This is a genomic window from Methanocaldococcus infernus ME, from assembly GCF_000092305.1.
In the GTDB taxonomy this organism is placed as follows: domain Archaea; phylum AGJL01; class Methanococci; order Methanococcales; family Methanocaldococcaceae; genus Methanocaldococcus; species Methanocaldococcus infernus.
Genome location: NC_014122.1, coordinates 340621 through 568194 on the forward strand (window position 1 = coordinate 340621; position 227574 = coordinate 568194).

260 protein-coding genes, 2 tRNA genes, 1 other RNA gene, 2 pseudogenes and 1 CRISPR repeat array (2 of these 266 cut by a window edge) are annotated in these 227574 nt (G+C 34.0%); of the genes and pseudogenes, 117 read left to right on the forward strand and 148 right to left on the reverse strand.

Annotated features, from left to right (window positions below; genetic code table 11):
* Together METIN_RS01890 and argJ are read right to left on the reverse strand one after the other, a co-directional pair.
* A protein-coding gene (locus METIN_RS01890; protein ID WP_013099792.1) for a RimK family alpha-L-glutamate ligase crosses the window boundary here: on the reverse strand, positions 1 to 734 show its 5' portion. It extends 112 nt beyond the left edge of the window; 734 of the gene's 846 nt are visible here — the first part of the coding sequence; its start codon is at positions 732 to 734; the stop codon falls past the left edge of the window.
* A gap of 10 nt (positions 735 to 744) precedes the next feature.
* Positions 745 to 1905 (reverse strand): bifunctional ornithine acetyltransferase/N-acetylglutamate synthase, encoded by a 1161-nt coding sequence (gene argJ / locus METIN_RS01895; protein ID WP_013099793.1) that lies wholly within the window; start codon positions 1903 to 1905, stop codon positions 745 to 747.
* A gap of 111 nt (positions 1906 to 2016) precedes the next feature.
* On the opposite strand from argJ, the gene METIN_RS01900 reads away from it, so the two are divergent.
* Positions 2017 to 2502, forward strand: coding sequence for a hypothetical protein (locus METIN_RS01900; RefSeq protein WP_013099794.1), 486 nt, complete (start codon positions 2017 to 2019; stop codon positions 2500 to 2502).
* Positions 2503 to 2519: 17 nt separating this feature from the next.
* Positions 2520 to 3086, forward strand: coding sequence for a zinc ribbon domain-containing protein (locus METIN_RS01905; RefSeq protein ID WP_013099795.1), 567 nt, complete (start codon positions 2520 to 2522; stop codon positions 3084 to 3086).
* Here METIN_RS01905 and sucC read toward each other — a convergent pair.
* A complete protein-coding gene (gene sucC / locus METIN_RS01910) occupies positions 3069 to 4157 on the reverse strand; it encodes an ADP-forming succinate--CoA ligase subunit beta (RefSeq protein WP_013099796.1) in 1089 nt (362 codons plus the stop codon). The two genes, METIN_RS01905 and sucC, sit on opposite strands and share 18 nt — an antisense overlap.
* Before the next feature lie 112 nt (positions 4158 to 4269).
* Here sucC and METIN_RS01915 point away from each other — a divergent pair, with 112 nt between their 5' ends.
* The 7 genes from METIN_RS01915 to METIN_RS01940 all read left to right on the forward strand — a co-directional run bounded on the left by METIN_RS01915 (position 4270) and on the right by METIN_RS01940 (position 11742).
* Positions 4270 to 6246, forward strand: coding sequence for a CoB--CoM heterodisulfide reductase iron-sulfur subunit A family protein (locus METIN_RS01915; protein WP_013099797.1), 1977 nt, complete (start codon positions 4270 to 4272; stop codon positions 6244 to 6246).
* A gap of 63 nt (positions 6247 to 6309) precedes the next feature.
* Entirely contained in the window at positions 6310 to 6717 is a 408-nt protein-coding gene (gene vhuD / locus METIN_RS01920; RefSeq protein WP_013099798.1) for a F420-non-reducing hydrogenase iron-sulfur subunit VhuD, read from the forward strand.
* A gap of 123 nt (positions 6718 to 6840) precedes the next feature.
* On the forward strand, positions 6841 to 7698 hold the full coding sequence (gene vhuG, locus METIN_RS01925) for a F420-non-reducing hydrogenase subunit VhuG (protein WP_013099799.1): 858 nt from the start codon (positions 6841 to 6843) through the stop codon (positions 7696 to 7698).
* Between the two features lie 27 nt (positions 7699 to 7725).
* A complete protein-coding gene (locus METIN_RS01930) occupies positions 7726 to 8970 on the forward strand; it encodes a Ni/Fe hydrogenase subunit alpha (protein ID WP_013099800.1) in 1245 nt (414 codons plus the stop codon).
* A 12-nt stretch (positions 8971 to 8982) separates the two neighbouring features.
* Positions 8983 to 9111 carry a F420-non-reducing hydrogenase selenoprotein subunit VhuU gene (gene vhuU / locus METIN_RS07750; protein ID WP_013099801.1) on the forward strand — a complete coding sequence of 43 codons (129 nt, stop codon included), beginning with the start codon at positions 8983 to 8985 and terminating at the stop codon, positions 9109 to 9111.
* A gap of 127 nt (positions 9112 to 9238) precedes the next feature.
* The gene (vhuB, locus tag METIN_RS01935) at positions 9239 to 10417 is read left to right on the forward strand and encodes a F420-non-reducing hydrogenase associated-polyferredoxin VhuB (protein ID WP_013099802.1); all 1179 of its coding nucleotides are present in this window, start codon (positions 9239 to 9241) and stop codon (positions 10415 to 10417) included.
* Positions 10418 to 10434: 17 nt separating this feature from the next.
* A complete protein-coding gene (locus tag METIN_RS01940) occupies positions 10435 to 11742 on the forward strand; it encodes a formylmethanofuran dehydrogenase subunit B (RefSeq protein WP_013099803.1) in 1308 nt (435 codons plus the stop codon).
* Between the two features lies 1 nt (position 11743).
* Here the strand turns inward: METIN_RS01940 and METIN_RS01945 are convergent, their stop codons facing one another.
* Positions 11744 to 12505 carry an HD domain-containing protein gene (locus tag METIN_RS01945; protein ID WP_013099804.1) on the reverse strand — a complete coding sequence of 254 codons (762 nt, stop codon included), beginning with the start codon at positions 12503 to 12505 and terminating at the stop codon, positions 11744 to 11746.
* A 27-nt stretch (positions 12506 to 12532) separates the two neighbouring features.
* On the opposite strand from METIN_RS01945, the gene METIN_RS01950 reads away from it, so the two are divergent.
* Genes METIN_RS01950 through rsmA form a run of 5 tightly spaced genes read left to right on the forward strand, consistent with a single transcriptional unit; the run spans position 12533 to position 15537 of the window.
* Positions 12533 to 13090 (forward strand): Era-like GTP-binding protein, encoded by a 558-nt coding sequence (locus METIN_RS01950; protein WP_013099805.1) that lies wholly within the window; start codon positions 12533 to 12535, stop codon positions 13088 to 13090.
* The gene (gene sepF / locus METIN_RS01955) at positions 13084 to 13482 is read left to right on the forward strand and encodes a cell division protein SepF (RefSeq protein WP_013099806.1); all 399 of its coding nucleotides are present in this window, start codon (positions 13084 to 13086) and stop codon (positions 13480 to 13482) included. The genes METIN_RS01950 and sepF overlap by 7 nt, the downstream gene beginning before the upstream one ends.
* 16 nt (positions 13483 to 13498) lie before the next feature.
* Positions 13499 to 14290: an indole-3-glycerol phosphate synthase TrpC gene (locus METIN_RS01960; protein ID WP_013099807.1), complete on the forward strand. Its 792-nt coding sequence runs from the start codon at positions 13499 to 13501 to the stop codon at positions 14288 to 14290.
* The gene (gene artE, locus METIN_RS01965; protein ID WP_052294358.1) at positions 14253 to 14735 is read left to right on the forward strand and encodes an archaeosortase family protein ArtE; all 483 of its coding nucleotides are present in this window, start codon (positions 14253 to 14255) and stop codon (positions 14733 to 14735) included. The genes METIN_RS01960 and artE overlap by 38 nt, the downstream gene beginning before the upstream one ends.
* Positions 14728 to 15537 carry a 16S rRNA (adenine(1518)-N(6)/adenine(1519)-N(6))-dimethyltransferase RsmA gene (rsmA, locus tag METIN_RS01970; protein WP_013099809.1) on the forward strand — a complete coding sequence of 270 codons (810 nt, stop codon included), beginning with the start codon at positions 14728 to 14730 and terminating at the stop codon, positions 15535 to 15537. Before artE ends, rsmA begins: the two co-directional genes overlap by 8 nt.
* Positions 15538 to 15689: 152 nt before the next feature.
* On the opposite strand, the gene METIN_RS01975 is transcribed toward rsmA, so the two are convergent.
* Genes METIN_RS01975 through METIN_RS01990 form a run of 4 tightly spaced genes read right to left on the reverse strand, consistent with a single transcriptional unit; the run spans position 15690 to position 20471 of the window.
* Positions 15690 to 16982 carry a pyridoxal phosphate-dependent aminotransferase gene (locus METIN_RS01975; protein ID WP_013099810.1) on the reverse strand — a complete coding sequence of 431 codons (1293 nt, stop codon included), beginning with the start codon at positions 16980 to 16982 and terminating at the stop codon, positions 15690 to 15692.
* A gap of 7 nt (positions 16983 to 16989) precedes the next feature.
* Complete coding sequence (locus METIN_RS01980) at positions 16990 to 17925, reverse strand: flippase-like domain-containing protein (RefSeq protein ID WP_013099811.1); 936 nt, start codon at positions 17923 to 17925, stop codon at positions 16990 to 16992.
* A gap of 9 nt (positions 17926 to 17934) precedes the next feature.
* The gene (locus METIN_RS01985; protein ID WP_013099812.1) at positions 17935 to 18642 is read right to left on the reverse strand and encodes a glycosyltransferase family 2 protein; all 708 of its coding nucleotides are present in this window, start codon (positions 18640 to 18642) and stop codon (positions 17935 to 17937) included.
* A 23-nt stretch (positions 18643 to 18665) separates the two neighbouring features.
* Complete coding sequence (locus tag METIN_RS01990) at positions 18666 to 20471, reverse strand: hypothetical protein (protein ID WP_013099813.1); 1806 nt, start codon at positions 20469 to 20471, stop codon at positions 18666 to 18668.
* A gap of 128 nt (positions 20472 to 20599) precedes the next feature.
* On the opposite strand from METIN_RS01990, the gene oadA reads away from it, so the two are divergent.
* The 3 genes from oadA (at position 20600) to lysS (ending at position 24616) form a co-directional block, all read left to right on the forward strand.
* A complete protein-coding gene (oadA, locus tag METIN_RS01995) occupies positions 20600 to 22303 on the forward strand; it encodes a sodium-extruding oxaloacetate decarboxylase subunit alpha (protein WP_013099814.1) in 1704 nt (567 codons plus the stop codon).
* A gap of 112 nt (positions 22304 to 22415) precedes the next feature.
* Complete coding sequence (locus METIN_RS02000) at positions 22416 to 23000, forward strand: 50S ribosomal protein L15e (protein ID WP_013099815.1); 585 nt, start codon at positions 22416 to 22418, stop codon at positions 22998 to 23000.
* Positions 23001 to 23050: 50 nt separating this feature from the next.
* Positions 23051 to 24616 (forward strand): lysine--tRNA ligase, encoded by a 1566-nt coding sequence (lysS, locus tag METIN_RS02005; protein WP_013099816.1) that lies wholly within the window; start codon positions 23051 to 23053, stop codon positions 24614 to 24616.
* On the opposite strand, the gene purM is transcribed toward lysS, so the two are convergent.
* Together purM and METIN_RS02015 are read right to left on the reverse strand one after the other, a co-directional pair.
* Positions 24606 to 25637, reverse strand: coding sequence for a phosphoribosylformylglycinamidine cyclo-ligase (gene purM / locus METIN_RS02010; RefSeq protein ID WP_013099817.1), 1032 nt, complete (start codon positions 25635 to 25637; stop codon positions 24606 to 24608). The genes lysS and purM overlap by 11 nt on opposite strands.
* Complete coding sequence (locus METIN_RS02015; RefSeq protein ID WP_013099818.1) at positions 25634 to 27238, reverse strand: bifunctional N(6)-L-threonylcarbamoyladenine synthase/serine/threonine protein kinase; 1605 nt, start codon at positions 27236 to 27238, stop codon at positions 25634 to 25636. Before METIN_RS02015 ends, purM begins: the two co-directional genes overlap by 4 nt.
* Before the next feature lie 91 nt (positions 27239 to 27329).
* Between METIN_RS02015 and METIN_RS02020 the strand changes: the two genes are divergently transcribed.
* The 8 genes from METIN_RS02020 (at position 27330) to METIN_RS02050 (ending at position 32038) form a co-directional block, all read left to right on the forward strand.
* The gene (locus tag METIN_RS02020; protein WP_013099819.1) at positions 27330 to 28544 is read left to right on the forward strand and encodes a CBS domain-containing protein; all 1215 of its coding nucleotides are present in this window, start codon (positions 27330 to 27332) and stop codon (positions 28542 to 28544) included.
* 4 nt (positions 28545 to 28548) lie between these two features.
* The gene (locus METIN_RS02025; RefSeq protein WP_013099820.1) at positions 28549 to 28941 is read left to right on the forward strand and encodes a DUF61 family protein; all 393 of its coding nucleotides are present in this window, start codon (positions 28549 to 28551) and stop codon (positions 28939 to 28941) included.
* On the forward strand, positions 28938 to 29099 hold the full coding sequence (locus tag METIN_RS07700) for a hypothetical protein (protein WP_013099821.1): 162 nt from the start codon (positions 28938 to 28940) through the stop codon (positions 29097 to 29099). The genes METIN_RS02025 and METIN_RS07700 overlap by 4 nt, the downstream gene beginning before the upstream one ends.
* Positions 29096 to 29362: a hypothetical protein gene (locus tag METIN_RS02030; protein ID WP_013099822.1), complete on the forward strand. Its 267-nt coding sequence runs from the start codon at positions 29096 to 29098 to the stop codon at positions 29360 to 29362. The genes METIN_RS07700 and METIN_RS02030 overlap by 4 nt, the downstream gene beginning before the upstream one ends.
* Positions 29349 to 30038, forward strand: a complete 690-nt coding sequence (locus METIN_RS02035; protein ID WP_013099823.1) for a glycosyltransferase family 2 protein — start codon at positions 29349 to 29351, stop codon at positions 30036 to 30038. Before METIN_RS02030 ends, METIN_RS02035 begins: the two co-directional genes overlap by 14 nt.
* Positions 30039 to 30049: 11 nt before the next feature.
* Positions 30050 to 31036: a deoxyhypusine synthase gene (locus METIN_RS02040; protein ID WP_013099824.1), complete on the forward strand. Its 987-nt coding sequence runs from the start codon at positions 30050 to 30052 to the stop codon at positions 31034 to 31036.
* A gap of 67 nt (positions 31037 to 31103) precedes the next feature.
* Positions 31104 to 31352 (forward strand): 50S ribosomal protein L31e, encoded by a 249-nt coding sequence (locus tag METIN_RS02045; protein ID WP_013099825.1) that lies wholly within the window; start codon positions 31104 to 31106, stop codon positions 31350 to 31352.
* 5 nt (positions 31353 to 31357) lie between these two features.
* Positions 31358 to 32038, forward strand: coding sequence for a translation initiation factor IF-6 (locus METIN_RS02050; protein ID WP_013099826.1), 681 nt, complete (start codon positions 31358 to 31360; stop codon positions 32036 to 32038).
* On the opposite strand, the gene thiC is transcribed toward METIN_RS02050, so the two are convergent.
* The 9 genes from thiC to METIN_RS02095 form a co-directional block, all read right to left on the reverse strand.
* Positions 32030 to 33304, reverse strand: coding sequence for a phosphomethylpyrimidine synthase (thiC, locus tag METIN_RS02055; protein ID WP_013099827.1), 1275 nt, complete (start codon positions 33302 to 33304; stop codon positions 32030 to 32032). The two genes, METIN_RS02050 and thiC, sit on opposite strands and share 9 nt — an antisense overlap.
* Position 33305: 1 nt before the next feature.
* Positions 33306 to 34964, reverse strand: coding sequence for an arginine--tRNA ligase (gene argS, locus METIN_RS02060; RefSeq protein ID WP_013099828.1), 1659 nt, complete (start codon positions 34962 to 34964; stop codon positions 33306 to 33308).
* A gap of 20 nt (positions 34965 to 34984) precedes the next feature.
* Positions 34985 to 35932: a tetratricopeptide repeat protein gene (locus tag METIN_RS02065; protein ID WP_048203307.1), complete on the reverse strand. Its 948-nt coding sequence runs from the start codon at positions 35930 to 35932 to the stop codon at positions 34985 to 34987.
* 66 nt (positions 35933 to 35998) lie between these two features.
* Entirely contained in the window at positions 35999 to 37072 is a 1074-nt protein-coding gene (locus METIN_RS02070; RefSeq protein ID WP_013099830.1) for an ATP-binding protein, read from the reverse strand.
* 76 nt (positions 37073 to 37148) lie between these two features.
* Complete coding sequence (locus METIN_RS02075) at positions 37149 to 37598, reverse strand: beta-class carbonic anhydrase (RefSeq protein WP_013099831.1); 450 nt, start codon at positions 37596 to 37598, stop codon at positions 37149 to 37151.
* Positions 37599 to 37663: 65 nt separating this feature from the next.
* A complete protein-coding gene (gatB, locus tag METIN_RS02080) occupies positions 37664 to 39049 on the reverse strand; it encodes an Asp-tRNA(Asn)/Glu-tRNA(Gln) amidotransferase subunit GatB (RefSeq protein WP_048203508.1) in 1386 nt (461 codons plus the stop codon).
* Positions 39050 to 39069: 20 nt separating this feature from the next.
* Entirely contained in the window at positions 39070 to 39963 is an 894-nt protein-coding gene (trxR, locus tag METIN_RS02085; protein ID WP_013099833.1) for a F420-dependent thioredoxin reductase, read from the reverse strand.
* 2 nt (positions 39964 to 39965) lie between these two features.
* A complete protein-coding gene (locus METIN_RS02090) occupies positions 39966 to 40328 on the reverse strand; it encodes a metal-dependent transcriptional regulator (protein ID WP_013099834.1) in 363 nt (120 codons plus the stop codon).
* Positions 40329 to 40345: 17 nt separating this feature from the next.
* Positions 40346 to 41575 (reverse strand): phosphoglycerate kinase, encoded by a 1230-nt coding sequence (locus tag METIN_RS02095; RefSeq protein ID WP_013099835.1) that lies wholly within the window; start codon positions 41573 to 41575, stop codon positions 40346 to 40348.
* Between the two features lie 86 nt (positions 41576 to 41661).
* Here METIN_RS02095 and METIN_RS02100 point away from each other — a divergent pair, with 86 nt between their 5' ends.
* Positions 41662 to 41940, forward strand: a complete 279-nt coding sequence (locus tag METIN_RS02100; protein ID WP_013099836.1) for a hypothetical protein — start codon at positions 41662 to 41664, stop codon at positions 41938 to 41940.
* Positions 41937 to 42473: an L-fuculose phosphate aldolase gene (fucA, locus tag METIN_RS02105; RefSeq protein WP_013099837.1), complete on the forward strand. Its 537-nt coding sequence runs from the start codon at positions 41937 to 41939 to the stop codon at positions 42471 to 42473. The genes METIN_RS02100 and fucA overlap by 4 nt, the downstream gene beginning before the upstream one ends.
* Here fucA and METIN_RS02110 read toward each other — a convergent pair.
* Positions 42456 to 42740 (reverse strand): UPF0147 family protein, encoded by a 285-nt coding sequence (locus tag METIN_RS02110; protein ID WP_013099838.1) that lies wholly within the window; start codon positions 42738 to 42740, stop codon positions 42456 to 42458. The two genes, fucA and METIN_RS02110, sit on opposite strands and share 18 nt — an antisense overlap.
* Before the next feature lie 119 nt (positions 42741 to 42859).
* Between METIN_RS02110 and METIN_RS02115 the strand changes: the two genes are divergently transcribed.
* Entirely contained in the window at positions 42860 to 43777 is a 918-nt protein-coding gene (locus tag METIN_RS02115; RefSeq protein WP_013099839.1) for a TRM11 family SAM-dependent methyltransferase, read from the forward strand.
* Positions 43768 to 44340, forward strand: coding sequence for a hypothetical protein (locus METIN_RS02120; RefSeq protein WP_013099840.1), 573 nt, complete (start codon positions 43768 to 43770; stop codon positions 44338 to 44340). Before METIN_RS02115 ends, METIN_RS02120 begins: the two co-directional genes overlap by 10 nt.
* Here the strand turns inward: METIN_RS02120 and cobJ are convergent.
* The 6 genes from cobJ to METIN_RS07705 are packed head-to-tail and all read right to left on the reverse strand — an operon-like array spanning position 44333 to position 48830.
* Positions 44333 to 45058 (reverse strand): precorrin-3B C(17)-methyltransferase, encoded by a 726-nt coding sequence (gene cobJ, locus METIN_RS02125; protein ID WP_048203512.1) that lies wholly within the window; start codon positions 45056 to 45058, stop codon positions 44333 to 44335. The genes METIN_RS02120 and cobJ overlap by 8 nt on opposite strands.
* A 21-nt stretch (positions 45059 to 45079) precedes the next feature.
* Complete coding sequence (gene lysA / locus METIN_RS02130; RefSeq protein WP_013099842.1) at positions 45080 to 46375, reverse strand: diaminopimelate decarboxylase; 1296 nt, start codon at positions 46373 to 46375, stop codon at positions 45080 to 45082.
* A 9-nt stretch (positions 46376 to 46384) separates the two neighbouring features.
* The gene (locus tag METIN_RS02135) at positions 46385 to 47905 is read right to left on the reverse strand and encodes an acetyl-CoA carboxylase biotin carboxylase subunit (RefSeq protein ID WP_013099843.1); all 1521 of its coding nucleotides are present in this window, start codon (positions 47903 to 47905) and stop codon (positions 46385 to 46387) included.
* 12 nt (positions 47906 to 47917) lie between these two features.
* Positions 47918 to 48157, reverse strand: a complete 240-nt coding sequence (locus tag METIN_RS02140; RefSeq protein WP_013099844.1) for a DUF2097 family protein — start codon at positions 48155 to 48157, stop codon at positions 47918 to 47920.
* Positions 48154 to 48663 (reverse strand): nicotinamide-nucleotide adenylyltransferase, encoded by a 510-nt coding sequence (locus METIN_RS02145; protein WP_013099845.1) that lies wholly within the window; start codon positions 48661 to 48663, stop codon positions 48154 to 48156. Before METIN_RS02145 ends, METIN_RS02140 begins: the two co-directional genes overlap by 4 nt.
* A complete protein-coding gene (locus METIN_RS07705) occupies positions 48660 to 48830 on the reverse strand; it encodes a hypothetical protein (protein WP_013099846.1) in 171 nt (56 codons plus the stop codon). The genes METIN_RS02145 and METIN_RS07705 overlap by 4 nt, the downstream gene beginning before the upstream one ends.
* 83 nt (positions 48831 to 48913) lie before the next feature.
* On the opposite strand from METIN_RS07705, the gene uppP reads away from it, so the two are divergent.
* From uppP to METIN_RS02165, 5 genes are read left to right on the forward strand one after another with little or no spacing between them, the layout of a single operon-like run.
* Positions 48914 to 49666 (forward strand): undecaprenyl-diphosphatase UppP, encoded by a 753-nt coding sequence (uppP, locus tag METIN_RS02150; RefSeq protein WP_013099847.1) that lies wholly within the window; start codon positions 48914 to 48916, stop codon positions 49664 to 49666.
* Entirely contained in the window at positions 49645 to 50400 is a 756-nt protein-coding gene (locus METIN_RS02155; RefSeq protein ID WP_013099848.1) for a pantoate kinase, read from the forward strand. Before uppP ends, METIN_RS02155 begins: the two co-directional genes overlap by 22 nt.
* Entirely contained in the window at positions 50397 to 51221 is an 825-nt protein-coding gene (locus METIN_RS02160; RefSeq protein ID WP_013099849.1) for a TatD family hydrolase, read from the forward strand. The genes METIN_RS02155 and METIN_RS02160 overlap by 4 nt, the downstream gene beginning before the upstream one ends.
* A gap of 3 nt (positions 51222 to 51224) precedes the next feature.
* Positions 51225 to 51398: a CooT family nickel-binding protein gene (locus tag METIN_RS07530; RefSeq protein WP_013099850.1), complete on the forward strand. Its 174-nt coding sequence runs from the start codon at positions 51225 to 51227 to the stop codon at positions 51396 to 51398.
* 2 nt (positions 51399 to 51400) lie between these two features.
* Entirely contained in the window at positions 51401 to 51793 is a 393-nt protein-coding gene (locus METIN_RS02165; RefSeq protein ID WP_013099851.1) for a Zn-ribbon domain-containing OB-fold protein, read from the forward strand.
* On the opposite strand, the gene METIN_RS02170 is transcribed toward METIN_RS02165, so the two are convergent.
* Entirely contained in the window at positions 51777 to 53144 is a 1368-nt protein-coding gene (locus METIN_RS02170; protein WP_013099852.1) for a phosphoadenosine phosphosulfate reductase domain-containing protein, read from the reverse strand. The genes METIN_RS02165 and METIN_RS02170 overlap by 17 nt on opposite strands.
* Before the next feature lie 91 nt (positions 53145 to 53235).
* Between METIN_RS02170 and glnA the strand changes: the two genes are divergently transcribed.
* Positions 53236 to 54576 (forward strand): type I glutamate--ammonia ligase, encoded by a 1341-nt coding sequence (glnA, locus tag METIN_RS02175; protein WP_013099853.1) that lies wholly within the window; start codon positions 53236 to 53238, stop codon positions 54574 to 54576.
* A gap of 50 nt (positions 54577 to 54626) precedes the next feature.
* Here the strand turns inward: glnA and METIN_RS02180 are convergent, their stop codons facing one another.
* The 4 genes from METIN_RS02180 to METIN_RS02195 are packed head-to-tail and all read right to left on the reverse strand — an operon-like array spanning position 54627 to position 58066.
* A complete protein-coding gene (locus METIN_RS02180; protein WP_013099854.1) occupies positions 54627 to 55652 on the reverse strand; it encodes a branched-chain amino acid ABC transporter permease in 1026 nt (341 codons plus the stop codon).
* 15 nt (positions 55653 to 55667) lie between these two features.
* Positions 55668 to 56582 carry a branched-chain amino acid ABC transporter permease gene (locus METIN_RS02185; RefSeq protein ID WP_013099855.1) on the reverse strand — a complete coding sequence of 305 codons (915 nt, stop codon included), beginning with the start codon at positions 56580 to 56582 and terminating at the stop codon, positions 55668 to 55670.
* 10 nt (positions 56583 to 56592) lie between these two features.
* On the reverse strand, positions 56593 to 57306 hold the full coding sequence (locus tag METIN_RS02190) for a branched-chain amino acid ABC transporter ATP-binding protein (RefSeq protein ID WP_013099856.1): 714 nt from the start codon (positions 57304 to 57306) through the stop codon (positions 56593 to 56595).
* The gene (locus tag METIN_RS02195; RefSeq protein WP_013099857.1) at positions 57299 to 58066 is read right to left on the reverse strand and encodes an ABC transporter ATP-binding protein; all 768 of its coding nucleotides are present in this window, start codon (positions 58064 to 58066) and stop codon (positions 57299 to 57301) included. The genes METIN_RS02190 and METIN_RS02195 overlap by 8 nt, the downstream gene beginning before the upstream one ends.
* 110 nt (positions 58067 to 58176) lie before the next feature.
* Here METIN_RS02195 and METIN_RS02200 point away from each other — a divergent pair, with 110 nt between their 5' ends.
* Positions 58177 to 59337 carry a chloride channel protein gene (locus METIN_RS02200; RefSeq protein ID WP_013099858.1) on the forward strand — a complete coding sequence of 387 codons (1161 nt, stop codon included), beginning with the start codon at positions 58177 to 58179 and terminating at the stop codon, positions 59335 to 59337.
* Positions 59338 to 59385: 48 nt separating this feature from the next.
* Here the strand turns inward: METIN_RS02200 and METIN_RS02205 are convergent.
* Positions 59386 to 59470, reverse strand: a tRNA-Leu gene (locus METIN_RS02205).
* A 132-nt stretch (positions 59471 to 59602) separates the two neighbouring features.
* Here METIN_RS02205 and METIN_RS02210 point away from each other — a divergent pair.
* Genes METIN_RS02210 through METIN_RS02250 form a run of 9 tightly spaced genes read left to right on the forward strand, consistent with a single transcriptional unit; the run spans position 59603 to position 68424 of the window.
* Positions 59603 to 60130 carry a DUF531 domain-containing protein gene (locus METIN_RS02210; RefSeq protein WP_013099859.1) on the forward strand — a complete coding sequence of 176 codons (528 nt, stop codon included), beginning with the start codon at positions 59603 to 59605 and terminating at the stop codon, positions 60128 to 60130.
* A complete protein-coding gene (locus tag METIN_RS02215; protein ID WP_013099860.1) occupies positions 60102 to 60407 on the forward strand; it encodes a hypothetical protein in 306 nt (101 codons plus the stop codon). Before METIN_RS02210 ends, METIN_RS02215 begins: the two co-directional genes overlap by 29 nt.
* A gap of 15 nt (positions 60408 to 60422) precedes the next feature.
* On the forward strand, positions 60423 to 62453 hold the full coding sequence (locus METIN_RS02220; protein ID WP_332247472.1) for a V-type ATP synthase subunit I: 2031 nt from the start codon (positions 60423 to 60425) through the stop codon (positions 62451 to 62453).
* Between the two features lie 18 nt (positions 62454 to 62471).
* Positions 62472 to 63125, forward strand: a complete 654-nt coding sequence (locus tag METIN_RS02225; RefSeq protein WP_013099862.1) for an ATP synthase subunit K — start codon at positions 62472 to 62474, stop codon at positions 63123 to 63125.
* 26 nt (positions 63126 to 63151) lie between these two features.
* The gene (locus METIN_RS02230; RefSeq protein ID WP_048203311.1) at positions 63152 to 63763 is read left to right on the forward strand and encodes a V-type proton ATPase subunit E; all 612 of its coding nucleotides are present in this window, start codon (positions 63152 to 63154) and stop codon (positions 63761 to 63763) included.
* 11 nt (positions 63764 to 63774) lie between these two features.
* Positions 63775 to 64920 (forward strand): V-type ATP synthase subunit C, encoded by a 1146-nt coding sequence (locus METIN_RS02235; protein WP_013099864.1) that lies wholly within the window; start codon positions 63775 to 63777, stop codon positions 64918 to 64920.
* Between the two features lies 1 nt (position 64921).
* Positions 64922 to 65215, forward strand: a complete 294-nt coding sequence (locus METIN_RS02240) for a V-type ATP synthase subunit F (protein WP_013099865.1) — start codon at positions 64922 to 64924, stop codon at positions 65213 to 65215.
* Between the two features lie 21 nt (positions 65216 to 65236).
* Complete coding sequence (locus METIN_RS02245; RefSeq protein ID WP_013099866.1) at positions 65237 to 67006, forward strand: ATP synthase subunit A; 1770 nt, start codon at positions 65237 to 65239, stop codon at positions 67004 to 67006.
* 23 nt (positions 67007 to 67029) lie between these two features.
* Entirely contained in the window at positions 67030 to 68424 is a 1395-nt protein-coding gene (locus METIN_RS02250) for an ATP synthase subunit B (RefSeq protein WP_013099867.1), read from the forward strand.
* Here METIN_RS02250 and METIN_RS02255 read toward each other — a convergent pair.
* Both METIN_RS02255 and METIN_RS02260 read right to left on the reverse strand, forming a co-directional pair.
* Entirely contained in the window at positions 68421 to 70025 is a 1605-nt protein-coding gene (locus METIN_RS02255; RefSeq protein WP_013099868.1) for a tRNA uridine(34) 5-carboxymethylaminomethyl modification radical SAM/GNAT enzyme Elp3, read from the reverse strand. The genes METIN_RS02250 and METIN_RS02255 overlap by 4 nt on opposite strands.
* A gap of 100 nt (positions 70026 to 70125) precedes the next feature.
* Entirely contained in the window at positions 70126 to 70953 is an 828-nt protein-coding gene (locus tag METIN_RS02260; protein WP_048203313.1) for a sugar phosphate isomerase/epimerase family protein, read from the reverse strand.
* A gap of 97 nt (positions 70954 to 71050) precedes the next feature.
* Between METIN_RS02260 and METIN_RS02265 the strand changes: the two genes are divergently transcribed.
* The 4 genes from METIN_RS02265 (at position 71051) to METIN_RS02280 (ending at position 74717) form a co-directional block, all read left to right on the forward strand.
* Positions 71051 to 72319 carry a bifunctional L-myo-inositol-1-phosphate cytidylyltransferase/CDP-L-myo-inositol myo-inositolphosphotransferase gene (locus tag METIN_RS02265; protein ID WP_013099870.1) on the forward strand — a complete coding sequence of 423 codons (1269 nt, stop codon included), beginning with the start codon at positions 71051 to 71053 and terminating at the stop codon, positions 72317 to 72319.
* Entirely contained in the window at positions 72316 to 73851 is a 1536-nt protein-coding gene (locus METIN_RS02270) for a 2-isopropylmalate synthase (RefSeq protein ID WP_013099871.1), read from the forward strand. Before METIN_RS02265 ends, METIN_RS02270 begins: the two co-directional genes overlap by 4 nt.
* A 104-nt stretch (positions 73852 to 73955) precedes the next feature.
* Positions 73956 to 74525 (forward strand): hypothetical protein, encoded by a 570-nt coding sequence (locus METIN_RS02275; RefSeq protein WP_013099872.1) that lies wholly within the window; start codon positions 73956 to 73958, stop codon positions 74523 to 74525.
* Positions 74526 to 74717 (forward strand): hypothetical protein, encoded by a 192-nt coding sequence (locus METIN_RS02280; RefSeq protein WP_013099873.1) that lies wholly within the window; start codon positions 74526 to 74528, stop codon positions 74715 to 74717. It begins immediately after the preceding gene.
* Here the strand turns inward: METIN_RS02280 and METIN_RS02285 are convergent.
* Entirely contained in the window at positions 74682 to 75761 is a 1080-nt protein-coding gene (locus tag METIN_RS02285; protein ID WP_013099874.1) for an amidohydrolase family protein, read from the reverse strand. The genes METIN_RS02280 and METIN_RS02285 overlap by 36 nt on opposite strands.
* A 29-nt stretch (positions 75762 to 75790) precedes the next feature.
* Between METIN_RS02285 and METIN_RS02290 the strand changes: the two genes are divergently transcribed.
* From METIN_RS02290 to METIN_RS02300, 3 genes are read left to right on the forward strand one after another with little or no spacing between them, the layout of a single operon-like run.
* Complete coding sequence (locus METIN_RS02290; RefSeq protein WP_013099875.1) at positions 75791 to 76744, forward strand: mechanosensitive ion channel domain-containing protein; 954 nt, start codon at positions 75791 to 75793, stop codon at positions 76742 to 76744.
* Positions 76726 to 77736, forward strand: coding sequence for a hypothetical protein (locus METIN_RS02295; protein ID WP_013099876.1), 1011 nt, complete (start codon positions 76726 to 76728; stop codon positions 77734 to 77736). Before METIN_RS02290 ends, METIN_RS02295 begins: the two co-directional genes overlap by 19 nt.
* The gene (locus tag METIN_RS02300) at positions 77733 to 79415 is read left to right on the forward strand and encodes a DNA-directed DNA polymerase II small subunit (RefSeq protein ID WP_013099877.1); all 1683 of its coding nucleotides are present in this window, start codon (positions 77733 to 77735) and stop codon (positions 79413 to 79415) included. The genes METIN_RS02295 and METIN_RS02300 overlap by 4 nt, the downstream gene beginning before the upstream one ends.
* Here METIN_RS02300 and cgi121 read toward each other — a convergent pair.
* The 3 genes from cgi121 to queC are packed head-to-tail and all read right to left on the reverse strand — an operon-like array spanning position 79405 to position 81355.
* On the reverse strand, positions 79405 to 79839 hold the full coding sequence (gene cgi121 / locus METIN_RS02305; protein ID WP_013099878.1) for a KEOPS complex subunit Cgi121: 435 nt from the start codon (positions 79837 to 79839) through the stop codon (positions 79405 to 79407). The two genes, METIN_RS02300 and cgi121, sit on opposite strands and share 11 nt — an antisense overlap.
* On the reverse strand, positions 79820 to 80602 hold the full coding sequence (locus tag METIN_RS02310) for a CBS domain-containing ParB/RepB/Spo0J family partition protein (protein WP_013099879.1): 783 nt from the start codon (positions 80600 to 80602) through the stop codon (positions 79820 to 79822). Before METIN_RS02310 ends, cgi121 begins: the two co-directional genes overlap by 20 nt.
* A 6-nt stretch (positions 80603 to 80608) precedes the next feature.
* The gene (queC, locus tag METIN_RS02315; protein WP_269479002.1) at positions 80609 to 81355 is read right to left on the reverse strand and encodes a 7-cyano-7-deazaguanine synthase QueC; all 747 of its coding nucleotides are present in this window, start codon (positions 81353 to 81355) and stop codon (positions 80609 to 80611) included.
* Positions 81356 to 81493: 138 nt separating this feature from the next.
* On the opposite strand from queC, the gene METIN_RS02320 reads away from it, so the two are divergent.
* The 4 genes from METIN_RS02320 (at position 81494) to cbiQ (METIN_RS02335) (ending at position 84907) form a co-directional block, all read left to right on the forward strand.
* Positions 81494 to 82963 carry a methyl-accepting chemotaxis protein gene (locus tag METIN_RS02320; RefSeq protein ID WP_013099881.1) on the forward strand — a complete coding sequence of 490 codons (1470 nt, stop codon included), beginning with the start codon at positions 81494 to 81496 and terminating at the stop codon, positions 82961 to 82963.
* Positions 82964 to 83143: 180 nt separating this feature from the next.
* Positions 83144 to 83776, forward strand: coding sequence for a cobalt transporter CbiM (cbiM, locus tag METIN_RS02325; RefSeq protein ID WP_013099882.1), 633 nt, complete (start codon positions 83144 to 83146; stop codon positions 83774 to 83776).
* Positions 83776 to 84096, forward strand: coding sequence for a PDGLE domain-containing protein (locus METIN_RS02330; protein ID WP_013099883.1), 321 nt, complete (start codon positions 83776 to 83778; stop codon positions 84094 to 84096). Before cbiM ends, METIN_RS02330 begins: the two co-directional genes overlap by 1 nt.
* Before the next feature lie 22 nt (positions 84097 to 84118).
* Positions 84119 to 84907, forward strand: a complete 789-nt coding sequence (gene cbiQ / locus METIN_RS02335) for a cobalt ECF transporter T component CbiQ (protein ID WP_013099884.1) — start codon at positions 84119 to 84121, stop codon at positions 84905 to 84907.
* On the opposite strand, the gene pssA is transcribed toward cbiQ (METIN_RS02335), so the two are convergent.
* The 22 genes from pssA to METIN_RS02440 form a co-directional block, all read right to left on the reverse strand.
* A complete protein-coding gene (gene pssA, locus METIN_RS02340) occupies positions 84858 to 85436 on the reverse strand; it encodes a CDP-diacylglycerol--serine O-phosphatidyltransferase (RefSeq protein ID WP_013099885.1) in 579 nt (192 codons plus the stop codon). The genes cbiQ (METIN_RS02335) and pssA overlap by 50 nt on opposite strands.
* A gap of 1 nt (position 85437) precedes the next feature.
* Entirely contained in the window at positions 85438 to 85905 is a 468-nt protein-coding gene (gene ribC, locus METIN_RS02345; RefSeq protein ID WP_013099886.1) for a riboflavin synthase, read from the reverse strand.
* Entirely contained in the window at positions 85902 to 86576 is a 675-nt protein-coding gene (gene purQ / locus METIN_RS02350; RefSeq protein ID WP_013099887.1) for a phosphoribosylformylglycinamidine synthase I, read from the reverse strand. The genes ribC and purQ overlap by 4 nt, the downstream gene beginning before the upstream one ends.
* 14 nt (positions 86577 to 86590) lie before the next feature.
* Entirely contained in the window at positions 86591 to 86737 is a 147-nt protein-coding gene (locus METIN_RS07535; protein ID WP_013099888.1) for a Trm112 family protein, read from the reverse strand.
* Positions 86727 to 87425: a hypothetical protein gene (locus METIN_RS02355; protein ID WP_013099889.1), complete on the reverse strand. Its 699-nt coding sequence runs from the start codon at positions 87423 to 87425 to the stop codon at positions 86727 to 86729. Before METIN_RS02355 ends, METIN_RS07535 begins: the two co-directional genes overlap by 11 nt.
* A 9-nt stretch (positions 87426 to 87434) precedes the next feature.
* Positions 87435 to 87713: a DUF167 domain-containing protein gene (locus METIN_RS02360; RefSeq protein ID WP_013099890.1), complete on the reverse strand. Its 279-nt coding sequence runs from the start codon at positions 87711 to 87713 to the stop codon at positions 87435 to 87437.
* Positions 87697 to 89181 carry a tetraether lipid synthase Tes gene (gene tes / locus METIN_RS02365; protein ID WP_013099891.1) on the reverse strand — a complete coding sequence of 495 codons (1485 nt, stop codon included), beginning with the start codon at positions 89179 to 89181 and terminating at the stop codon, positions 87697 to 87699. Before tes ends, METIN_RS02360 begins: the two co-directional genes overlap by 17 nt.
* The gene (locus METIN_RS07710; RefSeq protein ID WP_013099892.1) at positions 89182 to 89922 is read right to left on the reverse strand and encodes a 7-cyano-7-deazaguanine synthase; all 741 of its coding nucleotides are present in this window, start codon (positions 89920 to 89922) and stop codon (positions 89182 to 89184) included.
* Positions 89897 to 90559: an endonuclease III domain-containing protein gene (locus tag METIN_RS02375; protein WP_013099893.1), complete on the reverse strand. Its 663-nt coding sequence runs from the start codon at positions 90557 to 90559 to the stop codon at positions 89897 to 89899. The genes METIN_RS07710 and METIN_RS02375 overlap by 26 nt, the downstream gene beginning before the upstream one ends.
* On the reverse strand, positions 90546 to 91118 hold the full coding sequence (locus tag METIN_RS02380) for a DUF447 domain-containing protein (RefSeq protein WP_013099894.1): 573 nt from the start codon (positions 91116 to 91118) through the stop codon (positions 90546 to 90548). The genes METIN_RS02375 and METIN_RS02380 overlap by 14 nt, the downstream gene beginning before the upstream one ends.
* Positions 91118 to 92338, reverse strand: coding sequence for a histidine--tRNA ligase (gene hisS / locus METIN_RS02385; protein WP_013099895.1), 1221 nt, complete (start codon positions 92336 to 92338; stop codon positions 91118 to 91120). The genes METIN_RS02380 and hisS overlap by 1 nt, the downstream gene beginning before the upstream one ends.
* Entirely contained in the window at positions 92335 to 93384 is a 1050-nt protein-coding gene (locus METIN_RS02390; protein WP_013099896.1) for a potassium channel family protein, read from the reverse strand. The genes hisS and METIN_RS02390 overlap by 4 nt, the downstream gene beginning before the upstream one ends.
* 5 nt (positions 93385 to 93389) lie before the next feature.
* Positions 93390 to 93629, reverse strand: a complete 240-nt coding sequence (locus METIN_RS02395) for a DUF4040 domain-containing protein (protein WP_013099897.1) — start codon at positions 93627 to 93629, stop codon at positions 93390 to 93392.
* Positions 93630 to 93635: 6 nt separating this feature from the next.
* Entirely contained in the window at positions 93636 to 94322 is a 687-nt protein-coding gene (locus METIN_RS02400; protein WP_013099898.1) for an anaerobic ribonucleoside-triphosphate reductase activating protein, read from the reverse strand.
* A 10-nt stretch (positions 94323 to 94332) separates the two neighbouring features.
* Positions 94333 to 96534: a protein kinase domain-containing protein gene (locus METIN_RS02405; protein ID WP_232156308.1), complete on the reverse strand. Its 2202-nt coding sequence runs from the start codon at positions 96532 to 96534 to the stop codon at positions 94333 to 94335.
* 4 nt (positions 96535 to 96538) lie between these two features.
* Entirely contained in the window at positions 96539 to 97732 is a 1194-nt protein-coding gene (locus METIN_RS02410) for an ATP-binding protein (RefSeq protein WP_013099900.1), read from the reverse strand.
* 38 nt (positions 97733 to 97770) lie between these two features.
* Positions 97771 to 98373, reverse strand: a complete 603-nt coding sequence (locus METIN_RS02415; protein WP_013099901.1) for a hypothetical protein — start codon at positions 98371 to 98373, stop codon at positions 97771 to 97773.
* Positions 98374 to 98378: 5 nt separating this feature from the next.
* Positions 98379 to 99392 carry an ATP-binding protein gene (locus tag METIN_RS02420; protein WP_013099902.1) on the reverse strand — a complete coding sequence of 338 codons (1014 nt, stop codon included), beginning with the start codon at positions 99390 to 99392 and terminating at the stop codon, positions 98379 to 98381.
* A 53-nt stretch (positions 99393 to 99445) separates the two neighbouring features.
* On the reverse strand, positions 99446 to 100066 hold the full coding sequence (locus METIN_RS02425; RefSeq protein WP_013099903.1) for a hypothetical protein: 621 nt from the start codon (positions 100064 to 100066) through the stop codon (positions 99446 to 99448).
* A gap of 20 nt (positions 100067 to 100086) precedes the next feature.
* Positions 100087 to 101799: a coiled-coil domain-containing protein gene (locus tag METIN_RS02430; protein WP_013099904.1), complete on the reverse strand. Its 1713-nt coding sequence runs from the start codon at positions 101797 to 101799 to the stop codon at positions 100087 to 100089.
* The gene (locus METIN_RS02435) at positions 101783 to 102298 is read right to left on the reverse strand and encodes a hypothetical protein (protein ID WP_013099905.1); all 516 of its coding nucleotides are present in this window, start codon (positions 102296 to 102298) and stop codon (positions 101783 to 101785) included. Before METIN_RS02435 ends, METIN_RS02430 begins: the two co-directional genes overlap by 17 nt.
* A 242-nt stretch (positions 102299 to 102540) precedes the next feature.
* Complete coding sequence (locus METIN_RS02440; protein ID WP_013099906.1) at positions 102541 to 103884, reverse strand: lactaldehyde dehydrogenase; 1344 nt, start codon at positions 103882 to 103884, stop codon at positions 102541 to 102543.
* A 106-nt stretch (positions 103885 to 103990) separates the two neighbouring features.
* Here METIN_RS02440 and METIN_RS02445 point away from each other — a divergent pair, with 106 nt between their 5' ends.
* From METIN_RS02445 to METIN_RS02455, 3 genes are read left to right on the forward strand one after another with little or no spacing between them, the layout of a single operon-like run.
* A complete protein-coding gene (locus tag METIN_RS02445; protein WP_048203320.1) occupies positions 103991 to 106522 on the forward strand; it encodes a hypothetical protein in 2532 nt (843 codons plus the stop codon).
* A gap of 3 nt (positions 106523 to 106525) precedes the next feature.
* Complete coding sequence (locus tag METIN_RS02450; protein ID WP_013099908.1) at positions 106526 to 106861, forward strand: helix-turn-helix domain-containing protein; 336 nt, start codon at positions 106526 to 106528, stop codon at positions 106859 to 106861.
* Positions 106862 to 106863: 2 nt separating this feature from the next.
* On the forward strand, positions 106864 to 107961 hold the full coding sequence (locus METIN_RS02455; RefSeq protein WP_013099909.1) for a class I SAM-dependent methyltransferase: 1098 nt from the start codon (positions 106864 to 106866) through the stop codon (positions 107959 to 107961).
* Here the strand turns inward: METIN_RS02455 and purL are convergent.
* From purL to hdrC, 4 genes are read right to left on the reverse strand one after another with little or no spacing between them, the layout of a single operon-like run.
* Positions 107958 to 110126, reverse strand: a complete 2169-nt coding sequence (gene purL / locus METIN_RS02460; RefSeq protein ID WP_013099910.1) for a phosphoribosylformylglycinamidine synthase subunit PurL — start codon at positions 110124 to 110126, stop codon at positions 107958 to 107960. The genes METIN_RS02455 and purL overlap by 4 nt on opposite strands.
* Complete coding sequence (locus METIN_RS02465) at positions 110108 to 110773, reverse strand: metal-dependent hydrolase (protein WP_013099911.1); 666 nt, start codon at positions 110771 to 110773, stop codon at positions 110108 to 110110. Before METIN_RS02465 ends, purL begins: the two co-directional genes overlap by 19 nt.
* Positions 110770 to 111660 carry a CoB--CoM heterodisulfide reductase subunit B gene (gene hdrB, locus METIN_RS02470; protein ID WP_013099912.1) on the reverse strand — a complete coding sequence of 297 codons (891 nt, stop codon included), beginning with the start codon at positions 111658 to 111660 and terminating at the stop codon, positions 110770 to 110772. The genes METIN_RS02465 and hdrB overlap by 4 nt, the downstream gene beginning before the upstream one ends.
* Positions 111661 to 111670: 10 nt before the next feature.
* Positions 111671 to 112261, reverse strand: a complete 591-nt coding sequence (gene hdrC / locus METIN_RS02475) for a CoB--CoM heterodisulfide reductase subunit C (RefSeq protein WP_013099913.1) — start codon at positions 112259 to 112261, stop codon at positions 111671 to 111673.
* 196 nt (positions 112262 to 112457) lie between these two features.
* Here hdrC and METIN_RS02480 point away from each other — a divergent pair, with 196 nt between their 5' ends.
* A complete protein-coding gene (locus METIN_RS02480) occupies positions 112458 to 113528 on the forward strand; it encodes an NAD(P)-binding protein (protein ID WP_013099914.1) in 1071 nt (356 codons plus the stop codon).
* Here the strand turns inward: METIN_RS02480 and rpl18a are convergent.
* The 11 genes from rpl18a to METIN_RS07715 all read right to left on the reverse strand — a co-directional run bounded on the left by rpl18a (position 113520) and on the right by METIN_RS07715 (position 121545).
* Positions 113520 to 113744: a 50S ribosomal protein L18Ae gene (rpl18a, locus tag METIN_RS02485; RefSeq protein WP_013099915.1), complete on the reverse strand. Its 225-nt coding sequence runs from the start codon at positions 113742 to 113744 to the stop codon at positions 113520 to 113522. The two genes, METIN_RS02480 and rpl18a, sit on opposite strands and share 9 nt — an antisense overlap.
* Before the next feature lie 5 nt (positions 113745 to 113749).
* Positions 113750 to 113995, reverse strand: a complete 246-nt coding sequence (locus METIN_RS02490; protein ID WP_013099916.1) for a KEOPS complex subunit Pcc1 — start codon at positions 113993 to 113995, stop codon at positions 113750 to 113752.
* A gap of 19 nt (positions 113996 to 114014) precedes the next feature.
* Positions 114015 to 114524, reverse strand: a complete 510-nt coding sequence (locus METIN_RS02495; RefSeq protein ID WP_013099917.1) for an rRNA maturation protein — start codon at positions 114522 to 114524, stop codon at positions 114015 to 114017.
* Positions 114525 to 114526: 2 nt separating this feature from the next.
* Positions 114527 to 114667 carry a DNA-directed RNA polymerase subunit P gene (locus METIN_RS02500; protein ID WP_013099918.1) on the reverse strand — a complete coding sequence of 47 codons (141 nt, stop codon included), beginning with the start codon at positions 114665 to 114667 and terminating at the stop codon, positions 114527 to 114529.
* A gap of 1 nt (position 114668) precedes the next feature.
* Positions 114669 to 114947, reverse strand: coding sequence for a 50S ribosomal protein L37Ae (rpl37A, locus tag METIN_RS02505; RefSeq protein ID WP_013099919.1), 279 nt, complete (start codon positions 114945 to 114947; stop codon positions 114669 to 114671).
* 10 nt (positions 114948 to 114957) lie between these two features.
* On the reverse strand, positions 114958 to 115665 hold the full coding sequence (locus tag METIN_RS02510) for a ribosome assembly factor SBDS (protein ID WP_013099920.1): 708 nt from the start codon (positions 115663 to 115665) through the stop codon (positions 114958 to 114960).
* A gap of 69 nt (positions 115666 to 115734) precedes the next feature.
* On the reverse strand, positions 115735 to 117207 hold the full coding sequence (locus METIN_RS02515; protein ID WP_013099921.1) for a (R)-citramalate synthase: 1473 nt from the start codon (positions 117205 to 117207) through the stop codon (positions 115735 to 115737).
* Positions 117204 to 118274: a cobalt-precorrin-5B (C(1))-methyltransferase CbiD gene (gene cbiD, locus METIN_RS02520; protein ID WP_013099922.1), complete on the reverse strand. Its 1071-nt coding sequence runs from the start codon at positions 118272 to 118274 to the stop codon at positions 117204 to 117206. The genes METIN_RS02515 and cbiD overlap by 4 nt, the downstream gene beginning before the upstream one ends.
* A 10-nt stretch (positions 118275 to 118284) precedes the next feature.
* A complete protein-coding gene (locus tag METIN_RS02525) occupies positions 118285 to 119244 on the reverse strand; it encodes a sn-glycerol-1-phosphate dehydrogenase (RefSeq protein WP_013099923.1) in 960 nt (319 codons plus the stop codon).
* Positions 119244 to 121421 carry a carbamoyltransferase HypF gene (gene hypF / locus METIN_RS02530; RefSeq protein ID WP_013099924.1) on the reverse strand — a complete coding sequence of 726 codons (2178 nt, stop codon included), beginning with the start codon at positions 121419 to 121421 and terminating at the stop codon, positions 119244 to 119246. The genes METIN_RS02525 and hypF overlap by 1 nt, the downstream gene beginning before the upstream one ends.
* Positions 121402 to 121545 carry a hypothetical protein gene (locus tag METIN_RS07715; RefSeq protein WP_013099925.1) on the reverse strand — a complete coding sequence of 48 codons (144 nt, stop codon included), beginning with the start codon at positions 121543 to 121545 and terminating at the stop codon, positions 121402 to 121404. The genes hypF and METIN_RS07715 overlap by 20 nt, the downstream gene beginning before the upstream one ends.
* A gap of 27 nt (positions 121546 to 121572) precedes the next feature.
* Between METIN_RS07715 and METIN_RS02535 the strand changes: the two genes are divergently transcribed.
* The gene (locus METIN_RS02535; protein WP_013099926.1) at positions 121573 to 121917 is read left to right on the forward strand and encodes a thioredoxin family protein; all 345 of its coding nucleotides are present in this window, start codon (positions 121573 to 121575) and stop codon (positions 121915 to 121917) included.
* Positions 121853 to 122560: a cytochrome c biogenesis CcdA family protein gene (locus METIN_RS02540; protein WP_198002843.1), complete on the forward strand. Its 708-nt coding sequence runs from the start codon at positions 121853 to 121855 to the stop codon at positions 122558 to 122560. Before METIN_RS02535 ends, METIN_RS02540 begins: the two co-directional genes overlap by 65 nt.
* Here METIN_RS02540 and frhB read toward each other — a convergent pair.
* The 4 genes and pseudogenes from frhB to frhA all read right to left on the reverse strand — a co-directional run.
* The gene (gene frhB / locus METIN_RS02545) at positions 122550 to 123398 is read right to left on the reverse strand and encodes a coenzyme F420 hydrogenase subunit beta (protein ID WP_013099928.1); all 849 of its coding nucleotides are present in this window, start codon (positions 123396 to 123398) and stop codon (positions 122550 to 122552) included. The two genes, METIN_RS02540 and frhB, sit on opposite strands and share 11 nt — an antisense overlap.
* A gap of 10 nt (positions 123399 to 123408) precedes the next feature.
* Positions 123409 to 124089 carry a coenzyme F420 hydrogenase subunit gamma gene (gene frhG, locus METIN_RS02550; RefSeq protein ID WP_013099929.1) on the reverse strand — a complete coding sequence of 227 codons (681 nt, stop codon included), beginning with the start codon at positions 124087 to 124089 and terminating at the stop codon, positions 123409 to 123411.
* On the reverse strand, positions 124083 to 124571 hold the full coding sequence (gene frhD / locus METIN_RS02555) for a coenzyme F420-reducing hydrogenase, FrhD protein (RefSeq protein WP_013099930.1): 489 nt from the start codon (positions 124569 to 124571) through the stop codon (positions 124083 to 124085). Before frhD ends, frhG begins: the two co-directional genes overlap by 7 nt.
* A gap of 103 nt (positions 124572 to 124674) precedes the next feature.
* Positions 124675 to 125817: pseudogene (gene frhA / locus METIN_RS02560) on the reverse strand (coenzyme F420 hydrogenase subunit alpha); the annotation flags it as partial.
* 189 nt (positions 125818 to 126006) lie between these two features.
* Here frhA and hacA point away from each other — a divergent pair.
* Both hacA and serA read left to right on the forward strand, forming a co-directional pair.
* Entirely contained in the window at positions 126007 to 127257 is a 1251-nt protein-coding gene (hacA, locus tag METIN_RS02565; RefSeq protein WP_013099932.1) for a homoaconitase large subunit, read from the forward strand.
* Positions 127258 to 127262: 5 nt separating this feature from the next.
* Entirely contained in the window at positions 127263 to 128834 is a 1572-nt protein-coding gene (gene serA, locus METIN_RS02570) for a phosphoglycerate dehydrogenase (protein WP_013099933.1), read from the forward strand.
* Here the strand turns inward: serA and METIN_RS02575 are convergent.
* Both METIN_RS02575 and METIN_RS02580 read right to left on the reverse strand, forming a co-directional pair.
* Positions 128829 to 129671, reverse strand: a complete 843-nt coding sequence (locus METIN_RS02575) for a V4R domain-containing protein (RefSeq protein WP_013099934.1) — start codon at positions 129669 to 129671, stop codon at positions 128829 to 128831. The genes serA and METIN_RS02575 overlap by 6 nt on opposite strands.
* A gap of 80 nt (positions 129672 to 129751) precedes the next feature.
* On the reverse strand, positions 129752 to 130630 hold the full coding sequence (locus METIN_RS02580; RefSeq protein WP_013099935.1) for a triphosphoribosyl-dephospho-CoA synthase: 879 nt from the start codon (positions 130628 to 130630) through the stop codon (positions 129752 to 129754).
* A 30-nt stretch (positions 130631 to 130660) separates the two neighbouring features.
* On the opposite strand from METIN_RS02580, the gene METIN_RS02585 reads away from it, so the two are divergent.
* Positions 130661 to 131038, forward strand: coding sequence for a CBS domain-containing protein (locus METIN_RS02585; RefSeq protein WP_013099936.1), 378 nt, complete (start codon positions 130661 to 130663; stop codon positions 131036 to 131038).
* On the opposite strand, the gene hisC is transcribed toward METIN_RS02585, so the two are convergent.
* Positions 131009 to 132100 carry a histidinol-phosphate transaminase gene (gene hisC, locus METIN_RS02590; protein ID WP_013099937.1) on the reverse strand — a complete coding sequence of 364 codons (1092 nt, stop codon included), beginning with the start codon at positions 132098 to 132100 and terminating at the stop codon, positions 131009 to 131011. The two genes, METIN_RS02585 and hisC, sit on opposite strands and share 30 nt — an antisense overlap.
* A gap of 156 nt (positions 132101 to 132256) precedes the next feature.
* Between hisC and METIN_RS02595 the strand changes: the two genes are divergently transcribed.
* Positions 132257 to 133741 carry an alkaline phosphatase gene (locus METIN_RS02595; RefSeq protein WP_013099938.1) on the forward strand — a complete coding sequence of 495 codons (1485 nt, stop codon included), beginning with the start codon at positions 132257 to 132259 and terminating at the stop codon, positions 133739 to 133741.
* Here METIN_RS02595 and METIN_RS02600 read toward each other — a convergent pair.
* Both METIN_RS02600 and METIN_RS02605 read right to left on the reverse strand, forming a co-directional pair.
* Positions 133727 to 134386, reverse strand: a complete 660-nt coding sequence (locus tag METIN_RS02600; protein WP_013099939.1) for a histidinol phosphate phosphatase domain-containing protein — start codon at positions 134384 to 134386, stop codon at positions 133727 to 133729. The genes METIN_RS02595 and METIN_RS02600 overlap by 15 nt on opposite strands.
* On the reverse strand, positions 134383 to 135558 hold the full coding sequence (locus tag METIN_RS02605) for an oligosaccharide flippase family protein (protein WP_013099940.1): 1176 nt from the start codon (positions 135556 to 135558) through the stop codon (positions 134383 to 134385). The genes METIN_RS02600 and METIN_RS02605 overlap by 4 nt, the downstream gene beginning before the upstream one ends.
* Positions 135559 to 135592: 34 nt before the next feature.
* Here METIN_RS02605 and METIN_RS02610 point away from each other — a divergent pair, with 34 nt between their 5' ends.
* From METIN_RS02610 to METIN_RS02635, 6 genes are all read left to right on the forward strand, one after another.
* A complete protein-coding gene (locus METIN_RS02610) occupies positions 135593 to 136330 on the forward strand; it encodes an RlmE family RNA methyltransferase (RefSeq protein WP_013099941.1) in 738 nt (245 codons plus the stop codon).
* The gene (locus tag METIN_RS02615; protein ID WP_013099942.1) at positions 136312 to 137412 is read left to right on the forward strand and encodes a hypothetical protein; all 1101 of its coding nucleotides are present in this window, start codon (positions 136312 to 136314) and stop codon (positions 137410 to 137412) included. The genes METIN_RS02610 and METIN_RS02615 overlap by 19 nt, the downstream gene beginning before the upstream one ends.
* Positions 137409 to 138299 (forward strand): TIGR00269 family protein, encoded by an 891-nt coding sequence (locus METIN_RS02620; RefSeq protein ID WP_013099943.1) that lies wholly within the window; start codon positions 137409 to 137411, stop codon positions 138297 to 138299. Before METIN_RS02615 ends, METIN_RS02620 begins: the two co-directional genes overlap by 4 nt.
* Positions 138289 to 140025, forward strand: coding sequence for an OB-fold nucleic acid binding domain-containing protein (locus tag METIN_RS02625; protein WP_013099944.1), 1737 nt, complete (start codon positions 138289 to 138291; stop codon positions 140023 to 140025). The genes METIN_RS02620 and METIN_RS02625 overlap by 11 nt, the downstream gene beginning before the upstream one ends.
* Positions 140022 to 141584: an alpha-glucan family phosphorylase gene (gene glgP / locus METIN_RS02630; RefSeq protein WP_013099945.1), complete on the forward strand. Its 1563-nt coding sequence runs from the start codon at positions 140022 to 140024 to the stop codon at positions 141582 to 141584. Before METIN_RS02625 ends, glgP begins: the two co-directional genes overlap by 4 nt.
* Positions 141585 to 141645: 61 nt before the next feature.
* Complete coding sequence (locus METIN_RS02635) at positions 141646 to 142257, forward strand: chemotaxis protein CheC (protein ID WP_013099946.1); 612 nt, start codon at positions 141646 to 141648, stop codon at positions 142255 to 142257.
* Here METIN_RS02635 and METIN_RS02640 read toward each other — a convergent pair.
* The 5 genes from METIN_RS02640 to cobA are packed head-to-tail and all read right to left on the reverse strand — an operon-like array spanning position 142250 to position 146543.
* Positions 142250 to 143104, reverse strand: coding sequence for a CheR family methyltransferase (locus METIN_RS02640; protein WP_013099947.1), 855 nt, complete (start codon positions 143102 to 143104; stop codon positions 142250 to 142252). The genes METIN_RS02635 and METIN_RS02640 overlap by 8 nt on opposite strands.
* Before the next feature lie 2 nt (positions 143105 to 143106).
* Positions 143107 to 143688 (reverse strand): ZPR1 zinc finger domain-containing protein, encoded by a 582-nt coding sequence (locus METIN_RS02645; RefSeq protein ID WP_013099948.1) that lies wholly within the window; start codon positions 143686 to 143688, stop codon positions 143107 to 143109.
* Positions 143689 to 143691: 3 nt separating this feature from the next.
* The gene (gene tfrA / locus METIN_RS02650; RefSeq protein WP_013099949.1) at positions 143692 to 145266 is read right to left on the reverse strand and encodes a fumarate reductase (CoM/CoB) subunit TfrA; all 1575 of its coding nucleotides are present in this window, start codon (positions 145264 to 145266) and stop codon (positions 143692 to 143694) included.
* Complete coding sequence (locus METIN_RS02655) at positions 145256 to 145837, reverse strand: hypothetical protein (RefSeq protein ID WP_013099950.1); 582 nt, start codon at positions 145835 to 145837, stop codon at positions 145256 to 145258. The genes tfrA and METIN_RS02655 overlap by 11 nt, the downstream gene beginning before the upstream one ends.
* A 1-nt stretch (position 145838) precedes the next feature.
* A complete protein-coding gene (gene cobA / locus METIN_RS02660; RefSeq protein WP_013099951.1) occupies positions 145839 to 146543 on the reverse strand; it encodes a uroporphyrinogen-III C-methyltransferase in 705 nt (234 codons plus the stop codon).
* 93 nt (positions 146544 to 146636) lie between these two features.
* Between cobA and METIN_RS02665 the strand changes: the two genes are divergently transcribed.
* Together METIN_RS02665 and METIN_RS02670 are read left to right on the forward strand one after the other, a co-directional pair.
* A tRNA-Sec gene (locus tag METIN_RS02665) sits at positions 146637 to 146725 on the forward strand.
* A 25-nt stretch (positions 146726 to 146750) separates the two neighbouring features.
* The gene (locus METIN_RS02670) at positions 146751 to 147503 is read left to right on the forward strand and encodes an ATP-binding protein (RefSeq protein WP_013099952.1); all 753 of its coding nucleotides are present in this window, start codon (positions 146751 to 146753) and stop codon (positions 147501 to 147503) included.
* On the opposite strand, the gene METIN_RS02675 is transcribed toward METIN_RS02670, so the two are convergent.
* Positions 147500 to 149143 (reverse strand): ATP-binding cassette domain-containing protein, encoded by a 1644-nt coding sequence (locus tag METIN_RS02675; RefSeq protein ID WP_013099953.1) that lies wholly within the window; start codon positions 149141 to 149143, stop codon positions 147500 to 147502. The genes METIN_RS02670 and METIN_RS02675 overlap by 4 nt on opposite strands.
* Positions 149144 to 149224: 81 nt before the next feature.
* Here METIN_RS02675 and METIN_RS02680 point away from each other — a divergent pair, with 81 nt between their 5' ends.
* Genes METIN_RS02680 through METIN_RS02700 form a run of 5 tightly spaced genes read left to right on the forward strand, consistent with a single transcriptional unit; the run spans position 149225 to position 154922 of the window.
* Positions 149225 to 152248 carry a PIP-CTERM sorting domain-containing protein gene (locus METIN_RS02680; RefSeq protein WP_013099954.1) on the forward strand — a complete coding sequence of 1008 codons (3024 nt, stop codon included), beginning with the start codon at positions 149225 to 149227 and terminating at the stop codon, positions 152246 to 152248.
* The gene (locus tag METIN_RS02685; RefSeq protein WP_013099955.1) at positions 152245 to 152448 is read left to right on the forward strand and encodes a class III signal peptide domain-containing protein, archaeosortase D/PIP-CTERM system-associated; all 204 of its coding nucleotides are present in this window, start codon (positions 152245 to 152247) and stop codon (positions 152446 to 152448) included. Before METIN_RS02680 ends, METIN_RS02685 begins: the two co-directional genes overlap by 4 nt.
* Positions 152423 to 152896, forward strand: coding sequence for an archaeosortase D (gene artD, locus METIN_RS02690; protein WP_013099956.1), 474 nt, complete (start codon positions 152423 to 152425; stop codon positions 152894 to 152896). The genes METIN_RS02685 and artD overlap by 26 nt, the downstream gene beginning before the upstream one ends.
* Complete coding sequence (locus METIN_RS02695; protein WP_013099957.1) at positions 152893 to 153414, forward strand: hypothetical protein; 522 nt, start codon at positions 152893 to 152895, stop codon at positions 153412 to 153414. The genes artD and METIN_RS02695 overlap by 4 nt, the downstream gene beginning before the upstream one ends.
* On the forward strand, positions 153411 to 154922 hold the full coding sequence (locus METIN_RS02700) for a DUF2341 domain-containing protein (protein ID WP_013099958.1): 1512 nt from the start codon (positions 153411 to 153413) through the stop codon (positions 154920 to 154922). Before METIN_RS02695 ends, METIN_RS02700 begins: the two co-directional genes overlap by 4 nt.
* On the opposite strand, the gene METIN_RS02705 is transcribed toward METIN_RS02700, so the two are convergent.
* From METIN_RS02705 to METIN_RS02720, 4 genes are read right to left on the reverse strand one after another with little or no spacing between them, the layout of a single operon-like run.
* Entirely contained in the window at positions 154909 to 155823 is a 915-nt protein-coding gene (locus METIN_RS02705) for a methionine synthase (RefSeq protein ID WP_013099959.1), read from the reverse strand. The genes METIN_RS02700 and METIN_RS02705 overlap by 14 nt on opposite strands.
* The gene (locus tag METIN_RS02710) at positions 155820 to 156101 is read right to left on the reverse strand and encodes a transcriptional regulator (RefSeq protein ID WP_013099960.1); all 282 of its coding nucleotides are present in this window, start codon (positions 156099 to 156101) and stop codon (positions 155820 to 155822) included. Before METIN_RS02710 ends, METIN_RS02705 begins: the two co-directional genes overlap by 4 nt.
* The gene (locus tag METIN_RS02715) at positions 156098 to 156604 is read right to left on the reverse strand and encodes a hypothetical protein (RefSeq protein ID WP_013099961.1); all 507 of its coding nucleotides are present in this window, start codon (positions 156602 to 156604) and stop codon (positions 156098 to 156100) included. Before METIN_RS02715 ends, METIN_RS02710 begins: the two co-directional genes overlap by 4 nt.
* 2 nt (positions 156605 to 156606) lie before the next feature.
* Complete coding sequence (locus METIN_RS02720) at positions 156607 to 157632, reverse strand: TIGR01177 family methyltransferase (RefSeq protein ID WP_013099962.1); 1026 nt, start codon at positions 157630 to 157632, stop codon at positions 156607 to 156609.
* A gap of 27 nt (positions 157633 to 157659) precedes the next feature.
* Here METIN_RS02720 and METIN_RS02725 point away from each other — a divergent pair, with 27 nt between their 5' ends.
* On the forward strand, positions 157660 to 158088 hold the full coding sequence (locus METIN_RS02725) for an RNA-binding domain-containing protein (protein ID WP_013099963.1): 429 nt from the start codon (positions 157660 to 157662) through the stop codon (positions 158086 to 158088).
* Here the strand turns inward: METIN_RS02725 and cbiQ (METIN_RS02730) are convergent.
* Genes cbiQ (METIN_RS02730) through METIN_RS02740 form a run of 3 tightly spaced genes read right to left on the reverse strand, consistent with a single transcriptional unit; the run spans position 158024 to position 159768 of the window.
* Positions 158024 to 158782 carry a cobalt ECF transporter T component CbiQ gene (gene cbiQ / locus METIN_RS02730; RefSeq protein WP_013099964.1) on the reverse strand — a complete coding sequence of 253 codons (759 nt, stop codon included), beginning with the start codon at positions 158780 to 158782 and terminating at the stop codon, positions 158024 to 158026. The genes METIN_RS02725 and cbiQ (METIN_RS02730) overlap by 65 nt on opposite strands.
* Complete coding sequence (locus METIN_RS02735) at positions 158779 to 159057, reverse strand: energy-coupling factor ABC transporter substrate-binding protein (RefSeq protein ID WP_013099965.1); 279 nt, start codon at positions 159055 to 159057, stop codon at positions 158779 to 158781. The genes cbiQ (METIN_RS02730) and METIN_RS02735 overlap by 4 nt, the downstream gene beginning before the upstream one ends.
* Positions 159058 to 159078: 21 nt before the next feature.
* The gene (locus tag METIN_RS02740) at positions 159079 to 159768 is read right to left on the reverse strand and encodes an energy-coupling factor ABC transporter permease (protein WP_013099966.1); all 690 of its coding nucleotides are present in this window, start codon (positions 159766 to 159768) and stop codon (positions 159079 to 159081) included.
* 157 nt (positions 159769 to 159925) lie between these two features.
* On the opposite strand from METIN_RS02740, the gene METIN_RS02745 reads away from it, so the two are divergent.
* Entirely contained in the window at positions 159926 to 160798 is an 873-nt protein-coding gene (locus METIN_RS02745) for a hypothetical protein (RefSeq protein ID WP_013099967.1), read from the forward strand.
* Position 160799: 1 nt separating this feature from the next.
* Here METIN_RS02745 and hycI read toward each other — a convergent pair whose 3' ends face one another.
* A complete protein-coding gene (hycI, locus tag METIN_RS02750; protein ID WP_013099968.1) occupies positions 160800 to 161282 on the reverse strand; it encodes a hydrogenase maturation peptidase HycI in 483 nt (160 codons plus the stop codon).
* A gap of 85 nt (positions 161283 to 161367) precedes the next feature.
* Here hycI and METIN_RS02755 point away from each other — a divergent pair, with 85 nt between their 5' ends.
* From METIN_RS02755 to METIN_RS02795, 10 genes are all read left to right on the forward strand, one after another.
* A complete protein-coding gene (locus METIN_RS02755; RefSeq protein WP_013099969.1) occupies positions 161368 to 161559 on the forward strand; it encodes a hypothetical protein in 192 nt (63 codons plus the stop codon).
* A 131-nt stretch (positions 161560 to 161690) separates the two neighbouring features.
* Positions 161691 to 162599 (forward strand): FeMo cofactor biosynthesis protein NifB, encoded by a 909-nt coding sequence (gene nifB, locus METIN_RS02760; protein ID WP_013099970.1) that lies wholly within the window; start codon positions 161691 to 161693, stop codon positions 162597 to 162599.
* Positions 162600 to 162605: 6 nt separating this feature from the next.
* Positions 162606 to 163895 carry a radical SAM protein gene (locus METIN_RS02765; protein WP_013099971.1) on the forward strand — a complete coding sequence of 430 codons (1290 nt, stop codon included), beginning with the start codon at positions 162606 to 162608 and terminating at the stop codon, positions 163893 to 163895.
* A gap of 9 nt (positions 163896 to 163904) precedes the next feature.
* The gene (locus METIN_RS02770; protein ID WP_013099972.1) at positions 163905 to 164924 is read left to right on the forward strand and encodes an NOG1 family protein; all 1020 of its coding nucleotides are present in this window, start codon (positions 163905 to 163907) and stop codon (positions 164922 to 164924) included.
* A gap of 5 nt (positions 164925 to 164929) precedes the next feature.
* Complete coding sequence (locus METIN_RS02775) at positions 164930 to 165337, forward strand: CopG family ribbon-helix-helix protein (protein ID WP_013099973.1); 408 nt, start codon at positions 164930 to 164932, stop codon at positions 165335 to 165337.
* A gap of 255 nt (positions 165338 to 165592) precedes the next feature.
* Positions 165593 to 167008 carry an MFS transporter gene (locus METIN_RS02780; RefSeq protein WP_013099974.1) on the forward strand — a complete coding sequence of 472 codons (1416 nt, stop codon included), beginning with the start codon at positions 165593 to 165595 and terminating at the stop codon, positions 167006 to 167008.
* Between the two features lie 57 nt (positions 167009 to 167065).
* A complete protein-coding gene (locus METIN_RS02785) occupies positions 167066 to 169078 on the forward strand; it encodes a molybdopterin oxidoreductase family protein (RefSeq protein ID WP_013099975.1) in 2013 nt (670 codons plus the stop codon).
* A 63-nt stretch (positions 169079 to 169141) separates the two neighbouring features.
* Positions 169142 to 169546 carry a nucleoside-diphosphate kinase gene (locus tag METIN_RS02790; protein ID WP_013099976.1) on the forward strand — a complete coding sequence of 135 codons (405 nt, stop codon included), beginning with the start codon at positions 169142 to 169144 and terminating at the stop codon, positions 169544 to 169546.
* Positions 169546 to 169719, forward strand: a complete 174-nt coding sequence (locus METIN_RS07540) for a class III signal peptide-containing protein (RefSeq protein ID WP_013099977.1) — start codon at positions 169546 to 169548, stop codon at positions 169717 to 169719. The genes METIN_RS02790 and METIN_RS07540 overlap by 1 nt, the downstream gene beginning before the upstream one ends.
* Entirely contained in the window at positions 169720 to 170304 is a 585-nt protein-coding gene (locus tag METIN_RS02795; RefSeq protein WP_013099978.1) for an AAA family ATPase, read from the forward strand.
* Here the strand turns inward: METIN_RS02795 and METIN_RS07630 are convergent.
* From METIN_RS07630 to METIN_RS02815, 5 genes are all read right to left on the reverse strand, one after another.
* Positions 170301 to 170471 (reverse strand): hypothetical protein, encoded by a 171-nt coding sequence (locus tag METIN_RS07630; protein WP_157198811.1) that lies wholly within the window; start codon positions 170469 to 170471, stop codon positions 170301 to 170303. The genes METIN_RS02795 and METIN_RS07630 overlap by 4 nt on opposite strands.
* A 220-nt stretch (positions 170472 to 170691) precedes the next feature.
* Entirely contained in the window at positions 170692 to 171081 is a 390-nt protein-coding gene (locus tag METIN_RS02800) for a 30S ribosomal protein S8e (protein ID WP_013099980.1), read from the reverse strand.
* A gap of 90 nt (positions 171082 to 171171) precedes the next feature.
* Complete coding sequence (locus tag METIN_RS02805; RefSeq protein ID WP_013099981.1) at positions 171172 to 172242, reverse strand: tryptophan--tRNA ligase; 1071 nt, start codon at positions 172240 to 172242, stop codon at positions 171172 to 171174.
* Positions 172236 to 172988 (reverse strand): dihydroorotate dehydrogenase electron transfer subunit, encoded by a 753-nt coding sequence (locus METIN_RS02810; protein WP_013099982.1) that lies wholly within the window; start codon positions 172986 to 172988, stop codon positions 172236 to 172238. The genes METIN_RS02805 and METIN_RS02810 overlap by 7 nt, the downstream gene beginning before the upstream one ends.
* A complete protein-coding gene (locus METIN_RS02815) occupies positions 172972 to 173811 on the reverse strand; it encodes a tRNA (adenine-N1)-methyltransferase (RefSeq protein WP_013099983.1) in 840 nt (279 codons plus the stop codon). The genes METIN_RS02810 and METIN_RS02815 overlap by 17 nt, the downstream gene beginning before the upstream one ends.
* Positions 173812 to 173876: 65 nt before the next feature.
* Between METIN_RS02815 and fbp the strand changes: the two genes are divergently transcribed.
* Both fbp and METIN_RS02825 read left to right on the forward strand, forming a co-directional pair.
* Complete coding sequence (fbp, locus tag METIN_RS02820; protein WP_013099984.1) at positions 173877 to 175037, forward strand: fructose-1,6-bisphosphate aldolase/phosphatase; 1161 nt, start codon at positions 173877 to 173879, stop codon at positions 175035 to 175037.
* A 34-nt stretch (positions 175038 to 175071) separates the two neighbouring features.
* A complete protein-coding gene (locus METIN_RS02825; protein WP_013099985.1) occupies positions 175072 to 175365 on the forward strand; it encodes a DUF211 domain-containing protein in 294 nt (97 codons plus the stop codon).
* 223 nt (positions 175366 to 175588) lie between these two features.
* Here the strand turns inward: METIN_RS02825 and cfbD are convergent, their stop codons facing one another.
* Positions 175589 to 176614, reverse strand: a complete 1026-nt coding sequence (gene cfbD, locus METIN_RS02830) for a Ni-sirohydrochlorin a,c-diamide reductive cyclase catalytic subunit (RefSeq protein WP_013099986.1) — start codon at positions 176612 to 176614, stop codon at positions 175589 to 175591.
* 37 nt (positions 176615 to 176651) lie between these two features.
* Between cfbD and METIN_RS02835 the strand changes: the two genes are divergently transcribed.
* From METIN_RS02835 to cofD, 5 genes are all read left to right on the forward strand, one after another.
* Positions 176652 to 177788, forward strand: coding sequence for a geranylgeranyl reductase family protein (locus METIN_RS02835; RefSeq protein ID WP_013099987.1), 1137 nt, complete (start codon positions 176652 to 176654; stop codon positions 177786 to 177788).
* A gap of 1 nt (position 177789) precedes the next feature.
* Positions 177790 to 179682, forward strand: a complete 1893-nt coding sequence (locus METIN_RS02840) for an ATP-dependent DNA helicase (RefSeq protein ID WP_013099988.1) — start codon at positions 177790 to 177792, stop codon at positions 179680 to 179682.
* Between the two features lie 18 nt (positions 179683 to 179700).
* Complete coding sequence (locus METIN_RS02845) at positions 179701 to 180102, forward strand: acylphosphatase (protein ID WP_013099989.1); 402 nt, start codon at positions 179701 to 179703, stop codon at positions 180100 to 180102.
* 74 nt (positions 180103 to 180176) lie between these two features.
* Positions 180177 to 181298, forward strand: coding sequence for an MJ1255/VC2487 family glycosyltransferase (locus METIN_RS02850; protein ID WP_013099990.1), 1122 nt, complete (start codon positions 180177 to 180179; stop codon positions 181296 to 181298).
* Complete coding sequence (gene cofD / locus METIN_RS02855; protein ID WP_013099991.1) at positions 181292 to 182194, forward strand: 2-phospho-L-lactate transferase; 903 nt, start codon at positions 181292 to 181294, stop codon at positions 182192 to 182194. The genes METIN_RS02850 and cofD overlap by 7 nt, the downstream gene beginning before the upstream one ends.
* Here cofD and leuS read toward each other — a convergent pair.
* Positions 182186 to 184957: a leucine--tRNA ligase gene (gene leuS, locus METIN_RS02860; RefSeq protein WP_013099992.1), complete on the reverse strand. Its 2772-nt coding sequence runs from the start codon at positions 184955 to 184957 to the stop codon at positions 182186 to 182188. The two genes, cofD and leuS, sit on opposite strands and share 9 nt — an antisense overlap.
* Before the next feature lie 14 nt (positions 184958 to 184971).
* Positions 184972 to 185313 carry a DUF555 domain-containing protein gene (locus METIN_RS02865; RefSeq protein ID WP_013099993.1) on the reverse strand — a complete coding sequence of 114 codons (342 nt, stop codon included), beginning with the start codon at positions 185311 to 185313 and terminating at the stop codon, positions 184972 to 184974.
* Between the two features lie 208 nt (positions 185314 to 185521).
* Between METIN_RS02865 and METIN_RS02870 the strand changes: the two genes are divergently transcribed.
* The 5 genes from METIN_RS02870 (at position 185522) to rpsS (ending at position 188845) form a co-directional block, all read left to right on the forward strand.
* Positions 185522 to 186523: a 50S ribosomal protein L3 gene (locus METIN_RS02870; RefSeq protein WP_013099994.1), complete on the forward strand. Its 1002-nt coding sequence runs from the start codon at positions 185522 to 185524 to the stop codon at positions 186521 to 186523.
* 12 nt (positions 186524 to 186535) lie between these two features.
* A complete protein-coding gene (gene rpl4p, locus METIN_RS02875) occupies positions 186536 to 187285 on the forward strand; it encodes a 50S ribosomal protein L4 (RefSeq protein ID WP_013099995.1) in 750 nt (249 codons plus the stop codon).
* Between the two features lie 10 nt (positions 187286 to 187295).
* Positions 187296 to 187556 carry a 50S ribosomal protein L23 gene (locus METIN_RS02880; protein ID WP_013099996.1) on the forward strand — a complete coding sequence of 87 codons (261 nt, stop codon included), beginning with the start codon at positions 187296 to 187298 and terminating at the stop codon, positions 187554 to 187556.
* Positions 187557 to 187580: 24 nt separating this feature from the next.
* The gene (locus METIN_RS02885; protein WP_013099997.1) at positions 187581 to 188309 is read left to right on the forward strand and encodes a 50S ribosomal protein L2; all 729 of its coding nucleotides are present in this window, start codon (positions 187581 to 187583) and stop codon (positions 188307 to 188309) included.
* An 80-nt stretch (positions 188310 to 188389) separates the two neighbouring features.
* On the forward strand, positions 188390 to 188845 hold the full coding sequence (gene rpsS, locus METIN_RS02890) for a 30S ribosomal protein S19 (RefSeq protein ID WP_013099998.1): 456 nt from the start codon (positions 188390 to 188392) through the stop codon (positions 188843 to 188845).
* Positions 188846 to 188895: 50 nt separating this feature from the next.
* On the opposite strand, the pseudogene METIN_RS02895 reads toward rpsS, so the two are convergent.
* The 3 genes and pseudogenes from METIN_RS02895 to METIN_RS02905 form a co-directional block, all read right to left on the reverse strand.
* Positions 188896 to 189240, reverse strand: a pseudogene (locus METIN_RS02895) (HepT-like ribonuclease domain-containing protein).
* Positions 189233 to 189541: a nucleotidyltransferase family protein gene (locus tag METIN_RS02900; RefSeq protein ID WP_013100000.1), complete on the reverse strand. Its 309-nt coding sequence runs from the start codon at positions 189539 to 189541 to the stop codon at positions 189233 to 189235. The pseudogene METIN_RS02895 and the gene METIN_RS02900 overlap by 8 nt, the downstream one beginning before the upstream one ends.
* 14 nt (positions 189542 to 189555) lie before the next feature.
* Positions 189556 to 190653, reverse strand: a complete 1098-nt coding sequence (locus METIN_RS02905; protein ID WP_048203333.1) for a GTPase — start codon at positions 190651 to 190653, stop codon at positions 189556 to 189558.
* A gap of 109 nt (positions 190654 to 190762) precedes the next feature.
* Positions 190763 to 191538: a CRISPR direct-repeat array (repeat unit 37 nt; unit sequence GTTTCCATCCTTGTTTTAATGGACTGGCGATTCAAAC).
* Positions 191539 to 192117: 579 nt separating this feature from the next.
* Between METIN_RS02905 and ffs the strand changes: the two genes are divergently transcribed.
* From ffs to METIN_RS02925, 4 genes are all read left to right on the forward strand, one after another.
* An RNA gene (gene ffs / locus METIN_RS07545) (signal recognition particle sRNA) lies at positions 192118 to 192435 on the forward strand.
* Positions 192436 to 192858: 423 nt separating this feature from the next.
* Positions 192859 to 193332, forward strand: coding sequence for a YfcE family phosphodiesterase (locus METIN_RS02915; RefSeq protein WP_013100002.1), 474 nt, complete (start codon positions 192859 to 192861; stop codon positions 193330 to 193332).
* Positions 193332 to 193493 (forward strand): DUF362 domain-containing protein, encoded by a 162-nt coding sequence (locus tag METIN_RS02920; RefSeq protein ID WP_013100003.1) that lies wholly within the window; start codon positions 193332 to 193334, stop codon positions 193491 to 193493. The genes METIN_RS02915 and METIN_RS02920 overlap by 1 nt, the downstream gene beginning before the upstream one ends.
* A gap of 2 nt (positions 193494 to 193495) precedes the next feature.
* Positions 193496 to 194095, forward strand: coding sequence for an IMP cyclohydrolase (locus METIN_RS02925; protein ID WP_013100004.1), 600 nt, complete (start codon positions 193496 to 193498; stop codon positions 194093 to 194095).
* Between the two features lie 142 nt (positions 194096 to 194237).
* On the opposite strand, the gene bioA is transcribed toward METIN_RS02925, so the two are convergent.
* Genes bioA through pth2 form a run of 4 tightly spaced genes read right to left on the reverse strand, consistent with a single transcriptional unit; the run spans position 194238 to position 198228 of the window.
* Positions 194238 to 195566, reverse strand: a complete 1329-nt coding sequence (gene bioA / locus METIN_RS02930) for an adenosylmethionine--8-amino-7-oxononanoate transaminase (protein WP_013100005.1) — start codon at positions 195564 to 195566, stop codon at positions 194238 to 194240.
* The gene (locus METIN_RS02935) at positions 195535 to 196782 is read right to left on the reverse strand and encodes a nucleotide sugar dehydrogenase (RefSeq protein WP_013100006.1); all 1248 of its coding nucleotides are present in this window, start codon (positions 196780 to 196782) and stop codon (positions 195535 to 195537) included. Before METIN_RS02935 ends, bioA begins: the two co-directional genes overlap by 32 nt.
* Positions 196779 to 197876 (reverse strand): pyridoxal phosphate-dependent aminotransferase, encoded by a 1098-nt coding sequence (locus METIN_RS02940; RefSeq protein WP_013100007.1) that lies wholly within the window; start codon positions 197874 to 197876, stop codon positions 196779 to 196781. Before METIN_RS02940 ends, METIN_RS02935 begins: the two co-directional genes overlap by 4 nt.
* A gap of 4 nt (positions 197877 to 197880) precedes the next feature.
* Complete coding sequence (pth2, locus tag METIN_RS02945) at positions 197881 to 198228, reverse strand: aminoacyl-tRNA hydrolase (RefSeq protein WP_048203338.1); 348 nt, start codon at positions 198226 to 198228, stop codon at positions 197881 to 197883.
* A 94-nt stretch (positions 198229 to 198322) separates the two neighbouring features.
* Here pth2 and METIN_RS02950 point away from each other — a divergent pair, with 94 nt between their 5' ends.
* Entirely contained in the window at positions 198323 to 198820 is a 498-nt protein-coding gene (locus tag METIN_RS02950) for an NUDIX domain-containing protein (RefSeq protein WP_013100009.1), read from the forward strand.
* Positions 198820 to 199134 (forward strand): transcription factor S, encoded by a 315-nt coding sequence (locus METIN_RS02955; RefSeq protein WP_013100010.1) that lies wholly within the window; start codon positions 198820 to 198822, stop codon positions 199132 to 199134. The genes METIN_RS02950 and METIN_RS02955 overlap by 1 nt, the downstream gene beginning before the upstream one ends.
* Here METIN_RS02955 and dph2 read toward each other — a convergent pair.
* Positions 199131 to 200063 (reverse strand): diphthamide biosynthesis enzyme Dph2, encoded by a 933-nt coding sequence (gene dph2, locus METIN_RS02960; protein WP_013100011.1) that lies wholly within the window; start codon positions 200061 to 200063, stop codon positions 199131 to 199133. The two genes, METIN_RS02955 and dph2, sit on opposite strands and share 4 nt — an antisense overlap.
* 94 nt (positions 200064 to 200157) lie before the next feature.
* On the opposite strand from dph2, the gene METIN_RS02965 reads away from it, so the two are divergent.
* The gene (locus tag METIN_RS02965) at positions 200158 to 201168 is read left to right on the forward strand and encodes an ATP-binding protein (protein WP_013100012.1); all 1011 of its coding nucleotides are present in this window, start codon (positions 200158 to 200160) and stop codon (positions 201166 to 201168) included.
* Between the two features lie 14 nt (positions 201169 to 201182).
* On the opposite strand, the gene hisE is transcribed toward METIN_RS02965, so the two are convergent.
* Together hisE and ribH are read right to left on the reverse strand one after the other, a co-directional pair.
* The gene (hisE, locus tag METIN_RS02970) at positions 201183 to 201470 is read right to left on the reverse strand and encodes a phosphoribosyl-ATP diphosphatase (RefSeq protein WP_013100013.1); all 288 of its coding nucleotides are present in this window, start codon (positions 201468 to 201470) and stop codon (positions 201183 to 201185) included.
* Positions 201471 to 201881, reverse strand: coding sequence for a 6,7-dimethyl-8-ribityllumazine synthase (gene ribH / locus METIN_RS02975; RefSeq protein WP_013100014.1), 411 nt, complete (start codon positions 201879 to 201881; stop codon positions 201471 to 201473).
* A 99-nt stretch (positions 201882 to 201980) separates the two neighbouring features.
* Between ribH and selD the strand changes: the two genes are divergently transcribed.
* The gene (gene selD / locus METIN_RS02980) at positions 201981 to 202997 is read left to right on the forward strand and encodes a selenide, water dikinase SelD (protein ID WP_157198813.1); all 1017 of its coding nucleotides are present in this window, start codon (positions 201981 to 201983) and stop codon (positions 202995 to 202997) included.
* A 54-nt stretch (positions 202998 to 203051) separates the two neighbouring features.
* On the opposite strand, the gene METIN_RS02985 is transcribed toward selD, so the two are convergent.
* Genes METIN_RS02985 through eno form a run of 4 tightly spaced genes read right to left on the reverse strand, consistent with a single transcriptional unit; the run spans position 203052 to position 208119 of the window.
* Positions 203052 to 204056, reverse strand: coding sequence for a nucleotidyltransferase family protein (locus tag METIN_RS02985; RefSeq protein ID WP_013100016.1), 1005 nt, complete (start codon positions 204054 to 204056; stop codon positions 203052 to 203054).
* 12 nt (positions 204057 to 204068) lie between these two features.
* Positions 204069 to 205550 carry a 5,10-methenyltetrahydromethanopterin hydrogenase cofactor biosynthesis protein HmdC gene (gene hmdC, locus METIN_RS02990; RefSeq protein ID WP_013100017.1) on the reverse strand — a complete coding sequence of 494 codons (1482 nt, stop codon included), beginning with the start codon at positions 205548 to 205550 and terminating at the stop codon, positions 204069 to 204071.
* Between the two features lie 5 nt (positions 205551 to 205555).
* A complete protein-coding gene (locus tag METIN_RS02995) occupies positions 205556 to 206818 on the reverse strand; it encodes a tRNA(Ile)(2)-agmatinylcytidine synthase (protein WP_013100018.1) in 1263 nt (420 codons plus the stop codon).
* A 26-nt stretch (positions 206819 to 206844) separates the two neighbouring features.
* Positions 206845 to 208119, reverse strand: a complete 1275-nt coding sequence (gene eno, locus METIN_RS03000) for a phosphopyruvate hydratase (protein ID WP_198002854.1) — start codon at positions 208117 to 208119, stop codon at positions 206845 to 206847.
* 97 nt (positions 208120 to 208216) lie between these two features.
* Here eno and METIN_RS03005 point away from each other — a divergent pair, with 97 nt between their 5' ends.
* From METIN_RS03005 to METIN_RS03030, 6 genes are read left to right on the forward strand one after another with little or no spacing between them, the layout of a single operon-like run.
* Positions 208217 to 208702, forward strand: coding sequence for a PIN domain-containing protein (locus METIN_RS03005; protein WP_013100020.1), 486 nt, complete (start codon positions 208217 to 208219; stop codon positions 208700 to 208702).
* On the forward strand, positions 208702 to 209307 hold the full coding sequence (locus METIN_RS03010) for a DUF4352 domain-containing protein (protein ID WP_013100021.1): 606 nt from the start codon (positions 208702 to 208704) through the stop codon (positions 209305 to 209307). Before METIN_RS03005 ends, METIN_RS03010 begins: the two co-directional genes overlap by 1 nt.
* 4 nt (positions 209308 to 209311) lie before the next feature.
* Complete coding sequence (gene mmp10, locus METIN_RS03015; RefSeq protein WP_013100022.1) at positions 209312 to 210517, forward strand: methyl coenzyme M reductase-arginine methyltransferase Mmp10; 1206 nt, start codon at positions 209312 to 209314, stop codon at positions 210515 to 210517.
* Positions 210514 to 211017, forward strand: coding sequence for an NTPase (locus METIN_RS03020; RefSeq protein ID WP_013100023.1), 504 nt, complete (start codon positions 210514 to 210516; stop codon positions 211015 to 211017). Before mmp10 ends, METIN_RS03020 begins: the two co-directional genes overlap by 4 nt.
* Entirely contained in the window at positions 210998 to 212083 is a 1086-nt protein-coding gene (locus METIN_RS03025) for a 60S ribosomal export protein NMD3 (protein WP_013100024.1), read from the forward strand. Before METIN_RS03020 ends, METIN_RS03025 begins: the two co-directional genes overlap by 20 nt.
* Positions 212067 to 213212 (forward strand): class I SAM-dependent rRNA methyltransferase, encoded by a 1146-nt coding sequence (locus METIN_RS03030; protein WP_013100025.1) that lies wholly within the window; start codon positions 212067 to 212069, stop codon positions 213210 to 213212. The genes METIN_RS03025 and METIN_RS03030 overlap by 17 nt, the downstream gene beginning before the upstream one ends.
* 6 nt (positions 213213 to 213218) lie before the next feature.
* Here the strand turns inward: METIN_RS03030 and METIN_RS03035 are convergent, their stop codons facing one another.
* The 28 genes from METIN_RS03035 to METIN_RS03175 all read right to left on the reverse strand — a co-directional run.
* Positions 213219 to 213800, reverse strand: coding sequence for an EMC3/TMCO1 family protein (locus tag METIN_RS03035; RefSeq protein ID WP_013100026.1), 582 nt, complete (start codon positions 213798 to 213800; stop codon positions 213219 to 213221).
* A gap of 5 nt (positions 213801 to 213805) precedes the next feature.
* Complete coding sequence (locus tag METIN_RS03040; protein ID WP_013100027.1) at positions 213806 to 214378, reverse strand: adenylate kinase; 573 nt, start codon at positions 214376 to 214378, stop codon at positions 213806 to 213808.
* A gap of 2 nt (positions 214379 to 214380) precedes the next feature.
* Positions 214381 to 215694 carry a preprotein translocase subunit SecY gene (gene secY / locus METIN_RS03045; RefSeq protein ID WP_013100028.1) on the reverse strand — a complete coding sequence of 438 codons (1314 nt, stop codon included), beginning with the start codon at positions 215692 to 215694 and terminating at the stop codon, positions 214381 to 214383.
* 218 nt (positions 215695 to 215912) lie between these two features.
* On the reverse strand, positions 215913 to 216344 hold the full coding sequence (locus tag METIN_RS03055; protein WP_013100029.1) for an uL15m family ribosomal protein: 432 nt from the start codon (positions 216342 to 216344) through the stop codon (positions 215913 to 215915).
* A gap of 13 nt (positions 216345 to 216357) precedes the next feature.
* Positions 216358 to 216822, reverse strand: coding sequence for a 50S ribosomal protein L30 (gene rpmD, locus METIN_RS03060; RefSeq protein ID WP_013100030.1), 465 nt, complete (start codon positions 216820 to 216822; stop codon positions 216358 to 216360).
* 9 nt (positions 216823 to 216831) lie between these two features.
* Entirely contained in the window at positions 216832 to 217485 is a 654-nt protein-coding gene (gene rpsE / locus METIN_RS03065) for a 30S ribosomal protein S5 (protein ID WP_013100031.1), read from the reverse strand.
* Positions 217486 to 217496: 11 nt separating this feature from the next.
* The gene (locus tag METIN_RS03070; protein ID WP_013100032.1) at positions 217497 to 218084 is read right to left on the reverse strand and encodes a 50S ribosomal protein L18; all 588 of its coding nucleotides are present in this window, start codon (positions 218082 to 218084) and stop codon (positions 217497 to 217499) included.
* Between the two features lie 23 nt (positions 218085 to 218107).
* Positions 218108 to 218557, reverse strand: a complete 450-nt coding sequence (locus METIN_RS03075) for a 50S ribosomal protein L19e (RefSeq protein ID WP_013100033.1) — start codon at positions 218555 to 218557, stop codon at positions 218108 to 218110.
* A 2-nt stretch (positions 218558 to 218559) separates the two neighbouring features.
* The gene (locus METIN_RS03080; protein WP_013100034.1) at positions 218560 to 218970 is read right to left on the reverse strand and encodes a 50S ribosomal protein L32e; all 411 of its coding nucleotides are present in this window, start codon (positions 218968 to 218970) and stop codon (positions 218560 to 218562) included.
* Positions 218971 to 218982: 12 nt separating this feature from the next.
* Positions 218983 to 219534 (reverse strand): 50S ribosomal protein L6, encoded by a 552-nt coding sequence (locus tag METIN_RS03085; RefSeq protein ID WP_013100035.1) that lies wholly within the window; start codon positions 219532 to 219534, stop codon positions 218983 to 218985.
* A 23-nt stretch (positions 219535 to 219557) separates the two neighbouring features.
* On the reverse strand, positions 219558 to 219950 hold the full coding sequence (locus tag METIN_RS03090; RefSeq protein WP_013100036.1) for a 30S ribosomal protein S8: 393 nt from the start codon (positions 219948 to 219950) through the stop codon (positions 219558 to 219560).
* A gap of 33 nt (positions 219951 to 219983) precedes the next feature.
* Positions 219984 to 220145: a 30S ribosomal protein S14 gene (locus tag METIN_RS03095; protein WP_013100037.1), complete on the reverse strand. Its 162-nt coding sequence runs from the start codon at positions 220143 to 220145 to the stop codon at positions 219984 to 219986.
* Positions 220146 to 220158: 13 nt separating this feature from the next.
* Positions 220159 to 220713 (reverse strand): 50S ribosomal protein L5, encoded by a 555-nt coding sequence (locus METIN_RS03100; protein WP_013100038.1) that lies wholly within the window; start codon positions 220711 to 220713, stop codon positions 220159 to 220161.
* An 11-nt stretch (positions 220714 to 220724) separates the two neighbouring features.
* Positions 220725 to 221462, reverse strand: coding sequence for a 30S ribosomal protein S4e (locus METIN_RS03105; protein ID WP_013100039.1), 738 nt, complete (start codon positions 221460 to 221462; stop codon positions 220725 to 220727).
* Between the two features lies 1 nt (position 221463).
* Positions 221464 to 221829 (reverse strand): 50S ribosomal protein L24, encoded by a 366-nt coding sequence (gene rplX, locus METIN_RS03110; RefSeq protein ID WP_013100040.1) that lies wholly within the window; start codon positions 221827 to 221829, stop codon positions 221464 to 221466.
* 11 nt (positions 221830 to 221840) lie between these two features.
* Positions 221841 to 222239, reverse strand: coding sequence for a 50S ribosomal protein L14 (locus METIN_RS03115; protein ID WP_013100041.1), 399 nt, complete (start codon positions 222237 to 222239; stop codon positions 221841 to 221843).
* Between the two features lie 12 nt (positions 222240 to 222251).
* Positions 222252 to 222611, reverse strand: coding sequence for a 30S ribosomal protein S17 (locus METIN_RS03120; RefSeq protein ID WP_013100042.1), 360 nt, complete (start codon positions 222609 to 222611; stop codon positions 222252 to 222254).
* 59 nt (positions 222612 to 222670) lie between these two features.
* Positions 222671 to 222955, reverse strand: a complete 285-nt coding sequence (gene rnp1 / locus METIN_RS03125; RefSeq protein ID WP_013100043.1) for a ribonuclease P protein component 1 — start codon at positions 222953 to 222955, stop codon at positions 222671 to 222673.
* A gap of 89 nt (positions 222956 to 223044) precedes the next feature.
* Positions 223045 to 223353: a stress response translation initiation inhibitor YciH gene (gene yciH, locus METIN_RS03130; protein WP_013100044.1), complete on the reverse strand. Its 309-nt coding sequence runs from the start codon at positions 223351 to 223353 to the stop codon at positions 223045 to 223047.
* Between the two features lie 41 nt (positions 223354 to 223394).
* Positions 223395 to 223613 carry a 50S ribosomal protein L29 gene (gene rpmC, locus METIN_RS03135; protein ID WP_013100045.1) on the reverse strand — a complete coding sequence of 73 codons (219 nt, stop codon included), beginning with the start codon at positions 223611 to 223613 and terminating at the stop codon, positions 223395 to 223397.
* Positions 223614 to 224249, reverse strand: coding sequence for a 30S ribosomal protein S3 (locus tag METIN_RS03140; protein ID WP_013100046.1), 636 nt, complete (start codon positions 224247 to 224249; stop codon positions 223614 to 223616). It lies immediately after the preceding gene.
* The gene (gene rplV / locus METIN_RS03145) at positions 224246 to 224713 is read right to left on the reverse strand and encodes a 50S ribosomal protein L22 (protein WP_013100047.1); all 468 of its coding nucleotides are present in this window, start codon (positions 224711 to 224713) and stop codon (positions 224246 to 224248) included. Before rplV ends, METIN_RS03140 begins: the two co-directional genes overlap by 4 nt.
* A 15-nt stretch (positions 224714 to 224728) precedes the next feature.
* On the reverse strand, positions 224729 to 224998 hold the full coding sequence (locus tag METIN_RS03150) for an elongation factor 1-beta (RefSeq protein ID WP_013100048.1): 270 nt from the start codon (positions 224996 to 224998) through the stop codon (positions 224729 to 224731).
* 21 nt (positions 224999 to 225019) lie between these two features.
* Positions 225020 to 225187, reverse strand: coding sequence for a zinc finger domain-containing protein (locus tag METIN_RS03155; RefSeq protein WP_013100049.1), 168 nt, complete (start codon positions 225185 to 225187; stop codon positions 225020 to 225022).
* A 4-nt stretch (positions 225188 to 225191) separates the two neighbouring features.
* Positions 225192 to 225812, reverse strand: a complete 621-nt coding sequence (gene mfnE / locus METIN_RS03160; protein ID WP_013100050.1) for a [5-(aminomethyl)furan-3-yl]methyl phosphate kinase — start codon at positions 225810 to 225812, stop codon at positions 225192 to 225194.
* A complete protein-coding gene (locus METIN_RS03165) occupies positions 225809 to 226048 on the reverse strand; it encodes a HypC/HybG/HupF family hydrogenase formation chaperone (RefSeq protein WP_013100051.1) in 240 nt (79 codons plus the stop codon). Before METIN_RS03165 ends, mfnE begins: the two co-directional genes overlap by 4 nt.
* Before the next feature lie 2 nt (positions 226049 to 226050).
* The gene (ehbF, locus tag METIN_RS03170) at positions 226051 to 227466 is read right to left on the reverse strand and encodes an energy conserving hydrogenase EhbF (RefSeq protein WP_013100052.1); all 1416 of its coding nucleotides are present in this window, start codon (positions 227464 to 227466) and stop codon (positions 226051 to 226053) included.
* Between the two features lie 5 nt (positions 227467 to 227471).
* On the reverse strand, positions 227472 to 227574 hold the end of the coding sequence (locus METIN_RS03175; RefSeq protein ID WP_013100053.1) for a cation:proton antiporter subunit C. It continues 251 nt past the right edge of the window; the window shows 103 of its 354 coding nt (coding positions 252-354); its start codon lies beyond the right edge, outside the window; it ends in the stop codon at positions 227472 to 227474.

The following is a 227574-nucleotide window of genomic DNA, read 5'->3' on the forward strand; positions in this document are numbered from 1 at the left end:
TTCCCTTTTTCTATTAAGTCTACTCCACCATAAAAGAGTCCAAACTTCTCTTTAATGTCTAAGACTAATTTTTTCATTTTTTCATAGGCTTTACATGGCTCTACTTCAGCCCCTTGGCTAACATTGTGCTTCCAACTTTTTCCATATCTATACATACAGTAAATTTTATTGTCAATAAAGAAAGCTCTTATATCTCTATCACTATTTATATACTCTTGAATATATAAAACTTTATTAACCTTCTTCAGATTTCTTAATAAAGAAACCTTAGAAGCTATTGGCATGTCCTCTTTTATCTTATGTATTCCTTCCCCACCATGTCCAAATATTGGCTTTACAACAACATCTCCAACCTCCTCTATAAAGAGGAGAGCATCATTTTCATTTTCAGTTATCAATGTCTTTGGTTGAGGAAAATTAAATTTATCTAAGTATATAGTTGTCAGTAACTTATTTCCACAGATATCTATAACCTCTGGCTTATTAATGGTTGGAACAAAATTTGCCAAATATTTTAAGACATCACTCCTGTGCCATTCCCATCCAATATTTCTTATAAAAAAGCAGTCCATATTTAGCAAGTTAGTTTTATAGTACTTAACAATTCTCTCATGTATATCAATGGTTATATGCCTTGGATCAATTAACCTATAATCAACTCCTTTCTCCTCACAAGCCTTCATAAGAGAGAGGACAACATCATCCTTCTCTAAACTTACAATTCCAAGCTTCATTTTTGTTCCCTCAGGTTGTATATTCAGAGTTTATCCTTACATATTCATAAGTTAGATCACAGCCATAAGCTTTATCTTCAAAAGTTCCAGCTTTTAAATCTATTATAAAGGTTATCTCTTTATTTTTCATCAATTTTTCAGCTTTTTTCAACTCTTCACTACCTTCATCAGCTAAGACATTCCCATCTTTAACTAAATAAACCTCTTCCTCTCCACTTTTTAATATAATATCTATTTCCTCAGGGTTAAAGTCTGCTCCACTATAGCCAACAGCTGCTAAGATTCTCCCCCAATTTGGGTCTCCACCAAAGACAGCAGTTTTTACTAAGAGAGAGTTAATTACAGATTTACAAGCTTTTTCAGCATCTTCCTTACTCTTAGCTCCTTTAACAATAACCTCCATAAATTTACTTGCTCCTTCACCATCTTTAACTATCATTCTTGCTAAGGTGTCAAAAACTTCAAAGAGAGCATTATCAAACTCTTCCTTAATCTCTTTATAGTTAATATTACTTAAACCATTAGCCATAATAAAAACAGAGTCATTTGTTGATGTATCTCCATCAACAGAAATTCTGTTAAAGGTTTTCTCAACCATCTCTTTCAGTAGATTATCTAACTCATCCTTTTCAATTTTAACATCAGTTAAAACAAAGCACAGCATAGTAGCCATATTTGGGTGGATCATCCCAGCTCCTTTGGCTATGCCAACAATATTAACATCTCCAACCTTTTTAACAACATACTTAGGAAAGGTGTCAGTTGTCATTATTGCCTTAGCTGTTTCTTCTAAGTTGTTCCCTCTCTTAAGCCTCTCATAAGCTTTCTTTATCCTATCTTCAATAATATCCATAGGCATCTTTCTACCTATAACTCCAGTTGAAGCCACTAAAATATCTTCTTTTTCAATATTTAATAACTTACTAACTATTTCCTGCATTTTCTTTGCATCTTCCATTCCACCATTTGTATAGCAGTTTGCATTTCCACTATTAACTACAATAGCTCTAAACTTTTCCTTCTTTTTTAATAGCTCTTGGCATAAAATTACTGGATGAGCTTTAACTCTATTTTTGGTAAAAGTAGCTGACACTAAAGCAGGAACCTCTGAGTAGATGATAGAGACTCCATACTTCCCTTCCTTGTAACCATTGAATTTAAAGCCTCTCATATTTATTCACCAAAATCCCAATTTTTTAAAATAAAAAATACTTTTAAATAGTTTAGTACCTAAAATATAAAATTTGATAACAAATAATAAATCTTTGTTTAGGGGGTGCTAATGAAATGTAAGTTTCTTATGGCATTTCTTATGCTCTTTTTGGTTTGTTATAGTGGTTGTCTATTTAAAGAAGGTTATCCAGATATTTTATATAAAAAATATAATGTTGTTAAAATTATTAATACAACAATTGAAAATAAAAGTGTAATCATTGTTTATCAAATAAAATCAAAGTTTGGCCCATTAAGTAATGTTGAAGGGTTGGATGTAGATAGTAAAAGAGACATTGTAGCCATCTGCTACTATGTATTTAAAAATACTAATGCTGATGAAGTCCAAATCATCTGCTTCTACCCTGAAGACTCTAATTTAGTAGTCCTATATAAATTCAAAATAGATAGGAGAAATGCAGAATTAGCTGAACTATTTGATATAAGTCCTGATCAGATAGACACTTATGCTCTATATAAGGGTAGTAGATTGATAGCCTTAGGACAGCTATGGGTAAATAAGGGGTTAGCTAAAAAATTAGGTTTATTAACATAAATTGAGGTGAAGGCTTTATGAGAATTCTTCCATTAACTGATGAGGAAAAAGCCAGTATTATAGCAGGGCTTAGAAGTACAGTTCCAGCCACAAGGTTAGTTACTTTAAGAAGGTTACAAGAGTTAGCAGATACAAGGCCAGAGGCTTTTGCTTACTTAGATGCCTATGATAAAACTACTCTAAATGAGATACTATATTTGTTAAATCACATTATTGAATATGACCCTGATGAGATCATAAGAAGAGAGGCTATGTTAGCTCTTGAAAAAATTAAGAAGGCTTTAGGTACTAAATTCTCAGTATTCATTCCTGAGTGTGAGAGCTGTAGAGCTTTAATAGATCCTGGTTGGGAATACTGTGCTAAGTGTGGAGCTGAGATAAGTAAGATGAAATTTGAAGAGCTAAAGAAGTGTAAGAACTGTGGAAAGTATATTTATGAATCTTGGATTCACTGTGCACACTGTGGAACAAAGTTAAAAGAGGAGGAGGAAGAGATATTAAGATGTCCAAATTGTAAAAGACCAATTCAGCCAGAGTGGATGGTTTGTCCATACTGTGGTTATAGATTAAAGAGAAAACCTTAAACTCTCAGCCAATCTTTTCCCAGCTTCATACATAGATGTGGAGTAAGGAATATTGGCCTCTTCTAAAATTTTTCTTCCTAACTCTTCATTAGTTCCTGTTAATCTGACAGAGAACTTAATATTTGGATTATCTTTTAAGATTTCTACAATTGCCTTAGCTACTTCATCACACCTTGTTATTCCACCAAGGACATTTATAAAGATCCCTTTAACTTTTTTATTCTCCAAAACCTTCTTTAAAGCTAACTTAGTAGTTTCTTCATCAGCCCCTCCACCAATGTCTAAGAAGCAAGCTGGCTTTAAGCCAAAGTCATAGATTGTATCCATACTTGCCAATGTTAAGCCAGCTCCATTACCAATGACTGCAACATCTCCATCAAGCTCAACATAGGCAAATGGCAAATTCTCCTTATTTTTATACTCTTCAAATTCACTAAAGTCCTGTCTAAAGTAAGAGTCATCATCTAAGTGTATGACAGCATCAGCAGCATAAATTTTATTATCTTCAGTTATAACCAATGGGTTAATTTCAACAAGGGTAGCATCAAGCTCTTTAAAGATCTTATAAACTTTGTAGATAATATCTCCAACTTTAATCTCAACTCCAGCCTTTTTAGCTATCTCTCTTCCAATGTATGGAAGGAAGGGCTTTTTTATATCTACATAGTATTTAATAATTTTCTCAGGATGTTTCTCAGCAATTTCTTCTATATCTACACCACCCTCAGAGGAGAAAATAATAACTGGCTTTTTCTCATTTCTATCAATGGTTATTGATAAATAATACTCTTTTTTTATCCTTAGCTTCTCTTCAACCAATATTTTATCAACTTTTTCTCCCTTTATCTCTTTATTAAAGAGCTCTTCAACCTTTTCCTTAAAGTTTTCCTTGTTTGTAAATAAGATTCCTCCAGCTTTTCCTCTTCCACCTACTAAAACTTGAGCCTTTAGCACAGCTTCATCAAATTCTTTTAATTCCACATCATCCCCTTTCTTTATCAAAAAGCTTTTTGGAACATCAATTCCATACTTTTTAAAGATTTTTTTGGCTTCATATTCATGTAACTTCACATTCTCACCCTAAAAATAGTTTTAATAATCGCTATTAAGAAGACTAACAATACATATTTTTATATTATTTAGGTTATCTTATTTTAATGTCACTTTAATGAGGTGATTTTCTATGACAACCCCAAGAATTGGGGTTTATGTCTGTTACTGTGGGACTAATATTAAAGCTGTTGTTGATTGTGAAGCTGTTAAAGAGTTTGCGGAAAAGTTGGATGGAGTTGTAGTAGCAAGAACCTACCCATTCATGTGTGCAGATCCAGGGCAAAAGTTGATTCAGGAGGATATAAAGAAGTATAATTTAAATAGAATTGTTGTAGCTGCATGTACTCCAAAGATACACGAGCCAACTTTTAGAGCTTGTATAAAAGATGCTGGACTTTCTCCTTACTACTTAGAGTTTGTTAATATCAGAGAGCATGACTCTTTTGTTCATATGGAGGATAAAGAGGCTGCTACTAAGAAGGCTATGGAGTTAGTTGCTGCAGCTGTTGAAAGAGCTAAGAGATTAGAAGATATTCCTCAAAAGGTTGTTGAAGTTGAAAAATCCTGTTTAATCATCGGTGGGGGAATTGCTGGGATTCAGGCAGCTTTAGACTTAGCTGATCAAGGTTATAAAGTTTATTTACTTGAAAAAGAGCCATCCATTGGAGGTAGGATGGCTCAGCTTGCTAAGACATTCCCCACCGATGACTGTGCGCTGTGAATTCTCGCCCCGAAGATGGTTAGCGTCGCCAACCACCCAAATATTGAAATTATCACTTATGCTGAATTAAAAGAGGTTAGTGGATACATAGGAAACTTTGAAGTCACCATAGAGAAAAAACCAAGATATGTTGATGAAAGCAAGTGTACAGGTTGTGGAGCCTGTGCCAGTGTTTGTCCTATTGAAGTGCCTAATGAGTTTGATCTTGGTTTAGGAGTAAGGAAAGCTATCTATGTCCCATTCCCACAGGCTGTTCCATTGGTTTATACAATAGATATGGATTACTGTATTAAATGTGAGCTCTGTAGTAAAGTCTGTGGTCCTGGAGCCATAGATTATAACCAAAAACCAGAAGAAATTAAGTTAAAAGTTGGAACTATTATCTGTGCTGTTGGATTTGATGAGTTTGACTGTACATTAAAAGAAGAGTATGGTTATGGAGTTTATGATAATGTCATTACAACCTTACAATTAGAAAGAATGATTAACCCTGCTGGGCCAACTGGAGGACATGAGATAAGGCCAAGTGATGGTAAGCATCCTAAGAGAATTCTGTTTATCCAGTGTGTTGGTTCAAGAGACTTAAAGGTTGGAAAGCCATACTGTTCAAGAATCTGTTGTATGTTTGCCTTAAAGAATGCTCAGTTAATTAAGATGCATGATCCAAGTGCTGAAGTCTATATTTGCTACATGGACATCAGATCCTTTGGAAAAGGTTATGAAGAATACTACCAAAGAGCTCAGGAGCAGTTTGGAGTTAGATTTATTAGAGGAAGGCCAGCCTGTATTATTGAGGATCCAGAAACTAAGAACTTGATAGTTAGAGTTGAAGATACTTTAATTGGAGAAATTCTTGAGTTAGAGGTTGACTTAGTTGTTCTCTCTGCTGGTCTCTCACCAAGACCAGATAACAAGAAGTTAGCCAAGATGTTAGGATTAGAGCTTAGCCCAGATGGATTCTTTAAGGAGTTACACCCAAAGTTAGCTCCAGTTAATACTAAAGTTGATGGAATAGCCATAGCTGGAGTAGCCCAAGGGCCTAAGGATATTCCTGATACTGTAGCACAGGCTAAAGGGGCTGCAAGTGCTGTAGCCATTCCAATGGCTAAGGGTAAGTTTGAAATTGAGATGATTAGAGCTATAGTTGATGAAGAGATCTGTGGAGGCTGTGAGATCTGTGCTCAAGTGTGTCCATACAATGCTATAAGCTATGTTGAAAAAGATGGACATTTAGTTGCAAGTGTCAATGACATAGCCTGTAAAGGTTGTGGTTCCTGTGTAGCTGCATGTCCAAGTGGAGCCATGCAGTTAAGATACTATAGAGATGAGCAAATAATTCCTGCAATAGATGCCATGTTAAAGGTTCACAATGAGTTATCAAAGTAAATTTAATTTAGATGAAGCCCTTTATGGGCTGATGACTCAAAAAATTTTAATTATGGGGAGAACATGGAGCCAGTAATAATAGCATTCTGTTGCTATCAATGAGGATATGGTGCAGCTGACTTAGCTGGAACCAGTAGAATGCAATATCCTCCTTACATTAGAATTATAAGGATCCCCTGTACTGGAAGGTTTGATATAACTCATGCAATGAGAGCCTTCCAGTTGGGGGCAGATGCTGTAATGGTTGTTGGTTGAAAGAAAGGAGAATGTGTTTATGAGCATGGTAACTACAGGGCTGAGGAGAGGGTTAGGCTCGCTAAAAAATTATTGGATGAGTATGGCTTAGGTGGAGATAGAATAGAAATCTTTTTCATGTCAGCAGCTGATGCTGATAAGTTTGTTAAAGCTTCCAATGAAATGGTTGAAAGGGTTAAAAAATTGGGGCCTAACCCTCTCAAAGCCCAAAACTAAACATTAAAAAGGGATGAACTCCTCCTGGGAACCCTCACCTGAGGGACCAGGGGGAAAGACCGCCCCCTTTAAAGTGAAGGGGGTTCTAATTATTTTTTCAAGTTTTTATAAGGAGGGGAAAAGATGGCTAAGGTTGGAATTATCCAACTCTGTGGATGTTCAGGGTGTCATATCTCTTTCTTAGATCTGCATGACAAGCTTTTAGAGGTTTTGCCAAACATAGAAATTGTCTATGCTCCAATTATTATGGATGCTAAGGAAATTCCAGATGGGATAGATGTATTCTTAGTTGAGGGAGGAATTAGGAATAAGCATGATGAGCATTTAATTAAAGAAATTAGAGAAAAATCTAAGATTGTTGTAGCCTTTGGAACCTGTGCAGCCTATGGAGGAATCCCAGGGTTAGCTAACCTCTATGATAAAGAAGAGTTATTAAAAGAGGTTTATAACACTGATTCAACAGACAATAAAGGAGAGATGCCTAAGGAAGAGATTCCTGAGTTAACTGACGTCTTAAGACCAATCTCTGACTATGTTAAAGTTGACTATGTTATTCCTGGCTGTCCTCCATGTCCTGATGAAATAGCTAAAGCTTTAGAAGCTATATTAAAAGGAGAAGCTCCAAAGTTGTCTAAAAAAATTGTTTGTGATGAGTGTCCAAGGAAAAAAGAAGGAGTTGTTCCTGAAAAGATACTTAGAAGCTTTGAAGGAAAGCCAGATCCTGAGAAGTGTTTATTTGAGCAAGGATACACTTGCTTAGGAATGGGTACAAGGGCAGGATGTGGGGCTAAGTGTCCAAGTGCTGGAATGCCATGTAGAGGATGCTATGGAAAGACTGATAAGAGCTTAGACTTGGCTTTCAGCTTAGCCAATGCCTATGCAATTGTAGGAGAGCCAGTGTTAGAGATGCCAGATAAAATAGGTTTATTTAATAGATTTACACTTCCAGCTTCATTATTAAACAGAAAAATTAAAAAGTAAAAATCTTTAAACTTTACTGGTGAAATTATGGATAAGATAGTAATTGAGCCTCTATCAAGGCTGGAGGGGCATGGGAAAGTAACTATAACTGTAGCTGAAGGAGAACCTGAGGTTAGGTTACATATTGTAGCCTTAAGAGGATTTGAAAAATTTGTTGTTGGTAGACCAGCTGAGGAAGTTCCAAGAATTGTGCCAAGGATCTGTGGAATTTGTCAAGTTCCTCACCACTTAGCAGCTGTTAAAGCCATAGATATGGCTTGGAATGCTGAAGTTCCAGAGACTGCTAAGCTTTTAAGAGAGTTAATGCTCTTAGGAAATATGATTCATAGCCATGCCTTACACTTCTACTTCCTTGCATCTCCTGACTTCATCTTAGGAGTTGATGCTGATCCATCCATAAGAAATATTGTAGGAGTTATTGAAAAAGAGCCAGAGTTGGCTAAGCAGGCAATAGCATTAAGAAGATTTGGGCAAAAAATAGTTAGTTTTGTTGGAGGAAAACCTATACATCCAATAACAGGAATTCCTGGAGGAATAAGTAAGAAGTTAAGTGAAGAAGAGAGAGATGAGCTTTTAAAGGAAATTGATACAATTATAGAGTATTCTAAGAATGCAGTTGAAGTTGTTAAAAGTATTTTAGAAAAAAATAAAGAGTTATTAAAACTTGGAACTATTGACACATGGTACTTAGGATTGGTTAAGAATGGAGAGCATGAATTCTATGATGGAACCTTAAGATTCTTATCTCCTGATGGAAAGGAAAAGGTTGAGTTTGAAGCTAAGGACTATCTTGACTACATTGGTGAGCATATAGTTCCTCATAGCTATGTTAAGTATCCATTCTATAAAAAAGCTGGATATCCTGATGGGATCTATAGAGTTGGACCTTTAGCTATGCTAAATGTCTGTGACAGTATGGGGACTGAGATAGCTGAAGAGTATAGAAAAGAATATTTAAACACCTATGAATTCCCTGTTAAAGCCTCTCTTGCCTACCATCATGCAAGAATGATTGAGTTAGTTGCAGCTGCTGAAAAGGTTAAGAAGTTGTTGGAGAATGATAAGATTGTTGGTGATGATATAAAGGCTGAAGTTGAGCCAAAAGCTGGTTGGGGGGTTGGAATTGTTGAAGCTCCAAGAGGAATTTTAATACACAACTATGAAACTGATGAGAATGGAATAGTGGTTAAAGGAAATATGATTGTTGCTTCAACTCATAACACCCCAGCTATGGAGTTGGCTATAAAGCAGGCTGTTAAAGAACTATTATAAATGGTGAAAGTTATGGAGATGGATAAGGTTAAGTTAAACTTAATTGAGGTTGTACTTAGAGCTTACGATCCTTGATACTCATGTGCAGCTCATATAATTATCAACAAGAAGAAGAAAAAAGAGGAGAAAAAGAATAAGTAAGATCCGCAACCGAACCCTTTTATGGGAGGTTGCGGATTTCGTTTTTGTTTGGAACTTTTTAAATCATCTTTGAACATAAAACTATATATAGTGTGTGAGTTACACATTATTAATTGGGGGAGAAGTTATGGGAATAAGTATTGATAAGGACTTATGTTTAGTATGCTATGCCTGTCAAGAGGAATGTCCAACAAAGGCAATAGATATAGACAATAACTTTAACACCTGTATTTTATGTTTTAGATGTGTTGAAGCCTGTCCAACTGGAGCTTTATCTAAGGAAACTTTAGAACTTAATGGGAAAACTTTAGAGAAGATAAATTACCTTCCTCACAAGTGTAAAAAGTGTGGAACCTGTGCAGAGGTTTGTTCAACAGGGATTAAGAAGGTTGATGACCAATTTCCTTATTCTAAGGGACACTGTATTTTATGTTTAAAGTGTGTTGACATTTGCCCAATTGATATAATCTCACTTCCAGGAGTTATAGAAAAGCCTAAGAAAAAAATAGAGGTTCCAAAGGAGCCAATTGTTGTTACTGACAACTGTGTTGGCTGTAAAATCTGTATCCCAGAGTGTCCTGTTAATGCTATAACCTTTAATGAAGAAACCAATAAGGTAGAGATTGATAAAAATAAGTGTATTTACTGTAGTATCTGTGCTCAAACTTGTCCATGGAATGCCATCTATGTAGCTGGAAAGATTCCAAAGAAGAGGAGAAAGAAGGTTAAAAGCTTTAAAGTTAATGAAGATAGCTGTGTCTTCTGTAAGCTCTGTGTTGAAATCTGTCCTGGGAATATGATTAAGTCTGATGAATCTAAGTTAGTGGTTATTCCTCCAAAGTCTTGTCCAGCCTGTAAGCTCTGTGTTAATATCTGTCCTGTTAATGCCTTAGAGTTAGATGTTGAGCTAAGCTCCCCACATCCAATAACTGATGAGGGCTTAGTGATCATAGAGGAAGACTTTGATGTCCTTAAAAAGTGTGCTTCAGTCTGTCCAACTGATGCCATTGTTGTGGATGACAAAAATAAAGAAGTTAGGATGTGTATAGTCTGTGGAGCCTGTACTGTTGCCTGTCCAACTGGAGCTTTGAAGTTAGGGAAGATTGAGCATAATGGTAAGGAATATAATAGAATTGAATACAGCCCTTACCTCTGTGATAAGTGTGGGAAATGTGTTGAAGTCTGTCCAATGAAAACCTTAAGATTAACAAGGGGAAGAATTCCTTTAAAAGGATACTGTGTCATGTGTCTCCTCTGTCTAAGTGTAGCTGAGCAGGAGAAAAAGAAAGTCTTAGCTTTAAAATAAGTTTTTAAGGTGGGAATATGAAAGTTGTAGAAAATGTTGTTTGCCCATTCTGTGGAACTCTCTGTGATGACATAGTGGTTATCTTAGATGATGAAGGGCACATAATAGGAACAAGAAATGCATGTAGAATAGGGAATGCTAAATTTATGCATTTTGAAGGGGCTAAGAGATACACTGAGCCAATGATGAGAGAGAACAAAAATGAAGACTTCAAAAAGGTTGATTGGGATACTGCAATAGATGAGAGTGCAAGAATCTTAGCTGAAGCTAAGCTTCCTCTCTTGTATGGATGGAGTTCAACTGAGTGTCATGCTCAAGCTTATGGAGTAGAGTTAGCAAGAGTCTTAGGAGCTGTTATAGACAACACTGCTACCATATGACACGGACCTTCACTAATAGCTGTTCAGGACGTAGGATACCCCGTCTGTACCTTAGGAGAAGTAAAGAATAGAGCTGATCTAATCATATATTGGGCTTGTAACCCAATGCACGCCCACCCAAGACATATGTCAAGATATACAACATTTGCAAGAGGATACTTTAGAGAGAGAGGAAGAGAAGATAGAACTATAGTAGTTGTTGATCCAAGAGAGACTACAACAGCTAAGTTAGCTGATATACACATAAAGGTAGAGCCCCATAAGGATTATGAGTTAGTTAGTGCTATGAGGGCTGTATTGCATGGCTTTGAGTTACAAACTGACAGAGTAGCAGGAGTTCCAGCTGATCTTATCTATGATGCTGTTGAACTCTGTAAGAATGCCCAATTTGGCTGTCTCTTCTTTGGTATGGGAGTGACAATGACAAGAGGAAAGCATAGAAATATAGACAATGCTATTAAATTAGTTGAAGATTTAAATGCTTATACTAAATTCACCCTAATGCCAATGAGAGGACACTACAATGTTAATGGATTCAACCAAGTTCTAACCTGGATAACAGGATTCCCATTCTGTGTAGATTTCTCAAGAGGTTACCCAAGATTTAACCCAGGAGAGACTACAGCTATAGACTTACTATTAAGGGGAGAAGTTGACACCATGCTTGTTGTAGCCTCAGATCCTGGGGCACACTTCCCAGGGAAGGCTTTAGACCATATAGCAAAGATTCCATTAATCTGTGTGGAGCCACATGAAACTCCAACAACTCAGTTAGCTAATATTATACTACCTCCAGCACTCTCTGGTGTTGAAGAGGAGGGAACTGCTTATAGAATGGATGGAGTTCCAATAAAGCTTAAGAAAGTAACTGAACCTCCTGAGGGTGTACTGCCAGATAGAGAGATATTAAAGAGATTAGTTAAGAAGGTTAAAGAATACAAGTAAGTTATAAAGTGATCTCTTTAAATACTGGACTCTCTTTTTCTACTTTTGCATACACTGAGATATAATCCTTTAAACCACTCCAATTTATTTTTTCTCCTAAGACTTCCTGAATTTGGAAGATCCCAGCTTCATTAGATAAGATAACCTCTATTTTTATAGGCCTATCTTTTCCTTCCAAGATAGTAACCTTTTCTACAGAGGCTGCAGAAATTGAGTGAATATCATAGCACTTTCTACATATAGGAATCCTTGATCTCCCCTTAGTCATGTCTGTCCCATCAGCTACAGCTATACACCCAGCTTCTACTGTTATTGAGGGAATCCCTTCACTATGTGAATAAATAGCATGTAAAATTTCAGTGAGCATTTGGTAAGCTTTCTCTTCACTATAGTATTTTTTTAATATCTCCTCTACAATATCCTTAGCTAAGTAAGCTGAATGTAGATGATGCTCCTTTCTATGAACAGAGTTTCCTATGTCATGTAAGTAAGCTCCTACTAAAGTGATAACTAAAGAGTCTTCAAAAGAGCCTTTACACTCCTTAACATAGCTTGGAACAATATTCCTTTTATTTAAAATCTTTAATATTTTTATAGCATTGTTTGCCACAATTCTGGCATGTGTCTTTCCATGATCATTATAACCAAGTCTTTTAACAGCCATAATGTTAGACATTTTCAACAGAGTGTTAACCTTAACATTATTCTCCAACTCATTAAATATTTCTTTAGCCACTCCATTTAATTTTTTTAGCTCTTCCATAATGTTCCCTCTTCTAAGGTGAATCATATGAAATTTAAGATAGCTATCATTGGCCCAGAGAATGCTGGAAAGTCTTCAATTATGAATGCCCTCTTTGGGAAATATATTTCCTTAGTCTCTGAAGTTGGTGGAACTACAAAGATGCCAGTAAAGAGATATTGGGGGAAGATTAAGGTTAGTAGATTAAAGGAAAATCCAATATTTGCTGAAATCATGTTCTCTGACTTAAGTGGTTTATATAGGGGAAATAACAAAGAAGCAGTGCTGTCAAAGAAAGTTTTAGAGGAAACTTACAAAGAAATAGAAAGCTCTGACATGATTATAAATGTTGTTGATGCCACTCAAGGATTAATAAGAAACTTTGAAAAACTTCACCATCTACTTAAATTTAGATATCAAAAACCTATTATAGTTGTAGTTAATAAATATGATTTAATTAATGATACTGTTGCAGAAAACCTTAGAAATAGAATAAGGGAGAGGCTAAAGGCTGAGCCAATTTTTGTCTCAGCCAAGACAGGGGACAATATTGATGTGCTGATAGAGACTATTATTAACCATATTAGGAAGGTGGTTGAATGTTAAAAAGAATAATGGATATTATAAAAGGTAGCAAGGGAAATGGTGTAGATATTAAAAAAAATAAGTATGATAATGTTGAGGAATACTTAGATGAGGTTATTGAAGTTCAGGCCACTCCAGAAGAGGATGATGTAGTTAATATAAAAGTTTGTAAGGTTGAAAATGACAGTGATGCAGTTGAAGCCCTTTTATTGGTTGAGAGTGGAAATATAGTTATAGCTAAGATTCCGCACTTAGAAAAAGAGGCAGATGATGAGTTTTTTGAGATCTTAAGTAAGATGGATGATGAGGTTAGAAAGTATGAAGGAGCCTTAATGATCTTAGGGGATGAATTTTTATTATTAACTCCTAAGAATGTTAGGGTTGAAAAACATAAGTCTTTAGGAGAAGAATAAAAAAGGGAGAAAATAAATGAGTAATACATTAAAAGAAATCTTAGCTGAGAGAAAAAAGCTTATTGAGATGGAGAAAAGGAGTAATATTTTAGAAGATATTAGGAAACTTAAGGAAGAGTTAGGAGTAGAAAGAAAAAGAATTAGTTTAAGGAAAAAAATAAAGCTTTGTAATGATAGATATCCTATAATTACTGAGATAAAGCCAAAGTCACCATCAAAAGGTAGGATAATGGAAATTAAAGAGGAAGATGTTAAAGAAATTGCTGAAAAGATGAAAAGGGGAGGGGCTATAGGAATTTCAGTTCTAACAGAGCCTAAGTTTTTTGGAGGGAGTTATAGAAATTTAGTTTATGCTAAGCTTTCCAAGCTTCCTATTTTGATGAAAGACTTTGTTATTGATAAGTATCAGTTAGATATAGCTAATGAGATCTCTGACTCTGTACTTCTAATAGTTTCAGCTCTAAAAGAGAGATTAGGGGAATTCTTAGACTATGCTGATGATCTCAACTTAGAGCCTCTTGTTGAAGTGCATAATGAGGAAGAGTTAGACTTAGCCTTAGACTTTGGAGCCAAGCTTATTGGAATAAATAGCAGGGACTTAAAAACCTTAAAGATAGATCTAAATACTATAAAGAGGTTAGCTCCTCTCATTCCTAAGAAAGTTGTTAAAGTTGGAGAGAGTGGGATCTATAAAAAGGAGGAATTGGTTGAGATGTTCAACTATGTAGATGGCTATTTAATTGGCTCATCAATTATGGAAAGTGATGATATTGAGAGAAAGGTTAAAGAGCTTAGCTCAAAAGAGTAAAATTTTAGTGAAATTCTATTTTTATTATTTGGTTATTTATCTAATTCTTATGAATCTTGAGCCTCTCTTAATTTATCCAACAGCATACTTAACCTACTCAATTTCAAAGTTATTTTTAGATGTTCAGCTACTGGGAAATATAATAATCTATGGAAACAATAGAATAGAGATTATTGAACCCTGTACAGGAACATTTCTTATAGCCTTATTCTTATCCCTATCTTTTCTATATTCAAAATCCTTTAAATCTTTCCTATTCTCATTAATTTTTGCATTCTTAGCATATTTAATTAATATTCTTAGGCTTGTTTTATCAATTCTTCTCTCCAATAAGTATGGAAACTTTGAAGTGTGGCATGATCTTGTTGGCTATTCTGTAATATCAATCTTTTCATTTTTGTTAGCTCTAATTTACATAAAAATTTTGAGAGATAATTATGCATAAGTATAAAAAAAGCTTGGGACAGCATTTTTTAGTGGATAAGAATTTTGTTTATAAGGCTATAGAAGGAGCTAATTTAAAAGAAGATGATAAAGTCTTAGAGATTGGTTTAGGGAAAGGGATTTTAACAGAAGAGCTTTGTAAGAGAGCTAAGAAAGTTTATGTGATAGAAATTGACAAGAACTTAGAAAGCTTTGCAAACTCCTTAATAAATAAATATAAGAATTTAAATATAATCTGGGATGATGCTCTAAAGGTAAATTTAAAAGAAATAGATTATAATAAAGTTGTTGCCAACCTTCCCTATCAAATCTCTTCTCCAATAACCTTTAAGCTCTTAGATAGAGGCTTTGATCTCTCTGTGTTAATGTACCAATTAGAGTTTGCTAAGAGAATGATAGCCAAGGAAGGGACTAAAGATTATGGAAGATTGTCAGTTTCCCTACAGGCTCAGGCTAATGCTGAAATCTTATGTAAAGTTCCTCCTTCAGCTTTTTACCCAAGGCCAAAGGTTTGGTCAGCATTGGTTAAGATAGAGCCACACAATAAATATAAAATTTTAAATAAAGAGTTTTTCAACAACTTAGTAAGAGGAGCCTTCCAACATAGGAATAAGTTCTTAAAGAAGGCTTTAATTTTAAGTAGCTCTGAACTTGGGTTAAGTAGAGAAGAGTTAAAAAAGATATTGGAGGATATAGAAGATAAAACCTTAGAAAAAAAGGTTTTTAAGGTTTCTGTTGAGGAATTTGTTAATCTGTCAAATAAATTATATGAATATATAAAAGAAAGAAATAGAAAGGGTTAAATAGAAAACAACTATTACTATATAACTGGGTGGGCGTGCGACGCTAACCATCTTCGGGGTATCCTACGTCCTTACACGTCGTAGGACCTGGAGGGGAACCCTCACCAGAGGGACCCTCCAGGAGTTTTTTCTTTTTTAGTAAAATATATTAATTATCTTGAATTAAGGAATTCATCAATTTTCTCAGCTAATTTCTCAAGAGTATATTTGAATATATTATCATCTCTCTCCAATAATGTCATCCTGAACCCATTAAGCTCTGTGCAAAATGAGGTTAGAGGAACTACACATATTCCAGTTGTGGCTAAGAGCTGATATGTAAATTTTTTGTCTAATGTAGTATCTTTTAAAAACTTGTTAATAAAGTTTTCAACCTCTTTATCCTCTATTTTTATCTCCCCTCTATCCTTTTCAAAAACCACTGTTGTATAAAAAGAGCCACAGGTTTTATTTACAACAATATTATCAATATCTTTGAATTTTTTATAAGCTTCATTGCTCCTCTTCTCAAAAAACTTATTTCTCTCTTTTAAATAACTCTTATATCTTCTATCTCCCATAATTCTTGGGATAGCCATCTGTGGAAGAGTTGTAGAGCAAACCTCTATTAGCTTAGCCTTATATATACTATTTATATATCTCCTAAACTCTTCATCCTTATCTGCATTATAAACCTCTATCCAGCCACATCTTGCTCCAGGCCATGGAAGTTCTTTAGAGATTCCTTTTAAAGAGATTCCAGGGACATCATCTATAACCTCTGATAGAAAACAGGGCTTACAGCCATTATAGACTAAGTTACAATAGATTTCATCACAGATAATAAATAAATTATACTCATTGGCAATATCTACAATCTCATCCAATATCTTTTTTGGATACACAGCTCCTGTTGGATTGTCAGGGTTTATTATTAAGATGCCACAGATGTTAGGATTGTATTTAACTCTCTTTTCCAAATCTTCAACATCAGGATACCACTTATTATAAGGATCTAAAAAGTAGGTTAGAGGAGGACATCCAGCATGTGAGCCCTCAGCTGATGAGTGGGTTGAGTAGGAAGGAGAGGGATTTATAACCCTAACCTCCCTTCTTAAAAGACCATATATCTTAGCTATAGCATCTCCTAATCCATTAAAAAAAATAATGTCTTCCTTTGTTATTTGAACACCTCCTCTTTTATTGTTAAGGTTGGCTAAGAATTCCCTTGTTTCATCTAACCCCTTTGTTGGGCAATAGGCATAGCTCTTACTATCTCTCACAAGATCAGCAACTATCTCCTTTATCCAATCTGGAATTTCTTCACCCTTAGCTACAGGGTCTCCAATATTCTCCCAAATAATTTTTCTATTAAATTTTTTTTCTATAAATTTGGCAATTTCAACAATCTCCCTAATCTCATAGCTTAATTCTTTAGCTCCTATGTCTATAATGGGCATTCTCATTTTGAGTTCACCTTAGCTTCCTAAGGAATAGAGTGTTTAATAAAGAACCAAATAAGATTATGCTTAGGTATGATATTAACCTATATAAAATAATTATAGCTAAGGCTAAAACTTTTGGAATAGATTTTAAACTTAAAATATATAGTAAGGAGTACTCAACAATTCCTAACCCTGATGGTGTAAAAGGAATTGCTGTTAATAATGAAGATGATAAGTCAGTAAATATTGAAAATGCTAAACTTAGGTTAATATTTAATGACAAAAAGATAAAATAAAATGTTAATCCCTCTATTAACCAAGCTAAGATAGATAGCAATATAATTATTGGTAAAATATTCAAGTTTATAGTTCTAAGACCTTTTTCAAAGTTTAGTAAGATAGTATATAACAAATTTTTCTTAGCAGTTTTTTTATTTATTAGAATAATTAAAAATGCTAAAATAGGGAGTAGAGTAATTATTATAAATCCATACTGAATAGCATTTTTAATGGCTTCTGGAATATAACTTTTAAAAGCTAAATATCCAGAGATTGATATTAATGACAACATAGTAACTAAATCAAAAAATCTTTCAATGAATATTGTTCCTAAAACTGAAGACATTGAAGAATCTTTTTTCTTTTTTAGTAGGTAAGCTCTATAAACATCTCCTAACTTTGCAGGAGTAATTGAATTAACAAACATTGAAATATAAAATATAATAAATGTTTCTTTTAAGCTTAAGCTTATTTTTAAATTACTTAATAAGAGTTTCCACCTATAACTTTTTATTAGTATTGACATATAAAAACATAAGAATGCAAAGAAAAAATAAAAGAAATTAGTTCTATTTAGAGTAAGAATTAAATGTTGTATATCAACACTTGAAAATATATAGAATATTATAGCTAAGGATATTAAAAATGAAAAAATTGTCTTCTTATTTAACACTAAGTTTTTCATGATAATCAGCTAAAAATTTTTAAATCTCCACTTCAATAGGGTTAATATGGCTTCAACACCATCTTTCCATTTTATTTTTTTACCCTCTTTTTTAGTCCTTGGATAATAGCTTATAGGCACTTCATAGATCTTATATCCTTTCCTTAAAATTTTAGCTGTAATTTCAGGTTCCCAGTCAAATTTATCTCCTTCAGCATTCACCAAAATATCTTTTAGCTCTTTGTGAAACACTTTATAACAAGTAGGCACATCAGTTAAGAATGTAAAATAAAGTAAATTTGTAGCTAAAGTTATTCCTAAACCACCAAGTAAAAAAGATAAATGTGAAAATTTATTCTCTCTTTTTCTTAATCTTGATCCATAAACAACCTTAGCTTTTCCTTCCAATATTGGTTTAATGAGCTTTGGATAATCATTTGGATCATACTCTAAATCAGCATCTTGTATAATAATAATGTCTCCTGTTGAATGCTTAATCCCAATTTTTAAGGCTTTACCCTTTCCTTCATTTTTTTCCTTATTAATAAATATTATATTTTCATTTGGATGTTTTTTTATAAAGTTTCTAATTATCTCTTCTGTTTTATCATTAGACCCATCATTCACTATAATTACCTCTTTTTCTAAAGGTAATTTCACATCTAAAACTTTTTTTAATATTTTTTCAATAGTTTTTTCTTCATTGTATGCTGGAATAACTATTGAAACTTTTTTCATGTTTTCCCATTCTAATATTTTATTTAGTTTAACTTAACTTTGTACAAAACTGCTATTTTTTTACCTTTATAAGTGTAGTTCCAAACCTCAACCAAATATTTATCTAAATCTGGTTTCCATGGGTGAGTATAGTTATAATAGTTCTCTGGAGAGATAATAAGTATATGAAACTTTCTTATATTATCCCCTCTTACTGCCGGATCAATCCAGAAATATAATGGAATATACTTTACTCCATACTTCTCTAACTCTTTCCTATATTCAGGCTTATCTAAAGTCATTAATGGATCGTATATTCCAACTAATCTACCATTTTTATCAAATTGAAATTCAGAATTTATCCAATAGACATCCCAATATAGATATTTAACATGATATTTTTTAATTAGTTCCAACTTTTTCTTTGTGTCATTTCCATAGAGAATAATAGCAGCGTCTAAATCTCTCTGAGGTAGATTAATATATGGATTATTTAGCTGAGCCCATCTATAAACCATAACTTTTCTTCCACTAATTGCATTAATTGCAAAGCTTAACTCTTTTGTAGATAAAATAACATCATTCACATTAGTGTTATTTAGTAAATAGCTTTGTAGTGATAAATACCATGGAGCTATAGGTTGTTTTCCTACATTCGCCCACTTATTATTATTAATATAATTCATAAAGCCAAAGGTTACATTACCAAGCAATAATAGAAATATCATTCCATATATTGTAATCTTTTTTAAGTTTTCTTCGTGGAGTTTTAGATATTCTTTAGTAAAATACAACCCCAATAAAGAGAATAATATACAAGTAACCCAAATGTAGAAAGAACTCATGTAAGTAGGAATGAAATTCATTTTTAATATTGGCTCAGTTATAAAATAGGAGAATGTTGAAATTATAGATCCAAGAGCAAAGAGTTTTAAGAATTCCTTTATTTCAGAGTTTTCAATTTTAAAGTATCCATATATTCCCAACCAAAGGAAAATTGTTAGAACTATATTTTCTAATGATTTAAAATTAAATAAGTAATTAGCTATGGTGTCAAATAGAAACTTTATTTGAATATCTAATCTACCAAAATCTGGAGTATCCATATGGATTCTGTCATAGGGTCTATGTAAGTGATAAACAAAGATTGGCTTATACCAATATAACATCAATATTGGTAAAGAAACAATTCCAAAGATTATCCAATTTTTTAATATTTCTTTGTAGCTTTCTCTATTCTTAATAAATTCATAGGCTAAAAAGACTAAAATTATTAATGTAGCTCCTATAAAACAAACCATGTGTGAAAGGGTTAAAAGTCCATATATAACACCTAAAAATATATAATAGACTAATTTTCTTTCTTTAAAAGACAAATAAAGAGCTAAAATAAAGAGAGGTAGCATAATTTTTAGTGTGAATAGAGTGTATTTTAAAATAGGGTAAGAAGTAATTCCATTAGCTAACACTACACCAATTAGAGCTATCCAATCATCTCTAAATAAAGTTCTAAACAAAACAAACCAGATAACTGAAGCTATTATAAATAACAATACTGAGAAATAGAGCATTCCATGAAGTGTGTCAAAGTTAAATAAATTACAAAATTGTGCACATAAAAATCCATACATTGGTAAGTATCCTGGGATACTATCAAGGATTGCTGAACTTTCAAGAGGGTTTCCTCCATATCTAATATAATTTATAGCTCCCATCTGACAGTAATAGTCTCCTCCATATATTGGAGAAGGTAAAGACTTAAACTGAGAAATTCCTTCATATTGTAAGATTGCTCCAGAAATTATGTAAAAAATCAACAATAGTATTGGCAGCTTTTTATAATTAATCATGATACCACCTTTAAGATTAATTTAAATCTTTCCATTTTAGTAGCCTTTATATAGCTTAGCCAACAAAAGTTTTAATATCATGGACTTTTTTGAGCTTTTTGTTATTTAAGTTTTTCAGGTGGTAGTAAGTGGTTAAGATAGTAGATACTACTTTTAGGGATGCACAACAATCACTGATAGCCACAAGGATGAGAACTGAGGATATGTTACCAATAGCTGAAAAGATGGATGAAGTTGGCTTCTTTGCTATGGAAGTTTGGGGAGGAGCTACATTTGATGCCTGTATTAGATACTTAAATGAAGACCCTTGGGAAAGATTAAGGGCTTTAAAAAAGAAGATTCAGAACACTCCCTTAATGATGCTCTTGAGGGGGCAAAACTTAGTTGGCTATAGGCATTATCCAGATGATATAGTTGAGAAGTTTGTTATCAAAGCCTATGAGAATGGGATAGATATATTTAGAATATTTGATGCTCTAAATGATATAAGGAATATGGAAACAGCAATAAAGACAGCTAAGAGAATTGGAGCTGAAGTTCAGGGGACAATTTGCTACACTATAAGCCCAGTACATACTATAGAAGGGTATATAGAATTAGCTAAAAAGTTGGAAGAGCTTGGATGTGACTATATAGCAATAAAGGACATGGCTGGTTTATTAACTCCCTATGAAGGCTATGAGTTAGTTAAAAGATTAAAGGAAGAGGTTTCCTTACCAATAGATATACATAGCCATTGCACTTCAGGCTTAGCTCCAATGACATACTTAAAAGCTGTTGAGGCAGGAGCTGATATAATAGACTGTGCCATCTCACCATTTGCTATGGGAACTTCTCATCCACCAACTGAAACTATGGTTGTGGCATTTAAAGGAACTAAGTATGATACTGGCTTAGATTTAAAACTATTAAATGAGATTAGAGACTACTTTATAAAGATTAGAGAGAAGTACAAGCTTTTAATATCTCCACACTCTCAAATAGTTGATGCAAGAGTTTTAGTCTACCAAATCCCAGGGGGGATGCTATCTAATTTAATATCCCAACTTAAAGAACAGGGAGCCTTAGATAAATTTGAAGAGGTTCTTAAAGAGGTTCCAAGGGTTAGGAAAGATCTTGGCTATCCTCCATTAGTTACTCCAACCTCTCAAATTGTTGGAACCCAAGCTGTTCTAAATGTCTTAACTGAAGAGAGGTATAAGATAATTACTAATGAAGTGGCAAACTATGTTAAAGGGCTTTATGGAAAGCCACCAGCTCCTATAAATCCAGAGCTATTAAAGAGAGTTTTAGATGAGGGAGAGAAGCCAATAACCTGTAGGCCAGCTGATCTACTAAAGCCAGAGTGGGAGAAGGTTAAGAAGGAAGCTGAGGAGAAAGGAATAGTTAAGAAAGAGGAAGATATCTTAACCTATGCTCTATTCCCACAGATTGCTGTTAAATTCTTAAGAGGAGAGTTAAAAGCTGAGCCAATTCCTAAGGAGAAGAAGATTGAGAAGTTACTAGAAATTCCAACAGAGTATATAGTTGAAGTTGATGGAGAGAGATTTGAGGTTAAGATAGAGCCAAAGATTGGATCTGAATTAATGAGGAAGAAAGAGATAGTGACTGCTGAAGTTGAAGGAGCTGTAACCTCTCCATTCAGAGGAATGGTTACTAAGATTAATGTTAAAGAGGGAGACAAGGTTAAGAAGGGAGATGTAATAGTTGTCTTAGAGGCTATGAAAATGGAACACCCAATTGAGAGTCCAGTGGATGGGACTGTAGAGAAGATATTAATAGATGTTGGAGATGTGGTTAATGTTGGAGATGTAATTATGATCATTAAATAAAAACTCTTTTTTAAGGCGTTAAGTTAATATACTCCTTTCATGTATTTTTCTCCACCAAAATTTTTAAAAAGGGGATGTGGCAAAAGGCTGAACCCTAAAAAGAGGGATAAACATGGGAATATATAAGTATATAAGAGAAGCTTGGAAAAGACCTAAGGAGAGTTATGTTAGACAGCTGTTATGGGAAAGATTACAAAAGTGGAGAAGAGAACCAGCAGTTGTTAGAATAGAGAGACCAACAAGGTTAGATAGAGCAAGAGCTTTAGGTTACAAGCCTAAGCAAGGAGTAATAGTTGTTAGGGTTAGAGTAAGAAGAGGAGGTTTAAGAAAGCAGAGACCAAAGAACTCTAAGAAGCCAGCTACATTGGGAGTTAATAAGATAACAATGGGTAAGTCTATACAAAGAATTGCTGAGGAAAGAGCTGCAAGAAAGTATCCAAATATGGAAGTTTTAAACTCCTACTGGGTAGGAGAGGATGGAAAACATAAGTGGTATGAAGTTATTTTAGTTGATCCTGCAAGCCCAGCTGTACAGGCTGATCCTCAGTTAAACTGGCTCTGTACTGGAAAGCATAGAGGAAGAGCCTTTAGAGGGCTAACCTCAGCTGGTAAGAAGGGAAGAGGTTTAAGAAACAAGGGAATAGGGGCTGAGAAGGTTAGGCCAAGTATAAGGGCTCATGGTAGAAGAGGTAAGTAAATTCTCTTTTTTTATTTTTTTATAAAATTTTAAGCTTGTGAGGGCTTATTATGTATTGGGCAGATAATATAGCCAGTAAGCTAAGTGGAAAGCAAGTTATAGCTACAGGGATAACTCCTTCTGGTCATATTCATATAGGGAATGCAAGGGAAACACTAACTGCTGATGCCATCTATAAGGCTTATTTAAAGAGAGGAGGAGAAGGAGAGCTAATTTTTATAGCTGATACATTTGACCCTTTAAGAAAGCTTTATCCTTTTTTACCTAAGGAGTTTGAACAATACATAGGAATGCCACTGAGTGAAATCCCCTGTCCAGAAGGTTGTTGTCAAAGCTATGCTGATCACTTTTTAAACCCATACATTGAAAGCTTAGAGGATTTGGGGATAGAAATAAAGGTTTATAAGGCAGATGAATGTTATAAAAAAGGCTTATATGATGAGAAGATAGACATGGCTTTAAAAAATAGGGAAAAGATTAGAGAGATTCTAAATAAGTTTAGAAAAGATCCTCTACCAGGGGATTGGTTTCCCATCTTTATGCTCTGTGAAAATTGTAAGAGCTTGAAAACTAAAGTTCTTAACTATGATGGAGAGAAAGTTAAATATGTCTGTGAGAAGTGTGGCTATGAAGGAGAGGCTAAACCTTACAAAGGAAGGGCTAAGCTCCCTTGGAGAGTAGATTGGCCAGCAAGATGGTCTATCTTTAAGGTAACCTTAGAGCCCATGGGTAAAGACCATGCTGCTGCCGGAGGCTCTTATGACACTGGAAAGTTGATAGCTAAGGAAGTCTTTAATTATGAACCTCCTATGAAGGTTGTTTATGAATGGATCCAGCTCAAAATTGGAGATAAAGCTGTTCCTATGAGCTCTTCTAAGGGGGTAGTTTTTGCTGTTAAAGATTGGACTCATATAGCTCATCCAGAGATATTAAGATTCCTTATTTTAAGGAGTAAGCCCTCTAAGCATATAGACTTTGACTTAAAGAAGATTCCTGACTTAGTTGAAGAGTATGATAGATTAGAAGAGTTTTACTTTGAAAATAGAGAGAAGGAGTTGGATGAAGAAGGTTATGAGAAGATAAGAATTTATGAAACCTCAACTCCAAAGATCCCTGAGAAGAAGCCTATCAATGTTCCATATAGATTTTGCTCAATTATTGGACAACTGGCATATAAAGATGGAGATATAGATATGGAAAAGGTCTTTGAAATCCTGAAAAGGAATAACTATAACATAGAGGAATTTGATGACCTTAGCTTAAAGAGGCTTAAAGAAAGGCTAATCATGGCAAGAAATTGGGCTTTAAAGTATGGAGAGAAGTTAGTTATAATTTCTGAAGAGGAGGCTAAGGAGATAGCTAAGAAGTTAAAGGAAAAGCAAAGAGAATGGATAAAGTATTTTGTTGAAAGGCTAAAAGAGATTGAGTTTGATGCTTTAAATATACATGAGCTTATATATCAAACAGCCAAGGAGCTTGGATTAAATCCAAGGGATGCTTTTCAAGCTTCATACTTAATCTTGTTAGGAAAGAAATATGGGCCTAAGTTAGGTAGCTTCTTAGCAAGCTTAGGAAAAGAGTTTGTTATTAAAAGATACTTAAGTGTTATAGAATAATTCTCTCTCCTTTATAGTCTATAACTGCCTTTCCTTTTTCAATATTGTCAAGGTTACTAACTACTTTCCCTATTTTATAGGCATCTATTCCATACTTGTTAGCTATCTTTATTATTTCCTCTCCATTCTCCTCAGAGGTTATGACACAGAAGCCTATTCCCATGTTGAAGGTTTTAAACATCTCCTCTAATGGAACATTTCCAAGCCTTTGAATCTCTTTAAAGATTGGTAAAGGCTCTGGGAAGTTATCTATATGATAGATAACATTTTTATTTAACCTTCTCAACTTCCTAAAGGTTCCTCCTGTTATGTGGGCCAAGCCTTTAACTTCAACTTTTTTAATCATCTCTAAAACTGGTTTAACATAAATCCTTGTTGGAGTTAAGAGCTCTTCTTTAATACTCTTCCCATAGGAGAGTTTGTCATTAATATCCATCTTGTGAATATCAAAGAATATCTTTCTTGCTAAGGTTAGTCCATTACTATGTATCCCAGAGCTTCTTAAGCCTATTATTACATCTCCTTCCCTAACCTTCTCTCCAGTAATTATTTTATCCTTCTCAACAATAGCTAAGGCTGTTCCAGCAAGATCAATTCCTTTAACCATATCTGGCAGTGTAGCTGTTTCTCCACCAACTATATTTATATTGGCCTCTTCAGCTCCTCTATTAAGTCCTTCTCCTATCTGCTTAGCTATTTCCTCTGTAATATGTCCAACAGCTAAGTAATCAACTAAGGCTATAGGCTCAGCCCCTATACAGATGGCATCATTAACATTCATGGCTATCATGTCTATAGGAACTGTGTCAAACTTGTTAGCCATCTCAGCCACTATCATCTTACTTCCAACACCATCAGTAGTTAAAACCAAATAGTAGTTAAGGAATTCAACAGCTCCAGCATAGTGCATAGAAAGAGCTGGCTTTATATCATTTCTCTTAAATTTTATCTGTGAAACCAAGGCTTTAATGATCTTATCCTCATAGTCTATATCTACACCAGCATCTTTGTATGTAATCATTTATATCTCCCTCTTTTTTCTATCTCCATCATCAACTTCAAGATATCTTCAGCTCTCTCATATTCTTTATAACCTTCTAAAAAGTTTTCCCAAATCTCATTAAATTTATTGAAGTGGGTTGATAAAAGAGCTTTCTTAAACACAACTAAGTCAGTAGCCTTATCTTCATCTAAGTTAGAGATCTTAGCTAAACCAAAGTCAATTATATATAAATCCTTGCCATCATAGATAAAGTTTGATGTTGTTAGGTCATTATGGATAATATTATTCTCATGTAACTTTGCTACTATCTTCCCAACTTCTTTAGCCAACTCTACTCTATCCTCAACAATGTCCTTTAAAATTTTTCCATTGATGTAAAGCATAGCCAATCTTTTCTTTTCTAAGTCAATGTCAAAGATGTAAGGGCTTGCAATGCCAAAGTCTTTTATTGTAGCTAAGTATCTTGCCTCTCTTTGGGTTCTTATCTTCCTAAGCCTATTGTCAAGTTCCTCACATCTGTATCTCTTCTTTATCCTCTCCTTGTAAATTATTGGATAGCCAAGATACTCATCTCTCCATATATCAGCCTCAGCTCCTTTTCCAATTAAATGCTCTGGAATCTTTCTCTTCTTTCCCTTCACTTCTTTTATCCAAGTTACCTCAACTTGGTCAGTTCTATAATATGGCTTTATCACAGTTTCCTCAAGTTTCATCCTAACTCCACTTTTATACATTAATAGGCCTAACCAAGCTATCATCACTCCATTGTCTCCACAGAGATCCATTGGTGGAACATAGAAAGAAACTCCCTGTTCTTCAGCCATTGTTTTAACCATCTCTCTCAATCTCTTGTTAGCAGCAACTCCTCCAACTAATAAGACTTCTCCCTTATTTGTGTGTGCTAAAGCTCTCTCAGTGATTTCAGTGAGCATTGAAAATGCATACTCTTGAAGAGAATAACAGATATCTTCTAACTTAAAGCCCTCCTCATACTTCCTTATAGCTGCTGTCAGTAAGCCAGAGAATGCTATATCCATTCCCTTAACAGTATATGGCAAATCTAAAAGCTCTTTCCCTTTTTTAGCAAGCTCCTCTATATATGGCCCTCCAGGGTGTGGTAAGTTGCAGTATCTTGCAAATTGGTCTAAGCAGTTGCCTATAGCAATATCTAAGGTTTCTCCAAACACCCTATACTTCCCAGAGACATAGGCAGTTACTTGAGTATTTCCTCCACTGACATAGAGAGTTAAAGGATCCTCAAGATTTCCCTTTAACTTTCCTATCTCTATGTGTGCTATACAATGATTAACTCCAATAATTGGTTTATTTAATGTTAGTGCTAAAGTCCTTGCCACTGTGGCTGTAACCCTTAAACTTGGCCCCAACCCTGGCCCCTGGGAGAAGGATATTAAGTCTATCTCCTCAGGTGGAACTTTGTCAAAAGCTTCCTTTAAAAGCTTAGGAAAGGTTTCAGCATGGTGATCAGCTGCTTCTCTTGGGTTAATGCCCTGTCTTGGAGGCTTGTAGAGGATAGTTTTATTAAATAAAATATTTCCTTCATCATCAATAATTCCAACTCCTGTTTTCTCAGCTGTTCCCTCTAAACCTAAGCTAATCATTTTCTCTCCCCTATTTAAGTTAGGCACATTATTTATATATAAACTCTATATATACTACTTAAATGCCTAAAAAGTTGTTGGGGGATGTGAGATGTTTAATGAGCCAATAAAGGAAATAATGACTAAAGATGTAGTTACAGTAACACCAGACACTTCAGTGTCAAAAGCCTTAGGGATTATGGAGGAGAATAATTTTCACCACTTAGTTGTTGTTGATAAAAAGGATGGGGTTGAGGAATATTACTTAATCTCTATGAGAGATTTACTTCTTGCCCACAATCCAGAGGAGGAAGTGGCAAGGTTGATGTATAAAGCTCACTGTATCCATGAAGACACCCCTATTATAGATGCTGTCTGTGAAATGATTGATGCTGGACAGAGGGCTGCTCCAATTGTTAACACTTATGGTAAGATGGTTGGAATTGTCACTGATTATGACATAATGGATAGAGCATCAAGAAGTATTATTCTAAAGGACACTCCAGTTAAGAAAGTGATGACAAGACACGTTATAACAATAAATGAGAATGAAACCATTGGTAAGGCAAGGGCTTTAATGAGAGATAACAACATAGGGAGGTTAGTGGTTGTAGATGATGATGGAAAACCTGTGGGTATAGTAACAGAGACTGATATATTAACAAAGGTTTTAAAGCCAAAGAGAAGAATGAGAGCTGGAGATTTAAAGGGAGAGAAGGTTCCAAGGATGGGACAGCCTGTTAAGATGATTATGTCCTCTCCACTAATTACACTTGACTATGATGCCTCTGTAGCTGATGCTGCAAGGTTAATGAAAGAGTATGACATTAGAGGAGTTCCTATAGTTAAAGGAAACATGCTGAAAGGGATTATAACAAGATCAGACATTGCTAAGTATATAGCTGATCTCAAGAAGGGAGCAATGATAGAAGTTGAAATCCATGGAGAGATGGATGAAGAGTTTAGAGACTTGGCTGAGAGGATAATAGCAACAGAAGTTAAGAAGATGGTTAAACATGCTGGAAAGGTTCACTGGATAAAGATAAATATTAAGAAAGAGAGGGACAAGGGAGGAACTCCATACTATAGGGTTGTAACATATGTTAAAACTCCAAATAAGTTATATGTTGGAGAGGGTAAGCCAAAGGCTTCACTACCAAAGAGGTTAGAGGCTGAAGGAGAAGATGTTGGCTATGTCTCTGGAAAGGAGAGATGGGAGTTTATAGACATCTTAAAAGAGTCTTTAGAATCAGTATTAAAGCAGATTGAAGCAGACTTTGATAGGGTTAATCCTAAGCATATGAAGAGATTGCCAGAGAAGGAATAGATTGATGGCTATGGATGTTGAGAATATTGTTAGAGGGCTAATTAAAGAAACAAGCCTTAGGGTTAAGAGAAAAACCTTAGGAGAACTTTTAAATGAAGAAAAGCCACATGTTATAATAAACAATAAAAGACATAGAATAAAGAGGAGGGAGCTGGAACTTTTAAAGGAAATCTCAGAGCTGAGTTTAAAACTTCCCATTGTTTTAGAGTATGACATGGTGGCTAATGCTATAGTGGTTAAGGGAAAAGAGGAAGTTAAGGTTATTAAAAAAATTTTGGGTAAGGAAGTGAATATATTTGATGATGATAACATTCTCTACATTTATAAGCCAGAGCTTTTAGAGGTTAGGAAAAAGTTACCAACAGCTACACAACTGATATTTAGGTTTTCACTATGAAATACTATGGAAAGGATCCAATAAAAAAATTTTTGAAAGATCCTAAAAAAAGAGAGCTTCTTTATAAATTTTTCTTTATTTTAAGTGTCTGGGTTTGGCTTGCTATGTTTATAGGCTTTATAATATTTTTAATTTATTTTATTAAGGTGATTCTATGAATCCCTATATAATTATATTTGCAATTCTTTCACTAACCTTCTCAGCCCTTACTGGATTAAGGTTAGCCTTTAAAAAAGAAACTTCCAACGTCCTTATTGGAGAGGGAATTATAACAGTAACTGTAGGAACTCTTATAGTATTGTTATCAAAAATTTATAACATTCCTTTTGCTGGTTCAATTGCCTTAGCTATTATCATCTGTGGAGCTGTTGGAACCTTAGCCTTCTGTAAGGTTATTGGTGGAGACAATGAAAAAAGATAATATCTTTATTGTAATTCCTGCCTACAATGAGGAAAAGATGATACAAAAAACAATAAGAGGTTTAAAAAAGGAGGGTTATAAAAATATAGTGGTTGTTGATGATGGCTCTCAAGATAACACCTTTGAAAAGGCTAAGGAAGAGGATGTAATAGTTTGTAGGCATATTGTAAATAGAGGACTTGGTGGAGCCTTAGGAACTGGAATTAAATGCTCTCTACAGTATAAGCCAGAGATTATAGTAACCTTTGATGCTGATGGACAACATGATCCAAAAGATGTTGAGAAAGTTGTTAAACCTATCTTAGAAGGTTATGACTTTGTTATTGGTAGTAGGTTATTGGATAAGGAAGAGCTAAAAAATATGCCTCTTGTTAAAAGGATAGGTAATTTTGGACTGAACTTTATAACTTTTTTGTTAGGTGGCTATTTAGTAACAGATAGCCAGAGTGGTTTAAGAGCCTTTAACTATAAAGCTGCTGAGAAGGTTGTTGAAGAGTTAAAGAGTGATAGATATGAAGTTTCTTCAGAATTTTTAGTTATTGCCAAGAGAAATAAATTTAAAATTAAAGAGGTTCCTATAAAAACAATTTACACAGACTACTCAATGAAAAAAGGAACCAATGTAGTGACTGGCTTTAAGATATTTTTAAAGTTACTTCTCCAAAAACTCTTTTAAAGGTTTTTATCATGGATCCTAAGAAAATTGTACTTAAAGAGAGTGAGGAGATTGAAGGGATTCCAATTGAGGGGCCTTGGTTGGAGGAGAATATAAATTTAGATGAAATAATCAAAAATTACTACTTAAAAATTGGTTTTCAGGCTACTCACTTGGGGAAGGCTATAAAAATTTGGAAGAAGATAGAGAGGCTTAGAGAAAAGGAAGAGGTTAGAGTATTTTTAGGCTATACTTCAAACATTGTTTCCTCTGGGTTAAGGGAGATAATAAGTTACTTGGTTAAAAATAAAAAGGTTGATGTGATTGTAACAACAGCTGGAGGGGTTGAGGAAGATTTTATAAAGTGCTTAAAGCCCTTCATCTTAGGGAACTGGAAAGCTGATGGAAGGCTTTTGAGAGAGAAGGGGATCAATAGGATAGGGAATATATTTGTGCCAAATGATAGATATATAGAGTTTGAGAAGTACATGATGGAATTCTTCTCCTCCCTGGAAGGGAAAAAAGTAACTCCAAGTGAATTCTGCTATAAATTAGGGGAATTTATGGACAAAAAGTTAGGGAAGGAGAAGGAGAAATCTATTTTATACTGGGCTTATAAAAATAATATTCCAATATTTTGCCCAGCACTAACTGATGGCTCTATTGGAGACATGCTCTACTTTTATAAGAAGTATAATAAAGATAGCTCTCTAACCATTGATATAGCTGATGATATAGTTAAGTTGAATGACTTAGCAATAACTGCTAAAAAAACAGCCTGTATAGTTTTAGGTGGCTCTCTACCAAAGCATGCTATTATAAATGCCAATCTATTTAGGGAAGGGACAGATTACGCTATATATATAACTACAGCCCTCCCCTGGGATGGTTCTTTAAGTGGAGCCCCTCCTGAGGAAGGGGTAAGTTGGGGAAAGATTGGGAAAGAGGCTGACTATGTAGAGATATGGGGAGATGCCACTATAATATTTCCAATCCTTGTTTATTGTACATTCAAATAGTTTAATAGTAATCTTTAAATATCTTTGTTTAAAATAACCCATGGAGGAATCTTTAAAGGTGGGAAACATGGAAAGAATATACACCATCTCTCTTAGGGATGTTATAAACAAATCAACAAGAAAAAAGAGAGCTCCAAGAGCTATAAAAAAGATAAGAGAGTTTTTAATGAGACATATGAAGGCTAAGGAGGTTAAGATAAGTAATGAGTTGAATGAGAAGGTTTGGGAGAGAGGGATAGAGAAGCCTCCAGCAAGGGTTAGGGTTAAAGCTGTAAAAACTGAAGATGGAACTGTCATAGCTGAACTCTTAGAGTGATTTATATGATAATAAGAAAGTATTTCTCAGGAATTCCAAATATTGGAGTTCTTGCTCTAACCACTGAGGAGCTAACCCTTCTACCTCTCTTTTTATCTGAGAAAGATGTTTCAGAAGTGAAGGAAGCTTTAAAGACTGAGGTTTTTAAAACAAATATAGCCAACAGCTCTTTAATTGGCTCTTTAGCAGCTGCTAATAGTAGGGTTATCTTACTCCCTGGAATTGTTGAGGATGAAGAGGTTGAAGGGATAAAAAATTTCATTAGAGAGTTAGGCTTAGATGTCAGTGTAGAAATAATAAATGTTAAAAACACTGCCTTAGGAAATTTAATATTGGTTAATGACTATGGTTGCTTAATCTCAAAGGAGTTAGAGGATTTCAAAAAAGAGATTGAGGATATCTTCAACTTACCAACTGAAGTTGGAACCATAGCTGATCTTCCAACTGTTGGAAGTAATGCTGTTGTAACAAATAAGGGATTATTTACTCATCCATTAGTTGAAGAGGATGAATTAAAGGCTTTAAAAGAGCTATTTAAAGTTGAATACTGTGGGAAGGGAACAGTTAATAAAGGAAGTACTTCAGTAGGTTCAGGGATTATAGCCAATACAAAAGGAATTATAGTTGGTGGAGACACAACAGGGCCAGAGATTTTACAAATAGAGGATGCTCTTGGTTTAATCTAATTTTTTTGCTAAAAGTAAAGCACAGTATTCTCCACAGATTGAACAAGCTTTTTCATCTTTTGATGGAATCTCTTCTCTCATTCTCTTAGCCTTCTCTCCATCAATGGCTATTTTAAACATCTCTTCCCAGTCTTGGTTTCTCCTTGCATATGCCATTCTCTTCTCAAGCTCCCAGGCTATTTTATTTCCCTTAGCCACATCTGCAGCTTGAGCAGCTATTTTGGTTACTATAACTCCCTCTTTCACATCCTCAACTGTTGGTAACCTTAAATGCTCTGCAGGAGTGACATAGCATAGAAAGTCAGCTCCATAATAGCCAGCTAAGGCTCCTCCAATGGCTGCTGTTATGTGATCATAACCAGGAGCTATATCTGTAACCACTGGCCCTAAAACATAGAAAGGAGCATTCTTACAAACACTCTTTTGTATCCTTATGTTTGCCTCTATGTTATTTATTGGCACATGCCCAGGCCCTTCAACCATACACTGAACTCCTTTCTCTCTTGCTCTCTCAACAAGTTCTCCTAAGATGATAAGCTCTTCTATCTGAGCTCTGTCTGTATTATCCAATAAACAACCTGGTCTCATCCCATCTCCTAAGCTTATGGTAACATCATACTCTTTCAAGATGTCTAAGAGATAGTCATAATTCTTATAGAGAGGATTTTCTTCATTGTTATGAACTATGTAGGCTGCTAAGAAAGAGCCACCTCTACTAACTATTCCTAAAACTCTTCCACTTTTTTTTAGCCTTTCAACACTCTCCTTAGTTATTCCACAGTGGAGAGTCATAAAGTCTACTCCTTCCTTTGCTTGATTTTCAATAACCTTAAAGATTAAGTCCTCATCCATATCTACAACTCTTCCATACTTCTCCTTAGCTATCTTTCCAACCTCATAGATTGGAACAGTTCCAACTGGTAGCTTGCTATTGTTTAGAATAGCCTTTCTTATCTCTTTTAAGTCTCCTCCAGTACTTAGGTCCATTATTGTATCTGCTCCATACTTCTCAGCAACCTTAGCTTTTTCAATCTCTAAGTTTATATCCACTAAGTCAGGAGAGGTTCCTATATTGGCATTAACCTTAGTTCTTAACCCCTTCCCTATTCCTACAGGCTTACACTCCCTATTAACATTTTTAGGAATAACTACATAGCCCTTAGCTACATATCTAACAAGTTTTTCCAGCTCTATTTTTTCCTCCTTAGCTATTATTTTCATCTCTTCAGTCACTTCTCCTCTCTTAGCAGAGATCATTTGAGTCATTTTACATCCTCTCAGGAGCTTTAATTCCAAGTAAATTTAAACCATTTTTGATAACTATCTTTGTAGCCTTCACTAATGCCAATCTCTCCCTTTTATATTCACTCTTTAAAATTGGGCACTTCTCATAGAATTTATTGAACTTCTTGGCCAACTCTATTAAATAGTTTGCCAATATATGAACTCTCCTTTTCTCAGCAGATTCTTTAATAACTTCCTTAAACTTATCAAGCATTTTTATCAATTCTTTCTCTTCCTTCTCTAAGTTATATGAGAAGTTTAAGCTCTCACTATCATTAGCTTCTCTCAATATTGAGGAGGCTCTAACATGGGCATACTGAATTAAAGGACAGCCAACCTTTTCAAAGTCTAAAGCCTCTTCCCATCTAAAGATCAATGGCTTCTCTGGAGAAACTTTAGCTATGTTGAATCTAACTGATCCTAAGGCTATATCTCTCTCAACTGAAACATTTCTTTTTTCACACTCTTCTTTAGCCCTCTTTAAAGCCTCTTCTAAGAGTTCATCAGCACTAATAAACCTTCCCTTCCTTGTACTCATTGACCCCTCTGGTAGGGAAATGAATTCATAAAACACTATCTCAGGCTCTTTCTCACAGCCTAAGAGTTTTAAAGCAGCTTTAACCATTTCAGCAGTTAGTTTATGGTCAGCCCCTAAGACATCTATAACTATGTCAGCATTTCTCAACTTATCCAAGTGATAGGCTATATCTCTTGTTGAATATAGAGAGGTTCCATTAGACCTTGCTAAAACCATCTTCTTCTCAATTCCAAAGTCTTCTAAGGAGAGGAGGTAAGTATCTTCCTTAATAACCTTTCCAGTTTCCATTAACCTCTTTATTACTTCCTTAACTAAGCCATTTCTTACATAAGAGCTTTCCCAAACAAATTTATCATGCTCTATATCCAAGTTCTTTAAGGTTTCTTTAATTCCCTCTAAGGCATAATTGACAGCAAACTCAAATTTTTTAGTTATTTCATTTTCTTCATTCTTCTCTAAGCTCTCCTCATAGAGCTTCATCAATTCACTAATCTTTTCCTCCTCTTCCTTATGCTCCTCTAAATATTTGTTGATCTTAACATAAACCTCAGCTATAGCATGATCTTTCTTTTTCTCCTTATCTAATCCAAATTTTTCAATTCCATAAACCACTAAAGCCATCTGTCTGCCCATGTCATTGACATAGTAGTGAGTTTCAACCTCATAGCCATAAAACTCCAAGATTCTCTTTAAACAGTCTCCAATAATGGCATTTCTTAAATGTCCTATATGTAAAGGACCATTAGGATTGGCTGAAGTATGCTCTAAAATAATCTTTTCCTTCTTCTCCCCTCTTCCATAGTCACTTTTTTTCTCAAGAATCTCTCCAATAACTTGCCTTCCATAAATTTCATAGTCTAAGTAAAAGTTTATGTAGCCATTAACTACCTTTATCTCCTTAACTCCCTCTACTTTTAAATCTTTTACAAGTTCCTCTGCAATCTCCTTAGGATTTCTTTTTAATTCCTTAGCTAACCTAAAAGCTACATTGACAGAAAAGTCTCCCATCTCTATCTTGGGAGGTTCATCAACATTAACTTCAATATCAACATTAAATTTTTCTAATATCTTTTTCTTCACTTCTTCCTTTATTATCTCTTTCATGTTTCTTCCCTATCTTTATATTATCTTGATATATCCTTATGCCTCTTAGCCATAGCTTTCTCATAATGATTAACAGCCTTTTCCATCTCTCCCCTTTCCTCATAGAGTCTTGCTAAGTTTAGTAAAGCTCTTACATTATCAGGATATAGGGCTACACATCTATTATAGGCTTCAATAGCCTTATTTTCCTCTCCCAATTCTTCATAAGCTTGTCCCAAGTAGTACCATAATGTTGTGTCATCATCTCTAATTTCTAATCCCATCTTAGCATACTTTACAGCCTCATCAAACTTCCCAAGAACTAAACAGAGAGAAACAAGGTGTTTTATAGCATCTAACCATCTAACATTAAGCTCATCAATTAATTTTTTAAATGTTTCATATGCCTTATGGTAATTTCCTAACCTTCTTAGTAAGGATCCTTTCATGTATAAGAGAACTCTATTATCTGGATCCAACTCTAAACCTTTCTCAATTACAGATAAAGCTTCTTCATATCTTCCTAACCCTCTTAGAGCATAAGCCTTTTTTGTGAGAAGTAAAAGAGAATCTGGATACTTAATTAAGAGCCTATCACAAATTTCTATCATATCTTTAAACTTTCCCAAACTTTCTAAGCAAAGAAGCTCAGTTAAACTTAAAATTATTGATTCTTTAAATTCTAAATTCTTTATATATTCAAGAGCTTTTTTAGAATCAACTAACATTAGGATATTCATTAACAAAACTTTGACTATTGGATTTTTTCCTTCTTTTAGTAAAGATTCACATATCTCTATCTCTTTATTAATTTTTCCCTCTAAATCCATTATTAAGGCTTTTATAAGCTTGTTTATCTCTAAGGATTCATCAGCATTTATTGACATTTCTATATAATATAATGCCTTAGTAATATCATCCTTGTCTAAGTTTTTATAGCTTAGTAGTAGATAGTATAAAGCTTCCAAAAACTTTAACTTCTCATCCATAACCATCACACAATTTAAATTTTTAGTATAACTTATAACTTTAAACTTTTTTTATTCTTTTTTAATTTATATAACTCTTTTTATAGCATTCCAAACTAAAAAGCTCTGTGGCTTTAAAGTTCCTTTAATAGGATCTAAGAATAAAATGTTCTTCTTGACTAAGTAAATATAAATTGGAGTAGGAATTTCTTTTCTGTCTATTTCATATTTCTCTTTGAACAATTTGAGAGCTTTAATTATCTCTTCTTTTTTTAACTCAATAGTTTCACTTTCAATTTGTATTTTTGGTTTTGAGTAATTTAAGATCTCTAAGAATGTACTTAACTTTTGAGTAGTATCGTTTAGTAAGTAGTCTAATATTTCTTTTAGATTTTTAATTTTGAGTTCTTGGATGACGTAAATTATATCTACAGGTTTCCCTCCAACGTAGGAATAAATTAATTCTTTTTCTTCATTTGAGAGTTTTTTATCTAAAATGCTTTCAGCTAAAAAATCCATAAACTTTAAAGCAGTCTCTTTATCAAAGTCGTCAACTAATAAATATTTAGCTCTACCGTTTAACATCGCTTCATTATAAACTTTCTCAATAAATAAAGAATCTGAACTTAAACAAAATACATAAGATAAATGAAGCTCTTTAGTTAAACTTATGAAGTAATTAAAAAGCTCATAAATCAAAAAGCCGTTAATTTTTAAATCCCCTATCTTTTGAAGCTCGTCTAAGATAATTATCGGCTTCTTTCCCTCTTTCCTAAGCTCTAATAAAATATTAGTTATATACCTAAAAACGTTCTTCTCTTCTTTTTTTGTTAATAACACTTCTAAAACGTTCTTAGGAACAGGAATTCCAAAGAGAACAGAAGAATCTTTAATTAAACCTTTAACCAATTCAATAGGGTCTTTATCCTCTTCATACTCCTCAAAGAGAACCTCTATAAAATCTTCATATTTAGAAATAAAGTATCTTCTAAGATTTATGTAAAACACCACATATTTATCATCAAGCTTATTAATAACTTCGTTAATTAAAGCTGTTTTCCCACTATTAATAGGCCCATAAATAAAATAGATAAAATTAGGCTCAAACTCCAAAATAGAAAGAATTTCTCTAATCTCTTTCTCTCGGTTAAAAAATCTCATTTGATCACCAAAAAATTTTAACGTTAAAAATAAAAAATTAAATCAAAAAAACATTATCTATTCCTTTTAAAATAAATTAACAAAGCTTCTTTAACTCTCCAGTCTCAATATCTATTATATATCCTTCAACTTCTATATCATTTGGAATTGCTGGGTGGTTTTTTATAAGCTCTACTCCTTTAATGACATTTTCCTCTTCATCATCAATTTTATTTAACCAGCATTTGAAATTTGGAGTGAAGTAAGGATTTGCTCCTCTCTTAATCATCTCCCTTTTAATGCTTTCAACATCAACTGACTTCATCCCACAGTCAGTATGTCCAATAACCCAAATCTTCTCTACTCCCAAGCAATAAATTGCTACAACAAGAGACCTTATAACATCATCAGTTACCACATTCCCAGCATTTTTAATAACTTTAGCATCTCCTCTTTTTATTCCTAATTTTTCAGAGAGGAAATTCACAAGCCTGGCATCCATACATGTAACTATTGCAAGTTTTTTCTTAGGTGTAGCATTACCCATTTTTTCAACCTCTAAATTTTTTACCCTATTAAAAAATAGATTTAGCTATATAAACATTATATTGGCTAATTATCAAGCTTCTTTTTAAGGAGTTCAATAACCCTCCTTGGCTCAGCTCTTCCTTTGGTTATTTTCATAACTTGCCCCATAAGGAAGTTTAAAGCTTCCTTCTTACCACTTAGATAGTCTTCAACTGCCTTAGGATTGTTTTTAATGGCTTCCTCAACTGCCTTCTCTAAGAAGTTAGTATCTTTAATAACCTTTAGTCCTTTCTCTTCAACAATTTCCTTAGGAGTCTTTTTTCCTCTATTTATGACAAGCTCATCAACCAAATCCTTAGCTATCTTTTGAGAGATTACTTCATCCTTTATCAGCTTAATTAGCTCAACCATATGCTCTGGCTTAATGCCACTCTCATAGAGATCAACTTTATGATACTGCAGTGATCTCCTAAGCTCATTCCTTATCCATGTGACTGCAAGATCAACATCCTCTTTCCCTAAAGCTTTAACAACTTTCTCAAAAAGCTCAGCCATGTCTAAATCTGAAACTAAGACTTCAGCATCTTTCTCATTAACTCCATATTCCTCTATAAATCTCTTCTTCTTCTCTAAAGGAGTTTCTGGCATCTCTTCCTCTATCTTTCTTAACCAATCTTCAGTTATAATAATAGGCTGTATGTCAGGATCTGGAATATATCTATAATCTTCAGCTGTTTCCTTTGCTCTCATGCTCTTAGTTATCATCTGACTCTCTAAGAAAGCTCTTGTTTCCCTCTTAACCTTCCCTCCTCTCTTTATAATGTTTTTTTGTCTAATTAATTCATACTTTAAAACCTTATAAACTCCTTTTATTGAGTTTATGTTTTTAACCTCAACCCTCTCTCCCTGGACACCCATATAGTTTATAGAGATGTTAACATCAGCTCTCATTGTTCCTTCTCCTCTTAAGGAGCCAAGATATCTAAAGAGAGTCATTAAATTTTTTAAGAAAGCTCTTGCCTCTTCAGGACTCTTTATATCTGGCTTTGTAACTATCTCTATTAAAGGAGTTCCACTTCTGTTATAATCAACTAACCCTAAGCTTGGATTGTACTGTCCAGGATCCTCTTCTAAGTGAACCTCCTCTATCCCTATGCCTAAGAATTCTCCATCTACCCCTATAGGTGTTGATGTCCTCTGATAACCACTTGGGAGATCAGGATAGTCATAGTGTTTCCTCTGGAAGTAAATTTCCTTATCAGTTATGATTTTACAACCCAACATTCTTGCAACCATTATGGCTATTTCAACAGCCCTTTTATTTGGAGCCATTGGCTTAGCTCCTGGTAGGCCAAGACAGATGGGGCAGACATTAGTGTTAGGCTCAACATCTAAATAGTTAGTTGGACAGCTACAGAAGAGTTTTGACTTAGTGTCTATCTGGACATGTATCTCTAAACCACATTTCATTTTAGCCTCTTCCAAGGGTTTCACCCTTTCACTTCTTTAATAATATTGGCCATAGCTATACAGCCATCTCCAACAGCTTTAGCCACTTGCATAACTCCTCCTCTAACATCTCCAGCTGCATAGATGCCTTTAATGTTGGTTCTACAATTTTCATCAGTTATAATAAACCCTCTCTTATCCAACTTAACCTTCCCTTTTAAAAATTCAGTGTTTGGCTCATGCCCTAAGCTTATAAAGATTCCATCAGCTTTAATATCCATCTCTTTCCCATCAACCTCTATCTTAATTCCCTCAGCCTTCTCCTCTCCTAAGATTTTTAAAGGCTTAGCATTGTAAATAATCTCTAAATTTTTAATTTCTTTTAGTCTATCAAGCATTATAGGCTCAGCAACTTTTAAATCACTTTTGTCAGTTATCAAAATTATTTTTTTGGCTATATCCTTTAAATTTATGGCACTCATCACTGCTGGGGTGTCTCTCCCAAAGACAATAACATCCTTATTTAGGTAGAAGAAGGCATCACACATAGTACAGTAACTAACCCCCTTTCCTATAAATTTCTCCTCTATTCCTAACCTCTTTGGCTTAGTTCCAGTTGCTATTAAGATAGTCTTAGTTTCATACTCATTCTTATTTGTTATAACCTTATGCTTCCCTTCCCCTATCTCTATATCAACAACTTCCTCATAAACAATAGGTAGTTTAAATTTTTCAGCATGCTTTCTAAATCTCTCAGCTAATTCAAACCCTCTAATTTCCTCAAATCCAGGATAGTTTTCAACTATCCCAGCCTCAGCTATTCTACCCCCAGCATTCTCTTTTTCTATACATAGGGCTTTTAACTTTCCCCTCATGGCATAAATTCCAGCTGTTAATCCACTTGGCCCAGCTCCTATAATTATGGTGTCATACATAACTAACCCTCTTTCATCTTTTTAAGGAACTCTTCTATCTTACTTATGGTTTTCTCACTTATTATATGCTCTATCTTACAGGCATCTTCATCAGCAGTTTTTTCATCAATCCCTAAGAAGATAAAGAATTCTTTTAGGATGGTATGTTTTCTATCCAACCTCTTAGCTAAGTTCTCTCCTTTCTCAGTTAGCCTTATCTCCCCATATTTCTCATGCTCAATATAACCTAAGTTCTTCAATTTCTTTATCATCTCTGAAACAGTTGAAGGAGATAAGTTAAGATGTTCACAGATATCTTTAACCTTAACCCTCCTATTTTTTGACAACTTATAGATAGTTTCTATATATTCCTCTATCCGTATCATTTATATATCCCTATACTCTAATATTTTTCATAAGACATTTTTAGGACTTCAATAACTGGCAATCTCTCCCCAGAGAGGAAGGAGAGAGTTGAACCTCCTCCAGTACTAATATGATCAATCTTATCAGAAAAGCCATAGAGTTCAGCAACAGCTGATAGATGCCCTCCACCTATGACAGTGAAGGCTTTAGAGTTAGCCATAGCCTCTAACAACTTTCTTGTCCCATAGCTAAACTTTTCTTTTTCAAAAACTCCTGCAGGGCCATTGGCTACTATTGTCTTAGCCTCTTTTAATACTTCACTATAAATTTCAATGGTTTCACTACCTATATCATAGGCAGGCTTATCTATCTTCTCAGTAACTTTCCTCTCAACTCTCTCTCCATCAACCTCTAAGGCTAAATCTACAGGAGTTAATATTTTTTCTCCATATTTTTCCAATAACTTCTTAGCCTTCTCTATCTCTCCCTCTAAGCCAAGATTCTTTATAATCTCTTTATTCTCCCTTCCTAAGTCATAGCCCTTAGCTATTAAAAAGATGTTCCCTACAACTCCCGAAGTTAATATCTTATCAACCTTCTCTATAACATTCATCATAATCTTTATAGAGTCATCAGCCTTAGCCCCCCCTAAGGAATAAACACAGGGATTTTCAGGATCATCCCTAACTTTAGATAACACTTTAATCTCCTTCTCCATCAACCTCCCAGCAATAGCTGGCATGTAGTAGGAGAAGCCAACTAAAGAAGGCTGAGCCCTATGGGCTGCTGGAAAAGCATCATTTATAAAGTAATTAAAGAGAGGAGCTAACTTTTTAATGAAGTAAGTTTCTCCCTGTTTCTTTGGAGTAATTCCCTCCCACTTCTTCCAATCACTTAAAACTTCCTCTGAGCTAAATCTTACATTCTCTAACATAATAGCTTCTCCAGGTTCTAAGTTTAATATTCTCTCTCTAACTCTCCTACTAAACAACTCATCAATAAACTCAACTTCATGATTTAAATGCTCACTTAAAACCTTACAATGCTCACTTAGGGAGGTAAAGTCTTTCTTTCCTGGCCTACTCTGATGGGCTAAGATAGTAACTTTAGCCTCACTGTTTATAAGCTCTTTTAAAGTGTCACAAACCTCTCTAATTCTTTTGTCATCTAATATCTCTCCACTGTCTGGATCCAATGGACAGTTAATATCTACCCTAACAACAACACTTTTGTTATTGAAATCAAAGTTATCCATTGTTAGAAACATACAGCCACCTCCAAGAAAATTTATTTTTAGTTCATAATTTGAAAAAAATAGTTAATAAACATTATATATTTTAAATTGGTGAAACTATGGACATAAATGAAAGAATTGATGTTCTCTCAAGGAAACTTTTAGAGATTGAGAAAAGAGTAGACCTAAAAATTAAAGAGAGTGAGAAAAAATTGGAAAAGATGGAGAATGAAAAGAAAATTAGGGAAATTTTGTTAGTCTCAATAATCTATTTAAAAATTTTAGAGGAAACTAAGAAAAACTTTAGAATCTTGAGACTAAAAATACTTATTTTATATATTTTAATAGCTATCTTATACATTATTAATATCATCATCTTAGTGAAGGTGATCACTTGAACATCATAGAGGTTTGTAAAGCTCTCTATAATAGAAAGTATGTAGTGGGAAGTGGAGGGAACATTTCTATCAGAGAGGGAGATAGAATTTATATAACTCCAACTGGCTCAATCCTTGGCTTCTTGGATTGGAATGACTTGGCTATAGTTAAATTGAATGGAGAGGTTGTCAGAGGAAAGCCATCTTCAGAGTTAAATTTACACCTTAAGATATACCAAAAAAGAGAGGATGTTAAAGCTATTATTCACACTCATTCTTTACTCTCAACCTATATAGGAAGTAGAAGAGAGATTGAGATGAAAACCTTTGAGGGAAAACACTTCATTAAAAAAATTAGTTATGTTGATTTTTTAGAGCCTGGAAGTTTAGAGCTTGCTGAAGAGGTTTCTAAGCAGGATGGAGATGTGATTATTTTAAAAGATCATGGTATTGTAGCATTGGGAAAGAGTTTAGAAGAAGCTTATATCAAAGTTGAAGTCTTAGAAGAGCAGGCTAAGTTAAATTTATTAGATCTCTTACTTAACTCTCTCTAATTCACTGACAATATTCCATATCTGAGTTCTTGTATATGGTGGCATGTTTGGATCATTTTCAATTTCATTTAAAACATCTATAGCCTTAGCACTTCTAACTATTGGTTCTTCAGCTTCATTTAAAATTATCTCCTTAGCCTTCTCAGCAGCTCCTCTTATGTTTCTTGGAACTGTAGTATCATTTATAATCTCATCCAGCATCATAACAACAGCCTTTAAAATCTCCTCAGAACTCATTGCTTCTTTAGCAGCTCCACCAAAAACCATAGGATTTCTCACCTCCTAAAATAGAAAGTTAAGCTAAATAATTAAATTGTATTCCAATGTTATATATTTTTTGTGTTAATAGTTATTAATTTATTTAAATAGATTTAGGAGGTTAATCTATGAAAGAAGTGACTTATGATGATTATTTTGAATTTATCAAAGAGCATAGCTATGTAACCATAGAGGATACAAAACTTGAAATAGGGAAAGACTGGAAAATAAAGAAATTTCAGCCAGACAATTTTGAGTTAGAGCCTACAAATGTCTGGAGCTTTCCTAAAAGAGGAGATTGGGCAACACATTACTTAAACTCTAAGTATAGAGGAAATTGGGCTCCTCAAGTGGCAAGGAATTTAATATTAAGATACTCTAAGGAAGGAGAAACAGTATTAGATCCCTTTGTAGGCTCTGGAACCACACTTATAGAGGCTAAGCTATTATTTAGAAATGCTATAGGAGTTGATATAAATAGAGATGCTGTTATGCTAACTTTAGATAGGCTTAGATTTAACTATAACCCCTTAGACATTAATGAAAAGCCAAAAACTTGGATAAAGGTTTTTGTTGGAGATGCAAGGAATTTAGATAAGATTGAAGATGAAAGTATAGATCTTATAGCTACCCATCCTCCATATGTTAATATTGTTAAATATACAAAGAAGTCAGAGGTTGATGGAGATCTGTCTAAAGTGAGATCTGTTGAAGACTTTGTAAATGAGATGAGAAAAGTGGCAAGAGAGTTTTTTAGAGTCTTAAAGCCTGGAAGATATTGTGCTATTCTAATAGGAGATACAAGGAGAAATAAACACCATGTTCCAGTATCCTTTAGAGTAATGCAAGCCTTCTTAGAGGAAGGATTTATTTTAAAGGAAGATATTATAAAAATTCAACATAATATGAGAGTTACACCACTATGGAAAAAAAGATCTCAAGAGCTAAACTTTTTATTGCTTAAGTATGAACACCTATTTGTGTTTAGAAAACCTGAGAGTGATGAAAAGCTTAGTAAATTTAAAGAGAGTATAAAATGGTGGTAAATATAGAAGGAGAGAATTTAAAAGAACTTATGAGTTTTAAAGAGAAGGGTCAGAAGATTTACCCAATTAGTGTAATAAAGGTTAATGATAAATTTATCTTAGCCATCTATAAGGGAAAGAAAAGTCCAGCAGATATTTTAATAAAGTATAGACAAAAGCTTAAAAATGGAAAGTGGTCTAATATTAGAACTCCTAAGCATATACATTGGACAGTAGATATATTAATAAAAATGTTCCAAGAGAAAGAATTAACAAGGCAATTTTTAGATGAGCTAATGAAGATTTGGGAAAGTGTTCATCCTCTAACTGAAGAAGAGAGGGATAAGCTAAATTTAGAAGAGTTGCTTAACTATGACAAGGAAACCTTAGAGAGATTTAAAAAACTTAGTGAGTATGGAGAGTATAATGTAAAATTTCTGTTACTTTTGGCTAAGTTATTAATGCTTCAAGAAAAAACAAACTATCCTGAGGGAGAGTTGTTTCAAAAGCTTCTTAGGAAGTTAAAGGAAGGAGAAGATCTATTTAGTATCTTACAAACAGCCACCTTAAAAAAGATTAAATAGAGTATTTCTCTAAATAACCTCTTGGAGTTACCATCTTACCATCAATAATTTTAGTTTTAGAGTTTCCAATTAATAGGATGGTGTTCATATCAATATAGTCTAAGTAAAAGTCTAAATTTTTAACTAACTCTTTACTATTAATTATTTTCTTCTCCTCATTTTCTCTTCCAGCATTTTTAACTATTCCTATAACTAAATTTTTATCTTTTAAGAGTTCAACAACCTCTAAGAAAGGTTTTTTTCTCTTCTTCCCTATTGGGTTGTAGAGGCAAATAATAAAATCTCCTTCCAAAGCTAATTTAAATCTTTTAATAATTAAGTTTAGTGGAGTTAAGTGATCGCTCAAGCTGAGAACAACAAAGTCATGGTTTATAACTGCTCCTAAGAGAGAAGAGGCTATAGAGCAGGCTGTAACTCCTGGAATAACTTCTATTTTAATATTATCCTTATTTAGCTCATAAGCCAGTGAGGCTAATCCATAGATTGTAGGGTCTCCAGTAGAAACCAAAGCAACATCTTTATCCTTAGCCTCTTCTAAAGCTTTCTTAACTCTCTCTATCTCTTTCTTCATTCCTGTAGTGAAAATAGGCTTATTGTACTTCTCAACATACTTTTTATAGCCTGAGTAGCAAACTATGAGATCAACTTTATTTAAAATTTCCTCAGCTTCCTTAGTTAAAAATTTCTCTCCACTCCCTATACCAACAATATATAATATTTTAACCACCTTAAAAAGAGTTTAAAGTAGATGAGGAGGAATTATATCCTTAGCTATCAGATCAGAGAAGGTTTCTCTCTCTCTAATGATATAGACTCCTTTTTTAGAGGTTAAGATCATTCTTGGCCTTCCTCTTGAGTTGTAATTATTTGACATACTTATTCCATAGGCTCCAGCATCAAAGATAACTATATAATCTCCAACCTCTACCTTATCTATCTCTCTGTCCCTTCCAAAGACATCACTACTTTCACATAAACCTCCAGCTACACTAACCTTCTCCTTCTCTCCTTTAACCTTAGCATTCTCCATATGATGATAGGCATCATACATAGCTGGCCTCATCAAGTCATTCATCCCAGCATCTATCATAACCCACTTTGTCACTTCAGTCTCTTTTATATGCCAAACCTTTCCAACTAAATAGCCAGCTGTAGCCACTATACTCCTTCCAGGCTCTATAATTAAGTTTGGCATCTCAACTTTATCCTTAAATTTTAATATAGTTTCTATTATAGAGTTAGCATAATCTTTTACAGTAGGAATTTCCTTATCTTTGTGATAAGGGATTCCTAAACCTCCTCCTAAGTTTAAGTCTCTAACCTCTATATTCTTCTCCTTCAATTTTAAGATAAACTCCATCATCTTTTTAGTAGCTTCAACAAATGGAGAAACATCAGTTAGCTGAGAGCCAATATGACAGTGTAGTCCAACAAAGTTTATATTTTCCATCTTTAGAGCCATGTCTATAGCTTTTAAAGCTGTCTTAGTGTCTAAGCCAAACTTATTTTTCTTCAACCCTGTTGATATCTTTGGATGTGTCTTAGGATCAACATCAGGATTTATTCTAAAGGCTACATTAGCCTCTTTTCCAAGCTCTTTGGCTATCTCATTTATCATTATAAGCTCACTTATGCTATCAACATTGAAAGCCCTTATCTCACTCTCAATTCCCATTATAATCTCTTCCCTTATCTTACAATTTCCATTAAAAACTATCTTCTCTGAAGGCACTTGAGAGAGCTTAGCTATATACAACTCTCCTCCACTGACTACATCAGCTCCAGAGCCAAGCTTAGCTAAGAGTTTAGTTATGGCTAAGTTAGAGTTTGCTTTATAGGCATAGGCTAAGATAAACTCTTTTCCTGTCTCTTCCTCGTATCTTTTAAAAGCCTCTACATATCTATTAAAATTAATTTTTATCTGCTCCTCTGACATGATGTAAAGAGGTGTTCCAAACCTCTCAGCAAGTTCTATAACATCATATCCATCTATGTAAATCCTATCCTTTATTTCTAAGGTGTCATTCCCTAACATTGTCTCACTTTACTTATTCTCTTTAAACTTTATTGGACTATCTTCTCCATTTTCTCTAACAATTTGGGATATATATAAAGATAACCCTGCTGAGAGAGCAGCTATCTCTTTTCCTCTCTCAAACACCTTCTCAGAGAGGACAGAGTAGAGATCTCTCGCCTCTAACTCATATTTAACTATCTTATCCTTAAGCTCTTCAAACTTCTTCTCAATGTAGTGGGTTGAAATATTTCCTTTTAAGAAATCTTCTTCCTCTAAAACAGCTCTATGGAATGGAATGTTTGTTTTAACTCCAACTATCACATATTCTTTTAAAGCTCTTCTCATTCTTGCTATAGCCTCTTCCCTATTCCTTCCATAGGTTATTAACTTGGAGATGAGAGGATCATAGTATGGTGGAATCTCTGCTCCTCCACAGACACCACTGTCCAACCTAACCCCTGGACCTCCTGGAGATCTATAGAGCTTTATTTTTCCAGGGCTTGGGACAAAGTCATTTAATGGATCTTCAGCATTTATCCTACATTCTATAGCATGCCCTCTAAATTCTATATCTTCTTGGTCATATTGTAAAGGTTCTCCAGCAGCTATTTTTATCATCTCTTTAACAAGATCTACTCCAGTTATCATCTCTGTAACTGTATGCTCAACCTGTATCCTTGTGTTCATCTCTAAGAAGTAGAAGTTTCCATCTTGATAAAGGAATTCAACAGTTCCAGCACTGTCATAGTTAATAGCCTTCCCAGCCTTTATGGCTGATTCTCCCATTCTCTCTCTTAGCTCTTCAGTCATGATTGGTGAAGGAGCCTCTTCTATTAACTTCTGATGCCTTCTCTGTATTGAGCATTCCCTATCTCCTAAGTGTATAATCTTTCCAAACCTATCTCCAAGTATTTGAATCTCTATATGTCTTGGATTTTCTAAATACTTCTCAATAAAGATAGTTGAATCTCCAAAGGCATTTTGAGCTATCAACTTTGTAGATTCTATAACTTTCTCTAACTCTTCCTTAGAGTAGGCTACACTCATTCCCATTCCTCCGCCTCCTGCGGAGGCTTTAACCACTACAGGAAAGCCTATAGCTTCAGCAATTTCTATAGCTTCATCTACATCTTCAACAGGGCCATCACTACCAGGTAAAAGAGGAACTCCTGCCTTTTTCATAATTTTTTTAGCATTTATCTTACTACCCATAGCCTCTATAGCATCAGGATGTGGGCCTATAAACTCAAAGCCAGCCTTTTTTACAGCCCTGGCAAAGTTGGCATTCTCTGCTAAGAAACCATAACCTGGATGTATGGCATCAACCTTAGCCTTCTCAGCCACATGTAGGATAGCATCAATATTTAAATAACTCTTAGGAGCAGGAGCTGGGCCAATACAGTAAGCTTCATCAGCTAAGCTAACATGTAAGCTTCTCTTATCAGCTTCTGAGTAAACAGCTACTGTTTTAATCCCAAGCTCCCAGCAGGCTCTTATGATTCTTATAGCTATCTCTCCTCTATTGGCAATTAAAATCTTGTTGAACACAACTATCCACCTTTAATAGAATTCTATAACTTTCCTCTCTCCATCTTTAATATGGACAAACTCTAAGAGATCTTCATAAATTTCTTCTAAGTTAAACTCAACATCACCAAATTTTTCAGTCTTTAACTTTATATATCCTTTTTCAAATATCACTAAGTAGCCTTCAACAAAGGCTCTTCCTATGTGGATCTCTATGAAGTCTCCTTCATCTATATTTTCTTCAATATATTTTATAAGCTCATCAAGTTTCATAACTTATCACTCTCTAAGAGGCTTCTTAATCTATTAACCCCATCAATCTCCTCTATAACCTCAGCCACTTCCTTAGGGACTAGGTTTTCCCAAGGCTCTCCTGAGAGCATTCTTCTCCTTATCTCCTCTCCAGAAAGCTCTTTCCTATTAAACATCTGTGGCCTCTTAACCTTATAGTTTCTCTCTTTAAATAGAACCCTAACTAATGGATTTCCAGAATAGACCACATCAAACTTAGGAGTTAGAGATTCTACATAAGAAACCCAGAGGGAGTTAAATTCAATATCCTTTATTGGAATGACATAAAAAGGGAAATTATATTTTCTCAAGGTTTTAGAGATCATTAATATCCTTTCTCCAGCTGTGAAGGGATTGTCTAAGCTATGGCTTTTCTCAGCACTACCAACAACTATAATTAACTCATCAACCTCCTTCATTATACTTAAGACAACATTTAAATGTCCATTATGAAAGGGTTGAAATCTTCCAACCAATAAGCCTCTCATAGTGTTCCCTTAATTTTCTCATTGGCTTCCTTTAACTTTTTATATAGCTCTTCATACTCACTATAGTTTAGGTTTAGCTCTTTTAGGAGTGAAATAATAGTTTCAAAATGCTCCTCTGTATGCTCTAAAACATGTAAAAGCTTTTTTATTAGTTTCTCCCTTTCCATATTTTAGCACCAGTAAAAATATTTATACCAAAATATAATTTTTGTCTGACATTGTTTTTATAAGTTTTTTATGAGGAAAGATAATGACCATTATAGATATTATTATTGTTTCTATAGTTGAGGGACTAACTGAATTTCTTCCAGTCTCTTCAACAGCTCATTTAATAGTGGTATCAAAAATTTTAAACATAGCTCAGACTCCAGAGTATATAACATTTGAAATAGTTATTCAGCTCTCTGCTCTTTTAGCACTAATTTATAGATATAAGGATTATAAGGACTTAAACATTTGGAAAAAAGTTTTTTTAGCCTTTCTTCCTATAGCTTTCACTGGCTTTCTATTCCATAAAATTATTTTTTCTCTTTTTAGCTCTATCTTAATAGTTGTCTTTACTTCAATAATTTGGGGCTTAATCTTTATAGTGGTTGAGAAAATTAAAAAAGAAAAAATTAAAAGTTTAGAAGAGGTTAATTATAAAGAGGCTCTAATAATTGGCATCTTTCAAACATTCTCTCTAATCCCAGGAACTTCAAGATCAGGATCAACCATTGTTGGAGGTCTTTTATTGGGGTTAAAGAGGGAAGTGGCTACAGAGTTCTCCTTTTTGTTGGCTATTCCAACAATGACTGCAGCTACAGCCTTCACCATCTACAAGAATGTTAGCTATTTAACAGTCTCAGATATAAATATAATTATCTTAGGTTCTTTACTCTCTTTTATAACAGCTTTAATAAGTATTAAGCTATTTTTGAAGTATGTAAAAAACCATTCCTTAATTTTATTTGGAATCTATAGGATAGTGTTTGGGATAATATGTTTGTTCCTGCTCATATAACAGGATTCTTTTCTATCCATATAGATAGAGAAGTTTTAAAAACTGGCTCTAAGGGGGCTGGAATCACTCTAAATAGGGGAGTTAAGATAGAGGTTAAAGAAGGGAGGGGAAGGATTTATTACAACAACAAGAAAGTAGATATTTGTCCTGTTAAAAAGCTTCTACCTGAAAATTTTGATCTCTTCCTCACCTCTCCCTTTCCTTTAGCCTCAGGGCTTGGGATGAGTGGAGCTTCAGCCTTAGGAGTGGCTAAGCTCTTCTATAATAACTTCTTAGAAAAGGCTCATACCTCTGAAGTTCTCTGTGGCACAGGGTTAGGGGATGTGATAGCTCAGTATGTTAAAGGCTTTGTTATAAGACTAAAGCCAGGACTTCCATTTAAGGTTTTAAAGATTAATGTTGATAAATATGTGGTTGTTGATGTCTTAGGAAAGATGGAAACAAGAGAAATTATTAAAGATAACATTAAAAAAGAGAGAATAAATAGAGTTGGAGAGAGATGTTTAAATGAACTTCTAAAGAAACCAACAATAGAGAACTTTATGAAGCTCTCTTATAGGTTTGCCCTTGAAACAGGGTTAATGGATGATGAGATTAAGGAGATGTGTAAAACTGTAAAAAATTCTTCTCAGTCCATGCTTGGAAAAACCTTCTTTTGTGTAGTTGATAGAGATGAGATAAAAGAGGTTTGCTCAATTTTAAATGATCCAATTATTTGTAAGGTGATAAATTGATCATAACTGATAACCATGCACATGTTGATAATGAGAGGGGCTTAGGAGCTATAAAAGTGGCTAAAACCTTTTACAATGCTGGAGGTAGAGTTTTAATTTTACTGAACAAGCCAACCTTTGATGGAAACTTAACCGAGTCTATGGATATCTTAGTTAAAGATATAGAGAAGATAAATAAAGAAACCAAGGTTAAAGCCTTTGGCTTAGTTGGAGTTCACCCTGCTGAAATCACTTATTTAAATCAATATATGCCTTTGGAGAAGGTTAAGGAGAAGGTTATTGAAGCTATAGACTATGCCTCTTCCCTTGTAGAGAGCTATGACTTCTTAGTGGGCTTAGGAGAGGTTGGTAGGCCTCATTACCAAGTTCCAAAGGAAATAATAGAGGTTTCAAATGAGATATTAAAGTACTGTATGGAGAAGGCTAAAGAGTTAGATTGCTCTATCCAGATACATGCTGAAGCCTCTTCTGAAGAGCAATTTAAAGAGTTCAGTGAAATGGCTAAATCTGTAAATTTAGACCCTGAGAGAGTTATAAAGCATCACTGTGGAGACATGGTTTTAGAGGGGGAGAAGTATAAAATATTCCCATCAATCTTAGCCAATAGGGTTAATGAGGAGCTAATTAAAAAATCTCTAAGGTTTGTTATGGAAACAGACTATATAGATGATCTAAAAAGACCTGGAGTAGTGTTGGGAATAAAGACAGTGCCAAGGGTTACTAAGAAACTCTTACAGAAAGGGGTTTTAGATGAGGAAAAGGTTTATAGAATTCACAAGGATAATATAGAGAGAATATACAAGATAGAGTTAGAGGTGTAAATAATGTGTAACTTCAACCTCTACTACAATGGAGAGTTAGTTATGGAAGATGTAATGTTAGTTGAAAAGTTAGAAGAAAAAGTTATAGCCATAAATCTCTTTGGAGAGAAGAAAGAGCTTAAGGGAGAGATAAAAAAGATAGATGTCAATAACAATGAAATCATTGTTGAGGGATAAAAATGGTTGTTAGAAGCTGGAGGCACATAAAGGAAAGATATAACTTAGTTGGAGTTAAGTGCTTAAACTGTAACACTATTTACTTCCCAACAAGAGAGATATGTCCAAAGTGTAGAAGAAAGACTAAGTTTGAGCCAATTAAGTTAAGTGGTAAGGGAAAGGTTTATAGCTATTCGGTTGTCCATGTACCACCAAAAGAGTTTGAAATGCTTTCCCCCTATGTTGTAGCCATTGTAGAGCTTGAGGAAGGGGTTAAAGTTACTGGGCAAATTGTTGATTGTAAGCCAGAGGATGTTTATATAGGAATGCCAGTTGAAGCTGTCTTCAGAAGGATAAAGGAAGATGGTGAAGATGGGGTTATAACCTATGGCTTTAAGTTTAAGCCTTCTTCCTAACTCTCCAAGTTCCTCTTCTAATCTCTTCTTCAGAGAAGAACTTTTTTAATACTTTCTCGAATCTCTCCCAGAGTTCAGGATAGAATTTTTTAACTCTCTCTATTTCTCCCAATCCCATGGCTGGGCATAGGTAACAGCCAATTCTATCAAAGCCCTTCTCATAAAGCTTATTGTAAGGAGCTTTTTCCTTCAAAAGGAAGAGCCAGACATGTAAAGAGCTCCAGTGAAAGATTGGATAGGCATTTATCTGTTTCTCTATATAGGTGTTCTTTTCTATCAACTTTTTCTTAGCTCTACTGTAACTTTCATACTTTCTCAGCCCAAGAAATGAAAGAACTTCTTCCTTCACATACTCTTTTAAAGGTTTAAGCTTTAACTCTTCTGAGCACCATCTATAGTCTCTCCCAGGAATTCCATACTTTTCAACAAGCTCCCAAAAGCTAAGCTTTGGCTTAAGAACTTTAATATCTAAGTTAAATTTGTTCTTAACCTCTTCAACATTCTTAAGAGTTTCAGGGAACTCTAAGCCAGTGTCTATAAAGATGACTTCAAAATTTTCCAAAGCCTTTAAGCATAAAATTAAGGTTGTTAAACTATCCTTTCCTCCAGAGTAAGGGACAATAATCTTTTTATTAATTTTTTTAGCTGTATTCCTAATGAAGCCTATAGCATTTCTCTCATACTTCTCTACAACTTCCTTGTTAGCTTCAACCATAACCTTAAAAGCTTCTTCCAAGTCTCTATACTCTCTTTCCCCTCTCTTTTCATCCTTTAAGATTCCCCTAACCTTAACAACTTTTCCCTTCTCCATCTCCTTAGCTTCCTCAGAAGAGACTTGAGAGAGGCCAACACCTACAACTTTATTATCTTCATCTAAAATTATTACATCATCTCCTCTCTCAAACTCTCCAATTTCTAAAATCCCTGGCCTTAATATTGAGATTTTTTTATTCTTTAGTAAGTCTAAAACCTTATTTTCAACCTTAACAAATTTTTTAGTTTTTCCTATGTCTAAGGCTCCATAAGGCTTTAATTTAACTTTCCAGCCATTGTTATAATAGATTAAATATTTAACAACTCCATCCTCTATGATCTCATAACTCTCCTCTTCACTTGGTATTTTATTAATTAAAATTACTTTTTTCCCACTTAGTGGTTCACTTCCATACTCTTTTTTTATAATTGAGTTTATAAACTCTATATCATACTTAAATCCAATTCTTGCGTCTCCTGGAGGAGTTAGCTTAACACTAAAACTTTCCTCTCCACAAACACCACATCTTTTACCAATCAGTGGAACATTACAGTTTTGACACCACTTTACATGAATTTTCCCAATGTAATTTTTCATATTATCCCCCAAATGAAACCGTAAAATATTTATATAGGGAAGTAGGAAACTTATTTCCAGAATATTTTTTACAGCTGATAAGGGTGAAAGGATGAATATTGAGCAAGCAATTGAGTATATAACAAAGAATAATGTTAAGTTTATAAGGTTTCAGTTTGTTGACATCTTAGGCTTCCCTAAGAATGTTGCCTATCCTGTTAAGGGTGGAGAGAAAGGGTTAGAGGAATTAAGAGAAATCTTAGAAACTGGAGTTTGGTTTGATGGTTCCTCAATTACTGGTTTTGTTGGAATACAAGAGTCTGATATGTTATTAAAACCTGATCTCTCAACCTTGTCTGTTTTACCATGGAGACCAGAGGAGAAGAGTGTAGCAAGAGTTATCTGTGATGTTTATAGAGATGAGAAAACTCCATTTGAAGGAGATCCAAGAAGTAGATTAAAAGCTCTTTTAGAAGAGTTAAAAGAAAAGGATAAAGGAGAGTTCTTTGTAGGGCCAGAACCAGAGTTCTTCTTATTAAAGAAAGATGAAAATGGAAGATGGGTTCCTGCTGATGATGGAGGATACTTTGATGTTGAGCCATTAGATGAGGCTCCAGATATAAGAAGAGATATAGTCTTAGCCTTAGAAAACCTTGGCTTCCATGTTGAAGCTTCCCACCATGAAGTTGCTCCAGGACAGCATGAAGTTGACTTCAAATTTGACAATGCTTTAAAGACAGCTGATTCAGTAGTAACCTTCAAGATGACCATTAAAAATATAGCTAAGAAACATGGATTAAAGGCTACATTCATGCCTAAGCCATTCTTTGGAATGAATGGAAATGGAATGCACTGCCACCAAAGTGTTTGGTTCAATGGAGAGCCATCATTCTATGATCCAAATGGGCCTTACAATGGGTTAAGTGAAACTTGCTTAAGCTACATAGCAGGAATTTTAGAGCATGCTAAAGCTTTAGTAGCTGTTACAAACCCAACAGTTAATTCATACAAGAGATTAGTTCCAGGATATGAGGCTCCAGTTAATATAGCCTGGGCTAACAAAAATAGAAGTGCTATTATAAGAGTTCCAGCTGCAAGAGGAAAGGCTACAAGAATTGAGTTCAGAGCTCCAGATCCAACCTGTAACCCATACTTAGCCTTTGCCTGTATGTTAGCAGCTGGATTAGATGGAATTAAGAGAAAGTTAACTCCACCTGAACCAGTTGAGAAGAACATCTTCAAGATGAGTGAAGAGGAGAAAAAAGCCCTTGGAATTGAGTCAGTTCCATCCAACTTAAAAGATGCTTTAGATGAGCTTGAAAATGATGATGTCTTAAAGAAAGCTTTAGGAGACTACATATTTGAGAAATACTTAGAGATAAAGAGAGCAGAGTGGGACAGCTTCAGAATTTCAGTAACTGACTGGGAGTTAAACAACTACTTAGTCTACTAAAACTCTTTTTTATATTTTTTTATTTAAAATTTAAAAGATTAAAAAAATTATTAGTTCTTTTTTAAGTATTTTTTTACTGGTGGAGTTAATACTGGCCCCTCTGGTAGTAATCCATCTGGCTTATAGTAGAGGATTAAGAGCATAATAACTCCAAATAGTATATAGGAAAACCAGACAGGCTCAAAGGGAATATGGAGGAGATTTTTAATATCATACTTGTAGTAGTCAAGCAACACCTTGAAGATAACATAAATTAGGGTTCCTACAATTATTCCTTTATTATTCCCTTTTCCTCCAAGTAAAACCATTAAGAATGGGAAAAATGTCCATTCTGTTCTTGTGAATGAGTTAGCCACTATATTAGCTGTGTAAAGAACATATAAGGCTCCAGCTATTGCTCCAACCCCAGAGCCTATAGCCATAGCTTTTATCCTTAACATCATTATATCTCTACCAAAGGCTTTAACAGTATTATCATTCTCTCTCATAGCCTTTAAAACTCTACCAAATGGTGTATTTAACAACCTCTCAAAGAATAAATAGACTAAAAAGGCCATAAATAGAACAATTCCAATAAATGCCCATAACCTTAAATCTCCAGGAATGAAGGCTAAGACATCAGGAACAGAGAGGCCAAAGTAACCACCAACTATATTTAAGTCATAGATTGAGATTAAGAAGATGGTTTCACTGATGGCTAAGAGAGTAACCCCTAAGTAGTCTTCCTTTAGTTTAGCACTTGGTAAGATAAAGATGGCTCCAACAATCATTCCACAAATTACTGCTAAGATAATTGAAGCTATCAAAATTAAAAAGCCCATTAGTGGATCATGGGCTATAATTTGGTTGATATTACTAACTGCGTAGGTTGAAGCTTCAACTAAGCTTCCCTTTGTGTTGAAGTATAGTATAAGTAACCTATTTAAAATCCCTCCTACAGCAATAGCTCCAACTAAGACAGAGAGAGCTTTTCCAAAGTTTGGAATTCCTGCATAACCAAATTCTAAGTTTAAAGAGGAGGAAACAATATAGTAAATTCCAAACCATAACAAGATGAGACCAATAAGCTCAATCATTTTTATCCCCTCTTTTTATTGTAAATTCAAAAATCTTTTCTTTACCTTATTCCAGTCTATCCCCATAATTCCCTCAGGAGCCAATAGGAGAACTAAAACCATAATAACTAAGGAAACAACCTTTCCATAAACTAAGAATTGGTTTCCAAAGATTTGTGAGAGATAATAGGTTAATAAACTCTCAGACATCCCTATTATGTAACCTCCAACCAGAGCTCCAGCTATATTTCTAAGCCCTCCCACAATACTGGCGGCAAAGATGGAGATGATTATAAAGCTTCCTGTTGCTGGAACTATCTCTTGCATATATGGAAGAAGACCTCCAGCAACTCCTGCAAGGGCTCCAGATAAAACCCAAGAGAATAGCCTTGTTCCTTCAACATTTATCCCAACTGTTTGAGCCAAGGAAGGGTTTTCCATAGAAGCCCTTAGTGCAATTCCAAACTTTGTTTTATAGAGGAGGATATACAAAGATATTAGTAAAATGGCTAAAACTCCTGTAGAAACAAATAAAATTCCCTTCAACCCTAAAAATGAGAAGTCTAAGTTTGAGAAGACAAACTTTAGTTGAGGATAACCAACTATCTTACTCAAAATTTCTGAGTAAGCTCCTATGAAACCAAATAAAATTATATCTATAGCTAAAGTGGCAATCATTAAGATCTCTACAGAAGCTCCTTTTTTAATTAAAGGTTTTAAGATTAGGTAAGTAATTAAACCAACAAAGCCCCCAACAATAAAAAGGATTGGCAGAGAAAAGTAAGGGTTTATGCCAAAAAGTCTTAATAGTGTTAGAGCTACATAACTTCCAACAATGGCATAACTCCCCTGAGCAAAGTTTGGGACATTTGTGGTTATATAGGTTAAGGTTAAACCCAAAGCCAATAAAACCAATAGGTTGGAGTAAATTATAGCTCCTTCTAATATCATGTTTATCCCTCTACAAAGCTGTTATTCCTAAGGAATACTCTTTAAATTTCTCATGATTTAGGACATCTTCAGCCTTTCCTTCTAAAGCTACTCTACCACTTACAAACATATAGCCAAAGTCACTAATCTCCAAGGCTCTCTTTGCATTCTGCTCAACAAGTAGAACTGTTATTCCATACTCATCTCTCATCTCAGTAATCTTACTAAAGATGACTTCAGCCAACTTTGGAGAAAGCTGAGCTGTTGGCTCATCTAACATTAAGACATTGGCATCTCTAACAATTGCCATAGCCATGGCTAAAAATTGTCTTTGTCCTCCACTTAGAGAGCCAGCCTTTCTTTTAAGTAAGTCTCTAAGCTCTGGGAAGACATTTAAAGCTAATTCTATCCTCTCTTTAAGCTTCTCCTTTGGTAAGATATAGCCAGCTATTTTTAAGTTCTCCTCAACTGTTAAATTGGAGAAGACATTATTAGTTTGTGGTAAGAAAGCTATACCCATTCTCGCTTTCTTGTAGGGGGGAACTTTCTCTATATTCTTATTTTTGTATATGATTTCTCCTGGGTATATTGTAGTTAATCCAAATAAGGTTTTTAAAAATGTTGATTTCCCACTACCATTAGGGCCTACAATTGTAGTTATCTTCCTCTCTCTAATCTTGGCATTAACATCAAATAGGATTTGTAATTTCCCATAGCCAGCATTTAGATTTTTAACATCAATCATAAGAGCCACCCATGTAGATCTCAACAACTTTTGGATCTTTAATAACCTCTTCAACCTCTTTCCCTTTCCCTTCAGCTATAATTTTACCATTAAACATAACATAGAGATGGTCAATATATCTAAGAACAATGTCAAGCCTATGCTCAATAACAAGAAAAGTTATTCCCTTCTTCTTTAACTCCAATATGTGGTTAAAGATATCATGAGCCAATCCTGGAGCTACTCCAGCAATAGGTTCATCCATCACTATTAATTTAGGGTTGGTCATTAAAGCTCTACCAATTTCAACCAACTTCATCTGTCCCCCACTTAGAGAGCCAGCCTTTCTATCATAGAGATGGGAGAGCTTTAAAAATTCTAAGATGTCAAAGGCCTTCTCAACCATTTCCTCCTCTTTGTTGATCCAAGTTTTATACATTAAGGCCTTTAATGGATTCTCTCCTGGGCTTATCTCTCCAATTAACAAATTTTCTAAGACAGTTAGAGCCTTTAAAGGCTGAGGAGTTTGGAAAGTTCTAACTATCCCATAGTGATAAAGCTCATTAGGCTCTTTATTGGTTACATCTCTATTCTCAAAATAAACCCTTCCCTCATCAGCTTTTAGGAAGCCAGTAATTACATTGATTAAGGTTGACTTTCCACTACCATTAGGACCTATTATTAATGTTAACTCCCCTTTTTCTACAGAAATAGACACTCCATCCAAAGCTTTAAATTCACCAAAGTATTTAACAATATTCTCTGTCCTCAAAATTTCCATAGGTATCCCTCAAAAAATAATAAAACTCAAAAAAGAGAAAAACCAATTAATAAAAATTTTATTAACTAATATATATTATTTTCTTTAAAAGCTATTTAGTGTGAAAATTTATGGAAAAGGTATTAAAATTCTTAAAATGGATAGGGATAGCTTCATCTATTGGAATAGTTGGAGGTTTAAGCTCATTACTTTTGAATATACTGATTGAGCATAAAATAAATAATATTTTCCTCCTTCCTTTAATCTTTTTTATTGTTGGTATCTTTATAGATAAGTTTCCAGAGATCAGAAGGACAGGGGTTGATAGGGTAGTTAGTGCTTTAAAGTACAATAAAGAGCTCTCTTTTTTACATGGGATTTTAAAAATCTTACTTACTGGCTTAGTTATCTCTGTTGGTGGAAGTGCTGGAAAGGAAGGGCCATGTGTTCAGGCAAGTGCAGCCTTTGCTGACACACTATATAAAAAATTAAATTTGAAAAATAGAGAACTTGTTCTCTTAACAGGAATTGCTGGAGGTTTAGGTGGAGCCTTCTTAGCCCCTATAGGAGCAGCTATCTTTACATGTGAGATTATAGAAAGGGAAGATTTTAGATATATAAATCTTATCCCTCCAATTATAGCCAGCATTATGGGTTACTTAATTGTTCACTTTGTACTAAAAAAGGATCATCTCATTCATGTCTCAAACCTATCCTATCAAATAAACTTTTTAGACCTTGCTCTTTTTATAGTGGCTGCTCTCTTCTGCACATATCTCTCTAAATTCTATATAAAATTTTATTTAAAAGTAAAAGAGCTTTTTGAGACTAAGTTAAATAACTACACTTCAAGATTAACCATAGCTGGCTTTTTATTAATTCCTATCTTCCTAATAGCTCCAGAAGTTTCTGGCTTAAGCTTAAATTTAGTAGAAAACCTTTTCACAGTAAGTTATCCAATTTATTTATTGGCTTTACTATTAATATTTAAAATCTTTGCCACCTCTCTAACCATTGGCTCAGGCTCCCCTGGAGGGTTAGTTATCCCCTCTATATGCATTGGCTCACTTTCAGGAGCCCTCTTTGCCTCTATCTTTAACTTGGATCCAACTCCCTTTATAGTCCTTGGGATAGCAACAGTTGTTTCAGCTACAACCAACACACCATTGGGAACTATAGTAATATGTACTGAAATCTTTGGCTTTCACCTATCTATCCCAGCAGCTGTTGGAGCTATAATAGGTTATCAATTAACAAAGTTTGAAACACTCTACCATCACTTAAAATTTTAATAAACTATTTTATTTAAATTTATGAATTACATAGGATATAAAAAATAGTGCGGGGGAGGGGATTTGAACCCCCGAACCCCTACGGGACCGGATCTTAAGTCCGGCGCCTTTGGCCAGGCTTGGCGACCCCCGCTCAGAAGGTATTATGTAAAATCACATAAGGAATATATAAACTTTTCGGTTTTAAGTTGTTTCCAAAAATATATTAATTATGCCAATTAAGATACTTGATATTTATATTTAAAACGATTTTAGAGCAAAAGTTATGAAAAGAATTACATTAATTTTGTACAACTCTTATGATAAAAAGAGATGGCATGAAGCTCATAAGAGGGCCATAGCAAGAGCAGCTCCTGTTTGTTGGGCATATAATTGTAACTTAGCCATTATGGATTTTCCTGTTGAAGATGTTGAAGAGGTTAAAGAAATAAGTACAACTATAGGAGACTCTGGGAAGTATCTGAGAATGCTAATAGAAAATAATAAGTTTTTTATTGTTGATAAGTTTTTATCTCAATTTGGAGTTCCTATAGCTTCAACATCTAAGCCAGACAAGAAAAAGAGTATTACTCCAGAGGAAACAATAGGTTTATTAACTAAAAAGCCTATTGGAATTTTTATAGGGTTAGGTAGGCATGGCTTACCAAAAGACATTTTAGAGTTTTCCAAGTATCACTTAGATATAACTAAGAAGGGAATATCATTAGAAACCTGTACAGCTATAGGCTGTATTCCAGCCACACTTTACTGGATTGGTGAAATGTATGATAGCAGAGGTTATAAAAGAGATTAGGTTAGTAGAAGAAGAAGCTATTAAAAAGATAGATGAAGCTAAGAAAGAAGCTGAAGAGATAAGAAAGATGGCTATTGAGGAAGGGAAAAAGATAATAAAAGAGGCTGAAGAAGAGGCTAAGAAGATAGTAGAGAATTTAATAAAAACTAAAGAAGAAGAGGCTAAAGCTGAAGCTGAGAAGATTATAGAGAAGGCTAAGAAAGAGGCTAAGGAGATTGAAGAAGCTGCTAAGATGAAGATCTTAACCTTGAAGTTGAGTGAGATTTTAGAGATCTAAGGAAGGTGATTATAAGTGAGACCTGCAAGAATGAAAAAGGTTAAGTTGGTGGTATTGGATGAATATGCTGACAATGTTATAAGGGAACTACATGAATCTGGGTTAAGTGAAATTTGTAGTGTTTCTGAAAAATTGGAAAATCCTGAATGGAGGTTACTGTTAAGCCCTTCACACCCTGCAGGTTATTTAAAAGATGTCACCTCCTTAATGCTAAAGGTTAGTAAAATCTTAGACCTTTTCAATACAGTAAACCCTAAGGAGGGTAGTATAAAAGAGTTTTTAAATCCTGAGCCTCCAAAGAAGAGGACACTAAATTTAAAGACTCATGAGGAAGTTATTGGCTATGTTAAAGACATTGTTAGCAAGGTTGAGGGTGAGGTTGAACCTCTTGCTAATAAGTTGAATGAGTTGGAAAATAAAGAGAGTAGGCTAATTCAACTAAAAGAGCAAATCTCTTATTTATTAAGCTTTGAGTTTGATTTAAAATACTTAGGTTATGGAAAATATGTCTTTATAGGCTGTGGTAGTGTTTTAAAGGAAAATGTTGAAGAAATTATAAATAACTTAGATAAGGTTGCTGATGGCTACATAGAGGTTTATGTTGGAAAAGAGTTTGAGAAGGAGAAGAAGGTTAAGGTTCCTATCTTAGTTATCACTTTAGTGGAGAAGTTAGATAAGGTTTTAGCTGAACTAAGAAAGTATGAGTTTGAGAGATACAATATAGAGGGAGTTGAAGGTTATCCAAAGGAAGTTATTAGTAAAATAGAGAGAGAGTTGGAAGAGATAAAGAGAGAGAAAGAGAATATAGTTAATAAGTTAAAAGAGCTATCAAAGAAGTGGGAAGAAGATCTCTTAGTTTGCTATGAACTCTTAGAAATTGAAAAGGAGAGAGGAGAGGTTTATACAAACTTCGGAAAGACTTTAAGAACTTACTATATAGAGCTTTGGACTCCTAAGATGTATGTTGATAAGGTTAAAGAAATTGTGGAAAGAGCTTCTAATGGTTACTCTGAGATATCTGTTGAAGACCCAGATGAGCCAGAGGAGAAGATTCCTGTCATGTTAAACAATCCAAAGCCAATAAAGCCATTTGAGATGCTCACTGAGATGTATGCAGTTCCAAAGTATAATGAGGTTGACCCAACCCTATTAATAGTTCCTGGCTTCCTACTGTTCTATGGAATTATGCTAACTGATGCTATCTATGGATTGGCTTTAACCTTAATTGGCTTATGGATGTACAAAAAGTTAGGAAAGGTTAGTGAGGGAGCTAAGAACTTAGGTTACATCTTAACCTTAGCAGGGATTTCAACAGTTATTATGGGAATTATAACAGGAGGTTACTTAGGAGACTTCTTAGATAAGTTCTTAGGAATCAATGTTTATGACTTAGGCTTAGCTATCATAAACCCATTAGGAGAGAGTAAGTTCTTTGAAAATGGTCCAATAGTTATTTTAGGCTTCTCCATCATTGTAGGTTTAATTCATTTACTCATTGGATTACTAATAGGGTTCAAAGAGAACTTAAAAAAGAGCTTTGGAGAGGCCTTTATAAACCAAGGAATCTGGATTCTCTTAATATTGTCAATCTTTGTAGGAGTTCCTATTTATATGATGGGGAATATTTTAGGCCTTTATATAATAGGAGCCTTTGTAGTCTTAGCCATCTTGGTTAGCATGTACAAAGGATTTAAATCTGGAGGAATTATGGAAGCTATCTTAGGAGCTATGGATATAACAGCATTCTTAGGGAATGTTTTGTCTTATGCAAGGCTTTTAGCTCTCTGTTTGGCTACTGGAGGTTTAGCAATGGCTGTTAATATTATGGCTAAGATTGTTGGAGAGTCAATCCCAATTATTGGAGTGATATTAGCAATAATTATATTAGTTGGAGGGCACATCTTTAACTTTGTCATGAATGGGTTAGGAGCCTTTATACACTCTCTAAGGTTACACTATGTTGAATTCTTCTCCCAATTCTATGAAGGTGGAGGGAAGAAGTTCTCTCCATTTAAGGCTAAGAGAGAATATACAGCAGTACAATAAAAAATGAGGTGATTGAAGATGGATCCATTACTATTAGGAGCAATTGGAGCAGGTTTAGCTGTTGGTTTAGCTGGTTTAGGTTCTGGAATTGGAGCGGGAATTACAGGAGCAAGTGGAGCAGGAGTTATAGCTGAAGATCCTAACAAGTTTGGTACAGCCATAGTTTTCCAAGCATTACCACAGACACAGGGTTTATATGGTTTCTTAATAGCTATCCTTATTCTCTTTGTCTTCAAAACAGCTCCTGCCTGGGCAATGTTTGGAGCAGGTTTAGCTGTTGGTTTAGCTGGTTTATCAGCTATAGGACAGGGAATAGCTTCAGCAGCTGGTTTAGGGGCTGTAGCTGAAGACAATGAAATGTTTGGTAAGGCTATGGTTTTCTCTGTCCTTCCAGAGACACAGGCAATTTATGGTTTATTAGTAGCTATCCTCTTACTTGTTGGAGTCTTTGCAGGAGCTGGAGCTAAGGATGTAGCTGCTTTAGGTGCAGGGTTTGCAGTTGGTTTTGCTGGTTTATCTGGAATAGGACAGGGGATTACTGCAGCTGGAGCTATTGGAGCAACTGCAAGGGATCCTGAGGCTATGGGTAAAGGTTTAGTCTTAGCTGTCATGCCAGAAACCTTTGCTATCTTTGGTCTCTTAATTGCTATCTTAATTATGCTCATGGTCTAATCAATTAAATTTTTTTGGTGATATCTGTGGGAATTGAGAAGATAAAGGAGAAGATATTAGAAGATGCTAACTTAGAGGCTAAAAAAATTATAGGGGAAGCTGAAAAGGAAAAGGAAGAGATATTAAATAAGGCTAAAGAAGAAGCTGAAAAGAGAAAAAATGAAATTTTAAAGAAGGGAGAAAAAGAGGCTGAGATTCTTTATAATAGTATTATAGCAGAAGCTAAGTTACAGGCAAGGAGAGAGATCTTAGAGGTTAAGGAGAGAATTATTGAGAAGGCTATTCAGAAGTTAAGGGAAGACTTAGCCAAGTTACCAGATGAGCCTGAGTATATGGATAAGTTGTTAAAGTTAATTAAAGAAGGAGCTATCTCCTTAGGAGGAGGAGAAATATTTGTTAATTTAAATAAGAGAGATTATGAGAGGTTAGAGGAAGAGGCTCTATGGAAGTTGGAGAAGGAAGTTGAGCTAAAAACTAATAAAGTTACAGTCCTTAAGAAGGGAGAGGTTGTAGATATCTTAGGGGGCTGTATCCTAAATAGTGGAGATAAAACTAAGTTATTAGATAACAGCTTAGAGGCAATATTTGAGAGATCTCTACCAAAGATAAGAATTAAGGTGACTGAGAAGTTGTTTTAAGGTGAGAAAACATGGATATTAGTTTATTAAACACTTTAAAAGACTTGTTAAACTTTGTTGATAATCCTTTTTTGCTTCTCATTGTTGCCTCTGCTGTTATCATCATTTTAGTGGTTATTGTCTGGATAACAAAGATGGTTATTGATCTTGCCCCCTATGCCTATGTGAATGCAAGAGTAAGGAGTAGAGAGGGGAAGTTATTAGATAAGAGTAAGATCTCTGAACTCTTAGAGGCTGGATCCTTAGAAGAGATCTTAGGACTTTTAGGAGACACTGAATATAGTAAATATCTAAGTGATATTAAGGATGAGATAGACTTAGAAAAGGCTTTAAACCAATATTTAGCTGAAACTTATGAATTTCTCTACAACATTTCCCCAGAGAAGGCTAAAAAAGTTTTAAAGATAATGATGATAAAGTTTGACATAAAAAATATAAAAACCTTAATTAGGGCTAAGAAACTTGGCTTATCTCCAGAGGAGACTTTAAAATTATTAGTGCCAATTGGAACCTTATCAAAGAAGCTTAAAGAACTCTCTGAAATGGAGAGTGTTGAGGAAATAATAAGAGGTTTAGAGGGAACTGAATACTTTAAAATCTTACAGAATGCTTCCAACACTAAAGAGATGGAGCTTTTATTAGATAAATATTACTTAGAGCTTTTAAGAAATGCCTTAATGACTGAAGGGAAAGAGGAAGATATCTTTAAAGAGTTCTTTGGAACCTTAATAGATGTTGAGTTATTGAAAGTGTTGTTAAGGGCTAAGGTTGATAATATAAGTGCTGAAGAGCTTTCAAAGTACTTAACCTCTGGTTATGAATTACCTGAGTGGAAGTTAAAAGAGCTTGCTGGAGCTGAAGGAATAGAGGGAGTTATAGGAGGTTTAGAAGGAACCTCTTACTATCAGATACTTTCAGATGCCTTAGATGAGTATCAGAGGACAAAGTCTATTTATGTCTTTGAGAAGGTTCTTGATAAGTTAATCTTAGAGAAAGGTAGAGCTCTCTCACTGAGAAAGCCTTTTGGTGTAGGGCCAATTATAGGCTTAATTGTTGGGAAAGAGTTGGAGATAAAGAACTTAAAAATTATAATTAAAGGGAAGTTAGAGAATTTGAAAGCTGAAGAAATTAGATCCTTGTTAGTTCAGGTGAAGTAGAATGAGAATAGGGGTTATTGGTGATAGAGAAACAGCCATAGGCTTTAGATTGGCTGGACTTAAGGATGTCTATGAAGTTAAAGATAAAGAAGATGCTATAAAAGCTTTAAAAACTTTGGCTGAAAATAAAGATATAGCATTTATAATTATAACAGAGAGGTTAGCTGAAGAGATAAGAGAAAACATGAAAAATATAAATAAAGTTATTGTAGAAATTCCTGACAAAAATGGAAAATTGGCAAGAGAGGATCCAATAAAAGAGCTTATAAGAAAGGCTGTTGGTGTTGCTAAATAAAAAATCTTTAAGGTGAAGGTAATGGCTGGTAAGATTGTTAAAATAGCTGGGCCTGTTGTAGTTGCTGAAGGAATGAAAGGTTCTCAGATGTATGAAGTTGTTAAGGTTGGAGAAGAGAAATTAACAGGAGAAATTATTCAATTACATGGAGATAGAGCAGTTATTCAGGTTTATGAAGAAACTACTGGGGTTAAACCAGGAGAGCCAGTTATTGGGACAGGTTCACCTTTATCTGTAGAGTTAGGGCCAGGGATGTTAAGAGCTATGTATGATGGTATTCAGAGACCATTAACAGCTATTGAAGAGAAGACTGGCTCAATCTTCATCCCAAGAGGAGTAGATGTTCCAGCACTTCCAAGAGAGATAAAATGGGAGTTTAAACCTGTTGTCAATGAAGGAGATTTAGTAGAGGGTGGAGATGTTATAGGTTTAGTTGATGAAACTCCTTCTATAACACATAAAATAATGGTTCCATTTGGAATTAAGGGGAAAATTGTTGAGATAAAAGAGGGGAAATTTACTGTTGAGGAAACTGTTGCCACTGTTGAGTTAGAGAATGGAGAAACAAGAGAAATAAAGATGATGCAAAAGTGGCCAGTTAGAAAGGGTAGACCTTACAGAGAAAAGTTACCTCCAAAGATTCCTTTAATCACTGGGCAAAGAGTTGAAGATACTTTCTTCACCTTAGCCAAGGGGGGAACTGCAGCTATTCCAGGACCATTTGGAAGTGGGAAAACAGTAACTCAGCATCAGTTAGCTAAGTGGAGTGACGCTGACGTTGTTGTCTATATAGGTTGTGGAGAAAGAGGAAATGAGATGACTGAAGTTATTGAGGAGTTCCCACACTTAGAGGATATAAGAACTGGAAACAAGTTGATGGATAGGACAGTTTTGATAGCTAACACTTCAAATATGCCAGTTGCTGCAAGGGAAGCATCTGTCTATACAGGGGTAACTATAGCTGAATACTTCAGAGATATGGGTTATGGGGTTTTATTAACAGCTGACTCAACATCAAGATGGGCAGAGGCAATGAGAGAGATCTCTGGAAGATTGGAAGAGATGCCAGGGGAAGAAGGATATCCAGCTTACTTAGCTTCAAGATTAGCTCAATTTTATGAAAGAGCTGGTAGAGTTGTTACCTTAGGTAAGGATGAGAATAAGAAAGATAAGATAGGCTTCGTCTGTATCGTCGGAGCTGTCTCTCCACCAGGTGGAGACTTCTCAGAGCCAGTTACTTCAAACACACTGAGAATAGTTAAGGTGTTCTGGGCTTTAGATGCTAACTTAGCAAGAAGAAGACACTTCCCAGCAATTAACTGGCTTATGAGTTACTCCCTCTATATTGATGAGGTTACAGACTGGTGGCATAAGAATACTGGGCCAGACTGGAGAATGCTGAGAGATACAGCTATGAACTTACTACAGAAAGAGGCTGAACTCCAAGAGATTGTTCAATTAGTTGGGCCTGATGCCTTGCCAGATAGGGAGAGAGTTATCTTAGAAGTTGCAAGAATGTTAAGAGAAGACTTTTTACAGCAGGATGCCTTTGATGATGTAGATACTTACTGCCCACCAATGAAGCAGTATTTAATGTTGAAAATTATTATGACCTTCTATGAAGAGGCTTTAAAGGCTGTGGAGAGAGGAGTAGAGCCAAGTAAGATATTAAAGGTTTCAGTTAAGCAAGACATTGCAAGAATGAAGTATATGCCTCATGATGAATTCATTAATGTTAAATCCAAGGAAATTTTAGAGAAAATTAAAAAAGAGCTTTCCTCCTTAACATAAAAAACTTTTTAGGGTGAGATTTTATGGCATCAGCAGCTATAGAGTATAGCTCAATTAAAAGTATAGCTGGGCCTTTATTGATAGTTGAAGGAGTTGAAGGAGCTGCTTATGGAGAGATAGTTGAGATCATCTGTCCAGATGGAGAGAAGAGAATGGGTCAAGTTTTAGAGGCAAGAGAAGGTTTAGCTGTAGTTCAGGTTTTTGAGGGGACAACTGGGTTAAATGTTGATAAAACAAGAGTTAGATTTACAGGAAAGACTGCTAAGATAGGAGTCTCTACTGAAATGTTAGGAAGAATCTTCAATGGTAGAGGACAGCCAATAGATGGGGGGCCAGAGATAGTTCCAGAGATGGAGTTAGATATTAATGGCTATCCACTAAACCCTGTTTCAAGAAAGTACCCAAGTGACTTTATACAAACTGGAATCTCTACAATTGATGGGATGAACACATTAGTTAGAGGGCAAAAGCTTCCAATCTTCTCAGGGTCTGGTTTGCCACACAACCAGTTAGCTGTCCAAATTGCAAGACAGGCAAAGGTTAGAGGAGAAGGGGAAAAGTTCGCTGTCGTCTTTGCAGCTATGGGGATTACAGCTGAAGAGGCTAACTTCTTCATGGAAGAGTTTAGAAGAACAGGAGCTTTAGAGAAGGCTGTTGTCTTCATCAACTTAGCTAACGACCCAGCAATTGAAAGAATCTTAACTCCAAGAATGGCTTTAACTGTTGCTGAATACTTGGCATTTGAGAAGGACATGCATGTCTTAGTTATCTTAACTGACATGACTAACTACTGTGAAGCTTTAAGGGAAATCTCAGCAGCAAGAAATGAGGTTCCTGGAAGAAGAGGATATCCTGGTTATATGTATACTGACTTAGCTACTATCTATGAAAGAGCTGGAAGGGTTAAAGGAAAGGTTGGAACAATAACACAAATTCCTATCTTAACCATGCCAGATGATGATATAACCCACCCAATCCCAGACTTAACTGGTTATATTACAGAGGGACAGATAGTTCTATCAAGAGAGTTACATAGAAAAGGAATTTACCCACCTATTGATGTCCTTCCATCCCTATCAAGATTGGCTGGAAGTGGTCAAGGGCCTGGAAAGACAAGAGAGGATCATAAAAAAGTTGTTAACCAAGCCTATGCTGCCTATGCAGAGGGTAGAAGTTTAAGAGACTTGGTTGCTGTTGTTGGGGAAGAGGCTTTAACTGAGAGAGATAGAGCTTACCTAAAGTTTGCTGATGAGTTTGAGAAGAGGTTTGTCAACCAAGGAAAGGATGAGGAGAGAAGTATAGAAGAAACTCTTGACTTACTCTGGGAGTTATTAGCCATACTACCAGAAGAAGAGTTGAAGAGAGTTGATAAGGAATTAATTATGAAGTATCACCCAAAATACAGAAAGAAGAGTTAAAGCTCTTTCCCCATATAAGCTCCAACTCTTTTATACCCCAACTTTCTGTAATATTCCCTAACCCCTATTCCACTTGTGACCAATATCTTCTTTTTCCCAAACTCTTCCTTAGCTATTCTCTCAGCTTCTTTCATCAACATCCTTCCATATCCCATATGTTGCCAGCTAACCTCTTTTATATCTCTTGTTAAAGCCTTTTCCCATCCAAAAACATGTAGCTGTCTAACTAACATAGTTTTATCATCAATCTCTTTCCTAAATGGTTTATATGGATCTCTCAACCTTAAAAAGGCTATTAATATGTCATTTTTAACATCTTCAAAGGATAAGAAAATTTCAGTTCCTCCACTTGCCTCATAATCTTCCCTAACCAACTTTATATGCTCAGGATCTGGTAAGATGCCTTTTTTGTAATAAACATGTCCTACCTCTCTACATCTTATACATCTACACCTTAACCCTTTTTTCTCCATATACTTATAAACAAGCTCTCCTAAGTTACTCTTCTTAACTCCATCAACTATAACAGTTGCAGGAATATCCCTCTGAATCCTTGAAGTTCTAACCCACTTAGGCATGATAGATTTAGCATAGCTGATAACTTCTATAGCCTCCTCTTCTCTGTAAGGTTTAAACTCTCCCCTCTTCCACATCTCATAAAGCTCTGTCCCCTCTATAACTAAGCAAGGATAGATTTTAACCATGTCTGGCATAAAGTCAGGGTTCGTAAAGATTTCCTTAAACATCTTCTTGTCCATCTCTATACTTGATCCTGGCATCCCTGGCATTAGATGATAAGAAACCTTTAACCCACTATCTTTTAAGAGTTGTGTAGCCTTTATAGTGTCTTCAACACTATGCCCTCTCTTACATAGCTTTAATATTTCATTATAAATTGACTGAACCCCTAACTCAACTCTTGTAGCTCCCAACTTAAGCATCTGGTTTATCTCTTTCTCACTACAGTAGTCTGGCCTTGTCTCTATACAGAGGGCTACACATCTATGCTTAGCCGTCTCATTAATCTTCTGAGCCTCTTCTAAGCTTTTACTTTCCCTTTCATTCATTGCATCTAAGCATCTCTTTATAAACCAATCCTGATACTCTATTTCCCTTGCTGGAAAGGTTCCTCCCATGATGATGAGCTCAATTTTATCAGTTGGATGCCCAACCTTTTCCAACTGCTCTATCCTTGCCCTTGTTTGTAAGTAAGGGTCAAAGTTAAACATCAAGCCCCTCATTGTTGCAGGCTCTCTTCCAGTATAACTCTGAGGAACATCTCCAAAGACACTATCTAAACCTCCAGGGCAAAAGATACATTTACCATGTGGACACTTAGCTGGGGATGTCATAACTGCAACAACAGCAACCCCTGAGATGGTTCTAACAGGCTTCTTTCTTAAAATTGGAATTAAAATTTTCTTCTCCTCTTCAGTTGCATACTTTAAAATTTCAGAGTTTGATGGATGCCCTATTCCAATTCTGTAAATTCTTAAACACTCACTTTTAATTTGCTCTATCCTTTTTTTGTCTAAGGTTTTTCCCTCTTTGTATTCTTTTAAAATTCTCTCTATGATACATCTCATTAGCTTCTCTTTCATGTTTGCTCACAATTTATTAGTTTATATATTTGGATAAAATAGAAAAATATGTTTTAAGTTGAAGTTAATAATTAAAAAAGAGATAAAATTATAAAAATTTTTAATTAATGTATGGAACCCTTATTTCTCTAAGTAAGAGTCTCTTAACATATCTCTTCTTGTATCCCTTTGAAGCTAACTTTATGCTGTTCTTAACATTCATTTCATTGTAGTAATTTCTTATCTCCAAGATTAAGTTCTTAACCTTACACTTCCTTAGCTCATTTAAAACCATCTTCCAGTTAATATTTCCCTCTCCTAAGGGTAAGTGGTTATCAACAAAACCAAAGTTGTCATGTAGATGGACATGCTCTATATATGGTCTTAGCATTTTAAAGTATTCTCTCATGCTCATTCCATACTTATTACACATTAGATAGGCATGACCAACATCTAAGGTTACTCCAATCTCATCATCAAGTAAGCCAGAGAACTCATGGGGAAAGGCTCCAATTCTATTATCACAGAGGTTTTCAAGGACTATCTTAACAGAGTATTCATTTGCCAAGTTAATTAAAGACTTTAAAGCTCTTAGAGTATTTATATATGCCTTATGGTAAGAACCATTTATGTCTCCACCATGGATAACAACATACTTAATATTAAGTAATGAAGCTATTTTAAAGACATTCTCCATTATCTTTAAATCCCTCTCTCCCTTTCCAAGGTCTACACAAACACTATTTGGCTCATCAGATGTTGGAGAGTGGAGTGTGTATTTAACATTTAAAGTTGATAAATAGTCTATAGCTTCTCTATTAATCTCTCCATCCTTATCCAATAGAGGAATATCACTGAATCCAAGCTCTACACAATTAACTTTTAGCTCATCTAAGCTAAAGCCTTTATTTGTTATCTCACTAACTAAGTATGAGCAGATCCCTATCATAGCCATCTCACAGATTTTGCTTTCAAGTTTCATACTAAGAGTTAATTATATATAAACTTAACTATTGTTGAATATTAGTTCATAAAAGGTGAACTTTATGGATAAAGCTGTGATTTTGGCAGCTGGGTTAGCCAAGAGAATGGGAGAACCAGAGACTCCAAAGGGGTTAATAAAGATTGCTGGAAGAGAAATATTATATAGAAATATGAAAATATTGGAAAACTTAGGAGTAAAGGAGTTTATAATTATAACCAACACTAAATACTATAAAAAATTTGAAGAGTTTTTAAAAAAGTATAACTTCAGGGGAAAAGTAGTTATAAATAAAGAGCCTGAGAGAGAAAATGGTTACTCTCTCTACTTAGCTAAGGACTATGTTAAAGAGCCTTTTATTTTAATGATGAGTGACCACATCTATGGGGAAGACTTTTTAAAAGAGGCTATTAAAGGAGAGGGCTTAGTTGCTGATAGAGAGCCAAGATATATAGATGTAGAAGAGGCTACAAAGGTTAAGGTTTTAAATAATAGGGTTAAAGATATTGGGAAACATTTAAAGGAGTTTGATGCTGTAGATACTGGCTTCTTTATCCTAACTCCTGAAATTTTTAAGACTATAGAGAAAATTAATAAGGAGAAGATAACTTTAAGTGAAGTAATGAAAGAGGCTGAGGTTAAGGTTCATTTTGTTGATGGTAAGTTTTGGACAGATGTTGACACCCCAGAGGAGATAAAGAGGGCTAAGTGGTTATTAATAAAGAACTCTGTTAAGGGAACTGGAGATGGGTTTATATCAAGGTATATAAATAGGAAGATATCAACAAGGATAAGTTATTTTTTAGTTGATCACTTAACCCCTAATCAAATGACTGTCATCTCTTTTATCTTAGGAATTCTGTCAGCTTTACTATGCTTCATAAGCATTCCCTTAGGAGGAATATTTTATCAAATTAGCTCTATAGTTGATGGTGTTGATGGAGAGATAGCAAGGGCTTCACTGAGGACAAGTAAGTTAGGTGGCTACATAGATTCTATCTTAGATAGATATGTAGATTTTTTCTTCCTCTTAGTCTTGGCTTATCTAACTATAAGTTCTACACTAATGTGGGTTATAGCTTGCTTAGCCATCTTTGGCTCTGTTATGGTTAGTTATTCAACTGAAAGATATAAGGCTGCCTTTGGTAGAGACATATATAAGGATATAAAGGAGATGAAATATTTAATAGGGAAGAGGGATGAGAGAGTTTTCCTTACTATGATCTTCTGTCTTCTTCAGAAGGTTGAGCTACTCTTTATCATATTGGCAATTATAACCAACATAAGGGTTATATTAACCCTATATTTAGTCTGTAAGAAGGTGAGAGAATGATACTATACAAGGAGGAGAATGAAATAATTAAAGAAGCTCTAAAAGGACTAAAGCTTCCAGATAGGGTTTATATTTTTGACACCACTCTAAGGGATGGAGAGCAAACTCCAGGGGTTTCACTAACTGTAGATGAGAAGGTTGAGATAGCTATCAACTTAGATAAGTTAGGGGTTGATATTATAGAGGCTGGTTTCCCAATATCATCAAGTGGAGAGTATGAAGCTGTAAAGAAGATAGCTTCTCTAAACTTAGATGCTGAAATCTGTGCATTAGCAAGGGCTGTTAAGGAAGATATTGATAGGGCTATAGACTGTGGAGTTGATAGAATCCATACTTTTATAGCCACTTCCCCACTACACAGAAAGTATAAGTTAAAGATGAGCAAGGAGGAGATTGTAGAGAAAGCTGTTAATGCCATTGAATATATAAAGGAGCATGGGATTAAGGTAGAGTTCTCAGCTGAAGATGCTACAAGGACTGAAATTGATTATTTAAAGGAGGTTTATAAGAAAGCTGTTGAAGCTGGAGCAGATATTATAAATGTTCCTGACACTGTTGGGGTTATGATTCCAAGGGCTACCTATTACTTAATAAGTGAGCTAAGGAAAGAGATTGATAATATATCTGTCCATTGTCATAATGACTTTGGTTTAGCTGTAGCCAACAGCTTAGCAGCAGTTGAAGCTGGAGCAATTCAGTGCCATGTAACAGTTAATGGCTTAGGAGAGAGAGGAGGAAATGCTGCCTTAGAAGAGGTTGTCACTTCCCTACACTTCATATATGGAATAAAAACTAAAGTGAAGACAGAAGAGCTTTACAATATTTCAAAGCTTGTTGAGAAATTAACAGAGGTTAAGGTTCAGCCTAATAAGGCTGTGGTTGGAGATAATGCCTTTGCACATGAATCTGGAATTCATGCACATGGAGTTTTAGCCCATGCTCTTACCTATGAGCCAATCCCTCCAGAGTTGGTTGGGCAAAGAAGAAGAATTATTTTAGGGAAGCATACAGGGACACATGCAATAGAGGCTAAGTTAAAAGAACTTGGCTACACCAACATAAATAAAGAGCAATTTAAGGAGATTGTGAAGAGAATAAAGAGCTTAGGAGATAAGGGTAAGAGGGTTACAGATAAAGATGTTGAAGCCATAGTTGAGGATGTCATTGGAAGGGTTAGCAAGAGAGAAAGAGTGGTTGATCTGGAACAGATAGCTGTGATGACAGGAAATAAGGTGATTCCAACAGCTTCAGTAGCTCTAAAAATTAATGATAACTTGATAAAAACCTCAGCCATTGGTGTTGGACCAGTTGATGCTGCTGTCAAAGCTATACAGAAGGCTATAGGAGAGAAGATTAAGATTAAAGAGTATCATATAGATGCTATAACTGGAGGAACAGATGCCTTAGCTGAGGTTGTTGTTACCTTAGAGGGATATGGAAAGGAGATAACTACTAAAGCAGCAAGAGAGGATATTGTAAGAGCCTCAGTTGAAGCTGTGATAGATGGAATTAACAAAATTCTTAAAAAATAACCACTCTTTTTTTTATTTAGATTGAAAAATTAACATTAACAAAATAAAAATTTTTATATAGAACTTCAAAGACATTTTTAATAAAAATAAAAGGAGGGATATAAATGAATAAATCAGAGTTATTATTTAAAGAGGGAGTTTTAAAGTTAAAAGAGAATGCTCCTCAGATAGTTATAAGCTTAATTATAGCTGTTCTTATCTGGCTCTTTGGGGTTTGGGTTTTCATCCCATTGGCTGATCAGTTAGGAAATCCAACAATTGGTTTATATGCCTTAAAACCAATTATCTCAGCTATCATAGGGTTAGCTCTGTTAATAGTTTTGTTAAGAATTGCCAAAGACTTTGGAGAGTTAATGGATGGAGTTGCTGACATTATAGCATCTAAGTTAATTGGAGAGAGAGCTACAGAGGAGAAGTTAAAGAGATACAGATATGGATTAAGAATGTTAGCTTATGTTATTATAGCCACTGTAGCTTACTTGTTCTTCCTACCAATACTGTTGGGAATAAATGTTGTCATAGCTGGAGTTGTTTTAATCATCTTAGTCATCTGGGCAGTTTTAACCTTAATTAACATTGGATATATGTTTGTTGATGAAATTGAAGAGGCTTCAAGATTGGCTATAGCTAAGTTGGAAGAGATGGCTAAAGAAGAGAAAAAAGAGGAAGAGTAAATGAGGAAGATAGTAGGATTAGTCATCTTAATAATAGTATTATTGGCTCTCTCATTTGCTCTCCCTTTTTACTCTAACTATTTAGGAGAATACTTAAGTTACTATATTCTTGCTCTCCTCATCTTAATTATCTTCTTAACCTTACTTTTAGGATTCTTACTTAGAAAGAAGGTTAAGGCTCTTATTAAGTAAGTCTCCTTTTTCCACCCTTAATATTATTGTAGCCAAAACATTCTTTGAAAATCTTATAACTCTTGGATTTATGAGGGTAAAGAGTGGTTTATACTCCTCTTCTATTAACCCAACTCTTTTAAGGTTTAATATCTTAGCCCCATTTACTGTAGCCATTCTAAAGATCTCTTTTGGCTCTAAATGATAAAATTTATAGATAAATTCCATCTCCCTAAAGATTGAAGGATGGTTAGCCATAAAGTTATCTGTCCCAAGGGCTTTTATACTCTTTATCTTCTCCAAATCTGGAAGGCCAACATTATAGTAAAGGTTAGACCTAACACAGAGAACCACTGGAATCTCATACTTCTCAATTAAATAACTATCCTCTTCAGTTAAGTGGGTTCCATGAATTATAAAGTCTGGGACAACCTTTAAGTTAATTAACCTCTCAATCTCTGTCATTCCATACTTTTTTAAGCTAAGCTCTAAAGCTCCTTTATGCTCAGCTGCATGGATAGAAAAGATTTTATTTTTTCTCTTACATTCCTTATATAACTCTCTTAGCTCTTCATCCTCATACTCATTAGCTCCACTCAACCCATAGCCATCAGAGAGATTTAAAACCCTCTCCCCCTTGTAAGTTGGCCTTCCAAGTATTACAGCTTTAATATCATCACTTAAACATTCTTTTAATAGCTTTACTCCCTCCACTCCTCCCTCTCTGAAGTCACAAAATACTCTACTTCCAAAGTTTATTAACTCCTTTATCCCTTCCTTTATAGCCTCTTTAATTTCCTCTCTACTTAACTTACCTAAATATTTATGTTTTAGCCCATTAGGTGGCTTAACCAACTCATCTAAACTTTTATTAATCCCAACATCCTTAATACAATTATCAGCTATGTGTGTATGTAAGTTAAAAATTCCTGGGATGGCTAAGCCAACATTCTCAGCTTCAACATGCTCATTGGTGAAGCCCTTAATTTCACCATCTTCAACAACTAAAACTCCTTCTTTAAGCTCATAATCTTCTCCATATAAAAATTTCCCTTTAAGGTACATAGAAATCTCCCCCTCTTGGTGTATTTTAAATGAATATTAGAATTGTTGTTAAGATACTAATTTTAATAGCATTGTTAAGCTACTTACTATCAAATATAAATTTAGAGTACACTCTTTTCTTATTTATTAAGGAGTATGCAAGAATAATATTTATCTCAGCTATTTTAGTTATCTCAGGGCTTATCATTAATGACATTGTTATCAGTTTCTTGGAGAGATATGCTAAAAAGATGGAGGATAAGGCAAATGAATATATAAGATTGGGATATATATTTAAATATTTAGTTTATTCTATTATCTTTCTTATTATTCTTTTCCTAATCCAGCAAAACACCTCTTCCTTAGTTGTATCCTTAGGGTTAATTGGAGCTGCTATTGCCTATGCCTTAAGGGTTCCAATCCTTAACATGGCTGGCTGGTTAGTGATACTATTCAGTAAGAATATTAAGATTGGAGATAGGATTAAGATAAGCAACTATGGAATTGGAGACATTGTAGGGATCAGCACTCAGCACATCTATTTAAGTGAGAGGGACACAAACTTAGAGCCAACTGGAAGGCTATTAATAGTGCCAAACTCAATAGTCTTTACAGAGTCAATTTCAAACTACACTAAGAGAAGCCCATATGTTTGGGACTATTTAGTGGTGCACTTCACCTTAGATAGTGATGTTGATAAGGCTAAAGAGATTGTTTTATCCTCAGCTGAGGAAGTGGTTGGAGAGTTAATGAGAAAGTTGTATGAGAAGTGGAGACTTAACAAGTATTTTAAAACTAAGTTGTTTGAGAAGCCATTTGTTAGGGTAGGGATAACAAGAACCTCTTTTTATGTTAAGGTTTTTTACATAACAAATGTCTATGAAAAACCAAGGGTTAGGAGTGATATACAATATTTAATTTTAAAGAAGGTTAAAGAGGAGAAGGATGTTAAGATAGCTTATCCACATGTTAAGGCAGTGGTAGAATGGAACAAGACTTCTTAGAGCTTGTTAAAACTTATAAATTTTTAATAAAGTTGAGACTAAGGAATATTTTTAAAGAAGAAAACATTGAAAAAGATTTAAAAGAGCTTGAGAAAATCTTAAATTTAAAGAGAGAGGAAATTTTAGAGCTTGTTGATAAGATTATAATAGCTATTATCTCCCATACAAAATACTCAAATTTTTTTATAAAAAAATATTCTGAGATATTGAAGGATAAAATTAAGGTTCCCAACAAAGTGTCTGTTTGGGATTTTATTAAAGTTTCAGGAGAGTCAAGAAATAATGACTTATCCTTGGAGAGGGTTGAGGTTAATAAAGGATTTGTTGATATTGGTGAGATAAAAGAAATTTATAGATATGAATTAGCAAGGCTTGAGATAAAGAAGTTGGTTGAGAGTGCTAAAAGGGTTGAGCTTCCTGAGAGTGAGGAGGTTAAGGAAGTAATTGAATATATAGATGAGCTATTAAAAGATAGCTTTAAGAGTGTTGAAGGTGTTAAAATAGAAGCCTCTTTTAAAGGAGAAGTGCCAATAGAATGGCATCCTCCATGTATAAGGAATATTTTAAATGATATCCTAAGTGGAGGTTCTCCTTCCCACTATGCAAGGAGAAGCTTTGTAGTCTATTGGTTTGCAGCTAAGTTTAATCCTAACCTAAGACCTTTAAAGGATGGGAAGTTAGTGGAGTTGTCAGCAAGGGACATAACATCAGAGAAAAATATTGAGGAATTTATAGAAGAGGTTATTAATATATTTAAGAATGTTGAGGACTTTGATGAGGAGAAGACAAGATATTATATAATGCACAACATTGGTTATAAGGTTGGACATCAGAGGTTTACCCACTGTGAATACTGTAGAAACTGGCAAAATGACAATGGGAAGGGGTTGGCTCAATACTGTACTCCTGATGAAATTTGCAAGAAGAAATTTATCATTCATCCCTTAGACTATCTTTGCTATATGATAAAAACAAGAGGGAAACATAAATGATAAACAAGTTCTTAGAGATAGAAGTCCTCTTATCTCCTGAGGTTTATGAAGAGCTAAAAAAGTTGAGTGAAGAGAGAATAGAGGAACTTATAGAAAAAATTAGAGAATTCAAATTTTACAATAGAGATTTTATCCTCTTAGACAAGAAGTTTTTTGAAATTTTTTTATATGAATCTTTAGAAGACATCATTAAAAAATATAAAAATTTTGATTTTATCTATTACTACACTGGAGTAACCTTAGAAACTGAAGAAAAACCTATAAAAGAGGAAGAAACAAAAGTTGAAGAAAAAGAAGAAATTAAGGAAGAGACTAAAGAGGAAACTATTGAGGAAGTTAAAGAAGAAATAAAAGAAGAGCATATAAAGGAATTAGAGAGAGTTGAAAAAATTAGAGAGAGCTTTAAAGGAAAGATAGAGTTTATTGCTAAGGATATAGAGACAAGAATTAGTATATATGAAGATACTGATGTCTCTAATAAATCAACATGTGAAGGAAAGATAGATGATTTCATAAGATACTTTAGGGATAGATTTGAGAGGTTAAAGAAATTTATAGAGAGAAGAGCTGGAAGGAAGGCTTTACCAATTTCAAAGTTAGAGAACTACAAAGGGGAGGAAGTTTTTACTGTTGGAATGGTTTATGATGTTAGGGATAGGGGAGATAAGGTTATTGTTGAAATTGAGGATGAGGAAGAGAGAGTTTTAGCAGTTATAGACAAAGAGCTATATAAGAAGTCTGGAGAGATCTTATTAGATGAAGTTATTGGCTTTATTGGGAAATTTAATAGATATTTGTATGTTAAAGATATTATAAGGCCTTCAATAAACAAGCCTTACATAAATAAAACAAAGGAAGAGCTCTACATGGCTTTCCTCTCAGATATACATGTTGGTAGTAATGAATTCCTCTATAAAGATTTTGAGAAGTTCATAGAATTTTTAAATGGAAATGTTAAGAATAGCTTAGAGGAAAAAATAGTTAGTAGATTAAAATATATCTGTATAGCTGGAGACCTTGTAGATGGTATAGGAGTTTATCCTGGACAGGAGGAAGATCTATATGAAATAGATATTATGAAGCAGTATGAGGAAGTGGCTAAGTATATAGAGCAGATCCCTGAGCATATAGCTATTGTCATCTCTCCAGGAAACCACGATGCTGTTAGGCCAGCAGAGCCTCAGCCAAGGCTTCCAAAGGAGATTATAAAGCTATTTAATAGAGAAAATATTTACTTTGTTGGTAACCCATGTACTTTAAATATTCATGGTTTAGACACTCTCCTCTACCATGGTAGAAGCTTTGACGACCTTGTTAGCCAGATACCAACAGCAAGCTATGAAAATCCCTTTACAATCATGAAAGAGGTTATAAAAAGGAGACATCTCTCTCCTGTTTATGGAGGAAGGTGTCCAATAACTCCTGAGGAAAAAGATTACTTGGTTATAGAGAGGGATATAGATATTTTACACACTGGCCACATACACATAAATGGTTATGGTATTTATAGAAATGTAGCTCTAATCAATAGTGGAACCTTTCAAGAACAAACAGATTTTCAGAAGAGGATGGGAATTAAACCAACTCCATCAATAGTTCCTATATTAAGACTTGACAGACTTGGAGAATCTAACCACTATATAGAGTGGGATAGAGGAATAGTGGAAGTTAAAATTTAATTTCTAAGAGAGAAATTTTTTCTAAAACTCTCTCTACTGTGTTCCCAAACCCCTTTATTTTGAAAGCGTCCCTTATTCTCTTCTCCTTCTCCTCATCCAACTCTAAGACAGAGTCATCAAGCTCTCCACCAATTTTTTCCAAGACTTTGTTTAAAGTTTCCTCATCTTTACAAATGATACAAACATTCCCATCTCTTGCTCCAATCATATTTATAGCCTCTCCTATCTGCCTTTTACCAGAGGCTCTTATTAAAATTTCCATCCAGAAGTTCTTAGCTATTCTCTTTTTACTCTTAGCTTGGTTTATAGCATGTATAACATGCTTTTTACTTGCTATTAAGTTAGCATTTAAAATTTGAAATTCTAAATTTTCTTTAAATATATCTTCACTAATTTTAGCTCCTCTAACTCCTCTTACAATCATGGCTAATCACAACATCCATATCTTTATTGGTTTCAACAATTTTAATATCATCCAAGGATTTTAAATTCATAGCCTCAGCTGTCTTCTCTATCCCAAGTTTCTTATCAGTGTCAAGATAGATGATATAGGCATCTAACTCATCTATCCCCAACCTCTTAGCAGCCACAGCTCTATGGTGACCATCAACCAAGATATAGTAATCTTTTTTGGTTTTTAAAACTATGATTGGCTCAGCTAACCCTTTCTTAATCTCATAGATTCTTCCAAGTAGCTCATCAGCCTCTATCTTATTTTGAGTTGGCTTAATCTTACTAACCTTAACTTTCCCCCTCTCAACCTTTGGATTATAGCCAAGGCTTTCATAAGTTTTAACAATCTTCTCCAACTTCTTTGGAGTAGTTTTTTCTATTTGAGATCTGATAACATCCATATTTGAGATGATACCAACTAAGTTATTTTCACTATCAACAACTGGCAACTTTGAGAAGCCAGTTCTAAACATAATTCTACCTACATCCATTATATTGGCATCAGGGTAGGTAACAACCATATCCTCCCTTTTTGTCATCAACTCCTTTACTTTTTTATTCTCATCCTCTCCTACAATATCTCTAACTGAGATAATTCCTACTAACTTCCCATCCCTAACCACAGGAAAAGAGTTATGTCCAGTTTTTTTAATTAGCTCTATAACATCCTTAACTGTTGCCTCTTCATTGATAGTGATAACATTCCTTGTCATATACTCAGAAACTTTAACCACTAAACTTCACCTTAAATATTTAGTCTCATCTTCAATATTGGCCAATTTAAAGGCTCTCTTCCTTCTTAGACAGCTTTCACACTCCCCACAGTGTAAAAAGCTCTCTCCATTATCTTTATAGCAAGAGTAGCTATACTTCAAAACCTTAACTCCTAACTTCTCCTCAAGCTCTTTCCCAAGCTTTACTATCTCCTCCTTAGTTTTATCATAGAGAGGTGCTTCAACCTTCACCTTATTTAAAGTTCCATACTCAAGAGCTCTATTAAAAGCCTCTACAAACTCTATAGTATTGTCTGGGAAAGTAACTCCTTCCTCCTTATTTATGCCTATAAATATTTTTTCTCCATCTATAGCCTCTGCAAATCCACTGGCTATAGCTAAGAAGATAACATTCCTTGCAGGAACCCAAACAGCTCTCATAGTTTCAAAGGCTTTCTCACTATCTAAGTCTTCAAATGTTAGCTTAGGAATCTCTTTATTGGTTATTAAGGCACTTTTACCAAACTCTTTAACAAAGTTAAGTTCTACAACTTTATGCTCAATCTTTAAAATCTCAGAAATCTTCTTAGCAGCTTCAATTTCCCTCTTAGCTGCTCTCTGCCCATAGTTGTAAGTTATGGCCAAAAGATCATAGCCTAAGGCTTTAGCATACATAGTAGCCACTGTTGAATCTAAGCCACCACTTAAGATAGAAACAGCTTTCATGTTCTCACTTTTTGAAAATTTTGTTAATTTAAAAAAATAACTAAAAATTAATTTTATATATCTCCTAAATTTTAAACCTTATATATAATATTTCAATACTCTATATTAATAAACTTTAATATTATATTTATTTTTATTTTTTCTTTTACTTTATTTAATAAAAATAGGGTAAGGGGGTAAGAGGTTATGGGGATCAGTGTAAAGATAAAAATTTTGGCTGGATTAGGAATATATGTGTTACTATTAATAATTTTTTCTATCATAGTGCTTCTGAATTTCGGATTTTCTCCAATAATTGTTATATTTGATGTTTTGTCAATAGTACTTTTTGTGATATTGTTTATTTTTTATAAGAAAACCATCTTTGATCAGTTGGATGAGTTAGTAAGAGTTATGGGAGAGTTTGCCGAAGGTAAAACCGATATTGTGAGAAACGAAAAAATAAAGTTTGATCCAAATGATGAAATTGGAAAAATTTACTATAGTGCTAAAAAAGCATATATTACCTTTAAAGAGGAATGTGAAAAATGTAAAAGAATGAAGGAAGACGTTGAAAGATTAATAAAAGATATAGAAAAGGTTATGGATGCTGTAGCTAATGGAGACTTAACTGTAAGAATGTCTGAAACTGGGAGAAGAAATATAATTCAGAAGAAAGTTAATAGAGCCTTAGATCTTTTATCTAAGACTGTTTTTGATTTACTATCTGTTGTTATTAAATTAAAAGAAGAAGTAAATTCTATTAAAGAAGAAGTTGAAAGATTAAAAGAAACCTCTGATCAAATTGCCGATGCTGCTAACCAAGTTGCTGTAGCTGCAACAGATCAGTCTAATAAGTTACAAGATATAACTCAAGAGTTAGAAGATGTTAATAAGTTAGCCAACGATGCTTACAACTCAGCGTTAGAAGGAGTTGAAGCTGTTAAATCTGTAGAAGAAGCTTCTCAGGTTGGGGTTGAGAAGGTTGAAAACGCTATAGAAACAATGCAAAGAATAGCTAACGTTATTGATGAATTAGGAAGAGCGTTAGAAGAGCTTGGTAAGAAGAGTCAGAAGATTAATGAGATTACAGCTTTAATTAAAGATATCGCCGAGCAAACAGGTTTATTAGCTTTAAACGCTTCTATTGAAGCTGCAAGGGCTGGAGAGGCTGGAAGAGGTTTCGCTGTAGTTGCAAGTGAAATTAAAGGCTTAGCCGAAGAGATTGGAAAGTCTGTAGACGACATCAATAAGACAGTTGAAGAGATAAGAGAGGCTATAGAAAAAACAATAGACTTAGGATTAACTGGAAAGAATGAAGTTGATAAAGGAGTTGTTGCTATAGATGAGGTTAATAACGCATTCTTAAAGATAAAAGAGGCTGTTGATAAAGCTCATGAGAAGATAGAAGGAATTAAACAAGCTGCTCAGAACGTAACTGAGAATGTTGAAAAAGCTTTAAGAGATGTCCAAGATGTTGCTTCAATCTCAGAAGAGTTCGCTGCCACCGCTGAGGAATTAACAGCTTCAACTGAAGAGTTGAACGGAGCTATTGACAACTTTAGAAAATTAATAATTGATTTAGAAGAAACTGCTAAGATAGCTGATGAATTAGCTAATAGATTTAAAATTGATGAAGCTAAAATTAAAAAAATGGCTAAAAATGGAAAACTATAACTTACAAGATTTAAGTTTTTTATTTTTTTTACACCTATTTTATTAAAAATTTAAGCTATTTTAATAACAATTAAAATATACTTTATAGAAAGTAATATAAAGCAATATATAGTATTAAAAGTAGTGTTAAGATTACCCATTAGCTATTACAAAAATTTAAAATAGTAGGAAGGTGGAACCATGCACATCCCAGATGGATTTATGCCACTATGGGAAAGTATCCTTTTTTGGGTTATCTCTTTAGTGTTTATAGTTATGTCCTTAAGATGGGCTTCCAAAGCACTTAATGAGAAAAATATCCCACTATTTGCAGCCTTAGCAGCTGGGATATTTGCAATGCAAGCCATGAATATGCCTATCCCATGGGGGACAAGTGGGCACTTAGTTGGAGCAGCACTAACAGCAATTTTATTTGATAGCCCATGGGCTGGGGTTTTAATGTTAACACTTATTTTAATTGTTCAAGGGTTGTTCTTTGCTGATGGTGGATTGTTGGTTATGGGAGCAAATATCTTTAACATGGGAATTATTGGAGGATTTGTTGGGTACTATGTATATAAGGCACTGGAAAAAGTAAGTGTTCCAGTTGCTGCCTTTGTGGCTGGCTGGGCAGCTACATTTTTAGCAGCTATAGCATGTGCCATAGAGCTGGCAATAGGAGGAACATTCCCATTAGATAAAGGATTATTCTTTATGGGGCTGTATCATGCAATAATAGGAATAATTGAAGGAGCAATAACTGCTATAGTTGTAACCTACTTAAAAAATGTAAAACCAGATTTGGTTAAGTCTTCTCATAAAGAGGTGATGTAATGGACAACAAAAAAATTATAATTTATGGTTTAGTTGTAGCTATAATAATAAGTATCTTAGCCCCATTCTTAGCAAGCCCTAACCCTGATGGCTTAGAAAGTACAGCTGAGAAGGTTGCCAATGAAAAGGCTTTAGAGAAAAACTTAGAACAGCTTGGATTAGAAGAAGAGGGATCAGTTGCTCCAGCTCCAATGCCTGACTATTCAATCCCAGGATTAGGGAAGATTGGTGAAATCTTAGCCTTGATTGTAGGGACTATAATAGTGTTTGCCTTAGCCTATGGCTTCTCAATCATTGTAAAAAGAACCTCTTCCCAATAAAAAATTTTTTTAAGGTTTTTGAATGCATAGAAATATAAGAGACTTGGAAAGACTAACTCTAAAAAGGAATTTTTTAAGCTCTATACATCCAAAAATAAAGTTAATTTCTATTTTTTTAATAATTATTTACATAAATTTACAGAATAATATTATCTCATCCCTTATTTTAGAGCTCTACCTTCTCTCTTTATTAGCTTTATCTAACTTACTCACTGAGGGAATTAAAAGAATTATCCTAATTTTACCTTTTGGCCTATTTCTATCTGCTATACAACCATTCATTAGAGGAGAAACCATAATATTCAAAATTTTATATTTCCCAGTTTATTATGAGGGTTTAGTATTTGCCTTACTACTTTTCACAAAATTTTTAGTTGCTGTCACTGGAGTAATTCTATTGTCAATCTCTACTCCTATGCATAGTGTAATAAAAGCCCTCAGAGGTTTGGGACTTCCCAATATTATGGCTCTTCTTTTAGGGATAATGGTTAGATATTTATACTTAATGTTTGAACTTTTGGAGAAGATGCTAATAGCTTGGGAAGCAAGAGGCTTTAACAGAAAAAATTTGAAATATAAAGAAGTTTTAAAAATTTTTGGTTACAGTGTTGGATCTCTATTGATAAGAGCTTATGAGCAGGGAGAGAGAACATATTTAGCCATGGTTTCAAGAGGATATAGTGAGAATAGTGACTTCTCCCTAAATGATGAGAAGATAGAGAAAAAAGATTATTATTTTTTAATCTTAACTATCTTTGTAATTATTCTCTCCTATATAGTGAGTAACCTATATACAATAAAATTATTATAAAGATTGGCTCAGGATGGTTGAGGATGGCTAAGATGATTGAGATAAAAACCAATAGCCCAACTCTCAAATCCCTTACTTTTTTAAATTTTATGTCTGAGACCATAAGATAGGAAACAAGTAAAGATAAGAATATTATTATATGGGGATTTTTAAACAACTGTAAAGAGGCTATTATAAATAAAGACCCTGCTGGGATTGGTAAGCCTATGAAGTCTTTACTATTAACTATATTGAATCTTGCCAACCTTAATGAGCCAGCTATACAGTAAATTATAGCTATAAAGATAGAAACCTTAGCTAAAAAATAGCTTGTTGCTACTCCAAAGCTAACTATGTCTGATAAGCTATCCAACTCCTTCCCAAACTCTGTAACTGTCTTAGTCTTCCTTGCCACATAGCCATCTAAGGCATCAAAGATAACAGCAATGTAGATAAAGTTAGGCTCATTAAAATAAATTGCCAATAAGCCAAAAGTTAAATTTAAAATAGTTACTAAGTCTGAGATTGTAATTATTTTAAGAATTTCCATTTTATTCCCTTGCTGGCCCAGCATCTTCAAATCCTTGCCTTAACCCCTTCCCAGCCATCTTTGTTAAATACTCTGGCTTAAATAGTAAGTAATAGACATTTTCAGCATGTTCTTCAGCTCTTCTCTTAGCTAACCAGTCAAGCTCTTTATCATCCTTAGCCTCATCCTCATGGACAAAAACTTCTATTATATGCTTATTAGTCATTAATTGAGCCATCATTAAGCCTAAGGAAGCCTCATGAGCACAAACCTTATCCTTCTCAGCCTTCCCAGGCATTCCTAAAGCCATAACTATGTCACAGCCTTCCTCTTCTAAGAGTTTTTTACAAGCCACTGGTAAATCCTTAATTCCTGGAACAGTTTTTCTAATGATCTTTATGTTTGGAGATAACTCCTTTAACTTCTTTATAGCTGCTGATGCCATATCAACCCTTGCAAAGGTTGTATCCACTATTCCCACTTTCTTCATTCTATCATTCCCTTAAACATTCTTAAGCCATCATCACTTCCTAAAATTTTTTCAGAGGCTCTCTCTGGGTGAGGCATTAATAAGAGACAGTTAAAGTTTTCATTACAAACTCCAGCTATGTTATCTATAGAACCATTTGGATTAACCTCTTCTCTAACCTCTCCAGTCTCATCACAGTATTTAAAGACAATCATCTTTTTTCTATACATGTAGTCAAGGGTTTCATCATCTGCAAAGAATCTACCTTCAGCATGGGCTATAGGGATTTTTAAAACTTCTCCTTTTTTATAGTATTTTGTGAATGGTGTCTTATTGTTCTCAACTCTAATATAGACCCACTTACAGATAAACCTTGAATTTATATTATTTGTTAAGGTTCCTCTTGAGAATCCAGCCTCTAATCCAATCTGAGCCCCATTACAGATGCCTAAGACAGGCTTACCTTCATCAACCATCTTCCTTAAAGCTTTTATAACAGGCATCTTAGAGGCTATAGCTCCAGCTCTTAAGTAGTCTCCATAAGAAAATCCTCCAGGGATAACAGCTCCTGAGTAGTTGTCTAAGTTCTCCTCAGTGAAAAAAACCAACTCTGGCTTACCTCCAGCAACCTTTATAGCATGACAAACATCTAACTCACAGTTTGTCCCCAAGAATTTGATAACAGCTATCATTTTCCCCCTTAATCTTAAATTTTGAGTATTGGAATATTGTCAATAATTTCATACTCTTTTTTACATCTCTTACAAACTAATTTATTCCTCTCTTTTTTATATTCAAGCTCTCCCTTACATTTAGGGCAACATAATATATTTAAGTATTTCTCAATCCACATTTTTTAACCCTTGATAGAGATCAATGATATTCCCATTTAAGAATGCTGTCATTGTACAAATAACTCCTGGAGGAACTATATTAATTTCACTACCATTCCTAACAAATCTTAAGTTTTCAAAGGATAGTAAGGCTCCATAGATTAAATAGGCTAATCTCTTTATCTCCTCTAATTTCTTTACAGTTATCACAACTATGGGATCATCTGTTTCCTCTCCAACATAGCCAAGGCCATCTATATATCTTGTTTCCACAGAGGAGCCAACAGAATAGCCAAACTTCTCTCCAATCTCTTTAACAAATGAGGCCATCTCATTAACTATCCCTTCCCCTCCATAGGTGTCAAATGCCACAACTATAGCATCTCCATACTTAGAGTATGCCTTAGCTACAGCATATGAAATTCCTTCCCCAGCCTTCTCCTTGGCTTGAGAAACTCCATTTAGATCATCAAAGCTTTCAGCATGGTTATATAAAATTTTAAACACTCTTTTATTATTCTCCTCTATCTTCTCCTTATTAGGAACTAAGGAAGTAATAACAATGTCATCTCCAGTTATATTGGAGACCCTTGAAATAATATTTATCTCCCTTAGCTCTCTTAACTCTCTATCTATTTCTCTCACAAGGTTAAGGTTGGCTTTAACATCATTGTCAAAGATATCAACCCCTATACTAACAATATACAAGATTCCACCCTATATAAGAGAATTTAAGATTTCTTCAACCTCCTTTAAGGGCTTTCTTATAAGTATTGTTTTCTTACTACTCTTCTCTCCAGCAACTATTTCCACATCTCCAAAGAGCTTAGAGAAAAATTTAATTATCTCCTTATTGGCCTTTCCTTCAACAGGTGGAGCTTTAACTTTAACCTCCAACCTATTCCTCCACTCATCTCTCCCAACAATTTCAGTTTTCTTAGCATTTGGAGTTACTATAATATCTAATAAAGTTCCTTCCTTACATTCCCTTAGCATGTTTCCACTCTTTTATTGGAACTGAATATTTTTCTTCATACTCCTCTCTATATAGGGTGTTGAAAGAGCAGAAGGGAATTATCTTTCCATCAGGGAGAGCATAATGGATAGCACATCTACTAACCCTTTGAATGTCAAAGTTATAAGGATCCATAAAGTGCATACACCCAACCATGACAACATTGTAATGGAACTTAACCAATGAGTTATAGTCTCCTCTTATAATGTTTAAGATTAGCTCAGCCAATCTCTTATAACCAATGTCATCCAACTTCTTAAGATCAATGTGCTTAATTAAATCTTTTAACAGCTCTCCTTTAACAATTAACTTAGACATCTTTTTCTCTTCAAGTTTCTCTATCAAATCTTCAACATCTTCTAAGAATCCATCTATATCTACTACTTTAGTTAATGGAACTACCTTATTCTTCTCTTTGTTGATTATTAAGTAAGATGCCACTCCACAGCAAGGATGACAGCTTAGTGTTGGCCTCTCAACTTCAGTAAGTTTTGAGGCTAAGGCACTTAACTTAGCAACAGAGGGGACAGGATAAAAATCTTCTCTATCTAAAAACTCTGTCTGCTCTTCAACCAACTTTATAAAGTCTGGAATGGTTATTCTCCACTTTAACCTTTCCTCCTCATTTATCCTCCCTGTAAAGGAAACTGGTTGAAAGTTAATTCCTCTAACAACATCAACATTGTCTATAGCATATCTTATTATATCTCCAACCTCTTCATCATTGATTCCTCTAACTAAAGTAGGAACTAAAACAACACTTCTAAAATCCACTTTTCTACAGTTCTCTATAACCTTCTTCTTTAGTGGTAATAGATTTTTCCCTCTTGCCTCTAAGTAGGGTTTCTCAGTAACTCCATCAAACTGTAAGTAGATGGTTGATAGCTTAACCTCTTTCAACTTCCTTAGATAGTCTAAATTCTTTAACCTAATTCCATTGGTAGCTATTTGAACTTGTAAAAAGCCCATCTCTCTGGCTAACTTTATAAGCTCTGGAAGATCTTCTCTAACAGTTGGCTCCCCTCCAGCAAATTGAATAGCTGGAGTTGGTGGCTCTTCACTTCTTAAAATTTCCATCATCTTCTTAATCTCTTCAAAGCTTGGCTCATAAACCTTTCCTGTCTTGTTTGCATTGGCAAAGCAGATAGGACAGTTTAAGTTACATCTGTTAGTTACATCTATATTAGCCAATATAGTGGTTGTCCTATGAGATGGGCAAAGACCACAGTCAAAGGGACAGCCATCTTTTGTTTCACTTTGATAAACCTTAACTTTGTTGTCAAACCAATACTTTAAAGCTTTTTTATACAAGTTAGAGTCTCCCCAGTAAATATCTTTAAATTCTCCATGCTCTTCACATCTCTTTTTTATCCAAATTTTTCCATCTTCTTCATAGATCTCTGCAGGAATTCTTTTATGGCATATTGGGCAAATAGAGAGAGTTTTCATTTATTTCTCACCTTCTAAGATATGTAAGATATTTTTAAATCCTTCATCAGGACTAATAACCTTAGCCCTAACCTCTCTTAAAATTCTCTGTATAGTAAATTTATAGCTCTTATTTTTTATATGATACTCCCTTAAAAGAGAACAACCATATCCTTGCTCTATAACAATATTCTCACTCTTTAAAATTTTCCTCTCCTCATCTTTTGTTAGAGCAAAAAAGGAAGGTAAATTAATCCTATAGAAGTTATCAACTTTATAAAAAGAGAGTGAGCCAAAGGCTAAGAGATCTCCAAAGATAACAAAGTCTTTAGCCCTTTCATAAATACTCTCTTCTATAATTTTATGACATCTTCCACAGGGATGATATCTATTTTCTATAACACTTTCTTTATAAATTCTATCTAAATCAACTTCAACTATTTCCAGCTTAATCTTTAACTTCTTGGTTAGCTCTTTGATATAATCTAAATAGCTCTCCTTATGTAAGTAAGGAGAGTAGCAAAAGACAGCCTTTATTTTAAAAAGCTCTCTCCCTATAACTGCTGATGCTGAGCTATCAACCCCTCCAGAGAAGGCTAAAACAGCTTCATACTTTTTCTTAGCTGAAACTTTTTTATAAAAATCTAAGGTTTCTAACCTTAACTTTAACATCTCCCTCAAAGTTTCTTTTAACTCCTCATCTATACCTAAACTTTCCAAGACTTTTAATGAGCTTTCAACCCTTAACTTCTTTAATAGCATAGTCTTCACTATAAGGACAAATATTTTTTAATGGACAGGTTAAGCACTTTGGAACCTTTCTACAAGCTCTTTTACAGTGCTCAACTATTAAAGCATTATACTCCTTATAGATCTTTAAATCTCTTGGAATCTGGCTTTCAAAAAATCTCTTAATTTTTTCATAATCTTTCTCATGAATTATATTTAGCCTTCCAAATAACCTTTTTGTGTATGCATTAACAACAAATGTTTCCCTATCTAAAGCATAGAGTAAGATAGAATCAGCAGTTTCCTTGCCAATTCCTTTAATACTTAGTAATTTTTCTCTTAAGCTAATTAAGCTTTCATCACTCTTAGCCATCTCATCAGTTGAGCCATAGTTATTAACTATGAAACCTGTAAGCTCTTTTAAAGCCCTTGCTTTCCTTTTATAATAGCCAACCTTCCTAATTATATTTATTAGCTCATCCTCATCAATTTTTAGAATTTTCTCTTCATCAATTAAATCTCTCTTCTTCATCTCCTCAATAACTTTCTCAACTCTACTCCACTGAGTTCCTTGGACTAAGATAGAGCCTATAATAACTTCAAACCTTGTCTCAGCAGGCCACCAGTTTTGATATCCATAAGTATTTAAAAGTTTTTCATAAATTTTCATTAGCATATCTCTCCCTTAACTTAGACAGTAGTAGATCAGCTAAGGCTCTACACTCCTTGTTTCCAAGTCTTTTAACCTTCTTATATAAACTTAAAAACTCTTCCATAAGTTCCTCATCTTCATACTTAATTAACCTACTGTATAGAACAGAGAGTTCAACAAGTAAGGAAGAGCCTCTATTGTAAGGCTTAGGAACCTTGTTAAAGTAAATCCTATCTATCTCCTTAGCCTTTATAACCATAACCTTAGCCTTTCCAAACCTATCCTTCCTTTCAAAGCTTTTCCTTTCAAAAATTTCATAAAAGATTGAGTAAAAAGAGTTTTTTAGGAAGGGAATATCTTTATTAAATAAGTAGTCATCTTCATCACTTATTAAAGCCTTGGCTAAATCTATTGGCTCCACAACATTTAAAGAAAAGTAGTTATTCTCTTTTAAAATTTCATAGGTGTGTGAGCCTTCATAGAGATAGATCTTAGCAATATCTTTATTTATGTAAGCTCCAATTGGAGCCTTATTTATAAAACTTCCTTTACAGACTAAGACATATTCCCCTAACATTATATCACTTCTATATCTACCAATTTCTGCTCTCCACTTTCCATATCTTTAATAGTAACCTTCCCCTCTTTAACCTCTTTCTCTCCAACAATTACCACTTTACTTATCCCCTTACTGTTAGCATAGTCTAAAGCTTTCCTCAACTTCCTTCCCATGATTTCCAGCTCAACCTTTTTCCCTTTCTTTCTTAATATATTAGCTATCTCCATAGCTTTAACTATCAAGTTCTCATTTAGTGGAATAACTAAATATTTCTCCTCTTTAATCTCTATATCTACATTCATCATAATTCTATCAAAGCCATAGGCAAAGCCAACAGCTGGCTCTGGCTCTCCTCCAAAGGTTTCTATTAAGTTGTCATATCTTCCTCCACCACAGATCTGCTTAGCCCCTTTCTTCCCATAAATTTCAAAAACCATCCCTGTGTAGTAATCTAAACCCCTTGCTATGCCAAAGTTTATTTTATAATTGTCATAAGTATATTTTAATATATTCTCTAAATTCCTAACAGCTTCTAAAGACTCTGGGAAATCTTTTAATAACTCCTTAGCCTCTTCTAAAATCTCTTTCCCTCCTTTAAGCTCTAAAATATTAAATATTAAATCTCTCTTCTCCTTATCCAGTATCTCAGTTAAATATTTATCTAAGCTTTCATAGTCTTCTTTATCTATTAATCTCCTTATTTTAACTTCTTCTTCCTCACCAACTTTAAATTTTCTTAGTATTCCTCTCAAAACTCCTAAGTGTCCAATTTCTAAGCTAAATTCAACATCTATATTTTTTAACCCATCTATAGCTAAGTTGATAACCTCAGCATCAGCAACCTCTCTTTTACAGCCAATTAATTCACATCCCATCTGCCAGAATTCCCTAAACCTTCCTGCCTGAGGTCTTTCATATCTAAAACAGTTTGCAAAATAGTAAAGCCTTAAGGGCTTAGGATAATTTTTTAGCTCATTCAAGTAGAATCTAACCACTGGAGAAGTCATCTCAGGTCTTAAAGATAGCTCTCTTCCACCATGATCTTTAAAAACATATAACTGTTTCCTTATCTCCTCTCCAGTTTTTTTAGCAATTAATTCAAAGCTCTCAAAGGTTGGGGTTAATATCTCTTCATAACCATAGCTTTCAAAAACCTCTCTTAACTTTTTCTCCACATATCTCCTTTTTTTCATTTCCTCTGGAGTAAAGTCTCTTGTTCCTCTTGGCTTACTGATCATTCTCTCCCTTCTTTTCCCTTAGCTTTCTTTTCTAACAATACAAAACAACCCCTTGGCCCAAAGGCATAGATAATATCTCCTGGCTTTATTAAAAAAGTTGGCTCAGGATTTATATAAATTTCATCTCCTCTCTTAACTCCTAAGACAGTTAATCCTGTCTTTTTCCTAATTTGGCTTTGACTTAATGTTTTATATGCAAGCTCTGAACCTTCTTCCACTTTAATCTTCTTCACATCAACATCCTCATCAAACTCATCACTTGCAACCTTAATAAAGGTGTGTAGAAAATCTAAGAGTCCTGATCTTAAGCTAAGCTCAGCCATCCTTAGCCCACCAATTAGGTAGGGAGAAACAACTCTATCAGCTCCAGCAGCCTTTAGCTTTTTTATAGCTTCATATTCATCAGCCTTAGCAACAACTAAAATATTTTTATTAAGCTCCTTAGCTGTTAAAGTAACAAAGACATTATCAGCATCCTCTGAGAGGGCAGCAATTAAGCACTTAGCCTTTTCAATATTTGCCTTCTTTAAAATTATGTCTTTCCTTGCATCTCCAATTATGTAAATGAAATTTTTATACTTCTCAAGAGCTTCTCTTATCTTCTCTTCATCCTTCTCAATGACAACAACCTTAACCCCTTCCCTTAAAAGTTTATAGACTATTACTCTACCCAATTTCCCATAGCCACAGACAATATAATGGTCTTTCAAGCTCTTTATTAGGTTCTCCATTCTTTTAACCCTTATAAGCTCTTTAAGCTTTCCCTCAACTATGAACTCAGTTATGAGGGAAAAGAGATACATAACTATTCCAATACCAAAGGTTAGGTAGATGATGGTTAAAGCTCTCCCTAAAAAAGTTTTTGGAGTAAAGTCTCCATAGCCAGTTGTAGTTATGGTTATAACACTAAAATAGAGGGCTGTGAAGAAATCAACATTTTCAATTACACTTATCAAGTAGGCATAACTCAAAATTAAGGAGAGTGAAAGAGCTATCACAATGGCAAATTTTTTTATAAATTTATTGTATTCTTTGTAAATATCCAAGGGTTTCACTCATCTATTCTCTGAGTTCTTCTCACTGTGAAGGCAAAGAGAGCTGGCAAGATAGCTCCACCCAAAACAGCAGCTGTTAGGGCTACATCTGGAGCTAAGAGGGCATAGTAAAGATAAGCTACACAGAGGCCAGCAAAGCCAGAGAGGATTATGCACTTAATAAGATCCTTCTGCAGAAGTGAGGCTAAGCTTGTTAAAATAGCCAACACTAAGACAATATAATTTATGATTTCCATTTTATTTCACCAGTAGCATCTTATCTTAACATTAGTTAAATATCTTTCAGCCACTTCTTTTAACTTTTCCAACTCTTCCCTTTTAGGCATTGGAAACTCTCTAAACCTTTTATCATAAGCTTTTGTAGGATCATACTGTTGTATCACATATAAGTTACAATTAATATTTTTTGCTATCTCCTCTATATCTTTACTATCCATAAATTTTGGGATGTAGGTAGTTCTACACTCTACATAAACCCCAGCCTCTAAAGAGAGATTTATGGTTTTTAATATTTTATTTTTAATCTCTTCCTCATTTTCTTTACATCTTGTTAGCTCCCTATATTTATAGAATGGGCATTTAACATCAATGGCTATATAATCCAAATATTCCAAAATTTTGCTAACAATCTCTGGCCTTGTTCCATTAGTGTCCAACTTAACCAAATATCCTAAGTCCTTAGCCTCTCTTGCTAATTCAATAATTTCCTCTTGTAAAGTTGGCTCTCCCCCTGAGATCACTATGGCTTCAGTGAGAAGAGGATCAACCCTTTTTAAAAACTCTTTGACAGTTATACTATGTTTAATTTTTAAAATATTCTCTAAGTTATGACAGTATGAACATCTAAAATTACATCCTGAGAGAAAGATGACTGTAGAAGCCTTTTTTGGAAAATCTATAGTTGAAAACTCCATCCCAGAAACTTCCATAGGTAACCCTTTATAGCTCTTTTCTAATTCTATTTAGTAAAACTTCAAGTCTTTCAATGGTGTTCTTACTTATTGGAATGTCTTCTTTAATTAAGTATTCTATGTCTCTTATAGCTTTTTCTAATTCTTTTTTGTTCTCTTCTGATTTAACGTAAGCTTTTAGGGTTTCTAAAACCTCCAATAACCCAACCTTATCGTTGGCTTTTGCACAGTTTAAAGCGAGCTTTGTTGAAGTTTCTACAAACTCTTTTATAAGTTTTTCAATTTCTTTTTTATCAGTTGATTTTTTAATTAGTTCTGTTGTTTTTGTTAGAGTTTCTTCAAGTTTTTCTTTTTCTTTAATTAACTCTTCTAATGAATTCAAAGCTTCTAAAACTTCGTCCATTGATTGGAATCTATCTTCTTTTCTCTTTGCTAAGAACTTATCAAATATTCCGTTAAATATTGATAATTTTGGATTAATCTTTGACGGAGGGGTTGGTTTAATACTTGGATTTATTATTTTTGATATTACTTGAGCAGGGGAAGAACCTTCATAAGGCAGTTTTCCTGTTAATAACTCGTAAAATAAAACTCCTAACTGATAAATATCTGTTCTCTCGTCTGTTTTTCCATATTCTCCTTCGTCTATTTGTTCTGGAGCTGAGTATAGTAACGTTAAAGCCTTTGCCGATGTTGTTGAAGATTTCGCTCCTATCTTAGCCAATCCCCAATCAGAAATTTTTGGAATTATGTCGGAGGTTAGTAAAATATTAGATGGTTTTATGTCCCTATGAATTACTCCCCTTGAATGAGCATGTTTTAATCCTTCAGCGATCTGTTTTACGATCCTTAAAGCTTCTTTTGGATCCAAGGGCTTAGGATACTTATCCAAATCTCTAATAATTTTTCCATTTAATTTAACTCCATCAATATATTCCATCTCAATGTGAGGAATTGGCTCAATATAAGCGTCATACATTTTAACGATATTTGGATGGTTAAGATTTTTCCAAGCTTCTATTTCTTTTAGTAGCGATTTCTTAGCTTTTTCATTAAGAGAAGGGATTTTTAACGCTATTGGTAATGTTCCACCTTTTCTTTTAACTTTGAAAACTTTTCCAAATCCTCCCTCCCCTAATTTTTCTAATGGAATATATTTATTTAAAAGTTCTCTTGGAAAGTCTATAACATTATCGATCTTTTTTTCTACATCTTTATTTTCTTTTTTCTTTTTTGTCTTTTTCTTCTTTATAAATAGTATAGATCCTCCTATTAAAACTAAACCTATTAATAATATAGCAGCTTGAAATCCATAATTATTAACATAAGATTCTAAACTTGATGGTTTTAATAATATATTATTCTTATTAGATGTAGAGCTTACAATAGGAACTAATTTAGCATCAATAGTTTTAATCTCTCCTGAAGAAATATAGATCTTTTTAGTGTAGTCTTTAAAACCCTTTTTTGTAATTTTTATAGTATGATATCCGCTATCTAACTTAATGTGAATTGGAGGATGCCCAACATATTTACCATCAATATAAACATTAGCTCCTTCAGTACTGTGAATTGTTAGATATCCAAACTTAGGAACCAATTTAGCGTTAATAGTTTTAAACTCTCCTGGAGAAATATAAACTTCAGTACTATATTCCTCAAATCCCTGTTTTACTAACTTTAACTCATGACTTCCTGGTGTAACATCTATTGTTTTTGGAGTAATTCCCATATATTTACCATCAATATATATCTTCGCCCCTGGTGGATTTGATTCAATATATAAAGATCCTTCAGCAGGAATAACTTCAAAAGTAGTTGAGTAAGTTTCAGAATGGAAAAATTCGCCAACATCTAATAAACCAGTATCATAATAATTAATATCAACATAAATAGTTTTAATTCCAGGATTTGCGTTTTTATCTACATATATCTTAAAAGTAAATGTTGCTGAGCCATATTTTTCAATATTTACTGGTGAAGACTTAGAGGGGCTAATATAAATGTTTGGATCATTTGAATAAGGTTTAACTACTACATCTTTAGCCCAATCTTCACCACCAACCTCTCTTATATAAACTGTTAATGTTCCAGAGCCTCCAGCAGGAATTTGGTAAGGATCTATAGATATTGAAACATCTAATTTAGGATTTCCTAATTCTCCACTGACAAAATTTATATTTAACAGAACTCCAACCAATAAGAGAGTAACTATTATCTTTAACTTCACTCTTTCACCCTCCAAATTCTTCAGCCCACTTCTCATACTTTTTAATCTCTGACTTGGTTAAAGGGCTTTTTATCTTTTTGAAGGCTTCTTCAAAGTCCTCATTAGTTAGTGGCCTTACTTTCAACTTTTTATTTTTCAATTCATTGTAAGGAAGTTTAGCCAACTCATGTAAATTTTTATTAACATCCCTGATCATGTTCCAAATAGCCTCTTGGCATAAGTTTTTTAAGTCTCTACCTGAATATAACTTCTCTACACACTTCTCAGCAATCTCATCTAAGTTAACATTTAACTCAAGCCCTTTAGTGTTAATCTTAATTATCTCTTTTGTAGCCTCCTTGTCTGGCAAGGGAATGTAAATTCTTCTTGAAAATCTTGATAAAATAGCCTCATCTAAGTCCCAAGGTGTGTTAGTTGCAGCCAAGGTTAGAACTAAGTTGTCACTTCCCTTATCCTGAAATCCATCAAGCTCAGTTAATAATGTGGAGAGCATTCTCCTTGAGGCTTCACTTGTGTCTTCCCCTCTCTTAGTGGTTAGAGCATCAATCTCATCTATAAATATAATACTTGGCTGTAACTCCCTTGCTACTTCATAAAGAGCTGAGATGATCTTTGAAGATTCTCCAAAGTATTTACTTAAAACTGAGGAGGCTTTAACATTAAAAAATGTTGCATCTAAGCTTCCAGCACAGGCAGAGGCTAATAAAGTCTTTCCTGTCCCTGGAGGGCCAAAAAGTAAAATTCCTTTCCATGGCTTTATTGATGCTGGCTTCTGTAGAGCTGAGATAACAATAGTTTCCATCAACAGCTTTTTAATATCCTCCAAGCCACCAATGTCATCCCACTTCACTGAAGATTTTTGAATAAGATTATTTTTAACATAGCTCTTAAATTTGTCTAATTCATCCTCTTCTTTAACTCTCTCAGATCTTTTCTTTGGAATCTCTTCAGTTCTTTTCTCTGAGCTTGATAATAAAATATTATTGATATTTTTAGCTACCATTTCCCACTTCTCAGCCTTCTCTAAATAACTTTTTTCATTGTATTTATCATACTTAGCCAGCAACCTTAATAACTTTGCACACTCTAATGCTTTTTTCTTGGCTAAGATAGTATTATTTTGCTCTTTTGCTTTTTCATACTCTCTTTTGGTTTTTTTAAATTGGCTAAATAGTACTCCAGATAAGTCAATTTCCATATATGCCACCTAATGAATATTTTATTTCAAAAAAAAATTTAGTTTTCCAAGAGCTTCTTTTTATTTTCCTCTGAGATTATTCTCTTAGCATCCTCTACATCTAACTCTCCCTCTTTAAGAGCATGGATAGTATTTAGGATATCTTGAATATCTTCATCTTGCTCTTCAGATGTTGAATCTAAGAGACTGTCTGTGATCCCAAGAGCCATATTTAAAGAATTAATTAGATTCTCCTTATCTAATTTCATTTTAATTAGATACCTCTCTAACTCACCTTGAGACATATTTCTTAGAATATTCCAGAGGGGAGTAGATTTTAGGATGTGTTCATTTTCTTTAACTATGAGTAAGTTCTCTATAAATCTAAGTTGTTTATTTAACAATGCATGAGAATTTTGTAATTGCTTCTTTCTCTGGTTTAGAGTTTTTATCTTTGTAGCAATTGTTAGCTCTTCACTTTTACTTTTAGAATTTTTTGCTCTCTCAAACAGTTGGTTAATTTGGTTATCTATTGTTAAAATTTCTCTCTCTAACTTCTCAATTTGTATATTTAGTTTTATTTTTGATTCATTTAGTTCTTTTATTGGTAAATCTAAAGGATTTTTATTTTTAGAAAACAATTTTTTTAGCATATTTATCATTTTTATCACCTTTTAATATCTAAATTTCTTATGGAATACCATTTTTTTATTGATGTTGGCTTTATTATGCCGTTAATAATGTCATAGAAGAGAATTTCATTTTTTATTAGAAATTTAGTGTCTTCAAAAATTTCATCTTCAAAGTTGTCAATATTCACTTCAATACTGTTTTTAAATTTATTTAAAACTCTTAATAGGTTTTCTTTCCTCTCTCTGTTTGTCTTTAATAGGTAAATTAATTTATCTCTTTCAATATTTATCCACTTTTTTATGGTTTCTTCAACTGTTAAGCCAAGCTTTTTATTATTTATTAACTCGGTTATTTCATATGGTAAGGAGAGGTAGTTTATAGCGTAATCTATCTCTTTTTCACTGAAGTTCTCTTCTTTTAAGATTTTTTTAATGTCTTCTTTTTCTAACCAATCAATTAAATAGTATTCGGAAGCGTTTTCTAATGTAGAGTTTTGGTATATTTCTTCAATAAATAGGGTGTCAGAAGTTAAGCAGATGACATGGCATGAATGTCTAACTTTGGTTAGATGTACAAAGAGGTTAAATAGCTCGTTTAATAAAGATTTTTCTCCATTAAAGTAAATATTTTTTAACTTTTGAAGCTCGTCTATAACTAAAACCGGCTTTTTCCCCTCTTTTATAACTTCATTAATACTTTCATTTATCTTAGCAAAGACATCGTTTAAAGAGAACTCTTTAAAATTTAGCTCTCTCTCAACTCCGAATTTAAAAACTCCTAAGTTAAATTCCAGCTTATTAGGAACATATTTTTTATCAGATCTTTCAAAAAATATTTTAAAAAACTCTTCCTTTGTTGGCGTAGCATATTTCCTTAAATCATAGTAGAAAAACACTATATCTTTATTTCTAAGTTCTTCAATAACTTTAAGCATCACTGTCGTTTTTCCAGAAGATTTAGGACCATAAACGAATAAAATAGAGTTTGGCTCCAACTGGCAATAAGTTTTTAGATATCTAACTTCTTCCTCTCTATTGTAGAATTTCAATTAGATCACCATATTATTTTAAAAAAACATATAAAAATTTAAAAATAGAGTAATCATTTTCTTATTTCCTTAAATATGTCTTCATCCTCATCTTCATTCTCTAACTCTAAGCTCTCAACAATTTCATCAGCATCAATATTTCCACTCTCAACTTGTTTCCAAGCTTCAAATAATTTTTTCTCAGCAGTGTCAGATTCTTCATCAATCTCATCAACTCTCATTTCAAAGACTTTATTTAACCCTTCAACTACACTATCAAACTCTTTACTGTCAAGAATGATATCACTTAATTTTTTCTCTAACATTTCTGGAGGGATATTAATTATTTTATTCCACATTCCTATATTCTTCAACTCTTTCTCATACTTCTTAACAATTAAAAGGTTATTTACAAAGGTAAATTGTTTTTGATAGGTTATGAAGGTTTTATATTTTAACTTCATTTCCATTTCAATACTTTTTATTTCCTGAGCAAGCATCTTCTTTGTTAAGGTATCAGCTCCAATCCCTTCCTTAAAGAGTTCTTTCTTTTTCTTATCTAAAGATTTTATCTCTTTCTTAACCCTGTCTAACTTACTTTTTAATCTAATCTTTTCCCCTTCTAAATCCCTTATTGTTAATTTTTCTATAGGATTTTTTTGGAATTTATTTTTTATTCTCTCCCAAAGACTCATAAAAGATCACCTCAAATTTTTTATTTTTTAACAAGAACTAACCCAACATCTTTTATATATTTACACTCTCCACCTTTGTATTCATAGAATACTTTCTTAGCCAACCTCTCATCACCAACCAATTCAGCAGCTTCCTCTAAGGTTACATATCCTTTAATAATTATATTCTCATCAATATATTTCTTTAATCTCTCTATCTTTTCTCTATCAAACTCCAATGATAGGACAGGAGCTAAGGCTTTTACATACTCATCTATCTCATTGTAGTAAAGCTTACCAACCTCAACATCAAAGATAGCTAAAGCTATTTTCTTAGATAGATACCTTCTCCTAAAGTCTTCAGATTCAACAAAATCCATTACTTCCTTAGAAAATCCTGTTGGAGAAGCTATTAAGATAACAATCTTATCAAAATCTTCATATCTAACACTATCTATAATTTTAATTATCTCACTTAAGGAAATTGGATATGTATCAAAGCCCATCTTTCTAAAGTTCTCTTTATTGGCTAAGAATTTTCCAATAAACTTTATCCTCTCCTTCTTACCAATTGGAATTAATTTTTTCTCTTCCAAGATTGCTACAATCTCTCTATTCCTTGGAGGATCTGGAAATTCATAATATTCCCTAACAGAGACTAATTTAAAGTTCTTTCCTTCTATATCTACTCCTCCTTTTATCTCATCTAACTTCTTTTCCAACCTTCCAATAAACCACTCTTCATAATATAGAGCATCTTCTAACCTAACAAATCTTGACCCTTCCTTCTTAGCCTTTCTTATCTTATCTAAGAGACTTTCAAGCTTCTCTTTCTCTTCCTTTAATGAGATTTTCTCTCTTTCTAACTCTCTAATCTTGCTATTTAACTTATTAATTAACTCTTTATACTCCTCTTCAACTTTCCTAAGCTCTTTTTTAAGCATCTCTTGAAGCTCTCTATTTTTCTTCATTTCAATCTCTAACCTGATCTTCTCCTTTTCAACTTCAAACTTTCTTCTTAATTCTTCCTCCAACTGTCTTAATCTACTTAACTCAATTTCCTCTTTATGCCTAAGCTCTTCCTCCAACCTTCTCCTTTCTTTATCAATAAAGTTATTTAACTCTCTAATCTTAACTTCAAGATCCTCAATCTTTTTATCTACACCTTCTATAAAGTCTCTAAACCAATCTATCTCTCTCATAGCTTTGAATATAGCTTCGTCCATTTTCTTCTTGTAAAGTTCCCACTTGGTCTTTGCATAATCCCTTATTGGAAGCTTTACATTATAGTCTTTAATTATTTCATCAACTTTCTTCCCAATGCCATTATAGTATTCTTTAAGAAGCTCCAATATTTTATTAGCATCTCTATTAGCCCTATTAATTTCTCTTATAATGTCATTAGTGTCCCAGATTTCAAAAACATTATATTTTAAGATATACTCAACAAGCTCTAACTCCTTTTTATTGTATCTCTTAACCCCTGGGAAATGTTCATTATTGTAATGAAAGCTAAAGGCTAATACAGCCAAAGCCCACTCAAACTTTCTCCTTATGTCTCTATCAATATCATTAAGGAAGTCTCCAAATTCTCCATCTTTGTATCTCTCATAACTCTCCTTTATATGATTCCACAACTCAACCCTCTTCTCAAATGGCTCATAAATTATATCATAGCCATCCCTTAACACTCTATTAACCTTCCTCATAGCCTTTTCTAAGGATTTATAATCTCCCTCAGAGAACAAACTCATCTTTTTCACCAAGGAATAGCTTCATATCTTTGTCAATTCTCTCTTTTATTTTCTCTACCCCCTCGCCATAACCCTCAAGTTCAAAAATAACTTTTTCATTATCAACTTTAACCAATATTGAAACATTTCCCATTTTGCTGTAAGCTGTATACTTTTTAACATTTCCTAAGGTTAGCTCATAACTTGCCTTAAGCTTAGCCATTAAATAATCAACAAAACTTTCCAAAGCTTTTTTATCTTTCAGTTTGTAAGATAAAATCATCTTTCTTGGTGATATCTTGTTATTTATCTCTTCAACTTTGTAAACTTTTAACTCATCTTCTCTTTCCAAGCGAGCCAATATTTCATTTAAGAATTCTTCTATATCTTCTAACTCTGCAAGGATAGCCATCTTCTTAATCTTCTCAATCTTCCCCTTATTTCTCCATTTCTCAATTAAATAATCTATTCTTTTCCTTTCAGAGTCTCTATCATAATCAACAATTATTAAATATTTCATAATTCCACAAGCTATATTTTTATACCCATAAATTATATAAACATTTTGGTCTTTTGGAAATTTTATAAATGTTTCCATTTTGGAGAATTATATATTTTTATTCAAATTTTTGTAGATTTTATAAAATAAAAAAATCTTTCAAAAAGAATAAAAACAAGCAAAAAACTAAGAAAGAAAAAATAAAAACCCATCAAGCTAACTCTTTTGATGAAACTTTTTCTAAAAGTTTCCTTCTAAAGGTTTCACTTGGAGATAACAATGCTCTTTATATAGCTCATCTCCTCTATACTATATCTAACCCCCTCCCTACCAAGGCCACTTTTTTTAACCCCTCCAAAGGGCATGCTGTCATTTCTATAGAGGGAAGAGTCATTAATAACAACTCCTCCAAATTCAAGCTTCTGAGCAAAGGATAAAGCTTTATTTATATCTCTTGTGAAAACTCCTGAGTGTAAGCCAAACTCAAAGTTAAGCTCTAACATCTCCTCCTCTGAAAGTTTAACCACTGGCACAACTGGAGCAAAGGTTTCAGTTTTACATAAAATATTATCTTTATCAACTTCTATAACTGTTGGATAGACCAAAGTTTTCTCAACCTTTCCTCCAACTAAGATATTTCCTCCTTCCTCTAAGGCTTTATTTATAAGCTCTTTAACCCAGTTAGCATGCTCTAAGCTAATTACTGGGCCAACATCTGTTTCTTCTTTAAGAGGATCTCCAACTTTTAACGTCTTTACTCTCTCAACAAACTTTTTAATGAACTTATCATAAATAGATTCATCTACATAAATAACTCCAACAGAGATACAGACTTGCCCAGCATATAAGAAAGAGCCTTTAACTAATCTTTCAACAGCTCTATCTATGTCAGCATCAGAGAGAACAAAGTTAGGATTAACTCCTCCAAGCTCTAAAGTAACTTTTTTAAAGCCAGCCTTTTTTATAATTTGCTCCCCTACCTTTGTTGAGCCAGTGAAAGAGATCATGTTAACTTTATCATTAACCACTAACTCATCTCCAACAACATCTCCATAGCCAGTTAGTAAGTAGTAACCTTCAACTCCATACTTTTTTAAACTCTCCTCTATAATTTTAGCAAGCTCTACACAAACCAAAGGAGCCTTTGGAGAAGGGTGGTGAAGAACAACATTACCAACAGCAAGAGCTGGCCCTATCTTGTGAGCTGATAGATTTAAAGGAAAGTTATAGGGAGTTATTGCTCCAACTAAGCCTATTGGCTCTCTTTTAGCAATAATTAGCTTCTCATCATCCTCTAAAACTTCCCCTCTCAACTCTTTAGTGTAAAAAGCAGATAACCTAAAGGTTTTAATAGCTCTATCAACCTCCACCCTCGCCTGTCTAATAGGTTTCCCAGCATCTATAGCCAATAGCTTGGCAAACTCTTCCTTTCTTTTCTTTATTTCATTGGCTATTCTTAATAAAATATTGTATCTCTTACTAACTGAAAGATTTTTCATTTTTTCCTTATTCTCGTAAGCTTTATCTACAGCTTCTCTAACCTCCTCTCTACTAAACTCTCTAATTTCTCCAATCTTCTTTAGTGTGTAAGGGTTATAAATATCCATAAATCTCACATTCTACATTTGCTATAATCTATTTAGCTTTAAGATTTTTATAATATTTTTCATTAAACCTATTATTTAGTAAATAATGTTAAAGGTGAATACTATTATGAAACATCTAAAGAATCTATTAATTTTAATATTTTTATTATTGCTAAGTATGGTTTCAGCAAATGTAGTAATTTATAAAATTTGGTCTCCTTATGATCCTCCATCTAAGCCTATCTATCATATAGATTTGAATGAGCAAACCTTATACTTAGGGATTGTTAATAGAGATGAGTATGCTCATGAGGTTACTGTGAGGGTTGAAGCTAATGGTAAAACTTGGGAATATGGGCCTATATATTTAAAACCAAACACACATGTAGAGCATGTTGTTGAAGTAAAGGTTCCTATATCTAAAGATGGACCACAGGATGTTAAAATCTCTCTTTTAGAAGATGGAAAAGTTATAGCTTCAAAAACTGTTAAGGTTTCTCTCTATTTTCCAGTAGATGTTAGTAATGTTACTTGCTATGGCTATCCTGTTAAAGATGGAGAGGTTTGCTATTCTCCATGGTTCACTGTAACTTTAAAAAGCAACCCTGTAGCTCAGACAGATTACCAAGGGAAGGTTTGGATTGTAGTTAAAAGTGGAAATAAAGTAATTTACAATGGAATAAATGATTCTAAGGAAGTTTATATTCCTTTAGATGGAGAGGTTAATGTAGATTTCAGAATTCCAAATTTAGAGTTAGACCAAGACTCTTTTAAGATTGAGACTTATGTAAAGATTATGAATATTACCCACTCAGTTGAAGGTTATGAAAAAACCACAATTAAGAGAGAAGAAGACTATTTTACTTATGAATATGAAAGATTTCCTAAAACCTTTTACTTCCCAATTATTATAGATAAGATTGAGCTTTACAATAAAGTAGATGAGAACACTACAAAATATATAAAAGAATTTTATAGGAATGTAGATGATGAGGACTTTTTAAATAAATTAGATGATAGATATTATTGGGAAACCCTTAAAATTCCAAGACAGTATGTTAAAGGAGAAAAAGTTATTTCATTTATTAAGGTTTATTTAAAAAATAGGTTAGATAGGAAGTTATCAGCAAAGTTAGTAATTAACTATAGTGACAAAGAAATAGAAAAAGTTATAGACCTAAAAAAATTTGAAGAAAAAAGTATCTTACTACCTCTAACTGTAAATCCAGGGAATTTAAAAATTGTGGCTATAGCTTGGCCTATAAAGGAAGAAGCTTATAAACATAAAAAAATAGCTAACTTTAATATAAACCCTGAAAAAGTTTCTCCAATAATTATTAAAGAAATTATTCCACCAAAAGACAAGTTCCTAAATGATGATGGAATATTGGTTGGAAAAAAGTATAATATTACTCTAATTTTATACAATATGTATAATAAGAAGTTAAAAGGTACTGTAGAATCTATTACTAATGTCCCTGAAAGTATAGTTAATATATCTAAAAAAATAAACTTCACAATTAAACCATATGAAACTAAAAAAGTAATGATTCCTATAATTTGTAATAAAGAATTTAATGGTGACATTAAATTTAAAATTTCTACAGATAAAGGAGTTAAAGACATCTGGGGGGCTGTACATATAAACGCCTATCTTCCAGTTAAGGTTTCACAAGTCTATTATCAACCACCAGGAACTGTTAAAATTAACAAAATTGATGGAGGAGCTTTATATATTAAGGAACCAATAGCAGGGAAAGAAAATAAGGTTTATGTTGTCCTAAATAATCCTCTATCAAGAGATATAAACTGTAAGGTTTGGGTTGAAGTTATAGATAGGGAAGGAAAAGTTAGAGCTAAAACTAATGTGAAATCTGTAAAAATTCCAAAATTAGGAGAGAAGGAGGTTGAATTTAACATATTCTTCAATGAAGGTTTCACTGGCTATACTATAGTTCATGTAGTTCCTGAAGGAACCAATGTTGATATAATCTTTTCAAGAGGTTTAGTTAAGCTCTGTAGAATTCCAGACACAATAGAGATAGGGAGATACTCAAATGTTGATGTTCTTGGTAAGGAAGTAAATTCAAGAATTTATTTAGTTACTCAGGTTTATTCTCCAATAACAATAGAGAGTTTAAACTATAGCAATGGCTCAGTTACAGCTGTATTAAAGAATGAGCATTTCCCAACCAATTTAACATTTGAGTGTGGAATTGAAAATTCAAACAAAGTTATTGTAACTTTAGCTCCTAAAGAGGTGAAGAAGGTAGAGATTCCAGTAGATCATGTTGAGAAAAAATTAAGATTCTATGTTAAGCTTGACAAATTCTTATTAATTAATGGAAAACCAGAGCCTTTAGTCATCTTTAGAGATTTAGAAATTAATATTTCAAAAGATATAGAGAATAACTCTATCTCAAAAAATGAGAGTAATTTAACTCAATTAGAGAAGAAAGAGAATAATCAAACTCAAATAGAAATAATTGAAAATAACTCTTCCCAGGAAGTAAGCCAAAGTCTTAATGTTCAAAATTCAAACTCAGAGAATTTAAAGAATATTAATTCTAATAATAGTAATAGTGGAATACTTGGATTTTTATATGGGGTTGTTAGTGGAGTAGTTTCAACAATATTCTCAATATTTAGGGGTGGGTAGATCATGAGCATAACATTTATTGACCCAATGGTTATTAGATCACTAAACAAAAGTAAGTTAAGAAAAAAGATTCTATACTATTTATATAAAATATATCCTCATGCAACTTATCTATCTGAGATCTCAAGAAGAGTTAGATCAGATCCAAGTAATGTACTTGGCTGTCTTAAGGGATTGAATGGAAGATATAATGGACACTTCTCATTAATTGAGTTAGGCTTAGTTGAGTGTAAAGAAGTAAATGGTATGAAGTTATATAAATTAACTGAGTATGGTAAAAAAATAGTTGAAGTGCTATTAGATCAAGATAGTGACATTATAGAGTCTTTAAGGTGGTGATCATGAAACTCTTTATAGATGTTAATGCTGCTGTTGATCATGTTGATAGTGATTTAAAAGAAATAAAAGAAGAGGATGTCAAAACAATTATTAATGAAGTTCTAAGTGAGGTTCTTCCTGAAGATATGCTATTAAAGAAAAAAATAGAGTTTCTAAATACTACAATTGAGTACTTGAATTATAATTTATTATCAACATTCATAAAACAAGGAATTGAGTATGGAATCTTAACCCTAATAGATAGATATAACCCTACAATGGAAGAGCTCTACTCTTTAATTAAGTATCCTAATAAAGACTTTGTAATTAATTATGTAAATACAGCAATAAAATTGAACATTCTAAAAGAGGAGGATAATAAAATTAAGGTTAATGAAAATTTTGAAATTAAAATTAAAATGCCAAAGTTTGGGAAAATAATTAATGACTATATTATGAAATATAACTATATTACTTACATAACAAGATATGCTCTAATCTCCTATAACCATCCTAAGATATGTATAAACTTTAAGAAAGATCCTGATATATGGGACATGATTTTGGGAAGTAACTATTTTAACTTACATAGAGAAGTAGCTTTAGAACTTTTAAAGATTGAAAATGATTCCTATATCTTAGATGTTGGTTGTGGTTCAAGATCTCCAGCATTCTTTATTAAGCACATCTTCCCAAAAGGTTTTTACATGGGAGTAGATATTTCAAAAGGTTTATTAGAGATAGCTAAGAATAGGATAAAAAGAAATGGATTAGATTGTTATGAGCTAAAATGTATGGACTTTTCAGTAGCCATTCCTAAGGAGAAGTATGACTATGTTATTTGCTCACATGTTCTTAAGTATGCTCCATCTATAAAAATATTCTTAAATAAGATGATGAAAGCTTTAAGGCCAGGAGGAAAAATTTACTTAGCTGAGGAATTTATATTAGATAAGGATGATAATATCTATGTTGAAGTATTTGAATTCTATAATAAATTAAATAATAGGTTTATGAGGTACTACAGCTTAGAAGAAATTAAAGACATCTTAGAGAGATTAGGATATGACACCAAAATAGAAAGAGCTGGGAAGGGGATAGTGATAATAGAGAAAATTTAAAGCTCTCCCATCATCTTAGGGAAAGCCTCTTTATAAACCTTTTTCATCTCACCTAAGCTAATACTTATTTTATTATTATTGATTTTTATGCTAAGCTCTTTTCCTCCAACTCTTCCTATCACATAACCATCAATCTCTTTTAAAACTTCATTTAAGTTTTCCTCTTTAACAGCTAAGATAATTCTCCCAGAGGTTTCAGAGAATAATAGTAAGTCTTCTCTTAATTTATTAATATTATAGTTATCTAACTCTACCTCAACTCCAATATTGTTATTTATGCAAAACTTGGCTAAAGCTATTCCTAAACCTCCCCTTGAACAGTCTTTAGTTCCACTTATTAATCCTCTATTTATTAAAGAAACCACTTTTTTATAAATCTCTTTTTCCTTCTCTAAATTAACCCTTGGAACCCTTCCAATTTCAGAGTTAAAGAGAACTTTATAGTATTCACTTCCTCCCATCTCCTCCTTAGTTTCATTGGTAATAATTAAGATATCTCCTTCCTCCACCTTATTATCTAAAACTCCTGGAACTTTCTCAATATTATCAATCTTTCCTATCAGTGCTATAGCTGGAGTTGGATTTATAGGATACTCTTTACCCTCTATCACTGTTTCATTGTATAAACTAACATTTCCTCCAACCACTGGAATGTCAAAAGAAAAAGCAGCATCAGCTAAGCCTCTTATACATTCTTTAAGTTGCCAGAATCTATCTGGCTTTTCAGGGTTGGCAAAGTTTAAATTATCTAACATAGCTAAGGGCTTGGCTCCAACACAGGCTAAGTTTCTAACAGCCTCTGCTACAGTGTAAAGAGAGCCTACATAAGGGTTTAACTTACAGAATCTTGAGTTACAATCAACTGTTAAAGCTATTCCCACTGGATAGGTTTCAAGAATTCTTAGAACAGCTGCATCTCTTCCTGGCTTTATCACAGTTCTCAACTGGACATCATAGTCATACTGGCTATAGATCCACTCCTTTGAGCAGATGTTTGGGCTCTCTAACAACTTTAATATAGCTTCCTCTAAATCTACTCTCTCCTCAATTCTTCCCTCTTTTTCTAATATCCTCTCTTCCTCTTCTCTATCATAGAGAGGAGCATTACATAATAGAGAGATGGGAAGATCTACAACCACTTCTCCTTTATACTTAGCTATAATTCTACCTGTGTCTGTAGTTCTCCCTATAACTGCTGCAGGCAAGTCATACTTTTCAAATATCTTTATAATTTCCTCTTCACTTCCCTTCTCTACAGCTAACAACATTCTCTCCTGACTCTCTGAGACCATAATTTCATATGGAGTTAGTGGCTCTCTTAATGGGACATTTTCTAAATATAACTCACAACCTGAGAGACACATCTCTGTAGCAGCCCCTGACAGCCCTGCAGCCCCTAAGTCTTTCATGGCTTTAACTTTCTTTGTTTTTACAGCTTCTAAGATAGCATCTATTAAACACTTCTCTGAAAAGGCATCTCCAACCTGAACACTTGGCCTTTCCTCTTCACTCTCCTCAGTTAGATCCTTAGATGCAAAGCTTGCCCCACCAATTCCATCCCTTCCAGTGGAGCCAACTAAAATTAAAGACAATTCTTTCTCCTTAGTTTTTCCTCTAACTATATCTTCCTCTTTAACTAATCCTACACAGACAACATTAACTAAGTTATTATAGTTGAAAGATTCATCAAACTCACACTCTCCTCCAACAGTGGGAACTCCTATTCTATTTCCATAATCCCCTATCCCTCTGACAACTCCATCTATGAGCCATCTAACTTTTTCAACCCTTGGATCACCAAATCTTAAAGGATCTAATAGAGCTATAGGCTTAGCTCCCATTGATAAAACATCCCTAACAATTCCTCCCACTCCAGTGGCTGCTCCATTATAGGGATCTATGTAAGAGGGATGATTATGACTTTCCATAGCTAAGGCTAAGCAAATATTATCCTTCAACCTTATTACTGCTGCATCATCTCCTATTCCAACAACTATATCCTTACTGGTTCTCTCATTTATGGTCTTTGAAAACATCCTTAAGAGTTTCTTAGAGGTTCTGTAAGAACAGTGCTCACTCCATAGGTTTTCAAACATAGCCTTTTCTATCTCATTTATCTCTCTTCCTAATGTTTTTTGGATATATTTTAAATCATTCTCATCCATTTTATCACTGCTAAGATAATTATAACAACTATTAGTATGTAACCTTCAGTCTTTTTTAATTTATATCTTAAAGGATAAAAAGCTTTAACTCCTGCTGGAGTTAGGGAATCTCCAATAAGATGTGAGAGGTAACCAAAAAAGAAAGGGATGACGTAAGAGATAAAGTTAGCTTTATGTGGAAGAAATAAAGAAAGTATGATAGATAGAAAGATAGAAGGAATTATAAGTTTTGAAAAGATTTTTTCACTTGAAACCATAGCTAAGCCCAAGATTGGAGCTAAAGGAGAGATTGAAGAGATTCTAAAAATAATGTAGGAGAAAATTAAAGAGATTATAATTAGTGACCAAACAGTATGGGTTAAGCCCCTATGCTCTGAAAAGTAAGGAACTATATAAATTAAAAGAGAAAGAACTCCTATAACCAAGAGATCTAAGTTAAATAGTGGAGATTTTGAGAAGTATAAAATTAAAGCTAAAATTAAAATTCCTAAAGAGATGTAAATGCCTCTCCTTGTTATCTCTTCCTTAACTTCATGATCTAAGTCTGGGAAAAGAATGCCAGATAAGAGTAAGAAGATATCTTCAGGAGATGAAAAGAAAGGAAGATAGAGAAGGAAGCCAAAGATACAGTGTTCCTTCCAATTCATTCTTTTAACCCTAACTTCTCTAAGACAGGATCACAGGAAATGAAGTGTAATTCTAAAGCAACATCCTTAGGCTTCATCCCCATAGCTAAACCTAAGAGTTGAGAGTAGTGTATAACTGGTAGATTATACTCTCTCCCAAACTTCTCTTTTATCTCTATCTGTCCTCTATCAAACTGTAAGTGACAGAATGGACAAACCTCTGTTATGCAGTCAGCTCCTGCCTTGATCATGTTCTTTAACTTATGTTCAGTTATCTTTAAAGCTACTTCTAAGTTTCTTGCTCTAACTCCCCCTCCAGCTCCACAGCACATTTGTTTATCAGCATATTCTATAGACTCAGCTCCAATAGCTTCAACCAGGGCATCAAAGGATCTTGGCCTCTCAGCCTTTTCTAACTTCTTTATATCAGTTGGCTTTAAGTAGTGGCAACCATAATGGACAGCAACCTTTAAACCCTCTAATGGGAAGACAACATGCTCTTTAATTTTGTCTACACCATACTGGAAGTAGAGAACTTCAGGGAGATGTCTAACTTCTATAGTTCCTTTGAACTCATAACCATACTTTGATAAAACCTTATTAACCTTTTCTCTTGCTCTATCATTGTGCTTCAATAAGTGATTAGCTTCAAATAGAGAACCATAACAACCATTACAGATGGTTAAGATGTCTAACCCTCTCTCCTCAGCTACACAGAGGTTTCTTGCTGCTAAGGTTAGCCATGTTGGTAAGTCAAAGGATCCAAAAACTCCAGGAGCTGGACAGCAAGAAGCTTTTTCAAAAGGATACAACTTTATCCCTAACTTATCTAAAGCCTTGTATGTAGCACTCTCAATTCCTGGATATCTGTTAGGAGCTATACATCCTAAGAAAAATAAGAACTCCATCCTCTCACCTTTATTCACTCATTTCTTCCCATTTTACTGGAGTTAATTCCTTTAATGTTTTACTTGTTGGACAGATTCCTACTTTCTCACATAACTTCATATCTTGCATTATTCCTCTTATATGCTCTAAAACCTCTGGATACTTGTAAGTTGTTGGAGGAACTTCACTTAAACCAAGTTTTTTCCTAACCTCTTTAATTTTATCATTGATTGGCACAGCATGACCAGTTAAGTAGACATATAAACAAGTTTTTCTATGAGCTTCAGCCATTAAACCAAGCCTTGCAGCCAAGTTTCTCATAGCTTTTATGATCTCAGTTATCTTAACATCCCTTGGACATCTCTCATAGCAAGTATAGCAAGTTGTACACATCCAGAGATCTTCACTCTCTATATATTTGTAAAAGCCCATCAATGCTGACCTTATTAAAACTCTCACTCTATAAGCTGTATGTCTCCCACTTGGACAGCCTCCAGTACAGGTTCCACATTGGTAGCATCTTCTAAAGCTTTTTACTACTTCCTCTTCTCCAATCTCTTCAGCAACCTTTATTATTTCCTCACTAAACTTAGGGTCAAAGTCCTTATTTGTTAAAACCATAAGGCTTCACCTAAAGCTAAATTTATTGAAAATAATTTTACTGTTTAGCTCTTTAAATATACTCTATTCTTAGAATGTAGATTAAACACTTTGTATAATTTTAAATTTTTGGATTGTGTAAGACAAACTTTAATATTATTTAAATATTATTTTTTAATTATTCTTTAAAATATTTAGAGTGTATTGGGGGGTGTTTATGAAAATTTGCATTGCAGGGGCAGGACTTGCTGGCTCATTACTCTACTATTTCTTAAAAAACTTTGGCTTTAATGTAGATGTTTATGATCCAGGGATTATAAGAGGTTGTAGAAGTTTAAACTTTGTATTTCAAAATAAAGAGGAGAGAAGTTTATTTAAGAAAGTTTGTAAATACTTAAATGTTTATATCAATGACTATATTGTTAAAGAAGCTGATCTAATAATAAATGATAAGAAGGTTAATAAGTGCTATATCATCAACAAAACAAAATTTGTTGAGAATGTTTTACCAAGAACCTTAATAATTCATAGAGAATACAAACCAATGAGCTCAGTAATGAGGGCTAAAGTAGATGAGTTAGGAAACTTAATTAAAGAATATTCTTCAGAGGATCATGGGAAAGACTATAAATTAATTGTAGATGCCTCTGGAGTGTCAAAAGTTATGCAGGAAAAGAAGTTTAATGATGATATAAAAACTTGCCAATTTATTATTAGAAGCTTTAAAAAAATTGATGACTATATCATTGAAAATATAAGCTTAGCTAAAGGAAAACCTCTATTGCAATACTTCTGGATAACTCCAATGGTTGAAGATGGAACTTACCATATTGGATGTAGCTCTTACAACATGAGCTATATAGAGATGAAGTCTAAGGTTTTAGAGTATATAAAAGAAGTGTTTGGAAGTGGTTATGATATTGTTTGCAATTGTAATAATGTAATTAATGGTAGCCTAATGAGGGAGAGTAGATTAGGAGGAATTTATAAAGGTAGGGCTATAGCAAGTATAGGAGAAGCTGGGGGGTTAATATCTCTTTTAGGGTTTGGTAATGTTTATGCCTTCCTCTCCCCTTTCTTGTTAGCCAAGTGCATTAACAAATATGGAATTGAAGATGGGATAATTAGATATAAAAATTTAGTATCTAAAACCTTCAGCTACTTAGATGAGAGAAAAATAGCATTGAAAAGATGTAATATTTTAAAAGTACCAAAGATTTTAAAAGAGAGCTTATCCATATCAATGAGTGACTGTTTAGAGCTTATGATGAAATCTTACTTATACTAAAGCCTTTAACACCCTATCAGTAACTTCTTCTGGAGGAATTTCCTCTATTTTTAATATTTTTATTCTACTTCTCTTAACCTTGTAAAGCCCTCCAAAGTCAGAGTATAACTTTTCTAAAGCATGCTCTTCCTTAAGAGCTTTATATTCCTTTCTAAAGAACATTGGTTCTTTTTTTGATTTTAGGACTAATCCTTCTATTCTGAAGATCTTAGCCAAGAGCCTCACCTCCCTTTTATTAAATTAAAGACATTCTGAGAAACTGAGATCCATCTTAAATAGGAATAGATAGAGGCTTTCAATATTGAGAGATCTTCTGATTCAACATAAATCTTAATTCTCTTTCCCTCCCTCTCCATCTTAGCCCTTGATCTAATTTGAGAGTCTATATGCTCTAAATATATAGCATTATATATTACTTCTGCCTCCTCTTCAGAGTTGAAGGTTATAACTAAATTAAAGGAGTTCATATTAAACACAAAAAATTTTTTAATATAGAGAGTCAAAGATTTTCAAAGATTTAACCCTTATTAGAGGCCCTATCTTAGCCCTTCCCTTATAAAATTGCATAGCAAAAAGATACTTTGGATCTCTCTCTAACCTTAAGATGATCTCAGCATCTTCATTAAGATTTAAATGTCTAAATAAAAATTTATCATAGTTGTCATAGATCTCTTTAAACCCTTCCTTTTCCCAGAGTTTGTCATCAACCACTAATTTTACTCCATCTTTATTATATATTTTTGAGCCACAGATCTCTCTTTGTAACTTAACTGTGATAAAGCTTGATAATCTTTTACAATTTTCAACATCATAAACTACCAAAGTTCCAGGATTTCCTTTAAACTCTCCAATAAGTAAGATATGCTTATCAATATCAAAAAGTTCTTTTAAAGATAGCTTCCCCCTCTGAATATAGGGAAGATTTAAAGTTCTTTCTAAATCTCTTAAAAAGCTTCTTGTTCTCTGAGAGGGCTTTCTTGAGCTTGTTATGATCATGGTTATCTTGCCTTAACATGTTTAACAACTTTAGGCCTTAGCTTAATTAAAATTTTATAGCTACAGTATGGACACCTAACCCTTCCTCCAAGCTCTTCCAAGGAGATGATTTTTTTACAATTTAAGCATTTATATTCAACCATATTACTCCTCCTTATTCTCAACTATTCTCCTTATAGCCTTTGTTACAGCCTTTCCTGCTCCAGTTTCTGGTGTGTAAGCTCCTCCAGCTATTTTAGCTCCACACTTTCCACAGACCCAGATTGAGGTTGAAACTCTCTTCAACTTTTGGAATCCACAGACAGGGCACTTGTATTTTTTCTTAGCCTTAACTTCAACATCTCTAACTCTTGCTCTAATCTTTAACCCATATCTTGCTCCAAATCTACCAGCTGGTCCTACCTTTTTTGTGTGGCTGAACAATTAAATCACCTCATTCACTGTATTTCTTTAAAACCTTAGCTTGGAAATTATTCTTTGTTATCTTACTTAACTCAGAGTAGAATTCAGATTCTATCCCACTTGGAATTTCAATAAGAACTATTAATGAGCCATCAGAAGCCCATTCTTCTTGCTTAACAGCTCCAAATTTGTATAAGAAGCTGTAAGCTTTTGAAGCATATTCAGGAGGAATTTTAACAGCTATGTCTCTCTTCTCAAATCTTATAGGAAGTAATCTTTTCAGCTTTTTAACAATCTCAGGAACTTGCTCTTCAGCACTTCTATAAATATCTATATTTATTTTTAGCTCTTCAAGAGCCTTCTCTATCCTATGTGGTGGGTGAGGAGTGTCTGTCTGAGGGTTAATGGTGTTTCTACAGATGATAGTTATTATTTGCCTCTTCTTCTGCTCTTTAATCTCCTCTCTCTGCTTAGCTGTTAGTTGAACATGCCCTTTAATAATTATCTTCTTTGCAATCTCTTTAATGTCTGTAGTACCAAAAACCTTTATTAATAGCTCTTCAGGAGCCTTCTCTCCTTTGTTGGCATCTTTAAAAACCACATCTGTAGCTAAGAGTTCATCAAAATCTACTTCTTGCCCTTCCTTAAGCTTTGCAGCTAAGTAAGGGTCAACCAAAATTTCAAACTTCTCTCCATGTGATGTATATCTTGCAATTACAGCCTCCTCTAAGGACACCATAATAATCACCAAGATTCTATATAAATTTTATTGTTTCACTAATATAACTAATAAATTTGAATTTAAATTTTATTGGAGAAGTAAGTTTATCCCTTCCATAACTGCATTAACAGAGGCTCTTATGATGTCAGAGTCTGCCTTTTTAACCTCTACAGTATTAACCCCCTTTCTCAGCTTGACAGTAACCTCTATTATAGCATCAGTTCCTCCACCTATAGCCTCTACCTTATACTCCTCTAACTTTATATCAGCAACTCCACTTATTGCCTTTCTAACTGCATTTATTGCTGCATCAACTGGCCCAACACCATAGGCAGTTTCTATTAGTAACCTATCTTCCCCTTTATAGTGAAGCTTTACTGAAGCTATAGGAGTTATCTTATTCCCAGAAACAACTGTTAGCTCATCTAACTCAATCTTCTCCTCTAAGTCTTTTCCTAACACATCTTTAACTATAGCCATTAGATCAGCATCAGATACATACTTTCCAAGATCTCCAAGCTCTTTTATCTTCTCATAAATTTTATTTATCTGTTCTTCACTTGCCTCTATTCCCATAAGCTTTAGCTTGTAAATTAAAGCCTTTCTTCCTGAATGTTTTCCTAAAATAATTCTTCTCTTATTCCCAACAACCTCAGGGGAGATTGGCTCATAGGTTTTAGTATTCTTAATTAACCCATCTACATGTATCCCTGCCTCATGGGCAAAGGCATTATCTCCAACAATAGCCTTATTTGGAGGAACTGGAAGTTTCATTAGCCTTGCTACTAACCTTGAAACTTCATAAAGTTTCTCTAACTTAATATTTGTCTCAATATTGTATAGGAATTTTAAAGCTGTTACCACCTCTTCCAAAGCAGCATTTCCGGCCCTTTCTCCTATGCCATTAACTGTTACATGGCACTGAACAGCCCCCCCAAGGATTGCTGAGCAAGTATTGGCTGTAGCCATTCCAAAGTCATTATGGCAATGGACAGAGACAGGCAACTTTATCTCAGAGGTTATCTTTTTAAAGAGCTCTTCACTCTTTTGAGGAGTTAGAACTCCAACAGTGTCACAGACACAGACTCTATCAGCTAAGTTTTCCCCAGCTTTAAATAGTTTAATTAAAAAGTTCAGCTCAGCCCTTGTAGCATCTTCAGCTGAGAGTTCAACAATTAACCCATGATCTTTAGCATATTCAATAGCATTAACAGCTAAGTCTAAGACTTCATCTTCACTCTTCTTTAACTTATACTTAATATGAATTGGAGAGGAGGGAACAACTAAGTGTATGCTGTCAACTTCACACTCTATAGCAGCATCTATATCTACTGTTAAAGGCCTTACAAAGGAACAGATTTCAGCATTTAAGTTTTCTCTTGTAATTAACTTTATTCCTTCCCTCTCTCCTTTTGAAGTTATGGCTGATCCAGCCTCTATAACATCTACTCCAAGCTCATCTAAGGCTTTAGCTATCTCCAACTTATCACTTGGTGTTAATGAAACCCCTGGAGTTTGCTCTCCATCCCTTAGAGTGGTGTCAAAAACCCTAACCTTCATGTTTTCTCACCTAAGATATTTCCTTTTAAATCTACAATTATACATTTAAACTTAATGTTCCATTTTTCCTCAGCCCTTTCAACTACTCTTTTGGCTATTAAATTAAAGACATCTTTTAAAACATTTTTGTCTTCCAATAGCTTTATCACTTCTTCAGTAGTGTTTGCATACAAAACCTTTTTAATATCTTCCTTCTCCAAAAATAAAGAGGAGTAAGCTGTTAAAATTTCATTCCTTGCATCAGCTACTTTTGAGTGAGTATTATAGATGCCAGCAGCTAACTTAATAATTTTCCCAGCATGGCCTAAGATAGTTATCTCCTTAACACCTTTCTCCTCAGCCTTGTCAAGCATGTAACCCCAAAAGTTGGAAACTATTACTATTTGATCCTCACTACAGTTTAAGAGCTTCTTAGCCATCCTTAAACCAATGTTTCCAGGGACAAAGATTAAATGCTTAAATCCTGAGGCTAAGGCTACATCAATCTGAGAAACTAAGGATTTTTTATAGGCTTCATTGGACATAGGCTTAACAATTCCAGTAGTCCCTAATATTGATAATCCTTTAACTATCCCCAACTTAGGATTTAGTGTTTTCTTAGCCAACTCTTCCCCTTTAGGGATAATTATTTCTATCTCAAAGGTTTCATTATCATCCAAATATTTGATTAAATTGTTTATTATCATCTCCTTAGGCTTAGGATTTATAGCCTTCTCTCCCTTCTTAACAGGAAGCCCATCCTTAGTTACAATTCCAACCCCTTTACCACCTTTAATAACCACTCCTTTATCTCCTTTCTTTAACTTAGCTTCAACCACTATCTCAATGCCATTAGTTATATCACAGTCTTCTCCAGCATCTTTTATAACTGTCACTCTAACTTTATCTCCTAACCTTTCAATCTTTTCTATTGGGATAATTAACTTATCTCCATCCAAGTTAAAGACTTCAATATAATCCACTATCTTATTAAATTTTAAATAAAATAGAGCTGCTAATGATGCTGCAGCCACACATGAGCCTGTTGTATAGCCAAATTTCTGCTTTTTCCTGAAGTCATAGATCAATGTTGACCACTTACAAACTTTCTATGAAGTTAAAAACATCTTCTATTTCCTCTTCCCTTAACCCATTCCTTAAAATTGTCCATCTCTTCCTTATTTTTGGAGCTAAGGTTAAAGCTTCCCGTGCTATCTCTCTGTCTATCCCCAAATCTTCAAATGTTATAGGAGCCTTAACCTTTTTTAAGCTTTCTAAGATTTCCTCTAAGTAATTCTCCCTACCCTCTTTTTTATGTAAGTAGGAGATAATTAAAGTTCCAACCCCACACTGTTCTCCATGTAAGCTATTAAAATTATATTTCTCTTTTAGGAGATCAAGGGCATGGGAAAATAAATGCTCTCCACCAGAGGCTGGTCTTGTTGTATTAGCCATAGCTATACAAATCCCACTACCAATTAAAGCTTTAGTTAGCTTACTAACATACTCTTCTAAGTTGGAGTTTAAAATATAATTTATTAGTTCTTTAGCTATAGTCATTGAAAAGATTGCTGAGCCTTCACTAAACTTCTCATTAACCTCTTCCTTAGCCAACTTCCAATCTAAGACAGCTGTAATATTAGAGACTATATCTCCTAAACCAGCCCTTAAAAGTCTTTTTGGAGACTTTTCAATAATGTCTATATCTGCTATAACAGCTATTGGAGCTGTGGCTAAAAAAGAAGGCTTTTTTAAGGCTACAACTGGAGATGATATGCCATCATTTGATGCAGTTGTTGGAACACTTATAACAGGAAGCTTATTTTTGTAGGCAATATATTTAGCTACATCTATAGCCTTTCCTCCTCCTAAGCCTATGATACAGTCATAACCCTTTACTTCAATCTCTTCATCATACAACACTAAGTCATAGTCAAATTTATTATACTTCTTAGTATTCCTCCCAGAAACAACTAAGGGATTTTTTAAATTTAGTTTCTCCAAGACTTCAGGAAGTGAATTAAGAGCTTTCCTTTTAATAATTGTATATCTTGGCATTACAAGCTCCAAAAGTATCCCCCTAATCCTTGACCAAAGCTTATGCCCCCATCACCATTAGGAACCCTACTATGGTAGAGAAACTTTATTTTTTCTTCCTCACATCTCTCCTTAATTCTCTCAACAATAATTTTATTGTATGACACTCCTCCAGTGATTCCAATGGTGTCAGAGAACTTCTTAGCTATTTCAAAGAGGCCATCAGCTAAGTAGATTAGAGAATAGTAAGCTATCTTCTCTATAGGCTCTTTATTTATTAGCATATTGTAGCATTCTTCAACTAAAGGGGTTGTCAATAAAATATTATTCTTTATCTTTGGCTCCACCTCTATATTAAACTCTTTTGCTCTTCCCTCTAACCTTATTGCTGGCTCTCCCTCATAGGTTTTTTCTTGGCATATATCTAACAAAGAGGAGATAGCATCTAAAACCCTTCCTGTTGATGTTGTTATTGGACTATTGATTCTCTTCTTTATTTGCATCTCTAAAATTTTGTTAACCTCAAACTTCTCAAAAACTTCATCTCCAATAGCTTTATATAAAATAGAGAGAAGCATTCTAAAAGGGTACTTTACAGCTAAATCTCCTCCTGGTTGATACTGTTCTTCTAAGTGCCCAACCCTTTTAAACTTACCACTATCAAACTTTAAAATTTCCCCTCCCCAGATCTTTCCATCTAAGCCATAGCCTAAACCATCTAAGGCTAAGATTATACACTCATCAAAATAATTATTGTCTCCTAAGAGACTATAGCCATGGGCAAAGTGATGCTGAACCTTTATTAAAGGAACATTAAACTTTTCTGAAAGCTCTTCAGCTAACTTTGTTGAGTTATAGAGAGGATGGAGATCAGAAACTATAAAGTCTATCTTGTCAGTGTTTGTTAGTTCCATCAACCTCTTAATGGCTTCTTTTAAAAATAAGAAGGTTTCATACTTAGAAGTGTTCCCTATATGCTGAGATAAGTAAAATTTATTTCCCTTAACCAAGCAGACAGTTGAATTTAACTCAGCCCCAACACAGAGGAATGTAAAGTCATTCTTTATCTCAACCTCTATAGGCTCAGGAACATAGCCCCTTGATCTTCTTAAAAAAATGGCTCTTCCAGCTATGTATTTAACAACTGAGTCATCACATCTATTTATTATCCTTCTATTGTGCATTAAATAACCATCAACCTTAAGCTTAACAATCTCCCCCTCATCTATAGCCATTGGCAAGCCTGGAAGGTTTGCTGAAGTAGCTACATAAGCAGGAACTTTGTTAAAGAGTAAATAGTGTAAGCCTGTATATGGTAGCATAACTCCAACAGTGTCTAAGTTGGAGACATACTCAGATAAATAATAATCTTTAGACTTTTTTAAGACAACTATAGGCCTCTCTCTTGATGTTAATAGAATTTCTTCCTCTTTACTAAGAATAGCAAATTTTTTAACTTCTTCAATTAAGCTCATAACAGCAAAGGGCTGAGATGGCCTATTTAATATCTCTCTCAACCTTAAAACAGGCTCATCCCTATCAGCCCTACAGAAGAGATGATAGCCACCAATTCCTTTTATAGCTAAAATCTTTCCTTTTTCTAATAACTTGATAGCTTCTTTTATTGCTTCATCTCCCTCTTTATCATTTAAAAAAACCCTTGGCCCACACTTAGGACAACATGTAGTTTGAGCATGAAACCTTCTATCCCTTGGATCTTCATATTCTTTTAAACACTCTTCACATAATGGAAAGTCTTTCATAGAAGTATTTTCCCTATCAAAGGGCAACTTCTCAGTAATTGTGAATCTTGGCCCACAGTTTATACAAGAGATAAAGGGATATCTATATCTTCTATCCTTCTTATCAAACATCTCCTTTAAGCAGAGATTACAGATAGCTATATCTGGAGGAATAGCACTATTTCCTCCAAAGCCATCACTCTCTAAGATGTAGAAGTCACTGAACTCATTCCCTTCAAAGTCTTCAACAACTATCTTATTAATCTTAGCTAACTCTGGTTTTTTTCTTTCAATGTCTTTAATAAAGCTCTCTATATTGTCTCCAGAGACAACTATCTCAACATAGGTTCCGCAGTTCTTTACATAGCCCTTTAAATTGTAAGACTTAGCCAAGTTGTAAATGAAAGGTCTAAAACCAACTCCTTGAACTATTCCTTCAACTCTTATCCTTTTCATAGCTTAGCAACCTCTTACACTTGGGGCAAATAAACCTCTTACCCACAGCTTTAAATTCATGACCACAACTACATTTAATAGTTTTAACATACTTATTTAAAGTAGTTAGCTCTATCTTTATCATCTATATCCCCTATCAAAGGGTGTGAAAATGAAAAAGTTTTTAATTTTATTTACTATACTTTTACTTTCAGGATGTTTAAATAATAATTCTAATAGCCATAGCTATGAAGCTCCTATTAAAGATGGAATTTTAGTTTTTACAACAGAGTACTGTCACTATTGTAAGATGTTAAAGCCTTACTTGGAGAAGTTGAAGGAAGAAGGTTATAATGTAGTTATTATTGATGCCAATGAGAATAGAGAGTTGGCTGAAAAATTTAATGTTTTTGCTGTGCCAGCAGTCTTTTATATAAAGGATGGTAAGGTTGTTGATAAAACCATTGGCTACAACCCAGAGGAGTTATTTAATAAAGCTAAAAAATACTTTAAGTAATATGGATCTCATCATAATTTTTATCTCTGGAATCCTTTCAGCATTGTCTCCCTGTGTTCTCTCAATCTTACCATTGGCTTTACTGTACATATTTGGAGTATCTAAAGATAAGTATGATTCTCTTCTAAACTCTCTCTTCTTTATCTTAGGCTTCTCCTTTATGTTCAGCCTCTTAGGAATTTTATTTTCAGCCTTTGGCTATTTTGTAAATGTTACAATACTTAAGTATCTTGCTTCACTACTCTCCTCTATTTTTGGACTCTCACTAATTTTAAATTATAACTTCAAGTTATTCTCAGAGGAGAGGGGAAAAGTATATAATAAAATAATCAAAATAGCAAATAGTAAAAAATTAAGTTTTTTAAGCTCTTTTCTCTTTGGCTTATCCTTTTCTTTAGTTGCTAATATTTGCTCAACCCCTATCTTAATCTCAATTCTCTCATATGTAGCTACAAAAAAAGATTTAATTTTTGGGTTCCTTTCTCTCTTTATTTACTCTATTGGCTTCTCTCTACCTATATTTATCTTCTCCATAATAGGTGGGAAAGGAAAAGAGTTTTTAGAGAAGATGAATCCAAAAGTAGTTAATATTATTTCAGGGATAATTTTAATTTTTCTCTCTATCTACATAGTTATAACTTAACTGGAACTGGTAATCCTAACTCTTTTCTATGCTCAATCTCCTTCATGTTCTTCTCTTTCTTGGTTAAAGATAGCTTTTTAACTAAATCTAACCCTGGCTTAACAGTCTCTATAGATTTTATCTCAAAGTAGCCATTCTCTACAGCTTCACTAAATATCTCTTTCCCTTTTACTGTCCTTATGAAGACTGTACTCCAGCCATCTGGAGAACCAACTGATCCAGTTGAGACATCAGCAAGCTCAGCAGTGTAGTCAGTACAGACATGACAGGAGCTTTGCTCATATGGATGAGTTTCTTTTAACTTAACTGTCTTAGTTTCTCCCCATCTTGTATAAACCCAGAACTTACCCTTTCCAATGTCTAACTTAACCACATCCTCCATTTTAACTCCACAGAGCTCTTCAACTATAACCCTTAAACCATTGTATGGGAAGTTCTCCATACAGAAAATTCCTATTAAAAATTCTATATTAACTCCTCTAAACCCTACTGGATATTTCATAGCTTTTCTTACAGCCCTTATTTGGCAAGGAGTTCCAACAACTCCTATTTTTTCACATCCATACTCTCTCGCAGCCTTCTTAATTTCAGCAATGTTTGGGCAAACACTATACTTAGTTCCTGCAGCCTCTATAACCTCTTCAGGAGTTGTAGCCACCTTAGGCTTAGGTAAGAACTCATCTTCCTTATCAGCTACAACCACACCATCCAAAATATTATTTTCTAAGGCATAGATGAAGAGAGTTGAAACTATTCCTCCATCTTGAGCCTTTTTTAAAACCTCTTTTAATGTTGATCTTGCTGAAACAGCTTTTAAATACTTACCAAATGGATCCATTAGTTCCACCTCATTCAATTTCCTCTAAGAGGGATGGATAGAGAATTCTTGGACATTGGAAAGAGCAGAGACCACATTTTATACATAAAACTGGGTCAACTACTGGCCTACCATCTACCATGGTTATAGCCCTTGTTGGACATGAGGCTGAGCAGGTTCCACAGCCCATACAGAGCTCTTTATTAACAACCTTGTAGAGTAGATCGCAACCACAAACCTCTGGCATTTCAGCCAACAACTTGTAAGGTTTTAAATAAGCTTCATCATTGTTTAAGAGGGCTTTTATAAAGCTATATATAGCTTCAGGAGATGGAGGACAGCCAGGGATTGAATAATCTACCTTTATAACTTCAGTTAATGGAGAGAAAGAGCTATTAACTGGCTTAGGTAACTGATTTCCTTTACAGTATCTTGTTAATCCTCCAAAGGCAGCACAGGCTCCAAGGGCTACAACAATCTTAGCCTTCTCTCTAACTTCCTTAGCAACCTCTAAGGCATGATGATCCTCTAAACAAACAGAACCTTCAACTAAGGCTACATCACACTCTTTTATCTCTCTAACATCTATCAAAGTTTGGCAATAAACTAACTCTATACTATTTAAAATCTCTAAAAGCTTCTCATATGTATCAGTTAGAGAGATTAAACAACCACAACAGCTTGATAGCTGAACATGGGCAACCTTTACCATAGGTTATCAACCTCCTTTATTATTAGTTCAACAGCCTTATCAACAGCTTCTTCAACCTCCTTAGATAAGCCAATATATGGCTCTGGAGCTGGGACATACTTAACTTGACAACCAACAACCTTTATTTTAAATCCTTTGTTATGGAGCTTCTTTATTTTCTCAGTTAATGGGATTCCATGGGCATCTAAGCCTAAGCTATCATCTGGCAACTCATCAGGAGTTAATATCTTTATCTCTCCTGGCTTTAGGTTGAAGTCAATGGCATCAACAACAATTATTTTCTTAACTTTGCTATCTTCAACCAGATCCAAGATAGAAGAGGCTCCAGCTCCAGCATCAAGTAAAGCCACTTTCTCTTTTAACTTGTCATTCAGCTTCTCCTTTAACTTCTCAATTACAAAGTAGCCAAAGCCATCATCTCCAAATAAGAGATTTCCACAGCCAATAATTAAGATCTCTTTTTCAAGATATGAGGGGAGCATGAACATCACAAAAAATTTTATTTGCCCAGGGTCCTCCAGGAGGAGGTTCCCCTTGGGCTCCTTATAACTTTTTAACAATTATGTGGGTTGCACATGAAGCTCATATGTCATAGGCTCTTAGGATGACTTCAGCATATTTGTAAGGATAACCTTCTATAGCCTTCTCAACAACTGGGAAGTTCCAAGTTGATGCTGCAGTTATTCTATAAGCCTTAACCTTTCCATCCTTGGAAGTTTCAACCATGTGAACATTTGTTCCTCTTGGAGCTTCATGAACTCCTATTCCAACTCCTTCTTTGTATTCATAGTCAGCTCTTGTTTTTCCATGAATATTTAGCTCATCTAAGATATCAAAGGCTCTATAAACAGCTCCTAAGTTTTCCTGAGCCCTTGCTATGTTTATCTCTAAGGCATTTCCTTTAACCTTGAAGCCCATGAACTTTGAAAGCCTTGCCCTTGGCCCAACTTCAACAGGAACCCCACCATAGAGAGGGATCATAATAGAGGTTGAGGTTCCAACCTCTTTATTGTCATAGTATCTCTGTGGCAAGATCTCAGTGACATCATCCCAGTTTATTGCATATCTATCTCCATAGGTTGTATGTGTAGCCAAGTAGGAGAATTCATGACTACCTAAGTCAGGGATTCCAGTTTCTTCTAAGAAGTTCTCAACTAACTCAACATACTTCTCATATAGAACTTTAGCATCCTTTTCAAACTCTTTTAAGGCATAGTAGATTTTAGACTTAGCTCTTTCAGTTATATTATTTCTCATTCCTCCAATAACTATATTTGGAGGATGTATTCCCTCTCCACCAACAACATCAACTATATACTGTCCAACCTTTCTCATCTTTTGAATAAGCTTTATTAACTCTATTTTTTCCTCTTCACTCTTAACAAAGTCATCTAAGGTTAGTAAGTGATGTAATGGATGAGAGTGCATTCTATTTCCTAAACCTACTAACTCTCTTAATAAAAGCCCATCCTCTGGAACCTCTATTCCCATAGCATGCTCAATAGCTTCACATGAAGCAATTCCATGGGTAGTTTGACAGATTCCACAGATTCTCATCACAGCTATAGGGGCAAATTCTACAGGCTTACCTTTAACAATAGTTTCAAATCCTCTAATTGGAGTAGTGTTTATAAAGTATGCCTTTTTAACTATTTCACCATCCACTTCCAAGATTAACTTAGAGTGTCCCTCATGTCTTGTTGTTGGAGAGATGCAAATACTTTCCATTTTTTCACCTTTTCATTAAAATTAGGCTTTATTTCTAAATTTTAGTGTAATCTCATATATATAAAAAAATCTTACAAAAAAGATGATATAGGCTAATAACTTTATAGATATGCCAAATTTGAGAAAATATTATTAAAAACTAAGAAAATTTTAAAGTTTTTTAAGAAAAAGTATTAAGGTGGTAGAAACATGTCTCTAATTGAAGCTATCATATCTAAAAAAGCTGGTTATGAGGTTACAGCTGGAGAAACCTTGACATTAAAGGCAGATTTAGCTATGACTCATGATGGCTCTACTCCATTAGCTTACAGAGCTTTAAAGGAGATGGGTGCTGAGGTGAAGATTCCTGAGAAGATAGTTATTTGCTTTGATCATACTGTCCCACCAAACACTGTTAAGTCTGCAGAGTTTCAAAAGATAGCTTTAGAGTTTGTTAAAAAATTTAATATTAAAAATTTCCACCCTGGGGGAGAAGGGATTTGCCACCAAATCTTAGCTGAAAATTATGTTCTTCCTAACATGTTTGTGGCTGGTGGAGACTCTCACACTTGCACACATGGAGCCTTTGGAGCCTTTGCCACTGGCTTTGGAGCTACAGATATGGCTTATATTTATGCAACAGGAGAAACTTGGATTAAGGTGCCAGAAACAATAAGGGTTAATATAGTTGGAGAGAATCCAAATATTTCTCCTAAGGATATAATTTTAAGAGTCTGTAAGGAAATTGGGAAAAGGGCTATTTATAAAGCTATTGAGTTTGGTGGAGAGGTTGTTAAAAAGATGGACATGAGTGGAAGGTTAACACTTTGTAACATGGCCATAGAGATGGGAGCTAAGACAGGGGTTATAGAGGCTGATGAGATAACTTTTAACTACCTAAGGGAGGAAAGGGGCTTAAGTGAAGAAAAAATAAATAAATTAAAAAGAGAGGCTATAAAGGTTGAGGAGGGGAATTATATAAAAGAAATTTTTATAGATATTACTGAGATGGAAGAACAGATAGCTCTCCCACATAGCCCTGATAATGTTAAACCTATAAGTGAAGTTGAAGGCTTGGAAATAGATCAAGTCTTTATAGGAAGCTGTACAAATGGAAGAATTGAAGATTTGAGGATAGTGGCTAAGTACTTAAAAGGAAAAAAAGTTCATAAGGATGTAAAGTTAATTATTATTCCAGCTTCAAAAAAAGTTTATTTGAAAGCTTTAAAAGAGGGGTTGATAGAGATATTTATAAAAGCTGGAGCCATGATTTGCCCTCCTGGATGTGGGCCATGCTTAGGAGCCCATCAAGGGGTTTTAGCTGAAGGAGAAGTTTGTTTATCAACATCCAACAGAAACTTTAGGGGAAGAATGGGAGACCCTAACAGCTATATATATTTATGCTCTCCTAAGATAGCTGCTATAAGTGCTGTTAAAGGATATATAACTAATGAAGGGTGAATTTTGTGAAAATTTTAATAACTGACCCAATACATGAAGAGGCTATAAAGATTTTAAAGGAACTTGGAGATGTCGTTGTAGCAACAGATCTTAGTAGGGAAGAGCTCTTAAAAGAAATTGAAGATACGGATATCTTAGTTGTTAGGAGTGGGACTAAAGTTGATAGGGAATTAATAGAGAGGGGTAAAAGATTAAAAATTATTGGAAGGGCTGGAGTTGGAGTTGATAATATAGATGTTGAAGCTGCCACTGAGAGAGGGATTATAGTAGTTAATGCTCCAGATGCTTCATCCATCTCAGTGGCAGAGCTAACCATTGGTTTAATGCTGGCTGCAGCAAGAAATATAGTTCAGGCTAACAACTCAGTGAAGAGAGGAGAGTGGAATAGGAAGAAGTTTAAAGGAATAGAACTTTATGGAAAAACCTTAGGAGTTGTTGGCTTAGGAAGGATAGGGCAACAGGTAGTTAAGAGAGCTAAGGCATTTGGGATGAATATTATAGCCTATGATCCCTATGTCTCTAAGGAATTTGCTGAAAGCTTAGGAGTTAAGTTAGTAGATGACTTAAATAAGCTCTGTGAGCTTTCAGATGTGATAACTTTACATGTTCCTCTAACTCCAAAGACTAAAAATATGATTGGTGAAGAGCAAATAAAGAGGATGAAGGAAGGGGCTATAATAGTTAACTGTGCAAGAGGAGGATTAATAGATGAGAAAGCCCTATATGAAGCTTTAAAAAATAAAAAAATTAGAGCTGCAGCTCTTGATGTCTTTGAAGAGGAGCCACCTAAAAATAACCCTTTATTAGAGCTTGAAAATTTAATCTGTACTCCTCACTTAGGAGCATCTACAGAAGAGGCTCAAAGAGCTGCAGGAACTATAGTAGCTGAGCAAATAAAGAAGATTGTTAATGGAGAGCTTGCTGAAAATATTGTTAATATGCCAAACCTTCCAGCAGAGGTTTTAGGGAAGATAAAGCCTTACATGGTTTTAGCTGAGCTTCTTGGGAATATAGTCATGCAAGTCTTAGATGGCTCAGTGAAGAGGGTTGAAGTTATATACTATGGAAACCTCTCCAAGGAAAACACTGATCTAATAAATAGGGCTTTACTAAAAGGACTTTTATCTCCAATCTTACTGGCTGGAGTTAATTTAGTCAATGCCCCTATATTGGCTAAGAATAGAGGAATAGAATTTATTGAGAGTAAATCTAATGATACAAGATATGGAAATGCTATAAAGGTTGTAGCTGAAGCCAATGGAAAAAGCTTCTCTTTAGTGGGCTCAATATCTAATAATAAGCCAATTATTTTAGAGATAGAAGGTTATGAAGTTAATTTCATCCCTGAGAGTGTTGTATTGATAATTAGACATATAGACAAGCCAGGGATGATAGGGAAGGTTGGAACCATCTTAGGAGAGTATGGGATAAACATAGCTGAGATGCAAGTGGGAAGAAAAGAGCCTGGTGGAGATAGTGTAATGTTAATAAAATTAGATCATAATGTTCCAGAAGAAGTTTTAAAGAAAATAAAGGAGATTGAAAATATAAAAGATGCTGTTGTTGTGAAACTATAAAATTTTTGTTCTAAATTGACAATAACTATGTCCTAAGCCATAACAGTGAGTTTCTACAGTTTCACACTTCCTTTTATAGATATTTGAAGCTGTTCCATTAATAAGCCCTCCCTCAAAGTAGCATAAAGTTCTTCCAATATTTTTATTTATGAAGGAGCAAGTGACACACTCATCAACCCTACTTATAATTTTTTCTCCATCCTCTTTTAAGATCTTTAACTTTCCTACTCCATGAGATTCAAAGAATTCTTTTAATTTTTTGAAGGAGTCTATCTTTAAATATGATGAGATATCATTTCCTAACTGATACATGAGAACATCTATATTAGTATTTTGGTACTTCTTTAGATTTAAAAACCTAAGTATTCTAAACATAAAAGCACTAATTTTTTTATCATTATTTATTAAGTCCTCTAAAGGAAGGTCTTCATAAAGTATATTTTCAGAGAGTAATAGGCATAACTCAGATAGTTTTGGAAGATATCTTTCTAAGATATCAGTACTTTTAAAGTTATTCTCAACAGCTAAAACTAAGTAAAATTCTCCTACTGGATATATAGAGAGGGTGGCACATTTTCCTGAAATATCTATTTTTTTAATATCATTGTTTGTATCTAAAAACATTTTTTCTGCAATTGCTATTATTATAGATAAGTTTGATATTATGTCACAAGATACTGAACTTGGAAATTTATTGATTAGAATTTCCCCATTATTTGTAAGAATCCCACACCCATAGACACCATAAGTTTTTTTAATCTCTTCTAAAATACATTCAATAGAGCAGACGATCCCTTTATTACTTTCTAAATTTAAATATTTTTTGGCTATAGCCATATTTTCACCAATCTAAAACCGTGAAGAATTTAATGAAATTTATCTTTAATTTACTATATTAAACTTTCTATTTATTTACATCATAATATTGTATTACTTTCATTAATTCTTTTAATCAGAAAGAGCATGATAGAAGAGGCAGTTAAATCTGCAGTGGTTCCAGGATTTAATTTATTTCCTTCCAATCTTAAATAATTGTCAAACTCTTTCAACTTTTCTATAGAAAAATCTTTTAAAACTTTCTTAGCCAATTCAGAAACTTTCTTAGCTACATCATAACCTTTCTTTTTAATTATCAGACTGTCAGGATATTTTGAAAGTATAGAAAGAAAAGTTTTAGTTATGGCTAAATTAATATCTCTCTCTTTTTCATAGTAATGTTCTAAGAGCTTACAACCTTCAAAGGAGATGGGGAAAGAGTTAACCCACTCTCCTCCTATTAAGTCATGATCAGCTGAGAATAGGAAAATGTCATATAAATTAATCTTTTTCTCTTCAATTTCCTTTATAGACTCTTCATCCATAACATCTGGTCCTTCCTTAGGCTTGGTTAGATTTGGATTAGCTAACTTAATAGCTTCATATAAGTAAATAGTATCCTTATATGTTGAGTTCTTAGCTATTCTTAATAGCTCTTCCCTCAATAGCTTTTCATCAAATGTTCCTACTTTACTTATGGCTAAAGCTATAGGTAGGTGAAGAAGTATAATTCCCAAATTAGTATTACTTGGGCTCCATTTTCTACTGAGTGAAACAGCCTTCTTTATATAGTATCCAATATTACTTTTATTTATACAAAGCTCATAGACAGCTTCTCCAAAGGCTATCCCTGAGGCTATGAAGTGGTGGTATTTAACATCATCAAAATCTTTATATCTATGGACATTTCCAGGCTTGAAGGCACTAACCTCCAAGCAACAGGCTATCTGTGAAGCTCTCATAATGTCAAATGGATTCATAATTTCACCTAAAAAAGTGAGGGGTTGGCTATGAAAGTGAAAGATGTTATGAAGAAAGAGTTTATAAAGCTATCTCCAAATGACATAGGTGGAGATGTAGCCTATCTCTTTGTTAGTGAGAATTTGTTATATGCTCCTGTTATTGAAGATGATGAGCTTGTTGGTTGGATTACTTCCTTAGATATCTTATCAGGATGTAAGCATTCAAAGGTTGAAGATTTAATGAGATACTTGGATGAGATAAAGATAGTTAAGGAAGATGATGATCTATTAGAAGTGACTGAAGAGATGATCAAAAATAAAGATATAGCCTATCCTGTGGTTGATGAAAATAATAAAGTTGTTGGAGTAATAGATGTTTTCTCAATACTTAAGGTTTTATCTAAAAATATCTCTCAAGATATCTAAGAACTCTTTTATTTCTTCAAAGGTTCCTATGGAGATTCTAACATAGTTCTCCCCTAACCCATCAAAGGATGAGCAGTCTCTAACTATAACTCCTCTCTTTAAAAGCTCTTCACAGAACTCTTTTGAAGACATTGTTTTTAGCTCAACTAAAACATAGTTTGCCTCAGAGGGATAAACTTTAAGCTCTTCAAATTCTTTTAATCCTTTATAGAGAAGCTCCCTACTTTTTATCCCATCTTTCACACACTTATTAAAGAACTCTTTGTCTCTTAAGGCCTCTATAGCTGCTACTTGGCTAAGTCTTGTTAAGCTAAAGGCTGGCTTAACTCTAAGCATATAGTTTATAATTTCTTCATTGGCTACTCCATAACCCACTCTTAAGCCAGCTAAGCCAAACACCTTAGAGAAGGTTCTTAAAATTAAAATATTGTTATATTTTTCTATCTTTCTTGTCCAATCTCCTCTACTACTGTATTCAATATAAGCATGATCAATAACTACTAAAGCCTCTGTACTCTCAACTATCTCCTTTATAGCTTCATCATCTATTAAGTTTCCAGTTGGATTATTTGGAGAGCATAAAAAAATTAATTTTGTTTTCTCACTAATATTTTCTAAGACACTATCAACATCTAACTTAAACTCTCTCTCCTTATCAAACTTCCCAAACCTTATTTTAGCTCCATAAATTTGAGCTAAAACCCTATACTGAGTAAAGGTAGGGATTGGAATAATAACTTCATCTCCCTTATCTACAAAGGTTTTAAATAGAATGTCTAAGACTTCATCAGCTCCATCCCCACCAACAATAATATTTTCTTTAGAAACTCCTAAGAAGTTTTCCAACTCCTCTAACAACTCTTCATTTATGGGCTCAGGATACTCATGAATCCTATCAAGCTCTTTAATAATTCTTTCTTTAACTTTTGGAGAAGCCCCCCAAGGGTTTTCATTTGACCCTAACTTAATTATTCTCTTAACTCCATATCTCTTTATAATTTCTTCTTTAGACTTCCCAGGAACATAGGGCTTTAATTTTTTCACTTCCTCTCTAACTTTCATCTTTTCACTACCTCTGTTTAATTTTATTCTTGAAACAATTTAAAGCACTATTTATACTTACTTAGTTCATAAAATATGAAATAAAGTTTAACATTTAGAAAATTTTATATAATTCTTATGAAATTAATTAGTTTAGAAAAATATTGAGGTGAAGTTATGAAGAAATTCTTAGCTATACTTTTAATATCTCTTCTCTTAGCATCAGGTTTAAGTTTCGCTCTCTCAAATAAGCCAATAGAAGGAAGGGCTAAGAATGTTATAGTCTTAATTGGAGATGGAATGGGAATTTCCCAAGTTTATATAACTAAGCTCTGCTATGGACATTTAGCAATGGAAGACTTTCCATATTCTGGCTATGAGATGACTAATTCTTTAAGTGGTGAAGTTACTGATTCAGCTGCAGCTGGGACAGCTATAGCAACTGGATTTAAGACCTACAATAAGATTATCTCACAGGTTAAGAATAATGGGAAATATTACAATGTAACAACTCTCTTAGAGTTGGCTAAGAAATTAGACAAAGCTACAGGATTGGTTACAACTACAAGAATAACACATGCTACTCCAGCAGTGTTTGGAGCTCATGTTGAAAATAGAGATATGGAAAAAGAAATAGCTAAGCAATACTTGGAGAAAAAAATTAATGTCCTTTTAGGTGGAGGAAAAGAGGAATTTTCTAATGAGTTGTTGGAGAAATATAAAGAAGAAGGTTATGAAATAGTTTATAATAAAGATCAGCTGGAAAAGGCTAACAGCAAATACTTGTTAGGACTATTTTCAGATAGCCATATTCCTTATGTTTTAGATAGAAATGAAGATGTACCAAGCTTGTTAGACATGACTAAAAAGGCTATAGAGATATTGGAGAAAAATCCTAATGGTTTCTTCTTAATGGTTGAAGGTGGAAGAATAGATCATGCATGTCATGGAAATGACATAGCTTCAGTGGTAGCTGAAACTAAGGAGTTTGATGATGTTGTCAGATACTGCTTAAACTATGCCAAAAAGAGAGGAGATACTTTAGTTATTGTCTTAGCTGACCATGAAACTGGGGGCTTAGGTTTAGGATTAAACTATGGAGACTCTATAGATGAGGACAAAATTTTAAATATCAAGGCTTCAGCCTATAGAATGGCTAAGCTTATTAAAGAAGGAGCAGATCCTAAGACAGTTTTAAAGACTTATGCCAATATAGAGCTAAATAAAGATGAATTACAAAAAATTGATGAGGCTTTAAAATCAACTAATAAGTATGCACTCTCAAATACCATAGCTGAGATTATTGATGAGAGAGTAGGGGTTAAATTTATCTCCCATAAGCATACAGCTGTTCCTGTCCCACTCTTAGCCTATGGTCCAGGAGCAGAGGACTTTATGGGCTTCCATCACCATGTAGATACAAGTAAGTTAGTGGCTAAAGATATGCTATTTAGAGGAGACTATGCTGTCTCTATAAAAGGAATTACCCATGTTAAAGGAGATGCAAATGGAGACTTTAAAGTAGATAAGGAAGATGCTTATATAACCTTATTATACTATGTAGGAAACTTTGCAAACACTGATCAGGAAAAATTATTAGATATGGACAACAATGGAGTTATTGACTACAATGATGTCTACCTCATCTTAGAGCAATCCTAACCTCTTTAATAACTCTTTTGGATACTCTTTTAAAGCTTTTTCAGCCTCTTTTTCTGTCATCCCACAGCCTAAGCAAACTTTTTTAGCAAACTCAAAGTTTATTATGTCTTTAGGGCTATGGGTGTCTGTATTAACAACCATTGGAATTTTATACTCTCTCCCTATCTTTAGAGTTAAGCCATTGGTTAAGCTATGTCCTCTCCTTGAAGTAATTTCAAGGAAGATATTATTCTCTTTTAGGTTTTCAGCTGTCTCTTTATCAATAATTCCTGGATGGGCTAAGATATCAACATCCTCTGACATTGAGGCATAGTAATTAGTCCCCTCCTCAACTGGCTCAACTATGGTTTCTCCATGAACCACTACAATCTCAGCTCCACAGTCTTTAGCTTTCCTTGCAAGTTTAGGAATAGCCTTAGGAGGAACATGAGTAAGTTCAACTCCAGCAATAATTTTTATGTCTAAATATTTCTCAATCTCCTTAGAGAGGAGAGCTTTCTCTATCAACTCTTTATAGTTAGAGAAGTCTCCATGATCAGTTATAGCTATAACCTTATGCCCTAAAACCTTAGCCCTCCTTGCAAGCTCTGAAGGGATTAGTTCCCCATCACTGTAAACTGTATGCATGTGAAAATCATATCTCATCTTCTCACAACCATAAGAGCTATAATTAATATTGAGAGAGAGGCCAATAGTGTGGCTAAGCTACCTCCAACTATCCCATAGAGCTTAATCAATATAATATTTAATATTGTATTTATGAGGATGCCAAGAACAATGATATAAAAGGAGAGCTTAGCCCTATTAACACCTTGAAGATAGGAAGAGATAATATTAAAGTAACTCATGAAAAGAGAGGAGAGAAGAAGAATTTTTAAGCAAATTTCTCCTTCTAAAGTTTTAGCATGAAAGAAGAACTCTAAAAAAAATCCTGGGAAGAGAAAAATAGGGAGTAAGATAAAAGAAGAGAAGAGAGTATTTAAAATTAAAGCTTTTTTTAATAAATTTTTATCTTTACTCTTGGCTATTTTTGGGAGTAAAGGGATTGAGATGGAAGAGGAGATCATATAGACTCCCCTTGATATTAGGGAGGAGTAGCCATAGATACCACTGAAATAACTGCCAAGGAAGGACATAATAATAATATTGTCAAGATCTCCAAAGAGCCTGTAAGAGGCTGAGGTTAAAGAGATTGGGATAGCATACTTAACTATAGAAAAATTTATCCTTATCTTTCTCTCAAATTTCATAATCCTTAATATATAAAAGAAGAAAAGAATTCCTGTAACCAAGGAGGCTAAAGTTAAAGATAAGAAAGAGCCTAAAAGTCCTAAGGAGATAAGAAATAATAAAAATAAAATCTTTAAAGTACTCTCTGTAAGCCAGGTTAGGCTTAACTCCTTTATCCTTAAAAGTCCTTGTAAAATGCCCCTACAGAAGGCTATAATTGAGGAGACAAAAATTGAAATTCCAAGGATTAAGTAGATAGAGTTATCAATCTCTAAGTAACCTCCACCTAATAGATACTTAATATTAATCATTACTATAAAGCCAAAGATTGATAGGAAAAGCATGAGAAATAAGATCCCTAAATAATTTCCTAAATCCTTCTCTTTATCTTCAGCTAAGAACTTGGCTATAGATGGAGGAATTCCTGAAGTAAAAAAAATTGTTAGAGTGTCTAAAATTGGAAGTAAAGCTCTTAAAATTCCAAAGGATGAGGTTCCTAAAAATATGGCTGTTAGGTAATAAAAAAGATATGCCATGAACTTGCTATATATATTTGACATGAGAATATATAAGCTATCTTTTATCAAAGAGCTTCACCTAAAAAATTTTTTGTGATCATAGATGGGAAGAAAAGACAAAAACTGGATAATGAAGAGGAAGAGAGATCCTTACTATAGGTTGGCTAAAAAGTTAAAGTATAGGTCAAGAGCTTACTTTAAACTTTTACAAATCAATGAGAAGTTCCATTTTTTAAAGCCTAAACAAGCTGTCTTAGACCTTGGCTGTGCTCCTGGAGGATGGATGGAAGCTGCTAAGGAGATTGTTGGAGATCAGGGGTTGATAGTTGGAATTGATTTACAAAAAGTAAAGCCATTTAAGGATAAAAATCTTATCCCTATCCAAGGAGATTTTACAAAGGAGAGGAATTTAAAAAAAATTAAAGAGATCTTAAGAGAGAGAGGAAGGGAGAAGTTTGATGTTGTTATAAGTGATGCTTCCCCTAACATAAGTGGCCACTGGGCTGTTGACCATGCAAGATCTGTAGAGTTGGTTAAGACAGCTTTACAGATAGCCACCGAAATGTTAAGAAAAGATGGCCACTTTGTGGCAAAGGTGTTCTATGGAGATATGGTTGATGAGCTAAAAAATTTAGCTAAAAAGTATTTTGATAAAGTTTATTTAACAAAGCCAAGAGCCTCAAGGAAGGAGAGTTCTGAAATTTATTTAATAGCTAAGAGATTTAAAGGAAAGTCTTGGGAGGAAGAAGATAGAATTGAGAGAGATATTAAGAAAGAGGAAGATGAAGAGCTATTAATTAAAAAAATAAAAAGGATGAAAGAATGTTCAAATATGCAATAATTGGCTCTGGAGTTTCAGCTTCAACAGTGGCTAAGGAGTTAAATGATGATAATGTAATTGTGATTGAGAAAGGGGACAAAGTGGTTTATCAAAATGAAGGAAAGAATGTTGAAGTTATCCACACAAAGGGATTAGGAGGCTCTTCCATCTTCTCCCTTGGAAATGCTGTAATATTAAAAAAAATTGAGGGATATAAAATAAAGAGAGACCTCTATAAGGAGATTTGGGAGGAGTTAAATATAAAGGAGCCAAGTGAAGAGTTTCTTTCAGAGTTTGATAACTTCCTATTAGATAGAGGATTTAAAAAGATGAGTAAATTTATAGACTTTGACAAGTGTAACAAGTGTGGCCTATGCTCAAGGAAGCCATGTGAGGCTAAGTGGACACCAATAAATTACTTAAAGGAGAGTAGGGCTAAGATAGTGAAGAATTTTGAAGTAAAGGAAATTGTGAGAGAAAAAGATCACTTTATTATAGAAGGGGATTATAAAATTAGGGCTGAGAAGGTTATAGTTTCAGCTGGAGCCATAGGAACTGCAAGGCTCTTTTTAGATAAAGATGAAAGAGTAGGAAAGAATTTATTTGTAGACACTTTTGTTACAGTTGGAGGGATCTTAAAAGATTCTCATCTTAATAAACATCTCTCTATGTTGGTTTATAAAGACTATGGTAACTTTATTTTATCTCCTCACTACTCAAAGCTAATTTATGGAGAGATTAAAAAAGAGAGAGATGTAGAAGAGAAGGACATAGTTGGAATTATGGTTAAAATAAAGGATGAAAATGATGGAATAGTTTTAAAGGATAGTGTAAAGAAGGAGATAAGTAGAGAAGACTTAAAAATTTTGGGGAGAGGGATAAGTAAGGCTTCAAAGTTTCTCTATGACTTAGGGGTTGAAGAGCTCTACATCACAAGAGCAAGAGGCTCACATCCTGGGGGGACATTAAGCTTTATTAAAGACTTTTCCTTAGAGGAAGATTTATATGTCTGTGACTCTTCTCTCTTTAAGGATAGTCTTGGAAAGCCTCCAATAGTTTCATTAATAGCCTTAGCTAAGACCTTTGTTAGGGAATACTTATGAAGTGTAAGTGTGGGAATGAAGGAATATATTATCAAGCATATTCAAATAAATATTTATGTGAAAACTGTTTTAAGGAGGAGGTTGAGAGAAGAGTAAAGAAAGTAGTAAAGCCCTATATGAAGAGAGGAGTGAAAATAAATATAGGGATTAGTGGAGGGAAGGATAGCTTAGTTATGGCTCACATTTTAAATAAACTATCTTACCCTGAGGTTAAGTTAAGATGTATTTTTATACATGAAGGTATTGAAGGATTTAGAGATAAAGCTTTAAGAGTAGTTAAGAAGTTCTGTGAAAAGGAAGGGTTGGAGTTAAAGGTTATCTATCTGAAAGAAGAGTTTAACTATACTTTAGATGAGATGATCACTTTATTAAAAGAATATAAGCCCTGCTCAATCTGTGCTGTTTTTAGAAGATACTTGTTGAATAAGTATAGTAAAGACTCTGACTACTTAGCCATAGGACATAACTTAGATGACCATGCTCAAACTATTCTAATGAACTATATTGAGGGGAATATAAAAAATATTATTTACTTTGGTAAAGATGCTGAAGGTTTTGTTAAGAGAATAAAGCCACTAAAGTATGTTCCTGAGGAAGAGGTTAAGTTTTATGCTGACCTTGTAAAATTAGAGTATCAAAAAGAGCCTTGTCCTTACTCTTCTCTATCCTATAGGCATAAGATGAAAGAAATTATTAAACTGTTGGAGAAGATGAAGCCAGGAGTTAGGTTTAGTATAGTTAGAGGCTATGAGAAATTAATTAAATTGATAAACTATGAGGAAAAAATTAATAGATGTAAAAAATGTAACTATCCTTGCTCTGGAGAGTTATGTAAAGTTTGCCAATATTTAGAATTAATTAAAGAGAGGATGAAAAATGAACTATGAATATGTTAAAAAAATCTTATCTAAGAAGTTGAATTTAACTGAGGATGAGATTGAAGAGAGAGTTAAGGGGTTAATAAATGAGTATGGGGGAATTATAACCAAGGAAGCTGCCATTTTAATGCTTGCTAAGGAGGAAGGGATAGATATTGAGGAAGAGCCAGAGGAAGAGTTTAAAATTAAAGATCTTGAAGATGGAATGATAGTGAGTATAAAGGGAAAGGTTTATGATGTTAGGGAGAGCTCAACAGAGAGTCAGAGGGTTATAAACTTAGTTATTGGAGATGAAACTGGCTATGTCCCTGTAACACTTTGGAACATTAATATAGAGTTGGAAGAAGGAGATATTATAGAGCTAAAGAAGGTTAGGGTTAAGAGGAAAAAGAGATTATCCTTAGTTTCCACTGATGAAACAGAGGTTATTAAGCTTGGAAAGGAAGAGGTTGAAACTAAGAAAATCAAAGACTTAAATATTGGAGACTTTGCAATTATTGAAGGCTCTGTCTTCTCTTCCCTACCCATAAAGAGATTTGAAAAGGGAAAGTTCAGATCTTTCATTTTGTCTGATGGAGAAGACAGTATAAGAGTTGTTTTATGGCACGACCTTGCTGACACTGAGATAAGGGTTGGAGACCTTGTTAGAGTTAAAGGTTGGATAGTCCCTAATTATTATAATCCTAACCAACTTGAATGTAGTGCTACAAATATAGAGATCTTAGAAAGAGCAGATGGAGAGATTGAAGTAGTCCCTATTGAAGATTTAAAATATAGAGATGAAGGAGAGAGGGTTTCAATAAGAGGAAAAGTTTTAGCTAAGAGCTTAAAGAGAACTGTTGAGCTTGAAAAACCTATTAAAGTACAAGATTTGATAGTTGAAGATGAAACAGGAAGGGTTAAAATAACCTTTTGGGGGATGGGCTGTAGTCACTTAGATAATGTAAGTGAGGGAGATATAGTTTTAATAAAGAACTGTAAGGTTAAAAAATATGTTGGGATGGATGGAGAGGAAGTGATAAGCTTAAATGCTGGAATAGATAGTGAAGTGATCATAGAGAAAAAGGGAGAAGTTAAATTCAACAAAATAAAGGAGATACTTGAAGAAAACTTAGATATTGCCAATGTCTTTGGAGTGGTTACAGATGTGAAGGATAATATTGTTGAGGTTGATGGAGTTAAGAAGAGGGTTAAAAATGTTATTATAGATGATGGAACCCCTATAAGGTTAACCCTCTGGGAGGAAGCTGCTAACATAGAGCTGGAGGAAGGGGATGTTATTAAGGTTTATAATGCAAGTGTTAAAAAGAATGAGCTGGTTTTAACAAGATATGGGAGGATAGAGAAGGTTAGATTTTACAATAAGAAGTTCATCATTGAGCTCATAGAGGATGAGTTATCAGAGGTTAGGGGAACAATAGTTAAGAAAGAAGAGGATGAAATTGAGCTTTGTCCAATTTGTAGGAGAAGAGTTATAAATGGAGAATGCCCAAACTGTGGAATAGTTGAAGCTGAGAAGGTTAAGCTCTTAAGAGTTATGTTAGATGATGGCACTGGAGTCTTAGAATGTAGAGCCTATGGAAAGAGAGCTGAGAAGTTAAATAGAGAGTTAGGAGATGAAATAGTGATCTATGGAATACTAAAGAATAAAATATTTAATGTTAAAGCTATAAAGAGATTTGATATAAATAGGGAGATAGAGTACTTAAAGAAAGTCTTAGAGGAAGAAAGATGAAGAAGACAGCCTATTTTTGTATGGAGTTTGCTATAGATCAGGCTCTAAAAACCTATGCTGGAGGGCTTGGCTTCCTTGCAGGCTCACACTTTAGAGCAGCTAAGAGGTTAAATCAGCCCTTGGTTGGAGTCTCCATACTATGGAGCTATGGTTATTATGACCAAGTTAGAGATGTCAATGGAGATATGGAAGTGAAGTACATAAGAAAATATTATGAGTTCTTAGAAGACTTAAACTTCAAATTTTCCATTAAAATAAATAATAGGGATGTTTGGGTTAAGGTTTATAAGTTAGAGGAAGATGTCTTTAACACTTGCCCAATCTATTTTTTAACCACTGACATCCCTGAAAATGATGACTTTGGAAGGGAAATTAGTTATAGGTTGTATGATGCCAACAATCTTTTACATGTGGCTCAAGAGATTCTCTTAGGGAAGGGAGGTTACATAGCTATAAAAGAGCTTGAGAAAGATGTTGAATTATTCCACATGAATGAGCCCCACTCTCTACCATTGGTTTTTAAGATGCTCTCTGAGCATAACTTAAGCTATGTTAAAGAGCATGTAGTTTTCACTACTCACACCCCTCTACCAGAGGGAAATGAGGTTCAAGATCTAAACTTCTTAAATTCAATGAACTTCTTTGAAGATGTTAGCTTAGAGGTTGCTAAAAAACTTGGTGGTGAGCCCTTTAACTATACTGCCTGTGCTTTAAGGGTTAGTAAAAAAGCTAATGCAGTGTCTAAGAGGCATAGGGAAGTTTGTGAAGAGATGTGGAGAGGTTTAAAGGATAGGTGTGAAATTATGGCTATAACAAATGCTCAAGATAGGCATTATTGGCAAGATTCTATAATAAAGGAGGCTGCTGAGAAGTATGATATAGATCTATTAAGGGAGAGAAAGTTAGAGCTTAAAGAGATCTTATTTGAAGAAGTTGCTGATCAGACAGGAAAGATTTTTAAAAAGAATAGGCTAACAGTGGTTTGGGCAAGAAGATTTGTTCCCTATAAAAGGCCATACATCTTACTATATGATGAGAGGAAGCTTAGGGAATTAATAAAGAAAAAGAAAATTCAAGTAATATGGGCAGGTAAGCCACATCCAGCAGATAGTAAGATGATAGCAACCTTCAACTATATAGTTTCAAAAACAAGAAGCCTTAAAGGAGCTGCTATCTTAACTGGATATGAGTTAAAGTTAAGTAAGATGTTAAAGCAAGGCTCAGATATATGGCTCAACACTCCTAAGTTAAAGCATGAAGCCTCTGGAACTTCAGGAATGACTGCTTCAATGAATGCCTCTATTCACATGAGCACCTTAGATGGCTGGCATGTAGAATGGGCTAAGATGTATCCAGATGATAGCTTCACCATAGGAGATGGAGTTAGGGATGATGATGAATATGTTGCTAACTGTATCTACTCTCTACTCTCAGATGTCTCTGATCTCTATGACACTGAAGCTTGGTGGATCAAGGCTTGTAACTGTGTAAATCATATAGTTGAATACTTTGATGCTGAGAGGATGGCTAAAGAATATGCTGAGAAATTATATAAATAATAATTTTCACTAAAAATTATAATTAGAAAAGTTGAAGGGGGGCTTGTTAAGGGGGATTGTCATGAGTCTATTAAAGCCAATTTTCAAGCTTATTGAGATATCTAAAGAAGCTGTTTCTAATATGGAAGGTGCCTTTTCTGAGCTAACTGGGGAAAATGTAAATATCTTCTTTTTAGGGTTAAGATTTGCTTTAATTGATTTTGTCCCTGAACAGTTTGGAGAGGAATTTTATAAATCTGTTAGAATAGACTTTAATGGAGCCTTGTCTGGGAAGAGTTTAATTTTAATCCCAGAAAAAGATGCTGTGAAGTTAGAAAAGCTTTTATTAGTTGATATTTTATGGGATAGCTTAGTTCATAAATCTGATCTTCCAGATTATGAAGAGCTGGAAAGCTCTTTAATTGGAGAGGTAGGAAATATAGTAGTATCAGCATTTTTAAATGTCTTTGCAAATAAATTAAAAGATGAGATTAACATAACTCCACCTGAGTTTATTAAGGATGTAGGATTTTCAATAGTTGAGAGTGTAATAGCTGAAATTTCTGAAAAAAGTGATGTAGTTATGCTATTTGACATAAAAGTAGAGATAATAGGAAAATTCCCAATAAAATGTTATTTATTAATTTTAATAGACCCAGACTCACTATCTAAGTTAGACAAGCTCTTTACTTAGCATCAACTGGCTTCTGATAAATTCTCTCTCTTGCATTGTAAGTTTTAAATAATTTTTTAGCTTCTCCATGTAAGATTTCAGTTTTTCCTAAGACTAAAAAGCCTCCAGGGTTTAGAGCTTCATAGAACTTTAAAAATATTTGCTCTTGAACCTTTTTATCAAAGTATATAATAACATTTCTACATAGAACCATGTCCATATCTTTTAAAGGTGGATCCTTAATTAAGTCATGATATTGAAACTTAACATACTTCTTAACTATTGGCTTTATCATGTATTCCTCTTCATTGAGCTTAGTAAAGTACTTCTCTATAATATTTGGAGGCAAATTTTTCAATTGTTTTATGTGATAAACTCCTCTTCTTGCTTTATTTAAAACTTCCTTATCTATATCTGTTCCTATGATAGTAACATTTAATAGCTTCCTTTTATATTTCTCCATAGCTTCATTCACTATAATAGCTATTCCATATGGTTCCTCTCCAGAAGAACAACCAGCACTCCAAATTCTTATTTTTCTTCTTGTTCTGTCAGAAACCCATCCCTCTATAATCTTCTGAATTTCCTTATAAACAGTTATATCTCTCCAGAACTCTGTAACATTAACTGTTAAAGTCTCTGCAAGTTCCTCATGCTCCTCTTTATGAGTTCTTAAATATTCATAATACTCTTTTAGTGAGTTACACTTAGTAGCCTTTAACCTAACCCTCAACCTTCTTAAGATATAGTTAGGCTTATATTGACTAACATCTATCTTTAGCACATTTTTTATAAAATCAACAATCCTTTTATAATACAATTTTTCAGTTGGATCTAACTTTTCAGGGGAATCTACAAGAGTAACCATATTTATTTCTCCTCCTTTTTCTTTTCAAATATTAAAATGTCTCCTCTCAATTTTTTAGCCTCTTCCTCATCTAAGATCTCTTCCTCTACACCCTCTCCAATAATAGCACTGTGTCCAAGGGGATCTGTTAACACTAATGTAACTTCTTCCTCCCCTTTCTTAACCTTCTCTATCCTTTCCCTTAACTTTTCAGCCTTCTCCTTCTGTTCTTCAGTTTCAGCCCATCTTATAAGAGTTTGTAAGATGTTATCAACTCTATCTAAAACTCCTTCAACATTACTAACAAAGCCCTCAGCTAATGGGCCAGGAGTTATTTCTACCCCAAGCTCAGGGATTTCAATATAACCAGTTGAGCTTCTTATAACTCTCTTACATAGATCTTTTTCTCCCTTAACCTTTAACTTATATCTTGAAGGTTCCCTCACTTCTAAGGGAAAGATGTCACATCTTCTAAATCCACAGTTTTCACAAATCATAGTGGTTTCTAAAACCTCTCCAAAGTAAGGGATATTTATTTTATTATTTATGACTTTTAAAGTTCCTTTCCCTTTACAAACAGGGCAGTCAAGTCTTGACTCTTCCATAGGCTACAACCTCTTTAAGTATTCTTCAACATCATAATTATTTTTTTCAAATTTAATTTTATTTTCTCTTATAATAATGTTTCCTCTCCACTCCTCCTTAGTTTCAGGATAATCTTCCCTATAATGAGCTCCTCTACTCTCTTTTCTATATAGAGCAGATTCTATAACCAACTTACTAACAGTTATCATATTTTTTAGCTCAAAATACTTTTGTAAATTTCCTCCAACATTCTCTAAATCTATACTTTCAATCTCTTTCAAAGCTTTCTTTAAGCCTTCCTCATTTCTTATGATTGAGACATGGTTCCACATCAATTTTTTCACTTTCTCTATATATTTCTCAGCTTTCTCTTCTCCACTTGGTAATTCTATATCTACATAAATTTTCTCTATTTTCTCATCTTCAATGAACTCTAAAGCTGACCTCCCAGCAATGGCTCCAAAGACTTGAGTGTCAGCTAAGGCATTCCCTCCAAGTCTATTAGCTCCATGAACTCCTCCAGCAACCTCTCCACAGGCAAATAGTCCTTCAATGTTGGTTTTGCAATGCTCATCTATCCTTAACCCTCCCATGAAGTGATGAGCTGTAGGAGAGACAAGCATAGGCTCTTTTCTAATATCTATCCCAAGCCTTAAAAACTGCCTTAAGGTTGTTTCTAACCTTTTTTCAATAACCTCACTTGGTAAGTGAGAGACATCTAAATAAACTCCTCCATTAACTCCTCTACCTTCTTGTATCTCTCTATATATGGCTCTTGCCACAACATCCCTTGTAGCTAACTCCATTCTCTCTTTATCATATCTCTCCATGAACCTCTCTTTATTTTTGTTTAGTAATATTCCTCCCTCTCCTCTAACTGCTTCAGTAACCAATATTCCCTTCCCCACTATTCCAGTAGGGTGAAATTGAACCATCTCCATATCTATTAGCTCAGCTCCTTCATTATATGCCAAAGCAAAGCCATCTCCTGTTTTTTGTATTGGATTTGAAGTTATTGGATATAGTTGTCCAGCTCCTCCTGTGGCTAAGATTGTGGCTTTAGCAAAAATTGGAAAAATTTTTTCATTAATTAAGTCTAAAAATAAGGCTCCATAACATCTATTATTTTCAACTATCAACTTGATGGCCATAACCTCCTCTAAAACCTTTATCCTCTCAAATTTATTTATATATTCTAACAAACCTCTAATAATCTCATGCCCTGTCCTATCTCCAGAGTAGCAAGTTCTTGGGAAGGATTGGCCTCCAAATGGTCTTTGAGCTATAAACTTCCCTTTCCTGTCAAATAGAGAGCCAAACTTTTCTAAGTTTATTAACTCCTTTGGAGCATTCTTAACCAAGAGCTCAACTAATCTAAAATTGTTTATAAAGGCTCCACCCTTTACAGTGTCATAAAAGTGTTTTTTGAAGCTATCTTCTTTATGGAAGACAGCATTGTAACCACCTTCAGCCATCACAGTACAGCCACTCTTTCCAAGTAAGCCTTTAACAGCTATTATAACATCTACTCCTCTACACTCAATAGCAGCCCTTAAAGCAGCTCCTCCTCCACCTATGATTAAGATGTCAGTGATCAAAAGAGCTCACCTTCTTTAGTATGTAAGATCTCCACTTATCCCAATACTCTTTTCCTTCTTCTATGTTGTAGGTTTGTAGTATAATATAGTAAAGTCCAACCCTTTGATAGAAACAGTAGCTGATAGAAATATTTCTATCAAGAGGAATAAACTTATAAATCTTGTAATTTCCAAGCTTATCTCTTTCTTCTTTCACTTCAACCTTATTAAATAAATAGGCATTAGACAAGTCAATAGGCTCTTTTGAAATGACAAATGTTATATTCTTATATTTTTTTATTATTTCATTGTTGTAAGTCATTGTTTCTGAATATGGAAGCTCTAAAAATAGCTCTTCAGGATCTAAGTTTATAGTGCTGTAAATTATCTTTTCCTCACTAATATTTTTTAGCTCTTCTTTAGTATTATTTTCACTGTTATTTTGTGTGGAATTGTTTATTGTTATGGGGTTAAATTTAGTTTTATTATTTTTTATACTCTTATTTTCCTCTTTAACTTTAATCTCCTCCTTACTAAGATTTAGACAGCCAAGTATTAGCAAAAAAATTAATAAAAATAAGAGTTTCCTCAATTTACTCACCTTCTAAGACATTAACAACTTTCCCAACCACTATGATCCCTGGAGGTTCTATATCTTTAGCTTTCTCAACTATATCCTTTAAAGTACCTTTAATAACCCTCTGCTCTTTTGTGAAGCCCTTTAATATTATGGCTATTGGCTCATCCTCTCCTCTACTTTTCATAAGCTCTTTAACAATATTTTCTAAGTTAGTTATACCCATAAGAATAACTAAAGTGTCTGCCACAAATTTACTATAGTCTATCTTCTTCTCCCCTTCTTTCTCATGTCCTGTTGTTATAGTTACTGACTTAGCTACTCCTCTATGTGTTAAAGGAATTCCAACAACCTCAGGCACAGCAATGGCTGAGCTAACTCCTGGAACTACCTCATAGGGAATATTATTCTTCTTTAGCTCTAAAATCTCTTCCCCTCCTCTCCCAAAGATAAAGGGATCTCCTCCTTTTAATCTAACAACTTTTTTCCCTTCCTTAGCTTTCTCAACTAATATTCTATTTATCTCCTCCTGCTTAAATGAATGCCTCCCTTTCCTCTTACCAACATAGATAAGCTCAGCATCTTTCTTAGCTTCTTTTAAAATTTCCTTATCAATTAAGTCATCATAAACTATAACATCAGCCTCTTTTATTAATTTTAGAGCTTTTAGGGTTATTAACTCCTTATCTCCTGGTCCAGCACCAACAATATAAACTTTCATCAAACCACCTAACAAGGTTTTTGGTAAAGTTAGTTTTATATAAAGGATAATAGTACTTTTAATAGTGCTCCTATCCAAAACCTATTTTTACGTGGCGCGGGGTACCGGGCTTGGTAGCCCGGGGCGGACTTCAGATCCGTCGAGGGCGATGGCCCTCGGGGTTCGATTCCCCCCCCGCGCCGTTTTTTAGCTTAATTTGGGATAAAAATGATAGTTGCAGTTAGTGGTAAGGGAGGAGTAGGAAAAACTGCTTTTACAACTTTGTTAGTTAAAGCTCTTTCAAAGAAAAATAAAAATATTTTGGTTGTTGATGCTGATCCAGACTCTAATCTTCCAGACACTCTTGGAGTTGAGGTAGAAAAGACAGTTGGAGATATTAGGGAGGAGTTAAAGAAGATTGTTGAGAGTAAAAAAGAGCTACCTGGAGGAATGTCAAAGTTAGAGTTTTTAAAGAGTAAAATTTATGAGATCTTGGTTGAGACTGATAACTATGATCTCTTAGTCATGGGAAGGCCTGAAGGTAGTGGCTGTTACTGTAGTGTCAATAACTGGCTTAGGCAAATTATAGATGAGCTCTCTAAGTATTATGACTATGTTATTATTGACACTGAAGCAGGCTTAGAGCATTTAAGTAGAAGAACTACACAGAATGTAGATTTAATGATAGTTGTAACTGATCCATCAAAGAGGGGTTTAAAAACAGCTGAGAGGATAAAGAAGTTGGCTAATGAGTTGGAAGTTAAGTTTAAAGATATCTATGTTGTAGCTAACAAGGTTAAGCCTGAATATGAGAAGTTGGTTGAAGAGTATGCAAAAGAGCTAAACTTAAAGTTGATTGGTAAGCTTCCATACAATAAGGAGATAGCTGAGTATGATTTAAAAGGCATTCCTCTATGGAACCTTCCTGAGGACAATGAAGCTTATAAGAGAGTTAAAGAGATTGTAGATAAGTATCTTTAACTCATAAACTTGGCTTCACTTTTCTTTATGAACTCTTCACAGATCTCTTCTGGCTTCCCTTCTTTTACCTCACTTCTATCAAGTAAGATGGCTCTATCACTAATCTCCTTTATAAAGTCAATATGATGAGAAACCAACACTATAGTTGTCCCAAATTTTTCATTGATCTTTTTTAAATAGTTGGCTACATCTCTTAAAGTTATTGGATCAAGGTCTCCAAATGGCTCATCTAAGAACAAGATTTTAGGCTTAGTTATTAACTCCAAGGCTATAGCTACTCTAACCTTCTCTCCACCACTAAGCTCAGAAACCTTCTTCTTTAAGATTTCCTTACTTAGATCTAAAGCCTCTAAAATATCTTCTGGATTAAAGTCTTCAACAATTGGAGGGAAAAGTTTATAAATTATCTCTTCACTCAAGCCAAGCTTTTGTAACTTGGAAATCCTTTCAGATTCTGGAAGATCTATTAACTGATAAAGAGAATCAACAATCTTCTCTGAGAGGTTTAGCTCTTTAGCTAATGCCTTTGCATGAGCTATAGCCTTTTCTCCCTTTAACCCTAACCTATATTTTAAAAGATTCTCAACTGTTTGATAGTAAGGGAGAGAAAATTCTTGATGCATTATTCCTATCCTTTTCCTTAACTCTACCCTCTCCCAACCAAAGTTTTTAAGGTTAACACCATCAACTATTATCTCCCCCTCATCTGGCAACTCTAAACCAGCCATTAGTCTAATGAGAACTGTTTTCCCTACACCACTTGGGCCAATGATAGAAACTATTTCTCCCTCTCTTACATAGAAAGAGATGTTCTTTAAATTTAGTGTTTCCCCTCCATGGACAACATAGTATCTCTTAGAGACATTTTTAACCTCTATTATCTTTTTATCCTTTATATTTGGTTTCCTCTTATATGGCTCTTTCATATCCTTTAAAAATTCTTTTAGCACTTCTCCAACTTCTCCATCCATTTTAACTTTTCCATTTTCTAAAAGAATGGCTCTATCACAAAGATACTCATGAACATCTGGTAGGTGAGAGGTTAAGATAACTGTGATCTCTAACTTATCCCTAATATTTTTTATAGCATCTAATAACTTCTGCTTAGAGGCTGGGCAAGCCATTGTTCCTGGCTCATCCAATAGTAAAACTCCCTCTCTCTTTAAATAGAGCTTAGTTATCTGTCTTGCTAATATTAGCCTCTGTTTCTCTCCACCACTTAATATATTTGCAAAGGCATCCTTCTTATGCTCTAAGCCAACCAACTTTAAGATCTCTATAGCCTCCCTCTCATACTCTTCCCACTCTTCCTCAATAGGTAGAGATTCATCAGCATTATTTTTTATAGCATACAACTTTCTTATCACATTGTTTATAACTGGCTCTGCCCAGAGGGCAAAATTTCTCTGTAAGTGAATGGCTGTAACTTCTTTAAAGTTTTCTTTCCTTCCTAAAATTTCAACCTCTCCCTCATCATAATCTAAGGAGCCTCTTAAAATTTTAATTAATGTACTCTTCCCAGCTCCACTTCTTCCAACAATCCCTAAGATTTCTCCTTTCTTAACATTGAAGCTGACTTTATTTAGAACTACTCTATCATTGTACTTCTTAACTAAATCTTTAACTTTGACAGCCAACATATTGTTATTTACCTCCTAACTAAAAGTTTTTAAGTAATCTAAAATTAAATAAACATTAAATAGTTGATTGGGGGATCATTAATGAAGTGTAATAGAATATTAATATTTTTGTTATTTATAATATTTAATTTACATTTAATTTCTGGAGAGATTTATTGGATACATCCAAATACTATGAATATTACTAACTCTACTGGAGGTACTGAATTTAAAGTTAACTCTACAATTAACTTTACAGCTAAAGCTTTTGATAGTTTTAGTAATTCAGTGTTAGTTAATGGTTCTATAAAATGGGATTTTGGAGATTTAACTGAAACTGAATATGGAAAAGAAATTAAAATTACCCATAAATATAGTTTCCCATTTATTTATCCTGTAGCTTGGTGTGGATATTTAAACAATTCTGGAATTTCTAAAGCTATAACTTATAATTGGATAGAGGTTGGAGATGTAAAAAATATTAAATATATATTTAATGGCTCACCAAGTAACCAATGGGAGGTTATTTATAATAAGTCCAAAAACTTAACTGTAATAAAATATCCATTTAAAGATGAAGTTAATTATGAATTTAAAGGAATTAGGTTAGGTTCAGACACTGTAAAAATAAATTATTCTCCTTCTATTATAGTGGAAGGTGATGAAGTACAATTTAATTTCTCCATAAATAGGAAAATAATCTTTTGTCTATGGTCTTTTGGAGATGGAACATTCTCTTTTGAAGAATCTCCAAATCATACTTATAATAATCCAGGAATTTATTTCCCAAGAGTTTTAGTAGTTGATGATGAAGGTTACGTCTATGTTGGTTATTGTGAAATATATGTAAATAGACCTATTGGAGGATATTTTGAACCTATTAGGAATGAAAATTATGTCTGGAATAGTTCTATGGATGAAGAGTCTAAAAATGTAGAAGATATCTACGCTATGGTTTATAAGGTTGGAGATACAATATATTTTAAACCTGCTGAAAGTAGGGACTATATATCTTATGATTTTGGAGATGGATCTTCAGTTATTTATTCAACTAATAACGAATTTAACCATACTTATAAATTTCCATTTATTTATCCAATATGTTGGATGGGTGCTAATTATAGTTATTATTATAAAATAATCGCATATTCAGCAACTTTAGATTATTTAGTGGTTGATGATGTCGGTAACACATTGTATAAGATTATTCCAACTAATGAAGATAGAGAAAGTTATTTTAAATCTTATGATAAAAGAAATCATATTGTGGAACTTTATTCTAAAGCAATAAATAAGCCTATAACCCTTAAATTAAAATTAAACACTCATTATGATGTTGTAGTTAGAGCTAATAAATCTGATGTAGGAATAAAATATAGTTTTGAGTATCCTTATGGAACTCCAGTTTTGGTCTTTTGGAGTTTTGGAGATGGAAGTTATTCTTTAAATTTAAGTCCTGTACATCGCTATGCTGATAATAAAAAGTATCAAGCATTTGTTATGGTTATTGATAGTAATGGAATAGTTTCTGTAGGTTATGGCCCAATAGTTAAAGGAAACTCTATAATTGACTCTATGCTTTATGTTGAGCCTACAATAGTTAAACCTAATCAAAGAATATATATTTATTATTATAATTATCCAAATTATGATTATTTAGATTTATATTTCTTAGATTATGGTAAAAACACATTAAGAAATTTTAATGATTTAAATCTAGTCCCTACACCAAATATTACAGAAAATGACCACGTAACATATTATTTATATTATTATTATATAGAATATACAAATTTTTTTATATATAAAATATACGTTAAATTTTTGAACGTATCCTTTAAAATTCCATGGGAAGGTATTTATTATGTAAAAGGACATGATCCTGGAGGAACCTTTATACCGAGAAAAATAATAGTTATAGATAACAAAAATCCTGTTGCAGAATTGTTTATTTACCCAGATCCTGCTCCATATACTGATGAAATAACATTTAATCCTTTAAATAGTTATGATCCTGATGCCAATAGGATTTTAGAGAATAGTGGTGGAGAAATAATTCCACCTAACTCTCCAGCGGCTAAAATATATGGATTTAACATTACAGTCTATGATTCATCTGGTAATATAGTATTTAGTTATAAAGATAACTATTTACATACTGTAACTCATAGATTTGAGCCTGGAAATTATACAGCTGTATTAACTGTATGGGATGGGATGGGAGGAATTGGAAACATAACAAAGAGATTTGAAGTTATTGATAATCCTCCTGTAGCTGATTTCTACTGGATTCCAAATATTCCAAGAGTTGATGAGCGTGTTTATCTTTATTCAACATCGTATGATCCAAATAACGATATTGTTAATATAGTTTGGAATATTAATAATAATACATATGAAAATGTAACAACATTACTATATAAATTTAAAACTCCTGGAGTTCATGATGTAACATTGACTGTTACAGATAGATATAATAAATCATCATCTGTAACAAAAGAAATAACAGTTGTTGGAATAAGAGCTAACTTTATATATAGATATATTAATAACAATACAGTAGAATTTGAAAGTATATCTGCAGTTTATCCCGGCAACATAACCAAATACATCTGGGATTTTGGAGATGGAACTTCTGAAGAAACTAGTAATCCAATTATAACACATAGATATAATAGATCTGGAGTTTATTTAGTAACTTTAACTATATATTCCAATACAGGATTATCAGATAGAGTATCTAAAATTGTATATATAACTCCATCTGCTATATTATATCCAAAGGCGGACTTTAATTACATAACTTACAATAACTTAACGGTTTTGTTTAATGCTTCTTCATCTTACTCTCCAAACGGTAATATAACCAAATACATCTGGGATTTTGGAGATGGAACTTCTGAAGAAACTAGTAATCCAACTATAACTCATAGATATAATAGATCTGGAGTTTATTTAGTAACTTTAACTGTTATTGATAATAAAGGTTTATCTGACACTTGTAGTAAATCTATATATATTCATAGTAATGAGGGTTTAAACGTTCCTATACCAATATATATAAAATTATTGTCAGTTGTCACTACAATACTATTTATCCTTAGATATATTAGGTGGATTAAATGAATAGAGGACAAATTTCTTTAGAGTTTGCTATATTTTTTGCTCTTATTGTAGCTACTGCTGCAATAGCTGGATTTTATTATCTTAAAATGACATCTTTTGGCTCAGCATCAGCTAAAAATACTGTAGGTTCCACTGAGAGTAAAATGGCTACTGAGACTGTTAGGAGAGTAGAAAATGTTAGGGAAGCAATTGGAAGATAAAAAATATTTAATAAATTTTATAATTTACTTTTTAATAATTTATTTTGTTTTTCAATACTTTTTAGAAGACTTTTTTATAAGGTTGTTAGCCAATATTACAAGCCATATAATAAATACAAATACAATTGGGAATATAATAATATTCAAAGACAAAATTTTTGTAGTTTCCCCAGCCTGCTCTGGAGTGTTTGAGCTTTCATTGTTACTATCTTTTATTCTCTCTACACTAAAAGTTAAGTTAAAGTACAAAGTTATATATGGAGTATTTAGTTTAATAATATTTAGCATTTCCAATATAGGAAGGATTGTTCTTATTATTCTATATTCAGATTCTAAAGACTATTTATTTATTCATAATTTAATAAGCTTTATTTTATATCCTGTTATTTTAGCTCTAAACTTTATTTGGATACTTATCCTAAAAAAGTTAAATGTGATCTCCTCATGATGAACAGCTTAGATATAATGATAGGGACTATTATATTACTTATAGGTTTATCATACTGGACAGCTTCAGTTATTCAATATAATAATAACTATGTAGATATGGTTAAAAGTGACTATCTATTGACTAAGGGAATCAATACTTTAGAGAAACTTTGTGAAGATGGAACCCTTGAAAAAGCTATCCTTTTATATTATTTTGGAAAAGTTGATGAAAGTAAGAAATTATTAGAGAGTAATATCCCTTTATCTCACTACCTTCTATATATTGATAATAACCTAATTATTAATAAGAGTGGTAATTTTAACAACTCTTACTATGTCTTAGCAATCTTAGCCATAAATAGATCTGAAGGGTGGTATGTAATTTATGGAGACTCAACAAATATAGAAATATCTAATGATAGATTTTTAAGTTATGATGAAGCTTATAGAGAATATTTAAACTATTCTATAGATATGCCTGTTTATCTCTCAAGATCTATAGGAACAGTAAAAGTTAAGTTGGTTGTGGGATCATGAACTTCTCACTGAATGCTTCACTCTTGGTTTTGTTGGTTTTTTTAGTTTCATCAATATTTTATTACTCAATAAATATTAAAAATGAGAACATAGCTGAGAACATAAGAATTAAAGAGTTCTCAGTGAAGAAAAATTATGTAACTAATTGTATAAAAAATAATTTAGATGATATTGTTAGAGAAGCTTTTTTAAATGCCTCATACAAGATAATGAAAGAGAGAAAATTTTTTGATAATACATCAGAAGCTCTCAATTATATAGAAAATTACACTAAAAATAGAATAAATAGTTCAATGTCTCTTTTAAATATTAGTAATTTATCTTTATATATAAGAGATGTCTATATTTACCCAACTGACGATCCTTTAGTTGTTGGAGTATCATTAAATGGACTTTTGTCTTACTATATTAAACTAAATAATAGTGTTATAATTGGAACAGAGCCTATAGAAATAGAAAAAGAAATTAAGCTTTCTTATATCCCCGACCCTTATATTTATTTAAACACATTATATTGGAATTGGAGATATAAATTAGAAGTTAAACTTAACAACTTAAATGATAATGAAAACCATACAATTTATATAACCTTAAATCCAGAGAATTTTAGCTATGATCACATGAATAATAAAAGTTCTCCAAATGAAATAAGAGTTGTTGGAAAGGATTTAGTTCTTTTACCTTATTGGATTCAGAGATGGGAACCAGATGGAACATCCATAATTTGGGTTAAAGTTAATAAAGATTTATTAGATAATGGAAATACTTTATATATTTTATATGGCTCTCCAGCATATATTAGTAGAGAAAATCCAAAAGAGACTTTTATTTTCTTTGATGATTTTAATAATAACGAGTTAAATGAAAGTTTATGGAATATTTATTATGGAAGTGAGTATGATATAGAAAATAGTATTTTAAAAGTTTATGGGACTTCTTCTTCCATATATTCTAAAGAAACGTATGGAAATAACTATGAACTACTATTTAGAGCTAATTTTACATCTAATCCAATTCAATATATTGGATTTTTTAATTTCTTAGATGATAGTGGAATTGGATGGTATGTTAATTCATCAGGTCTATATATAAAAAATGAGAGTATTAGTGTTGGCCAAGATTATTTAAACAACTACTATATTTACTCAATAAAGAGAGAAGATAATAGTATAAACTTTATAATCTTTAATGATGTTTTAAATAAAGAATGGAATTATACTACTAATTATGGAATAAATAATAATTATCCTATATCAATAAATACTGAAAATAATGGAGTTGTCTATGTTGATTGGATAGCATTGAGAGATATTAATAATATAACCTATACTATTGGAGAAGAGTATAACACCAATTATAGAGAACCAATCCCTTTAAACAAAACTTTCTATTATGGAGATCCAAGTAAATATGAGTTAGTAGATGATGGCAGATACTCAATAATAGGATTATTTACAAATGCTACCCAAGCTTGGGGAACAAGAGGTTATAGATTTAGATTGATTTAGCTGCTAAAACCATATTCTTTAATTTTTTAAAGGCTACATCTCTACTTAATAACCTCATTCCACAGTCTGGGTCAATATAAACATTTTCATGTAAATTATTACTTAAAAATTCATTATTTTTTAAAATTTCTAAGCCCTCTTTTATAATCTCTTTAATCTCTTCAACACTCTCAACCTTCTTAGACTTTGTATTTACACATCCAAATCCTACCTTCTTCTTAATTCTATCTAAGACCTCAAGATTCTTCTTATTTGAAGCAAACTCATGATCAAGGAGAGAGACATTAAATTCATTAAGCTCATCTATTATATTATAGATGGAGCCACAGACATGCATGGCAAAAAAAACATTTAAATCTTTAGTTATTATGTCAATGGCTCTCTTAGCAATGTCAAAATCTACTATGCCAGTGGATAAGATAGGCTCATCTATCTGTATATAGTTAGTTTCCCTAACTAAGTGTTCAACCTCTTTTCTTAAAGCCCTTGCTAAGTCTAAAATTAACTCCTCCTTGTTAGAGTAAAATTCATCTCTAACAGAGTAGGCTATTGTGCATGGCCCAGTAATAATTCCCTTAACCTCAACCTTACTATCAATTTTTTTAGCTACTCTCTTAGCAAATATTAGGTCTTTTAAAGTTATTGGTTTTATAAATTCAACTCTATTAATAACTCTTTTATCTTCAAAGCCATACAAATTTTTGGTGAAGATCTCTATCATATCTCCCCTAACTTGACCATCACTTATTATTTCCACTCCTGCAGTTACTTGGTCTCTAACAGCTATTTCTATACTATATTCAAATTCATCATATAAGCCAAATATTTTTTTAATCTTATCTATAAGCTCTTCTCTCTCCTTCTTTACAACTGGGTAGCTTCCAACAACTGTAGTTTTCATTTATCTTCCCTCTCAAGATTTGTTAAATTTAAGATCTCTCCTAAAAATTTTTTAAACTCTTCCTTTCCCTTTTCAGTTATCTTCACCACTGTCCTAATTCCTTTTTTGGTTATAGCTTTCTTTATAATAACTAATCCTTCTTTCTCCAAAATTTTTAAATGATGCTCTAAATTCCCTGGAGAAACCTTTAACTTCTCCCTTAAGTAAGAAAATTCACAGTATTCCATTCCATACAATAGAGCTAAGATCTTTATCCTCACTTCTGAGTTGAAGATCATAATTTCACTAAAAATATGAATGAATAAATTAACAAAATTAAGCCAAAGATTAAAAGATTATATGGAAAAAATATTAAAATTGGTGATAAAAGAATTAGGATAAGTCCTAAAAACTTTCTAACATTTGATTTAAAGATAATTCCATCTATACATAAAAATAAGCCAAAATAGTTTGATAAAACACTTGACAACAACTTAGGATCAGTTAAAGACACAGCCAAAATTAAAGCAAGTAAGGAGAGAAAGCCAAACTCTAAAATTCTTTCAAATATCTTCTCAAAATAACTTTTTGTTCTTTTATAAAGTTCTCTCTGTCTTAAAATTAGTATTCCTGAAATAACTAATAGAATTGGAACAATAAGCAAGGCATTATAATTTATATATAAAATAATGAACATTAGCCCAGTAATAAAATAAGAAAGAAAGTATGCTTTCTTTTTATATTTTTTATCCTCTTCTCTATATCCTTCTTCTAAAAGTTCTAAGATTTCTTTAACTTCCATGGTTAAACCCTATAGACATGTATATGTCTAATTAAATTTTTATGAATATATATTTTAAATAAATTCTCTAATTTTAAATTTAGCTCTATAAATTTTGGATAGGCAAAGACAAAATAGCCTCCTTCCTTAATAACTTCTGGTAACTCATATAGTATATTTTCAACCTCTCCCTTCTTGGCTGTTGATATCCCATATGGAGGATCAGTTACTATAGCATCTACCTTATCTATATTAAGCTCTCTTAAAAAATCTTTAACATACTTAGCATCTAAGGTTTTTATTTTGATAACATTATTTAGTAAATTATAATCTTCTAAATTTATTAGGGTTCCTCTGCTCATCCTCCAATCTATGTCACAGCCAATTAACTTAGCTCCCAACAGGCCAGCTTCAATTAAAAACCCTCCTGTCCCACAGAAGGGGTCTAAGACTATGTCATTCTCTTTAACCCTTGCTAAGTTAACCATAGCCCTTGCTAACTTTGGCATGATACAGCCAGGATGGAAATACTTCCTTAAGTGAGGCCTATTTTTTCTAAAGTATTCTCTATCTCTAAAAGCCAAAACCTTAGAAATAAAGATAAAGTCTTTTTCAATAACCACTCTAAATAAATTGTCTGGCTCTTCCAAATTAACTTTAGCATTACTATGTCTCTTTATTATCCCTCCTATCTCTCTCTCAATTGTTAAAGAATTTAAATTTTTTGTGTAGTCATCTTTAAATAATTTTAAGGTTCTAACAGCATAAGAGCCTTTAAATTCCAAGTTATAGTTTTTTAAAAAGTTGTCAAACTCTTTGAAGAAGTTGTTTAAGCTTTCTCCTTCCCTATACTTATATTTAAATATAACTTCATGACCCTCATCTATATCTCCACTTCTCTCAATAACCTTTAGAACTGGAGAGTCTTCAACTAAGGCATATCTATTTATTCTCTCAACCTTACTTTTAACTTTAAATATGTCTAAGATAGCTTTTAATTCCTCATAAGGAAGAGTTTCATGCTCTCCACTTAAGACATAGCCATGCATAGAGATCACTTTAAAGGTGAGAGATTTATGGAAATCTATATTAAATCAAAGGTTAAGCCTACTGAGAATAAAAATAAGGTTAGAAGAGCAATATTAAATATTTTTCCTCATGCTAAGTTAGTATTTAAAGACAACTACTGGGAAGGCACATGTAGAGATGTTGAAACACTAAAACAGAGGCTGAGAAAGCAGGCTATCTTAGACACTGCAAGAGCTATCTTAGAGGAGAATGTTAAAGGAGATACTGTAACCTTTTATTTAAATAAGCAGGCTGCCTATGTTAAGGCTATAAACTTTGATATTGACACACATGGAGGAATATTTGTTAAAATTAAGGATGAAGAGATTATGAAAGTCATAAAGGATATAGCTCCAAGGACTAAGGGAGGGGTTATAATAGAGGAGGAAGAGTTAGAGCAAGAAGAGCAAGAAGAAACTCAAAAAGAAGAACAATAAATAGGTTTTTAAGTTTGAGATTTGGTAACTCTGTTAATATCCTTATATCTCCATCATATCCTCTTGAAGCCATTGAAATATAAACTTTTTCACTCTTCTCATAAGTTCTTATAAAAAGGTTACTCATTAGCATACCAAGAGATTTATATGAGGTTTTTACATCTTTATACCCTAATCTTGTCTCTTGGGCATTTTTCATGGTTAAGAAAGTATCTAAGAGATCAAAGATAAATTTATACATCATTAAGGCTATATCTATAAACTCTTTTGGTAAATATCTTCTTAAAACATAAAATAGCTCTATTATAGGGGTAGTTAAAGCTAAAAATAGCATTGTTGATACTCCTCCTAAGATTCTGAAAAATATTAAAATTCCCTGCTTTAATCCCTCTAATTTAAAGGTAATGAAAAAAATTTTAAAAATAACTATTTTCCCATACCAAAAGGACATGAAAATTAAATTAAAGAGAGCAAAGGCTATAGCTGGAAGCAAGAGATAAAGGTAAATTTTCACTGGAACCCTTGCTCTGAAAATTATTAAATAAGAAGAAACTAAAAAAGCTATGAAAGGGACAAAAATATTTTTTGAAAAAAGAGAAATAATTAGAGTTAAGAAAGTGTATAAAATTTTTAACTTAGGATTTACAATTCTAAGTTTATTGTTATGGGCTATGTAGTCTAAGTTGTACTTCATGCCTGTCCACTTTCAGCTTTTCCTTTGTAATAGCCTATGAAGTATCCTATAATAATAGCTCCAATAGCTGCCTGTAAGGCAAATAATAAACTTTCTATCTCTCCACTTGGTGGCTCCCAGACTGGCTCAAACCAGGGCTTATAATGAGGATTAACTTCTTTTATAACATCTTCTGCCTGATCATCAGCTCCTCCAAATTCTCCTTTTACAAATAGGATAGGGATTACCATCAAGAGAACAACAATTCCTAACATTATTATATGCTTCATCTCCATCTTTATCCCTCAAAAATTTAATTATAGAGATACAGCTACACCTTCAGTTTTTAATTCATTCTCATCTAAAACTCCTAATTTTATTAAGATGTCAGGCCTTAACTTCTTAATGTAATCCCAAATAACCATTGTTAAGATACCCTCAGCTATGGCTAAAGGAACTTGGGTTACAGCAAAGACTGAAGCAAAGGCTAAGAATGTTTTAACTGGATCATCTCCAGGGAATGCTAAGGTTAGTTGTATAGAAGTTGTAACATAGGTTAGCCAATCAGACATTACTGCAGCTAAACCAACTGCATAGGTTGAATTTATCTTCCCTTTAAGAGCTTTGTAGGTTAACCACCCAAATATTGGTCCAACAACTCCCATAGAAACTGTGTTAGCCCCTAAGGTTGTTATTCCTCCATGAGCTAAAAACAATGCTTGGAACAGTAAAACAATTGCTGCTAACAATGAGGTAACCTCTGGACCAAAGAGAACAGCTCCTAAACCATTACCACATGGGTGAGAACAGGAGCCAGTAACAGAAGGCATTTTTAAAGAACTTAAAACAAACATGTAAGCCCCAGCTAAGGCAACTAATGGTTTAGCCTCTGGAGTCTCTGAAAATATCTTTTTTAACTTTCTAATCCCTAAGATCCAAAACACTAAAGCAACAATGTACCAAAATATACACCACTCTATTGGAAGATAGCCTTCCATAATATGCATGATGTCACCTTATCAAAAAAATTTTAGTTAGTTAAAGATAACTTAATCATATTTAAAGTTTATTATTTATGATTTTAAATATACCAAGAAATAAAGTATATATTATTTATTTAAAAAATAATACATTAAGAATAGTAATTAAACAAGGTGGTGTAGAATGAAAAGGGCAGTTATAATTTTAATATTATTTTCATTATTATTCTGTGGCTGTACCACTTCAAAAACTAATGTAAATACTCAATCAGAGGAAAAAAGTTATAATAATTACAAAAAAGAAGAGAGTCAAAAATTAGAGAATAATATAGTAATCCCAAAAAAGATAGAGTACTTATGGGTTGTTAATGATGGAGATAGGAGAGTTTTACAAGTTGCCCTTGCTGATGAAAATGGTAGGATAATAAGAGTAAATGATGGTTTTATATATGTAGAAGTTTATGATGAGTCTGGTAAGATATTTGAAAAGAGCTATCCTATAAAGGAATTAGAGAATTCTGGAGGTTACTATATTATAAAACTCCCAGAAATAAAAGGCGTTTCTGAAAAGGCTAAGTTTGTAGTCCATTACAAATATAATAATATAGACATCTCAAAAGAAGCCTATGGAACCCTCCCCAGGTATTCTTTAGAAGAAATCAATAAAATTTTAGATAAGAAGTATCATGAGCATTCTATAAAGACCCATGTTGAAGCCTATAGAGAGCCTATTAAAGTAAGGTTTATTGTCACTGAATATGGACCTTGTAAATTTTACAATACAATAACCAATAAAATTGAAAGTGGTTTTAGGGTTGACTTTACTATTGAAAATGAAAATCCATCTTTATTTTACTTAACCCCTACAAATATAATGCTACTTGCTGGAGATAAAAAATACGGGTTAATATATGGGCCTAAAAAATTAAAGCTTATATATGATGGAGATGTTAAAAGCTATTGGATCTTCAGAATGCCTGAAACTACAAAAGATTTAAGGTTAAGATTTGAAGTAAATGGTATTGTTTATGACTTGCCTTTAAATGTAAGTGAATAACTTAAATATATAAAATTTCTTTAATAATCTTCACTATTTTATCCCCAGATCTTTTAACCTCTTCAGACATCTTAAAAAAGTCTAAAGACTTTGGCTCAACTCCAAGGATCTTCACTTCAATTTTTTCTCCAATGTATTTTACTATAACCTCTAATGGAAGTGTATGGGTTGAAAATATAAACTCTTGAATATCATCTTTATCAATCAAATAAATAGTTCCTGGAGCTTTGTTACTTATAACACAGTCAATAAATAGAATATGAGAGGGTTTAAACTCTCTAATAATATTTAAAAAAAAGTCTGGCACTGTTTTGGCATTTATTATAAGAATATTATTATATTCTTTATATTCTCTGTCTCCAATTAGTTTTTTTATGACATAGACTCCAAGAGCATCATCTCCTCTTAGCTCATTTCCTAATCCTATTATTACTAACCTCTCAAAATCTTTTAACCAGTTTTTTAAATCTTTTTTTATTTGCATATTTTAGCACCATTAGCCTACACAAAACTATTATATATTTTAAAATACAAGATATTTTTGTAAAATTTTAAATATTGTGATTTTTATGATACCCAATATTAAGAAAATTATTGACAATATATTATATATTTATGAGAATTTAAGCTCTGATGCATTAAAATATATCCTTATAAAGAGGATTCTCATTAAATGTCCAAAAGACACATTCCAATATCTTCCTGAAGAAGTTAAAAGCTTTCTCACTGAGATGGACAAAATAGTTAAAAAGAATAAATAATTTTTTATTTTTTATTTATACTTTTATATATTTGGATTTACAAACTTAAATATATAAATCTAATTTAGAAACTATTTAATAAAACCTCTCAACTAAATTTAAGTTTTACAAGTTTTTATAAGGTAGAGATTATGGAGAAGATGAGTAAGTTCTCCCATCTTTTGAAGGCACATCCATGCTTTAATGAGAAGGTTCATGATAAATATGGAAGGGTTCATCTACCAGTGGCTCCAAGGTGTAACATAGCCTGTAAGTTCTGTAAGAGAAGTGTCTCTAAGGAGTGCTGTGAGCATAGGCCAGGAGTTTCATTAGGGGTCTTGAAGCCAGAGGATGTTGAAGACTATCTAAAAAAGATTTTAAAGGAGATGCCAAATATTAAAGTGGTTGGGATAGCTGGACCAGGGGATAGTTTATTTAACAAAGAAACATTTGAAACTCTCAAAATAATTGATGAGAAGTTTCCAAACTTAATTAAGTGTATATCTACAAATGGCTTACTTTTAAGTAAGTACTATAAAGACTTAGCTAACCTAAATGTTAGAACCATAACTGTAACTGTCAATGCTATAAAGCCAGAGATCTTAGAGAAGATAGTTGATTGGGTCTATTATGATAAAAAACTTTATAGAGGCTTAGAAGGAGCTAAGTTATTAATTGAGAAGCAAATAGAGGGAATAAAGAAAGCTTCAGAAGAGGACTTTATTATTAAAATAAATACTGTCCTCATCCCAGAGATAAATATGGATCATGTGGTTGAGATAGCCAAGTTCTTTAAAGACTATGCCTATGTGCAAAATATCATCCCTCTTATTCCACAGTATAAGATGAAAGAGCTAAGAGCTCCAACATGTGAAGAGATAAAAAAAGTGAGGAAAGAGTGTGAGAAATATATTCCTCAATTTAGAGCCTGTGGTCAGTGTAGAGCTGATGCTGTAGGGCTTATAAAGGAGAAGGAGTTATTAAAAGAGTTCTTCAAAGAGAAAAATAAGGAGAAAAATATTAAGTTGGAAGTCTTTGACTTAAAGCACTTCTCCCACTGATCACCTATGTTAGACCTCTCAAAGTTTAGAATGATAACTGATGTTAAAAGTAAAGGAAACAAGTTAATCTTAGAGATTAACAAAAATTACATAACTGAGCTTGAAATTCCCTATGAGAATGTTGAGATTGAGGGTTCTATAATAAAGGTTAATGATCACCCAAGAAAGGCTAAGAATATAGAGATGGGCATTTTAAATTTAATCTCTTACTCTATAGCCACAAATTTAAGGAGTAAGATAACAAAGAGAAGAGTCATTTACATATCTGAGCCCACTCCTTTAATTGGGCATACTGCCTTTGGATTAATAGAGAGAGGTAGAAACATTATTCAAGTTAGGGGACACTGTGGCTGTAATTTAAACTGTATCTTTTGCTCTGTTGATGAAGGTGAATACTCAAAAACAAGAAAAAATGACTATTATGTTGATCTTGATCACCTAATAAAGGAATACAAAAAATTAGCTGAATATAAGGGAAGGGTGAAGTTAGAAGCTCACTTAGATGGCCAGGGGGAGCCTTCTCTTTACTATCCCTTAGTTGATTTAGTTCAAGAGCTTTCAAGCATAAATAAAGATGGAATAGTTACAATGCAAAGTAATGGTGTTCCTTTAACTTACAAGTTGATAGATGAGCTTGAAGAGGCTGGACTACATAGGATAAATTTGTCTATCAATGCCTTAGATGAAAAGATGGCTAAAATGCTGGCTGGAAGAAAAGACTATAAAATAGAGAAAATCTTAGATATAGCTGAGTATATAAAGAACTCTAAGATTCATCTCTTAGTAGCTCCTCTTTTGCTCCCAAATATCAATGATGAGGAATTTAAAAAGGTTATTGATTATACTGTAGAGTTAGATCAAAGAATTAAGCAGAATGTGATAAATCCTTTAACCAATAAGAGAGATCCAATCTTGGGCTGTCAGCTTTGTAAAATTTACCAACTTGGAAGGAAACCTAAGAAAATGAAGGTTTGGGACTTTGAAAAATTCTATTCTCTTTTAAGAACATATGAGTTAGAGTATAAGAAAAAAGGAATTGATGTAAAATTAGTTCTATCTCCTAAGGACTTTGGGACCCATAGAAGGAAGAGATTACCATATGTTTTTAAGGTTGGAGAGGTTATTAAGGTTAAGCCCATCTTAGATGGTAGGGTTTATGGGGAAGTTTTAGCTATAGAAAGAGATAGGATTATACAAATAATAAATTGTAAGAATGAGGATAAGCTATTAAATAGAGAAGTTAAGGTTAAAATTTTAAGAAATAAGGACAATATTTATGTTGCAGAACCAATTTAAAGGGAGAAAATGAAAGAAAACCCATTTAAGAAGATGCCTACTATACTAATGCCCAATGAATTGATGGAAAAGGCTTTAAGGAGAGGAGAGAAGGTAGCTGAAGAATTTAGAAAAAAGGAAGTGCCAAGATATTTAAAGGCTAAGATTGTTGAGGAAAACAAGGTTAGAACAATAGCTTCAGTTATATCTGACAATTTACAGAAGTATATAGATAAAACTCCACCAGTTAGGAAGTTACCAAAATTTTACCAAGAGATGGTTGAGGTTTTAGCTGGAATTGATGAATTCAAAAAGTGCATGGGAGCCTTTAAATGGGCCTCTGATCTTGTAAGAAAGTTGGGAAATGAATATGCTAAGAAAATTAGGAAGGCAAGAACTCCACAAGAGGCTGCTAAGTTAAGGAAAGAGTTTGTTGGAAGGGTTAAGAGTATTTTAAAGCAAATTCACCCAGAGATGGCCTTTATTGCAGTTGCAAGAGAAAAACTTAAGGAGCTTCCAACATTTAAAGAGCTTCCCACAATTGTCATAGCTGGCTATCCAAATGTTGGAAAGTCAACTTTACTAAAAAAACTAACTGGGGCTGATGTAGAGATAAACAGTTATCCTTTCACAACAAAAGGGATAAATGTAGGATACTTAGAAGAGTTTCAGATAATTGACACCCCTGGGTTACTTGATAGGCCATTGCATGAAAGGAATGATATAGAGCTTCAAGCTATCTTAGCCCTTAACTACTTAGCCAACCTAATCCTCTTTATTATAGATGCAAGTGAATACTGTGGCTTTCCAATTGAGAGTCAGATCAAGCTTTTAGATGAGATTAGAGAACTTTTTAAGATTCCTATTTTTGTGGCTATAAATAAAGTGGATTTAGCTGATGAGGAAGCTGTAAAAAAGGTTGAGGAAGAGTTAAGGAAGAGAAGCTTAGACTATATAAAGATCTCAGCTGATAAAGAGCTTAATTTAGAAGAGCTTAAGAAAGAGATCAAGAGGAGAGCATTTGAAGAGTTTAAAAAAGCTCATATGTGATATCTATGGTAAATGTTGAGAGGATAAGTATCTCATTCCCCAAGTTTTTGCTAAAGGAGATAGATGAGCTTGTTAAGAGTAAGGGCTATTCAAGTAGAAGTGAGCTAATAAGAGATGCTGTTAGAAAGTATGTTCTTGAGAGCAACTCCTTAGATAGAGAAGGGGAGGTTAGTGGAATTATAATTTTAGTGTATAAGCCTACAAAAGAGAATATGGAGAAGCTTAATGAGCTCTATTTAAAACATAAGGAGATTATAAAGTCTATGTGCCATGGCTATATAAAAACTTCATGTGGTAAGGATAAGAAGACAGAGCTTTTTATTGTTAGTGGAGACTGTAAAGAGATAAAGAGCTTTTATGAAGAACTTATCAAGATAGATAATAAGATTTTTGACAAGGTAATAATTTTTTAATACTTTTTATGAAAAATTTCTAAATAAGTAATAAAAATTATACTTTACTCTTTTACACCTGTGTCAAAAACATTTTTATACTATATTATGAATGATATAAACCAGAAATAGGTTTCCTACTTCTGGAAATCCTACTTAGAGATTCTAAATCTTTCAACAATTTTCCAACATTCAATTTAAAAATGTTTGAATTTATTACTTAATAGGGAAATAGGCTTCCTAATTCCTAAATTTATAAATAGGAGGTGAAACAGAATGAAAAACAACAATAAAGAAAAGAAAGAAAAGAAAAAAGTAGGAATTATTGAAGCTTTAAAGAGTGGAGATATAAAGACTTTAATAGCTTCTTTAATTTACTTTGACACTGGTTTCATGGTTTGGCTACTGTTTGGACCAGCTTTAGGTTTATTTATAGCTCAAGAGCTTGGTCTATCTCCAGCTGAGAAAGGGTTTATGGTTGCTATCCCAATACTTGCTGCAGCCCTCTTTAGAATTCCATTTGGTTATATGTATCAAGCCATTAATGGGAAATATATTGCTTTAGCAGGGATAATTCTTTCAGCTCTCCCTATAATTTATGTTAATCTATTCCCAATAAACTATACAACCTTACTAATCCTTGGAGCCTTCTTAGGAATTGGTGGGGCAAGCTTTGCCATAGCTCTACCAATGGCTGGAAGTAACTATCCTAAGAAGTATCAAGGCTTAGTCTTAGGATTAGCTGCTGCTGGTAACTTAGGGGCTATGATGGATGGGCTTATCTTCCCACCCATTGCTGAAACCTATGGTTGGAGAACAGCTGCTTTAGTAGCTTTAATATTCTTGGCTATAGCATTCATACTCTGTTACTCTTGGATTAAAGATAGTTGTCTAAAAAGACCAGAGTTAAAGTATCATGCTATCTTCAACTTCATAGTTACATTTATCTCATTGATAGCATTTACTCTCATACTCTATAGTGGAATTATTGGAATCAGTGGAAAGTTTGGACTCTTACTCTTGCCTATCATTGTAGGAGCCATATCTATACTTCTATTAGATAAAACCTACAGAAATGCTTTAAAGAAGAGGGATCCTTGGATTTTCATGCTCTTCTATGCCATAACCTTTGGTGGATTCGTTGGAATGTCTGGATCAGTAGCCTTTATCTTAAATGGCCAGTATGGCTTTGACCCAGTGTTGGCTGGAATGATTATGGCTCTCCTATCATTCACAGGAGCTTTAATAAGGCCTATTGGAGGTTGGATCTCTGACAAAATTGGGGGAGTTAAAGTATTATTAGCTGTCTTTACAGCTATAGCATTCTGTGACTTAGTTTTAGGTTTATTCTTACCTCCTGCATTCATAGGAGTTCCTCTACTATGGTTACTATTTGTAGCATTTGGTTTAGGAAATGGGGCAGTGTTCCAATTGGTTCCTCTAAGATGGCCAAGAGCCACAGGGATGGCTACAGGGTTAATTGGAGCTGCTGGAGGGGTTGGAGGCTTCTACCTATCTTCAACCATGGGGTTGGCTAAAGAATTAACAGGTTCTTATGGGTTAGGTTATATCATCTTTGGAGTCATCTCTTTAATAGCCTTAACAGCTCTATACTTCTTAAGACATGAGTATCACTCCTGGGGTTATGTTAGAGAAGAAGAAGTTAAAAAAGAAGTTGTAGTTTGTGAGTAACTCTTTTTCTCTTTTTTAATTTTTAAATTAAAAAATTAAATTTTTTTGGTGAGATAAATGGATATTTTTAAAGCTCAGTGTCCTTACTGTGGAACAGGTTGTGGCTTAGAAATCATAGTTAAGGATGATAAAATAAAGATCAGAGGAGATAAAGAGCATATAGCCACTAAAGGAAGTGTATGTATAAAAGCTGTTCATCTTCCTAAGGTGTTTGATAGAGGAAGGTTAGATAGAGTTCTCTATAGAGAGAGTAAAGAGGAAGAATTTAAAGAGATTGATTGGAACTTAGCTTATAAAATTTTAAAAAATAAGTTAAATTCACTATCTCCTGAGGAAACTTACTTCTATGTCTCAGGACAGCTCTTTACAGAAGATAGCTATGTTATTAATAAGTTTGTTAAAGGCTTCTTAGGGACAAATAATATAGACTCTAACTCAAGGCTCTGTGTAGCTACAGCAGCAACTGCCTATAAATTAGCCTTTGGCTCAGATGGAGTTCCTGGCTGTTATGATGATATTGATGATGCTGACACTTTCATCTTTATAGGCTCAAATGCTGCATGGGCACATCCTGGAATCTTTAGAAGAATCTTAAAGAGAAGGAAAGAGGTTAAGATTGTTGTTATAGACCCAAACTATACTGAAACAGCTAAACATAGTGATAAATGGATAGAAATTAAAGCTGGCACTGATACAGCCTTTTTAAATGGAGTTCTCTACATACTCTATAAAAATAATTGGATAGATTGGGACTTTATTAAAAACTATACTGAGGGATTTGAAGAGCTTATAAAGGAGATAGAGAAATATGATCCTAAAACTGTGGCTAAGATCTGTGAGATTGATGAAGAAGATATCTATTATGTGGCTGAGCTCTTTGCAAAGAGTAGAAAACTTATAACTTTTTGGACCATGGGGGTTAATCAATCAACAAATGGAACCATGAAGGCTTTAGCTATTATAAACCTTCACTTAGCCACTGGAAGATTAAATGATAAAGGCTGTCCCTTCTCTCTAACTGGACAATGTAATGCCATGGGAGGTAGGGAAGTAGGTTATTTATGTAATGGCCTACCTGGGTTTAGAGATGTGAGAAATGAAGAAGATAGGAAATTTATGGAAGAGTTTTGGGGAATAGAGAGAGGAAAAATTAAAGAGAAGCCAGGATACTCAATTACTGAAGCTATTGATAAGATATTAGAAGGGGAAATTAAATTTTTATGGATTGTCTGTACTAATCCAGCTGTATCTATGCCAAATCTAAATAAGTTTCTTAAAGCTCTTAAAAAAGAGGATCTCTTTGTTGTGGTTCAAGACTCTTACTTCACTGACACTTGTAAATATGCTAATCTTATCTTACCAGCAGCTCAGTGGGGAGAGAAGGAGGGGGTGATGACAGGAGGGGATAGAACAGTAACCTATTGTAGCAAATTTAGAGAACCTCCAAAAAATGCTAAACCAGATTGGAAGATATTTACAGAGTTGGCTCAAAGAATGGGTGGAGAAGAGTTATTCCCATATAAAAATAGTAGAGAAATCTTTGAAGAATTTAAAAGATGCACAAAAGGAAGACTCTGTGACATTTCAGAGTTTAACTATGAAAATCTGCCAAAAAGATGGGGAGGAAAACATTTATATAAAGATTTAAAGTTCCCTTCAGGAAAGGCAAGGTTTCACATCACTAAGTATGAGGAGCCAGATGATGAAGGTTTTGACTATATATTAACAACTGGAAGGCTTAAAAAGCAGTGGCACACTATGACAAAAACTGGGAAGGTTGAAGAGCTATTAAGAGGAGAAGATATTCCTTATGTACTTATGAATGAAGATGATGCTAAAGAGCTTGGAGTTAATGATGGAGATGAAGTTTTAATAGTTTCTAAGAGAGGAGAGATTAAGAGAGTAGTGAAATTAGGAAAAATTAAGAGAAAACATTTATTTACTCCATTTGGATACAATAGAGAGTTTTGTGACACTCCAACCAACTTAGTTACAAAGGATAAAGTTGATCCTCTATCAAAAGAGCCAGAGCTGAAATTTACAGGAGTAAAGATTGTTAAGATTGATTGAAAACTTTTTTATCCTATCTTTTTTAATAAGGTTAATTAATTAAGCTATTTTTTAGGTGGTTTTATGGAGAGGACATTAGTGATTATTAAGCCAGATGCTGTTAGGAGAAAATTAATAGGAAAAATTATTGAAAGAATTGAAAATAAAAATCTTGATATAGTTAAGATGAAGATGGTTAAACTAACCAAGGAAGAGGCTGAGGAATTCTATAAAGAGCATAAGGGAAAAGAGTTTTACAACAGCTTAGTAGAATTTATGACTTCTGAAAGGATTGTTGTGATGGTTATAGAGGGAGAAAATTGTATAAATATTATAAGAAAACTAATAGGTAAAACTGATCCAGCTGAAGCAGAGCCAGGGACTATAAGAGGAGATTTTGCTTTAAAATTGCCTGAAAATGTTGTCCATGCCTCAGACTCTAAGGAGAGTGCTGAGAGAGAAATTAAATTTTTCTTTGGTGAAGAATAATGAGAGGACAAATTTCCTTAGAGTTTGCCCTATTTATGGTTATTGTTGTAGCCTCTTCTGCTATAGTAGCTTACTATCTTGTACAAACTGCTTTAAGTATTAGAGACTCTGGAATAGAATCAATAAATAAATCTGCAAACACTGCCAAAGAGGTTTTAAGTAGAGTGAGCTAAATGCTGATTGGAATAACAGGAATGCCTGGGGCTGGGAAAGGGGCTATCTACAAAGTAGCTAAAAAATTGAATATTCCAATAATCTCTATGGGAGATGTTGTAAGACATGAAACAATTAAGAGAGGCTTAGAGCTAAACCCTAAAAATGTTGGGGATACAGCTATCTGGTTAAGAGAGAAGTATGGGAAAGAAGCTATAGCTGTAGCCTGCTTAAATTACATAAATGAAAAGTTAAAGGATGAGGAAATAATTATTATTGAAGGCTTAAGAAGCTTGTATGAAGCTGATTACTTAAGAAAACATAGGCCTTTAATTATCATAGCCATACATGCCTCTCCTAAAACAAGGTTTGAGAGGTTAAAGAGTAGAGGGAGGGAGGATGATCCAAGAGATATTAGAGATTTCATAGAGAGAGATTTAAGGGAGTTAAACTTTGGGATAGGGGAATGTATAGCTCTTGCTGACTTTATGGTGGTGAATGAGAATAAAGATTATGATACATTTTTAAAAGAGTTGGAAGGGATTGTCAAAAAAGTTATTGAAAATAAGGAGAGGTTTAAAGAGCAAATCCAATATAGAAGTTAGATATTAGATTCAATAACTATCTTTTCTGGACATGCCTTCTTAATCTTCTCAAAAACTTCATCTCCCTTCTCTTCTTGGCTTAACATAATACTGGAGTTACAGATAGGACAAGATGGTAGATTAATGTCACAAACCTCAAACTCTTCAAACAATAAGGATAGCTTCATAAGAACGGATGGATCGTTACTACACAAGTCGCAAAAGAGAACGAAATCGTAATCGCTTAGGGCGATGCCGAGGTTATTATATTTGTATTTGCAAACTACCAAAACTTTCATGGCATCACCAAAAATAACAAACTGTATTATTATTGAATAACTCATATAAAAAACTTTCTATTTTGTTAGTTTAAATATTTAAATTAAAAATAGAAAAAATAAAAAAGAATTATTCTTTAACAAGAACAGCATTGACAGTTCCATCCTGCCCTGGTCTGGAGGTTACTTTTGCTAAACCTAACTCAGTTTCTATAATTGCTCCTTTTGTAATAATGTTTCTTCTAACATAGTGTATATTTGCACTATTCTCTTTAACTCCTAAGATCTTAACCTTCTTACAAGTATTTGTCTCAGGATCCATAACATTAGCATAGGCTGTTTTAACAACCTTAACCTTTAAGTTTCCTCCCATCACTCTAACTTTCTTCATCTTGTATCCTTCATCTGTAACATGTGTCTCTATTGGTAATCTACCCATCTCTCTCTTTCTCTTCTTTCTAAACTTTTTGTATAATCCTCCTGTTGGTTTTCTTCTACTTCTTTTTTGCCAAACTCCCATAAGTGTTTCACCTTTTTATAAGCTGATTATGATTTAAGTTTTAATAGTTCCAAATACTATATAAAAATTTTATGCTCTTAATTGAAATATCTATATAAGCTCCAATGCTTTATCTAAAACCTCATCTCTTCTCTCCTTAAGCTCTTTAAGGAATTCTACAACTTTATTATAGGCTATCTTTTTACACTTACCACAGGTTAGCTCTCCTCTCTTACAGCTTTCATAAATCTCCTTAAGTTCTTTATCATCTAAGATTAGGTGGTAGAGGAAGAGCTCATAGATAACACACTCCTCTGGAATTCCACCATATTTCTTATGTTCCTCTAAGGTTTCCCTACCTCCAGTTTTAGCCCTAAAGATTTTTTTCTTAACTACTTCAGGAGAATCTGTTAAAAATATAGCTGTTTCTGGCTTTGATGAGCTCATCTTTCCTCCTAAGAGCCCTCTCATAAATCTATGGTAGGTGGAGGATGGAGGAGTTATTTTAACTCTCTTAGCTATATCTCTTGTTAACCTTATATGAGGATCTTGATCTATTCCCACAGGCACAACAACAGGAAGAGGGGAGGGTTCAAGATTCTCATCAAACTCTGGGTTTAAGATGTCAGAGACTTGAACAATTGGAGCAAAGACATGGCCAATATTGGTTTCTCCAGTGAAGCCATAAATGGCTTTCATCTCATTGAAGTTTGTTCTCTTAGCCAACCTTAGGGAAAGGTCTTTAACCTTCTCATTCTTTGATTGTAAATATATCTTAACCTTCTCAGGATCTAAGCCAAGGGCTAAATAATTAATAATATATTCATTCAAAGCTATCTCCTTAGCCTTCTCAAAGCTTATATTTCTTGCCCAATAGGCTTCCAAGTCTGCTATTGGAATGTAAATTTTATCTGTAAACTCTTGGTAGAATTTTAAGATATCAACAACCATCTTATGCCCAAAATGCATCTTTCCAGAGGGCATCATTCCACTGACAACAGCAAAGTTATCATTCTTTTTTATAGCTTCTAAGATTCTCTCAAAGTCTCTATGTCCAAAAATAATCTTTCTTCTAAATAGATGGAAGTCATTGAACTCATTAAAGTTAAATTCCTTAATCCCAAACTTTTCCATAGTTTCTTTATAATCTATAGATTCTGGAGTTTCCCAGGGTGTTAGCAAAGTCTCACCTTTCTACCACATTCATCTCTCTTATACTTTCCAAACTCTTTAATATACTTCAGCTGAAAGCTGTTAAATACAGGGCCATCTCTACAGACACATAAGCCTTGGTCATCAACACAGCACTGACCGCAGATTCCTATGCCACACTTCATATATCTCTCCATAGAAACCTGAACTGGAATAGGAGAGAGCTCTAAAACCTTTTTCATCATAATTTCAGGGCCACAAGTAATAATAAGATCATAGCTCTCTAACTTTAGCTCTCTTAACTTCTCTGTTGTATATCCCTTAAAGCCACAGCTTCCATCATCAGTACATAGAATTAATTCATTTGAATATTTTTCAAACTCTTCCACAAATAATAGCTCTTCCTTACACCTTGCTCCTAAGATTGTTGTTACCTCAGCCTTCTTAGAGAATTCTTTTACAGCTGGCAGTATAGGAGCTGAGCCAACACCTCCAGCTATAGCTAAAACTCTATCTCCATAGGGTTTAAAGTAAGAGCCATATGGTCCTCTAACCCCTAAGATGTCTCCTTCTTTAAGCTCATGCATCTTCTTAGTAAACTCTCCAACCTTGGCTATGGCAAATTTATCTTCATCTAAAAAGCTGAATGGTTTTTCATCAACTCCAGGAAGCCAGAGCATTGCAAACTGTCCAGGCTTGAACTTAATTTTTTTATTTATGACTATAGTTTTAACTGTTGAACTCTCTTCAATAACTTCTTTAACTTTCACTATCATCTTCACTCTCCTCAGGTGGAACTCTGGCAAAGGTTATATAACCTGTATGCCCTATCATCCTTGTTGAGGGTCTAACTCCTTTCTCAGAGATCTCTATAACTCTCTCTAACAACTCATAAGTCTCTATATCCCAAAATCCTTCCTCTTTTAACTTCTCAACTACCTTCTTAGTTTGCTCAATATATGGAAGATAAGTAATAATTCTTCCTCTCTTCTTGTTCAAAACCTTCTTTGCATTCTCAATAACATTCCAAGGGTCTGGCATATCTAAGACAATAACATCTACATCTTTCTCATCTATCTTCTCTCTAACATCTCCTAACTTAAGGGTTACATTAAATAAGCCATCCTCAACTTCAACATCATCATCAAACTCTTCATCTAAACCAACAATCTTATCACCTTTTTTAATAGCTCCAACCATTAATAAGTTTCTCCTTGCAACCTTTAGAGATTCTACTCTTATATCATAACCTATAACCCTTCCACTCTTACCAACAGCATTGGAGAGATACATGGTTAAAGCTCCTGATCCTACTCCAGCTTCAACTACTGTTTCTCCCTCTCTAATGCCCCCTCTTGCTAAGATAAAGCCTATGTCCTTTGGTAGTAAAGTGGTTACATTCCTCTTCATCCTCTTTAAAAAATCATACATTGTTGGCTCAACTAAGTAAAATTTATAGCCCTTATGGGAGTAGTAAGTTTTTCCCACTTCTTCAAGCTCAACAACTCCCAAGTCTGTACCAAACTTTTTAACATCCTTCTTTAAAAGATACTTCTTTCCTCTCTCATCAACTAACAACTTTGGATACATATCCATCATCTTAAAATTTATATAATGCCACTCTATAAATTATTATTCAAATTAAAAAGTTTTTAGGTGAGAACTTGGAAAATGAGAAGATAACAGTAAGTGTTATTAAGGCAGATGTTGGTGGATTGTGTGGGCATACCTTAGCTCCTGAAGATCTCTTAGAGGCTTGTGAAGGAGTTTTAGAAGAGGCTGTTGATGAGATAATAATTGATTATTATGTAACAAGATGTGGAGATGACATAGACTTAATCATGACCCACAAGCTTGGCTGTGATAATGAAAAGGTTCATGGCTTAGCCTGGAAAGCCTTTGAAGAGGCTACTAAGGTGGCTAAAGAGCTAAAACTCTATGGAGCTGGGCAAGATCTGTTAGCTGACAGCTTCTCAGGAAATGTTAGAGGTTTGGGTCCAGGATGTGCTGAAATGGAATTTGTTGAAAGGAAGAGTGAGCCAATAGTTGTCTTCTGTTGTGATAAAACTGACCCAACAGCATTTAACCTACCCCTATTTAAGATGTTTGCTGATCCATTTAACACTGCTGGTTTAGTCTTTGACCCATCTATGATCTCTGGTTTTAGATTTGAGGTTCATGATGTAATAGGGCATAAGAAAGTTTACTTGGACACTCCTGAAGAGATGTACATGCTCTTAGCTTTAATAGGAGACTATGAGAGATATGCAATTAAGAGAGTTTATAGAAGAAAGGATAATGAGATAGCTGCAGTTGTCAGTACTGAGAAGATCAACTACATAGCTGGAGAATATGTTGGAAAAGATGACCCTGTTGCTATTGTAAGAGCTCAGTCTGGATTCCCAGCAGTTGGAGAAGTCTTAGAGCCATTTGCCAATCCTCACTTTGTCCCTGGATGGATGAGAGGAAGCCACTGGGGGCCATTGATGCCAGTTTCAGAAGAGGATGCTAAGCCTACAAGATTTGATGGACCACCAAGAATTATGGCTTTAGGTTTCCAATTATGTGATGGAATGTTGGTAGGACCAAATGACTTATTTGAAGATAAAGGATTTGATAGAGCAAGAGAGAAAGCCTTAGAGATGGCTGACATTATAAGAAGAATGGGTCCATTCCAGCCTCATAGATTACCAGCTACAATGATGGAATATACAACAGTACCTAAGGTTTTAAAGGCTCTTGAAGATAGATTTATTCCATTGGAAGGTTTAGAGTTAGTGGAGGAGGGAGGAGTTAAGAGAAAGGATAGGGGAGATGTTGAATAACTCTTTTTAAAATTTTTTTTAAGGGTGGGATTTGGTGAGTAGGATAAGAAGAATGGTTTTAGATATCTTAAAACCCCATGAGCCAAAAATAACTGAGATGGCTTTGAGGATAACAAAGATTGAGGGAGTTGATGGGGTTAATATAACTGTCTATGAGATTGACAAGGAAACAGAGAATGTTAAAATAACAATAGAGGGCTCTGACTTAGACTTTGATAAAATTCAAGAGGTTATAGAGGAGTTAGGAGGAACTATTCATAGTATAGATGAGGTTGTTGCTGGGAAAAGAATAATAGAGGAGGTTAAGACTCCTCAGGATAGACATTAAATTCTTTAAGGCAAAAATATGGGGAAAGTAGCAATCATACATAATAAAGAAATGGAAACTTTATATATATGGTAGAAAGAATTTATCTGTGAGGAAGTTGGTGAAGGAATAATATTAAAAAAAGATAAGAGTGGGGAGTAATAGGAATTGAAATTCTTTACTTTACAAAGGAAGATATTCCATTTGAGTTCTTGAATATTTCAAATGTTATTAAAGAGGAGATCTAACCTATAAAAAGCTCTAAACTCTCTCCAAATCTTGATCTAACTATATCTCTCTTACCTAAAACCTTTGCATGGGCATCAAGCTCTATGACAGCGTAGTCATAAAGCTCTTTTATTGGATAATAGGTTCTTGGACCATCACTAATAGCTATTTTTATAACATCTTTACCCAACTCCTCAACTGGAAGAGCATGGGGAACTCCAGAGACAACTATTACATCAACATCTAACTCTTTTAAAATTTTAACAGCCTTCTCTCCAGCTATGGGATACTCATCTAAAGAGCCAGTTATATAGTCAGGCTTGAATCTCTTAAGTATATTTTTAGCATCTTCCCTTATCTTCTTTAACCCTCTCTCAGTTGATAAGTTGGCTATATTGACACAATCAAAATATTTATTTAAAACTATCAATGGGTGAGTAAATAAATAAGCTGTCTCTTTTTTGGCATTCAATACACAAGCTATTTTTTTAGCATCCCTTAGCACTTCCAAAGCTTCCTTTAAATCATCATCATAGCTTGGCTTTATATACTCTCTCTTAGCCATCCCTCTCTTCTTCTCCACTTCAGTAGCCTTCTTTAGTAAAAACTTTTGCCTCTCAAATTCTTCCTCATCTATTAAGCCAAGCTTTAAAGCTGATTCCATAACCTTTATAGCTCCTATAGTGTTGTCACCTAAACCACTATGGACTTCAACAGGAACTATAGTAGTGTTCCTATAATTTACATAGTCCCATAAATTCTCTCCTATAATCATACTTGCACAAGTTCCAACCAGGCCAATAAATTTATAACCTTTGTCAATAACATAATCTAAAGTTCTCTCTAAGTTCTCTTTACCTCCAAAGATTATAGAATCTTCATTAAGGCTTGTTGTAAAAACCCTTACATTATCCATCTCTAAGAGCCTTGCTGTTCTAAAACAACAGCCAGAGGGGCCATGTAGGATAATGGCTTCAACTCCCAAATCTCTCAGCTGATACATAGCTGCAGCTATTGGTGAAGGTCTTGGATGGAAAAACATGGGCTTAACACCTTAAAAACTTTTTGAGGTTCTAACTATGGATGTTGTTATCATTGGTGGAGGAGTTGCTGGATGTATAACTGGGGAAAACATTGATGGAGAGGTTTTAATTGTTGAGGAGCATCCTGTTATAGGGGTTCCCTTACAATGTGCTGGGATCATTAGTGTCAATGCTTCTAAGGAGTTGGGGTTTCCCAAGGGGTTGGTTAATGACATTAGAGGGGCATACATATACTCTAAGAGCAATGTCATTAAAATAGGTGATGATAGGGTTAGAGCCCATGTCTATGAAAGGAAAATTATGGATAAAGATATTGCCAAAAGAGCAGCTAAGAAGTGTAACTTTCTATTAAAAAGTTTTGCTGACATCTCTGATAATAAAGTAGTTATCAACAGATTAGGAGAGATTATAGAGGTTAAACCTAAGGTTATTGTCAATGCTGAGGGTGTTAGGGGCTATATAGGGAAAAAATTAGGATTAATAAAGAGAAGGGAGATATTATCAGCAGTTCAGTTGGAAATGGTTAATGTAGATATAGATGATGACTTTGTTCACATCTTCTTAGATAAGAGATACTCAGAGAGCTTCTTCACCTGGATTATTCCAATGGGAAAGGATAGAGTTAGAGTTGGTCTATTGGATAAGAGAGATGCTTATAAAAAGCTGATGAAGTTTATAAATGAGAATGAGATAGCTAACGAGCTATTAAAAAAAGCCACTCCTGTAGAGTTCTCCTCTGGAGCCTTGCCAATTGGCTACTTAGAGAGAACAGTTAAAGACAATATCTTAATGGTTGGAGATTCTGCCTGTCAAGTAAAACCCTTAAGTGGTGGAGGTCTTTACTACTCAGCCATCTGTGGAAAGATTGCTGGGGATGTTATAACTAAATATTTAAATGGAGAGATTAATAACTTAGATATTTATGACAAGCTATGGAAGGAGAAGATTGGAGAGGAAATAAAAAGATCTCTCTTACTTAGAAGGCTATTTTTAAAGTTGAGTAATGAAACCCTTGATAAGATAATTTACAAGCTCTCAAAAAGAGAAGATTTAATTGATTACATAAATAAATATGGAGATATGGATAGACAGGGAGAGTTAGGATTAAAGATTTTAAAGCTTCTTGACCTCAACTTAGGCTTCAACATAATAAAGGACTTTTTAAGGTTTTAGCATGAACTTTTTAGAGTTTGTTAGCAAAAAATTTCCATACTCAACTATAAGGGAGCCACAGAAGAAGATGATGCTTAGTATTTACAACTCTATAATTAATAGAAAGCATCTGATAGTTGAAGCTCCTACAGGGGTAGGAAAGACCTTAGCCTACTTACTCCCAGCTATATACTTTGCTGAGCAGGGAAAGAGAATTTTAATTCTAACTGAAACCATAGACCAGCAGAAGAGAATCTTTGATGAGTTGAATAGACTAAATCATAATTTAAAGGTTTCCTATTTAATGGGAATTAGGAATTATACATGTAAAACTCTGAATAGGAAAGCTAATAGGATATTTTGCAAAATAAACTATAGATGTAGATATAGACCAAATAAAAAACCTATCTGCTTCTGTGGGATGAGAAAAATTAAGGTTGGCTCTCTTTATTACTGTCCTCTGTGTGTCTGTGAATATAAAAAATGTAAGTTGGAGAGCTTAGTTTCTAATATAGTGGTTATGAATAACACTATGTTCTTCTACTCAAAAGAGGACTGTAGAGACTTTGACATTATCATAGTTGATGAAGCCCACAAGTTAGAGGATAGTATTAGAAGAGCCTTAACAATTGAGATAAATCCTGACACTTTGATAGAGAGATTAAAGTATATGGCCTTTCATTACTCTCCAAGTGTTTTAAGGAAGAGGATGACACATGATAATGTCTTTGATTTGTTAAAGAATTACTTAGATGGAGTAGATATAGATCTTTACAGAAGAGCTTTAATCTATGATGATGGAGAGCTTGACTCTTTTTACAACCTTACTAAATCAATTCTATCCTCTATTTTAAATGCATACTATAAACTAATAAAACTTAAAGAGAAAATTTTAGAGTTTGAGGAGAATGAAGAAATTAAAGAGGAGATAAAGTTTGATTTAGATTTTAAAGACATATGCTTAGTTGAGCTAAACTTTATAAATAAAGTTAAGAGCTCAGATCTTCTTTTTAATGAGTTCTTTGAGAATATTAGTAAATTAAGATTAAGTGATAACTATGTCCTTTATAGATCTGGGAACTCTTTAATTTATGAGCCTGTCTTTGTAAATAACTATTTAAAAACTTTGTATGGGAATGCTGTTGTTATCCACTGCTCTGCAACTATAGGAAGTTTTAAAAGCCATGCTCATAGAACAGGGTTGGAAGATGCTAACTTTTTAAGGTTGGAAAGTCCATTTCCAATGGATAGGAGAGAGATAATAGCTTTAAAAGATGGAGCCAATATGAAGTATGAGGTAAAGGATAGAGAGAAGGCAAATGAAATTATTTTAAAGATGTTGGAAGCTATAAATGACAATACTTTAATCCTCTTTAAGAGCTTTGAAGATCTTGAAAACTTCTATAACTATTTAAAATTAAGGATTGATAAGTTAAATCTAAGAAATAAAAAGATTCATGTTTATGAGAGAGGGATGAGTGGAGAAGAGGCTAAAGAGCTACAGGAGAGGTTTAAAAAAGAAGGGGGAATTTTGTTAGCAACAGGTAGATTTTCTGAAGGTGTCGATTTCCCAGGGGAAACATTGGTTGGGGTTATTATAGACTCTCTTCCCTTCCCAGTTCCAACCCCTTTACTAAAAAAAGAGAGAGAAATATTAATGAAAAGAGTAGGTAGTTGGGAAGCATTTCTATTAACTTCCTTTGACAGGATGGCTAAAACTCTTGTCCAGATGATAGGAAGGCTAATTAGAACAGAAAAGGATTATGGGGTTGTTGTTATCCAAGATAAAAGGTTTTATGAGTGGGTTGGAGACACTTTAAGAAGAAGAGGCTATATTAGGGATTATAAGGTTATGAGTGTAGGTGAAGCTATAAACTATATTCCAAGATTTATAAAGAAGTATAAAAATACATAATTTTGGTGATTATCTATGATGACTTATGAGCTTAAAATATATGGTAAGGTTCAGCATGTTGGTTTTAGAGATAGAATTGAGAATATTGGAAGAGGTTTAGGAATTAGTGGGATAGTGTATAATCATAAAGATGGAACTGTTAGAATATTGGCTAACTTTGATGATGAGGAGATTAAAGAGTTATTTAAGAGAAGTATCAAAGCCTTAGAGAAGAGGGATAAGTTAATTAAAATTGAGAAAATAGAGGAAAGAGAGTTAAATACTCCTGAAGGAATAAATAGAATATCCTCTGATGATCTAATTGAGCTAAATAAAAAATTAGATGAAGGAGTTAAATATATAAAACTAATTTTTGGAGAAATGGAAAAGATGAATGAGAAGTTAAATAAAATTATTGAACTCTTGGATAAGAGACTTTAGCTAAATAGAAAGTTTTAAAATCTTAGTTGAAATATTATTAGTTAATTGTTTAAAAATTTTTTAGAGTGAGATTTATGAAGATACTTATCTCTGTATGTGGTGAGGGGTTTGGGCATACAACAAGATGTTTAGCTGTTGGTAATGCTCTAAAAGATGAGTTTGACATAGCATATTTAGCCTATGGGAAAAGTAAAGACTTCATAGAAAGCTATGGCTTCAGAGTTTTTGAAACCTATCCTGAAATTAAATTAAAAGGGAAAGATGGAAAGTTTGACATCAAATCAACCTTATTTAATAAAGAACATTCTCCAAAAAAAGCTATTAAGAGAGAGTATGAGATTATTAAAAAGTATCAGCCAGATTTAATAATAACTGATTGTAAATACAGTACAGCAGTGGTTGCCAAGCTATTAAAAATTCCAGTGTTCTGCATAAGTAATCAGAACTATACAAAGTATAAGATAAAGACTGATATCTTAGTTTATCCTACCATGGCCATCTTAAACTTAATAAATAAGAGATGTGAAAAGTTCTTAGTTCCAGACTTCCCTATGCCTTACACTATTTGCCAATACAATATAAAGCCTATATCTAACTTAGAATATTTAGGGCCTTTAATAAGATATGACAATGTTGATAATGTTGATAATGATGGCTATATTTTAAGTGTTATTGGTGGTTTTGAATACAGATATAAAATTTTAGAGAGCTTGGCTGAACTTGCTATAAAAAATGATTATCATGTTAAATTGGTTTGTGGAAGTTATGAGGTTGCAAGTAGGTTAAGAGCTAAGTATAGTAGAAAAAATATAGAAATAATTCCAATAACTAAAGATATGGATGAACTAATGAGAAGAGCTTCTCTTATAGTATCCCATGGAGGACACTCAACAATCATGGAAGCCCTCTGCTTTGGAAAGCCTTTAATTGTTATCCCAGATATGGATCATCCTGAGCAGTGTAATAATGCTAAGAAGGTTCATGAGCTAAGATGTGGAATCTCTCTAAGTTATAAACAACTAAATCAGTTGGAGAGAGCTATTGAGGAAATTGAGAGCAATAAAGTTTATAGAAAAAATGCTAACCACATGAGAGAGCTTTATGAATGCTACAATGGGAAAGAGAATATTAAGAGACTAATTTATCAGTTCTTCTCCAACTATGGAGGAGAGAAGTTTAAGGTGAAGATATGCTAATTCTCTCTGGTGGAACAGGGACACCTAAATTACTACAGGGGTTAAAAGAGCTCTTAGATAACTTTACAGTCTTAGTTAATACTGGAGAAGACCTCTGGCTAAACAACCTCTATGTTTCTCCTGATGTTGACACTGTTTTATATACTCTCTCAGATTTAATCAATGAGGAAACTTGGTATGGGGTTAGAGGAGATACTTTTCACACCCACGAGCAGTTAAAAAAGCTTGGAGTTGATGAATTTTTAAGAATTGGTGATAAAGATAGAGCTTTAAAGATACAGAAGACTTTACTTTTAAATAGAGGATATAAACTCTCAGAGGCTATAGAAATTCAGAGGAAAGCTTTAGGAGTTAAATATAAAGTTCTACCTATGACTGATGATAGGGTTGAAACTAAAATCTTAGCCAACATAGATGGAAGAAAAGAGTTACTAAAGTTCCATGACTTTTGGATCAAGAGAAAAGGGGAAGTGGAGGTTTTAGATGTTATCTATGAAAATTCTTTATATGCTAAGCCTCCAGAGGAGTTTTATAAGCTCTCCTTTGACAAGGTTATTATTGGCCCTTCAAACCCTATAACCTCTATCTTTCCAATTTTAAGTATAGAGGATATTAAAAAAGAGCTTATGAAAAAGAAAGTCTTGGCTGTCTCTCCATTTATTGGCTCTTCTCCAATCTCTGGCCCTGCTGGAAAGTTGATGAAGGCTAAGGGTTATGAAAGCTCAGCTGTTGGAGTTTATCAATGCTATAAAGACTTTTTAGACATCTTAGTTATAGATGAAAAAGATAAAGAGTTGGCAAGAGAGATAGGGTGTGAAGTCTATACAACCAACATTTTAATGAAAAGCTTAGAGGATAAAATAAGATTAGCTAAAGAAATATTAGAGTTACTCTAAGTATATAGCTGGCTTGAATGGGATGGCTACTCTTTTCTTGTTTGCTTTATCTTCTCCATTTATAATTATCTCAGCATTGAACTCTTTTTCTAAGAACTCTTTATTTTTCTTTAACACCTCTTCCTCATCTATGTCTAAGGCTCTAAGCTTAATTAAATGATTAACTAACTTTGGCACTTCCTTACCAAACTTCCTAAATTCAGGATCTTTCATGATCATCTTAATGATCTCCTTGGCATCCTTATCTTTATTTTCATTTATAATCTTTAATATTTGGCATTTCCAAGGCTCTGCTGTATAAATATAAATTCTCCTTGGCTCAGTCTTTGTAATCTTTATAATCTCTCTTATATCTTCAATCAACTTCTTAAGATAATCTTCAATAAATTCAATTTCATCATCTATTAGCTCTTCCTTAGCTTCAGGAATTCTTTCTAAGGAGATAAAGTTTTTCTTTCCCAATAGTTCCCATAGCTCTTCAGCTAAGTGAGGGGTGAATGGAGCAAACATCTTAACCAAGGTTTCACAGTAATTTAGTAGTAGCTCTTTATTATTCCCTCCTCTTCTTCTGTACCAATGTATATATTCATCAAGTAAGTAGTGAGACAATAAGATTCCAGCCTTTCTTAGCTCAAATTCTTCCATAAGTTTGTGGTAATCTTTTAAAGCCCTGTTTAGCTTACTCAATAACCATCTATCTATTTCTCTCTCTTCAGAGTCTTTCATATTGATAACTTCTTTTGTAAAGTTGTATAGCCTTTCTAAAACTCTCTTTGTTTTTTCAAGCTCTGAAAACTTGATATCAGCATCTTGTGGAAGCTCTGCACAAGTTGTTATATAAAACCTTCCTACATCAGCCCCAAAGGTTTCAGCAACCTCTAAGACAGGGAGTAATGGACCTTTAGACTTAGATAACTTCTTTCCTTCAATTGTAACATAACCATTAACCACTATTCCTCTTGGCCATAACTCCTCTGGGAAGATGGCTACATGGTTGAAAATGTAGAATGTTAAATGATTAGGAATTAAATCCTTAGCTGAGCATCTCCAATCCACTGGGTAGTAGTAAAGGAACTCTTCCCTCATCTTTTTTATTAACTCCTTATCTAAGCCACTATCTTCACTAACTTCTTCTAACTCTCCCTTTCCTAAGAAGATGTAGTCAAAGAGCTTTATAGTTAATTGTTCTGGCTTTATATTATATTCATTTACATACTTAGCTATAGTGTAATAAGCTGGGTAGATGGTTGAGTCTGATAAAGACTCTATGATCCAACCTTCCTCAAATGGAAACTCTGTTCCTAAACCTCTTCTTCTTACACAGGCTTTATCCTTCATCCAATCAATCATTTCATGGAAAACTCTTCTTAAATTCTCTGGGATAAAGTTCATTCTATCTACACACTTGTGTGCCAACTCCTTCCATTTCTTGTCAGAGTATTTTATAAACCACTGATCCTTTACAACCTTAATAATACATGGAGATCCACATCTACAAACCACTCTTTCCTCACTGAACTCATACATAACTTCAGCCAATCCCTTGTTAATTAAATCCTCTATTATCTTATCCTTAGCCTCCCTAACTGGAATTCCTCTATACTCTTGACAGTTCTCATTTAAAACTCCCTTGTGGAACTCATCTTTATAAACTTTTTTAGTAGCCTCCTCTAACTTGTCTCTCTCCTCTTGGCTCTTTATATTCATTTTTTCTACAATTTCCTTAGCTGGGAATTTCCCATAACCTTTAACCTCTATTAGTGGAATTATCTCTATCTTATCCAATAAGCCTAAATCTTTTAAGGCTATGTAGTCATAAGGAGCATGTGCTGGAACTGACATGACACAGCCAGTTCCAACATTGGTTTTAACAAACTTAGCTGGGAATATAGGAACTTCCTTATTTGTTACTGGATTTAGAACTTTTTTATTAATTAACTTCTCTCCTTTAAATTCCTCTAAGATTTCAACTTCTCTACCCTGATACTTTAACTTTTCAGCAGCTTCCTTAGAGAGGATCCAAGTTTCTCCATTAACCTTAGCTCTTACATAAGTTTTTTCTGGGTTAATCCAGATGTTTGTAACTCCAAAGACTGTTTCTGGCCTTAGAGTGGCCATTGGCATAACTTCATTATCTTCAGTTCTAAATTTAATTAATATATATTCAACTAATGTAGCCCCTTCTCCATGAAGTAAGTCATGATCCTCAACAGGGTTATCACACTTTGGACAGTACTTAACAGGGTGAGAGCCTTTAACTATATAGCCCTTCTCTTTCAGCTTATGAAATTGCCAAATAATAAATTTTTTAAAAGCCTCATCATTTGTTGTAAATTTCCTTCTCCAATCTAAGCTAAATCCCATTTTTTTAAAGGCTTCTTCAGCCTTCTTAGAGAAGTATTCAACAATATTCTCAGGGGTTGTTAGCTTTAATAAAATTTCTTCAGGGATCTTATGAAGGTTTGTATATGCCCAAATAACCTCTTCCTTCCTTTCCTTAATTTGCTCAGCCAATCCTAAAATAGGGGTTCCAGTGACATGATAGCCAAAGGTCCAGAGAACATTTTTTCCTCTCATTCTTTGATATCTTGCCACAACCTCAGGGATTGTGAAAGTTCTTAAATGCCCTGCATGTAGAACCCCATTTAAGTAGGGAAAGGCAGCAGTTATAAAGAACTTCTCCCTATTGTCAGGATCAGAAAAAAATATCTTACTCTCTTCCCATCTCTTTTGCCACTTCTCCTCTATCTTTTTAAAATCCATATTTCTCCCCTATTTTACATTTTTACAACATCAACAGGCTCTAAAGGAATATCTTTTAAGACTTTCCCTATTGTTGCCTTAGCTATCCTTATAGCATGCTCTTCACTTTCAGCATTAAACACTTTCATAGATAAGAGAACTCCTACTAAGGCTGTTCTTGCCACAACTAAGACACAGTCTATAAGCTCTCCACACTTTGGACAGACAGTTAACCCTATATCAATATCAACATAGTTCAGTCCAGCCTTGTTTAATGTCTTCCCTATCTGAGAGATGGCTACACTTATAGCATCTTCAACATCATCTATATTTCTCACAATGTAAGCTGCTTGAAGGGTTACATGGTAATTAGGCATTGGTTTCCCTCAAACTCTTTTTTTACCAAAATCTTTATATACTGATTGAATTTATTGATAAATACCAAACTTCACTATTTATAAATTTTCTTTTGGAAAGGGCTAAAAATATATAAACCTGAAAAGCCCTTTATGGGCAGGGACAGGTTATATTTATTAATTAATTTAAACACACTAATTTTTAATTAAAATTATAAGGTGAGTTTGAATGAAGTATCATACACCAAGAAGAGGTTCCTTAGGATTTAGTCCAAGAAAAAGAGCTAAGAGACCTGTACCAAGAATAAGAAGCTGGCCTGATGAAGATAAAGTTAGGTTGCAAGCTTTCCCAGTATATAAAGCAGGAATGACACATGGCTTAATTAAGGAAGACAATCAAAAAAGCCCAAGAGCTGGACAAGAGGTTTTTACACCAATGACTGTCTTGGAGGCTCCACCTATTAATGTATTTGGAATAAGGGTTTATGGAAGAAATGAGAGGAATTACTTAACAACCTTAACTGAGATCTGGGCAGATAACTTAGATAAGGAGTTAAGCAGAAAAATAAAATTACCTAAGAAAGAAGAAAGGAAAGGAGTAGAATATTTAGATGAGATAAAGGATAAAATAGAAGATGTTAGAGTTCTTGTTCATACAAATCCAAAATTAACCTGCTTACCAAAGAAGAAGCCTGAAATATTGGAGATAAGAATAGGAGGAAAGGATTTAGAGGAAAGATTAAACTATGCTAAGGAAATCTTAGGGAAGCAGTTAAATATAACTGATGTCTTCCAAGAGGGAGAATTAGTAGATACTATTGGAGTTACCAAGGGTAAGGGGTTCCAGGGAGTAGTTAAGAGATGGGGAGTTAAGATACAGCCAAGGAAGCATAGAAGACAGGGAGTAGGAAGACATGTTGGTTCTATAGGCCCCTGGCAGCCTAAGATGATCATGTGGACCGTCCCAAGACCAGGACAGATGGGCTACCATCAGAGAACTGAGTACAATAAGAGAATATTAAAGATAGGAAATAATGGAGAGGAGATAACTCCAGAAGGTGGATTCCCACACTATGGAGTTATTAAAAATAACTATGTTATCTTAAAGGGGTCAGTTCAAGGGCCTCAGAAGAGGTTAATAGTTTTAAGAAGTGCTATAAGGCCAGAAGAGCCATTAATTAAGGTTCCTGAGATAACATACATAAGTACAACACCTAAAACAAAGAAATAAGAGGGAAGAAACATGGCTAAGGTTTATAACTTAGAGGGAGAGGTTGTTAAAGAGATAGAGTTGCCAGATGTTTTTTACACTGAATATAGGCCAGACATTATAAGGAGAGCTTTCCTCTCAGCATTTACTGCAAGGTTACAGCCAAAGGGAACAGATGTATTAGCTGGTTTAAGAACATCAGCTAAGAATATTGGTAAAGGACATGGGATGGCAAGAGTTGATAGAGTTCCACAGGGTTGGGCTGTTAGAGTTCCTCAGGCTGTTGGTGGTAGAAGGGCCCACCCTCCAAAGGTTGAAAAAATTTTATGGGAGAGAGTTAATAGAAAAGAGAGACTGTTGGCTATAAAGTCAGCAATTGCTGCTACTGCAAATCTTGAGTTGGTTAAAGAGAGAGGACACATCTTTGAAGGAGAGGTTCCTTTAATTATTGAAGATGGCTTTGAGAATTTACAGAAAACTAAGGAAGTCTTTGAAGTCTTTAAGAGGTTAGGCTTAGACAAGGATGTAGAGAGAGCTAAGAAAGGAAAGAAGGTTAGAGCTGGAAAAGGAAAAATGAGAGGAAGAAGATACAAGAAAAAGAAAAGTGTCTTAGTGGTTGTTAAAGATAAATGCCCTGCTGTCCTTGCCTCAAGGAATCTTCCAGGGGTTGATGTAATAACTGTTAAAGACTTAGGAATTTTACACTTAGCTCCTGGAGGAGTTGCTGGAAGATTAACCTTATGGACAGAGGGAGCATTAGAAAAATTGAAAGAGAGATTTTAGGTGAGGAAACATGGATCCATTTGATGTTATTATAGCTCCTGTGGTTAGTGAGAAAGCTATTAGGTTAATAGAAGAGGAGAATAAGATAGTTTTCTATGTCCATAAAAAAGCTACAAAGCAGGATATTAAGAGGGCTATGAAGGAGTTGTTTGATGTAGAGGTTGAGAAGGTTAATACTCTAATTACTCCAAGAGGAGAGAAAAAAGCTTATGTCAAGTTAAAAGAAGGCTATGATGCAAGTAAGATAGCAGCAAGCTTAGGAATCTACTAAAAAATTTTCTTTAGGTGAGCTTATATGGGTAAGAGATTAGTAGCTCAAAGAAGGGGGAGAGGTAGTCCAACATACTCATGCCCATCCCATAAGAGAAGAGGGGCAGCAAAATATAGAAAATTTGATGAGTTAGAAAAGAATGGAAAAGTTGTAGGGAAAATTATTGATATCTTACATGATCCAGGAAGAAGTGCTCCAGTGGCACAGGTTAAGTTTGAAACAGGGGAAGAGAAGATAATGTTAGTTCCTGAGGGTATGAAGGTTGGAGACCTTATAGAGTGTGGAGTTGCTGCAGAGATAAAGCCAGGGAATGTCTTACCTCTTGGTTCTATTCCAGAAGGGATCCCAGTTTTCAACATTGAAACAATGCCTGGAGATGGAGGAAAGTTAGTTAGAGCTGGAGGTTGCTATGCTCATGTCTTAACACATGACAATGATACAACATATGTTAAGTTACCTTCAGGGAAGATAAGAGCCTTTGATTCCAAGTGTAGAGCCACTATAGGGGTTGTAGCAGGAGGAGGAAGGTTAGAGAAACCTTTAGTTAAGGCTGGAAAGGCTTACTGGAAGTATAAAGCTAAGGGAGTTAAGTATCCAAGAGTTAGAGGAGTTGCAATGAACGCTGTTGACCACCCATTTGGTGGAGGGAATCATCAACACACTGGGAAGCCAACAACTGTTTCAAGGAAAAAGGCTCCTGCTGGTAGAAAGGTTGGACATATATCAGCAAGAAGAACTGGAGTTAGGAAATAATTTAAATTTTCAAATTCTTTTAGCAAAAACTTAATTTGCTATTTCTAAAATTTTTTATGTTAATAAGAAAGGTGAGAACTATGGCTGGTGCAAGAAAAAGAAGATTAAAGAAAAAACAAACTATTTCAAAGAAGGTAGAGTTTAGATACAGAGGTTATACATTAGAAGAGTTACAGAAGATGCCTTTAAAGGAGTTTGTTAAGTTACTTCCAGCAAGAGCAAGAAGGACAATATTAAGAGGATTAACTCCTCAGCAGAGAAAATTAGCTTTAAAGATAAAGAGAGCAAGAAGATTATTAAATAAAGGGAAGGAGCCAAGAATTATAAGAACTCACTGTAGAGACTTTATCATAACCCCTGACATGGTTGGCTTAACCTTTGGGGTTTATAATGGAAAAGAGTTTGTTGAGGTTAAAATAACCCCTGAAATGATTGGACACTACTTAGGAGAGTTCTCATTAACAAGAAAACCAGTTCAGCATGGAGCTCCAGGGGTTGGAGCTACAAGGTCAAGTATGTTCGTCCCAATCAAGTAAATTTATTTTTTCTTTGTTTTCTATTCAATGGATTTTAAAAACCAAATATTTTATTTAATTTCTCTTAAAATTTCTTTTATTGGCTTTTCTATTTCTAAAACTTTATTTTTTGCAACATCCCAAACAATGTCTAAATTTACACCAAAATAAGAATGTATGAGTTTGTCTCTCATTCCTGCAATATTTTTTCAAGGTATATTGTTATATTTTTCTTTAATTTGTGGAGATAGGGGTTTTACAGCTTCTCCAATTATTTCAATGTTTCTTATAACTGCATCTTGTGTTTTTATATCTGATAAAAATGTTTTATAATCTATCTCTTTTGTATAAATTTTTATCCTACTTATAGCCTCTAAAATATCCATTAAAATCTCTTTATCTCCTCTTTTAGACATATATAACCCTTTTTTTAATATCTTCTTTAATTTCTTTTATTCTTATGCTTTTTAAACCTTCAATTGTGATTACATCAACTTTTTTATTAAATAAGTTTTCAAGATATGGTATTAAATTTATATAATTGTCATAAGTTGCCTGCCCTTCTTCAAATTCAACTAAAATATCAATGTCTGATGTTTCCTTCTGCTCATCTCTTGCATAACTTCCAAATAAACCAATTCTCTTAACACCAAATTTTTTTAATTCACTTTTATGTTTTCTAAGAATGTTTAAGATAATATTTTTATTTAGTTGCATAGTTTCACTTATAGTTATTTTTCCCTTGCCACAACCAAATATATATTATTTTTCCCTATTTTCCCTCCAAATTCAGAGATCTTCTCTAAATTTAATTTCTTAGAAAGATCATCAACTTTTTTCCTTCCACTATCCTTAGTTTTCTCCCCAAAAGAGATAATTAAGTAGTTGTCATCAATTTTTTTATAGCCAAGGACTGGCTTTTTTATCTTGTCCTTTAACTCTTCTTTATCTTTCAATTCTAAGAGGATAGCTTTAGCATCTTCAAGAAATGGGAAGTTTTCTAAATGCTTGGTTATAAAGCTAATATCTTTCTCTCTCTCTTGACCATACTTTTTAATGTCAACCTTATAGTAATTTAACTTCCCATCTTGATACTCCTTTATAATAGCTTTAGCTGTCCTCTTTAAATCTATTTCTCCACCTTTCTCTAAATATTTCCTTTTTTCTCCAATTCTCTTAATTAGTTCTTCATCAACTTCCTCATAATCAATATCAAAATATTCCTTTATAACATCCTTATCAAAATTATCTATCCTTTTAAGCAATTTTAAAGCTGCTGGAACAGGATTTTCAACCTTCTCCAACCTTAAGGCTCCACTTATAATTAGATCATCTTCATCCTTCATCTCCAAGACTCCTGGAGTATCTAATAGCCTAATTTTTTTGGTTAGCCTAACCCACTGCTCTCCCTTGGTTAAGCCTGCTAAACTTCCTGATATGGCCTTCCTACTTCCAGTTAGAGCATTTATTATAGAGGATTTCCCAACATTTGGATAACCAATGATTCCAACATTAACCTTTTCCTTGTTTAAGCTCTTAGCAATCTCTTTAATTTTATCTCTTAGAATTTTTGTTCCTAACCTTCTCTTAGCTGAGAGGTAAACAACCTCACCAGGGAGTAAAGATTTCCACTTCTCTAAAATTTCTTTTGGAACCAAATCAGCTTTATTTAGTACATAGATAACTTTTTTTCCTTTTTTCCTAATTTTTTCTTCTATTTCCCTATTCCTTGTTAGTTCTGGATCCCTTGCATCTAAGACTAAGAGGATGATGTCACATTCATCAATAACTTTATTAACTATCTTCTTAACTGGAACCTTCTTTCCCATCTTTTTATTCACCATCTTTTTTAAAGCTTTATTAGGCTTTTATGTAGTATAAGTTTTTTTATTGGTTTATTTTTATGTATGGATTTTAGGTTAAATAAAAATAATATTAGTTTCCATCCTTGTTTTAATGGACTGGCGATTCAAACAGGGTGAAACCAGTTGCTGGAATGTTCGACTATGACATGTTTCCATCCTTGTTTTAATGGACTGGCGATTCAAACCTAAGCTCTCTTCTCTCTAACTTGAGAAATAAAGCGTTTCCATCCTTGTTTTAATGGACTGGCGATTCAAACGTGATAGAAACATCTTTTTTATGAATTGTTTGATTGTAGTTTCCATCCTTGTTTTAATGGACTGGCGATTCAAACCATTTTGGAGCCATAGGGATAATATGGAGCTTACAAGTTTCCATCCTTGTTTTAATGGACTGGCGATTCAAACATGAAGATTGGCAAATGATTAGGCTATTATTCAAGGGTTTCCATCCTTGTTTTAATGGACTGGCGATTCAAACTGTTCCAAACACAGATGAGTGGTTAGATTGGGCTATCAGTTTCCATCCTTGTTTTAATGGACTGGCGATTCAAACGAAAATCTCTTAAAATACTTAATGAAAATGAAAATCTGTTTCCATCCTTGTTTTAATGGACTGGCGATTCAAACACACAACAACTTTACGACTTCCTGAAGTGTTTACAGTTTCCATCCTTGTTTTAATGGACTGGCGATTCAAACAGTGCAGATGAAATACAAACTAGAAGAAAACCATTGAAGAGTTTCCATCCTTGTTTTAATGGACTGGCGATTCAAACTTTTAGACAAACTAAAGAAATGGGGGCTAATAGAAAGTTTCCATCCTTGTTTTAATGGACTGGCGATTCAAACCCTTAATGTCTGCTCTTATTTTATATCGAAACTCCTATAAAAAACTTTCTTTTTTAACCTGAGTTTTCTTACTGGTTGATTATTGAACCCCTATATAAAAGTAAGAAAGATTGTTTCCTCCATTTAAAAATACTATGCACAACCATTAAAACAAAGCTCAACAATTAACCCTTATTTCACTAAAAATAAAGTCTAATTAAACCTAAAATATATAAAATAACAGCAAATAAACCAAAAAACTAAAAAATCACAATTCTCCAACGAAAAAATCAGTATTACTTTTCCACAATTTTCTCGTACCAATTTCCAACAACCCCTATATAAAAGCAAGAAAACTTAATTAAAAACTTTAATAGCGATATCTAAATAACTAATAACAAAAAACTCTTTTTGATAAAACTTTTTTTAAAAGTTTATAATTAATAACAAAAATAAAAACTCATCAAGCTAACTCTTTTGATGAAACTTTTTTTAAAAGTTTCTTTTAAAAGTTTCCTTCTAAAGGTTTCTTATAAAAAATTTCAAAAATAAAAACCGAAAGTGTTAAATATCACAACCTATATAAATTATTATTTGGCGTGCATGGCTAGGCCGGGGGGTTGGGCGTCCCCTGTAACCCGAAATCGTCCTCATGCGGGGGCCGAAAACCTGGGGGCGGCTTGTCAGCCGTAGCTCTCCCCCTGAGCCAACCGATGACGTCTCGTCCCATGGGGCTCGACGGTGGGGGAGCACCTTCCGGAGGGAAGGTGTAACCCCCTTTACCTGCCGAACCCCGCCAGGCCCGGAAGGGAGCAACGGTAGGCAGGACGTCGGCGCTCATGGGGTTGAGCGGGGCTGAGGTTTGGCTCAGGGATAAGAGGGCTACGGCTGGCAAGTCCACCCCAGGGAAGCCATGCACGCCACCATTTTTTATAGCTCTCTAAATTAGGAAACCTTAAGATTTAAAAATAAACTAATTCTTTTTTTATTAGCATCTCTTTAACATCTTTCTATCCACTATCTTTAGCATCCTCTAATCAATTTTGAATTTCAATTTTTAACCTTAAGAGTCTTTATTCTCACAAATAATTAAAAACTCACCAACATAGCCATAAATTAATTTTTTCTTCTCAGCTAAAAAAATCCATAAACTTTTTCTTTATCAAAGTCATCAACTAATAAATATTTAGCTCTATCTCTAAGTAGAGCTTCATCAGGATGAAATGCTCCCCAAGATTTATATAAAAAATTACATATATAAGTTTCTATAAATTGTTGTCCTAAGAATTTCTTTTATTTTTCCTAAATATTTAAAAAATTGTCTCTAAAATGGTGTAGGAAATGCTAATTGGAATTATCTCAGACACTCACATATATGATAGAGCTAGCTCTATCCCAAAGAAAGTTTTTGAAGAATTTTCAAATGTTGATCTAATTATTCACTGTGGAGACATTACAGATAAAGAGATTTTAGATGAGCTTAGTGATTTGGCAAGGGTTATCCCTGTCCAGGGAAACTGTGACTATCTAAATTTACCAAGAGAGCAAATTTTAGAGCTAAATAACTATAGGATAGGAGTGATACATGGAGACATCATTTACCCAAGAGGAGACCTTTTAAAATTAAAGCTCTTGGGCTTAGAGATGGGGGTTGATATCCTAATCTCTGGTCACACCCATTGGCCAATACATGAGAAATTTGACAACCTCTTACTTCTAAACCCTGGCTCTCCAACAGTGCCAAGATGTCCTATAAGGAGTGTAATGAAACTGAGCTTAGAAGATGAGCCAAGAGCTGAGCTTGTGGTGATCTGATGGTTAAGGTTAATGAGAAATGTGTGGGCTGTGGTATCTGTGTCCCATTCTGTAGAAAAAAAGCTTTAAAAACCTATGGGAAATTAATTATAGATAAGGAGAAGTGCATCAACTGTAAACTCTGTATTAAATATTGCCAAATCAATGCTTTGGAGGGCTAACAGTGTATATAGGAAGGTTCTTAGTTGTGGGCAAAACTCCAAGTGGAGAGAGCTTTGTAGCCTATAGGGTGTCAAGTAGAAGCTTTCCCAATAGAGTGGCTAAGATAGTGGATAATAAAGTTTATATCCTACCAAAGGATCCAGAGGAGGTTTTAAAAAACCCATATATCTCTTACTGTTGTTTGAGGGTTGAAGATAAAACAGTTGTGGCTGGAAATGGTAGCCATGTTGATTTTATAGCTGAAAAACTAATTTATGGAAAGAGGGATGCTTTAGCCTATCCTCTCTTAGCCTTAGACTATGAGAAAGATGAATATAGAACTCCAAGGATAGCTACAGTTGTTGATAAAGAGGAGTGTTACTTAGGATATATTAAAGATGATGAATTAGCCATAAAAAAGGTTTCTTTAAATAATGGGGAAGGAATTTATTTAGGAGTTTATAACTCCTGTAAAATTGATGAATCTCAAAAAATAGGCATCCCTTATAACAAAGCTGAAGAGATAGCAAAATATATATTAAATTATAAATTCTCCCATCCAGTTGTTTGTGTAGTAGCCGTTATATATAATGAATACATAGACATTAAAATAGCCCCCTGACAGCCGAGCCGCCGGAGCTGTCTAAGGAGACGCGATGATGGTTAGGTTCGATACCAGGGGGACATTTAAAAGGGGGCTAGGGCGAGTTATGCGAGAGAGCTCTTAAGCTCTATGAAGATGAAGCATAACTCAGCATAGCCCCCTACAGAGCTTTTTTAATGCTTTCATAGAGAGAAGAGCATAAATATTTTATTTCCTCCTCAGTTATTGACAGTGGAGGAACTAAGATAACAACATTCCCTATAGGTCTCATGTATATTCCTCTTTTCAAAAGTTCCTTAGCTACCCTAAAGCCAGCTTTATAGCCATAGAGATATGGTTCTTTAGTCTCTTTATTCTTAACCAACTCTATCCCTATCATAAAGCCCCTTCCTCTAATGTCTCCAACATGTTCCAACTCTTTTAACCTCTCTAATTCTTCCCAAATTAATTTTATCTTTGGCTTCAGCTTTTCTAAAACCCTCTCTTTTTCAAAGATCTCTAAGTTTGCAAGTGCAGCTGAGCAGAGAATTTGGTTTCCTGTGTAAGTATGCCCATGGTAAAAGTGCTTAGCCTCTCCATACTCTCCTAAGAATTCATTAAATATTTCCTCTGTTGTTAAAGTTGCAGCCAAGGGAACATAGCCTCCAGTTAAGCTCTTTCCTAAGCATAATATGTCTGGCTTACCCTTTAACCTATTTGAGAAAAACATATCTCCAGTTCTTCCAAAGCCTGTAGCCACTTCATCTAAAATTAAGATTAGATCTTCTCTCTTACAGGCTTTACTAACTTCCTCTATATATCCATCAGGAAATGGAATCATTCCAGCTGATCCCATAACTCCTCCTTCTAAGATGACACAGAAAGAGTTTTCACCATAATTTTCTATCAAGTTCAAAATTTCATTTAGACATTCCATATTACAATCTCTCTCTTTACATCTATAACAGTATGGATGTCTTGCTCTATAACCTTTAAAGAGTAGTGGCTTAAATATACCATGGAAGAGTTCAGAGCCTCCAACACTCATGGCTCCAACAGTGTCTCCATGATAGCCTTCAGTAACTGAAATAAACTTCTCTCTCTTGTCCCCTTTTAAGTAGTAGTATTGATAAGCCATCTTCACAGCTATCTCAACAGCCTCTGAGCCATCTTCAGAATAAAAAACTTTCCTTAACTGATTTGGAGTTATCTCAACCAACTTCTTAGCCAATAAAATAGCTGGAACATTTGAAGAGCCTAACAGAGTTGAATGCCCAATCTTCTCAGCCTGATTTTTTATAGCTTCAATAATCTCCCTTCTACTATGTCCAAAGGTGTTACACCATATAGAGGAAACAGCATCTAAATATCTATTTCCATATATGTCAATTAAGTAATTCCCCTCTCCTCTCTCTATAATTAAAGGCTTTTCCTCAATATAGTCTTTCATTTGAGTATATGGGTGCCATATATACTCTTTATCCCATCTCTCCAAGTCTTCTGGTTTCATTCTTACCATCTCCTAATAAATAGGTTTTAAAGCCAAACTTCTCCCACTCCTCTCTCTGAATAATATTCTTTGTGTCCAAAATATTTTTATTTCTCATCAATTCACCAATCTCCTTAATTGGCAAGTTTTTATATTCCTCATGGTCAGACAAAATTAAAATTAAATCACTATCCTTAACACACTCCTTTAAGCTGTAAAGCTTATATTTAAATTTCTTAACCTTTGGATCATGGCACATAACACTGTAATTTAATTTTAAAAGCTCTTCAATTATCTTTATTGCAGGGCTCTCCCTTGTGTCATCAACATTTCCCTTATATGCAACCCCTAAAATAGAAATCTTCCCCTTTTCAACAATATCTTTTACTTTCTTAACAACAAAATAGGGCATGGAATCATTAACCTCTCTTGCTACCTTTATTAACTTAGCCTCCCTGCTCTTCTCAACTATAAACCATGGGTCAATTGGAATACAATGACCACCAACTCCAGGACCAGGTTTTAGAATATTAACCCTTGGATGATTGTTAGCAAGAGCTATAGCCTCCCAAACATTGACTCCAAGCTCTTCAGAGATTTTAGCAAACTCATTGGCTAAGGCTATATTTACATCTCTATAAGTGTTTTCCATCAACTTAACCATCTCAGCAGTCTTTGCATCAGTTACATATATTTTTCCCTTCACAAAGCTCTCATATATCTTCTTAGCCAAGTTTGCAGACTCTTCATTAATTCCTCCTATAATTCTATCATTTTCAATTAGCTCCTCTAACAAATTTCCTGGCAAAACTCTCTCAGGACAGTAAGCCATTAGTATCTTTTTTCCATTTGATAACATCTTATAGAGCTCTTCAGTAGTCCCTGGAGGAACAGTACTTTCAATAATTATTAAGTCTCCATCTTTTAGATAGGGCTTTATACTCTCTATAGCCTTCTTCACATGGCTTAAGTCACATCTCTTCTTCTCATCTATTGGAGTTGGAACACAAATTATATAGGCATCAGCTTCCTCTGGCTTATCCTTTAAAATTAAATGCCCAGACTTTAAAGCAGCACTAACCAAGGTTTTTAAATCTCTCTCTTCAAAGTCTAAGTTCTTTATCTCTTTAAGCCTCTCTCTGTTAATATCAACTCCAACCACATGAAAGCCATTAACAGCCAGAATAGCAGCTGTTGGCAATCCAACATAGCCAAGGCCAAGAATACAGAGTTTCATAGTATCTCCTCAATTATCTCAAGAGCCTCTTTAATTTTCTCATAATCTGTAGCATAGCTAAATCTAACATAGTTCTCATTACCAAAGGCAGAGCCAGGGATAGCTAAGATCTTGTTTTCAATTAATTTTTTTACTACATCAATATCCTTTCCATACTCAGAAACTCTTGGGAAGATGTAAAAAGTTCCTTCTGGCTTCACAACTTGAAACTTCTTTTTTAACCCCTTATATATTAAATCTCTCCTTTTTTTAAATTCTTCAACCATCTTTTTTATAAAACTGTCTCCTTCTCTTAAAGCTACTAAGGCTCCATATTGGGAGAAGGTGTTTACACAGGCAAAGCTATACTGATGAATCTTTAAAAACTCTTCTATAAGCTCTTTTTTAGCTATTAAATAGCCAACTCTCCAGCCAGTCATGGCATAACTTTTAGAGAATGAGTTAACAATTACTACATTCTCATAAAATTGTGCTGGAGAATAGTGTTCTTTCTCATAAATAATTTTGTCATAAACTTCATCAGACACTATAAAAATATTATTATCCTCAGCTATCTCAGCTAAGCCTTTAATTGTCTTCTTATCATAAACCTTTCCTGTTGGATTTGTTGGAGAGTTGAAGAAGATAACTTTAACCCCTTTCACAACCTCATTTAACTCATCCAAGTCTATGTTAAAATTATCATCAACCTTAAACTCCAAAATCTTAGCTTCAGCTAACTGGGAGAGAGCTTTATAAGAGACAAAATAAGGATTAATGATTAAAACCTTATCTCCTCTATCTAAGAGTCCAAAGGTTGATAGGTAGAGAGCTTCTGAAGCTCCTCCTGTGACCATGACATTATCTTTACTAATCCCTAAGTTGTAATCTTCATTAACTTTCCTTGCAATCTCTTCTCTAAGCTCAGGAATTCCTAAGTTTGGGGAATAACAAGTTTTTCCCTCTCTTAAAGCTTTTATAGCCCCTTCTTTAACAAACTCTGGAGTGTCAAAGTCAGGCTCTCCAATTCCCAAGTTAATAAAATCCTCTCCTGACAGGTTGAAAATTTCCCTAATCATAGATTTCTCTATATTTTTAACTCTCTCACTAACCATATTATCACAGCAACTTTAGATGTCCAGTTATCTTATCTATCTTCTCATCCCTCTCTGGCCCTATAGCAACAGCTGTTATAGTCCCTGGCTTCAACTGAGTTAATCCAGCATCTCTAATAATTGAGCATGGCAAACCTTCAGCCTTAGCTTTATTGTAAATATCTAATAGTTCTTCTTCAGAGGAAACCTTTAACACTACTTTCTTCTGCCCCTCTCTTAACCAATCTTCAACCAACTTAGGGTTAAGTTTTTGAGCATGTCTATAGCATTCTATAATAGCATGTCCTCCCTGAGCTACCATCTTTCCCTTACCCATATTTAAATCTGTTCTTAATATAACAACCATCTTCATAGTAATCAACCTTAATAAATAGTATGGCTCAGCTGCGGGAGTAGTCATCACAGATCAGATAGCGAAATTTTCATCATCGCCATTGGTGATATTGATGAAATGCTTATCAATAAGTGGGAAAATCATAGCTAAGAACTTATTTGGGAAGAGGTATTCAAAAAGATTTATAAATAAAAGGTTGTTGAAAAAACTTAACCTCTATTTAATCCCTTCCTTGGCTGTTGATGGGATCATCTTTGAGGACAATAAAATTTTACTAATAAAAAGAAGGAATGAACCTTTTAAAGGTTACTATGCACTTCCTGGTGGGTTTGTTGAGTGTGGAGAGAGTTGTGAAGAAGCCATAATTAGAGAGATTAAGGAGGAGACTAACTTAGATGTTGAAATAGAAAAGCTTTTAAATGTTTACTCTAATCCTAATAGAGACCCAAGGGGACATGTGGTTTCAGTGGTCTATATATTAAGAGTTGTTGGAGGCTCATTAAAAGCTGGAGATGATGCTAAAGAGGTTAAGTTTTTTGAAATCAACAAGATTCCAAAGTTAGCCTTTGACCATGAAAAGATTATTAAAGATTTCTTAGGTGAGATTTGATGGTTAAGTTCTGTCCAAAGTGTAACAATGTTCTACTCCCAAGTGAGGGAAAGTTAAAGTGTCCAGTCTGTGGCTACACTGAAGAGGGAGAGAAAGAAGGTTATGAATACAAGGAGAAGTTAAAGAGAAAAGAGGAGATAGCTGTTATTGAAGGAAATGAGATAGAAACGCTGCCAACAATAAAAATAGAGTGTCCAAAGTGTGGGCATACAGAGGCTTATTGGTGGCTACAACAAACAAGATGTGCTGATGAGCCAGAGACAAGGTTTTATAGATGTAAGAAGTGTGGCCACACATGGAGAGAGTATGATTAAAAATCTTCCTCTTTTATTTCATCAAATTTATAGCTAAAGTCTTTATTTAAAATCATCTTAAACTCTTCTGGAGTCACTATTATTTTATCATAAAGCTCAAAGTCATCCAAAACAATCCTTGGACAGGCTATAATAACATAGAGATCAACATCATAAAATAGAAGCTCTGGCTTAATCTCATCAGCTAAGAATTTTATATACTCTATATTTCTCTTCTTTAGCTCCTCTTCAAGAGCCTTTAAAACATTTATTCTACACTGTCCAGGCTTCACTGAGAGAATTAACCCAACTTTTTTTATTGGTTTTAAGAGAGCCTTTGATATCTTAGCCAACCTTCTCTTTATAAATTTCTCTATTTCCTCTTTACTTATCTTCTCTAACCTTTTAGAGTAGGGATTATAAATAAGAACTTCAACCCCATATTTGTAAGCTATCATTAATGGGTGAAATCTTCCAGTTCCAACATATAGAATTTTATCTCCTTCTACTTTCCCTCTACAACCTAAGATAACCTTAGGGTTAAACTCTTTTAGTAATTTTTCATATTGGACAGTTGTAACTACTTCATAACCTTTTTCAACAAACTTCTTTACATCTTCCTTTATTTTAGCCTCCTCTTCCTCTGAGCAGGAGAAATAAGCAGGAATGAAGAGAACTTTTTTATAGCTAAGATAGCTTAGTGGTTTATGCCCATAGTGTATAATTAGATCAGCATCTACCTTAGGAATATCACAAGCTCCATAACAAGAGTTTAGCCACAAAAATAGATCTCCTTCAATTCCTCTTTTTTTCAACTCTTTATCTATTTTTTCAATCTCTCTCTGAACCTCAAGCTTTAAACCCTCAGGAGCTTGAAATAAGATAAGTGGTTTCTTTTTATTTAGCTTGACAATCTTTTCTATAACTTTTTCTCTTTCTAAGTTATACAAGAGTAACCCCTCTTTTCTTGCCTGATTAACTTATATTAATTATGATGATAATTTTAAATAATCTAAATAATAATGTAAGATAGAGGTTATAGTTATGAAATTCTACAATAGAGAGAAAGAAGTTAGATATCTAAAAACTTATTGCCAGTTGGAGCCAAACTCTATTTTATTCGTTTATGGCCCTAAATCTTCTGGAAAATCTACAGTAATAAGGAGAGTTATTAAAGAGCTTGAAGATAGTGATATCGTATTTTTTTATTATAACTTAAGAAAGTATGCTACGCCAACAAAGGAAGAGTTTTTTAAAATATTTTTTGAAAGATCTGATAAAAAATATGTTCCTAATAAGCTGGAATTTAATTTAGGAGTTTTTAAATTCGGAGTTGAGAAAGAATTAAATTTTAAAGAGTTTTCTTTAAACGATGTCTTTGCTAAGATAAATGAAAGCATTAATGAAGTTATAAAAGAGGGAAAGAGGCCTGTCTTAATTATAGACGAGCTTCAAAAGTTAAAAAATATTTACTTTAATGGAGAAAAATCTTTATTAAATGAGCTATTCAATTTATTCGTCTCCTTAACTAAGATGGAACATCTTTCCCATGTCATCTGCTTAACTTCTGACACTCTATTTATTGAAGAGATTTACCAAAACTCTACATTAGAAAACGCTTCCGAATACTATTTAATTGATTGGTTAGAAAAGGAAGATATTAAAAAAATCTTAAAAGAAGAGAACTTCAATGAAAAAGAGATAGATTACGCTATAAACTACCTCTCTCTACCATATGAAATAACTGAACTAATAAATAATAAAAAACTTGGCTTAACAGTTGAAGAAACTATAAAAAAGTGGATAAATATTGAGAAGGACAAGCTTTTATATCTATTGGCTAACGCTAACGTTGATGAAGATAAAATAAACACTATTCTATCTAAATTTAAAAATAATGTTAAAGTTGAGGCTAAGGAAATTATTAAAAAAGATCTTATAAATGAATTTAAATTCTTAGTAAATAATGAAGTTCTTTTCTACGACATTATTAACGGCATAATAAAACCAACATCAATAAAAAAATGGCACGCTATAAAAAAACTTAAAATTTAGGAATGAACCAATAATTATTTCCTTCTCCTCTCAAATTCCTTATAGATCTCTTCCAACTCAATCTCTTTATATGCCAGTAAAATCATAACATGGAAGATTAGATCAGCTGTTTCATGTATAATTTCTTCTCTTTTATTATCTTTAGCAGCTAATATAAGTTCAACAGCTTCCTCTCCAATCTTTTCACAGATTTTATTTAGCCCACTCTTTTCATCATCTTCTATTAGCTTAGCCACATAAGAACCTTCAGGCCTCTCTTCTATCCTTTTCTTTATGGTTTCAAAAACTTCATTTAGTATCATTTAGATCTCCTTTAGCCTTTTAACCATCTTAACAGCTGCTTCAACAGCTCTCTTACCATAGTCTATTCTCTCCTCAGCCTGTAGCCTTGTCATTCCTGGCCCAGAGATGCCTAAGGTTACAGGCTTATCATACTGTAAAGTAAGATCTGCTATCTTCCTTGCAGCATTGTGCATAACTATCTCATCATGCTCAGTTTCTCCTTCAATCACACATCCTATGGTAACAACAGCATCAACATCATCCTTTTCTAACAACTTTTTAACAGCCAATGGGATGTCAAAAACTCCTGGAACTCTAATTTTATATTTAATCTCAGCTCCTAAGAACTCTGCATGCTCTTCAGCTACCTTCTCCATCATATAGGTTATGTCTCTATTGAACTCAGCTACAACTAAGGCTAATCTAACCATCTTCTCACCTTTAGCTATTAGAAAATTTATTAGCAATGTTTTTAAAATCTCCCTACATAAAATATTTACTCACCACAAATTAAGTTTTTGGTGATAAGGATGAAGTTAACTGAGATGGTTAAGCTACATGGTTGAGCCTGTAAGCTCCCCAGTGCTGAGCTTGAGGTTTTGGTTAAGGATATTGTCAAAGATGAAGATTTAAAACATTGCCTTGTTGGCTTGGGAGATGATGCAGCTGTGATAAAAAAGGAAAACTTGGTTATAGCTAAAACTGTTGATGTCTTTACCCCAATAGTTGATGATCCCTACATACAAGGAAAGATAGCAGCTTGTAACTCAACAAATGACATTTATGCTATGGGGTTAAGGGAGATAATAGGGGTTCTTGCTATAGTTGGAATTCCTGAGAAGCTATCTTTAAGTGTGGCTAAAGAGATGTTAAGGGGATTCCAAGACTTTTGTAGGGAAATAGGGACTTCAATAGTTGGAGGGCATACAATACTAAACCCATGGCCCCTAATTGGTGGCTCTGTAACTGGGGTTGGAAAAGAGGAAGAAGTATTAACAAAAGCTGGAGCTAAGGTTGGAGATGTTTTAATACTAACTAAGCCTCTTGGCACTCAGAGTGCCATGGCTTTAAGTAGGGTTCCAAAGGAATTTTTAGAGCTAATAAATATTTCAGAGGAGGAGAAGGAAGAGATAATAAATAAAGCTATAAAATTAATGACAACCTCAAACAAGTATAGCTTAGAAGCTTTGAGAAGAGCTGAGGAGAAAGTTGGAGATAAAATAGCTAATGCTCTAACAGATGTTACTGGCTTTGGGTTACTTGGACATAGTAATGAGATAGCTAAGCAAAGTAAGGTTAATATAAAAATTGATACTCTCCCTTGTATAAAGAAGACTCCAGAACTTAGTAAGATGTTTGGCCATGCCCTACTTGAAGGTTATGGTGCTGAAACTGCTGGAGGTTTATTAATTGTGGCTAAGAGAGAATATAAAGATGAGCTAATTGATGAGCTAAAAAAAGTTGGCTATGCCTTTGAAGTTGGAGAAGTTGTAGGAAGAGGAGATAAAGCAACTCTCTCAAAAGACCTAAAAATTATAGAAGTTTAAGCTCAGCACTGGGGAGAAAATTTTAAAATGTTGAAGGGCATGCCGAACCACTTTTTAAGTGGAGGCATGCCCAATAATCTTTATCTTAGCTGGATAGTTTTCAATATACTTCTTTATTGTCTCCTTCTCTATCCTTGCCTCAAGTCTTGTTAAAATCCTCTCCTTAAAATGTCTTGAAAATCCTTTTGGAATAACCTTTTTTATCTCTTCTAAGGAGTTGTAAGGCCTATTCTTTTCCAGAAGTTCAGCAACATGGTTAGGAAGATACTTATAGAGATCATAGTTATTAGCTGTCTCTAAAATTCTTTCAGTGTCTCTCTTTAAGATATAGTTTTCTAAACCTTCTCTTTTCAACTCCTCTAAAATTTTCAAAGTACTCTCTGGCAACATGTCTTTAACAAGCTCAAACTTGCCCTTTAAAATGGCTTCTCTAATCTTTGTTCCACTTATCCCTTCTAATCTCCTTATAAATAAAAACTTTGGCTCATAGTTTAGAATTGGCTTTAACTTGTAGATGGTTTGGGACATTGAGGCTATGACATAGTTATCTATCTCCAACTTCTCCCCTAAAATCTCTTTAGTTTCAGCACACATAATTTTAAAGGGCTTCACTATAATATGATAGCCCCTATTTATACAGTTAATAACCTTCTCCATAGTAGGATCAGGAATATAGCCCCTTGGAATGATCTCAGCCTTTAAATGATAGAAGAGCTTTATTAGGCATAACATATATTGACCAGAGCCTAATAGCCCCATAGGAGGACCTTCAACTACTAAGTTGACTCCAGCAGCTATAGCCATCCTTGCCCTTATATATCTATTAAAAAGATAAGGGATCCCTCTACCACTTCTCTCTAAAGGACCAGGAAGAACTGAAACAAAAAACCCCTTCTCTCTCCCTTTATCTAAGGCATACTTATGTCCCTTATGTAAAGGGTTATACTCAGTGAAATCTGACACAACCCTCTTATTTTCAACAATTTTATAATATTGTTTAAATGACTTCTCATCCTTTTCCTTAGCATCTTTCTTTATCTCCTTAATATCCTCAATCATAGTTAAAAACCTTTAAAATAGGGTTTCTAAGGTTTTATACTTATTTAGAAGCTTTAAGGCTATCTCTGGGATAAAGGAGGTTATATAAGCTTTCCCTACAGAGATGGCTTTTTTATCATCTCCATTACATGGATAGGCATTAATATTATTCTCATTTAATATCCTTATTGTAGCTCTCTCAACAAACTCATCTTTATCTGAGATGTAAGCTTCTTCAGCTCTCTCAGCTATCTTCCAAGAGATATATCTCCCTCCTAATAAGCCAACTTTCTCCTCATCTATATCTTCTATACTCTTACTTGGCTTTAAATTACTTAACTTACTCTCATAGATAGCTCTCCAATGAGCATCTCCAATATAGAAAGAGCCTAACCTACTTGGATATATCTCTCCCTTTAAAAAGTTTCCACTCATGGCTATAGCCTTAGCTATCTCTTTACCCATTAATTTAAAGCCTTCCTCTTTTATAATTCTCATAACTCTCCTTAACCCAAAGTTTCCTCTCCTTGCTGTTCCTGGAGAGTAGCCACACATGTACCCATGATGGTTTAAAGGAAAGCCAGTTATTACAGTATTTAACCCAGCTCTTAGTCCAATTCTTAACTCATCTTCATAAGCTCCATTTGTAGCTACAACTCCTCCTTTAACTAAGATTCTTGAGATAGCTACAGCTTTAGCAAAGTTTTTAACCCTATCCTTTAAGTTGAATGGTCCACCTTCAACAACAAAGACATCAACATCTAAGTCAATACAGGCTAAGATCCCCTCTATTAAGTCATCATATCCATCTCCTATGTGGAAAATGCCTTCAACCCCTTTCCCAAACCTCTTAGCAGCTTCAGCCACTTCTCTCATCTCATCTATAGGGGCACCATGTTCCTCTCTTCCCTGTTCCTCAACAACATTGACACAGACAGTTGAAGCCAACCTTATCCAATCTAAGAACTCTTCTTCATACTCCTTCTCTTTCTCAATTAGTCTCTTATGAATTCTTTCCCTTGGACATTCTCTTGCTAATCCTAAGTTATAACAATCTCCTCCACAGAAAACAATTTCCTTAGGGAACCTCATAGGACCATATTTTCCAAAGTGGTCTATATCTATTGGAACCTCCACAGTGTCATAAACTTTTTTAAAAACTTCTAATGGGGTTAAGTTCTCTTTCTCAGCTATATCAGCTATAGCATAGCCACAGATGTGTATGGGAAATCCTATATAGTCTGAGAGAATACAATTTTCTAAGAGCTCTATTAAAGACAAAGAGGAAGAGCATGGCCCTATAGCTAAATCAACTAAATCACATCCCAATGGAAAGGTTCTTAAGTTGTTCCCAAGTTTAATAATTTCTTCTAAGCTTAAGCTATCAACTGTATCAACAACCTTTATAATATCTTCTTCTTTTAACTTCCCTTTCTCTATCTTATCTAAGATAATTTTCCTCAACTCTAAGCCAGCAAATTTATTTTTTACAGTTTCCTTTATTAAGTCTTCCATAAAAATCACTTAATTAAGTCAATAAGTTGGATAGGCTTACTTAAATGCCTCCTTGCAACTCCAGGAACTTCATAAAAGCCTATTTTCAAATCCCTCTTAATCTCCTCTTTCTCAATCTCCTCATATTTTATAACTTTTTTACACCTCTTACACTTGTAGCCAACCTTCTTGCCCTTAGCCTTTAGTGTCCCTCCACAGTGAGGACATCTCTTATTTAACCTATAAATCTTTTCCAATTTTAAGATCTTAATTTTCTCTATGTTAATTGTTAATGGCTCCTCTCTAACAGTTCCATAAACAGCTACAAAATCTCCAGGAATTAGCTTTCTAATGGTCTCTCTAAAGCCCTTGGTTGGTTCATAGGCTATACAGTCAATATTTCCAGTGTCATCAGAGAGTTTAAAGATGACATGTCCCCCTTCTATATCTCTTGGCTTTTCAGAAACTTTTCCATAAACAATAACTCCAGTGTTAGGATAAATATCTCTAATTTTCATAACCCTTAGATGAACATCTGTTCCATGGTTAGTTTTAAAGATCATAAATCTCTCAGGTTTCTCTCCCTTAACCATAAAATAGGCATCAATTAAAGTTTTAATATTAATTCCTCTAATGCCAAAGAGAACTGGACATGGAGTGTTAGGAGTAATTAAAACCTTCTCATTTTCATAGTCATAGTTGTCAAAAGTGTAAGGAAATGTTTTCCTATCCATCTCTATAACACTTCTCTCATCTATCTCTCTCCTCTTCCCCCAATTTTCCTTTTTTCTGTAAGCTAATAGCTCATAAGTGTAAGGAGGTTCAGAACTTATAGCCCCTAAGGCTCCAATAATCCCAAGCCCTTTTTTAAATTTTATAAACCCTCCTCCAACTCTCTTAATAACTTTCTCAGCATATTCCAAGGAGAGAATGTTAAAAAGAGCTTCTTTATAGTAATTTCTTAAAATTTCTCTATTTTCTTTAAATTTTTCCCTATCTAAAAAAACAATTCCTGGGTTTGTTTGGTCAGAGGAGAGATCTGAATATTTTTCAACAAACTTTATAGTTATCTCTCTAACTTCCTCCTTATCTCTCTTCTCTAAATCATCTAAAATTTCTATACAAACTCCACCATTTCCTCTTGTCTTATACTTAACCATTGGATTTAGTCTTATCAACTTAGGAATGTTTAAAGTGTAACTCTTCTTAAGCTCTTCATAAATTAGAGTAGCTAAGTAAGTTGTACAAAACTTTTTTCTGCTGTCAGTGTCATCTATGCCAATGAACATAAAAAACCCTTAAAAATTAAAAATTTTTAGAAGAATGGATTTCTAAAGTTTCTTCCAGCATATTTAGATAAGCCAAGCTCTTCCTCTATCCTTATTAGTTGGTTATACTTAGCTACCCTCTCCCCTCTTGCAGGAGCTCCTGTTTTTATTTGGCCAGTGTTTAAAGCCACTGCTAAGTCTGCTATTGTTGTATCTTCAGTCTCTCCACTTCTATGTGAAACTATCACTGAGTAACCATTTCTAAATGCCAAGTTAGCAGCATCTATAGCTTCACTTAGGGTTCCTATTTGATTAACCTTTAATAATAAGGCATTAGCCGCTTTTTTCTTAATTCCTTCCTTTAGTCTTTCAACATTGGTAACAAAGAGGTCGTCACCAACAATTTGTATATCTAATTCTTTAGTAATCATTGAGAAGCCTTCAAAGTCTTCCTCATGGAATGGGTCTTCAATAGAGACTATAGGATATCTCTCAACCAACTCTTTATAGTAATTTAAAAGCTCTTCTCTACTTAGCTTTTTCCCTTCTATGTAATAGTAACCATCTCTATAAAATTCTGAAGCAGCACAGTCTAAGGCTAAGACTATCTCATCCTCATATCCAGCTCTTTTAATACTTTCCATTAATAGATCTAAAGCTTCCTCAGCCTTCTTTAATGGAGGGGCAAAGCCTCCCTCATCTCCAACATTTATAGCTGATTTTCCATACTTTTCTATAATTGTATTCTTCAAAGTGTGATAAACCTCAGAGCCTATCCTTATAGCTTCTCTTACAGTACTTGCTCCAATTGGCATAATCATAAACTCTTGAATATCTAAATCATTCCCTGCATGCTTTCCTCCATTGATAATATTCATCATAGGGACAGGCATGACATAACTGTTAGCTCCACCTAAGTATTTATAGAGTGGAACCTTAGCTGTGTCAGCAGCTGCTTTAGCAACAGCTAAGGAAACTGCTAAGATGGCATTAGCCCCTAACTTGGACTTGTTTGGAGTTCCATCCAACTCAATCATAATATAGTCTATCTCTCTCTGCATTCTTGAGTCATAACCAACAATCTCAGGCTTTATAATTGAATTTATATTCTCAACAGCTAACAAAACCCCTTTTCCTCCAAATCTCTTTTCTTTATCCCTTAACTCTAAAGCCTCATGTGTTCCTGTTGAGGCTCCACTTGGCACTATTGCTCTTCCATAACCCTTTCCCTTTGTTATTACTTCAACCTCAACTGTAGGGTTTCCTCTAGAATCTATAACTTCTCTTGCTATTAAATCTTTAATTTCAAATCTCTCATCAATATGATTTAACAACCAAATCCCTCCCTGTAAGCTTTTAATAACTATATAACCTTAAAAATAACAAGAAACAATATTTAAAAATTTTGTGAGTGAGAGAATGAAAGTAGTTTTAGATGCCTCAGCTGTTATCCATGGTTTTAATCCTCTAAATTATGAAGAGTGCTATATAACCCCAAAAGTTTATGAAGAGGTTAAAGAGAACAGAATTTTTTTAGATCAGGCCATATCCTTAGGAAAGTTAAAAATTTTAGAGCCTAAAAAGGAGAGTATAGAGAAAGTAAGAAATTTGGCTAACAAGGTTGGAGAACTCTTATCTGAAGCTGATATAGAGGTTTTAGCTTTAGCTTATGAGCTAAAGGCTTTAATTTTAACTGATGACTATGGAATTCAGAATATAGCCAAAAGATTAAATATTAAGCATAAAGGAATATACTATGATAAAACAAATAAAATTATTGTCTGGAGAAAGGTTTGTTTAGGCTGTAAAAAAAGTTATCCAATTAGCTATGAGTATGATGAGTGTGAAGTTTGTGGAAGCCCACTAAAGAGAAAGGCTGTTAATGTTAAGAGGGAGGGGAAATAATGGCTTTAGGTTTAAGAACTATGGTTATGCTGTCAGTAACAATTATAGTTTTGGGAATAGTTTTTATTAGCTTTTTAAAGATAACTGATAAAGTCTTAGGACACTCTGGATTAAGTGATCAAGACATCAGTAAAGGAAAAGAGATAGCTGAACTCTCTTTAAATCAGATTGCTACTTATGGAAATATTTCAATAAAAATAGTTGATCTCTTTAAAGCTAAAAAAGTTATTGGTAATATGGGAAGAAAGGAAGGTGATAAAAATGAAACCTTCCTATTTATAAAAGTTAGGATAGATAACCATGGAGATCTTCCTTATCAAATATCTAACTTAGACTTTGAGCTAAAGGATGAAAATAATAAAACTTATGATCCTGAGGTGAATGTTTTAGACATCCCTGATGCCTTAGTATTAACAGCTGTCCAACCACATAGGAAGATAGAAGGTTATTTAATATTTAAAATCCCTGAAAATTTGGAAAAGTGTAAATTAGTTTATAAGCTTAATAAGGTTGAGGGTTATGTATTTGTTAGAAAGGAAATTCAGTGGAATATTAATTTAACAGATGTTAAAGAGTTAGATGAGTACTCTGTTATAAGAAAGTGAGACTATGTTACTTTTAGATCTAAAGGGAGAGCCTGGAAAAGACTGTAGAGGATTTTGTAAATTTTGCTATTTTAGAAAGTTGGATAAAAAGAGAGTTGAGCCACTTGGCTGTAAAAATTGCCAATTTACTATAGGTTGTGACTACTGTACATACTCAGTTAGGGAATTAAATGGCCCCTTCCTCCCAATCCCTTTAATTTTAATGCAACTACAAAGCTCTCTAATGTTTAAAAGATATGAGAAGGTTAATATTACTGCTGGAGGAGACGTTAGCTGCTATCCTAACTTAGTAGAGTTGTGTAAAGCTATAAATGACTTTGGCTTAAAGATACATCTTGGCTACACTTCAGGGAAGGGGTTTAATGATATAAAGATAGCTGAGAGATTGGTTGAGTGTGGAGTTGATGAAGTTACTTTCTCAGTATTCTCAACTGATCCTAAGTTAAGAGAGGAGTGGATGAATGATAAAAATTCAGAGAAAGCTATAGAGTGTCTAAAATACTTCTGTGAGCACTGTGAGGTTCACACAGCCATTATAGTTATCCCTGGAGTGAATGACCAAGAGGTTTTATATAAAACCCTCTCAGACCTTGAAGAGTGGGGAGCTAAGGGAGTAATATTAATGAGATTTGCAAACACTGAAGAACAAGGTTTAATATTAGGAAATGCTCCAATACTTGAAGGAATTAAGGTTCACACTTTAGAAGAGTTTAAGGAAATTGTTAAAGAGGCTTATGAAGAGTTTAACTTAAGGGTTACAGGAACTCCTCTTTATGACCCTGTTACAGGAACACCTTTTGCTATAGCTAAGGAGGAAAAGATATTAGAAAAATTAAGAGAGAAGATAGAAGGAGAAGGAACTATAATAACTGGAAATGTCTCTTACCCATATCTAAAGAAAATCTTTGAGGGAACAGAGATTAATGTGGTTAAAGTGAATAAGGATATAGCTGATCTCATAACAGCAAAAGATTTAGAGAAAGTAAATAAGAAGGAGTTGAAAGAAACAGTTTTTATTCCTGAGAAGGCATTTGTACATGATGAAGTAGCCAAAAGAATTTTAAATAGAGATATTATAGTAAGAGTTGGCTCTCTAACCTTAGATGGAGAGGTTAGTGGAGTTTATACAAAAAAGGAAGCTTTAGATTATGAAATTAAAGCCTTTGAAGAATTCATTAGAATGATAAATTTCTTTGGGTATAAGAGATGAGGGTCTTTATAACTGGAGAGCCAGGAGTTGGGAAAACAACTCTAATAAAGAGAATTTATGAGCTGTTAAAGGATAAGTATAAGGTTGGAGGATTCATTACAGAGGAGATTAGAGAAAAAGGGAGAAGAGTAGGTTTTAAAATAAAAGACTTCAGTGGAAATGAGGAAATCTTAGCCTATGTTGGAGAAGGCCATCCAAGGGTTGGGAAATATAGAGTTTATGTAAAAAATTTAGATAAAGTTCTTGAATCTCTAAGTTGGGAAGATAAAGACATTATTTTAATTGATGAAATTGGAGCAATGGAATTTAAAAGTAAGAAATTTAAAGAGTTCTTAGATAAAGTTTTAAGCTCTAATAAAGATTTGATAGCTACTTTACATAGACACTATGTTAATAAATTTAAAGACTTTGGTAGAGTTATAAGGCTTGAGAAGAACAATAGGGAAGAGATTTTTAAACACATAGTTAAGGTGTTGGAAAATGAAGGGTATGTGTTATAGATGTGGAGCTATTGATGAGTTGATAGATGGCTTATGCCCTCTTTGCTATAAACAACTAAATCCATTAATTGAAATTCCTGATAGAGTGGAGATAGAAGTTTGCCACATGTGTGGCTCTTACAAGAGGAAGACTTGGCAAACTCCTAAGGGAGAGAGTCCAGAGGAAATAGTTGAGGAAATTGTCAGATGGGCAGTTAGGGATAACTTAGAAGTTAAGGGAGATGTTGAAATAGAAGTTCTTCCTTACATCTCTCAACTTCCTGGAGGGAAGAGGAGTAAGTTAATTGTTCCAGTTAAGATTATTGCTAAGGGTAAGTTGCCAGGAGAGAAGGAAGAGAGGGAAGAAGAGAGAGATATAGAGGTTCATTTAAAGATGGTTCAGTGTCCAAGATGCTCAAGGTTCATGTCTAATTATTATGAAGCTACCCTACAAGTAAGGGCTATGAATAGATACTTAACTGAGGAAGAAAAGGAAGAGATTGATAAGTTTGTTAGGGAAGAACTATATAGAAGGCTGAAGAAGGATAGAATGGCATTTATATCCAAATTTATCCCTCAAAAGGAAGGGCTTGACTATCAACTTGGCTCTGTTGGAGCAGCGAGATCAGTGGCTCAGAGGATAAAGCAGAAGTATGGAGGGAAGATAACAGAGAGTGCCACTCTTGTAGGAGTAGATAGTGAAGGAAATGAGTTATATAGAGTAACTGTCTCTGTAAAGATTCCTGAGTATAGGGTTGGAGATGTAGTGGAATATAAAGATAAGTATCATGTGGTTTCAGCCATAACAGAGAATAAGGTTTATATGAAAACCTTGGATGAGAAGAGGGAGAAGGTTGGAGTATCTTGGCACATAGCTGAAAAGGAAACAAAGTTAATTAGTAAAAGGGAAGATCTTAGCTCAGCTACAGTAATCTCAACCATCCCTAAGTTGATGGTGATGGATGATAGGAGCTATGAAATTTATGAGTTTGACACTAACTTAGATGTAAAAGAGGGAGACAAAATTAAAATCTTAAAGAAAGATGAGAGAATTTACTTAGTGGGAAAGGATGATAGAGATAGATAAAAGAGCTTACCAATCTATTAAGAATTTCTCAAGGATAATTTATAGAAAGGTTATAAAGAATAAAGAAGAGTTGCCTGAGCATGAAGATATTATAGAGCTATACTACAATGGTAAGTTTGTGGCTAAAGCTATCTATAACCCTAAATCTGTAATTATAAAGATTTTAACAACTGAAAGAGAAGAGATAGATTATAACTTTTTTTATAAAAGGATTGAGAGGGCTAAGTATTACAGGGAAGAGGTCTTAAACTATAAAGATGTGTATAGATGGATCTATGCTGAAGCTGATTCTCTACCAAATATAATTTTTGATAAATATAATGAGCTTGGAGCCTTGCAACTTATGTCAAAGCTTATAGAGAGGAGATATCTTAAAGATCTTGTCAATGCTTTTTTTGATCTCTCAAACTTAGAAAGTATCTATGTAAAAAAGGGAAAGAAAGGAGAAAAAATTAAAGAGAGGGTTTTTGGAAATAAGGAGAAGAAGGAAACTATAATTAAAGAAGGGGAGGCTAAGTTTATTGTCAATGTTAAAGGTCATAAAACAGGCTTCTTCTTAGACCAGAGGGAGAATAGATTAGCATTAGAGAAATTCATTAAGCCAGGAGATAGGGTTTTAGATGTCTTCTGCTACACTGGTGGATTCTCTGTCCATGCAGCTATAAGAGGAGCTTACGTTACTGGAATAGATCTGTCTAAGAAAGCTCTAAGCGTAGCTGAACAAAATATGGAAATTAATAATATCCCTAAGGATAGATATGAATTTATTGAAGGAAATGCCTTTGAGATTTTAACAGATCTTGCCGATAGAGGAGAGAAGTATGATGTTGTTATCTTAGATCCACCAGCCTTTACAAGGGATGAGGATGATATAAAAAGAGCTTTAAAGGCATATTCAACCATAAACTACTTAGGGATAAAGTTGGCTAAAAGAATATTTGTTACTTGCTCTTGCTCTCATCATATTGATAAGGAGATGTTTAAGAGAGTTGTCTTTTCTTCAGCATTTAGGGCTAAGAAAAATATGTTTTTAATAGAGTATAGAGGACAAGCTCCAGATCATCCTATAGACATAGCCAACAAAAATTTAGAGTATTTAAAGTGTATCTTCTTTTATGTTAAAAACTAAGATGTTTTATTTTATCCCCAAGATCTTCCTTAGGATGGTTGAGCAAACCATAGAGCTCATTATATACCATCCCAACCATCCTAAGGCATTTGGCACAACTTTAAAGCCACCATGGTAAAAGACAGAGCCAAGCCAATGCCAGAAGTCAAGGAGCATAATCTTACTTATTATTATTGGAAGATAGACTACAACTCCATTCCAGTCAGGATAGAGTTGATGATACAAACCATTAAAGCCATAAAGATGCTTCATATAGATAAAAATTAAGATGATTGGGACAAAGGTGTAGATCATAGGTTTAAAGCTTAACCTCATTAGCTCAGCATTTAAAGCCATCATCTTCTCTTGCTCTTCCTGCAACTTCTTTAAAGCCTCTGGATCTTTTGTAGCTAATTTATACTTTTTCTGAAACTTCTTTATCTCTTCTTTTAACTCTCTAACCCTCTCCTGATCAACCAGTAGTTTAGTAGCTATGTTAGAGATTAAAGACACTCCCAGGGAGAAGATTAAGATGCCTATAGCTGGGGGATAGTTCTTAACTATAGGCAATACTAAGGAATCAATAAAATTTAAAATTGATTCAAACATTCTTTTCAACCTTTTAAGACTTTAACCATTTCCTCAACAGCTTTATCTAAGAGATCATCTCTATTTTTAATTATCTTAACTGTAGCTCCTGTTAGTACAGCATAGGTTATAGCTGCTGCTCTATTCATGAAGAGATGCTCATCTATATCTTCAGTGCTTTCAAAATCTCTCTGTCTTGTCTCATCCTTTAGCCTTCTCATTAATACTTCATTACTGTCAGCTTCAACCAACACTATAATATCTGGCTTCAACTCCTCTAAAACCCAAATTGGTAAGCCAGGAAGGTAACCTTTAGGTGTCTTTATTGTACTGTGGGTATCAACTATTATATCCTCTTCCTTAGCCATCTCAGCTATTCTCTTTCCAGCTAATCTTTGAATCTCCTTCTGTTTCTCTGGAGGTAACTTTCTTAGCTGGTCTCTATTTTCCACTAACCCTTCTTCTTTGGCTATCTCCAACATGACAGTTCCAAAATTCACTATCTTATAATTTATTCCCTCCTCTCTTAACTTCTCAACAGCTTTATTAGTTACTGTTGTAGAACCAACTCCAGGAACTCCAACAACTACAACTAACATTTTTACTCACCCTTTAAGATTTTTGATATAATTGGATGTAGCTCATCTATCTTATCTCTTATCAACTGCTCATACATTCTATATACAATAGAAACAGTTAATAAAACCCCTGTCCCTCCACCCAATGCTCCTATGAAGTTGGCTATCCCAGCTAAGAAACCAACAAATGCTGAACTCATAATAGTTAAGGCTGGAATATATCTTCTTAATCTTTGCTCTATAGCTTTCTCACTTCTTCTAAACCCTTTTATAGCCATTCCTAAGGAGCTTATCCTCTTAGCCATACTTTTTGGATCTAAACCTGTGGTTTCAACCCAGAAGATTCCAAAGAATATACAGGCTATGATCATAGCTATTAGATAGATTATAGCATGTATTGGATCAGCTAAGACATTTGATAAACCATAGGGGGTAGAGAGATAGTAAGCTATTCCACTAACTGGAACTCCATTAACATAGTTTCCTAAGATTGGAAACCCAGCTCTATAGAGAGCTAAGCCCCAAAGCTGTATATTGGCAAAGAGTGCAGCTGCTAAGATAACTGGAATGTTAGAGACATAAATAAACTTTATTGGATACTTAGCCACAGCTCCTTTTATTCTTCCATGTGCTAATGGAATTTCAACTCTTAAACACTCAGCATAGACAACCATTAGGAACACTATAATAGTCCCAATGATTGGAGCTATGAATTCAATATTTGGTGATCCCTGTAGTAGAGAGCTTAAAAATCTCCATAAATATCCTTCTGGTCCAAAGGCCCCTACAAATATGGTTTGAGAAACCCCTGCAGCTATAAATAGCCCTATCCCAGATCCTATTCCATACTTGGAAACTATTTCATCCAAGTAAATTAAGATTATAGATCCTATAGCTATCTGGATAATAACCAAGAGAGCCAATGCCAAAGGAAGAGGACCAAATGCTCCAGCTCCTACGAAGAGGGCAGCTTCAACAAAGCTAAGAACAATAGATAAAAGCTTCTGAAACCCTTGGAATAAAGCTCTATTCTCTGGGATGGAGAGATCCATCTGTATGATCCCTGAACCTACTAAGAGCTGCATGATAATTCCAGCTGTAACTATGGGACCAATCCCTAAGGTGATTAAAGTCCCTATCTTTGATGCTGTTACAGTTTGCCAGAACTGAAAGATTGGAGGAATTTGAGCCCCTGCTGTATAGATGTCAATGGTTCCCATGATGAAATATAAAATTAGTACTACAGCTGTCCATTTCAATTTTTCATTAAAGCTTGGCTCTTTTAAGGGTAATTCAACCTCTGGAATCTTTTCCAAGATAGGAATAAACTTTCTCATAAAATTTTCCAAAAAATACCACCTCAATAAATCTTTTTATTTTTTAGTTATTTAACAAAAATTTCAAAATAGAAAAGTCTTTTAAGAGCAAATTATCAAAATCTCTAAAAAAAAGTAAAATAATATTGGCTAAAAAATTAAAATTTAAATTCTCCTCTTCTTCTGTAAATTCAATATTATCATCAAAAAAGAGAAATAAGAAGATAATTAAAAAGAGCTTAGAGTTCAACAACCTCTCCACCTGCTGACTCAATCTTCTCCCTTGCCTTTTCAGAGACTTCTATAGCTTTAACCACCATAGGGATAGTAACCTTTCCTCTACCTAATACTTTTTCATAACCTAACTCTAAGACATCAACTATATACTTATCTCCTTCCTTCTCAAACTTGTCAGGGTTTTTTAGGACAAGTTCTTCAAGCTCTCCAACATTTATGGTTTCATAACTTTTAACTAAGCTTGGGTGCCTACTGAATCCATACTTCCCAAATCTGTCAGGATCATACTTTATAACCCAAGTCCAATGGTGGTCAAATCCTCCAGAGAATCCTCTACCTCCTCTATTTCCAGCTCCTCTTCTTTTCTTATGGCTTCCCCATCCAAAGGTTCTGGAACCTCTCTTCTTTTTAACTTTTCTTCTCTTTCTTATCATGTTTTTCCCCTCTTTACATCATTCTCTCCAATAACTCATTAATCTTCTCTCCTCTATATCCTAAAGCTCCTCCAATGTTGAAGTGTTTCTTAATTCCTCCTCTCTCATAACCCTTTCTTGGAGGATGTAATCTAAAGACAGGCTTTAGAGGAGTGTCCTTTAATTTAATTTCTCCATTTATTATTTTTTCAGCTAACTCTTCAACAGTCATTCCAGTCAATTCCTTTATAATTTCAGGGGTAACTTTTTTATCCCCCTTTAACCTTCCTCTCTTTAAAATTAATTTTATCAATGTTTCTTTATTTATCTCTCCCCAGGTTATATAATCCTTAGCCTTCTGTAACATTCCCTTGTATGTTTCTGTTTCAGGGACTATAACACAGTGGTTAGTTTTGTGTAATCTTAACATCTTTAAAGTGTCAGCAATGTCTCCTCTAACCCCTATTCTTCCCCTAACTCTTACAACAGCATAAGCCATGTTTCCACCTTAAAATACTCTTCCTTCTAAGATCCCTAATTTCTGTTTATGCTTATCCATAGTTCTTGTAAAGTTCAGGCTCCTTAGAGCTTCAAATGTTGCCATTGCAAAGTTATAGGTTGTTCTTGTTTCTCCAAAGGTTTTGGTCCAAACATCCTTAACTCCAGCTAAGCCTAACACAGCCTTAGCTACATCTCCAGCTACTAAACCAACTCCTCTTGGAGCTGGGAGTAAAATGATAGCTGTACTTCCACACTTACCATAACCCTTATAAGGAACTGAGTGAGGTGTTCCACAACCACACTCCCAGGAACCACAACCTCTTCTAACTCTAATGATATTCTTCTTAGCCTGAGCTATTGCCTTTCTTATTGCTGGACCAACCTCTTTAGCCTTCCCTTTTCCAACCCCAACATAACCATTTCTGTTACCAACAACCACTGTAGCTCTAAACCTTGCTCTTCTTCCAGACTTGTGCATTCTCTGAACTAACTTAACGTCTAAAACCTTCTCTTCTAAATCTGGAAGTAAGGCATCAACTATCTCAGGCTCTAAGATTGGAAGGTTATTGTCTAAGATGTAGTCTATATCTGTTATCTCTCCCTCTTTAACCATTCTTCCAACAGCTGTTTTTGGTTCCCACTCTTCTATGTTGAACCTCATAGTTTCACCTTTTAGAACATGCTGTCTATCTTAGCCTTTATTTCTTCAAAGTGTTCAGGTAACTTTTCAGGAGGTAAGCCCTTCTCTAAATACTTTGAGAACTGTCTTCTGTATTTTTCTTCATCCTCTTCCTTTAAAAGCTCAGCATAAGCCTTTATATGCTCTCCTCTTATCCTTTCTTCACTTGGTAATATGTCTTCTCCATGAGGAACCTCTAACCCAGCATCTAAGGCTCCTTTTAGTATAGCGAATAAGGCATTTCCTTTAGTAGCTCTATGTAATCCAATATCTAAAACAGCCTCTTTGTAACCCTTCTGTAAAGCCTTCTTTCCTAAGAGGTAGCCAGTTAAGTAAGCTGAGCATAAGTTTCCAGTATGTCCCTTGTAACCAAGCTTTATTAACTCTCTTGAGTGGGCTGAAACTACTGTTCTATCTCCCTTCTCATCATATTCTACAATCTGAGCTATACAGTGGTTTAGTGTTCTCCTTGCCACCAATCTTGGCTTTCTTGAGAGTAACAATCTTAACCTCTTTCTGTAATCTGTCTTAGCCTCTCTTCTTCTTCTGAACTTAACCCTGTAAGTTGGCCCATGTGCCATAAGTGTTTCACCTTAAAAATTTTTTATTGTTTTAAAAGCTCATGTTCTTTTAGGTATAAGTATAAGTGTGATCTACTTCTGAATGCTCCTCCTTTTGCCATTCTGTAAAGTTTTCTATAAGTTTTTCTGTCTATCTTATTCTTCTCTTTTAACTCTTTTAATGTCTTTCTTAAAGCTCTTATTGTGTTCATCCACTTCTCTTTTGGTGGAGTTCTTGCTCCCTTAGCCCCTCTCCTTGATCCTGGTCCTCTTCTTCTTCCCTTCTTTCTCTGCTCTTTCAACTTCTTAACTCTTGCTGAACTTATTCCCTTCTTTTGTAATTTTCTAATAATTCCTTTTTTTATTAAAACTCTTATGTCATCCTTACTTAAAGCAGATTTAACCTCATCTAAGTGTTCAGGGTCGATCCAAACTCTGTCAAGGCCACATTTCAATATCTCAGCAGCCATTCTTCTCTGAACTGAGACATCCATATTTACTCACCCTTAGCCAACTTTAACAACTCTTCCTGTTTCTCTTCAGAGATGTTTAATATTCTTATTCCCAACTCTTTTGCTCTCTTTATAATTTCAATTTTCTTCCTCTTCCCAACTGTTGAGGCTATTCTTGCTCCCTGTGTTTTTGGGTCTAACTTCTCTAACTCTTTAACGTTGTGAACTAACACATCCTCTAAACCAGATGGGTGGAGATATCTAACAGCCTTAGGCATTCTGTAACCTATCTCAACAACTGGAGGCTTTTCCTTCCACTTTAATCTCATCTTACTGTGTCTTCCCTTAGGTCTTCTCCACTTCTCTCCTAACCTCTTATGCCTATGGGCTTCTTGCCTTATAAAGTCAGGCTTTTTCATTTTCATTTTAAATTTTAGTCTTAATAGTCTGTCCATAAAATCCTCACCTTAAATAGCTTTTCCAGCTTTCTCCACTATATAAATTCCATCCTGGAAGACTCTTGGGTCTCTATCCTTAATCTTTGTAGCCTGCTCTATGTTAGCAGCTGTTTGTCCAACCTTCTCTTTATCTATTCCAGTGACTATAACATCTTCTCCCTGAACTTTAACAGTAACCCCTTCCAAGATCTTAGCCTTCCTTGGGTGTTTCTCTCCTAAGAAGTTCTCTATGATAACTTCATCTCCTTTAACATAAACCTTCATTGGGAAGTGAGCATATCTTATCTTTAACTTGTATGTGAAGCCTTCAGTAACTCCCTTGATCATGTTATTTATATGTGCTCTAATGGTTCCAATCATAGCCTTATCCTTCTTTTTTGGGTAGTGACAATAGATGACAATCTCATTATCTTCCTTCTTTATCTTTACATTTGGATGCTCAAATCTTCTTCTTAACTCCTTGTTTCCACTCTTAACTAAAACTTCATTTTCTCCAACAATATCTATTTGAACATTCTCAGGAATCTTTATTCTCTCTTCCAAGTATGCTGCAATTGGCATAAGTGTTTCACCTCACTATAAATTTAGAAGACATAAGCTAATAGCCTACCTCCTAAGCCTCTCTTTTTAGCCTCTTCATGACTCATAACTCCTTCAGTGGTTGAAACTATCAATATTCCGAAGTCCCTTGCTGGTAAGTATCTCTTCTCAAATTTCTCATAACCTAACTTCTTAACTGGGAACCTTGGCTTTATAGCTCCACACTTGTTTATCTTCCCTATTAACTCAACCTTGTAAATTCCTCCTCTCCCATCTTCAATATATTCAAATTCCCCTATGTATCCATTATCTTGCATAACCTTTAAGACCCTTCCAATTAGCTTAGATGCTGGCTTTATATAGACAACCTTTTTTCCAACTCTCTCACAGTTGGATATGTGGTTTAGAGCATTAGCTAATGGATCCATTAAACTCATGTTTCTCACCCTAAATAATTAATCTCAAAATTTTTAGTGGAGTTTTTTAAATCCTAATTTTTGGGCTATCTCTCTAAAGCATTGTCTACATAAGTTTAGTCCATACTTTCTTATTAATCCAAATCCAACATGCCCACATCTCTCACAAGGTCTAACTCCATAACCATATTTCTTTTTGTATGGCTTCTTTGCCATCCTCTCACCTCATTTATTCTTCTAATACTCTCTCTACTTTAATTCCAAAGGTTTTTTCTATAAATTGAATAGCCTCTTCTCTTGTCAATCTGTGTTTTCTTGGAACCTTACTTCTACATCTTTTCCTTCTCATAACCCTAAATCCTGGTCTCTCTAAGGTGACACAGACATCCATCCCATAAACTCCAATCATTGGATCATACTTTTGCCCAGGAAAGTCTATATGCTCATGAATACCAAATGAGAAGTTTCCATATTCATCAAATGAGAAGTCATATAAAGTCTTCCCTTCCTTTTGGAAAGCTTCAAATGCTTTCTTTAAAAATTCTTCAGCTTTCTTTCCTCTTAAGGTAACCTTTAAACCAATAGGTAACTTTTTTCTAATTCCAAAGCTTGGGTTTGTTTGCTTAGCCCTTGTCCTTATAGGCTTTTGTCCAGTCAATTCCTCTATAACCTTCTCTCCCTTGGTTAGCCTATCTCCACTCTCTCCAATTCCAAAATTTACAACAACCTTACCAATCTTAGGCCTTAACATTGGGTTTTTATTCCATAACTCTTCATAGTCCATGTTTCTTCACCTTAGTACAATTTAATAACTGGTTTTTCATCCCCAATAACAAAGACATAATCTTTAACTGTCTTAAATTTCTCTCCATCTGGAGTTTCAAGGGTTACAACTGTTTTATGTAATGGCTTTTTTTCAATATCTACAATCTTAGCTATCTCTCCAACGTGTTTTCCTCCAGTAATGTAGGCTAATTTACCAACTTCAAATGGAATATGATCCTTAATCTCTTGGTCAGGAATGCTTATTAGTAAGGTGTCTCCAGTTTTGTAAACATCTTCCTCTGCCTTGGTTGGGTCTGAAACTTTAATTATAATGTTTCTTCCATCATGTAGGTTCAACTGTATATGTCCTCCCTTAACAACAGTCTTGTTTTTTATTTTACATAACTTAACATCTGGATTTTCTGTTGGATATAACTTAACTCTTCCCTTTCTGTCAAATAAAACTCTATAGTTCTCATTAGCCTCTGGTAAGGAAACAACATCCATAAATCCAACTGGTAACTTCTCTTCCTTTCTAACTCTTCCATCAACTAAAATCTTACCCATCTTTATTATCTTCTTAGCTTCCTTTCTGTTGTCAGCATACTTTAGAACATCCCTAACTATTAAGAGTAGTGGTAAAGATTCACTCATTGGGTGAGCTCCTGGGAGAGGTCTGACAGTAAATTTATGGGTTTTTCTTGGCAATTCCCACCTAACTGGAGCAGCCAACCTTTTCAAGTGTCTTTTTGGTCCTTTTCTACCCATCTTATTCCACCTTCTTTATATTTTTGAATCTTCTTTCATCCTTATCATAGAGCTTTATGATCATAACATTTGATGGATGTATTGGATATGGAACCTCTTTTCCATCAGCTTTTCTATTGTAAGCTCCTTTTACATAAATTCTGTATCTCTTTAGATCTACCTTTGTAACCTCTCCTTCTAAGCCTTTAAAGTCTCCTCTCATTATTCTAACAACATCTCCCTTTCTAACAGGAATAGCATTTTTTCCTAACTTCTCCTTCAACTCCTTTGAGAGCATTGCACTCATAACCTTCCTTCTTAGGTGTAAAGGAGCATTGTATAAAGCTTTTCTCTGTTTTCTTGGTTGCTTAGAGTTTGTGAAACTCATTTTAAATCACCTTATACTATTATCTTAGCTATTCTTGCAATCCCTGGCCATCTCTCAGCAGCTTCCTTAGCAACTGGCCCTTTAATATCTGATCCCTTTGGGTTTCCATCTGGGGTTACAATGACAACAGCATTGTCATAGAACTTAACCCTTGTTCCATCAGGCCTTCTTATCTCCTTTCTTTGCCTTATCACAATTGCAGGAAGCACTTGTTTCCTCATCTCAGGAGTTCCTTTTTTAACAGTGACAATAACCATATCTCCTACTCCAGCACTTGGTAATCTTCTTGAAACTCCCTTATAGTTCTTCACAGCAATAATTTGAACCTCTTTAGCTCCAGTGTTGTCTGCACAGACACATCTTGCTCCTACAGGTAAGCCTCTTACTGGTTTTGAAGCTATAGCTTTCATTCTCTTTCACCTTTATTCTTCTCCTTTTACCTCATCAATTCTTCCTAACTTCTCAATAACTACAAATCTCTTTGTTTTACTTATTGGCCTACATTCCATAACTCTAACAATATCTCCAGCTCTTGCATGTATGCATGGAGGATTATGAGCAGCTAACTTGGAAGTTCTTCTTTCATATCTCTCATACTTCTTTATGTACTTGATAATCTCTCTCTTTATGATGACTGTTTTACTTGGTTTGTCACTAACTACAACTCCTACAAAGCTCTGACCTCTAACTGGAAGATTTCCATGGAACGGGCAATTTTTATCATCACATTCAACTTCAGGAACCTTTACTCCTGGGACACCAATGTTTTTGGCATTGCTCATAACTCTTTCACCTTTTAGAAATTTTTCTTAGTAAAAACTTAGGAAGTGATATATAAATTTTAGTAAGGGTAGAGTGGCTTAATCTTCTTTTTAAGCCTCTCTTCAGGTCTTCCAATTAAAAGCCTACCATCAACCTTAACCTTACAGTTGTCAAGGTGGAATAAGAAGACAGCAAGAGCCTTAGGGATCTTAACTACTTTCTTCTCAGTTTCTATGAAAAGCATGTTTCTTGTTTCATCAACAACTCTTCCCTTAATTCCAACAAGAGACTTGTTTGGAGATGATACTATCTCAACTTTTAAACCTATAAGCTCATGTCTCAAAATGTTGTGAGGAGTAATCATAGTTCCATCTTTTCATTGGGAGTAGGGTGTGCCCTAAAAAGGGCATCCTACTCCCTTAGCATTTTAGGTAAGAAAAAGAAAAAAATAAGTTATCTAACTTCTATAGCATCTTCAGAGAAGCCCATATCAACTAAGAGTTTAACAACTTTTTTCCTCTGGTCTCCTTGGAGCTCTATAGTGTTATCCTTAACTGTTCCTCCACAGGCACACTTATCCTTAAGTTTCTTAGCCAACTCTTTTAAGTCTATAGCACTCTTATCAAAGCCCTCAATTATGGTCATTAGCTTACCAAATCTTCTCTTTGTGACATATATTTTAATTTTTTGTTCTTCCTTTGCAATTTCCTCACAAACACATAACTCCTTTGGTAAGCCACATTTTGGGCAGATCTCTGGCATGATACACCTCAACAGTTTATTAGGTTTTTCTATTATTTAATTTATTGGTTGGTATTTAAATTTTTCTTTCTTTCATTTAAGATTGTTAATATTCTTGCTATTGTTCTCCTTATCTCTCTCATCCTTCCAGGATTTAAAGGAACTCCAGCAGTCATTTTATGGGCTCTCTCTTTTAAGAGTTCTCTTTTTAAATCCACTAATTTCTTTTTTAAGTCTTCATCTGACATGTTTCTTAGCTCACTCTTTCTTATGATAGCCATTTACTCCTCACCTTCTTCTATACTCTCTTCCTTAACTTCCATATCCTTCTCTTTAATAACTATCTCATCTGGTAGTAAGACATCTGGTCTCATAATTTTAACTGTAACTCCTATAACCCCTGGCTTTGTTAAGGCTATAGCTCTTCCCTTATCTACAAGATCCTCAGCAGGCTCTCCACAGTGTTTCATGTATCCAGCCATAAACTTCTCAGTTCTTGCTCTTTCCCCTGTTAGCTTTCCAGAGATGATAACAACAACTCCTTTAGCTCCAGCATTCATAACTCTTCTTACTGCTGTGTGTCCAACTCTTCTGAAGTGCATTCCTCTTTCTAAGGCTCTTGCTATCTTCTCAGCAACAACCTGAGCATCTAAGTCTGGATTCTCAACAGGCTTAACATCTATTTGAGGTCTATCTAACTTAAACTCTTTAGCTAAGATTTCAGTTAGTTCCTTTATTCTACTTCCTCTTCTACCTATAACAAATCCTGGCCTTTCAGCATAGATTGTTACCTTAGTCCCTATAGGTGTTTTCTTTATCTCACAGTGGCTATAACCAGCTTTAAATAACTCCTTTTTAAAGAACTCATCAATTAAAACTTTTTTGACATTCTCTTTTATAAAGATCCTCTCTATCATTGCTCATCCACCTCTTTTAAAATAACTTGAATATGGACTGTTTCATAGAACTTTGGAGTAGCCCTTCCAAAGGCTCTTGGCATGTATCTCTTTAAAGTTATTCCCTTGTTTGCTGAGATATGTAAGATCTTTAATTTATTGACATCTAACCCCTTGTATTCAGCATTGGCCTTAGCATTCTCTAAGACTTTTAAAATATAGCTTGCAGCCTTAACAGGATATCTTCCAGCAGGCCATCCTAACTTACCCTTCCTATGTCCAACTTTCTTACAGTGTCTTCTAAATAGAACTGGTCTTTTCATCTCTATAACATCTTTTAAGAACTGTATGGCTTTATCTAATGGCTTTCCACTTAACTCTTTACAGATCTCTCTTGCATGTTTCCTTGAGATTGGTAAATTTCTTCCCATGGCCTTAGCAACTTTTTCATCATCTACCTTAACCTTATACTTCAACTTCCCCATGTTTCTCCACCTTTTTTATGCTAATGAAACTTCAACTGTTTCAACACTCTCTACATCATCTATTTTAGATAAAGCTTGCTCAATTGGCTCAGTTCCTCCCTCTCTCTCCTCCATCTCAATGACAGCATAGACAGTGTATAAACCAAAGGCTAAGGGTTCATCAAATAATCCTCTAACTTTAACATCCTGCTCTTCTAAAACCTTTTTAACCTTCTCTTTTAACTCTTCCTTGTTAACCTCTGGACTTGTTGGCATAATTTTTAATTTAACTAAGACACTTGCCATTTCTTTCCCCTCTTCTCTTTTTTATGGTCCTTCAAACCCACACTTTGGACACTTGTATCTGTTTCCTAACTTTCTACACTTTTCACATCTAACTATTTCATACTCTCCACACTTTGGACATAGAAATCTTGTAGCTCTCTCCCTTGGAGCAATTTCAGCATTACAGCTTATACAGATATATTTAGCCAAGATCTCACCTACTAACTATTTTTGTGCAGATTGTGTTTTCCCCCTTGATTAGCTTAACAACTCTCTCAGGATATAAACCATTAACAACATAAGCAGTCATATTAAATTTTTGTAAAAGAGATGGAAAAGCCATATCTACTGAAGTCAAACCTTCTATCTCATTAGCATTAATGATATTTAATAGTTTCCCTTCCCTATAAATCCCATCTACATCAGTCACAATAATAATTTCCTTTAAATTTAAAAGCCTTCCTACATATAAACTTAGAGAGTCTGAAGTAACATTCCAGGAGTGCTCAGCTAAGTCTGTTGAGAGTAAAAGAGTGCTTGGTAGTAAGATAGCTACTCCAACTTTATCTATCTCCCTCTTTATGTCAAAAAGGGTTTTGTAAGTCTTTATATTCCCAACTTCTCCATAGATTTCTCCAACTAAGTCCATGCACTCAATAGCTAACTTATGTGAAACTGAAGGATCTAAATTGTAGGTTTTATCAACCTTCCTTACAACATTGGCAAACTCTCCTCCACCTGGCACAATAATAATTTTTTCTCCACATTCTTTTAAAGCCTTCAGTAAGGGCTTAGCCCTATATAATAAAGAACCTCCAATCTTAACCAACTTCATAGAACTCCACTTTTCTTTAACAGCTCTTCCCAAAGCTCTAAGCTTTCCTTAGCCTCTTTTTCAGGAAGTACTTCAATGGCATAGCCAGCATGTATTAAGATGTAGTCTCCAACTTTAACATTCTCTAACAGTGAGAGATTAGCCTTTTGCCTAACTCCTTTATACTCAGCAATGGCAAACTTAACTCCATTCTCTTCAATGATTTCTATAACTTTACATGGAATTGCTAAGCACATGGTTAACCACTTATTACCTTTGCATATTTCCATAAGTAGTTAGTAACCAACTCAGGATAAAGGCCTAAGAGGATGCATAAGGAAACTAAGATAAATAGAGAGATGAGAGCCAGTTTAGGGACTTCAACATTCTCCACTTCCTTACCTGGCTTTAGGAAGATTAAATAGAAAGCTTTCATCATACTCACAAAGGTTCCTATACTAACAAATATCATTATTATAGCTATCTCTGGAAGATTGGCTTCCATTGCAGCCTCGGCGAGTAAGAGCTTACTCTGGAAGCCATTGAAAGGAGGAACTCCACTGATAGCAAGCTTGGCAAATAGTATTAGTAAAGCTACAAATGGAATAGCTGTTATTAAACCTCCTAACTTATATAGATTGTTGGAACCTCCACATCTATTAACTATATAGGCTCCTATAAATAAAGCACTCTTGTAAATAACATGGTTTATAGCATGGAACACTCCAGCAACTATTCCTAAGGGTGTTCCTAAGGCTAAGCCAGTGGCTACATAACCTCCTTGGCTTATAGCATGGTAGGCAAGTAATCTTTTATAGTCACTCTGGGTTAAAGCCATCACAACCCCAAAAACCATCCCTAAAACTCCTAAGGCTAATAAAATCCCTTTAGCTGTTGGAAATATTGAAAGTGAGGAGAACAATTTTAATATAATTAATATTATTCCAACTAAGGTAAACTTTGAGAATGTCTGTAAGAGAGCTGAGATAAAGGCTTTACTTCTTCCATATAGGTCTGCTTTTATATTATGGAATGGAGGTAAGCCAGAACCATAGGCATAGCCAACAATGATTAGGAAGAGGGCAGTATAAACTATAGGAGAGTTTATAATAGCTTTCTTCATGTCAGTTATGTTTAAGGTTCCAGTTACAGCCAATAATAGGCCAATTCCTAAGAGCATTAATGAGCCTGCAACTGTTCCAATAATTAAGTATCTTAAGCCAGCCTTATAGCTTTCTTCAGTTCCACTTAAAAAGACTAATCCAACTTGAACCATGGCTAAGATCTCAAAGAAGACATAGAGGTTAAAGAGATCATCAGTTAATACTATAGCTGAAACACTGGCAAAACCCATTAGAGAGAAAACAACAAACATATTATTCTTTATCTTCTCTCCCATCCCTGTAATTAAGACTAAAGAAGCTATCAAAGAAAGAACTAAGATAATTATCTTCTTAAAGTCATTGTAGTAATAGGCTATCCCTGAGATATAGCTCTCTATGTATCCATGTCCTCCAAAGTAGTAGTAGCCATAACTTCCCAAGAATGGGAGAATTAGTAAGGATAAGGCTACTATAAAAGTTAAGTATTTAATTGCTCTATCTTTTCCATGGATTAAGTTGAATATAATAGCCATAATTAGAGGAAAAATAACTATCAATGGTAGAAGGTTCATCCCTATCAATCCTCTTTTAATATGACTGAGCTTTTTAGAGTTTTATATTTTTTATATAGTATTACTGAGACTCCTAACATCACAGCCAGCATAGAGGCTTCAATAACT

Coding starts and splice junctions, on each gene's coding strand:
- METIN_RS03005 (WP_013100020.1), top strand. CDS start 208,217: ATGAAAGTAGTTTTAGATGCCTCAGCTGTTATCCATGGTTTTAATCCT.
- METIN_RS02950 (WP_013100009.1), top strand. CDS start 198,323: ATGAAATGCTTATCAATAAGTGGGAAAATCATAGCTAAGAACTTATTT.
- METIN_RS02290 (WP_013099875.1), top strand. CDS start 75,791: ATGAATATTAGAATTGTTGTTAAGATACTAATTTTAATAGCATTGTTA.
- sepF (WP_013099806.1), top strand. CDS start 13,084: ATGTTAAAAAGAATAATGGATATTATAAAAGGTAGCAAGGGAAATGGT.
- METIN_RS02180 (WP_013099854.1), bottom strand. CDS start 55,652: ATGATTGAGCTTATTGGTCTCATCTTGTTATGGTTTGGAATTTACTAT.
- METIN_RS02870 (WP_013099994.1), top strand. CDS start 185,522: ATGAAGTATCATACACCAAGAAGAGGTTCCTTAGGATTTAGTCCAAGA.
- METIN_RS02770 (WP_013099972.1), top strand. CDS start 163,905: ATGAAAGAAAACCCATTTAAGAAGATGCCTACTATACTAATGCCCAAT.
- nifB (WP_013099970.1), top strand. CDS start 161,691: ATGGAGAAGATGAGTAAGTTCTCCCATCTTTTGAAGGCACATCCATGC.
- METIN_RS02330 (WP_013099883.1), top strand. CDS start 83,776: ATGGACAACAAAAAAATTATAATTTATGGTTTAGTTGTAGCTATAATA.
- METIN_RS02145 (WP_013099845.1), bottom strand. CDS start 48,663: ATGAGAGGCTTATTGGTTGGAAGATTTCAACCCTTTCATAATGGACAT.
- hdrC (WP_013099913.1), bottom strand. CDS start 112,261: ATGGTTTTAACAAATAAGGACTTTGACCCTAAGTTTAGTGAGGAAATA.
- METIN_RS02755 (WP_013099969.1), top strand. CDS start 161,368: ATGATACCCAATATTAAGAAAATTATTGACAATATATTATATATTTAT.
- METIN_RS02525 (WP_013099923.1), bottom strand. CDS start 119,244: ATGCCAAGATATACAATTATTAAAAGGAAAGCTCTTAATTCACTTCCT.
- METIN_RS02155 (WP_013099848.1), top strand. CDS start 49,645: ATGTTTGTTCCTGCTCATATAACAGGATTCTTTTCTATCCATATAGAT.
- METIN_RS02375 (WP_013099893.1), bottom strand. CDS start 90,559: ATGAAAATTTATGAAAAACTTTTAAATACTTATGGATATCAAAACTGG.
- tes (WP_013099891.1), bottom strand. CDS start 89,181: ATGAAAACTCTCTCTATTTGCCCAATATGCCATAAAAGAATTCCTGCA.
- METIN_RS02120 (WP_013099840.1), top strand. CDS start 43,768: ATGGTGGTAAATATAGAAGGAGAGAATTTAAAAGAACTTATGAGTTTT.
- METIN_RS01905 (WP_013099795.1), top strand. CDS start 2,520: ATGAGAATTCTTCCATTAACTGATGAGGAAAAAGCCAGTATTATAGCA.
- hacA (WP_013099932.1), top strand. CDS start 126,007: ATGTCTCTAATTGAAGCTATCATATCTAAAAAAGCTGGTTATGAGGTT.
- METIN_RS03140 (WP_013100046.1), bottom strand. CDS start 224,249: ATGATAGAGAGGATCTTTATAAAAGAGAATGTCAAAAAAGTTTTAATT.
- METIN_RS02215 (WP_013099860.1), top strand. CDS start 60,102: ATGATAGCAGAGGTTATAAAAGAGATTAGGTTAGTAGAAGAAGAAGCT.
- METIN_RS02250 (WP_013099867.1), top strand. CDS start 67,030: ATGGCATCAGCAGCTATAGAGTATAGCTCAATTAAAAGTATAGCTGGG.
- METIN_RS02050 (WP_013099826.1), top strand. CDS start 31,358: ATGATAATAAGAAAGTATTTCTCAGGAATTCCAAATATTGGAGTTCTT.
- METIN_RS02780 (WP_013099974.1), top strand. CDS start 165,593: ATGAAAAACAACAATAAAGAAAAGAAAGAAAAGAAAAAAGTAGGAATT.
- METIN_RS02705 (WP_013099959.1), bottom strand. CDS start 155,823: ATGAAAACTACAGTTGTTGGAAGCTACCCAGTTGTAAAGAAGGAGAGA.
- METIN_RS02140 (WP_013099844.1), bottom strand. CDS start 48,157: ATGAAACTTGATGAGCTTATAAAATATATTGAAGAAAATATAGATGAA.
- METIN_RS02905 (WP_048203333.1), bottom strand. CDS start 190,653: ATGGGAAAGAAGGTTCCAGTTAAGAAGATAGTTAATAAAGTTATTGAT.
- yciH (WP_013100044.1), bottom strand. CDS start 223,353: ATGCCAGAGATCTGCCCAAAATGTGGCTTACCAAAGGAGTTATGTGTT.
- METIN_RS02670 (WP_013099952.1), top strand. CDS start 146,751: ATGATAGTTGCAGTTAGTGGTAAGGGAGGAGTAGGAAAAACTGCTTTT.
- purL (WP_013099910.1), bottom strand. CDS start 110,126: ATGGATGAGAATGATTTAAAATATATCCAAAAAACATTAGGAAGAGAG.
- cgi121 (WP_013099878.1), bottom strand. CDS start 79,839: ATGATTGTAAGAGGAGTTAGAGGAGCTAAAATTAGTGAAGATATATTT.
- ehbF (WP_013100052.1), bottom strand. CDS start 227,466: ATGAACCTTCTACCATTGATAGTTATTTTTCCTCTAATTATGGCTATT.
- METIN_RS02300 (WP_013099877.1), top strand. CDS start 77,733: ATGATAAACAAGTTCTTAGAGATAGAAGTCCTCTTATCTCCTGAGGTT.
- METIN_RS02535 (WP_013099926.1), top strand. CDS start 121,573: ATGAAAAAGTTTTTAATTTTATTTACTATACTTTTACTTTCAGGATGT.
- METIN_RS02600 (WP_013099939.1), bottom strand. CDS start 134,386: ATGAGATATGATTTTCACATGCATACAGTTTACAGTGATGGGGAACTA.
- hisC (WP_013099937.1), bottom strand. CDS start 132,100: ATGAAAGTTAGAGAGGAAGTGAAAAAATTAAAGCCCTATGTTCCTGGG.
- METIN_RS02765 (WP_013099971.1), top strand. CDS start 162,606: ATGTTAGACCTCTCAAAGTTTAGAATGATAACTGATGTTAAAAGTAAA.
- METIN_RS02030 (WP_013099822.1), top strand. CDS start 29,096: ATGAATCCCTATATAATTATATTTGCAATTCTTTCACTAACCTTCTCA.
- pssA (WP_013099885.1), bottom strand. CDS start 85,436: ATGGAAATTCTTAAAATAATTACAATCTCAGACTTAGTAACTATTTTA.
- thiC (WP_013099827.1), bottom strand. CDS start 33,304: ATGACTCAAATGATCTCTGCTAAGAGAGGAGAAGTGACTGAAGAGATG.
- METIN_RS02025 (WP_013099820.1), top strand. CDS start 28,549: ATGGCTATGGATGTTGAGAATATTGTTAGAGGGCTAATTAAAGAAACA.
- METIN_RS03075 (WP_013100033.1), bottom strand. CDS start 218,557: ATGGATGTCTCAGTTCAGAGAAGAATGGCTGCTGAGATATTGAAATGT.
- METIN_RS02265 (WP_013099870.1), top strand. CDS start 71,051: ATGGATAAAGCTGTGATTTTGGCAGCTGGGTTAGCCAAGAGAATGGGA.
- METIN_RS02615 (WP_013099942.1), top strand. CDS start 136,312: ATGTTCAAATATGCAATAATTGGCTCTGGAGTTTCAGCTTCAACAGTG.
- METIN_RS01950 (WP_013099805.1), top strand. CDS start 12,533: ATGAAATTTAAGATAGCTATCATTGGCCCAGAGAATGCTGGAAAGTCT.
- METIN_RS02635 (WP_013099946.1), top strand. CDS start 141,646: ATGAGTCTATTAAAGCCAATTTTCAAGCTTATTGAGATATCTAAAGAA.
- frhB (WP_013099928.1), bottom strand. CDS start 123,398: ATGGATCCATTTGGTAAGTATTTAAAAGCTGTTTCAGCAAGATCAACA.
- METIN_RS02445 (WP_048203320.1), top strand. CDS start 103,991: ATGAAACATCTAAAGAATCTATTAATTTTAATATTTTTATTATTGCTA.
- pth2 (WP_048203338.1), bottom strand. CDS start 198,228: ATGAAGATGGTTGTTATATTAAGAACAGATTTAAATATGGGTAAGGGA.
- METIN_RS02035 (WP_013099823.1), top strand. CDS start 29,349: ATGAAAAAAGATAATATCTTTATTGTAATTCCTGCCTACAATGAGGAA.
- METIN_RS07710 (WP_013099892.1), bottom strand. CDS start 89,922: ATGCTATTAAAGAAGTTAAGGGTTGAAAGCTCATTAAAAGTCTTGGAA.
- rpsS (WP_013099998.1), top strand. CDS start 188,390: ATGGCTGGTGCAAGAAAAAGAAGATTAAAGAAAAAACAAACTATTTCA.
- METIN_RS02190 (WP_013099856.1), bottom strand. CDS start 57,306: ATGATTGATGTTAAAAATCTAAATGCTGGCTATGGGAAATTACAAATC.
- METIN_RS02865 (WP_013099993.1), bottom strand. CDS start 185,313: ATGCCTAATTACCATGTAACCCTTCAAGCAGCTTACATTGTGAGAAAT.
- METIN_RS02815 (WP_013099983.1), bottom strand. CDS start 173,811: ATGATGGATATGTATCCAAAGTTGTTAGTTGATGAGAGAGGAAAGAAG.
- METIN_RS02885 (WP_013099997.1), top strand. CDS start 187,581: ATGGGTAAGAGATTAGTAGCTCAAAGAAGGGGGAGAGGTAGTCCAACA.
- rnp1 (WP_013100043.1), bottom strand. CDS start 222,955: ATGATTACTCCTCACAACATTTTGAGACATGAGCTTATAGGTTTAAAA.
- rpl4p (WP_013099995.1), top strand. CDS start 186,536: ATGGCTAAGGTTTATAACTTAGAGGGAGAGGTTGTTAAAGAGATAGAG.
- METIN_RS02500 (WP_013099918.1), bottom strand. CDS start 114,667: ATGGTTGAATATAAATGCTTAAATTGTAAAAAAATCATCTCCTTGGAA.
- vhuG (WP_013099799.1), top strand. CDS start 6,841: ATGGCTAAGGTTGGAATTATCCAACTCTGTGGATGTTCAGGGTGTCAT.
- cofD (WP_013099991.1), top strand. CDS start 181,292: ATGCTAATTCTCTCTGGTGGAACAGGGACACCTAAATTACTACAGGGG.
- METIN_RS02070 (WP_013099830.1), bottom strand. CDS start 37,072: ATGAGATTTTTTAACCGAGAGAAAGAGATTAGAGAAATTCTTTCTATT.
- METIN_RS03115 (WP_013100041.1), bottom strand. CDS start 222,239: ATGAAAGCTATAGCTTCAAAACCAGTAAGAGGCTTACCTGTAGGAGCA.
- METIN_RS02940 (WP_013100007.1), bottom strand. CDS start 197,876: ATGGTTAGTGAGAGAGTTAAAAATATAGAGAAATCTATGATTAGGGAA.
- cbiQ (WP_013099964.1), bottom strand. CDS start 158,782: ATGAAGTACAACTTAGACTACATAGCCCATAACAATAAACTTAGAATT.
- cbiM (WP_013099882.1), top strand. CDS start 83,144: ATGCACATCCCAGATGGATTTATGCCACTATGGGAAAGTATCCTTTTT.
- METIN_RS02095 (WP_013099835.1), bottom strand. CDS start 41,575: ATGTTTCTAACAATGGATAACTTTGATTTCAATAACAAAAGTGTTGTT.
- cobA (WP_013099951.1), bottom strand. CDS start 146,543: ATGAAAGTTTATATTGTTGGTGCTGGACCAGGAGATAAGGAGTTAATA.
- METIN_RS02295 (WP_013099876.1), top strand. CDS start 76,726: ATGGAACAAGACTTCTTAGAGCTTGTTAAAACTTATAAATTTTTAATA.
- METIN_RS07630 (WP_157198811.1), bottom strand. CDS start 170,471: ATGAAGCTATCCTTATTGTTTGAAGAGTTTGAGGTTTGTGACATTAAT.
- purM (WP_013099817.1), bottom strand. CDS start 25,637: ATGATTACATACAAAGATGCTGGTGTAGATATAGACTATGAGGATAAG.
- METIN_RS01985 (WP_013099812.1), bottom strand. CDS start 18,642: ATGAAAAAAGTTTCAATAGTTATTCCAGCATACAATGAAGAAAAAACT.
- artD (WP_013099956.1), top strand. CDS start 152,423: ATGTTAGGGAAGCAATTGGAAGATAAAAAATATTTAATAAATTTTATA.
- METIN_RS01980 (WP_013099811.1), bottom strand. CDS start 17,925: ATGAAAAACTTAGTGTTAAATAAGAAGACAATTTTTTCATTTTTAATA.
- METIN_RS02185 (WP_013099855.1), bottom strand. CDS start 56,582: ATGATATTAGAAGGAGCTATAATTTACTCCAACCTATTGGTTTTATTG.
- METIN_RS02920 (WP_013100003.1), top strand. CDS start 193,332: ATGGTTAAGGTTAATGAGAAATGTGTGGGCTGTGGTATCTGTGTCCCA.
- mmp10 (WP_013100022.1), top strand. CDS start 209,312: ATGTTACTTTTAGATCTAAAGGGAGAGCCTGGAAAAGACTGTAGAGGA.
- METIN_RS02480 (WP_013099914.1), top strand. CDS start 112,458: ATGAAAATTTGCATTGCAGGGGCAGGACTTGCTGGCTCATTACTCTAC.
- METIN_RS02700 (WP_013099958.1), top strand. CDS start 153,411: ATGAACTTCTCACTGAATGCTTCACTCTTGGTTTTGTTGGTTTTTTTA.
- METIN_RS02380 (WP_013099894.1), bottom strand. CDS start 91,118: ATGTTAGGGGAATATGTCTTAGTCTGTAAAGGAAGTTTTATAAATAAG.
- METIN_RS02465 (WP_013099911.1), bottom strand. CDS start 110,773: ATGAATTGGAAGGAACACTGTATCTTTGGCTTCCTTCTCTATCTTCCT.
- trxR (WP_013099833.1), bottom strand. CDS start 39,963: ATGTATGACACCATAATTATAGGAGCTGGGCCAAGTGGATTAACAGCT.
- METIN_RS02695 (WP_013099957.1), top strand. CDS start 152,893: ATGATGAACAGCTTAGATATAATGATAGGGACTATTATATTACTTATA.
- rpsE (WP_013100031.1), bottom strand. CDS start 217,485: ATGAGGTTCAACATAGAAGAGTGGGAACCAAAAACAGCTGTTGGAAGA.
- METIN_RS02785 (WP_013099975.1), top strand. CDS start 167,066: ATGGATATTTTTAAAGCTCAGTGTCCTTACTGTGGAACAGGTTGTGGC.
- METIN_RS03020 (WP_013100023.1), top strand. CDS start 210,514: ATGAGGGTCTTTATAACTGGAGAGCCAGGAGTTGGGAAAACAACTCTA.
- METIN_RS07700 (WP_013099821.1), top strand. CDS start 28,938: ATGAAATACTATGGAAAGGATCCAATAAAAAAATTTTTGAAAGATCCT.
- METIN_RS02170 (WP_013099852.1), bottom strand. CDS start 53,144: ATGAAAAATTACATTGGGAAAATTCATGTAAAGTGGTGTCAAAACTGT.
- rpmC (WP_013100045.1), bottom strand. CDS start 223,613: ATGGCTATCATAAGAAAGAGTGAGCTAAGAAACATGTCAGATGAAGAC.
- METIN_RS02985 (WP_013100016.1), bottom strand. CDS start 204,056: ATGATTGAGGATATTAAGGAGATAAAGAAAGATGCTAAGGAAAAGGAT.
- METIN_RS07530 (WP_013099850.1), top strand. CDS start 51,225: ATGTGTAACTTCAACCTCTACTACAATGGAGAGTTAGTTATGGAAGAT.
- hycI (WP_013099968.1), bottom strand. CDS start 161,282: ATGCAAATAAAAAAAGATTTAAAAAACTGGTTAAAAGATTTTGAGAGG.
- METIN_RS02620 (WP_013099943.1), top strand. CDS start 137,409: ATGAAGTGTAAGTGTGGGAATGAAGGAATATATTATCAAGCATATTCA.
- METIN_RS02400 (WP_013099898.1), bottom strand. CDS start 94,322: ATGGAAGTTTCTGGGATGGAGTTTTCAACTATAGATTTTCCAAAAAAG.
- METIN_RS02715 (WP_013099961.1), bottom strand. CDS start 156,604: ATGGAAGTTAAAGAAATCTTAGAACTTTTAGAAGAAGGATATAGAGAA.
- lysA (WP_013099842.1), bottom strand. CDS start 46,375: ATGTTAGGGAATGACACCTTAGAAATAAAGGATAGGATTTACATAGAT.
- METIN_RS03120 (WP_013100042.1), bottom strand. CDS start 222,611: ATGAGCAATGCCAAAAACATTGGTGTCCCAGGAGTAAAGGTTCCTGAA.
- METIN_RS02645 (WP_013099948.1), bottom strand. CDS start 143,688: ATGGAAGAGTCAAGACTTGACTGCCCTGTTTGTAAAGGGAAAGGAACT.
- METIN_RS02680 (WP_013099954.1), top strand. CDS start 149,225: ATGAAGTGTAATAGAATATTAATATTTTTGTTATTTATAATATTTAAT.
- METIN_RS02260 (WP_048203313.1), bottom strand. CDS start 70,953: ATGATAGGGATCTGCTCATACTTAGTTAGTGAGATAACAAATAAAGGC.
- METIN_RS02735 (WP_013099965.1), bottom strand. CDS start 159,057: ATGGAGATGAAGCATATAATAATGTTAGGAATTGTTGTTCTCTTGATG.
- METIN_RS02800 (WP_013099980.1), bottom strand. CDS start 171,081: ATGGGAGTTTGGCAAAAAAGAAGTAGAAGAAAACCAACAGGAGGATTA.
- mfnE (WP_013100050.1), bottom strand. CDS start 225,812: ATGAAGTTGGTTAAGATTGGAGGTTCTTTATTATATAGGGCTAAGCCC.
- METIN_RS02225 (WP_013099862.1), top strand. CDS start 62,472: ATGGATCCATTACTATTAGGAGCAATTGGAGCAGGTTTAGCTGTTGGT.
- METIN_RS02880 (WP_013099996.1), top strand. CDS start 187,296: ATGGATCCATTTGATGTTATTATAGCTCCTGTGGTTAGTGAGAAAGCT.
- hypF (WP_013099924.1), bottom strand. CDS start 121,421: ATGAAAAGGATAAGAGTTGAAGGAATAGTTCAAGGAGTTGGTTTTAGA.
- rplX (WP_013100040.1), bottom strand. CDS start 221,829: ATGAGTTTCACAAACTCTAAGCAACCAAGAAAACAGAGAAAAGCTTTA.
- METIN_RS02255 (WP_013099868.1), bottom strand. CDS start 70,025: ATGAAAGAGAAGCTAATGAGATGTATCATAGAGAGAATTTTAAAAGAA.
- METIN_RS02245 (WP_013099866.1), top strand. CDS start 65,237: ATGGCTGGTAAGATTGTTAAAATAGCTGGGCCTGTTGTAGTTGCTGAA.
- METIN_RS02840 (WP_013099988.1), top strand. CDS start 177,790: ATGAACTTTTTAGAGTTTGTTAGCAAAAAATTTCCATACTCAACTATA.
- METIN_RS03010 (WP_013100021.1), top strand. CDS start 208,702: ATGGCTTTAGGTTTAAGAACTATGGTTATGCTGTCAGTAACAATTATA.
- METIN_RS02625 (WP_013099944.1), top strand. CDS start 138,289: ATGAACTATGAATATGTTAAAAAAATCTTATCTAAGAAGTTGAATTTA.
- METIN_RS02490 (WP_013099916.1), bottom strand. CDS start 113,995: ATGAACTCCTTTAATTTAGTTATAACCTTCAACTCTGAAGAGGAGGCA.
- METIN_RS02425 (WP_013099903.1), bottom strand. CDS start 100,066: ATGAGTCTTTGGGAGAGAATAAAAAATAAATTCCAAAAAAATCCTATA.
- METIN_RS02435 (WP_013099905.1), bottom strand. CDS start 102,298: ATGAAATATTTAATAATTGTTGATTATGATAGAGACTCTGAAAGGAAA.
- secY (WP_013100028.1), bottom strand. CDS start 215,694: ATGAGAAAGTTTATTCCTATCTTGGAAAAGATTCCAGAGGTTGAATTA.
- METIN_RS02725 (WP_013099963.1), top strand. CDS start 157,660: ATGGAAATCTATATTAAATCAAAGGTTAAGCCTACTGAGAATAAAAAT.
- METIN_RS02045 (WP_013099825.1), top strand. CDS start 31,104: ATGGAAAGAATATACACCATCTCTCTTAGGGATGTTATAAACAAATCA.
- argS (WP_013099828.1), bottom strand. CDS start 34,964: ATGAAAGAGATAATAAAGGAAGAAGTGAAGAAAAAGATATTAGAAAAA.
- hisE (WP_013100013.1), bottom strand. CDS start 201,470: ATGATACTAAATGAAGTTTTTGAAACCATAAAGAAAAGGATAGAAGAG.
- gatB (WP_048203508.1), bottom strand. CDS start 39,049: ATGAAATGTGGTTTAGAGATACATGTCCAGATAGACACTAAGTCAAAA.
- METIN_RS02850 (WP_013099990.1), top strand. CDS start 180,177: ATGAAGATACTTATCTCTGTATGTGGTGAGGGGTTTGGGCATACAACA.
- METIN_RS02720 (WP_013099962.1), bottom strand. CDS start 157,632: ATGCATGGCTATGTCTTAAGTGGAGAGCATGAAACTCTTCCTTATGAG.
- METIN_RS07715 (WP_013099925.1), bottom strand. CDS start 121,545: ATGATAAAGATAGAGCTAACTACTTTAAATAAGTATGTTAAAACTATT.
- METIN_RS02020 (WP_013099819.1), top strand. CDS start 27,330: ATGTTTAATGAGCCAATAAAGGAAATAATGACTAAAGATGTAGTTACA.
- METIN_RS02675 (WP_013099953.1), bottom strand. CDS start 149,143: ATGTTGGCTGTCAAAGTTAAAGATTTAGTTAAGAAGTACAATGATAGA.
- METIN_RS03025 (WP_013100024.1), top strand. CDS start 210,998: ATGAAGGGTATGTGTTATAGATGTGGAGCTATTGATGAGTTGATAGAT.
- METIN_RS02015 (WP_013099818.1), bottom strand. CDS start 27,238: ATGATTAGCTTAGGTTTAGAGGGAACAGCTGAGAAAACAGGAGTTGGA.
- hisS (WP_013099895.1), bottom strand. CDS start 92,338: ATGATCAGTAAGCCAAGAGGAACAAGAGACTTTACTCCAGAGGAAATG.
- METIN_RS01975 (WP_013099810.1), bottom strand. CDS start 16,982: ATGAGAATGCCCATTATAGACATAGGAGCTAAAGAATTAAGCTATGAG.
- METIN_RS02995 (WP_013100018.1), bottom strand. CDS start 206,818: ATGTTCATTGGCATAGATGACACTGACAGCAGAAAAAAGTTTTGTACA.
- METIN_RS02430 (WP_013099904.1), bottom strand. CDS start 101,799: ATGAGTTTGTTCTCTGAGGGAGATTATAAATCCTTAGAAAAGGCTATG.
- argJ (WP_013099793.1), bottom strand. CDS start 1,905: ATGAGAGGCTTTAAATTCAATGGTTACAAGGAAGGGAAGTATGGAGTC.
- leuS (WP_013099992.1), bottom strand. CDS start 184,957: ATGGATTTTAAAAAGATAGAGGAGAAGTGGCAAAAGAGATGGGAAGAG.
- ribH (WP_013100014.1), bottom strand. CDS start 201,881: ATGGTTAGATTAGCCTTAGTTGTAGCTGAGTTCAATAGAGACATAACC.
- METIN_RS02915 (WP_013100002.1), top strand. CDS start 192,859: ATGCTAATTGGAATTATCTCAGACACTCACATATATGATAGAGCTAGC.
- METIN_RS02210 (WP_013099859.1), top strand. CDS start 59,603: ATGAAAAGAATTACATTAATTTTGTACAACTCTTATGATAAAAAGAGA.
- METIN_RS02240 (WP_013099865.1), top strand. CDS start 64,922: ATGAGAATAGGGGTTATTGGTGATAGAGAAACAGCCATAGGCTTTAGA.
- METIN_RS02065 (WP_048203307.1), bottom strand. CDS start 35,932: ATGGATGAGAAGTTAAAGTTTTTGGAAGCTTTATACTATCTACTACTA.
- METIN_RS02835 (WP_013099987.1), top strand. CDS start 176,652: ATGGATGTTGTTATCATTGGTGGAGGAGTTGCTGGATGTATAACTGGG.
- METIN_RS07705 (WP_013099846.1), bottom strand. CDS start 48,830: ATGGAAAGGGAGAAACTAATAAAAAAGCTTTTACATGTTTTAGAGCAT.
- METIN_RS03165 (WP_013100051.1), bottom strand. CDS start 226,048: ATGTGCTTAGCAATTCCATGTAAAGTTATAGAAATCATTGAAGAGAAT.
- METIN_RS02165 (WP_013099851.1), top strand. CDS start 51,401: ATGGTTGTTAGAAGCTGGAGGCACATAAAGGAAAGATATAACTTAGTT.
- METIN_RS02595 (WP_013099938.1), top strand. CDS start 132,257: ATGAAGAAATTCTTAGCTATACTTTTAATATCTCTTCTCTTAGCATCA.
- METIN_RS01990 (WP_013099813.1), bottom strand. CDS start 20,471: ATGATTAATTATAAAAAGCTGCCAATACTATTGTTGATTTTTTACATA.
- METIN_RS01900 (WP_013099794.1), top strand. CDS start 2,017: ATGAAATGTAAGTTTCTTATGGCATTTCTTATGCTCTTTTTGGTTTGT.
- METIN_RS02280 (WP_013099873.1), top strand. CDS start 74,526: ATGAGGAAGATAGTAGGATTAGTCATCTTAATAATAGTATTATTGGCT.
- METIN_RS02740 (WP_013099966.1), bottom strand. CDS start 159,768: ATGCATATTATGGAAGGCTATCTTCCAATAGAGTGGTGTATATTTTGG.
- METIN_RS07540 (WP_013099977.1), top strand. CDS start 169,546: ATGAGAGGACAAATTTCCTTAGAGTTTGCCCTATTTATGGTTATTGTT.
- METIN_RS02775 (WP_013099973.1), top strand. CDS start 164,930: ATGGTAAATGTTGAGAGGATAAGTATCTCATTCCCCAAGTTTTTGCTA.
- METIN_RS02845 (WP_013099989.1), top strand. CDS start 179,701: ATGACTTATGAGCTTAAAATATATGGTAAGGTTCAGCATGTTGGTTTT.
- METIN_RS03100 (WP_013100038.1), bottom strand. CDS start 220,713: ATGGACTATGAAGAGTTATGGAATAAAAACCCAATGTTAAGGCCTAAG.
- uppP (WP_013099847.1), top strand. CDS start 48,914: ATGACCATTATAGATATTATTATTGTTTCTATAGTTGAGGGACTAACT.
- METIN_RS03035 (WP_013100026.1), bottom strand. CDS start 213,800: ATGTTTGAATCAATTTTAAATTTTATTGATTCCTTAGTATTGCCTATA.
- METIN_RS01960 (WP_013099807.1), top strand. CDS start 13,499: ATGAGTAATACATTAAAAGAAATCTTAGCTGAGAGAAAAAAGCTTATT.
- METIN_RS02360 (WP_013099890.1), bottom strand. CDS start 87,713: ATGCTAAGGGAATGTAAGGAAGGAACTTTATTAGATATTATAGTAACT.
- METIN_RS02685 (WP_013099955.1), top strand. CDS start 152,245: ATGAATAGAGGACAAATTTCTTTAGAGTTTGCTATATTTTTTGCTCTT.
- ribC (WP_013099886.1), bottom strand. CDS start 85,905: ATGAAGAAAGTGGGAATAGTGGATACAACCTTTGCAAGGGTTGATATG.
- METIN_RS02320 (WP_013099881.1), top strand. CDS start 81,494: ATGGGGATCAGTGTAAAGATAAAAATTTTGGCTGGATTAGGAATATAT.
- METIN_RS02640 (WP_013099947.1), bottom strand. CDS start 143,104: ATGGTTACTCTTGTAGATTCCCCTGAAAAGTTAGATCCAACTGAAAAA.
- METIN_RS02200 (WP_013099858.1), top strand. CDS start 58,177: ATGGAAAAGGTATTAAAATTCTTAAAATGGATAGGGATAGCTTCATCT.
- lysS (WP_013099816.1), top strand. CDS start 23,051: ATGTATTGGGCAGATAATATAGCCAGTAAGCTAAGTGGAAAGCAAGTT.
- METIN_RS02270 (WP_013099871.1), top strand. CDS start 72,316: ATGATACTATACAAGGAGGAGAATGAAATAATTAAAGAAGCTCTAAAA.
- METIN_RS02580 (WP_013099935.1), bottom strand. CDS start 130,630: ATGAATCCATTTGACATTATGAGAGCTTCACAGATAGCCTGTTGCTTG.
- METIN_RS02195 (WP_013099857.1), bottom strand. CDS start 58,066: ATGGAAATTTTGAGGACAGAGAATATTGTTAAATACTTTGGTGAATTT.
- METIN_RS02790 (WP_013099976.1), top strand. CDS start 169,142: ATGGAGAGGACATTAGTGATTATTAAGCCAGATGCTGTTAGGAGAAAA.
- glgP (WP_013099945.1), top strand. CDS start 140,022: ATGAAGAAGACAGCCTATTTTTGTATGGAGTTTGCTATAGATCAGGCT.
- purQ (WP_013099887.1), bottom strand. CDS start 86,576: ATGATAGCTGTTATCAAATTCTTGGGGACAAACTGTGAGTTAGATGTT.
- METIN_RS02810 (WP_013099982.1), bottom strand. CDS start 172,988: ATGATAGTGAAAGTTAAAGAAGTTATTGAAGAGAGTTCAACAGTTAAA.
- METIN_RS02745 (WP_013099967.1), top strand. CDS start 159,926: ATGAAAAGGGCAGTTATAATTTTAATATTATTTTCATTATTATTCTGT.
- METIN_RS03105 (WP_013100039.1), bottom strand. CDS start 221,462: ATGGGTAGAAAAGGACCAAAAAGACACTTGAAAAGGTTGGCTGCTCCA.
- vhuB (WP_013099802.1), top strand. CDS start 9,239: ATGGGAATAAGTATTGATAAGGACTTATGTTTAGTATGCTATGCCTGT.
- METIN_RS02090 (WP_013099834.1), bottom strand. CDS start 40,328: ATGATACGGATAGAGGAATATATAGAAACTATCTATAAGTTGTCAAAA.
- METIN_RS02900 (WP_013100000.1), bottom strand. CDS start 189,541: ATGCAACTAAATAAAAATATTATCTTAAACATTCTTAGAAAACATAAA.
- METIN_RS03090 (WP_013100036.1), bottom strand. CDS start 219,950: ATGAGTTTAATGGATCCATTAGCTAATGCTCTAAACCACATATCCAAC.
- METIN_RS02585 (WP_013099936.1), top strand. CDS start 130,661: ATGAAAGTGAAAGATGTTATGAAGAAAGAGTTTATAAAGCTATCTCCA.
- METIN_RS03040 (WP_013100027.1), bottom strand. CDS start 214,378: ATGTTAGTTGTAGTTGTTGGAGTTCCTGGAGTTGGTTCTACAACAGTA.
- METIN_RS03070 (WP_013100032.1), bottom strand. CDS start 218,084: ATGGCACATGGGCCAACTTACAGGGTTAAGTTCAGAAGAAGAAGAGAG.
- METIN_RS02275 (WP_013099872.1), top strand. CDS start 73,956: ATGAATAAATCAGAGTTATTATTTAAAGAGGGAGTTTTAAAGTTAAAA.
- METIN_RS02795 (WP_013099978.1), top strand. CDS start 169,720: ATGCTGATTGGAATAACAGGAATGCCTGGGGCTGGGAAAGGGGCTATC.
- METIN_RS02040 (WP_013099824.1), top strand. CDS start 30,050: ATGGATCCTAAGAAAATTGTACTTAAAGAGAGTGAGGAGATTGAAGGG.
- METIN_RS02965 (WP_013100012.1), top strand. CDS start 200,158: ATGAAATTCTACAATAGAGAGAAAGAAGTTAGATATCTAAAAACTTAT.
- METIN_RS02285 (WP_013099874.1), bottom strand. CDS start 75,761: ATGTACCTTAAAGGGAAATTTTTATATGGAGAAGATTATGAGCTTAAA.
- METIN_RS02455 (WP_013099909.1), top strand. CDS start 106,864: ATGAAACTCTTTATAGATGTTAATGCTGCTGTTGATCATGTTGATAGT.
- METIN_RS03080 (WP_013100034.1), bottom strand. CDS start 218,970: ATGGACAGACTATTAAGACTAAAATTTAAAATGAAAATGAAAAAGCCT.
- frhD (WP_013099930.1), bottom strand. CDS start 124,571: ATGCTCCCCTCATATCTTGAAAAAGAGATCTTAATTATTGGCTGTGGA.
- rplV (WP_013100047.1), bottom strand. CDS start 224,713: ATGGGGAAGTTGAAGTATAAGGTTAAGGTAGATGATGAAAAAGTTGCT.
- METIN_RS02710 (WP_013099960.1), bottom strand. CDS start 156,101: ATGATCTTCAACTCAGAAGTGAGGATAAAGATCTTAGCTCTATTGTAT.
- METIN_RS02415 (WP_013099901.1), bottom strand. CDS start 98,373: ATGATAAATATGCTAAAAAAATTGTTTTCTAAAAATAAAAATCCTTTA.
- METIN_RS02510 (WP_013099920.1), bottom strand. CDS start 115,665: ATGGTGTCCTTAGAGGAGGCTGTAATTGCAAGATATACATCACATGGA.
- METIN_RS02235 (WP_013099864.1), top strand. CDS start 63,775: ATGGATATTAGTTTATTAAACACTTTAAAAGACTTGTTAAACTTTGTT.
- cfbD (WP_013099986.1), bottom strand. CDS start 176,614: ATGTTTTTCCATCCAAGACCTTCACCAATAGCTGCAGCTATGTATCAG.
- METIN_RS02495 (WP_013099917.1), bottom strand. CDS start 114,524: ATGATCATAACAAGCTCAAGAAAGCCCTCTCAGAGAACAAGAAGCTTT.
- METIN_RS02100 (WP_013099836.1), top strand. CDS start 41,662: ATGGACATAAATGAAAGAATTGATGTTCTCTCAAGGAAACTTTTAGAG.
- METIN_RS02110 (WP_013099838.1), bottom strand. CDS start 42,740: ATGGTTTTTGGTGGAGCTGCTAAAGAAGCAATGAGTTCTGAGGAGATT.
- METIN_RS02395 (WP_013099897.1), bottom strand. CDS start 93,629: ATGGAAATCATAAATTATATTGTCTTAGTGTTGGCTATTTTAACAAGC.
- METIN_RS07535 (WP_013099888.1), bottom strand. CDS start 86,737: ATGTGGATTGAGAAATACTTAAATATATTATGTTGCCCTAAATGTAAG.
- rsmA (WP_013099809.1), top strand. CDS start 14,728: ATGCATAAGTATAAAAAAAGCTTGGGACAGCATTTTTTAGTGGATAAG.
- METIN_RS02000 (WP_013099815.1), top strand. CDS start 22,416: ATGGGAATATATAAGTATATAAGAGAAGCTTGGAAAAGACCTAAGGAG.
- METIN_RS01945 (WP_013099804.1), bottom strand. CDS start 12,505: ATGGAAGAGCTAAAAAAATTAAATGGAGTGGCTAAAGAAATATTTAAT.
- rpmD (WP_013100030.1), bottom strand. CDS start 216,822: ATGGCTTATGCTGTTGTAAGAGTTAGGGGAAGAATAGGGGTTAGAGGA.
- METIN_RS01930 (WP_013099800.1), top strand. CDS start 7,726: ATGGATAAGATAGTAATTGAGCCTCTATCAAGGCTGGAGGGGCATGGG.
- hdrB (WP_013099912.1), bottom strand. CDS start 111,660: ATGGAGTTCTTATTTTTCTTAGGATGTATAGCTCCTAACAGATATCCA.
- METIN_RS03085 (WP_013100035.1), bottom strand. CDS start 219,534: ATGCCAATTGCAGCATACTTGGAAGAGAGAATAAAGATTCCTGAGAAT.
- METIN_RS02115 (WP_013099839.1), top strand. CDS start 42,860: ATGAAAGAAGTGACTTATGATGATTATTTTGAATTTATCAAAGAGCAT.
- bioA (WP_013100005.1), bottom strand. CDS start 195,566: ATGAAACCAGAAGACTTGGAGAGATGGGATAAAGAGTATATATGGCAC.
- METIN_RS02450 (WP_013099908.1), top strand. CDS start 106,526: ATGAGCATAACATTTATTGACCCAATGGTTATTAGATCACTAAACAAA.
- glnA (WP_013099853.1), top strand. CDS start 53,236: ATGAATATTGAGCAAGCAATTGAGTATATAACAAAGAATAATGTTAAG.
- METIN_RS02610 (WP_013099941.1), top strand. CDS start 135,593: ATGGGAAGAAAAGACAAAAACTGGATAATGAAGAGGAAGAGAGATCCT.
- cbiQ (WP_013099884.1), top strand. CDS start 84,119: ATGCATAGAAATATAAGAGACTTGGAAAGACTAACTCTAAAAAGGAAT.
- METIN_RS02515 (WP_013099921.1), bottom strand. CDS start 117,207: ATGAAGGTTAGGGTTTTTGACACCACTCTAAGGGATGGAGAGCAAACT.
- METIN_RS03055 (WP_013100029.1), bottom strand. CDS start 216,344: ATGATAAGAAAGAGAAGAAAAGTTAAAAAGAAGAGAGGTTCCAGAACC.
- METIN_RS03150 (WP_013100048.1), bottom strand. CDS start 224,998: ATGGCAAGTGTCTTAGTTAAATTAAAAATTATGCCAACAAGTCCAGAG.
- hmdC (WP_013100017.1), bottom strand. CDS start 205,550: ATGGAAGACTTAATAAAGGAAACTGTAAAAAATAAATTTGCTGGCTTA.
- METIN_RS02935 (WP_013100006.1), bottom strand. CDS start 196,782: ATGAAACTCTGTATTCTTGGCCTTGGCTATGTTGGATTGCCAACAGCT.
- METIN_RS03095 (WP_013100037.1), bottom strand. CDS start 220,145: ATGGCAAAGAAGCCATACAAAAAGAAATATGGTTATGGAGTTAGACCT.
- METIN_RS02575 (WP_013099934.1), bottom strand. CDS start 129,671: ATGGCTATAGCCAAAAAATATTTAAATTTAGAAAGTAATAAAGGGATC.
- METIN_RS02440 (WP_013099906.1), bottom strand. CDS start 103,884: ATGGATATTTATAACCCTTACACACTAAAGAAGATTGGAGAAATTAGA.
- frhG (WP_013099929.1), bottom strand. CDS start 124,089: ATGGTAAAGGTTGCCCATGTTCAGCTATCAAGCTGTTGTGGTTGTTTA.
- METIN_RS02955 (WP_013100010.1), top strand. CDS start 198,820: ATGGTTAAGTTCTGTCCAAAGTGTAACAATGTTCTACTCCCAAGTGAG.
- METIN_RS02075 (WP_013099831.1), bottom strand. CDS start 37,598: ATGGGTAATGCTACACCTAAGAAAAAACTTGCAATAGTTACATGTATG.
- METIN_RS02410 (WP_013099900.1), bottom strand. CDS start 97,732: ATGGAAATTGACTTATCTGGAGTACTATTTAGCCAATTTAAAAAAACC.
- METIN_RS03030 (WP_013100025.1), top strand. CDS start 212,067: ATGATAGAGATAGATAAAAGAGCTTACCAATCTATTAAGAATTTCTCA.